The sequence below is a fragment of the Arthrobacter sp. FW306-07-I genome, from assembly GCF_021800405.1.
In the GTDB taxonomy this organism is placed as follows: Bacteria; Actinomycetota; Actinomycetes; order Actinomycetales; family Micrococcaceae; genus Arthrobacter.
The window spans coordinates 3,926,349-4,153,328 of record NZ_CP084550.1 but is presented as its reverse complement, the minus strand read 5'-3'; the positions used below and the strand labels follow the sequence as shown (position 1 = coordinate 4,153,328).

Here is a 226,980-nt window from a genome sequence, read left to right as displayed (position 1 = left end):
CCGCCCACCCGTTGGTACGCGCTTCCTCGATCCGTTCCCGCACGTAGTCCGGATCGAAACCGGGGCTGGGCTCAATGGATGACAGGTAGTCCTCGAGATCATCCGGGGCGAGGTCGCCCAGCAGAACCCGACCGGTGGCCGTGCTGTGTGCGGCGACGCTGGTGCCAACGGTGATGTTGGCTGTGACGATCCTGTCGGCGGCCACGCGGGCGGCGTAATAGACGCGGCGCTTGTGCAGCACGGTTAGGGAGGCTGTTTCCCCAACCGTCCGGACAAGCTCATCAAGGTGGGGGTGGGCTGCGTCAGGGAGTGGATTGCTGCGAAGGTAGGCGTCCCCGATCGCCAGCACGCCCGGGGCCAGCCTGTATCCCTCTGCAGTCTGGCTTGCGTACCCCAAATACTCCAAGGTCAGGGCGAATCTGCGGGCGGCAGTGCGTGTGATGCCTGCAAGCGACGCAACTTCCCCAACGGAGAGTGCCTCTTCCTGCTCGCTGAATGCCTTGAGGACCGACAGGCCCCGTTCCAGGGAGTCAACATAATCCGGGTCTGTCGCCGCCAGCTCCACGGCGGTCGGCATTGATGCGTTCACATTTTCGAATCTAGACCATTACCTGCGGTGGGGGACTCCCGGCTTGACGGACGAATGAGACCCATGCAACACTCACTCGACCGCTAAGCGCGCGAACGCGCGCAGAACGGATGGACCTAGCGTTGGGAAAGGCGCATCATGCTTACTTCAGATCAGAATGTCTTGCTGACTCAGACCGGCCCGGAAACTCCCATGGGGCGTTTGTTCCGGCGTTATTGGTTTCCGGCGCTTCTCGCCGAGGAATTGCCCGAGGCAGATTGCCCACCGGTGCGTGTCCAGCTCTTGGGTGAGAAGCTCATCGCGTTCCGCGACAGCTCCGGCCGGCTTGGCCTGTTGGACGAGTTCTGTGCGCACCGGACTGCTTCCCTGTACTTTGGCCGCAATGAGGAAAACGGCCTCCGGTGTGCCTACCACGGGTGGAAGTATGACGTGGAGGGCAACCTGACGGACATGCCGTCCGAGCCGGAGGACTCCAAGTTCAGGTGCCGGATCAAGCAGAAGTCTTATCCCCTCGTGGAACGGGGAGGGGTGCTCTGGGCGTACATGGGCCCGGCGGAGCAGATGCCGGATCTGCCGGAGCTTGAGTGGGCCCTGCTCGGGGACGGCCAGCGTTTCATTTCCAAGCGCCTTCAGGAAACCAACTACCTCCAGGCCATGGAGGGCGGCATCGATTCCAGCCACGTTTCCTTCGCCCACCGCTTCAATCTGGATGATGACCCCATGCACTCAGGAACGGCCGGCAATGAGTACATCAAGGCTGACACTCGCCCGAAGTTCGAGGTCGCCGAAAGCGATGGCGGGCTGCTGATCGGAGCCAGGCGCAACGCGAATGAGGAAGAATTCTACTGGCGCATCACCCAGTGGATTATGCCCTTCTACACGATCATCCCCCCCTTCGGCACCCACAACCCCATGGGCGGGCACGCCTGGGTCCCGATCGACGACACCACCTGCTGGGCCTGGTCCTGGAACTACCACCCCACCCGTGACCTGCGGGAAGACGAACTGCAGCAGATGCGAAACGGTGACGGCATCCACGCCAAATACATCCCCGGAACATATCGAACCCTCGCCAACAAGGACAACGACTACCTCATGGACCGCGAGGCCCAGAAGCAGAACAAGACCTTCTCGGGCATTGAAGGCATCGCCGCGCAGGACTTCTCCCTGCAGGAAAGCATGGGTGACATCGCCGACCGAACCAAGGAGCGGCTGGGCACTTCAGATGCCGCCATCATCCTGGCACGGCGCCGGCTTCTTGCCGCATTGGACGCCATGGAAGACGAAGCCCTCCCGGGCATCGACACCGCAGACCAGCGCGTGCGCTCGACCTCGATGCTGCTGCCAAAGGATGTCCCGTTCCACGAGGGCGCCCAGCAGGCCATCCAGGTCGTCCCGGGAACCGACTTCGTTTCCATCTAGCAAAGCCCTTTTAGGAGTTCGGCATGAAAGATCACGGTTCCACCGTCACTACTTCGGCCGGGGAGACGCCGGCGGCAGCGTCCCTTCCAGACACTGTCAGGGCCGCTGTCTCGTTGCCTGATTCAACCACCACTGTTCAGACGATCGACCCTGAAGGGGCCACAAGTGCCGCAGGTTGGTTGAAGGTGGAGTCCTCCGCACTGTGCGGGACCGACCTGGACCTGTACCAGCACGGCCTCGCACACCCCACCGTGATGGGCCACCACGTCATCGGCGAAATCGTCTCCCTCAGCCCCGTCATGCAGTGGTCCTGGGACGTCGCGGTTGGCGACAGGGTCGCACTGGAGGAGTACCTGCCCTGCGGGCTGCCCACGTGTGATGCGTGCTCAAAGCCGGATATCTACCGTTTCTGCCCGGACGCGGACCTGTGGGGCGGCCAGCGACGGGTGGGAATGCTCGGAACCCACGAAGGATCCGGCCTTCACGGCGGCAACGCCGAATACATGGAGCTCTCCACGCAGACGGTGCTGCACAAGCTGCCCCGGGACCTGGATTCGAACCTGGCGGCCTGGACGCAACCGTTCGCCAACGCCGTCGATTGGGTCATCAACATCGGTGGGGCGACCAGCGGCTCGCGCGTGGCCATCATCGGCCCGGGCTACCACGGCATCGCCGCGGTCGCGGCCGCACGGGCAGCCGGTGCGGACGAGATTGTCGTACTCGGACGTAACTCACGCACGAGCCGCGACCGCCTGGAAATTGCCCAGGCCATGGGCGCCTCTATCGTCGTCAATGATGATGCCGCTTCAACCTCGCTGGCCTTGGGCCGCCACGGCAAGGCCACCGGATTCGACGTCATCGTCGATACGGTCGGCCTTGGTGGACCCGCACTCCAAGCTACCGAACACCTCCGAAAACTGGGACGGCTGGTCCTGGCCGGACTCGGAGATACCCCCGTCACCGAAGTGAACCTCAAGACCCTGGTACGCGGCGCCTCCGGTGTCGTCGGCGTACGGGGGCGTTCACCCCAGGCCCTCACCAGGAGCATAGAGCTTCTGGCCGCCCACGACACGGGCCTGGAACACGTGCCCAGCATCGACGTCGGGCTGGACGGCGTCGATGAACTCTTCCGGACCCTCCTGGACCGATCGGGACCGAGCAGCCCGCACGTGGTCATTCGACCTTCGCTGTGAGCAGCGACAACACAACATAAGGAAAGCCCATGACTCACCTGACGTCGCGTGCCTATTACAAGGCCCGCATCCTTCTTGTCCCGCTCGGACCGTCGGGCGCGGCGCTCGTCTCGTCAATGTTCGACGCCGGACTGCGCGAAGTTCTGATCGCTGCACCCGCAAGCCACCCGGACGGGGTACTTGTACGGGCAGTCGACGAACCCGAAACGCACTTCGCGACCGAAACCGTAAGCGACCTCGCAGCCAGCACCGACATGATGGTGTTCCTGGGATCGCGGCTCGAGGAGATTCCCGACGATTTCGTCGAGAACATGGCCACAGCCGGACGGAACCAGGGCACTCTCCTCGCAGGCGTCCTGGTCGGTCTGGGTGGCTGGAGTTCCGAACCCGGCTCGACCTCCATGAGAGTCCTCCGCCGCGAACTGGACATGCTCGTCACAGTCAGGAAAACAGACCTCGCACGCGACTTCATTGAGGTCCTCAAGGGCGGAACCAGGGAAGCCATCCCCGGCAAACTCTTCCAACACCCCATCACCGGAGCATGACCATGTCCCAAGACACTTTAGACCTCGTTGTCCGGGACCTGCGCCAGGAATCGACCAATGTCATGTCCCTCGAACTGTCCCTTCCCGACGGGGGCCCACTCCCTCCCTGGGAACCCGGTGCCCACCTGGAAGTCATCCTGCCGTCGGGCCTGGTGCGGCACTACAGCCTGTGCTCCGAGCCCCGTCAACTTCAGAAATACCGTCTCGCCGTCCTTCGCGAAAGCAGCGGACGCGGAGGGTCAGAGGAACTACACTCGCAGATCCGCCTTGGTACAACACTCACAGCGCGCGGACCTCGCAACCATTTCAAAGTAGAGGACGGCGCCACACACTACCTCCTGGTCGCCGGCGGCATCGGCATCACACCCATCATGGCCATGGCACGGGAACTGAAGGCAGCAGGCAAAAGCACACGCCTCGTCTACTGCGGATCCAGCCGGCAAACCATGGCTTTCATCGACGAGCTCCAGGAAATCATGGGAGATTCCCTCGCGCTATACCCAAGGGATGAGCGAGGACGCGCCGACCTGCTAACCGAAATCCAGAACGCGCCCGACGGAACCTCCGTGTACGCGTGCGGACCGGAACGGCTACTGACCGACCTCGAGGGCATCACCGCAACCACACTGGGGGCAGAGGCCTTCCACGCCGAACTGTTTGGACCCGCCACCTCACCGGCCCGCACACAGGCTGAAGATGAAACGAAGGCAGACGCACAATTCGAAATTGAGCTGCGCCAATCCGGCTGCACCCTAACCGTTCCACCAGAAAAGTCCATCCTCGACGTCGTACTCGAGGTGAACCCCTCCTTCATGTCCTCCTGCGAGGAAGGGTTTTGCGGTACCTGCGAAACCAAGGTCCTGGAAGGCGAAGTGGACCACCGCGACACCATCCTGTCCGCAAAGGAACGCGCAAAGAACGACACCATGTTCATCTGCGTCAGCCGATCCAAATGCCCCAAACTAGTCTTGGACGCGTAGAGCGATTTTCGTTGCGGCTCACTGGGTGAGGCCGGGAAGGTGACTGCGGCAGCGCTGAACGCTGCTAAGCGCCCGGCCGCCCGGAATCGGTCGCGCTTCCCCGCCAGGTCCCGACCCCTGACTCCTGATGTGGGCGTTAGCTACCGCGCCCTCCCTGCCAAGCCGTTGATTGCTTGCGGGGGTGGGGCATCACGACGGACCTGAAGCTGTTACTGCACTCTTGGCGTCCGCGACCCACGGCGAACTTTTGTCTGTCAGGGAAACGAGCCCTGCACGGTCCGTCAAGGCGAACCGCAGGAACCCGGGGAGCTCGGGCTTCGAGATGCCGAATTGCATGCCGAGAGGGTAGACCCGGCAGAAGCAGTCTGGGCAAATGGTTGCTCAAATGGTGGACGCAAAGGCCTCACCAGGTTCTTCACTATTCCCACAGGAGTTGAGCTGGAGAACTCAGGTCATTGGCGTCTGTGTCTGAAAACCCTGAAGTTAGCGATGACGCTCGCTCCAGTGCGCATATCTTGTAGATGTGCTCTGTACAGCAGAGACACACTCTGGACAGCAGTAAAGTGATGTGCTTCACTGGCTCAAACACACGAGCACGATGACAAAGGAGAACTGCATGTCAACAACGACTGACCCGCTAGGTCGTCGCGGATTCCTAAAACTGTCTGCCGCGACGGGAGGTGTTATCTGGCTGGGCTCCTCCCTAGCCGCCTGCGGGCAAGGCGGAGCCAGCGGCAACAAAGGCTATTCCGGCGATGCTGCAGTCACAGGACTGGCGAGCCTGATACATTCGGCGCCGTTTTTCATTGCCCAGGCGGAGGGCTACTACAAAGAAGAGGGACTGACGCTCGAACATATTCAGTTTCCAGGCGGCCTGGACACCGTGCGCGGCATCGAGTCCGGAATCGGCCTGGGCACTTCCTCGACCATTCCTGTCTTCATCGCTGCAGAGAAGGGCATGGACGTCAAAATTTTCGGCAATGTCTACACTGCGGCATCCGTGGATTTCATCGCCCTGCCGGACTCCAAAGTGAACTCCATCAAGGACGTCCGGGGCAAAAGGATTGCCGTCAGCACCCCAGGCTCGAATTCCTCCTACTTTGCCGAGCGGACACTGCGGGAGGCGGGGCTGGAACCGGGCAAGGATGTCGAGCTCGTCAGCGTCGGGTCGGCCAGTGATTCCTGGACCGTCGTCTCCAAAGGGGTCGTCGATGTCGCCTGGACGGCATCCCCGTTGTCGGAGAAGATTGCCGATGAGAACGGCGGCAAGGTCATCTGGCGTTCCCGTGACTATGTCACCGACTGGTCCGACACCTGTCTGGTAGCCACCGGTTCCTTTAGCGACGAGAACGCCGAAGCCCTCAAGGGGTGGGGCCGCTCACTGAAGAGGGCAATGGACCTCATCACGAACGATCTGGACAAGGCGGCAGCCGTCTATGCCAAGGCCATCGGCTACAGACCTGAAGTAGCGCGTGCGGCACTGAAAAACTCGCAGAACTACTTCAGCCTCAAACTGACCGACGCCCAGCTGGCCGCCGTCGTCGACGCCGGCAAGAAACAGGGCCAGATCACCAAGGACCCAAACATGGACGCCATCCTGATGCGGGACTTCCTCGCATGAACCAGGTGCCCACCATTCCTTCCACCCGGCAAGAGCACGACGTTGTGTTCGACAACATCGGCATGACCTTCCAGACAGTGGCCGGCGCCACCGAAGCCGTCGCTAATGTCAGCGGCTCCATCCCGGAACACAAATTCGTGTCAGTCATCGGCCCCAGCGGGTGCGGTAAGAGCACCCTGCTGGACATGGTCGGCGGCCTGCTCAAGCCCACCCGGGGCTCGGTGAGCATCGACGGCGAAACGGTCACCGCCCCGCGGCGGGATACCGCCATGGTTTTCCAGGAGGACTCAACGCTGCACTGGCGCAGCGTTCTGGACAACGTCGCCTTCGGGCTGGAGGTCAAGGGTGTCCCCAAGGCCGAGCGCCACGCGCGGGCCCGCGAAATGATCGAACTGGTGGGGCTGCGCCAGTTTGAGGACCACCGCCCCGGACAGCTCTCCGGTGGCATGAAGCAGCGCGTAGCAATTGCGCGGGCGCTGGCCATGGAACCGCGGGTGCTGCTCATGGACGAGCCCTTTGGTGCCCTGGACCAACAGACCCGCCAGTTCATCGGCCGCGAGCTGCTGCGCATCTGGGAGAAGACCCGAAACCGCGTCCTGTTCATCACCCACGACATCCAGGAAGCCGTCTATCTCTCGGACGAGGTGTGGGTCATGTCCGCCAGGCCTTCGGTAGTCAAAGAGGTAGTCAAGATCGACCTGCCCCGCCCGCGGCCGGAGGGAACCCATGCACTGCCCCGGTTCCGGGAGCTGGAGGACCACCTGTGGTCGCTGGTCAAGGTGGAAGCCGAGAAGACCCTTGGACCGGGGGCGCAGCTGGCGTGACGATTGCGAAGACCTTGCCAAAAAACCAGCCCGACTCGTTTCGCCGGCGCACCTCGGCCGTTCGCTGGGCTATCGTCGTCGGCCTCGTCGTCTTGCTTGAGGCGACCACCAGGATTGGTCTGGTAGACCGCTCCCTCATGGTGCCACCGTCGGAGATCCTTGTCCGGCTGGCATCCATCGTTCCCACCGGTCAGTTTGCTGCCGACGGGGCCCGCACCATCACCACCATCCTGGTGGCGTTCGCCGTCGGCCTGGTGCTGGGGATCCCGCTGGGGGTGTTCCTGTGGAGGATTCCCGCCGCCGGACGCATCCTGGAGCCCTTCATCGTCACTGGCTATGCGATGCCGACGCTGCTGTTCTATCCGGTGCTGCTTGCGGTTATGGGACTGAACGCCGGTCCCATCATCCTCATCGCGGCGAGCATGTCACTGGTGCCGATCGCACTGACCACCATGGTTGCGCTGAACTCGATCAAGCCGATCCTGCACAAGGTGGCCAATTCCCTGAACGCCTCGCCGTCCCAGTACTACGTGAAGGTCCTGCTCCCCGCCGCGACGCCGCTGGTCTTCCCAGGGGTCAAGCTGGGCTTCATCTATGCAGTGATCGGCACCATCGCCATGGAATTCATCCTGGCGGCACAGGGCATCGGATTCCGCGCCGGCTTCTACTACCGGGAGCTGAACACCGCGGACATGTGGGCCTATATCACTGTCGTCGTCGTGCTCAGCGTCATCGTAAACAGCATCCTGACCTGGCTGGAAAAGCGCATCAGAAGGGACATGCTTTGAGGACCGCCACACTTCCCCTGTTTCCCCGCACCACCGGCCGGACCGCCACCAGGAACCGCTCCACCATCACCGACAACCTCTGGCGTTCAGGTGTCATGGTGGCGCTGCTGGCACTGTGGGGAGCCCTGTCCCTGGTGACGGACCTGGTAGCATCACCTGCTGCTTCCCTTACCGCCCTCGTGGAGCTCTTCGCCAACGGATCCATTTTCCGGCATTTGAACGCCACGCTGCAGGCGGTGCTCATCGGATTCCTCATCGCGGCGGCCGCCGGCTTCCCGCTAGGCTACGCGATCGGACGCAGTAAATTCCTAGGCGCGGTCTTCGATCCGATTGTGGCGGGTGCGTTCGCTATCCCGCGCGTGATCTTCTTTCCTGTTTTGTTGCAGATCTTCGGCGTGGGCGTGGGCGCGCAGTCGGCAATGGCTGCCCTGGCGGCGGTCTTTCCCATCATGGTCTCAACTACAGCCGGAGTGCGGGCCATAAACCCGCTGCTGCCGAAGCTGGCGCGGTCGCTGAGCCTGTCGCCCCTGCAGACGGTGGCCAAGATATACGTGCCGGCCATGGCGCCGTCGCTGATGGTGGGTATCCGGATTGGCTTCAGCATCGCGTTCATCAACGTCATCATTGCCGAGTTCTTCGCCGCACGCGCCGGCCTTGGCCTGCTGACCCTGCGCGCCTACGGGCAGCTGGACCTGCCGGCAATGTACGGCATCGTGGTGCTGTTGGCACTGATTGCCCTGGTTGGCAATCTGGCCCTGTGGGCCGTCGAGCGCAGGCTTAGCCGCAAGGCTTAACCCCTGCTGTTTCCGCGAACTACAACCATTTTCTTAGTGAGGACAGATGACTACGCCTATTAGTACCGCCGTTGAGGAATACCAGCGCCTGCGGACAGAATTCAGGAACAAAGGGCTCGGCGGCCGCACAGGGTTCGGGGAGCGGCCGGCATTGCTGGTGATCGACCTGATCCGGGGCTTCACCGACCCCCGCTCGCCCTTGGCCGGAGATCTTGACAGCCAGCTTGAGGCCACCCGGCAGTTGCTGGACTCTGCCCGGGACGTCAGCGTTCCCGTCATCTTCTCGACCGTTGCCTATGACGCCGACTTGCAGGAGGCCGGCAAGTGGATCCGCAAAATTCCGTCTAACAGCTGGTTGGTGGAGGGCAGCGAATGGGTTGAGCTGGACGAACGGCTGGGTCGCCGGGACGATGAAATGCTGCTCGTCAAGAAGTACGCATCCTGCTTCTTCGGGACCGACCTGGCCGCGCGCCTGGTGGCCAGGGGAGTGGACACCCTGATCATCGTCGGCTGCACCACCAGCGGCTGTGTCCGCGCCACTGCCGTCGACGCCTGCTCCTACGGATTCCACACAGTCGTCGTGGAGGAGGGCGTGGGCGACCGGGCAGAGCTGCCCCACCTTGCCAGCCTCTTCGACATCGACAACAAGTACGGTGACGTCGTGGGCTTGGAGGAGGCCGGCGCCTACCTTGACGGTGTCGACCGCTAGGGGCCGCCGGCCGGGCGTCATGTGATGCCCGGGACTCCGCATTCCCAGGGCAACGGTGCCCCCTCCGCGGTCACCGACAGGGTGCTGAACGCCGTTGCGAACGTCTTGTTCTCTTTCGCGCTCGGCACATTGTCGGTGGTGGTCCCGTTGCTCGCCGTCCGGGCGGGTTACAGCCCCAGCGAGGTCGGCTTGTTGGTAGCGGTGGCCGCGGTCGCACAGATAGCGGCCCGCCTCTGCATGGGGGCGCTCATGCGCAGGTTCGCGGACAAGTGGTTCCTTATTGCAGCGGCACTGCTGATCACGGGGTCGTGCGCGCTGTTGGCTTCCTCGGTCGCTCTCTGGGTGCTGGCCCTCGCCCAGCTGGTGCAGGGCGCGTCGAGGGCTCTGTTCTGGACCAGCAGTCAGACCCACGCCGTCCGGACGTCGTCCTCGGCGGTGGTGGCGCTGCGGGACGTGAACGTGGCGGCGGCCGTCGGCGCCCTGATCGGGCCTGCTACGGCCGGATATCTCTGGGAGGCCTCCGTGCAGTTACCGCTGCTGGCGGGTGCTGCCGCCGGGGCTTTGGCCGTCGGTCCACTGCTGCTGATCATCAGATTCCCCCCGTTTGAGGGGAAGAAATCCGCGCCCGATGGCGGGAAGCGGTTGTGGCGGCGGGCGGGAGTTGACGCGGCCTGCTGGATGAACGCGGCGGCGGGAGCGTGGAAGAGCGTGCTGGACTCCTACGTGCCGGTGGCGCTGTCCCTCGCCGGCCAGCCCGGCGTAACCACTGGCGTCCTGATGTCCACAGCCAACGCAATGGTGCTGTGCGGCAGCGCCGTTAGCGGCTGGGTGCGCCGGAAGGGCATCAATGCCACCATGCTGGCAGGGGTGCTCGCGGCGGGCCTGGGCCTGGCAGTTGTGGGGCCGTTCGCGGGCTGGACAGCCATCGCTGCTGCCGCCCTGGCGCTCTCGGGCGTCGGCGCTGGCATCCTGCAGACGGTGGGCCCAGCCATCGCCGCAGAGACCGTCCATCCTGAAGAGCGCGGGGACGCCCTGGCGGTCACCGGAACCTTCCGGGCCTCGGCGCTCTTCCTTGCCCCGATCGGCATGTCCGGACTCGTCACCTTCGTTCCCGTGGCGGCGGCCCTGCTCGCGGCCGGTCTGCTGATTTGCGCGGTTGTACCTGTTTCCTACCCGCGTTCACATCCAAGGAAGGATCTCCCATGACCTTTGACAACCCTTCGCCCACCGACGCCGTCACCCTCCCCAGGCTGAGCCTGCTGCACGGGCACACCATCCCCCGAATCGGGCTGGGAACCTGGCCCATGGTGGGGGACGAATGTGAAGCCGCCGTCCGCTATGCCGTCCGGGCCGGCTACCGGCTTCTCGACACAGCCTTCCAGTACCGGAATGAGGCCGCGGTGGGCCGGGGCGTGCGGACCTCGGGCGTTCCCCGAGAGGAGCTGTTCATCGCCAGCAAGTTCAACAAGGAATCCCACAGCATCGACGGCGTGCAGCGGGCTTACGACGACAGCCTGCGGCGACTGGGCGTGGATTACCTGGACATGTTCATGTGCCACTGGCCCAATCCGGGCTGGGGACAATATGTCGAAGCGTGGAAGGGCCTGGTCAAGCTGCTCGAGGAGGGCCGGGTCAAGGCCATTGGAGTCTCCAACTTCAGGCCCGGACATCTGACAAGGATCATCGAAGCAACCGGCGTGGTCCCGGACGTTAACCAGATCCAGCTCAGCGTGGACCTGGCACGCCGTGAACCGCGGGCGGTGCACGGGGACCTGGACATTGTCACCGAAGCGTGGAGCCCTATTGGGCGCAATTCCGGGCTGCGCGGGAACCCGGACGTGGTCCGGATCGCGGAGCGGCTGGGCAAGAGCCCGGCCCAGGTCCTGCTGCGCTGGCATGTGCAGCAGGACCTGGTGCCCGTTCCGCAGGCGGCTACTCCGGAGTGGCTCAAGGAGAACATTTCGGTGTTCGATTTCGAGCTCACCGCCGCCGACATGGAATCGCTGGCAGCACTGGACCGGGGTGAAGCGGCCGCCCGCGATTCGGATTCACCGGAAAACGGCCACTGATCCGGAACCTGCCCGTCCGCGCCGCGGCGAAGGGTTGACGCAGCTCACAATTTCCGACATTCTCTTATGTAAAGAAACAGTCTCTGCTGTGCAGAGAGGACATTTACCAAGGAGAGCAGCTATGACAGACCAAAGTGCGGTCCTGCAGGATGTGCGGCAAGGGATGATCCCTGCCCACATCTACAACGACAAGGAAATCTTTGACCTCGAAAAGGAGCGTCTCTTCAGCCGCAGCTGGCTGTTCGTCGCCCACGAATCCGAGGTGCCGGAGGCCGGCGACTACGTTGTCCGGAGGGTGCTCGAGGATTCCTTCATCATTTCCCGGGACGAAAAGGGTGAAATCCGAGCCATGTTCAACATGTGCCTGCACCGCGGCATGCAGGTGTGTCGTGCGGAGATGGGTAATGCATCGCACTTCCGCTGCCCGTACCACGGCTGGTCCTATCGCAACGACGGACGCATCGTGGGACTGCCGTTCCATCAGGAGGCGTTCGGCGGCGAAGAGGGCTTCAGGAAGAAGGGTCAGACCCTGCTGCCGGCGCCTTCGCTGGGAATCTACAACGGCCTGATCTTCATTAGCTTGGATCCGGATGCGCAGCCGCTGGAGGACTTCCTCGGGGACTTCAAGTTTTACTTGGACTACTACACGAAGCAGAGTGCGGACGGGATTGAACTCCGCGGCCCCCAGCGCTGGCGGATCAAGGCGAACTGGAAGATAGGCGCGGAAAACTTCGCCGGCGATATGTACCACACGCCGCAGACCCACACCTCGGTGGTAGAGATCGGCCTGTTCCGCGAGCCCAAGGCGGAAAAGCGGAAGGACGGCACCACTTACTGGGCGGGCAACGGCGGGGGGACCACGTACAAGCTTCCCGAAGGGGGCCTGGAGGACCGGTTGCGCTACGTGGGCTATCCGGACGAGATGATCGAGCGCATGAAGGGGCAGTGGAGCCAGCAGCAGCTGGACGTCATCGGCAAGGACGGTTTCATGATTTCCGCCGCCTCCCTTTTCCCAAACATGAGCTTCGTGCACAACTGGCCCCGCGTGGAGGAAGGCTCAGACGAAGTCCTTCCCTTTATCTCTATCCGCCAGTGGCAGCCCATCAGCGAAAACGAAACCGAAGTGCTGTCCTGGTTCGCCGTGGATAAAAACGCCTCCGAAGAGTACAAGGCGCTTTCCTACAAGGCCTACTTGATGTGCTTCGGCAGCGGCGGCATGTTCGAGCAGGACGACGTCGAAAACTGGGTGTCCCTGACCAATACCGCGGCCGGATCCATGGCACGGAGGCTGCTGCTCAACGGCCGCATGGGCCTGCTGGAAAACGGCGAGAACGTCGTCGAACCACTGACCCCTGAACAGTACTCCGGCCCCGGATCCACCCGGGTGGGGTACAGCGAATACAACCAGCGCGAGCTGCTGCTGCGCTGGGCGGACCACCTCGAACGCCCGGCCCGGGCCGCGGCCCAGCTGCACGTCGGCGTTGATTCGGTGTCAGCCGCACCCGCGGCGTGTGCAACTGAAACCGCCCCGGACGCCGCAGCAGCCGTGCCCGCGATGACGTCCCAGGAGGCCTAGGAATGACTGCCACTCCAGTCAACGGCATGACCCTTTCGGAACAATCGGTACTCGGAGCCCACGCCCCGCGCACGCAGCGGACCGGGCAAAGCCTTCCCTTCAACGACGAACTGCACCTGCAGGCGCACCGCTGGCTGGTGGACGAGGCCTATCTGCTCGACGCGCAGGATTACGACGAGTGGCTGGCACGGGTCGCCGACGACGTGCACTACCTCATGCCGGTACGCGTCACCACCGCACTCGGTGCCGGCTACTCGACCTCACCGGGCATGGCGCACCTCGACGAGAACAAGTACTCGCTCAGCCGCCGGGTGGCACGTTTCGCCACCGAGCACGCCTGGACCGAGGATCCGCCGTCAAGATTGCGGCACTACGTCACGAACGTCCGCACCTTCCGCACGGAGAAGGCGGACGAAATCGTTGCCGAATCGGCGGTGCTGCTCTTCCGGAGCCGGGGCGATGTCGGTGAGGCCGCCACGGTGTCCGCAGGCAGGGAGGACCTCCTGCGCCGCACCGGAACCGGCTGGGAACTGGCCCGCCGCACCATCATGCTGGACGAGTCCGTCATCCGGATGCAGAACCTGGCGATCTTCCTATGAAACTCGGGTGGGAAGGTGAAGAAGAGGACCGTCTCGCAGCCATCCGGGCAGCAGAGGATCGCACCCGGCTCGAGGCCAGCGCCGTGGGGACTCCCATCGTGATCGCCAACGAATTCTCCGAGGTCCAGGTGACCCGCGTCGAGACCCGGAACGGGTCCCGACTGATGATCACTTCGCCCCGTTCCGGCCAGTGGGTCACGCTGTGTCCGCTGGAACTCGAAGCCCTGACCTGGCAGGCTCCGGCCACCTTTTCCGCAATGATCGGAAACCCGTTCGGGCCGCTGATCACCGAAGACCAGTAGCCAGGACCCACAAAACAGCATCAAACCCAAGCGAAGGAGCCGACCATGCCTGTCGTGAAAGCCGACCTGCAGGCCTGCCAGGGCTATGCCAACTGCGTTGTTGGAGCCACTGACTATTTCGATCTCGATGACGACGGAATCGTCGTCGTCCTGCGCACCGAGGTGCCCGCAACCGACCGGCTGCGGGTTACTGAAGCTGCGCGCAGCTGCCCCGTTTCCGCCCTCGTGGTGGAGGACGCATGAGTGACGCCACCGTCATCGTCGGATCATCCATTGGGGGCGTCCGGACCGCCCAGTCACTGCGGCTGGAGGGTTACACGGGGGACATCGTCCTTGTGGGGGAAGAAACGGAACTTCCCTACGACAAGCCGCCGCTGTCCAAGGCGGTGCTGGCCGGCACGGCGGAGGAATCCTCCATTCGGCTGCTGACCGAGGGCGACGCCAATGCGGCCGGGATCCGGCTCCTGCTCGGGCACCGGGCCACCGGCGTTGACATCGCCGAGAGGACGCTCGAACTGGAAGGCCACGAGCCGGTAGGCTTCGACAACCTCGTCATCGCCACCGGAGCCTCGGCCAGGCCTTCGCCCTGGGGACAGCGACCCGGAATCCACGTGCTCCGCACGCTCGAGGACGCCCGCAGGCTCCGCGCGGACCTGCTATCTGGAGGCCACCTCGCGGTTATCGGCGCGGGCTTCATTGGCGCAGAGGCCGCAGCCACCGCACGGTCCCTGGGCCTGGACGTTACGGTGATCGACCCGCTGCCCGTCCCCATGAGCCGGATCTTCAATCCCGAGATCGGCCAGTGGTTCGGGGATCTGCACCGCAGCAACGGGGTCCGGACCATCTTCGGCACCGGTGTGGAGTCGCTTAAAGGTGAGCAGGGGTCCTTCGTCCTCCGCTTGACCAACGGAGAACGCCTTAATGCCTCCGTGGTGCTGGTCGGCATCGGTGCTGTCCCCAATGACGTGTGGCTCGCTTCCTCAGGGCTGCTGGTGGACAACGGGGTGGTCCTGGACGAATTCTGCCGGGCCGTGGATGCGCCCGCCGTTTACGCCGTGGGCGACGTGGCCCGCTGGCGCCACCTCACCCACGGCGAAGACACCAGGATCGAACACTGGACAAACGCCGTCGAGCAGGCATCCTGCGTTGCGCACAACATCACCCACCCCGGCGCACCGCGGGCCTATACGCCCACGGAATATGTCTGGAGCGACCAGCATGACTGGAAGATCCAGGTGGTGGGGCGTGTGGGCGGCGGCGCCAGCCACACCGTTATCGGGCACCCAGAGGTCCACGGCAGGTTCGCCGCCCTCTATACCGCAGACGGAACCAGCCTTCGCGGCGCGGCCATCGTCAACTGGCCCAAGGCACTCGTGGCCTGCCGCCGGGGCATGGCAACGGGCATCACGGTGCAGGAGCTGCGGGACACGCTTGAATCCCAGCTCGACCCGCAACCGGTGGTGGCCTCATGAGCACGGACCGTCCGGCTTCCGCTGATGCTGGGCAGGCGCAGCGCGAATCCATTGCGCTGGCCTGCCGTGTCCTTGCCAACCGCGGCCTCGCGGATGGCATTCTCGGCCACATCAGCCTGAGGATCTCGGAAACAGAGCTCCTGGTCCGGTGCCGCGGTCCGCAGGAACGCGGCCTGGCCTACACCGCGGCCAGCGACATCCACCTGGTGGACCTTGATGGCAACCCGGCAGGAGCGGGGGAGCTCGACGGCGGATACAGCGTTCCCAACGAACTTCCGCTGCACACCGAGGTACTCCGGCGGCGCCCGGACATCCGGGCGGTGGTCCACGCCCACCCGTCGAGGACGGTCGCTGCAGATCTGGCAGGACTTGCGGTGCGGCCCATCGTCGGAGCCTACGACATCCCCGGAACCCGCCTAGCAGCCGGCGGCGTCCCCGTATATCCGCGCGGGGTGCTGGTCAGGAACAGGCAGTTGGCCGCCGAAATGGTAGAGGCCATGGGGGACAGACCCGTAGTCATTCTGCGCGGACACGGCGTCACCAGTGCTGCTGCAACAGTGGAACAGGCGGTGCTGCAGGCGATAAGTGTTGACGGTCTTGCCGCACTGGCGCTGCAGGTGTCTGCCGCGGGCGGCGAACTGATAGACCTGCCGAAAGCCGATATGGCCGAATTGCCCGACCTGGGCGGCTCCTTCAACACCGGCACAGCCTGGCGACACGAACTCGCAAGGCTAGGTTCCGGCGTGTGAGGGCAGACAGCCAAGCCCCTCCGGAGGCAGGTTTTCGGCTGGGTAGGATTAGGCCCATGCAACCAACAGACGTGGAGGGCCCATCCAAATACGGACCTCCTCCGCAGTATCGCATCGAGTCCGTCGACAATGCACTGCGCCTGCTGCTGTTGTTTGAAACCCAGCCGAGTATCAGACTCACCGATGCGAGCCATTTCCTGGGCGTGGCGTCTTCGACCGCCCACCGTCTGCTGGGAATGCTCCAGTATCGCGGTTTCGTCCGGCAGAACCCGTCGACCAAGGCCTACGAGCCGGGCCAGGCCCTGAGCTCCATTGCGGTCGCAATCCGGCGGCAGGTGGACATCAGGACCCTGGTCCATCCCGTACTGGAACGGCTTTTCGAATCGACGGGGGAGACGGTCCACTTCGGCAAGCTGGAGGGGACGAGCACCCACTTCATCGACGCCATCGAAAGCGCCAGGGCGGTACGCGTTGCCTCCCGGCAAGGCCTGACACTGCCGGCGAACTGCACTGCCACCGGCAAGGCCATGCTGAGCCGCCTCAGCAATGAGCAGCTGCGGAAGCTTTACCCCCAGGAGGAACTGCCAGGCCTGACCAAAGGCTCCATCACGACCCTGACCGAGCTGGAGCGCGCCTTGGAGATTATCCGCAAGACCGGTTACGCCACGAGCCAGGAAGAAAGCGAAGACGGCGTGACCTCGGCAGCTGCCGCTGTCGTCAGCCCAAGCGGCGGCTGCTTCGGGATCAACGTGTCGGTTCCGGCCCACAGAATGACCGACCAACTCCGGGTCGAACTCGGCACCAAGCTCCAAGAAGCCGCCGCAGAGATCGAGGGCCTGCTCGTCTAGCCTCGCACCAACCTAGTGCCCGCGAGGACACAGGGAGAACGAAGCGAAAGGTCCCCAGATAATGAATGTCCTTCCGGACCGCTGATCTTGACTGCTCCGCGGGCTGAGGCGGTGTGCTGCCAGGTGTACGACACGCCAGTCAGGGTTAAAGGCCAGTGCGAACCGGGTGCCGTTCCCGTCGGGATGTGATGCCGGGTGGAGCGCCCCCGGGCTCAGGCGGGCGAGGTCCGCGGCGGAGCCCATAACGGTCTCTGAGTCACTGCTCACAACTCGCCGATCTTGAACACGTGGCAAGCCCTGAGACTTCAGGATCAGATCCTGTTCCTCCCCCCGCCCGTTCCGAGCGCCCGTGATGCTCGTCAAGAGCCGTTCGAGTACGGAATTGGGAGGTCGGTGTAGGTTGCGCTATTGCCCACCTCCGTAGCACGGACTACCCCTCCTACACGCGCATTCCGACTGTACCGGGCCCGTATCCCGGATGTTCGATCACCCGCAGGGTCTCCAGCCCACCAGCAGTGTGGGGTCGTCCGTGACTTGTTTATCCGCCGAAGAACGCCGTTCCGAGGGCCAAGAAAAAAGGCGGAGGCTATAGACAAAGGGTCACGCAGCGGGCAAGATGAACCCACTCTACAGAAGTGGCTTCTGTCCTCAAGAATTGGAAGGACATTGGATGGATAATCAGCTTTACGACTACAGCGCAATTGTTGATCGACCTGCTCTTCAATGGCCCGATGGTAAGCGCGTCGCTTTCTACGTGGGTCTAAACATCGAGCACTACCAGATTGACAAGCCGTCCACCAGCATCTTCGGCGGGACGGCCGGCCTGCAGCCCGATCCGCTCAATTACGGCTGGCGCGACTATGGCCTCCGTGTTGGAATCTGGCGCATGATTGCAGCGCTCGACAAGCACGGAATTCGCGCCAGCGCAATTATCAACTCCGATGTGTGCAGCCGATACCCCCAGGTCATCAAAGCCGGAATTGAGCGGGGCTGGGCGTGGGTGGCGCACGGGCAGGACAACTCCACCTTCCAATCTGGGATGTCACGAGAAGAAGAGACCGCTTACCTCAAGAACGTAATTTCAACCATCGAGGCGCATACAGGCTGCAAGCCGCAGGGGTGGCTAGGCCCCGCCCTGACGGAGACCAGCAACACCCCCGAAGTCCTCGCTAAGCTGGGTTTGAACTATGTGCTCGACTGGTGCTCAGACGACCAGCCCTTCGACCTCAACGTGGATGGCATGATGAGCGTTCCTTATTCGATTGAAGTCAATGACGTGACCCTCTTTTCCGGCAGGAACCTCCATGGGAAGGACTTTTTGCAGGTCGTAAAGGATCAATACGAACAGCTAAGCAAGGATGCCGCTGACAGCGGCCGGGTCATGGCTCTCTGCCTGCACCCCTTCATCATTAATCAGCCGTTCCGCCACAAGTATCTCGAAATGGCACTGGAGTTCATAACAGCTCAGCCAGATGCGTGGATCACGACGAGTGACGACATTGCCGCACACTACAGGGCGGCGAACCCCCGACTGCTTCCCGCCGAAGCAACAGCACAGGGCCCCGGTTCTGTGGTCTAACAAGCATTGGTTAGGCTACTGCGACTGCGCCCCTGCCAAGGTGCGCCCCGTTCCGTCTCGCCGCGACGCGGCCCACGAGGACACCATCAATTAATAAGGGCGTTATGGACAACGGGTCGGAGACAAGGGATGGCATCGCCGCCATCGTTTCAGTCGAAATCTCGAGGTCGCTAGAGGTGCCGCCCCGGACGCTCCGTCTGGGGCGGCCTACGACTGACAGAATCTCATGAGCAAGTAAGGGAAGCCCCCTTGGCCTGTTCTGGCAGACCGCGAACTGGCATGCACGGGTATTCATGGGACGGGAGTAGCCGCCTCCGTGATTTGCCGACGGTGAACGGCACTCATACTGCTCGGTGGCGGGGCCGGTGTTAGCTCATGACAGAAAGCTCCTCCGGCTGTAGGCTCCGAATATGCCTGAGGGTCGGAATCGCCTTGAGCCGCGTATGACGCGGGGCGGATTTCGCTGGCAGCTGGTCATGGTGTCCTTCATGGCCGTAAACGCAATCGTGCAAATTGCATTCCGGTGGAATCAAGCTTGGGGTCCCTTTCTTTACCTCATGCTGGCAATGCTGATTATCTGCGCGGTCTTCACCGCCTATCTGCTCTATGTGCGCCACTACGACGGTCATTTCTGGGACGAGGAAGAAGCCCGTCGCCAGGACTGGGATCGTCGGGGCCGGCAGCTTTAGGTATGTCCTCACGGACGCAAGCGAGACGGAGCCGTTCTAGTTTCTCGGGCTTTCGTGCAGGACGGACTCGTTTACTGCTGCGATGTACCGGGCATAGGCGGATGCCGAGTCGGTGGCGTGGCGTTCGATGGTAGTCGGGGAGTAGCCGAGGGTTTCGGCGATGATGGCCACGGGTGCGAGTTTGGTGAGTTCGTGGAGTGTTCCGAGTCGCGCGGCTAGGGTGTTGAAGAGCTTGCTGAGTCGGGTTGTGAGGTGCCCTGGGTGGATGTGGCGTCCGGGTGATGTTCCGCGGAATACCCACTTGGTGTTGGGGTGTGCTGCGGTCAGTTCGTGGCCTGGGTTTGCGGCGAGCTCCCGCCATGGCTGGGCTAACGGGTCCGGCAGCGCAATTTTGGTGGTTCCGAGTTGGATGGTGACTAAGTCTTCAGTGACTGTGACGTCGTCCCAGGTCAGCCGGGCGATGTTTTCGGCTTGTTGTCCGAAGACGAGGATGAGGATCGCGGCGGCCCGGTCACGGGTCTCCAGTGCGTTGGTGTGGATGATTTGTTGGAGCGCTTTGTCTTGCCCGATCTTGGGGAGTCTTGGGCTGGTGCCGCGGCGGTGCGGGACGATGGTGAGCCCCGCTGGGGCGGCCTTGGTTTTGATGGCCCATTTGAGGAAGCGCTCAGCGATGCGTCTCGTCGTGGGCCCCTCGGATTGCCATACATCAAGGTGGGACTGCTGCAGTTCCGGCAGTTTGATGTCATGACCGGTGAGCCAGTTCAGGAGGTCGATGGCGACGGTGACTTCCTGTTTGGCGCGCAGGAAGGTGCCGCGGGGGACTTCGTCCATGAGGTTCATGCGTCGCTGGTGATGCCATCGGATGTAGCGGCGGATCACGTCAAGGTTCTGTGGGTCGCTGACGCGTTCCATGGCTTGGGTGGCCCAGCTTTCGTAGCGAATCAGGAACGCATTTCGCTGGGGGAGCACCCCGTGTTCGATGAGGAGCCCTCGGACGTACTCGCGGGTGCGGGAGTCGGGCAGTTCATCGAAGGTGTCGTGACTGATTTTGGGTGCGGTAGCGAGGTTACGAAGGAAGGCCGTGACGTGCTTTTGCCGGATCCAGGTCATGCCGCTGTTGGCCCGTTTCATTGACTTCAGTGCCGCCGCCAGCGGGATCAGTTCCGTGGCCATGACTCCCGTAGCTGGGTCTGTAAGCAGGTCGTCTACGATGTCGCCGAGGACGCAGGTCCAGCAGCGTCCACCACTGTAAAGTTCGTCTTCGGCGCCGCAGCCCACACAGTCGACGTTGAGCCGAACGCCCGAGCAGCTGCGGCATGCCGGCTCCTCATCGATAATTCCCGGAAGAACACCTTCATGGCCGCAGGCGCAGACTCCACGGGTGCGCTTTGCCTGCTGATAGCAGTAGCCGCAAACGCCGCCGTCTGGCCAGCGCGCGACGGTTTGATGGTGCTGACCGCAGCGACTGCAGGGAACCGGCCAGCGGATCGGGTCCTCTGCTTTGCGTGGCCTACTCACCGTCCTCAGAAGCGACGAGGCGGACACGTCGTGCGATGGGGTTGCCTGGTTCGATGCCGAGGTCTTCACTGCGCTTCGGGGCATTCGCTGTCGCCGCGGCGCGCATCTCCACGAATGGTTCGAACAGGTCGTTGGGTGTGCAGTCCAGGATGTCGCAGAGCGCGGCGAATGTCCTTGCCGGAATGCGCTCCGGCGTGGAGGTGACCAGCCTGTAGACCTGACTTTCGGAGAGGTTGATGCCACGGGACTTCAGGAGCGGCATCAGTTCGGTGGTCTTCCACAGGTTCTGCTTTGCCATCAGGGCTCGCAAGTTCCAGCGGTAGCCGATCCGGCGCTGTTCAGGCATCTGGGTCCTCCAAGTTCGCGATGCGGCGTGCAATCATCTGCTGCACGGTTTTCTGCTTGAAGTCCGACGATACCGAGGTGTAGAGCCCGGTGGTCGAGGCGTAGGAGTGGCCAACCTGAGTCTGCACGAAGGCCGCGTCGTAGCCGGCTTCGATCAGGTGGGTCACGTAGGAATGCCTGAGGCAATGCAGACCCAGCTCCTGGGGCAGGCCGACGGCATCCCGGGCAGCGGCGAACGCATCCCCGAAAGAGCCCAGGGACATCCGGGCGCCACGTTCGCTCGGCCAAAGAGCCGAAGACCGTTCAGCTGTCGGGAACTGCTGCCTCATGCCGCCGGCTGTCCAGGTCTTGAGCTGGTCCACGACCCAGTCGAACTCCGGCACGGTCAACACGGTGCGACGTCTGGGTCCCGAGCCTGCCGTACCTTTGGCGAACCGAACCTGGACTGCTCCGAACCGGCCGTAGTCGCTGACGTGCGGGTTCGGGCCGAAGTCTTCCAGGTCCAGCATGGTCATTTCGCGTCGGCGAAGCCCATAGGCGTAACAGACTTTGAACGCCACCGAGTCGCGGAACAGGGGCAACCAACGCTTGCTGCCAGCGGCGTATTCCCTGTCGACAAGGTCATCGATGTAGTCGAAAAGGCGCTGCAGTTCCGCCTTGGTGAAGGACCGCTTCTTAGCCGGGACGGCATCATCGGTGGTGTGCCGTGGCGTGTTCCACTCGAAGCAGATCTGGCTCGGAATATCGCCGAATGTCCGTTCGCAGAACTCGCCCCACCCATAGCCAGGATGCGTCAGGTAAGAGCAGAACATCGCCACGGCGTTGCTGTACGAGCGCAACGTCTTCAGACTGATCGGTTTCTCGCCCGAGCGCAGATCGGCCAGGAAGTCATCAATGTCGGCGGGGCGCCATTGCCACGGAAATTTACCCGTAAAGCGCTGAAAACGCTCCAGCAGCTGGCAGCGCTGCTTGATGGTCTGAGTCGTGAGGCCGCGTGCCAGCATCTGCGCCCGCCAGCCATCGAGCATGGCAGTGAAAACCCGTTCATCAGCCCTGAACAGCCCAATGTCCGGATCCACCAGCATCCGCGGGACGAAACCTGGACCGGCACCACTCACAACGACCCCTAAACCATGGAAACATGCATTAGATGCAGGAAACCTACAGCCATAAGCGATCCAAGGGCAAATTCAGCCGTCGGCGTGAGGAGCGCGCGTTACCAGCAAAGCCCTGTTGACCTGCGGAAACGCTGGATTCGTCAAGGGAAGGGAGTTCTCGCAGCTACTTCTACTCCCGTACTTTGATTGCCGATAATATAGGTTCTGTAAAGCTGCACACGCAGGTGCGGCACCCGTATCGGCCAACACTCCTATCAGCAGGTAAAGGGAGAAGCTAGCTGGCGAAGCTCTGAAGTCTCGATTCCCAGGCCTGTACTCGTGACGTCTGCCCCAATTTTGCCGCCGCTTCGCGGGCGAGACGTGCAACGGCGAGGCGTGCATCAGGCTCCCTGTACAACTGCCAGGTATCCGCTTCCAGTCGCCACAGGGTGCCCGGTGCTGGTTGCGGCTCCAGCTCTCTCTGCCAGTAATATTCCGCGATATCCAAGATCTTGTTCCCCTGGTTCATCGACCAGTGACAGCAGCAGCTGTTGTATACAGCGATGGATCGGGGTGCGTACCCTGCGCGTTCAGATGCCTTCAAATGATGCAAAGCTTCTTCTGGGCTCTCCGGTATCAGGCAGAACCCCCGGTTGTTCTTCGCGCCCGGATGGTCAGGATTCTGTCGTTCATAAAATTCAAAGAGCGCGCCAGCCTCTCGAAACCTGCGCTGTTGGAGGAAAGTGGAAGCTTGATCTTGTAGTGGTTGAAGGAGTGGATCCCAGAGTTCATTTCTCACGTCCAGGGAGACGACCCGCCTAGCGATAAGCCGGTTGAGCTCCTGCTCTTCGAAGGACACTATTTCCATGATCGCCGACGGGACTGGTGGCGGAATCAGATGCAGTACCCACCGAAGTTCATTGTGGAGAGACGTCTCCGCCCATTGCTCGATGTCCGTGACAGCAAGGCGTTCGTAGACCCAGCTGTACTTTTCTCCGAGTTCAGACGCGCTTCGCGGGCGCGATTCAATTTCGTGGAAGGATTCTTCGCTCGGGGGCACGGCGTTGATGATGTCGGAAAGAGGCGCTTCTTCCACCCACCGCTTAAGGGCTGCAATTGCCTGAGAAAGAGTTGACAACCCCTCAGGGGGAAGCTGCAGTTGACCGTTCTGCTCGTCCACTGTGACGGCACAATGCCCCAAGAGATGCCTCCAGGCAGGGAAATCCAGCACCGGTCGATCTTCAGGTGGTTCCCCAAGCAGCGGCTCCAGCATCAGCCAAGAAACAAGTGGGGAGACGACGACTGATTGCATGCCAAAGCGGACGAGAGAGTCAGCGTCGAGACCCCTTCGAGACAGCGCGCTACAAACCCGGAGGATGGCTGCTTGACGGTCCGCTTGATCACTCGGTGTGTGCGCAAGCATAGAGAAGTGCTCCCCGAGTTCCACTACCAACTCCCGGACCGGAACGTCCGGTGCAGTGAGCTCTGGATCCAGAATGATGTCCACTCTGATACTTTACGAGATGTAGACTCGAGGCAAGATCTAGTGCAAAATCTTGTCTACGATCTTCCGTGGAAATGAGAAGTGATGAACGACGTAATCTATCAAGCTAGTGATTTAGCAAGCGGGAAGCGTGTCGATTTTCTACGAGATGCCCGCAATGGGGGAGCAAGGTTGCGGGACCGCGACGGAAGCAGCCTTCTGTTTCTGCCCGAGAGTGACGTCCAGGCACTCAAAACCATCTCGTATTGGTCCAAACAGCAACTGCAACTCACCAAACTACTCGAAGACGAGATTAAGCTGACGCCATCAGCTCTTGGTGACCTGGCATGGCTTCGTGTATTTGCTCGACCAGACCTCGTTGAGTTCCGTGATGAACTCCATGAAGTCCTAATCGCCGCAATATCCGACGGCTCGCCGGAAGCGCTGGAGGAGTGTGTCAACGCATGGAGAACAACCGCTCGTCAGCTTGAAGACCCGCTACGCAGATCTGTTCTGTTGGGTACACACGATTCTACCGATTTCGTTGAAGCGAAAGCTGTTTCCTCCAAGCATGTCGACTAGCGCCTACAAACCACTGACCCCCGCGCGACGCCCGGGCGGGGGTCCCAACTTTAAGCCCGCATATCGTGTGCTGGTCCATAGAAAATTCGCGAATCACTGGAGTGAAATCGTTCAGAGGGTTGGCTTGCCAACGGCCGAACAGTTCTGGAATCACGTGGCCCTCACCCCAGGGGAGAAGTGCGCCGTAGGTTCTACAACCATCCTTCGGGGTGAAGCGGGCAGGCCAAAGGGAGTTGGATGGTCTCGGACCTATCACTTTGAAATATCGGGCGCGGGGCGCATCGACTATCAATTTCACAATGCCTATAAGACCCACCCCAATGGCGATGAACATCCGGTGGTGGCAATACTTACCATCAATTACGGAAGTCACTAGGCCTGACACGCCCAAACTCCGTTGGCCGCCCGGGTGCCACGACCAGCTGCGCGTTCCCTCATCTAACTAGCGGGCGGTGAAACGCCAATAACCGACGTTTTGGTTGGAGGTAGCTCAACTAGAGGAGTTGGCTAGGAGGAGTGGATTTTGCGTTCGCTCCGTTGGCGAGGCGAATGTATTGGTAAACCGTTTCTCGGCTGATTCCGTAGTCGCGGGCGAGGACGGCTTTCTTGATTCCGCTGCCGGCGCGTTGAACCAGTTCGGCAGCCCGTTCCGGCGTCAGTGACTTTTTGCGCCCCTTGTATACGCCGCGTTGCTGGGCAAGGGCAATGCCTTCCCGTTGGCGTTCCCTTATGAGGGAGCGTTCGAATTCGGCGAAGGCGCCCATGACAGAGAGCATGAGATTGGCCATGGGGGAGTCCTCTCCGGTGAAGACGAGCTGCTCTTTGATGAATTCGACTCGTACTCCTCGTCGGGTGAGTCCTTGGACGAGTGCGCGCAGGTCGTCGAGGTTGCGGGCCAGTCGGTCCATGCTGTGCACAACGACTGTGTCGCCGTCGCGGGCGAACCTGAGCAGTTCTGTCAGCTGCGGCCGTGCAGTGTCCCTGCCGGAAGCTCTGTCCGTGAAGACCCGATCAAGAACCTGGCCCTCAAGTTGGCGTTTCTCGTTCTGGTCGAGTGTGCTGACGCGCACGTAACCGATCCGCTGACCAACCATGACCGCCTCCAACCTTTGATGCGTGGAATTGAGTGTCCGGGCATCCAGGAGGATTCGTCAAGGACCGTTTCTGTTCTTGTGGGCTGCGGTGAGTCCTTGTGCGTTTTGTGAGTTTCCGCAGTTGGGCAGCAGCTCTCACGCTGCGCGTTGCAGTTCCTCCAAGAGGAACAACCCACTCGAAATGATGCATCTGATGCAATAGGCAGAGATCTACGTGACATAACGCCCCGTATCGGCCCAGGCCGAGCTCGCATCTTCCTCTCTGGGGCGGTTGTGCCGCGCCAGCATCGCCGCTGCTCAGCTGTGAATGGCGCAGTGATTGCCGGAAAACGGCCGCGATCGTACTGCTGAGGCGGGGAACTTTCGGATGCAGCGTTCGGGCGGTTGCTAGCACCCGAGGCCATGGTCACGAGCTGCATCGTCGCGGCGAGGGATAGCCCACTTACGGAGTGCTAAGAATTGTCCTACGCCCTTGGTAGATTGAACAACGCAGCGTTCCAACGATCGGCGAACGTAGGAGCAGCTGTCAGAGAAGAAGACCTAGGAACGTCTTGGGGCTTCTTGGCCTCGTGCCCGACCTCCGGGCCCAGCCATGTCAGCCTTAGAAAATAGGGGGAGAAGTTTGGCGCGAAAGTCCCGCTGTACCGTCGAGAAGCAGCCCCCCTACGAGTGGCGGGACTTTGTGCAGTGGGATCATCCTTCGGTGCAGGATATGGGCACCTGGTTATCATCTCTAGCTCCGGCGGACTTGGCGGATGTGCAAGAGAGCATGGAAGCCCTGAGGCAGCTGGCTGCAGGTGGGGAAATCGAAGCGGGTAACGAAGACGAGCTAGGGCCGTGCTCTGTCGACCCAGTCATTTGGGAACTGAAGTGGACCTTTTTCGGACAACACATCCGCCAATACCATGCGGAGCCAACAAGCCATCCCGACCTGCTGGTCGCACTGCACATGCACACCAAGCCCCAGGACACCTCGGTTCCCGCAGTTTGGCTAGCTGTGAAGGAGCAGCAGGATCAGGAGATGAGCCATGCCAAGCTACGGTACCTGGCAGGCGGGCGTAGCGACTGGGTTAGCTAGATGTACTCAGTCAGTAGGTTGGTTGCACCTGCTGATCGGTGGGTTGCCTCCGAGGCTGCCGTGGGGCCGGTGGTTGTTGTAGAAGTCTAGCCAAGGCTGCAGAGCGTCTGTGCGGGCCTGGTTTGAGGTGAAGGGTTGACGGTAGGCCCAGCCTTCCTGGAGGGTGCGGTTGAAGCGTTCTGCTTTGCCGTTCTGCCAGGGATGGCGGGGTTTGATCAGGATGTGTTTGGCGCCCAGCGCAGTCAGTGCGTCCTGGAAATCTTTCGAGAGCCGGTAGGCGAAGGCATTATCGGTCATGACCCTTTTGACGGGTGCGCCGTGGGCTGCCATGGCTGCCGCGGCCCGGGTAAGGAATCCTGCGTAGGTCGCGCCTTTCTCATCGGGCAGGACCTCGGCGTAGGCGAAGCGGGAGTGGTCATCCACGACCACGTGGACGTAGTCAAAACCGACCCTTGAGTGGCCTGTTGAATGATTGCGGGCAGACTGATTCGGGTCTGCCCGCCAGCCCCCGCCATCCGGGATTCGGCCCAGTTTCTTGACGTCGATGTGGATCATGTCCCCGGGAGCGTCGCGTTCGTAGCGGCGGTCGGTCGCCCGGGATGCCCGAATCCGTACCCCGGTCACCGGGTCCAGGTCCCACAGTCTGGGCATGCCCGCGCGGGCCAGGATCCGGGAGACCGTCCGGGCGCTCGTGCCGCAGCGCAAGGCCAGGTCCGCAGGTCCCTCGCGGTGCTCGACGCGCTGGGTCAGAACATCCGCAACGACTTCCGCTGAGGTTGCGTTCGGGCACGACCTTGGGCGGGAGCTGCGGTCCTCGAGGCCGGCCCAGCCGTGGGCCCGGTACCTGCTGATCCAACGGTGCGCGCAGGTCCTGGAGATACCCATCTCCTTGGCAACGTGGGCGACGGGACGGCCGGCAAGGATACGCTCGATGATGATCCGTCTACCGTTCGGAGTCAGCCGGGCATTACGGTGGGACATGAAGACCTCTTAGTCGTTGGCTGTGTGTGGTAACCACCAACCTAAGAGGTCTTCACCTATTCACGATGTAACCAACGTCCTGACTCAGTACAGCTAGACGTTGCTTACCGCGCGGCAAAGATATAGATTTGAATCTATGTCGGATCTCATGCGTCTCTTTTCGGTCGATCGCAACTCCAAGTCACAACTGCTTGGGGTAGAACTGGCCAAAAATGACTACCGCTTGGTCAGAGACCTCATCCGCGTGCGGAAGAAGTTGGGTCTGAGCCAGGGCGAGCTTGCCGCTCAGATGGGGGTGACGCAACCAACGGTCTCCGCTTTTGAATCCATGGATTCAGACCCGAAGCTGTCCACCGTTCGCCGCTATGCTAAAGCGCTGGGCGTCTTGGTGACCCACGAGGCCGTGATTGCTGATGACGCAGCAACTGCACCAGCAGCGTCCGGTTTTACTCGAGCCGTATGGCGGCAGGTACCGAGCATGTCCTTCGCGCAGCAGCCTATCCATCATCTTGCTTCTTTTGCGCTGGGGGCGCCCACTGAAGCAAGGCGAACAGATTTTGCGCTAAGTGCCTGAAGAAGTGACGCCTGGTCGGTCTATTGAAGACATACGTGAACTCCTTGATCTGGTGGAATTAGTGGATATGCGGGTCTATGCCGCAGCAGGTAATCGTAAAGACGGCTCGGGCTCCCAAGATCATGATCAGTCTGGCGAGATTGAACTCAACTTTATGGAACGGCATACCACAGACATCATCGAGAACCGGTTCCGCATGAAGGTTGAGAACGAAGAAGCCGTGTACAGTGCCGATATCGGCGCTATCTATTCACTGCGCGAGCCAGTAAGTCCCGTGCCGTCACTAATTGCTGAGTTTGCAGAACGCGTCGGGTTCATGTCCGTATTCCCGTACTTGCGGGAATCTATTTCTACGTCGGCATCGAGGCTGGGTCTTCCTATTCCGGTTTTGGGAATAGTACGACCTGGCGACTTTCAAATCACCCCGCCCGAGTAGTGGGATTCAGTTGTTTGCTGATTACGCACAAAGCAAACCCGCAGTCAGGAGTTCAGCGAGTAGCGGGCTGGCGTCCGTTCATCCGCTCCTGTAGTTCGACCTAGAAGAACCTCCACCACACCGAGCCTCATCGTGTCGAAAGTCCCTATTGAACCGCCAACCAACATACCGTCGGCGACTAAGTCAGATTGCGGGGGCCGGGGGATGAGGCATCTAATGCGATACGCTGAGTACTACTGGCATCCCTGCGGATCAAATGTGAGCGTATTCGCCACGAAAGCCTGCGTCGTGCAAGTCCTCCGCTAGAACACGGAATGTCTACCTTTGCTGCCAAGGCTTTCCCTGTTGGTCTAGTTCGTGCCAGCATTTGCACAACTGCTCGGGGAGGAGTGCGATGACGGGTCGAAAGCAGAAAGCCTTCGTTTTGGTAGTCACAGCGATGTTGGTTGTTGGCATTGCCGTCTGGATCCAGGTTGCAACGGGCTCCCCGGCTGTGACGGCGGTGGGTTTCGCGTTAGCTGGGCTTCTTGGGTCCTACTTTGGTTGGCGATGGTCTCGAAAGAAGTCTGCTGAAGTTGAGGGTTATCGTCAGGAGCTCATTGGAAAGAGACCGATTGAGGATCTGCGCTCAGACAGGCGAGAAGACCTTGATGAGTGAGAGTTAGATGTCACTGTCGAAGTGTTCGCAAGGACGCTTCAAGGCCCGGTTCTTAGGTTGACGTAGCGGGACCAGGCGTCGCCTGCCGCGTCGGCGTGGAGGAAGGCTACTTGGTGGCTGTATCCGAGTGCGTCGGCGACCAGTGGCGGTGGTGAGACTAAAAGGTGTTCGTCGAGGGCCGTGTTTCGTGCGCCGCGCAGGTCGATGCCCAGGCTTCGGAGCCTATCCATGATGCCGTTTGGGTGAAGTGGTTGTCCGGCCCGGGTCCCCGGGAAGAGCCAGGGGCTTTGTGCGTCTGATCCTGTTCTGAGATTCGGACGGCCTTTAAGGTGCTCTCGAAGCAAGTCGGCGAAGGGTTCGGGAATGGGCACTGGGTGCGGGCCGAAGGTGATCCGCATGTTGCCGGTGCTTTCATTGGTTTCGATAGCGTCGGTCCGGAGTTTGGCGACCCGAACGAGCGGCTGGGCGTAGAGAAGCAGCAGGATGCCGGCGACTCGGTAGGGCAGGGACTCGCTGGTGCCGGTAAGCAGTTCCCGGAGCCAGGCCACGCGCTGGTCCTGGGTGATCGCGGGGCGGGTTTTGGCTGTGTAGTGGCCCATGTCCACCCTGTGGTTTGTGCCGGTGTTCTTGATGAAGACGATGAAGGTGCGGATGGCTTTTCTGGTCGTGGAACCGGTTGCGAGCCAGGTTTCGATGTCTTGTTGGGTGCAGTTCGCCGCTGTCCGCTGGTGGGTTTCCCAGAGCCAGTCCAGAAACTTGACGGTTTCGGTGATCTCTTGCTTGGCCGAGTGGACCGGGGCTTGGGCGCTCTTCTCCGGTGTTGTGATGGACCGGATGCGCCGGAGGTGATGCCAGGTGGCAAACTGTGCGACGGGTTTGGCGACCTCCTCGGGCAAGTGGCGGAGCTTGTCGTCAATCCAGGTTTCGAACCGGGCCAGATACGGGTCTTGGTAGGGGAGGAGTCCATGATGAATGAACAGGGCGCGCAGGTGATTGGCTTCGCGGTTCGCTGACTTGGCCGCGGCATCGAGTCCTTCGTGCGTCAAGGGAGTTTCCCCGCATGACAGAGAGGCCAGGAGTGCTTGGACTTTGGGGGAGCGTTTCCACGTGATGATGCTTTCGGGCCGGTCCGCTTTGCAAAGCGCATGGACGATTTTGCCGGCGGTGTCCGGGTCGGCGGGGTGCATGAGCAGTAGTTCGTTGAGGTCCTCCCGGAGGGCGCAGCGGGCGCATATGCCGCGCCGGTAGAACTCGCCCTCCGTATTGCAACGGGTGCAGTGGAAGTCGTGGAGGATGCCGGCGCAGGGCGCGCAGCGTGGCCCTCCGCTGATGTCCGGTGGCCCGGGTAGAAGTCTGTGCTGGCCGCACTCCGGGCAGGTCCCGTGGGTGCGGGTGGCGGTGGTGAAGCATGGGCCGCAGATTCGGCCTTCGGGCCAGGTGGCGCGGGTTTTACCGGCGGCCCGGCCGCAGCGTGCGCAGGTGGCAGTCCCCGTGGTGCGGGGCCGGCCGCGGCTGGTGCTGCGGGGGCTGAGGCCTGCGGGTTTGTCAGTGATCATTGTCGATGATGCGTGCGCGCCGTGGTCTGACGGTGCGGTTCAGGTCGACGACGTTGGGGGCGCTGGTTCCGGTTTTGCGGGCGCGGACGTCGGCGGCTGTGACGGTGATGAGGTCCTCGGGTCCGCAGGAGAAGATGTCGCAGATCGCGGCGATGACCTGCAGTGCGACGCGTTCGGGTTTCTGGTTGACGAGACGGTAGACCTGTGGGCGGGACAAGGTGATGCCGCGCTCGGCCAGAAGGGGGATGAGGTCGGTGGTGTTGTGCAGGCCCCGTGCTGCCATGAGCTCCGAGAGCCGCCACTTGTATTCGACGTCGCGTCTCACCATTCACCTCGCATCTGCACGCCCAGGACTTCATCCATGGTGCGGTCCAGCGCTGCCCGAAGGGTCGTGTTGCGGAAGTCGTCGCTGACGAACTGGTAAATCCCGGTGGTGGAGGCGTGTTCGTGGCCCATCTGATGTTGCACGAATCTAGGATCCCATCCGTCCTCCAACAGGTGCGTTGCATAGGAGCGCCGGAGCGAATGCAGGTCCAGGCCATCCATTGGCAGGCCCAGCTCGTTGAGGTAGCGCCGGAGCCGGCGCAGCAGGGTGGATTCGCAGATCAGGCCGCCGCGTTCGCTGGGGAACAGGTCCAGGGTGTCGAGCATGCCCCGTCCGTTGGCGAGCCAGTCCTCGAGAACGCCGGCGGTCCAGTCGAAGACCGTCAGGACGCTGCGGGGTTTGTGCGGGGAGCCCTTGCGGGATTTGCCGAACCGGACCTTGCAGACGCCTGCCTTGCCGAACCTTCGCGCCTTCGGGTTGGCCGCAAAGTCGATGGATTGCAGGTGCCGGAGCTCGTTGAATCTGAGCCCGTACGAGTAGGCGATTTTCAGCATGACGGCGTCCCGGTAGGCGGCCTGCCAGCCTTTCTTGCCTGAGGCGGCGATGAGTTCGACCTGGTCGTCGGCGTGATCGAACAGCATCTGGAGTTCCGTCTTGGTGAAGGGCCGCTTGGAGGGACGTCCTTCGTACTCCTGTGTGTGGGAGGCGGTGTTCCAGTCAAAGAAGACCTGGGACGGGTGCGTGCCGAAGCGCTGTTCGCAGACCTGGTCCCAGCCGTAGTCGGGGTTTGACACGTAGGACGTGAACCGGCGGAGCGTGGACTGGTAGCCGCGGACCGTGGAGTGCTTCAGCTGGTGGATTGAGCGGAGGTCACCGAAATACTCCTCGACGTGTTCCGGTGCCCAGTTCCACGGAAACTCGTTCACATGGTTCACGAACCGGCGGACACTCGCGATGCCCTTGTCGATCGTGTCGAACTGGAGGTTCCTGGAAAGCTGCTGGTTGCGCCACCCGGTCAGCATGTCCTCAAGAGTCTGTTCCTCGGGATGCAGCAGCTGAACAGCACTCAGCTGCAGCACACGCCCGGACGCGTCCACCGCCATTCTCGCCCCACAGTTCCCTCGAAGTTTGTGCTCAAATCTTGAATCAATGATTCATTAAATGCATCATCAGCACAAAACCGCAGGTCAGACGCTTGTCGCAACCGCTTCAAGGATCGATATTGCGCCCGTCGGGCAGCGCCTGGCCAGCGGCGCGTTAACGCTGTTCAGACCGCAAATTCCGCGGAATCTTAGGGAAGTGAAAGGACTTGGTGCGGATCCGGGGGATCGGGGCGATTGATTCATCTGATGCAATACGCAGAGTACAGCTTTACATAAGGTCAATTATCGGCTTACCGGCAAGGACTGTGCGTGGGATAAGGGCTTTGGAAGCAGGCACCTGTGGCGGCCCACCCGCCGTAGCACACCGACACACAGCGCAACGTTCAGCGCCACGCCCGTAACCTGTTTAAATGCCTCGTTTTGCACTGGACATCGAGTCCGTCCCCCGTCCCGCCCGGTCCCAGGAGCTGCTGGACGCCGTGAACCACCGGGTGGTCATTGCCGACGGCGCCATGGGCACCATGCTGCAGGGCCGGGACCTCTCGCTCGAGGAAGACTTCCAGAACCTCGAGGGCTGCAACGAGATCCTCAACGACACCCGCCCGGACGTCATCGCGGACATCCACGACGCCTACTTCGCCACCGGCATCGACGCCGTGGAGACCAACACCTTCGGCGCCAACTGGTCCAACCTCTCCGACTACGGCATCGATGACCGCATCGAGGAGTTGGCAAGAAAGGGCGCACAAATCGCCCGCGAACGCGCGGAAGCGGCAGAAGAAACAGACGGCCGCGTGCGCTGGGTCCTCGGCTCCATGGGCCCGGGCACCAAGCTCCCCAGCCTGGGCCACACCAGCTACGACTACCTCAAGCAGACCTTCGCCCTGCAGGCCGAGGGCCTCATCGACGGGGGAGCGGACGCCTTCCTCATCGAAACCAGCCAGGACCTCCTGCAGACCAAAGCCGCGGTCAACGGCTGTAAGCAGGCCATCGTCTCCAAGGGCATCCGCCTCCCCATCTTCGTCGAAGTGACCGTCGAAACCACCGGAACCATGCTCATGGGCTCCGAAATCGGCGCCGCACTCACCGCCCTGGAACCGCTCGGCGTCGACGCGATCGGCCTGAACTGCGCCACCGGCCCGGACGAGATGAGCGAACACCTCCGCCACCTCGCCAAGCAGTCCTCCGTGGCCATCGCCTGCATGCCTAACGCCGGCCTGCCCATCCTCGGCGCCAATGGCGCGCACTACCCGCTCACCCCCACCGAACTCGCCACCGCGCACGAACAGTTCGTGCGCGAATTCGGTCTGGGCCTGGTGGGCGGCTGCTGCGGTACGACGCCGGAGCACATGGCCGCCGTCGTCGAACGTTTGGCGCCCTTCCGCGCCAAAGCCGTGGACACTAAAGCAGATAACGCGCCGGCCCGCGTCCCCGAAGAGCGCGAGGCCGGCGTCGCCTCCCTCTACCAGCACGTGAACTTCGACCAGGAATCCGCCTACCTGGCCATCGGTGAGCGCACCAACGCCAACGGCTCCAAGGCCTTCCGCCAGGCCATGCTCGAAGAGCGCTGGGACGACTGCGTGGACATCGCCCGCGAACAGATCCGCGTCGGTGCTCACCTGCTGGACGTCTGTGTGGACTACGTGGGCCGCGACGGCGTGGCGGACGTCAAGGAGATTGTCTCCCGGTTCGCGTCCGCCTCCACCCTCCCGCTGGTCATCGACTCCACCGAACCTCCCGTCCTCAAAGCCGGCCTGGAACTCATCGGCGGCCGCCCGGTGGTCAACTCCGTCAACTACGAGGACGGCGACGGCCCCAACAGCCGGTTCGCGCGCATCATGCCGCTCGTGAAGGAGCACGGCACCGCCGTCATCGCCCTGACCATCGACGAACACGGCCAGGCCCGCACCACCGACGGCAAGGTGGCCATCGCCTCCCGCCTGATCGACTCCCTGGTGGGTGAATGGGGCATGCGTGTCGAGGACATCATCGTCGACTGCCTCACCTTCCCTGTCGCCACCGGCCAGGAGGAGACTCGCCGCGACGGCATCGAAACCATCGAGGCCATCCGCCAGATCACCGCCAAGTACCCCGGCATCAACACCACGCTCGGCGTCTCCAACGTCTCCTTCGGCCTCAACCCGGCCGCACGTATCGTCCTGAACTCCGTGTTCCTGCATGAGGCTGTCCAGGCCGGCCTCACCAGCGGCATCATCGACGCCGCCAAGATCGTCCCGCTCGCCTCCCTCCCGGAGGAGCAGCGCAAGGTGGCCCTGGACCTGGTCTGGGACCGCCGCGAATACGATGCCGACGGCAACACCACCTACGATCCGCTCGCCATCATGCTGGACATGTTCGCCGGCGTCGACACCGCAGCCCTCAAGGACCAGCGCGCCGCCGAACTCGCCGCGCTGCCCACGGGCGCACGCCTGGAACGGCGCATCATCGACGGCGAAGGCAAGGGCCTCGAAGCAGACCTGGACCTGGCCCGCAGCGAGGGCATGACCCCGCTGGGCATCATCAACGACCACCTGCTTGAAGGCATGAAGGTGGTGGGCGAACGCTTCGGCGCCGGCGAGATGCAGCTGCCGTTCGTGCTCCAGTCCGCCGAGGTGATGAAGAACGCCGTTGCCCTGCTCGAGCCGCACATGGAGAAGTCCGATTCCTCCGGCAAGGGCACCATGGTGATCGCCACCGTCCGCGGCGACGTGCACGACATCGGCAAGAACCTGGTGGACATCATCCTCACCAACAACGGCTACAAGGTCATCAACATCGGCATCAAGCAGGGCATCGCGGAGATCATCGCCGCCGCCGAGCAGCATAACGCCGACGTCATTGGCATGTCCGGGCTGCTGGTGAAATCCACCGTGGTGATGAAGGAAAACCTCGCAGAGCTCCAGTCGCGCGGCCTGGCCAAGAAGTGGCCGGTCATCCTGGGCGGCGCAGCCCTCACCCGCGCCTACGTGGAGCAGGACCTGGCTGAGCAGTTCGACGGCGTGGTCCGCTACGCCAAGGACGCCTTCGAGGGCCTCTCCCTCATGGAGCCCCTGGTCCGCGTGGCCCGCGGCGAGTCCCCGGACGACGTCGGCCTGCCGCCTTTGAAGAAGCGCATCCACAAGGGCGGCGCGAAGTTCACCATCACCGAGCCGGAAGCCATGCCCGGCCGCTCCGACGTGGCCACCGACAACCCCGTGCCCGTGCCGCCGTTCTGGGGCACGCGCATCGTCCGCGGCGTCTCGCTCCACGACTACTCAGCGTTCCTCGACGAGCGTGCCACCTTCATGGGCCAGTGGGGTCTCAAGCCCGGCCGCGGCGAGGACGTCGCCTCCTACGAGGAACTCGTGGAACGCGAAGGCCGGCCGCGCCTGCGCTACTGGCTGGACCGCATCCTGGGCGAGGGCATGCTGGACGCCTCCGTCGCGTACGGCTACTTCCCGGTGGTCTCCGAGGGCGAACAGGTAGTGGTGCTGCACCACGGCGAGGATCCCGACGGCGTCCTGGGGCAGGCCGGCCTGCTCGCCCCGGACGGTGGTTCAGGCGGCCCGATCGGCACCGACCGCCTGCGCTTCGACTTCCCGCGCCAGCGCCGCGACCGGCACCTGTGCCTGGCGGACTTTGTGAAGTCACGGGAGTCTGGCCAGATCGACGTGCTCCCGGTGCAGCTGGTCACCGCCGGCTCGAAGATCGAGGAGTTCACCTCCAAGATGTTCGCGGCCAACCAGTACCGCGACTACTACGAGCTCAACGGCCTGGTCATGCAGCTCACCGAGGCGCTCGCAGAGTTCTGGCACGCCCGCATCCGTAAGGAGCTGGGCTTCGGGTCCGAGGAGCCGAAGGACACGGCGGGGTATTTCAAGCTTGACTACCGTGGTGCCCGGTTCTCCTTGGGCTACCCCGCCTGCCCTGACATGGAGGATCGCCGCAAGGTCACCGAGCTGCTGAAGCCCGAGCGCATGGGCGTCATCCTGAGCGACGAGCTCATGCTGCACCCGGAACAGTCCACCGACGCGTTCGTGTTCCACCACCCGGAGGCCAAGTACTTCAAGGTGTGAGCAGGACCGGTTCCCGGATCGGCACGACTGTCACTCCGGGACCCGCCTCCCTGTCATTCCCCGCCCGGGAGGGAGGTGCCCGGCAGCGTGGCCAGCTGGGTCAACGAACCGCCGCGGTCCAGGCTGAGGATGAGGTCCAGGTCCAGCCGGTCCAGGAACGCGTCATCGTGACTGACCACAATCACGGCGCCCCGATACGCAGCGAGGGCCTCCACCAACTGGTCCACGCTGCGGATATCCAGGTTGTTGGTGGGCTCGTCCAGGATCAGCACCTGGGCGGGCGGGTCCGCGAACAGCAGCGTGGCCAGGGAAACCCGGAACCGTTCACCGCCGGAGAGCGTCCGCACCGGCCGGTTCACGCTGTCCCCGCGCAAAAGGAACCGTGCCAACCGGTTCCGGATATCACCGGAAGGCACCGCCGCTGCGGCGTCCTGGACGTTTTCGAGCGTGGTGGCTTCTTCCCTGAGCCCATCGAGCCGCTGGCGCAGGTACCCGGCCCGGTCCGTGAGCAGGCTGCCGCCGGCTTCACCGTCGGTGCACGGAAGGCAACCGGCCAGCCTCTCCAGGAGCGTGGTCTTTCCGGTTCCGTTCGGGCCAATGATCGCCACCCGTTCGGGGCCCTGCACCACGTAGGAGCGGTCGGTGCCCCACAGCTCGGCGATCCGCCGGCTGCGCGGGACCTGCGGGTCGGGAAGATCCACCGATATCCGTTCCTCCTCGCGCACCCGGAAAGCAGCGGCGTCCAAGGCATCCTGGGCCGCCTGCACCCTGGAATCCATTCCGGAGCGCATTTTTCCTGCCGCCACCTGGGCGTCGGAGGCCCGTTGGTTCATCAGGATTTTGGACCCCTTCTTGTTCTCGTAGCTCTTCCGGCCTGCCCTGGCCCGGCTTGCCAGCTTTGTATCCGCCTCCTGCTTCTGGCGCTTTTCCTTCTTCACCTGCTGTTCGGCAGCCCGCGTGGCCTGCATCGCGGCAGCCTGCTGATCATCCAGGTAATCCCGCCATTTGCTGTAGGGTCCGCCGAATACCGTCAGCCCTCCCTCATAAAGCTCTGCCGTTTCGTCCATCAGCTCCAGCAGTGCCAGGTCGTGGCTGACCACCAGCAGGCTTCCCGGCCAATCACCCAGCATCCGGCCAAGTGCCGAACGGGCATCCCGGTCCAGGTTGTTGGTCGGTTCATCCAGCAGCGTGATGGGAGTCCGCCGGATCCGCAGCCCGCTGATGGCGGCCAGCATCGCCTCCCCGCCGGACAACTCACCCACGCTCCGGTCAAGCCCGGCCCCGGAGAGCCCGATATCCTGCAGCGCTTCACCAGCGCGGGCTTCGATGTCCCAGTCGTCACCGAGGACGTCGAAGTGCTCCACTGCGGCATCTCCGGATTCGATGGCGCGCAGGGCGGTGACCTTGTCCTTGATTCCGAGCAGTTTCATCAGCGTGGCATCGCGGCGCAGCGTCAGGGTCTGAGGCAGGTAGCCAACGTCGCCTCCTGTGGAGATGGTGCCGGCGGTTGGCGCGAACGTCCCTGCTATCAGGCGCAGCAGGGTGGATTTTCCGGAACCGTTGGTTCCCACCAGCCCGGTTTTTCCCGGCCCGAAACTGCCGGAGATCCCGGACAGCGCCGGTGAGCCGTCCGGCCACTGGAAATGGACGTCCGTGAGGACGACGGATGGAGTATGTGATGTAGGCATGGTGCTCCCAATAGAAGATGCCGGGCGGCCGGGCCGCGGTTCGCCAAAAAGGTCAGGTGTGGAACGCGCGGGAAGTCCTACGGGGGACGGGCTGCCACGGAAGCCGGCCAGGGCGCGCGGGGATAAGCACCAGGCTGTGCAGGGTGGCGGGAAATCAGTGCAGGGCAAAGAACGCCATGGATTGGCATCGGGCTCCGGGTGGTTTCAGCGGTAAAAGCGCTGAGATCCACCGGCCCTTAGGGCGTCAGGGAAGTGTCAGCGCGCGGACTGCGTCGCGAAACCTGAAATGCCCGTCAAAAGATTGCCTCACACTGGGGAACAGAGGACATCAGTGTCACAAATTCAGTACCGGAAGGCAACCCGTCAGCACCGGTGGGCGTCGGCCGATTCCCTGGGCACCGATTCGCCCTGCCCGGCGTGCCGGGACCGTCCGCTGGTAGTGGGCGTAGCTCCGGACACCGGCTTCACCCGCCGCAGCGAGGCGAGCACGGCCCGGCCCACCACCGCGACGCCGATGACGGTGGTGACGGCGCGCAGGGTATCCCAGCCCGCCGTCGACGTCAGCAGCGAGTACAGCAGGAAGCTGCTGAGGTTGGTGGCCAGCGGCGCACCCGGAACGTACGAGATGCCGGTGCCGGCGCCCACCGCGAAGGGCCAGAACCACAGGTTCAGCAGCAGCCCAAACAGGTAGGACGCCACCACGCCGTACGCCGCGAGCATCCACAGCTCGGCCCGGCCGCGAACCCGCTTGGGGAGCAGACCGGCCCCGGCGCCCACCCACGCGCAGGCGAAAATCTGGAACGGCGTCCACGGCCCGATCCCGCCCCACAGCGCACTGGAGACGGCAATCGTGGCGGCTCCGAGCAGCAGCCCGAACCGCGCACCGAACGCACGGCCGGCCAGGATCAACAGGATGAACACCGCCTCCACGCCGCCGACGCCGGTGCTCGCCACCCGCACGGCGGAACCGACGGCAGCCAGCACGCCGAGCAGCGCCACCGTATGTGCCGAGCGCACCGATCCGTCCAGCGAAAGCACGACGGCGACCGCGGCCACGGGTGCGATGGCCAGGGCGATGTAGGGGGTTGCGGCGGCAGCGTCCTGCGGGAGTGCCGCGGCAAGCAGCGGCCAGCAGAACGCCGCAAGGGCGGCCAGGTTGGCAACGGCGAGGACAGCAAGCTCGGCGCCGCGCGGCATCCGGATCCGGTGGGGCTTCGTGGCACACGCGACGTCTGCCTGTTCAGCGGTGGACACCCCCGCCTGTGCGCTGGCAAGAGCAGGACGGGGCGACGGGAGATAGGGTGCCGGAGCAGCGACAGGTTCCAGAGATGGGGCCACGCCATCGCGCATCGGGAGGATCCGGGCGCCCAGGCTGTGGGCGAAGTCGAGGTCGTGCGTGGCGATCAGGACCGCCGCGCCTTCCGCTGCCGCGGTGCGCAGGGCCGTCGCCACTGCAGTCCGTGCGGCCGGATCGAGCCCGCGCGTGGGTTCGTCGATGAGCAGCACATCGGGGTCATCCATGGTCTGCAGGGCGATGGCCAGGATCCTGCGCTCGCCGGCGGAGAGGTCCCGCGGATGCCCGTTCCCGACCGGAATGCTGCTGCCTCCCCGCAGCCGGGACAGCCGTGCCGCCGCGGTACCGGCAGTAACCGCTGTGCCCTTGTTCCGCCGCGCCTGCCGCCGCTCCGCCGACCGCAGCTCGCCCGTTACCGTGTCCCTGGTGAAGAGGTCGTCCGACGCGTCCGGCACCAGGGCGACCCGGCCGCTGTCGGACGTTGCGCCGGTACCTTCACCCAGGGCCAGCGCCACCAGCAGGGACGACTTCCCGGCCCCGTTCGGTCCCACCACTGCCACGATCTCGCCGTGGTGCAGGGCCAGCGAGGCGTCGCGGACCAGCGGTCCGCCCTTCCGGCGCACCTCGAGATGGGTTGCCGTCAGCACGGGGGTGCGGGCGTGGTCCGGGGCGGCCGCCGGCCAGGATTCGGCGGGAGCGGCGGGGGCGGGTGCGGTGCCCGGGACGAGCGCGCCGCCCTCGATGGCCCACCACGAATCGGCAATTGGCGCCAGCGCCGCGGCGCGGTGCTCGGCGACGATGACGCACACGCCGTCGTTGGCCAGGGCACGAAGGACGCCGATGACGTGTGCACGGGCGGTGGCATCAAGGTCGGCGAGGGGCTCATCCACCAGGAGCAGCTGCGGGTTATCCACGACGGCGGCCGCGATGGCCACCAGCGTGGCCTCACCGGCCGAGAGGGTGCTGACGTCCCGGTCCAGCAGGCCGGAGACTCCTATCCGGTGCGCCACCTCCCGTACCCGGTCCCTCGCAGCAGCGGAGGGCACGCCACGGAGCTCGAGGGCCAGGGCGATGTCGTCTCGGACGCGGGTGGTGGCAAAGGCAGCGCGCGGATTCTGCAGGACGACGCCCACCAAGCCGGCCGTGTCGCGCGGGGGAGCGGAGGCCCGGTCCGTCCCGGCAATTCGTACCGTGCCGGACACGCTCCCGCCGTCCACGTGCGAAAGGAGGCCTGCAATGCCGCGCAGAATGGTGGACTTGCCAGAGCCCGTGGGCCCGGTGATCACCGCGACGGACCCGGCCGACGGGGCAAACGAATCAACCCGGATGCACGTGTCAGCGATGCGGAACTGCGCGTCGCGCACCAGAAGGGGAGCGCCGTCGTCGTGATGTCCTTGGCGGGATGCCCGGCTCCCGAACCCGCGCAGCTCTAGGGCCGCGGCAACCCGGCCCGCGTGCTCCAGGGTCCGCTCGAGGATCGGCACCAGGGCGCGCGGTCCGAACTTTTCGCCCCGGAGCCGGAAGGCCAGGCGGACCGAGGCGACGGCGTCGGAAAGGGCGGGTAGCGCAGCCCACGCGACAACCAGCATCCGGGCAACGCCCTGCAGGGGGCCGCCGCGGGCCAGCTTCACGAAGCCGCGGGACACATCCACCCAGGCATTGAGCAGGCCAAAAGCTAGGATGGTCAGCGCGATCGGCAGCGCGGACAGAAAAGCCTGCCAGAGCCCGGGCCCGGTCACCGGACCGAGGAACACCACGTGGGCGTACGGGGCGGGAAGCCGCAGCGGCGGGAGATTGAGCAGGACCGGACTGCCGGTTCCGGCTCCGTTAAAGAGGACGCGATAGACGACCCGCGCCGCGATGAACACAGCGGCGAGAACTGCCGCTGCGCGCAACGGCGCGGGCCGGAAGGTCATGACGCAGGTGCTGCCGGTTCGTTGTCCACGGTGTAGAGCAGTTCAAGGCTCTCACCGGGGCTGAGCTTGAGGCTGTCCAGGCCTTCCTGCGCGTAAGCCCACGTGCCGGCGGCGGGCTTCACCCAGAGGGCCCAATAAGAGACCGTGTTTTTGTCATCGCACGCTTCGCGGGTAGTGCCACCCTTGTGCTTGATGTCGAAGTCCGCAGCGGGCACGCCGTTGACGCGGCACGCGAAGCTCGTGGGGTACTTGGCGGTGCCTTCGATCTTCACGTCGGCTTTGCCCAGCACGTCCGATGCCACGGTGGGTCCATCCACGGACACGCAGGTGGAGGTGTCGGCGGCGGCCTGCTTCAGGGCGCCGGAATCGACGATGACCTTCACGCCGGCGCAGGGGCCGGCGGAGGTTGAAGCAGCGCTGGCGCTGGATGAAGCGGACGAGGAGGAAGCCGGGGCGGAGGAACTTGGCTGGTTGGCCGCCGGGGTGGAGCAGGCGGCGAGGGTAAGCAGGAGGCCAGCGGCGGCGATGGAGCTCGCGGCGGCGGTGCGGATCTTAGTCAATGTCACCTGTCAAGGGTAGGGCGTTGCCGGTCCGGAGCCGATGGCGGTTCCGTTGTGTGACGCCGGTTCTCAACATGGCAGGCGGGCACCACGCACAAAGGTCGACGGCGGCACTCAAGCTTGGGTTCTAGTGGTCGTTGCAACACCCCTTAGTTTTGGGAGTTGCAACGACCATGTCGTCTTTAAGCGAGGGCAGGACCCCTCGACGGAGCTATACCTCCGGGGAAAGGGAAGGGTTCTTCCGGGCACTGGCAAGCGCGGGGAGTGTTGCTCTTGCCGCGGCTGAGCTCGGGCTTAAACCGTCGGCGTGCTACCGGTGGCTGCGTGAGGCGGGAATATCTGCCGGCACCATAAATGGCGGGAATGTCCGTGGGGCGAGAGTAACCCCGGAGGTGAAGGCAGCGTTCTTCAAGGCTTTGGCGCGTACCGGTAGCACTACGGTTGCCGCTGCCGAACTGGGGTTGAGCCGTCAAACTTGTTACAAGTGGACCCAGAAGGCCGGGCTTGCGCGGAAACGCACGGAAGGCCCCAGCCGTGAGGATTTCCGCAAGCTCCGCGAAGCTGGAATGACACGCCGGGAGGCTGCCAAAGAACTGGGCATTAACCGGTGCACGGCCCAGGAATGGGACAACGGGGTCAGAAGGACACGGAACGGGCGAATCTACCGTGATGGCCGCCGGGTCGATTACACCAGTGGTGTGATGACACTGACCACCGACGAAGCGATCACCGATTCTGGCGCGTTTCCCGCACTTGCGGCCTTGGAGAAACCACTGGATGCCAGATTCCTGACTTTGCAGGACCGGGAACGGATTGCTGACCTCCGCGCTGCCGGCACACCGGTCCGGAAGATCGCCAGGGAGCTGGGCCGGTCCGCCTCGACCATCAGCCGGGAACTGGCCAGGAACAGTGTCAACGATGGGAAGTATTACGCCTATGCAGCCCAACGTGCCGCGACCGCCCGGCGGCCCCGGCCCAAGGACAGCAAGCTGGTCACTCACCACCGGTTACGAAAGTATGTGAAGAAGAAGCTGCTTCGGCGCTGGTCACCGGAACAGATCAGCAACAAGCTGATCAGGAAGTTTCCCAACGACCCGGAGATGCGCGTGAGCCCAGAAACGATCTATCAGGCCCTCTACTTCCAGGCCCGCGGAGGACTCAAACGTGAAGTCCAGGCAGCTCTGCGCACCGGCCGGACGCGCCGTAAGCCTCACAAGGACCCCCAGCAGCGGCAGCCCCGCTTCGCTGACCCTATGGTGATGATCTCCGAACGCCCACCCGAAGTTGAAGACCGCGCCGTTCCAGGACACTGGGAAGGAGACCTGATCACCGGGGCAAGCAACCAGTCCGCCATCGCCACCCTCGTTGAACGCACCACCAGATACGTCATGCTCGTCCATCTGCCCGGAGACCACACCGCCGAAACCGTCCGTGATGGCCTCATCGCCACGATGAAGACACTCCCCGAACACCTCCGAGGCTCCCTGACCTGGGACCAGGGCGCGGAAATGGCAGCCCACAAATCCTTCACCATGGCCACGGACATGCAGGTCTACTTCTGCGACCCCGCCAGCCCCTGGCAACGCGGCTCCAACGAAAACACCAATGGCTTGCTGCGCCAATACTTCGAAAAAGGCACGGACCTATCCATCTATGGCCCCGAAGACCTCGAACACGTCGCCCAAGAACTCAACAGCCGACCACGCAAAACGCTCGGCTGGGACACCCCAGCCGAGCGTCTGCGTGATCTACTAATGACCACATAACACCAGCAGTGTTGCAACGACCCCTAGAAACCGCCAAGCGAGTGCCGCCGTCGACCTTTATTGATGTGGTGTTGCTAGCCTTCGGTTGCCAGGACCGCGTTGGCCGGCGCCACTTCCTCCGCTGCGTCATACCGAGGGTCATTGGACGACGGATGGGCGGACACGGCTGCGGCGTGCTCGGCCAGCACGCCGGTCTGGTGCCGGATCTTCAGGCGGTAGAGCAGGGCCCCGCCGACAACCACGGCAGCCACGAACATCACCCCGCCCCACTGCAGGTACCACTCGAACGGCGGCACCGAGTTGTAGATCTCCGGTCGCGGCCAGACCAGGTTGATGGTCATGGCGGCACCCCACAGGACGGCCAGGATGTTCACGGGCAGCCCCCACTTGCCCATGCAGAACCCGGGCTCGGAACCGTCATCCAGGATGGGCCACTTCCTGGCGAACCGCTTGCGCAGCAGGGGCACCGTGACCAGGAGGTAGGACAGGTAGATCAGCACGATGCTGATGCTGGACAGGATGGTGAAGATGGCCGGTTGCATGACGTTGACCAGCAGCGGGATGACCGCCATGATGCCGATGACGATCGCGGCGACCGTGGGGGTCCTGCGGACCGGGTCCACCTTGCTGAGCTGCCGGCTGAAAGGCAGGTTGTTGTCGCGGGCCATGGCGAACATCATGCGGATGGCGGCGGCGTGCACGGCCAGGGTGCAGACCACCACGGCCACCACGATGCAGGCCAGGAAGGCCTTGCCGAAGGGTCCACCCAGGACGGAGAGCACGATGTGCTGCAGCCCGCCGTCGGGAGATCCCACTTGGGGGTCCGCGAGGTCCGGGGCGGCCAGGATGCCGAACAGCAGGATTAGCCCGCCGAGCACGAAGGACGCCGTGACAGCCCGCAGGATGGCCTTGGGTGCGGTCTTCTTGGGGTCCTTGGTTTCCTCGCCGAGGGAGCTGGCGGTGTCGAAGCCGTACATGACGTAGCCGGAGGCCATGGCGCCGATCAGGAAGACGCCGAAGAAGCCAAGGTCGTTGCCTTCACCGAAGCCGTTGGTCTGGAAGAAGACCTCGGGTCCGCGCACCACGTGCCAGCCGAGGGCGAGGACCAGCAGCACGGCGGCGATGAGCTCCACGAAGACGCCGATGCTGTTGATCCGGGTCATCAGCTTCACACCGAACGCGTTGATCAGCGTGGAGATGGTGATCATGATGGTGGCCAGCACCACGCCGTTCATGGCGAAGTCGTAGGGGCCGGTGCCGTCACCGACGAACTGGAAGCCCTCCCATAGCTGGGGGAGGGTGATCTGCAGGGCCAGGGCCACGGAGCCCAGGGCCATGATGGAGGACAACAGCAGCAGCCAGCCGGCCAGCCAGGAGGAGGTTCCGGAGGCGAGCCGCTTGGCCCAGTTGTAGACGGAGCCGGCAACCGGGTAACGGCCCGCCAACTCGGCGAAACACAGGGCCACCATCAGCTGGCCGACGAACACGATGGGCCAGGACCAGGCGTACGCCGGGCCGGCCATGGAAAAGCCGAAGTAAAACAGTTGGAAAACGCCGGTGAGGATGGAGATGTAGCTGACACCCGCGGCGAAGCTGGCGAACTTGCCGATGCTTCGGTCCAAGGTCTGGGTGTAGCCGAATTCGTCCATGCCGCTTGAATCAATACTCTTGCTGGGTTCCAATATGGACTCCTAGATCAGAAAAGCACGATGGGCCGGCCGCCCTGGGGTGCGGCGGATATTGCTTGGTGGAGGGGCCCGCATTGTTGGGATGTGCGGGCCCCGTTCAGGCCTGCCGCTCAGGCCAGGGACGTGGTGAGCTCCTTCTCTTCCAGGGCGTCGGCGCCGGCGTAATCAGCCTTGATCAGGGCGGCACAGCGCTCGCCGATCATCATGACGGTGATGTTGGGGTTGACGGTGACGTGTTCGGGCATGACGGACGCGTCGGCGACCCGGAGGCCGGTGACGCCTTTGACCCGCAGCCGGGAATCCAAAGGTGACATCCCGTCGTCGTCCGCTCCCATGCGGACGGTGCCCACCGGGTGGTACACGGTGTTGTGGGTCTTGCGGATGTAGTCCTGAAGCTCCTCGTCGGTCTGCGCCTCGACGCCGGGTGAGAGTTCGCGGCCGGTCCATTCCGCCATGGCGGGCTGGGCGGCGATTTCGCGGGCCTTGCGGATGCCTGCCACCATGACGCGCATGTCGTGGCCCCCGGGGTCGGTGAAGTAGCGCGGGTCCACCATGGGCTTGTCGCGGAAGTCGCGGCTGCGCAGCCGGACCGTCCCGCGGGAGCGGGCGTGCGTGACGTTGGGGGTGAGGCTGAAGCCGTTCTCCGTGGTGGGGTAGCCGTGCCGCAGGGTGTTCATGTCGAACGGGACGGACCCGTAATGCATCATCAGGTCGGGGCGGTCCAGGCCGTCCTCCGTGGGAGTGAAGATGCCGATCTCCCACCACTGGGTGGAGGTCTGAACCATGGGCTGTTTGGCCTCGAACTGCACCACGCCTTCCGGGTGGTCCTGCAGGTGCTCGCCTACGCCGGGGGAGTCCACCAGGACCTCGATGCCGTGCTGGGCGAGGTGCGCGGCCGGGCCGATGCCGGAGAGCATGAGCAGTTTGGGGGAGTCGATGGCGCCGGTGGACAGGACCACCTCGCGGTGCGCGGTGAGGCGGTGGGTGCGGCCGAAGGCGGAATCCACCACGTCCACACCGGTGCAGCGCTTGTCCGCGTCGAACACCAGCTGGCGGGCGCGCAGGCCGGTCAGCAGGGTGAAGTTGGGGCGGTCGATGATGGGATGGATGTAGGAGACGGAGCTGGAGGCGCGGGTGCCGTCAGCACGGCGGTTGATCTGGAAGAAGTTGGCGCCGTTGACCACGGTGGTTCCGGTGTTGAATTTGGCGCGGGGGATGCCCGACTGCTCGCACGCATCGAGAAGCGCGACGCCGGCAGGATCCGCCGGGGGCACGTTCATCAGGTGAACGGGGCCTGAGTCCCCATGGTGGGGTGCGTCCGGTCCGGCGTCCTCGTTGGTTTCCAGCCGCTGGTACAGGGGCCAGGCGGCGTCGGCGTTCCAGCCGGTGGCGCCGTACTTGGCTTCCCACTCGTCCAGGTCCTCCCTCGGTGCCCAGAAGGCGATGCAGGAGTTGTGGCTGGAGCAGCCGCCCATCACTTTGGCGCGGGCGTGCCGCATGAACGAGTTGCCGTTTTCCTGCGGCTCGATGGGGTAGTCCCAGTCGTAACCGGATTCCAGCAGCTCCATCCAGCGGTCCAGCTGCAGGATCTCGGGGATGTTCCGGTCATCCGGGCCTGCCTCCACGAGGGCCACGGTCACGTCCGGGTCCTCGCTCAGCCGGGCGGCCACGGCGGCACCCGCGGACCCGCCGCCGATGACGACGTAATCGAAACCGCGTTGGGTGGCGTCGTCGATGTTGTCGAAGTGCATCTAGTTCTCCTTGCCGTGGTCAGCAAACCAGCCGGTGACCTGCGGGCTGGTGTTCTGGTAGATGTGCTTGGCTTCCTGGTATTCGGCCAGGCCCGTGGGGCCAAGCTCGCGGCCGACGCCGGACTGGCCGAAGCCGCCCCACTCGGCCTGGGGGAGGTAAGGGTGGTAGTCGTTGATCCAGATGGTGCCGTGCCGCAGCCGGGATGCCACGCGCTGCGCCTTGCCGGCGTCCTGCGTCCAGACCGCGCCGGCCAGGCCGTAGATGGTGTCGTTGGCAGTGGCGACGGCCTCGTCCTCGGTGCGGAATGTTTCCACGGTAACCACCGGGCCGAATGCCTCGTCGGTGACCACGGACATCCCGCGTTGCACCTGGTCCAGGATGGTCGGCTGGTAGTAGAACCCGGCGTCGTACTTCTCTCCCTGCGGCGCGGCGCCGCCGGTGCGCAGCCGTGCACCCTCCTGGATGCCGCGCTGGACGTAGGCGTGCACCTTGTCCCGGTGCGCGGCGGAAATAAGGGGGCCGGTTTCGGCGGCGTCATCGAAGGGGCCGCCGAGCTTGATGTCCTGGGCGCGGCGGACCAGCTCGTCCACGAAGCGTTCGGCGATGGATTCCTCCACCAGCAGCCGGGCCCCGGCGGAGCAGACCTGGCCGGAGTGGACGAACGCGCCGTTGAGGGCGTTGTCCACGGCGGCGTCGAAGTCGGCGTCGGCGAAGACCACGTTGGGGTTCTTGCCGCCAAGCTCCAGGGCCACCTTCTTGACGGTGCCGGCGGCGGCAGCGGCGATGCGCTTGCCGGTTTCCAGGCCGCCGGTGAAGGAGACGAGGTCGACGGCGGGGTGTTCCGAAAGCGGTGCGCCCGCCTCCGGGCCGGTGCCGGTGACGAGGTTGGCCACGCCGTCCGGCAGGCCGAGGTCCTGCAGCAGCTGCATGGCCAGGATGCTGGTGGACGGGGTGAGCTCGGAGGGCTTGAGGACGAAGGTGCAGCCGGCGGCGAGGGCCGGGGCGATCTTCCACGCGGCCTGGAGGAGGGGGTAGTTCCAGGGCGTGATGAGGCCGCAGACACCCACGGGTTCGTAGACGATCCTGCTCACGACGGCGGGGTCCCCGGCGTCCACCACGCGGCCCGCCTGCTGCCCGGCAAGCCTGCCGAAGTATTCGAAGCAGGCGGCGATGTCGTCCATATCGATGCGGCTTTCCACCATCCGCTTGCCGGTGTCCAGGGACTCAGCGCGGGCGAACTCTTCCCGGCGTTCGCGCAGCCCGGCGGCAACCTTCAGGAGGAAGGCGCCGCGCTCCGGTGCCGGAACGCCGGACCAGACGCCGGAGTCGAAGGCGGAGCGGGCGGCAGCGATGGCGCGTTCAGCGTCCGCCCGGCCGGCCTCGGAGACGATGGCCGCCAGTTCGCCGTCGGCCGGATTCCGGATTTCGCGTACAGCGCCGGAGGATGCCGGTTCCCACTTGCCGTTGATGAACAGGGTGGACGCTGTGTCGGTTTCGACGCCTGGAACAAGGTCCTGCGTTGATGTGGCGTAAGTCATACGGAGGACAGTAATGCACTTTGAACAAGTGTTCAATAGATTTCTTGAACACTTGTTCAATGCTGCTCATGCAGCTACGGTTGCCTTGCGGCCGGCGCTTTAGGCGTCGTCCGGCCCCGCGTTTTTAGTCTCTTTCGCCCCGGTCAGGATGGGGGATCGGCGCGAACGCGATCTCTTCCGTCCGCGTGATACTTCGTTGAATGGAGGCCTTGTCCACCCCGAGCAGCGCCGTCAGCCACATGCCGTTTTGGATGACCACGATGTCCGAAGCCCGCTCCCTGCACGCCAGCCAGGGCAGGTCGGGCTTGGCGCTGGACACCAGCGCGGCGAGCCCGTCGATGTACCGGTCAAAGGCGGCGGCGTTGATCTGCGCGTAATCTTCGTCGGCTTGGGCCAGGGCCCAAAGATGCAGGCGCAGGGACAGGTAGCGGGTGGTGAGCAGGTCGGCGGCTGCCACCCGCCGGAGCGCCTTCCGAAGCTGCTCATCGGGAGGCACCGACGGGTCCGGCGCAACGAGCAAGAGATCGTGTTCATCCACCCTGCCCAGGGCTGCCCGGATCAGGGTGGTCTTGTCATCAAAGTAGTAGTTGACCAGGCCCAGCGCCACGCCGGCTTCGCGCGCCACTGCCCGCATACTGACGCCCGAAATACCGTGCCGGGACAGCAGGTCCATTGCTGCGTCAAGGATGCGCGATTGCCTGTCAGTCTGTTCGCCCGAGTTCACGGCACTGGTCCCCATCTGGCCAGACTATTGCCTAACACTGCACCTGCCTAACCATGGAGCGGCGTACTTGCCGGCCTGTCGATTGATGTTTGAAGCCTTCTTCTGCCGGGCAGGGTACTGGTACACCCGGGATTTATCAGTACAGCTTGGAGAAAGATGGAAAGCGCAAGCCTCGTTGCCCTCTTGTTTGCGGGCGCCATCCGCGCCGGCGGGAGCGCACTGCCACACGCCCCACAGGTCATCGCGAAGCCCGGGTGGAAGCGGCGGGCGTGGTTGGCGTTCCGGAGCAGGACAGCAACTTTCCTGCACCGGCTGGCCTGGCGGTTGAACCGGACCCGCGCTGACACGGAAGAATCCCCGCCGGGTTCTGTGGCACGCGCCCGTTCCCGCCTCACGGCTGGGCGTGGTCCGCGCGCTCCAGCAGGCGGGACACCCCGTAGCCGATGACCAGGCCCCAGAAGGCTGCATGGATGTTGAAGAGGTTCATGCCGGAGATGGTCACCACGAACGTCACCAGCGAGCCCAGGGTGAAGCTGGTGGCGAAGGCCGCGACGAAGGCCTGCTGGAGGGCCCGCAGCATCGCGATGCCGCCCAACGCCAGCACAAACTCCTTGGGCGCGGCGAGCATCAGCCGGGTCAGAGTGGGAGCAAAAGCAGCGAACACCAGGGCCAGCAGGCCATACGCCACGGCGGCCGTGTATTGGCGCTCCCGCTTCCCGGACGAGGTCAACAGGGCGTTGGTGGGGCCTGTGACGCAGGCCGAAACGGCGCCGAAGCCGGCGTTCAGCACCGAAAAAGCGCCGGAGGCAATGGCGAAGGCATTCACGGGCGGCTGATGGCCGGCGGCACGGAGGACTGCGATGCCCTGGCCATTTTGAACGAACAGGACGGTGAGGGCCAGCGGAACCACCAGCTCGAGCTGGGCAGCCCACGTAAATTCAGGGGCAGTGAAAACCGGGGTGGCCACGAGCGGTCCGCCGGGCGGAAGGTTGAACTGGCCGCTGGCCGCTACGGCGATGCAGCCCGCCACCAGTGTGCCCAGGACCGGCGGCAGGAACCTGCCAAGCATGGGAACTGCGGTAAGGACCAGGAACGCGGCCACCATCGGAGCAGCCACGGCCGGGTTGTCCTGGGTTGCGGCGACGATGTCTGTGCCGAACTTCAGGAACACCGCAGCCACCATGGCCATTACGAGCGGCATGGGCACCAGCGCCATGGCTTTGCGCACCACCCCGGTGGCGCCCAGGGCTAGGATCAGCACGCCGGAGGTGAAGAAGGCCCCGACGACTTCGGGGAAGGCCAGGTGCTGAAGGGACGGCCCCAGGAGCACCGTGCCAGGGATGGACCACGCGAAGCCCAGGGGCTGCCGGTAAATGAGCGACATCAGCAGGGTCGCCGCGCCGCCCGAGAAAAGGATGCCAAAAACCCAGGACGACAGTTGGCCCTGGGTCAGGCCGCCGGCCGTCCCGACGGCCAGGGTGACGGCGATGGGTCCGGACGCCGCGAAGATGAGCCCGATTGCCCCGTTGGAGACGTACGACAGGCCCAGGTCGCGAAGAACCCGGCGCGGACCTGCGGGCCTGACCCCTGGGCGCTCCAACAGGGGTTCCGGCGCCGGCGGGGCTGACCCGGCGGATGTGGCGGCCGGGTCGGGGCGGGTATGGCTCATCGGAACTCCTGGCTGGCGCGGAAAAACCGGAGGCGCTCCGAAGCATCAGCTCCGGAGCGCCTCCGTGCGGGGGTATCTCCCAGTTTGCGTGCTACTTCTTCTGGCCCTGCTTTGCCAGGACGTAGTCATAAACTACTTCCTCGCCCTTTCCGTCGGAACGGGGGCGGGGGTCCAGCATCAGTTCAGGCTTCACCGCCGAGGCGATGTCGTCCGCGTTGTGGGGGTCGCCGGGGAAGTACAGCTGCTGCGTGACCGGCTCGTAGCCCGGCGCGGACACCTTGATGTGGATGTGCGCCGGACGCCAGGCGTGCCAGCCCGCGGCGTTGATCAGCTGTCCGCAGGCGCCGTCCGTGGGGATCTGGTAGGGCGCCGGACGCATGGTGTTGATCTCGAACCGGCCGTCGTCCGAGGCCTTGACGGTGGCCCGGAAGAGCCACTCGGGCATGCCCGGGGCGTACTGGGAGTAGAAACCGGCGGCGTCCGCGTGCCAGATCTCCACCTGGGCACCCTGGATGGGGTTGCCGTCGGTGTCGGTGAACTGGCCGGTGAACCGCAGCGGGGTGCCCTCTTCGTCGTCGCGCATTTCCACGGTGGCAGGCGTCTGGAGTTCCGGGGAGTTGGGGACGTAGTAGGGGCCCTCGATGGTGCCCACGGTGCCGGGTCGGTCCTGGGAGTTCACGTCCTCAACGGTGTGTTCAAGCCAGACGTCGAGGAACAGCGGCCATTCACCGTCCGTGCCCACCTTGATCAGCCATGCTTTAAGGGCGTTGTATTCCTCATAGGTGACCTGGTGCTCCACGACGATGTCGTTGGCGGCCTTGATCAGTGCGCCGGCCAGCAGGCTCACCCGTTCCTTGGATACATCCACCCGGGAGAGCTTGCCTGACGCGGCGAAGCGTTCGGTTGCCTTGGAGCCTGCTTCGACGGCGGTGCCTTCGTTTTCCGTGCGGCTGTCCGTTGGGGTCTGGGTCATGACGATGTCCACCTTCTTCATTGAATGGGACAGGAAGGGCTCCTGCTCCCCACGCGGGCTGCTGGGCGGAACGTTCCACCTGCCCTGCTCGGCACCGCGTGATCTCGGTCTCAATCGTAGGGCCGCAGATAAGGACGCTACAAATATCAACTAGGCGTCTTTTGAGTCATTATCAGTACATAAAGACACCCTTGGTGGAACCTAGGTATTTGCCTGATGTGAGGCCAATCACGAGCGGTAAGAATTGCTGGATAACGTCCGCCGCCGAAGCCTCTTCCCGAGTGGACCTCCGCCCGTCCGTCCAGCAATCTCCAATGAAGGAGCACGCCATGACCGAGAACCTGATCCATGCCCGCGAGGTCCTTGCCGACGCCTTGATCGACGACCGCGAGAACGGCGTCATCCGGGCCAAGCGCGAGATCTTCACCGACCAGGAGATCTTCGAACTCGAGATGAAGCACATATTCGAAGGCAACTGGGTGTACCTCGCCCACGAGTCGCAGATCCCCAACGTGGGCGACTACTTCACCACCTACATCGGCCGTACCCCCGTGATGATCACCCGGGACAAGGACGGGAAGCTCAACTGCCTGGTCAACGCCTGTTCGCACCGCGGCGCCATGCTGTGCCGCCGCAAGACGGACAACCGCACCACCTTCACCTGCCCGTTCCACGGCTGGACCTTCAAGAACTCCGGCGAGCTGCTCAAGGTCAAGGACTCCCGGAACGCCGGCTACCCCGAGACCTTCAACAAGGAAGGCTCGCACGACCTCACCAAGGTGGCCCGCTTTGAGTCCTACCGCGGCTTCCTGTTCGGCTCCCTGAAGGCCGACGTGCTCCCGCTCGAGGAGCACCTGGGCGATGCCACCAAGGTCATCGACTCGATCGTTGACCAGTCGCCCGAAGGCCTGGAAGTGCTGCGCGGTTCCTCCACCTACACCTACGACGGCAACTGGAAGGTCCAGGCCGAGAACGGCGCGGACGGCTACCACGTCACCGCAGTGCACTGGAACTACGCAGCCACCACGGCCCGCCGCAGCGCCGGTGACTCCGCCAACAAGACCAAGGCCATGGACGCCGGCAAGTGGGGCAAAGTCAAGGGCGGGTTCTACTCCTACGACCACGGGCACCTGCTGCTGTGGCAGGAATGGACCAACCCCCAGGACCGCCCGTTGTGGGACCGCCGCGACGAGCTTGTGGCCAAGTACGGCGAGGAGATGGCGAACTTCATGATCAACATCTCGCGCAACCTCTGCCTGTACCCGAACGTCTACATCATGGACCAGTTCTCCTCCCAGATCCGCCACTTCCGGCCCATCTCCGCGGACCAGACCGAGGTGACCATCTACTGCATCGCCCCCAAGGGCGAGTCCCAGGAGAACCGTTCCAAGCGCATCCGCCAGTACGAGGACTTCTTCAACGCCACGGGCATGGCCACGCCGGACGACCTGGAGGAATTCCGCTCCTGCAACAAGACCTACTGGGCCACCAGCGCCCCGTGGAACGACATGACCCGCGGCTCCGCCCACGAGATCAGCGGCCCGGATGAGCAGGCACAGGCCCTGGGCATGACCCGGGTGATCGCCTCCGGCATGCGCACCGAAGACGAAGGGCTCTACCCCATCCAGCACGGGTACTGGAAGGAAGTCATGGACCGGGCCCTGGCGGAGGAAGAGGAGCGTTCCGCCCCGGAATCCGTTCCCGTCTCCGCCTGAGAGCCCGCCCGAACCACAGAGAGCGCACAACCCATGACCAACCTGACCCACACCGCCCCGGCCCTGAAGACCACGGAGGAGATCGCAACCCTCGAAACCGTCCGCGCGTTCCTCTACCGGGAAGCCCGCCTGCTGGATGACCGACAGTTCGACGAATGGCTGGAGTGCTACCACCCGGACTCCGAATTCTGGATGCCGGCCTGGGACGTGGACGACCAGCTGACGCAGGACCCCCAGAACGAGATCTCCCTGATCTACTACGACAACCGCGGCGGCATCGAGGACCGGGTGTTCCGGATCAAGACCGACAGGTCCTCGGCCACCTCCCTCCCGGAGCCCCGCACGGGCCACAACATCACGGACGTCGAGGTGCTGGCGAACGACGGCGCCACAGTGGACGTGCGCTTCAACTGGTTCACCCTCTACTTCCGCTACAACACGACGGACACCTACTTCGGCACCAGCTACTACACCCTGGACCTTTCAGGTCCGCAGCCGGTGATCCTGAAGAAGAAGGTGGTCCTGAAGAACGACTACATCCACCACGTGGTGGACGTCTACATGATCTGACCTGCCAGCAGCCGGCGCCCGGGACCTGCGGGCGCCGCACGGCATTTTCCACCCTGTGCCCACCGGGCACGCCATAACTTTTTCCGGACCGCGATGGCGCGCCCGGACAGTCAGGAGGACCCCATGGGCCACAAAGTAGCCCTCAGCTTCGAGGACGGCGTCACCAAAGTCATCAAGGTCGGCGACTATGAGACCGTCATGGACGCCGCCTACAAGGCACGCATCAACATTCCATCGGACTGCCGGGACGGCGCCTGCGGCACCTGCAAGGCCTTCTGCGATTCCGGTTCCTTCGACCCGGGCGACTTCATCGACGACGCCATGACGGAGGACGAACTCGAAAAGGGCTACCTGCTCACCTGCCAGGCCGTGCCGGAGTCTGACCTCGCCATCCAGATCCCGGCAACGTCCGAATCGGCGAAGACGGCAGCCGCATCCTTCACCTCCACCATCAAGGAACTCAACCGGCACACGGACACCACCGTGTCCTTCACCCTTGAGGTGGACAACCGCGACGCGCTGGCCTTCCTCCCCGGACAGTACGTCAACCTCAAAGTTCCCGGCACCGACGCCGAGCGCTCCTACTCCTTCAGCAGCGGCCCCGAGGTCCAGGACGCATCCTTCATGGTCCGCGTGACCCCGCAGGGCGTCATGTCCGAGTACCTCCGCGACCGCGCCGCCGTGGGTGACACCATCAACTTCACCGGCCCCTACGGATCGTTCTTCCTGCGCGAGCCCAAGCGGCCCCTGCTGCTCCTGGCCGGCGGCACCGGCCTGGCCCCGCTGCTGTCCATCCTGGAAAAGCTCGCCGAAAACCCGCCCTCCACGCCGGTCCACCTGATCTACGGGCTCACCCGCGAGGCCGACATCGTGGGCCTGGACTGGCTGCGCGCCTATGAAGCGAAACTGCCCGGCTTCACCTGGGACTACATCGCCTCCGAGCCCGGCACCTCCGCCCCGCACACGGGCTACGTCACCCAGATCATCGAACCGAAGCACCTCAACGACGGCGACGTGGACATCTACCTCTGCGGCCCGCCGCCCATGGTCAACGCAGTCTCCAAATGGCTGGACACCGAAGGCATCAAGCCCGCCAACTTCTACTTCGAACGGTTCGCGCCGAAGGAAACCACCGGAGGCGACGCCGAAACGGGTGCCCCGGCTCCGGTTGAGAAAATCCAGGCCGATGGCGACACCATGAGCCGCAGCGAGGCCGTGTCCTCGCTGGAGACCGGCAGGCTGGACTTCCGCAAGGAGGACAGCTTCGCCCAGTTGGATGCCCGCATGGGCCTGGAGCTTGCCGTCAGCGAACTGCTGCTGGGGCGGCTCAGCCAGGAGCAGCTGCGCCAGTTCCGCCGCCTGGCCGAAGCCACCACCGGTTCGGTGCAGGCCGGAAACATCACCGATCCCGACGCGTTTGCACGCACCAACGAGGAATTCCACGAGTACCTCTTCACGATCTGCGACAACCCGATGCTCCTGGAGTCCTACCGCCGCCTGGACGTCCACGCCCAGATGGCCGCGGCCTTCGAAGCCGGCACACCGATCTTCGAGCGCGTCACGCAGGACCACCTCGACGTCGTCGACGCCTTTGAACGCGGGGACAAAGCCCGGCTGCGCGAAGTCATCATGGCCCACGCCCAGGATGCCAAGGGCACCATGGTCGGTGCCATCGACGCCAAGGCGGCCCACTGATGGCCGCGCCGTATGCCGGGCAATACGTGACGCCGGGCAGGTTCGGCGGCAAGGTCGCCGTCGTCACCGGTGCCGCCCAGGGGATCGGCCAGAAGGTGGCCGAACGCATCGGCGCCGAGGGCGGCGCCGTGGTCCTGGTGGACCGCGCGGACCTGGTCCACGACGTTGCCCGTGGCATCGGGGAAGACGCCAAGGCGTCGGGTTCGGACGGCTCGGCGACGTCCGTCACCGCGGACCTGGAGACCTTCGCCGGCGCCACCCAGGCCATCAAGGCAGCCCTGGCCGCCCACGGGCGGGTGGACGTCCTGGTCAACAACGTGGGCGGCACCATCTGGGCCCGGCCCTACCAGGAGTACGACGAGGACAAGATCGAGAAGGAAATCCGCCGTTCCCTCTTCCCCACGCTCTGGACCTGCCGGGCAGTCCTGCCGGCCATGATGGAGCAGGGCTCCGGCACGATCGTGAACGTCTCCTCCGTAGCCACCCGCGGAATGCACCGGGTGCCCTATGCCGCGGCGAAAGGTGGCGTGAACGCCCTGACCCAGTCACTGGCCATGGAGGTTGCCGGGCACGGCATCCGCGTGGTGGCCACCGCCCCGGGCGGCACGGAAGCCCCGCCGCGCAGGGTCAAGCGCGGGCCGGACGCCGAATCCGCCACCGAGAAGGACTGGTACCAGACCATCGTTGACCAGACGGTGGAGTCATCGTTCATGAAGCGCTACGGCACCCTGGATGAGCAGGCAGCGCCCATCGTGTTCCTTGCCTCGGACGAGGCCTCCTACCTCACCGGCAGCATCCTCCCTGTGGCCGGCGGCGACCTGGGCTAGTGCATCCGGTGGATGCGCGCAATGGGGGCGCCCAGGCCGCTCCGGTAGGATGGCGGCCATGACGGCGGGCTCCACCCAGGGCGAGATGGCGGAGGGCTTCCCGCTGGCGGGCCGGGCCGCGGCGTTCGAGCAGCTGCTGGAAATCCTCCGCACCGTCCGCAAGGGCAAGGTGGGAACCGTGGTCCTCTCCGGACCGTCCGGGTCCGGCAAAACCGCGCTCCTGGAACTCTTCCTTGACCACTGCCGGACGGCCGCCCGCGGCGTCCGCGTCCTGTCCGCCATGGGGGACGACTGGGAGGCGCAGTTCGCCCTGGCCGGCTACTCCCAGCTCATGCGGACCCTGCCGCTCCGGACGGCTAAGGATTACGACGGCGGCCCGGCCGTGGCGCCGGGGCCCGTGGCCTCCCTGACCCCCGACCAGGTGATCAACTACGCCTCCACCCTCAGCACCCATCTCGAAGGCCTGCAGACGCACGGCAGCGTGGTGGTCGCCGTCGACGACGTCCACAAGCTCGATGAGGAGAGCCTGCGTGTCCTCACCTTCGTCATGCGCAGGCTGCACGACAAGCGGGTCCTGTTCCTGCTGACACTGAACCCTGGTGACGCGTCCCGCGTCCCCGCCGGTGTCCTCGACTTCCTCACCGGCCACCAGGTGGTCCGTATTCCACTGGAACCGCTCACGCCGCAGCAGGTCCAGGACGTGGCCCGGGGCCTGTTCGGCCTGGACCTCAGCGCGACGGCGGCCCACGGCCTGGTGACGCACACCGGCGGGATTGCCCAGTCCATCGTGGAGCTGCTCCGCGAGCTGCCGCCGGAAACGTGGCAGTCGTGGTTCCCGTCCCTGCCGCCCACCTCCCGGGTGCGCGCCAGGGTCCGCAGCGTCCTGGCCGCCGCGTCCCCCGCCTTGGTCGCCGCCGCGGAGGCCGCAGCTGTGCTCGGCCCCGGCGCCGGCCTGGCTGAGGTGGCCAGGGTGGGCGGCCTGGAATCCGTCTTGCCGGCACTCGATGAGGGACACCGTGCGGGGCTCCTGGGACTGTCCGTGGACCAGTCCCGCTCCGCCGTCGCCTTCCTGGAACCCGGCACCGCGGAAGCCGTCTACGAACAGATCGTCCCCAGCCGGCGCATTGCCCTGCACCGGAAGGCCGCCGAGGCCGTCCAGTCCGAGGGCGAACAGTTGGGCCACCGGGTTGCCGCCACCCCGGCCGCAGACGAAACCCTGGCCGCGGAACTGGAAGACTTCGCCCGGCGGCAGGCCACGGTCGGGGCGTGGCAGGATGCCTCCACCGCGCTGTTCCCCGCCTCGCGGCTGTCCCCCAATATCCGCGCCCGCAACCTCCGGCTCCTGAAAGCCGTCGACGCCCTGGTCGGCTCCGGCAATGTGGCCCAGGCGCAGGCCTGGGCCGGGGCAGTGGATGCCCTGCCGCCGTCGCCCCTGCGCTCCTCGGTGCTTGGGTACCTGTCCACGGTGTCCGGCCAGAACGACAGCGCCCAAAGCCAACTGGAGATGGCCTGGCGGACCAGCAATCCGCAGCATGAACCCGCTGCCGCAGCACAGGTGGCCCAGCGTTTCGTCCTCCACGGGGTGGCCTCCTGGGACGGCCCGATGATCACCGGTTGGGCCGAACGAGCCATGGCTCTGACCGAGCCCGGAACACCGGCGCACATCGAGTCGGAAGCCATCTACGGCCTGGGCCTGTATGCCCAGGGCCGGATATCGGACGCCGAGGCCTCCTACCAGCGGGCCTCAGCCCAGGCGGCCGAGAATGCCCAGAAGCAACGGGTGCAGATGGGTGCCGGCTGGCTGGCCCTGCGCTTGGACAACGCCGAATCCGCGCTGGTGAATTTTGAGTCGGCCGCCCCCACGGAGTACCGCGGGGGATCGCTGCGGATCTCCCTGTGGGCCGAGGCCTGGCTGGCCCGCACCCACCTTGTGCTGGGCAACTGGGATGCGGCCGCCGCCACCATCTCCCGGGCCAGCGTCCGGCTGGAGACCTCGCGGATGCCGCTGATCCGGCCGCTGCTGTATTGGACGGCCGCCGAGCTGTGGTCCATGCGGGGCGACTGGGACCGCGCACGCTACTACGTCTCGCAGGCCGCGGTGCAGCCGGGAACCTACCGCGCCATGCAGGTCCCGGCCAGCCTGGCGCGCGCCCGCTTCCACGAGGCACGGGCGGACTACGAAAGTGCCCTGGCTGCCATGCAGCCGCTGGCGGAGCTGGACCCCTGGACTGATCAGCGGGTGTCCTTTTGGCCCTGGCAGGACACGTATGTCAACGCCCTGGTCATGACGGACAAGCTCGATGCCGCTGAGACGTTCCTGACCGCGTTCGAGCGAGTGCACCGCGAACGGGAAGTCCCCTCGGACCTGGCCCGCGTGGCGTGGGCGCGGGGGCGGCTGCTGGCCGCGCAGGGCGACCCGGACACGGCAAGGGAGTACTTCGAGGCGGCGCTGGGGCACCTTCGCGGGCTCAACCGCCCTTATCTGCGTGCGCGGATAAGTTTCGCGTTCGGGCAAAGCATGCGCCGGGCCGGAAAGCGGCGCCTGGCCTCATCGGTGCTGCGGGCGGCGCGGGATCTGTACGACACCCTTGGCGCGGCCACGTACGTGGAACGGTGCGACCGCGAGCTGAAGGCAACCGGCCTCGACGTGGGGAACCTGCCGGACCCGGCGGATCCCGTGCTCTCCTCGGTGGGCAGCCACCATCAACAGCTCACCGCCCAGGAACAGGCCGTCGCCGAACTGGTGGCTGCCGGGGCAACCAACAAGGAGGCGGCCCGGTCCCTGTTCCTGGCCGAAAAGACGGTGCAGTACCACCTGACGCGGCTGTACCGGAAGATGGGAATCCGGTCGCGCAGCGAACTTGCTGCCGCGTTCCGGGCCAGGGACTGACCCGGAACGCCGCGGGGACTGCTGCCTACTTGACGTCCGACGGGTGCTTGGCCAGCGGAACCACGGTGATGTCCATGTACGGGAACAGCGGAAGGTCCTGCAGAATCCCGTGCAGCTCGTCGTTCGATTCGACATCGAAGATGGAGTAGTTGGCGTATTCGCCCACCACTCGCCAGATCTCGGGCCACTTGCCGGAACGCTGCAGTTCCTGGGAGTAGGCCTTCTCCTTTGCCTTGATGCCGGCGGCTTCTTCGGCGGGCATGCCGGCGGGCAGTTTGACGTCCATATGGACCAGGTACTTCATGGTGACCTCTCGGTGGAAGGAACGGGTGTCAGTCGGTGCGGTAGTGGGCCAGCTTGTCCTCGTCCACATCGGTGCCTGCGCCGGGAGTTTCGGGAACGTGAATCCGGCCGCCGGTGATGGCCAGTGGTTGCGCTAGCAGGTCATCGGTCATATCCAGGTAGTTGGACAGCTCCGCCGCACGCCTGGCGGTGTGGGCGAAGGCTGCGCCGAACACCACGGAGGCGACCGTGCCCACCTGGGTGTCGATCTGGTTGCCGATGTAGACGTCGATGCCCATGCCCTCGGCCATGCCAACGATCTTGGCGGCCTCGGTGAAGCCCGACCGGGCGGTCTTCACGGACAGCAGGTTGGCCCCGCCGGTCAGGATTTCGCGGGCCGCCTCGCCCAGGTTGGCGGCGGATTCGTCCGCGGCAATGGGAATGGGGGAGTTGGTGACCAGGCGCCGGCGGCCCAGGACTTCGCGGGCGTCGTCCGGCTCCTCAAGGAACTGCAGGCCGAGGTCGGCGGTGCGGCGCAGCACCTCGGCGGCCTCGTTGGCCGTCCAGCCGCGGTTGGCGTCCATGTACAGCTCGGCGTCCTCGCCCAGGCCCTCCCGCAGCACCCTGGCAGCCTCGATGTCCAGGTTCAGCGGCCGGCGGCCGGTCTTCAGCTTGAAGGTGTTGATGCCGTAGGTTTCCCGGAACTCCAGGGCCAAGGCCAGGAGTTCCTTGGCGGGTTTGAATCCGAGCATGTGGGAGACGCGCAGCGAATCGGTATAGCCGCCCAGCAGCTTGGTCACGGGCTGCCCCAGGGTCTTGCCGATGACGTCCCAAACGGCGATATCCACCGCGCCCTTGGCCGTCTGGTTGTGGATGGTGCGCGCCAGGACGGCCTGGATTTTTTCCCGGTCAAAGACGTCGGTGCCCACCAGCTGCGGGGCGAAGACATCCTGCACTACCGCCACGATGGACTTCTGCGTCTCACCATAGGTGTAGGGGCGGGGCGGGGTGTCCGCAGTGCCCACCACGCCGTCGTCGGTGTGGACGCGGACCAGGACGTGGTCGGCCTCGTGCACGGAACCGGAGGCGAAATGCAGCGGGTGGCGGTACGGGATCGAGTAGGGGATCGCCTCGATGGCTGCGATCTTCATGACGGGAGGAGCCTTTCATCAGCGGGAGCGGGGGTGCCGGCAGGGGTGGCGTCAGCGGTTGCCCTGGCCACGATGTCCAGGAAGTTTTGCAGGAGGGCGGACCGGTGGCCGCGCAGCCAGGCGACGGCGAGTTCCACCGGCGGAACGTTGTCGATTTCCCGGTACGCGACGCCTTCGAGCTGGAAGGCGCGCACGCTGGACGGCATGACGGCGATGCCGCCGCCCGCAGCCACGAACGCCAGCATTGTGGAGGTCTCACCCACCACTTGCGTGATCCGCGGCTGGAAGCCCGCCTGGCGGCAGAGGTCCGAGGTAATACGGTTCAGCACGGACTCCGGAGCGTAGGCGATGAAGTCCTGGTCCTGCAGTTCATGCATGGCCACGGGCCGGTCCACCGCCAGGGCGCTGAAGGAGGGAAGCGCGACGACGAGTGGCTCCTGGCTGACCACGCGGTAGTCGATCTCTTCGGAGGCAACGGGGGGACGCAGCAGCGCCGCGTCCAGGGTCCCGTTCCGCAGCCCCGCTTCCATGGACGGCGTCAGCATCTCCCCGTTCAGCGCCAGCGACAGGCCGGGCAGGACCTGCTTGGTGAGCCGCGCGATCCGGGGCATGACCCCGTAGGTTGCCGATCCGGAAAACCCCACCCGGAGGACGCCGGTGGCGCCCTTGCCCACTTGGTAGACATCGGCCCGGAGCGTCTCGACGTCGTTGACGATCTGGCGGCCGCGGTCCAGCAGGAGCTGGCCCGCCGCCGTTAGGTCCACCCGCCGGGTGGTGCGGTTGAGCAGCTGGACGCCCAGTTGGTCTTCCAGTTGGCGGATCTGCTGGGACAGGGGCGGCTGCGCCATGTGCAGGCGCTTTGCCGCCCTGCCGAAGTGCCGCTCCTCCGCCACCGCGATGAAGTAGTTCAGCTGGCGGATGTCCATCCGGTGCCACCTTCCAACGGGCCGGGGGAGGCGCGGCGCGGCCTCATTGATTCATAGAGTAACCATAAAAAGCCTTACTTAGATACTTTTTCGACGTAATCTTGCTGTTCCTCCGCTGCGGGCACAGCTTCTTCGAGCCTGGGCTGGCGCGGCACCAGGACAGTGACGGCGCCGCCGAGCAGGGCTACCGCTCCGTAAAGGTAGAAGGCTGTTGCCCCGCCGATGCCCGCTGCGGCCAGCCAGCCGCCGATGATCGGGCCCAGGACCCCGCCGAGCCGGCCCACGCTGGCGCACCAGGCGACGCCGGCGGCGCGGGCATTGGTGGTGAAATAGTTGGACTGGAAACCGTAGACCAGCACCTGGGTGCCCAGGGTTCCCACCCCTGCGGTGGCGATGAAGGTGAAGAGCAGCGGCAGCGGGAAGCTGAACGTCATCAATCCCAGGGAAATGGTGGCGAGGGCAAACGTGGCAGCAATGACCCGCTGCGGTCCGTTCCGGTCCGCCATCCGGGAGGCCACCAATCCGCCCACCACGGCGCCGAGGTTCAGGGCCAGCGGGAAGAACAGGGCATAGGTCCGGCCGTAACCGTAGCCCTCCATGATCTTGGGCAGCCAGGTGTTGAGCCCGTACGTCAGCAGGAGACCACAGAAGGACATCAGGCCCAGCAGGATCGAGGCCACGGCGAACTGGCGGGAGAAGACGGCGGGAAACCCGGACTTCCGCGGAGCGGCGCCGGCCTCCCGGATCACCTGCTCTTCGGCGAGCGGCACTCCGGTACGCCATGCGGCGGCCAGCGCTTCCTCTTCCCTGCCCCGGGCCAACAGCCACCGCGGGGACTCCGGAAGCTTCCGCCAGGCGATGGGCAGGATGACCAGGAGGGGCAGGGATCCAATGACGAAGAGGCCCCGCCAGCCGATGCTGTCCAGGAAGGCGATGCCCAGGACGGACGCCAGCACTCCGCCCGCGGGGACTCCGGAGTACACGATCGCGTTGTAGAACTGACGCCGTCCCGCGGGTGCGAACTCGGCCATGGTGGCGCCGGCGCTGGCGATGACGACGCCCAGGCCCAGCCCGGTGGCAAACCGGAGGGCCCCGAAGGCGGTGACGTCAGTGGCCAGGGCGGTGGCGAACATGCCCAGGGAGAACCAGGCGATGCCCGCGAGCATCAGCCGGCGGCGGCCGAAGAAGTCACCGATCGCCCCGCACGCCAGCGACCCCACCAGCACGCCGATCAGGGCCCAGGACCCCAGGAGGCCGGCCGTGGCCGCATCGAAATGACCGATTTGGCCCGCGTCCGCGAGCAGTCCCGGAAGGACGGTGCCGTAAACCACCAGGTCGTAGCCATCAAAAAGGAGGGCGGCGCAGATGATGAAGGCCACCCAGTTGGCCGTCCGGACCTCCTTTCCCGGGTTTTCGGAGATCGTGGATTGGGGGTGCGGCAGGGTCATGGCGCAGGTCCTTTCAGGGGGGGGGGCGGGTGTGGAGGCGTTGCGGCATTCGGATGGATCCGGACCGCGGCCTCGGCACCCCAGCCTGACAGCCAATGTGACACACGGCATATGAGGGAAATGCCCGGTTTCCCGCCGGGGGTGCATTGTGCCGTTTCCGCATATCAAAGGGGCTGTATTTGCAATGGATCCAGCGCGAACAGGCCCAATGCGCCCGGTGGCGGCGGCTCTTTGGCGGTGGCGGGAGGACCAGTCTTAGTCCATACGCGGCCGGTATGAACCAGGCGGGCCGTAACCATGGCCGGGGCCATGACGCCCCGGTTAGGCTGGCGGAATGATCAATCCAGCACGGCTGCACTCAGACTTGTCCCGCTTGGGCCGGGAGACGGACATGTTCCTGGCCACGGTCTCCTCCTTGTCCGATGAAGAACTGGCTGCCCCTTCGCTGTGTGAAGGGTGGACCCGTGCCCACGTCATCGCCCACGTCGCATCCAGCGGACGTGCCCTGGTTGGGCTGATCGACTGGGCAACCTCCGGGGAGGAACGCCAGTTGTACGCGTCCCCTGAAGCGCGCGCGCAGGCAATTGCCGCCCTTGCTGCCACGCCACGGGAGGACCTCCTGGCTGAAGTGCGGGACTCGGCCGCCGCCTTCGCCGGGGAAGCCCAGCGGTTGACCGGAGAACTTGCGGCACCGGAAGTAAAGATCGGGGGACGGGACCTGCCGGCCACGTCGATCGTGGCGCTGCGGATTGCCGAGGTGGTGGTGCACCACCATGACCTGGAAACCGCCTGGACCATCGAAGAGGCTGACCCCGATTCGCTGTTGAACGCCATCGAGGCCGTAGTACGTGCCATGCGGGCCAAGGGCGCGCCAGGGATGACGCTGGTTACCGAGGAACGCGACGAGTGGGTCATCGGTGACGGCGGCCTGCGGGTTGAATCGGACCGGGAGGGCCTGCTGAAATGGCTGGCACGCGGGGACGCCGAAGATGTTGAGGCGGCAGGCCCGGTGCCCGCGCTGCCCTCCTGGTAAAGCAAAGAAAAATCCCCGCCGGGCTCCAGCGAGTTGCTGGTTCACCCGGCGGGGATTCCTTCGTCGGCAGGCCGCTACTTCTTGGGCAGGCCCGCCGGGTTCAGCTCGGACTTCTGGATGGCCTCGGAGGAGAGGCCCCAGCGGCCCAGGATCTTGGCGTAGGTGCCGTCCTCGATCAGGTGGTTCAGCGCAGCCTGCGCCGCGACTGCCAGCCCATTGCCCTTCTTCGTGGTGAAGGCAATCTGTGCCGTCAGCGGCCAGCCGCCGTTCAGCGTGCCCACCTCCTTCGTCTTCCCGTCCTGCGCCGCCTTGTAGGCGGCGGCCGCGTTGGGTCCGAACGTCAGGTCCGCACGTCCTGACTGGAGCGCCAGGCTCGAGGCGGAGTCGTCGTCGTAATACTGGAACTCAACCGGCGCCAGGCCGTTCTTCTTGTTCTCGTCGTCCCAGCGCACCAGGATGGCTTCCTGGTTGGTGCCCGAGCCCACGATGATCTTCTTGCCCGCCACGTCCTTGGCTTCCTTGATCTCACCGATGCCGGAATCACTCTTGGCGTAGAAGCCCAGCAGGTCGTTGCGGTAGGTGGCGAAGTCGAACTTTTCCTTGCGCGCCTCGGTGACGGTGACGTTGGAGAGCACGGCCTCGTACTTGGATGACTCAATGCCCAGCGGCCAGTCGGCCCAGGCCACGGGCAGGACCTCGACCTGGAGTCCCAGTGCTTCGCCCACGGCGTAGGCAATGTCCACCTCGCTGCCGATCAGGGTCTTGTTGTCCGTGGCGAACAGGCTGAGCGGTGCCGCGCCGCCCGTGGTCACCACGGTGAGCTTGCCGTCGGCCTTGATGGCTTCCGGGACCAGGGCTGCTGCCGCGGAGTCTACGGAGGCTTTGAAGCGGTCCTGCTGGGGGGAAAGGTTGAAGGTCTTGCCGGTGGAATTGGTGGCGGACGACGACGGTGCTGTCGCCGCCGAGGCGCCGGGATCGGAGCAGGCAGCCAGTCCCAGCAGCGCTGAGACGGCAAGGGCCACGACGGCGGCCGGCTTGGTTTTGAAGGCCATGGTTCCTCCTTGGAAAGGGGCGAAAGATGCAACGGAATGTGCGCGTTGCAGCAACTATCCGGCAGCCCCGGAGGGGGAATCAAAGGCCCTCGAAACCCTGGGATACAGGGAGTAATCGCAGTTAACCGGAGGACCGCGGCGGTCACATTCCGGGTGCGTCCCTTTCCTCCATGGCCTCGATGGCTGCCGTCCGGGCCTGGCTGGCGCGGAGCCGGTCAACATCGAACTTCGTGCTGCGGTCGAAGTTGAAGACGCCGTTCTTCTCCTGGAACACATCGGTCAACTGCGTGTAGCAGTAGCCGAACATGTCGGGGTTCTCCAGCAGGGCTTTGCAGAGCCCGTCGAAGCGTTCGTAGAACTCTTCCTCACTGCCTACACGTTGTCCGTAGCCCCAGGAAGTGGCAACGTCTGTTCCGAGCCCGGCCTCCTGGGCAGCGCGCCGCGCCTCGTCTTCGTTCCACCAGATCCCGCCGAACTCGGAGACAAAGTACGGTTGTCCCGCGTAGGGGACGGAGTACTCCTGGCCGTCGTGGCTGCGGTTGATGAAGGGCTTGCCCTCGGAGAGGCCCTGCTGCTCGATTCGGAAGCGGTCCGGGTCCTGTTCGTAGGAGTGGGAGTCGTAGATGTCCGTTTCGCGGATGCGGTGGGAATAGCCCGAAGCGTCGATGACAGGTCGGGTGGGGTCTGCCAGTTTGGTGGCCCAGAACATGGCTTCCGTCACGTCGTCCAGCACCGTGGGCCTGTCATGCATGATCTGGTGCGTCTCATTCAGTGGGCACCAGCCGATGATGCTGGGGTGGTTGAAGTCGCGCTTCAGGACTTCGAGCCACTGCCCTACGAAACTCGCGCTGGGCTTTTGGTTGTGCCCCACGGTTCCGCCTCCGGAGACCCCCCAGTCGCCGAACTCGCCCCATACCAGGTAGCCCAGCCGGTCGGCGTGGTAAAGGAAACGCTCCTCAAAGACCTTCTCGTGCAGGCGGGCGCCGTTGAAGCCCGCGCTCATCGCCAGCTGGATGTCTTCCACCAGCGCCGCCTCGCTAGGCGAGGTCATGAGCGACTCCGGCCAGTACCCCTGGTCCAGGATGAGCCGCTGGAACACAGCCTTGCCGTTGATCCGGACCACCTTGCCGTCCAGTGCTACGGAGCGGACCGCGGCATAGCTGGCGACCCGGTCGACGACTGTGCCGGCGGCATCGCGCACGGTCACCTCGAGGTCGTACAGGAACGGATCCTCGATGGACCAGGGGCGAAGGGATTCAGCCGGAATTTCCAGCCGCAGGGACGGGGTGAGATCCAGGTCTGCCCTGGTGGCCGACTCCACAGTAACGCCGGCTTTATCGCTGAGTACTGCACTGACGCTGTGCCCGGCACGGTTCTGGCTGACGGGCACTTCCAGCGTGATGGCGGACTCTGCCAGGTTGGGCGTCATGCGGAGCCGCTTGATATGGACCTCCGGAACGGCCTCCATCCATACGGTCTGCCAGATACCGGTGGTGCGGGTGTACTGGCAGTGGGTGTTGTTGTACCAGGTGGCCTGCTTGCCCCGCGCCTGCATTTCGTGCCGGGAATCCCTGGCCCGGACAACGATCAGAGCTTCCGCGCCTGCTTCGGCAACGCCGGTGAGGTCGGCGCTGAAGGGGGTAAAGCCGCCGCGGTGCCGCGCTACTTCGACGCCGTTCACCCACACTGTGGCGTCATGGTCCACCGCACCAAAATGCAGCAGGATGCGCTGCCCTGCCCACTCCTGCGGAACGGTTACGGTATGCCGGTACCAGACAGCTTCCATGAAATCGACGTGCTCCACGCCGGACAAGGCGGACTCCGGGGCGAAGGGCACCAGAATTTCGCCCTGGAGTTCGCGGGTGACCAGGCCCCGCTCCAGTCCCGAGTCGGATGCATCGATTTCGAAGCCCCAGGTTCCGTTGAGGTTGATCCAGTTCTGGCGGAAAAGCTGTGGGCGGGGGTGCTCCGGCTTGGGCTGGGCGGAAGTCACATCGGAGTTCGTCAAGAGCTGTCCTTCTTGGGAGGGGCGGTGGATTCCTCTCCAGTGAACAACAGGATCAGCAAATTTTCAACGTTAGAAATTTGTTGAAGCCCAGGGGTGCTTGGTCCCGGTTGCGTAGCCCCGGGCTAATACGTGGATTCGCGGTCCTTGAGCTGGTGGCTGATGACAATCTCCTGCGGGCCCGTATCCGTGCCCCCGATGCCGGCCAGCAGCAGACGGCACGCTTCCTCCGCCAGTGCAGCCATGTCGGGGGCAATGCTGGTCAGTGATGGAGACATGAATTCCGCCTCCGGAATATCGTCCCAGCCGGCAACTGCCATCTGCCCGGGTACGGCAACGCCGCGGCGCCGGAAGGCGCGCAATGCCCCTACTGCCAGGACGTCGCTGGCGCAGATAATGCCGTCGCAGGCGAGACCGGAATTAAGGAGCCGCAGGGCTGCCAGTTCCCCTTCCTGCCGGCTGTAGGTCCCGACGTCGAGCACCAGCCGCGGCTCGAAGGGAAGGCCTTGTTCTTCCAGGCCCCGGCGGAATCCGTCAAGCCGCAGGGACGCGGTGCCTTCGCCGCTGTCTGGACGTCCACCAATGAAGCCCAGCTGCCTGCGCCCCCGGGCGGCGAGATGCTGCACCAGGTCACGGGCGGATCGGTCGTTGTCGATGCTGACGTGGGGCACGCCAGCGCCGGTAAGCCTTTCGCCCAGCAGCACCATGGGCGTTGTGTCCGTGCGTGTCCTGAAGAGTTCCAGGTCCATGCCCAGGGGGCTGTAAATCACGCCGTCCACCAGCCGGTCCCGGTAGCCCGTCAGTACCGTGCGCTCGGTTTGCAGGTCCTCTCCGAAGACTTCGGTCAGGACTGTGTAGCCCCGGCGTTTGGCCGCCGCGATGAGTTCCTCCGCGAGCTTGCCGAAGTACGGCGAAGAAATTTCGGGGATGGCGAGGACCAGAGTGTGGGAGGTGCCCTGCCGCAATTGGCGGCCGGCAAGGTTGGGGCGGTAGCCGAGTTCGGAAATGGCGGCCAGGACCTTTTCCCGGGTCCGCGCGCTGACGTTTGGCCTGTTGTTGACAACGTTGGACACGGTCTTCCACGAGACACCGGCCAGCAGCGCCACATCCTTGACGCTGGCTTCGCCACTCCTGGTTCGCGGGACGGGAGGCTGGGCGGGTGGATTACCTGCGGAATTCAACGTCTAGGCCCCTTCGGTAAGTGTTTCAGCGGGTACGGCATGCCAACCCTTGACAAACTCTAGCGACCCCTCCATTGTTTCTAACGTTAGAACTTGATCAAAGACGTAAGTTCACAAGCGTTGCGTCGGGCAGGAACCATCGATGTACGAACCGAGAAAACCCGGGCCCTCACGGCCCCACGGGGAGAGTTACCTCTCCCCGGAACCAACGGCTGGCCCCCGGACAGGCATGAGCAGACGTTCAATCCTCCGCTCGGCAGCTGCTGCCACAGGGCTGCTTGCAACTGGAGGACTGAGTGCCTGCGCGAGCCCGCAGTCCGCTACAGCCATCCAGTCATGGGATCTGTTCTCCGGCGCGGACGGCGTCAAAATGCGCGGCATGATCAGCAAGGTCAGTGCAGCCCAGCAGCTGAACGTGCGGCCGGTTACCTTGGCTTGGGGTTCTCCCTATTACACGAAACTTGCCATGGCGGCTTCCAGCGGCAAGGCGCCGGATACAGCAATCATGCACCTGTCCCGGCTTGCCGGCTTCGCACCCGAACGGCTCCTGCAGCCGTACGACATGGATCTCCTTGCCCGGCATGGTGTGGTGCAGGAGGATTTCGCCCCGGCCGTTTGGGAGCGCTGCATCCACAATGGGAAACTCTTCGCGGTCCCCATGGATACCCACCCCTTCATCCTGCTTTACAACAAAGATCTGGCAGCGAAAGCCGGGATAAGCGACGCCACGGGAAAGCTCAAGGACATGGCCTCGCCCCAGGCATTCATGGACGCGGCGGCCAGAATGGCCGAAGCCACCGGAAAGCAGGGGCTGTCCTTCGGCCACGTCCTGGACTCGGCACAGTCCTGGCGCTTGTTCTGGGGTTTCTACAACCAGACAGGTGCCTCCTACCGGCTGACCCCGGGTGAGCCGGCGGAACTCGACAAGCCCAAGGCGACAGAAGTGCTTTCGTTTCTTATCGAACTCCTGGACGGTAAGAAGGCAGCGAACAACCAGACATACCACGGTGCCATCGCCGACTTCACCACCGGAACCACGGGCATGATCTTTTCCGGCGAATGGGAATTGCCGGCGTTTGCCGAGGCGGTGCCCAATCTTGGGGCGATGCCCATGCCGACCCTCTTCGGCCAGCCTGCAAGCTACACCGATTCCCACGTGTGGGTGCTGCCGCGCCAGGTGCAGGATGACGCGGGTTTCGAGGCCGCGCACAAGTTTGTTGCCGGCATCCTCAAGAACGGCCTTACTTGGGCGCAGGCGGGCCACATCCCGGCCTATGCCCCCATCAGGGCCACCCAGGAATACCGCGCGCTGGTTCCGCAAGTGGACTACGCGGCGGCGATTGAGACGCCCGCCTTTGACCCCGCCGTCTGGTTCGCGGGAGCCGGAACTGATTTCCAGAACCAGCTCTCCCAAATCCTTTCGGCCGCCCTTCAAGGCACTGTGCCCGCGAAAGACGCAGTGGATTCGATAGTGGATTACCTCCAGACGATGCTTTCCACTCCCAACCCGACATGACCTGGTGAAAACATGCTGAGAGAGCTATCTGAAACTAAGCCGGCCGCCGCCCTGGAAGGCCGCCGGCCGGCAGCAAAACCGAAACAGGCCAGCGGCTTCTGGTACGTGGCGCCCTTCCTGGCGGCTTTCACGCTGTTCCTTCTGTGGCCGATTATCTCCGGACTGTGGATGAGCCTGACCAACCAGAGCCTCACCGGGGCCGGGGGTGGATTCGCCGGGTTCGGCAACTACCTGGAAGCGTTCGGGGACAAGGCGGTGTGGCAGTCCCTGGGCAACACGGCAGTGTTCACCCTCCTCACCGCGGCGCCCTTGGTTGTGTTGTCGTTTGTGATGGCGCATCTTGTATACGTAGGCCTGCCGGGCCAGTGGCTGTGGCGCCTGAGTTTCTTCGCGCCCTATCTGCTGCCTGTTTCGGTAGTGGCGGCCCTGTGGCAGTGGATGTTCCAGCCCGGCTTCGGCCTCATCAATGCCACCTTGAGCGCGTGGGGCATCAAACAGGTCGGTTTCCTCGACACCGAAGGCGTGGCGATGTTCTCGGTGGTCCTGGTGACTATCTGGTGGACCGTCGGGTTCAACTTCCTGCTGTACCTGTCAGCCCTTCAGAACATCCCCGACCATCTCTATGAAGCGGCCCAGCTGGATGGCGCCGGTCCATGGCGCCGGCTGGTATCCATCACCATCCCCATGGTCAATCGAACCACCGTCATGATCGTCATGCTCCAGATCCTTGCCTCACTCAAGGTGTTCGAACAGATCTACCTGCTGACGAACGGTGGCCCCCGTGGCAGCACCCGGTCCGTGCTGGAGTACATCTATGACACCGGCTTCAGCGGATACCGGCTGGGTTATGCCTCCGCAATCTCGTACCTCTTCTTTGCTCTCATCGTCGTCATCGCAGTGCTCCAACTGCGCGTGATGAACAGGAAGGCCTCCTGATCATGTCAACGAAAACTGAAACCCTGCGGGTCCCAGGTCCTACAACGGGAACTGGTGCCTCCCGGGCCGGAAAAACCGGAGTCCTGAAGGTTGGCGGGCTCATTGCGTTGGCGGTCCTGGCATTGATCTGGCTGCTGCCCATCCTCTGGGGCATCACCACGTCGCTGAAGACAGAGGCCGACGCCGCAGGTTCACCCTTCAAAGCGCCCGCAGGCGGATGGAATTTTGACGCCTACCTCCAGGTGCTGCGGCAGGGCGACGTGCCCCTGTGGATGTTCAACAGCCTGGTCATCTCCGTTGCCGTCACCGTCCTGACGGTCGGAATCTCGGCGCTGGCAGCCTACGGCTTCTCCCGGACAGAATTCCGCGGACGGAAGTGGCTGTTCGCCCTGACCGTGGCCGCAATCATGGTTCCGGGGCAAATCCTGATCGTGCCGCTGTACCAGCAAATGAACGCCATGCTGCTGACGGACACGTGGGCGGGCATCGTCCTGCCGCAAGTTGTTGCTCCCATGATGGTCTTCATCCTCAAAAACTTCTTCGACACGATTCCGAAGGAGCTGGAAGAGGCTGCCAGGATCGACGGTGCCGGCGGGCTGCGGGTATTCCTGACCATTGTGATGCCACTGTCCCGGCCCATCCTGGTTGCCGTATCCATTTTCGTGTTCATCGGTGCCTGGAATAACTTCCTGTGGCCCTTCATTGTGACCAACAATCCGGACCTGCTGACCCTCCCCGTGGGGTTGGCGACCATCAAGAATGCCTACGGGGTCCAGTACGCGCAGACAATGGCGAGCGCGATCCTGGCTGCGCTGCCTTTGTTGGTGATGTTCATGCTCTTCCAGCGGCACATCGTGAAAGGCTTCGCCACTTCCGGCCTCGGCGGGCAGTAACCGGCTCGAGCAATACTCCTGGCTGTCCCGCCTGAAAGGCCCTATCTGTCCCGTGCGGCAGGTGGGGCCTTTCACATATTCAGCAGAAAGCGAGTACTTGGGGGAAAAAGACAAGTGGTGATTACGCGTGTTCTACCCCTGCACCGGAATTTACGGTTGACCCATGAGGCGGCCAGAGTGGGCCGCCACAATGGTCTTATCAGGAGCTCGCATGCCTACTTCCCCGTCCCCCTCTGTTCGTGCCCGCCGTTTGGCTGCGGCCGTGGTCCTGCCCGGACTGCTTGCCACCAGCATGGTGCTGATTCAGCCGGCGACCGCCGCTACGACGTCCACCACCGGTATCTGCAGCGGTGTGGTGAACCAGCTGGCACACCGAGGTGCCGTGCAGGAGAATCTGCTGAAGGCGGCCGCCAAGAAGAATGCCGACGTCATTGCTGCGCTGCAGGTGGAGAAGGCCACGCTCCAGTCCAAGGCAGATGCACTGGCTGCCCAGAAGGCTGACGCGGAGAAGGCACTGGCAGACCTTTCCGCCCAGGAGACGCAGCTGGGCAGCCAGGAAGCAGCAGCGCAGGGAATACTGGACGAGCTGAAGTCCGAACAAGCAAGCCTGACCGCCCAGATCGCTGCCGGGAACGCAGCCCTCACCGACCTTCAAAGCCAGCAGGCAAGCATGGAAAGCCAGCTGGCGCCGCTGCAGGATGAACTGGTGGCGGCCCAGGCTGCTTCCGCCTCCCTTCAGGACCAGGCAGACAAGCTGGGCAAGGAACTGGCGGCCAACAGCGCGGCCATCGCGGCAGCCCGGACGGAGCTTGGCGCTCTGCAGCAGGCTGCGGACCAGGCGGCTTCAGACGTCGCTGCCAAAGAGGCCCAGATCAAGCAGGCACAGTCGGACCTCGAGGCACTGACCGCCAAGGCAGCGCAAGCGGATGCCGATGTGAAGGCTGCGGAGACAGCGGTAGCTGGGGCCGAAACCCAGCTGAACGCACTGGTGACTGCCGGGAACACCGCGGCCGCAGAGCTGCAGGCACAGCAACAATTGGTGGATGACGCCAAGGCCGCGCTGGCCAAGCTGCAGGAAACGGCTGCCGCCGCAGACGCCGCTGTCAGCAGCAAGAAGGATCAGATCGCCACGGCCCAGACGGAGCTTACGGCCCTGCAGTCCGCGGCCACCGCTGCCAAGGCGGCACTCGATGCCAAGACCGCAGAGATCACCGCAGCCCAGTCGGACCTGCGGACCCTTCAAACCAACGCGGCGGCCGCTGCAAAGGCGGTCAGCGACAACAACGCCAAGATCTCTGCCGTGAACACTGACATCGCCAACCTCCAGACCCAGATCTCGACGGCGAACAGCCAGATCGCCACGAAGCAGGCCGCGCTGGACCAGGCCAAGAAGGACCTGGCAGCGCTTCAGGCGCAGAAAGCCACCCTGGAGGCGCAGATCGCCGACCTTAATAAGCAGATCGACGCGATCAACAACAACGGCAACGGCGGTGGCAAGAAGGAACTGATCGCCCAGCGCGACGCCCTCCAAGCCCAACTGACGGCAGTGAACAACCAGATCACCGACAAGAACACGCAGATCTCCGGGCTTCAAGGCGACCTGGCCACCCTCCAGAAGCAGGTCGATTCGCTGAATGCACAGCTTGTGGCCAAGCAGCAAGAGAGCAGCACCTTGCAGCAGCAGGCAGCCCCACTGCAGGCAGCCCTCAATGCGGCCAACGCAGCGGTTACTGCAAAACAGAACGACATTGCCACCCTCAAAGCAGAGGTGCCCGCGCTGCAGGATGCCGTGAACGAGGCCAACGCAGCTGTTGCCGGCAAGCAGGCCGAGCTCGCCACCCTACAGGGGCAGCTCCCGACGCTGGAGCAGGCGGCGAAGGACGCAGCAGCCGCGGTGACGGCACAGCAGCAGGTGGTGACGGACCTCGAAGACGCCTTGCCCGCCCTCGAGGGGAATGTTGAGCAGGCCCAGCAGGCCATCTCTGACCAGAAGGTGGTCCTCGAGGCGAAGAATGCCATTTTGACTGAGGCAAATGACGCGCTGGCGGCAGCCAACAAGGCAGTGGACGAAAAGACTGCCGAGATTTCGACGCTTCAGGGCCAGCTCCCGGCACTGCAGGCCACCCTTGATACCGCGAATACTGCCGTTACTAAAAAGACAGCCGAGATCGATTCACTCAACAAGTTGGGCGACGACCTGGTGGCCCGGATTACGGACCTCAATGACCAGATCACCGCCGCCGAAGCCAACGTCCTTGACCTGCAGAGACGGGTGGCGCCGCTGCTGGCGGAGCTTGACAGCCTGAATGGAGAGATCACCGCCACGGAGGCAAAACTGGCAGAACTGCAGGCACAGCTAACAAGCCTGGATCCCCAGATTGTTGCCGCTCAGAAGAAACTCGCAGATTTGCAGGCCCAGAAGAAGCAGAACCAGGAGGCGATCAAGACGCAGAAGCTGGTCGTGCTCGGCCTGCAAGCCGCGTGGGCGGATGTCCAGGACCAGATCAAGGCCATCGACGGAACCATCGCGAACGGGGGCTGCGCCGCCTGACCACGAGGCATGAAGACCGGCGTCCAATGGCGTGCGCCGCAAGGAGGGGACCAGTTCTTTACGAACTGGTCCCCTCTGTTACTGCGTAAAAAGCAGAGCCGGCTAGCTCAGCGCCTTGAGGACTTCCTTGGCCACGTCCTCGCTGGACTGCGGGTTCTGCCCGGTGATGAGGTTGCCGTCCCGGACCACATTGGAGGACCAGGCGGCGCCGTTTTCGATGACGGCGCCCTTCTCCTTGAGGGCGTCCTCCACCAGCCACGGGGTGTTTTCGCCCGTGCCCCCGCCAAGTTCTTCCTCGTTGGTGAAGACCGTGAGGCGCCGTCCCTTGAAAGTGAACCCGCCGTCGTCGTCCGTTGCGCTCAGCAGCCCGGCGGGACCGTGGCAGAACGGTGCGATGATCTTGCCGCTTCGGTCTGCTGCCACCAGGATGCGGCCCAGGTCGGCATCCTTGTAGAGGTCCGCCATGGGGCCGTGCCCGCCGGGCATCACCACGGCGTCGTAGGAGTCAATGTCGACGTCGGCAAGGACCAGCGGGTGCGCCAGCTCGCCGTCGATCCGGGCCAGGTAGTCCTTGAACCTCTGCGCCCGTTCCTCGCCGCCGGCCGACTCAGGGGCCAGGCTTACCTGGTCCACGGTGGGCTTCCGGCCGCCGGGGGTGGCGATGTGGACCGTGTTGCCGGCCTCGGTCAGGGTCTGGTGGGACACCACCAGTTCCTCCGCCCAGTAGCCGGTGGGGTGTTCACTGCCGTCCTTCATGGTGAGGGAATCTGCGGCCGATACGACCATCAAAATGTTTGCCATGGTGTTTCTCCTGTCTTAGCTGACGTGAGTGGCTGGAAGCCGCTTGCTACTTGCCGGCTGCTTCAAGCTCAGCGTACGTGTCGTCGTCGAGCGTGATGCCGGCGGCGGCCATATTCTCCTCGAGGTGCTCCACGGAGCCGGTGCCGGGGATGGGCATCATTACGGGGGAGCGGCGCAGCAGCCAGGCGAGTGCCACTTGGGAGGTGGTGGCGCCCAGCCGCTTGGCGGCCTCATCCAGCGGGCCACCCGGCTGCGCGAGCTCGCCGGCGGAAATCGGAGCCCACGGGATGAAGCCGATTCCGTTCTCCTCGGAGTAGCGCAGCACGTCCTCGGAGCTGCGGTCCGTCAGGTTGTAGCGGTTCTGGACGGTGGAGACCGTGAAATGCCTGCTTGCAGCTTCCAGCTCCTCAACGCTCACCTGGGACAGGCCCAGGGCGCGGACCTTGCCTTCGTCCTGGAGCTCGCGCAGCACGCCGAACTGCTCCTCGGCGTCCACCTTGGGATCGATCCGGTGCAGCTGCAGCAGGTCCAGGGTGTCCACCTTCAGCTTGCGCAGGCTCAGCTCGGTCTGCTGGCGCAGGTATTCGGGCCGGCCAACGGGAATCCACTTGTTGGGCCCGGTGCGGGTGAACCCCACCTTGGTGGCGATCTTCAGCCCCTCCTTGTACGGGTGCAGGGCCTCGGCGATGATTTCCTCGCTGATGTTGGGGCCATAGGAGTCAGCGGTGTCGATGAAGTCCACGCCGAGTTCGACGGCGCGGCGCACCACGGCGATGGCGGCCTTGCGGTCTGCGGGCTCACCCCAGACACCGTCACCCACGATGCGCATGGCACCAAAACCGAGCCTGTGCACGGTTCCCAGGTCCTTGAGATCGATCGTTGCGGACAGTTCCAGCTGGTTCGTTGAATCATGGCTCATAGGGGCGGCAACATCGTAAGGGTGCTGAGTATTCCGGAGAAGACGAAATAAGCCGGGCTCCGGCGTGGTTATGTATCAAGTGCCCGCCGCAATCCGGCCGGTGCTTCTTACGAAACGTTCCTGAAAGGCCGCAACTGACGTGACTCTTCCCCTTTCCATCCTTGACCTGGCAACCATCGGCAAAGGCCAGACGGCGGCGGAGAGCTTCGCGGGCAGCGTGGCCATGGCGCAAAGCGCGGAGAAGCTGGGCTACCGGCGCGTGTGGTACGCCGAGCACCACAACATGTCCTCCATCGCTTCCTCCGCCACCAGCGTGCTGATCGCGCACGTGGCCGCGCACACTGAAAGCATCCGGCTGGGTGCCGGCGGCGTCATGCTGCCCAACCATTCCCCGCTGACCATTGCAGAACAGTTCGGCACCCTGGAAACCCTGCACCCGGGCCGCATCGACCTGGGCCTGGGCCGCGCGCCGGGCAGCGACCAGAACACCATGCGCGCGCTGCGCCGCGACCCGATGTCCGCGGACAGCTTCCCGCAGGACGTCCTTGAACTGCAGGGCTACCTGACCGGTCCCACCCGCATCCAGGGCGTCGAGGCTACCCCCGGCAAGGGAACCAATGTTCCGCTGTACATCCTGGGCTCGTCCCTGTTCGGCGCCCGCCTGGCCGCGCAGCTGGGCCTGCCCTACGCCTTCGCCTCGCACTTTGCCCCGGCCGCCCTGCAGGAAGCGGTGGCCATCTACCGCCGCGAGTTCAAGCCGTCAGCCCAGTTGGACGCCCCGCACGTCATTGCCGGCGTCAACGTCATCGCCGCCGACTCCGCTTCCGAAGCGCAGGCGATGTTCCAGGCCATCAAGCGCGCCCGCGTCTCCCTGTTCTTTGGCGGCGGCCGGGAATTCACCGACGACGAAGCGGACATGATCCTGGACTCGCCGCAGGGCCGGCACATGGCACAAATGATGACCTACTCCGCAGTGGGGACGCCCGACGTCGTGATCGATTACCTGGACAGCTTCGGGAAGCACGCCGACGCGGACGAGCTCATCGTGGCGCACCAAAGCCCCGGAACCCAGGACCGCCTGCGGTCCGTGGAGCTGCTTGCCCAGGCCGCAGGGCTGGTGGCGGTCTAACATGGCCGGCGCGGCGAACGCTAAAGACGGCGTAGGGTTCCGGTCCGATCGCGGGCCTATCCTCATTGCCCTGATGCTGTCCACGGGACTCGTGGCCATCGATTCCACCATCGTGGCCACCGCGGTGCCATCGATCGTCCGCGACGTGGGCGGCTTCTCGTCCTTCCCCTGGCTGTTCTCCGCCTACCTGCTGGCGCAGGCGGTGTCCGTGCCGATCTACGGCAAGCTTTCCGACATGGCGGGCCGCAAGCCCATCATCCTCACGGGCATCGGCCTGTTCCTGCTCGGTTCCGTGCTGTGCGGCGTGGCTTGGAGCATGCCCTCCCTGATTGCCTTCCGGGCGCTGCAGGGACTCGGCGCCGGTGCGGTGTTGCCCGTGGCCGTCACCATTGCCGGCGACATCTACACCCTGCAGGAGCGCGCGAAGGTCCAGGGCTACCTGGCCAGCGTCTGGGCCGTTTCCTCTGTGGTGGGCCCCAGCCTGGGCGGCGTCTTCTCCGCACTGGGCATCTGGCGCGGTATCTTCCTGGTCAACGTGCCGCTCTGCCTGCTGGCCGGATGGATGCTGGTCCGCACGCTCCATGAGGACGTGGAACGCGCCACCCACAAGGTGGATTACGCCGGCGCCGTGCTGTTGGCCGGCTCGCTCGGGCTGCTCATCCTCGGCGCCCTCCAGGGCGGCCAGGCGTGGGCCTGGGATTCTCCCATCAGCATCGGCGTGTTCGTGGTGGGCGCAGTCCTGCTGGTCGCATTCCTCCTGGTGGAACGCCGGGCGGCGGAGCCCATCCTGCCGGCCTGGGTGGTGTCCCGCCGGCTGCTGGCCACCACCGCGCTGGTCTCCTTCGGCGTCGGCGCGGTGATGATCGGCCTGACCTCCTACGTGCCCACCTTCCTGGAAGGCGCCCTGTCCTCCTCGCCACTGGTGGCCGGCCTGGCGCTCGCCGCCCTGACCCTCGGCTGGCCGCTTAGCGCCTCACAGGCCGGCAAGTTTTACCTGCGGATCGGCTTCAAATCCACGGCGCTGATCGGCATCGCCGTCTCGGTGGTGGGCCTGCTGATCCTGTCGCTCACCGCCTCCTCACCCAACGTGGCGCTGATCGCGGTCAGCTGCTTCGTCGTCGGCCTCGGCCTGGGCCTGCTGGCCACCCCCACCCTGATCTCGGCCCAGTCCAGCGTGCCCTGGCATGAACGCGGCGTGGTGACCAGCACCAACATGTTTGCCCGGTCCATCGGCAGCGCCCTGGGCGTGGCGGTGTTTGGTGCCGTGGCCAACTCCATCTATGACGGCAGCAGTGGTGGCGAGGCCGATCCCGCCACGGTTATTTCCGCGTCCGGGGCCGTCTTCCTTGCCGCGCTGGTGGCCGGGCTGCTGACCGTTGCCGCAGTGCTGTTTATGCCGGCTGTGAAGGCTGACAGCGTGGAGCAGGCCGGGGATGGGGCCGCGGCAGGCGAAGGCCCGGCAGCCACGGAGCCCGCTGGCAACGCTGTTCCCAGCCCCGCTGTTCCCACCCGAGTAAAGGGCCGCAGCAGCTAGCGGGACGCCCGGAAAATTTCGGGCGCGGGGCGGGTCCCGGTGGCAAGGTCGGCCAGGATCCGCCCGATCACGGGCGTGAACTTGAAGCCGTGGCCGGAGAAACCAGCCCCGATCACCACCGGTCCCACGCGGTCCAGGATGAAGTCCTCGTCCGGAGTGGTGGTGTACGTGCAGCTGATCGTCTCGAACGAATCGGCGTCCACGCCGGGCAGCCACTGCCGGGCGTACTCCTGCAGTGCGGCGAGCTGGGTAGGCTCGGGCAGGAAATCGCGGTGATCCGGATCCACTTCCCGGCCCACCCCGTGCCAGCCCGCCTTGATGCCTTCGCCCGGGGTCTGCATCCCGTAGATGGGCGAGTACCAGCCCTGGTAGTCCGGGCCGGGGTAGTGGTTGAAGCCCGGCCACACCGCGCCGGCGTCCGCCACCCGGAAGTGCGCCGGCTGCTCCTGGGTCACCCTCAGCTTCGGGATCCGGATGGCTGGGTTGCCGCCGCCCGCAACCTTGCCCAGCAGCTTCTCCGTCCAGCCGCCCGCCGTCACCACGGCCTGGGCTGCGGTGACCACCTCCGTGCCCGCAGTAGATTCCAGCGTCAGCCGCACGCCGTCGTCGAACACCTGGAAGTCCGCCACCCTGGTGTGGTGCCGGATCTCGGCGCCCCGGGCAGCGGCCAGCCGCTGGAAGGCGGGAAGTGCGGCTTCCGGATTGAGCTGGCCGCCGTCGGGCATGTGCAGGACCTGCCGGTCGAACCGGATGCCGCGCCACCGTTCGCCGGCCTCGGCCGGCTGCAGGAACTCGGCGCGGATGCCTGCAGCAGTGAGGGCTGCGGAAATTTCGTTCGGGTCAAAGCCCGGTCCGTGGGTGACGACGCCGGTGCGCGCCAGCAGCTGCTCGCCGCTTTCCTGTTCCAGTTCCTCCCACAGCGCCAGCGCCTCGGCCAGCATGGCCACATAGTCCGGCTGGTGGTAGCCCGGGTTCAGGTTCCGGGTGGCGCCGTGGGACGCACCGACTTTGTGGCCGGGGCCGAACTGCTCCACCAGCGTCACCTGCCGGCCCCGGCGCGACAACGCCCAGGCAGCCGCGGAACCCATGGCCCCGCCGCCGATCACCACAGTGTCCAACACAGAATTCATCAGCCCTCCAAGCTACGGTTACGCCAACAACAGCGCCACGCCGATCATCGCCGGCACCGCCACCACGGTGGTGATCAGCACGGTATCTTTCGCGACGGTGAGTCCCGTCTGGTACCGGCTGGCCGCAACGAACACGTTCTGGGCCGTGGGCAGGGCCGAGGTAACCACCACGGCGAACAGGGCATGCCCGTCCATTCCCAGCGCGAAGCGGGCGAAAAGGTAGGCAAGGGCCGGCTGGATGCCGAGCTTGAAGGCGCTGGCCAACAGGGTGTCCAGGCGCCGGCCGGCGGAGGCCTGCAGCGGCCGGGTGCCGTTCAGGCTCATGCCGAACGCGATCAGCATGGCAGGAATAGCCGCGCCGCCGATCAGGTGGATGGGCTCCATGACCAGTTCCGGGACCTGGAAGCCCGTGCCGGCCACCAGCAGCCCCAGGCCGGAACCCACGATCATGGGGTTGCGCAGGATCATCAGGAAAAAGCCCAGGACGGTGGTGCGGTGCGTGCTGGTGCTCGAGTCCAGGATCATCAGGAACATCGGGGTGAAGAAGGCCAGCTGGAAGATCAGCAGCGGCGCCACGTAGCTGGCGTCGCCCAGGACATATACCGCAATAGGAATACCTAGGTTCGCGGAGTTCGCCAGGGAAGCGGACATGGCCGACATCAGTGATTCGGGAAGCGCCCGCTTCAGCCAGAACCTGGTGATGGCGAAGAAGATGGCTGCCGTGACAATGGCTGCCACCGCGGTGACGAGCAGAGGTTCGGCGAAGACTTCCTGCAGGCGGGCCTTGCTGAGGGTTTCGAAGAGCAGTGCCGGGCTGGCAACGAAGAAGGTCAGGCCACTGAGGACGGGCCGGGCGTTGTCGCCGAGGATCCTTTGCCGGCCCACGAACCAGCCCACCAGGATGATGCACCAGACAACGAAGAAGCCGGCCAGCACCCCTAGCAAAGGATGCCTCGCGGGGCATGGAAGAAGGGTCTACCGGAGTTCACGCTCCGGGATCACACGGTGGCGTTGTTGAGCGCGAACGGCGGGCGCACGACGCCGGGGGTAAGGCCCTCGGCGGGATCGTTGCCCAGCTGGATCACCCGGTTGTTTTCGTCCACGTGGACCACGCGTGGCTCGAAGGACTTGGCTTCTTCGGTGGTCATCTGAGCGTACGTAATCAAAATTATGATGTCGTTCTCGTGCATCAGGTGCGCCGCTGCACCGTTGATGCCGATCACGCCGGAGCCACGTTCGCCGGCGATGGTGTAGGTTTCAAGCCGCGCGCCGTTGGTGACGTCCACGATGGACACCAGCTCGCCGGGAAGGATGTCGGCGGCCTCCAGCAGGTCGAGGTCAACGGTGACCGAGCCTACATAGTGCAGGTCGGCATGCGTGACGGTGGCCCGGTGGATTTTGGACTTGAACATTGTTCGATTCATAACGGATCCAGTCTAGACCTGCGGTTCCATGCCCGCAGTGACGTACGAAACACAGAGCCCCCAGATGACGTGGCTGCGCAGCGAGGCGCGATTTCGTTGCGCAGGGGACGCGCCTGCGCAAACCCAAGCTCTTTGAATGCGCGGCTAAGGACACATACGACGGCTGCCGGTCAGCCGGCGCCGTCCGTTGCCACGGCGGCGGCGGCCGCAGCAAGGGTTTCCCGGGCGGCGAGGATCGCTGGACGTTGGGCGCTGGAGCGGCGGACCGAGGTGAAGATGGTGCGGTGCGGCTTGCCGGGAAGCTCCAGCAGCTGGGCGGTGGTGCCGCGCCCGGTCCACACCAGGTCCGGCATCAGGGCCACCGCGTTGCCGGACTCGATGAGGCGGGCCTGGGCCTGCAGGTCGGCGGTTTCGAACCGGACGTCCGGTTCGAAACCGGCGCTGCGGCAGGCCTGTTCCGCCCAATGGCGCGATGCGGCACCCCGCGGTTCCATGACCCAGGCAAGCTCTGCCGTGTCCGCCAGCGAGCGGATGGCGGATCCGCCGTCGGACGCCGGGGGAACGGCCAGCCGGATGGCGTCGGTGGTCAGCTTTACCCGGTCCAGCTCGGGGTACCGCGGTGCGGCATGACCGGGGTACTGTTCGGCGATTACCAGGTCGAAGTCACGTGCCCATGTTTCGTGCAGCGCCGTTTCCGGTTCGCGCTGGATCATTTCGATCCGGACTTCGGGGTATGTGGCAGCCATCCGGGTCAGGGTGTCCGGCATCAGGGCGAGCGCCGCGGACTGGAAAACAGCGATCCGCACCGTTCCCGTAACCGTGGTGAGGGAGGCAGCCAGGTCCGCCTCCGCCTGTTCCATGGTTTCCAGCAGCTGGGCGGTGTGCGCCACCAGCACTTCGGCCTGGGGCGTCAGCTGCACCCGCCGCCCTGTTTTCCGGAGCAGCTCCACGCCCACTTCCTTCTCCAACAGGGCCAGCTGCTGCGACACCGACGACGGGCTGTACTGTAAGGCCTCCGCTACCTCCGCGAGGGTCCCGCGGATGCTTAATTCGCGGAGCAGCCGGAGCCTGCGGACGTCGAGCATGGCAAATTCCTAACTGAAACTAACGAATATAGGTTAGAAGTAGTCACTTTATCTAATGCAATCGCGCACGCATACTGTTGAAATCGAGTTACCCCCGTCACAGCCAGGTCCCTTGGCGTGCCGCGGCGGGGTCGCACCCCAAGCAGGAGTTCGAATGAGCACCAAAGATTTAAGCCAATCGATTATGCGGCGCAAGCCCATCGACGACATCGAAGAAGAGAGCAAGCACAGCGGACTGTTCAAGTCCCTGGGGCTGTGGCAGCTCACCGCCATTGGCGTGGGCGGCATTATCGGCGTCGGCATCTTCTCCCTCGCGGGACTGGTCGCCGCCGGCAGTGAAGGAAACCCGGGAGTGGGGCCCGCGGTACTGATTTCCTTCCTGATTGCAGGCCTGGCCTCTGCGGCCGCGGCCCTATCCTATGCGGAATTCGCGGGCATGATTCCCCGCGCCGGTTCCGCCTACACCTACGGCTATGTGGCGCTCGGCGAGGTGATCGGCTGGTTCATCGGCTGGGACCTGCTGCTGGAATACATTGCCATCGTTGCGGTAGTGGCCATCGGCATCTCCGGCTACCTTGACGCCTTCCTGGCCGGCATTGGCATCCACATGCCGGCATGGATGACGTCCACCGTGGACGAAGGCAAGGGTGGCATCGTCAACATTCCGGCCATCCTGGTCTGCCTCCTGGTCACCTGGATCCTGTCCCGCGGCACCAAGGCGTTCGGCCGGTTCGAACTCGTCGCCGTGGCCATCAAGGTGGTCCTGATCCTGTTCATCATCGGGCTCGGCGTGTTCTACATCGACACCAATAACTACAACCCGTTCATGCCCAGCGGCTTCGGCCCTGTGGTTGCGGGCTCGGCCACCGTCTTCTTTGCTGTGTTCGGGTACGACGCCATGAGCACCGCGGCCGAGGAAGCCAAGGATGGCAAGAAGCACATGCCCAAGGCCATTGTGCTCTCGCTCATCATCGCCATGCTGCTCTATGTGGCCGCCACCCTGGTCCTGACCGGCATGCAGAACTACAAGGACATCGACCCCAAGGCCGGCTTCGCTTCCGCCTTCACCTCCGTGGGCCTGCCGGTGATCGCCACCATCATCTCGGTGTTCGCTGTGCTCTCCATCCTCACCGTGATGCTCACCTTCCTCCTCGGTGTGACCCGCGTGTGGTTCTCCATGAGCCGCGACGGCCTGCTGCCCGGATGGTTCGCCAAGACCGACCGCCACGGCACTCCGCAGCGCGTCACCTGGATCGGCGGCATCGCCTCCGCGTTCCTCGCCGGCGTGTTCCCCATCAAGGAGGTGGCGGACCTGACGAACATCGGCATCCTGGCCGCGTTCGTCGTCGTCTGCCTGTCGGTGATCATCTTCCGCTACAAGCGCCCCGATGCCCCGCGCACGTTCCGCCTGCCGCTGATGCCCGTGATCCCGGCCTTCGGCGTCCTGGCTTCGGCCTTCCTGATGCTGCAGCTGCACTGGGAGACCTGGGTTCGGTTCGTGGTGTGGCTCATTATCGGCCTGGTCATCTACTTCAGCTACGGCCGCAAGCACTCGCTGATGAACCCCAACAGCCCCCGCCACCAGGAGCTCGCGGACCTGCACCGCCCGGTTTCCTAACTCCAGCCCCGGGCCCCGCTCGATTCTGGCGCCCGCTCACCGGCAGGCCTCCCACCCTTAGACCCCCGTTGCTCTATCACTTACGGTTCCTAAACAGCCGTTTTAGCGACCAAAAGTGATAGAGCAACAGGGAAGGGTGGGAGGTCTGCCGTTGGCATTTAAGGGGTCTCTGAACCATTGGTTTTCCTAACCTGTATTGGTTGGAAAAGATCGCTTTATCTTATGTGACTCGAAGCTCATACTGGTGGAAAGACCCCTCCCACAGTAAGAAAGATCGGGAAAACCATGACCCACGTTGCAATGGAACCGGCAGTCGTCAAAGCGGCCACCCCGCAGACGGTCGACGTCGACGTCCCCCAGGCAAAGGCCCTCGCCGATGAGGCAGTCGCCCTGGTCCGCCACTGGCTCACCGAGGCCGCCAAGGTGCCGGTGGACCCCTCCGCCCAGCAGCTTGCCGGCGTCCTCAAGGATCCCAACGGCCTCGAATTCACCGTCGGCTTCGTGGACGGCGTGGTCCGTCCCGAGGACCTGAACGTCGCCGCCCGAAACCTCGCCGCACTCGCCCCCAAGGTTCCGGCCTTCCTGCCCTGGTACATGCGCAGCGCCGTGGCGCTGGGCGGTGCCATGGCCCCCGTGATGCCGCAGGTGGTCATTCCCATCGCCCGTAAAGTGCTTCGCGAGATGGTGGGACACCTGATCGTGGACGCCACCGACGCCAAGCTGGGCCCGGCCATCGCCAAGATCAAGAAGGACGGCATCAAGCTCAACGTCAACCTCCTGGGCGAGGCTGTCCTGGGCGAGCACGAGGCCTCCCGCCGCCTCGAGGGCACGCACACGCTGCTGGCACGCCCCGACGTCGACTATGTCTCCATCAAGGTTTCCTCCACGGTGGCCCCGCACTCCGCCTGGGCCTTCGACGAAGCGGTGGAACACGTCGTCGAGAAGCTCACCCCGCTGTTCCAGCGCGCCAACTCCTTCGCATCGGGTGGCCGCAAGGCCAAGTTCATCAACCTGGACATGGAGGAGTACAAGGACCTGGACATGACCATTGCGGTCTTCACCCGGATCCTGGACAAGCCCGAGTTCAAGAACCTCGAAGCCGGCATCGTACTGCAGGCCTACCTCCCGGACGCGCTGTCCGCCATGATGCGCCTGCAGGACTGGGCCGCGGAGCGGCGAGCCAACGGCGGTGCCGGCATCAAGGTCCGCGTGGTGAAGGGCGCCAACCTGCCCATGGAACAGGTGGAAGCTTCCCTCCACGACTGGCCACTGGCCACCTGGGGCAGCAAGCAGGACTCCGATACCAGCTACAAGCGGGTCATCAACTACGCGCTGCACCCGGACCGGATCAGGAACATCCGCATTGGCGTGGCGGGCCACAACCTGTTCGACATCGCCTTCGCCTGGCTGCTGGCCAAGCAGCGCGGCGTTGAGTCCGGTATCGAGTTCGAGATGCTGCTGGGTATGGCACAGGGCCAGGCCGAGGCCGTCAAGAAGGATGTCGGATCCCTGCTCCTTTACACACCCGTGGTGCACCCGGCCGAGTTCGACGTCGCCATCGCCTACCTGATCCGCCGCCTGGAAGAGGGCGCCAGCCAGGAAAACTTCATGTCCGCGGTCTTCGAGCTCAGCGAAAACGAGGGCCTGTTCGAGCGCGAAAAGCAGCGTTTCCTCTCCTCGCTGGAGGCCCTGGACAACACCGTTCCACTGCCCAACCGCCGCCAGGACCGGAACCTTCCGCCGGAGCCGATGCCGCACGCCGGCTTCCGGAACACCCCCGACACCGATCCCGCGCTCCCCGCCAACCGCACCTGGGGCCGCGCCATCCTGGACCGTGTCGCCTCCTCCATCCTGGGCGAGGACTCCGTCAAGGCTGCCTTCATCAACGACGAGGAAACCCTCAACAGCGCCATCGACAATGCCCTTGAGAAGGGCAAGGCCTGGGGCCGGCTCTCCGGCAACGAGCGCGCCGAGACCCTGCACCGCGCGGGCGAGATCCTGGAAGCCCGCCGCGCCGACCTGCTCGAGGTCATGGCCAGCGAAACCGGCAAGACCATCGACCAGGGCGATCCCGAGGTCAGCGAGGCCGTTGACTTTGCCCATTACTACGCCGAGTCCGCCCGAAAGCTGGACACGGTCGACGGCGCCACGTTCGTCCCAGCCAAGCTCACCGTTGTCACTCCGCCATGGAACTTCCCGGTCGCCATCCCCGCTGGGTCCACCCTTGCGGCACTCGCCGCCGGCTCCGCCGTCGTGATCAAACCTGCCAAGCAGGCCGCCCGCAGCGGCGCCGTCATGGTGGAAGCCCTGTGGGAGGCCGGCGTCCCCAAGGGCGCGCTGACCATGGTGCAGCTGGGGGAGCGGGAGCTCGGCACCCAGCTCATCAGCCACCCCGCCGTGGACCGCGTCATCCTGACTGGCGGCTACGAAACCGCAGAGCTGTTCCGCTCCTTCCGCAAGGACCTGCCCCTCCTGGCCGAGACCAGCGGCAAGAACGCCATCATCATCACCCCCAGCGCGGACCTGGACCTCGCCGCCAAGGACGTGGCCTACTCCGCGTTCGGCCACGCCGGGCAGAAGTGCTCCGCCGCCTCGCTGGTGATCCTGGTGGGCTCGGTGGCCAAGTCCAAGCGGTTCCACAACCAGCTCATCGACGCAGTCACCTCCCTCAAGGTGGGCTACCCGCAGGATCCCACCAGCCAGATGGGCCCGATCATCGAGCCGGCCAACGGCAAGCTCCTCAACGCCCTCACCACCCTGGGCGACGGCGAAAACTGGGCGGTGGAACCGAAGAAGCTGGACGAAACCGGACGGCTCTGGAGCCCGGGCGTGCGCTACGGCGTCAAGCGCGGTTCCTACTTCCACCTCACCGAATTCTTCGGCCCCGTCCTTGGCGTGATGACCGCTGAGACGCTGGAAGAGGCCATCGCCATCCAGAACCAGATCGAGTACGGCCTCACTGCCGGACTGCACTCGCTCAACACCGAGGAGCTTGGCATCTGGCTGGAGACCATCCAGGCAGGCAACCTGTACGTGAACCGGGGCATCACCGGCGCCATCGTGCAGCGCCAGCCCTTCGGCGGCTGGAAGAAGTCGGCCGTTGGCGCCGGCACCAAGGCGGGCGGCCCCAACTACCTGGCCGGGCTTGGCGACTGGGTGCCTGCCACCAGCGCAGCCACCGCGGATGTCAGCCACGCCGGTGTCCGCCGCATCATGAACGCGGCCGGACCCGCCCTGCAGCCTGCAGAGCTTGAGTCTGTCCAGCGGGCACTGGCCTCCGACGCCGAGGCCTGGGCCGACGAGTTCGGCACCGCCAAGGACGTCTCCGGCTTGAGCGCGGAACGCAACATCTTCCGCTACCGCAGCCTTCCGGTCACCATCCGCCTCTCCGAAGGTGAGCCGCTGGCCCACCTCGTCCGGACCGTGGCAGCCGGGGTGCTGGCGGGGTCGGCACTCACTGTGTCCGCCGCCGTCGAACTTCCCGCCCAGCTGCGCTCCGTGCTCACCGCACAAGACATCGACGTGACAGTGGAGTCCGACGCCGGCTGGCTGGCTTCCGCGGGTCACCTCGCCGCAGCCGGCAAGCTGTCCGGGGCCCGCATCCGCCTGATCGGTGGCGACGCGTCCGCGCTGGCGGAAGCGACCGGCGGGCGGCCCGACCTGGCCATCTACGCCCACGCCGTTACTGAAGCTGGCCGCGTCGAACTGCTGCCGTTCCTGCACGAGCAGGCTGTCAGCATCACCGCCCACCGCTTCGGTACCCCGAACCACCTGTCCGACGCTCTGATCTAGGCCACTGCCTCCTCAGGGACACACGAAAGCCCGGCAGCCAGGGAAAGTGGCTGCCGGGCTTTCGTTTTGCGGTTACTAGCCCAGGTACCAGCCGGGCGGTGCCCAGGTGGCCGGGACGCTGTGGGCCGAGAAGTCCTCGCAGCGTGTGCAGGTGTAGGCCACTTCGCCAAGGGTGGCTACACTTCCGTCACGCCGGTAGGTGGGCGGAATGTACGACTCAAGATAAACGAATTCGTCGGTACGGCATTTGTCGCAGGTGGGTTTTCCTACGTAACCGGAGTCGAGGGAGGCGTGTCCGGTTCCGAGGGTGTTCTGGCGCGTGGACGGCCGCGGTGCAGAGTACGGGCGTGCGTGTGCAGAACCGAGATGGATGTTCCTGGCTGTCGTCATTGGCTGCCTGTCCCAAGCGTTTTCCCATGCAGGGGACGCGCTTGAATTAGTGAACTGGCCTGCTGCTTGACCTTGAAAAATCAGCATAGGCTATGCCAGTTCCCCTATCAATGGACACGAACCCCCTAACTCCCCCAAATACTGGAAATCATGCCGGAAGAGAGTTAAGTTTGCCGGTTAATGGTCCGGCCGACGATCGACTGGGTGAGGGCGTCGATCACCTCGGCGTTCGCCAGCGGATTGCGGATCAGGGTGAAGTCCACATCGCCCACGGCGGGAAGGTCGAAGCGACGGGTGATGATCTTCAGGTCTTCAGGCACCAGCGAGGTCGGCATCACGGCCACGCCGATCCCGGCCCGGACCGCTGCCAGCACGCCGCTGATCTGCCGGGTGGTGCAGGTGATCCGCCAGGTCCTGCCGTGCGCTTCGAGTGCAACGATGGCGAGTTTCCGGCTGAGGCTGGGGGCGGGGTAGGCGATCAGGGGTACGGGGGTGCCCGGCTCCATCACGGTCTGCTCCAGGCCCACCCAGGAGAAGGAATCGTGCTGGACCACGGTGCCATCCTTTGCCCCTGCCACCCATTTCACGAAGACCAGGTCCAGCTGGCCGGCGTTGAGCTTGCGGTACAGCTGGTCGCTTTGCCCCACCGTCAGCTCCAGGTTGATCTGGGGGTAAATCTGCCGGAACTCGCGCAGGATGCGCGGCAGCCCGGTGATGGCGAGATCGTCCGCGGTGCCGAACCGCAGCCGGCCCCGCATCGCCGAACCTGAAAAGTAGCGGGCTGCGGCGTCGTGGGCGGACAGGATGTTCCGGGCGAATCCGGCCATGGCGTCCCCGTTGTCCGTGAGCCGGACGTCGCGGGTATCGCGTGTGATCAGGCTGCGCTTGGCCGCCGCCTCCAGCTTGCGGATGTGCTGGCTGATGGTCGGCTGGGCCAGCCCGAGGCGCTCGGCGGCTTTGGTGAAGCTGAGCGTATCGGCGACGGCCAGGAAAGAGCGCAACTGGGCTGGTTCGAACATGGGGACTCCGGTGTCTCTGTAGCTGCGGTCCTATTGCGTATTGCAATACGAGTTATAGGGACCATACGCCTCCATAATCTGCTCCGCCAGCCTAGCGTTAAGGGCATCCCAGACCGCCCGCAATATTTGAGGACATCCCTGTGGCACCCCCTCCGCCTTCGTCGGCCTCCATCTCCCAACCAGTCATCGACGCGGCGGGCTCAGCGCCGCCCAACAACCAGACCCAGCCGATTCCGGTCGTCGCGGAGCGGCTCCCGTGGAAGCACACCTTCATCTCGCTGAAGGTGCCCAACTTCCGGATCTTTGCGGCCGGCCACTTCATCGCGGTCATCGCCATCTGGATGCAGCGGATCGCCCAGGACTGGTTGGTGCTCCAGCTCTCCGGCTCCGTGACAGCCGTTGGCATCACCGTGGCTCTGCAGTTCCTGCCCTCCCTGCTGCTGGGGCCCTGGGGTGGCATGATCGCCGACCGGTTCGCCAAGCGAAAGATCCTCATCCTGTGCCAGAGCGTGGCCGCTGTCCTTGCCGCAACGCTTGCCACCCTTGCCCTCAGCGGCGTCATCATGGTGTGGCACGTCTACGGCATTGCCCTGGTCCTGGGCCTGGTGACAGTCCTCGACCAGCCGGCGCGCCAAGTGTTCGTCAACGAACTCGTAGGCCCCACCTATCTGCGGAACGCCATCAGCGTCAACTCCACCACCTTCCAGCTGGGCGGCCTGATCGGCCCGGCCATGGCGGGCCTGCTGCTGACGGCGGTAGGCGCCGGCTGGGCTTTTGCGGCCAACGCCCTGGCCTGCTGCTCGACGGTGGTGATGCTCCTGGTCCTGCGGAAGGACCAGCTGTTCGTCAGTGCACCCACGCCCAAGAGCAAGGGAATGCTGCGGGAGGGGCTCCGCTATGCCCTGAGCAAGCCCACTATCTACTGGCCGTGGCTGATGGCCGGATTTGTTTCGGTCTTCGCCATGAGCCTGCCCGTAATCCTCGCCGCCTTCGCGGACCACGTCTTCCAGGTGGGCGCCGGTGGTTACGGTGTGCTCAATGCCCTGGTGGCACTTGGTGCCCTGTCCGGCGCCGTGGCGTCCACCCGCCGTCGTCAACTGCGCCTTCGGTCCGTGGTGTTCTGCGCCGGCATGTACGGCCTGATGCTCTGCCTTGCCGCGCTTGCGCCGTCCATGGTGTCCTTCGGGGCGGTGATGGTGCTGTCCGGATTCTGGTGCCTCATGTTCCTGACCGGCTGCAACCAGTTGGTACAGGTCAGTTCCAACCTGGGCATCCGCGGCCGCGTGATGAGCCTGTACATCATGGTGCAGATCGGGGGCCAGGCGCTGGGCGGCCCCATGCTGGGCTCGATCGCCGAACACGCCAACCCGCATGTTGCCCTGTTGGTCTCCGGCGGCGTGCCCGCGCTGGCGGCCATCACCGTCGCCGCGATCCTGGCGCGGAAGGGTGGCCTGGCCGTCCGGATGGACATAAAGGCCCGGCGCCCTTTGAGAATCGTCAGCAGGCACGCGGGAACCTAGCGAACGGGCCCGGTAGGGCCTGTCGCCTGCCTGCAGCGAACACAAGACCCCGCCATCAGCCGCGATGACGGGGTCTTGTGCTGGCCCAGCGGGATGTTCGCTGGGTTACTTCTTCTTCGCCGCTTTGGTGGGAGTGATGTCCAAGGAGCCGGCAGGGGCAGCTGCGGCCCTCTTGTCTGCGCGCTTTTCCTTGATGGACTTGCCGGACTTTTTTGATGCCGTTTGACGCGGGGACTTATCAGCCATGATTGCTCCTGTAGCGGAGCCGAAAGGCTCCTTGCTACCGACGGTACACCCTGGCACCTAATGGAACTGTGGAGGGCCGCCGTGCGGGCACGAGAGCGGCTGACGGGAATCGAACCCGCGTATCAAGCTTGGGAAGCTAGCGCTCTACCATTGAGCTACAGCCGCAGCGCCCTCGCTCGAGCGGGGCAGAACTTAGCTTAGCGCAGATCTGCAGGCTCCCCGCCAACCCGGCCAGCAGCGCCTCCGTGTCCTTCAAGGCAAGACCTGCAACCCGCCGCAAGCCCGGGCGTCATCCAGTAACTCTTCAATAACGTCCGCGGTGCCTGCTAGGTCCGGCCGAGGGGCGCTGGCTAACCTGATCCGGGTAGCGGCCGCATTTGGGGGAGGCAGCTATTGCGGCAGCCGACGTCAACCACAGGAATTTTTTACATGGCAATCGCAGAGCACGAGGTCCTCATAGAACGCGACGCCATGCCCGTGTACCAATACCTCCTTGACGCGACCAATCTTCCCGCCTGGCGCAGTGACGTCCGGAGCGTGAAGCTCGTTCGGGGGCCCGCCGATGCCAACGGCGCGCTGTACCGCAAAATGGTGGCCGGCCGCTCCGGCCTGAGCATCCCGGCGGAACTGGAGATCACCAACCTGCGGCCAGGGGCAGAAATTGAATTCCACATCGTCTCCGGTCCCGCAACCCGCTGGGGCGGCTACTACCTCAGCAGCGAGGACGCCGGGACCCGCGTGCGGTTCGCCATGGAAGCAAAACGCGGCGGCCGCTTCGGCTTCCTCAGCAGGTTCACGTTCCTGGACGGGATGCTGCAGCGCCGCGTCAGCTCCGACGTGGCCCAGCTGGACCGGCTGAAGCACGTGCTGGAACTGCAGCCCGCACTCTGACGCTGCAATGCCGGGTGCTGGTGCCGGGGTTCGGCTACCGGTGCCGGCAGACAGCCTGGCCTACTGCGCCAGCCGCTGCCCGCTCCAGGGGCCGGTTATGTTCGACGGCGACGCGAGGCTTCCAGAGCTAAGGTCCCAGTACTGCACGGTGTCATTGGCCCGCCGGAGCGCCACGCCTGTGGAGTTCAGCCCGGTGACATTCCGCAGCGCCCGGATTCCTGTGACGTCCGTCCACCCCGTTGCGACGGTGGGCCTGGCCTCCGCGCGGACCGCGGTGGTGCCCCACCCGCGGTAGAGCTGTACGGTGCCGTCGGTCTTCAGCGCGAGGACGTCCTGGAAACCGTCGGCGTCGTAGTCCACCATGGAGAGCCGGGAGGCGTAGATGCCAGTGGCAATGGTGACCCGGTCCGCGATGTCGCCGGTTCCCCTGTTCGCATACATGAACAGGTTGCCGGCGCCGTCCAGCGCCAGGATCTGGGGCATGCGGTTGTTGGCGCACCAGCCGCCCACGGCCAAGGTCAGGGTGTTCCAGCCACCCGTACCGAGGGTGATGGGCGCCTGGAACCCACCGGTGGCGATGCCCCTGTACAGGGTCAGGTTGCCGCCGGTCCATTGGGTCAGGACGTCATAGGCGCCGTCCCGGTCCCAGTCGGTGACAAAGACTTCCTTGGCTCCGCCAAAGCCGGAGCCGATGACCTTGGCTGCGGCGTAGGTGCGGGGGCCGGTGGACGCACGGTTCAGCAGTTGGCCGGCGGAGTCGACGGAAACGAGGTCTGCCGGGCCGGTGATTGCCGCTGCGGCGAGATTGAGGGTGGGCGGCATGTGCTTGACGGGTGCGTCGCACAGGCTTGGCGGCGGGGGCGGGAAAGCTCCACCCGACCCGGCGCCGCCCGGGGAATCGAGGGTTCCCGCCGGCAGTGTGGTGTATCCGAAGAAGTTCACCACACCCCAAATCTGGTACGTGGAGTTCGTATAGGAGATCCCGGCGCCCATCACGTTGAAGCGCGGGTCGAGAAGCATGGCATTGTGGCCCGGTGAACCCTTCCACCACTCCACAAGCTGGGCGGCGTCCCGGTCGGTGCGGATGGCGATGACTTCACCGGCTCCGTTGTTGGGGTTCAGGGCGCGGGGATCAGTCCAGAAACTCGCGCGGTGTTCGATTACCTCACGCGTGGCGATGTTGTCCGACCATTCTTGCGACAACCCGGCCACAGTGGGGTGGTACTTGACCTTGTTAAGGCCGTTGGCCACCCGGTACTCGTTGATCTTGGTGAACACGGTGAGGATGGCGGACGAGTTGCTGTCCGGTACCAGTGCCTCGGTGGAAAGGGGGGCGGAGGAATCGGGAGCCGCGAGCTGCGTTGTGGACGGTGAGGACAGTTCCTGGTCCGGTGCCCACAGCGGAGGGATGGAAGTCGTTTGGGGTGTGGCCGGGGAAGCGGAAGTGGGTGGCGGAGACGGCGAAGTTTCCGTGGAGGGCGCAACCCCGGCATCGGACGGAGGGGCGAGGTCGGGTGCGGACGTGGCCGTTGGGGGAGCGGGCGCAGGCTCCGGTGTGGGGGCTGCCCCGGTCAGGGGCGAAGCGACGCGGATATCGGGGTCTACGGCAGGGGTGAGTTTCCCTGCCGTGTCAGCCTGCATGGAGGTTCCGCTGCCGCGGACCAGCGGAGCCTGCAGTGTGATGCTCGCTGTGCCCGAGGCCTGGCCGAAGGGCAGCGGCTCGGGGGGTGCGGCGGCAGACGAAGAGACCAGCGCCAATGCACAGAGCACGCCAATAAAAGACGGTGCCACTAATTTATTCACAACATCCCCAGCTCTGTTACGCCATTCGGGAGACCATTCCGGCGGCTTTCATTCGCAACATTAGCCCCACCAGGCCACAGCAACAACGGGAAAGTGTGGCTGTGGATAACCGATACGGTAATTTGGGACGGTGCTGATCTCTGACCGCGACATTCGAGCCGAAATTGATTCCCAGCGGATCGTGCTGGAACCGTACGATCCGGCGATGGTCCAGCCGTCGTCCGTGGATGTCCGGATCGACAAGTTCTTCCGGTTGTTCGACAACCACAAGTACGCGCACATTGATCCGGCGCAGGAGCAGCCCGAGCTGACCCGGCTGGTGGAAGTGGAGCAGGACGAGGCCTTTATCCTGCACCCGGGGGAGTTCGTCCTGGGTTCCACCTATGAGACCGTGACGCTGCCCGACGACATTGCGGCCCGCCTGGAAGGCAAGTCATCGCTGGGCCGGCTTGGCCTGTTGACCCACTCCACTGCCGGCTTCATCGACCCTGGCTTTTCCGGCCACGTCACCCTTGAGCTGTCCAACATGGCAACACTGCCCATCAAGCTGTGGCCGGGGATGAAGATCGGCCAGCTCTGCTTCTTCCGGCTGACTTCGGCGGCGGAGTACCCGTACGGCCAGGGGGAGTACGGTAACCGGTACCAGGGCCAGCGTGGCCCCACCGCCAGCCGCAGCCACCTGAACTTCCACCGCACCAGCATCTAGAGCACCAGCAGGCAGCCGCGCGCCTAAGCTCCTGCGCTCCCAATGCTTTGAGGGGCTAGGTCTGCGGGGCGACCGCCCGCGGCCGGATGAACGGCTTGGCCAGCGGCTCCACGTAGCGCGCGGCCAGCGGACCCAGCACCGCCATCAGCAGCACGTAGGCGGTGGCCAGCGCCGCGAGCTCATGCGGAACCGCTCCCGAGGCAACGGCAAGGCCCGCGATCACGATGGAGAATTCGCCGCGCGCCACCAGTGCGGCGCCCGCCCGGAAGCGGCCCGGCCGGGCGATTCCGGCCTGCTTGGCGGCCCAGATTCCCGTGATCATCTTGGTGCCCGCCGTGGCCACCGCCAGGACCAGGGCCCAGCCCAGGACCGGCGGAATGGAGGCGGGGTCCGTGTTGAGCCCGAACGCCACAAAGAAGATAGCGGCAAACAGGTCCCGCAGCGGCTCAAGGATGCGGGTGGCATTGTGCGCGGTGGAGCCTGAGATGGCGATGCCCAGCATGAACGCGCCCACTGCCGCAGAGACCTGCATGGCGGATGCGGCGCCCGCCACCAGCAGGGCGGCCCCGAGGACGTTGAGCAGGAAGACCTCGGAGTTCTCGCTGTGCACGGCCTTGGACACGTGGTGCCCGTGCCGCAGCGCCACCATCAGGACCACGGTGACCACCGCCAGGGCAATCCCCACCGTGGTCAGCCCGCCCAGGAAACTCACCCCGGCCAGGGTGGCCGTGAGGATGGGCAGGTAGACGGCCATGGCCAGGTCCTCGAACACCAGGATGGACAGCACCACGGGTGTTTCGCGGTTACCAAGCCGGCCCAGGTCCGTAATGACCTTGGCGGCGATGCCCGAGGAGGAGATGTAGGTGACCCCGCCCATGACCATGGCACCCACGCCGCCCCAGCCCAGTAGCAGCGCGAGCCCGGCGCCGGGCAGGAAGTTCAGGACAAGGTCCAGGATGCCGGCCTGCCAGGAACGGCGCAGCCCGGTAAAAAGTTCGGCAGCCGTATATTCCAGCCCGAGCATAAGCAGCAGGAGGATGACGCCGATTTCGCCGGAAAGATGGGCAAATTCGTGCATGCCTTCGAGCTTGACGACGCCGCCGGCACCGAAGGCCAGACCGCCCAGCAGGTAAAAGGGGATGGGCGACATCCCGATCCGTCCGGCCAGCCTGGCCAGGAGGCCGAGGCAGAACACAACGGCCCCCAGTTCAACGAGGGTCTGGGCCAACGGGTCCATGGGAACTAGCCGTGGCGCAGGATATGGGCCGCTGAGTCGAGGCCTTCCTGGGTGCCCACTGCCACCAGCAGGTCACCGGGGTGGAGGACGACGTCGGGCCCGGGCGATGGCAGCACCTCACCCTCGCGCATGATGGCCACGATGGAGACGCCGCTCCGGGTGCGGATGGACGCCTTGCCCATGGGCTGGTTCTGGAACGGGGAGTCGGCGGCGATGGAGAACTGCCGGGTGACGATGCCCGGGACGTCCTTGTGCTCCTCCGCGAGCTTCATTGCCAGGTGCGTGCCGCCCAGGAGGTTGCCAAGGGTGGCTGCTTCATCGCTGGTGAGCGGAATCGAAGCCTGGCAGGTATCGGGGTCGTCCCAGGTGGAAACGATGAGTTCCGTCTGGCCCTCCCGCCGCTCCACCACACCGATGCGGCGCCCGGAGGCGGTCATGAAATCCTTCCGGAGGCCCAGGCCCGGAAGGTTCGTTTCGTCCACGTTCATGGGTCCAGCTTAGTCCGCCTTCCACCACTTGGCGGAGTCCCGGACCAGGCCCCCATCGCGGTGTTTCAGCCGGCGGGAACGACGGCGACGGGAGCCTTTGCCGGTGGCTTCACCGGCAGCAGCACCAGGAGTCCTGCCAGGAGGACCACCATGATGCCCAGGATGCCCCACCGTTGTGCCTGGCCGGCAGGCACCAGCGGGGTTGCCAGGGTGATGCAGAGGGTGAACAGGGCGGGTGCAAGGAAGCTGACGGCCCGGCCGGTGGTGGCATACAGCCCGAAGAGTTCGCCGGACTCCCCGTGCGGTGCGAGCCTGGCCAGGTAGGCGCGCGACGATGACTGGGCCGGCCCGACGAACAGGCAGAGGAACAGGCCGAACACCCAGAACGTGGTGCTGCCCGCCCATTGCATGCCGAAGAAGGAATAGTTGCCGTTACCCAGGACCAGGATGGCAGTCCCGGCCACAAGCAGTCCCACCAGGGAGCCGGTGATGACGGCTTTGGGGCCCACCTTGTCGTCAAGGAACCCGCCGAGCATCGCGCCGATGGCCGCCACTACGTTCCCGAAGATCGCGAAGAAGATCACCTGGGAAAGGGCAAAGCCAAACGTGCCGGCCGCGATGATCCCGCCGAACGTGAAGACCGCGGCCAGGCCGTCACGGAATACGGCGCTGGCTAAGAGGAAGTAGATGGTGTGGGGGCTGGTGGCGTAGATGGCCTTGATCCGCCGGAACAACAGGCCGTAGCTGGCAAGGAAACCCAGGCGGGCGGCCTGGGGTGACCGGGGTAGTTCAGGGACGGCGAACAGGACGGGAAGGGCGAAGACGAAGAACCACAGGGCTGAGAAGACGGCCACCAGCCGGATGTTGAGGCTGTCCTGCGTGGACGCGCCGAACCAGTCAAAAGCCGGCTGGACAAAGAGTTGCAGGACGATCAGGAGGGCCACGATCCCGCCCAGGTAGCCGGCGCCCCAGCCGAATCCACTGACCTTTCCGATGTTCTGCGGCGTGGAAACCTGGGCCAGCATGGCGTTGTAGTTGACGCCGGCGAATTCAAAGAACACGTTGCCCAGGGCGATCAGGCAGGCCCCGAGGAGCAGGAACTCCGGCCGCGGGAACACGAAGAAGCACAGGGCCGTGAGGATGGCGACGGCGGCCGAGTTCACTCCCAGCCACAGCTTGCGCCGGCCGCCCGCGTCGGAGCGCTGGCCCGTCACGGGTGCCAGCAGCGCGATGGCGAATCCGCCCACGGCCAGCGCGGCGCCCAGCACGGCCGATGCGCTGTCCTCGCCCCCAAAGGCGTTGGACGTCAGGTAAACGGTGAAGACGAAGGTAGTCATCACTGCGTTGAAGGCCGCCGAACCCCAGTCCCAGGAGGCCCAGGCCAGGATGCGCCCCTTGCTGGAGGACGGGGTTCCGGCTTCGAGTTCCGAGGCCGGCTGCATTGCCCCCGGCGCGCTGGCGCTGTTCATACGATGAATCGTATCCGCCCGTGGCGAACACTCCGGGGAGCTCCGGCCCGTGCTGCCGGGGATTCTGCCCGGGTGGGGAGCCATTGAACGGGAAGGCTGGCAGGCACGCCTTGATAAACTAAACCCTCCCGGACCTAACTTTTTGCCGCCTGCTCCAACTTTTGACAATCGAATCCCTGACGTTGCGGAGAATACAGTGATCACAGTCCTTGCCGTGCACTTTTCGGTGGCTGTCCTCGCGCCCTTCCTCTTCAGGGTTTGGGGCCGGAACGCCTTTTACGCGCTGGCTGCAGTTCCCGCGGTTTCCTTCGGCTGGCTGATGCTCCAGCACGGCCCGATCTATTCCGGCGCCGGAGCCATCACCGAAACGTTCGACTGGATCCCCAGCCTCCATCTGGAACTGGCCTTCCGCATGGACGCGCTGGCCTGGGTGATGTCCCTCCTGGTGCTTGGCGTCGGCTCCCTGGTGCTGGTCTATTGCGCGCGGTACTTCAAGAGGAAGGACCAGGACCTGGGTGCGTTCGGTGCCCAGTTGTTGGCCTTCGCCGGTGCCATGTTCGGACTGGTCACAGCGGATGACCTCCTGCTGCTGTTCATCTTCTGGGAACTGACCACCATCCTGTCCTACCTGCTGATCGGCTTCGCCCGGACCCGGCTTGCCGCCCGGCGCTCCGCCCTCCAGGCATTGATGGTCACCACCGCCGGCGGCCTGGCCATGCTGGTGGGCCTCATCATGCTCGGCTACACCGCCGGGACCTACCGCATCTCCGGCATCCTGGAGCAGGCCGCGTCGCTCGCAACCGGAACGTCGGCCGCCATGGTGAGCGCCGCCGTCGTCCTCATCCTGGTGGGTGCCATCACCAAGTCCGCCCTGGTCCCGTTCCACTTCTGGCTGCCCGGCGCCATGGCCGCGCCCACTCCCGTCAGCGCCTACCTGCACGCCGCGGCGATGGTCAAGGCCGGCATCTACCTGGTGGCACGGCTCGCGCCCGGCTTCTCCGAGACCGCGTACTGGCAGCCCGTAGTCCTGGGGCTGGGCCTGGCCACCATGCTGGTGGGTGGCTACCGGGCGCTGCGGCAGACCGACATCAAACTGATCCTTGCCTACGGCACCGTCAGCCAGCTGGGCTTCCTCACCATGGTGGTGGGCTTGGGAACCCCCGATGCCGCGCTCGCGGGCCTGGCCATGCTGCTGGCCCACGGCCTGTTCAAGGCCACGCTCTTCCTGGTGGTGGGCATCATCGACCACCAGTCCGGAACCCGTGATGTTCGCAAGCTGTCCGGTGTCTTCCGCTCCTCACGCGCCCTGGGCATCGTGGCCGGAATCGGGGCCGCGTCCATGGCGGGCATTCCACTGCTGGGCGGCTTCGTGGCCAAGGAATCGGTGCTGGAAGCGTTCGTACACCACGCCCTGGAGCCGCACTCCGGTCCCTGGGGCCTGGTGGTCCTGGTGGGGCTGGTGCTGGGTTCCATCCTCACCTTTGCGTACAGCGCCCGCTTCATGTGGGGTGCTTTTGCGGTCAAGCGCGGCGTGGAGCCCACCCCGTTCAAGGCGATCACGCCCTCCTTCCTTGCCGCCCCTGCCATCCTCAGCCTCCTCACCATCGCCTATGGGCTCTGGCCGGTTCCGGTGGACGACTGGATCCAGCCGTACGCTGCGCTCTTCGCTTCCACAGCGCCCGACGCCGGCACTCCGGCCCAGCAGGCAGGGCACCTGGCGCTATGGCATGGCCTCACCCCGGCGCTTGGGCTGACAGCCCTCACCTTTGTGCTGGGTGCCGCCATGTACGTTGGCCGCAACGCGGTGGCCCGCGCCCAGTCCCTGGTCCCGGCGTGGGTGGACGGCGACCGCGCCTACCAGTTGACCATCGGGGCCCTGGATGACGTGGCGGTCTGGATCACCGGCCGCACTCAGCGCGGTTCGCTGTACTTCTACCTTGCCGTGATCCTCAGCGTGGCATTCGTCCTGCCGCTCGTGGCCATCCTGCTGGGCGGCAGCGCCATGCCGCAGAACATCTACCTGGTGGATCCCAACTCCCCGCTGCAGCTCGTAGCGGGCGTAGGGATCGTGATCGGCGCGCTCGCCGCCGTCAAGGCCAACAAACGCTTCCTTGCAGTCCTGATGGTGTCGGTGACCGGGTACGGCATCGCGCTGGTGTTTGCGCTGCAGGGTGCCCCGGACCTGGCCCTGACCCAGATGCTGGTGGAGACCATCATCCTGGTGGCCTTCGTCCTGGCCATGCGCAGCCTGCCGCCCGAATTGCGGGACCGTACCGGCGGCAGGTACCGGGTGGTGCGTGTCATCATCGGCTTGGGGTTCGGCGTGACCATGGTGTTCGCCGCCATCTTCGCCATGGGTGCCCGCACGGCCATTCCCATCTCGCTGCAGTTCCCGCAGCTTGCGTACGAGGGCGGCGGCGGGCTGAACGTGGTCAACGTGACCCTGGTGGACATCCGTGCCTGGGACACGTTCGGTGAAATCAGCGTGCTGGCGCTCGCCGCCACCGGGGTGGCCAGCCTGATCTTCGTGCGGGGGCGCGGTGACCGGCTGCAGTCCTCGGCCTCCGTTGCCGAGGGCACGGTGGGACGCTACCGCGGCGTGGACCCCGGCTCCCGTGACGCGGCAGCCCTGGCCATCAGCCGGAAGTTCGCGGCCTCGGCCAGCGACGCCTGGATCGTGGCCGGCAGGACACTGGCACCGGAACGCCGTTCCATCATCTTCGAGGTAATCACCCGGCTGATCTTCCACTCCATGATCATCTTCTCGCTGTACCTGCTGCTGGCAGGCCACAACCTGCCCGGCGGCGGCTTTGCCGGCGGCCTCACGGCAGGGCTTGCCCTGACCATCCGCTACCTGGCGGGCGGGCGCTTCGAACTCCGGGAAGCGGCGCCGATCAGTGCCGGCGGCCTGCTGGGGTCCGGGCTGGCCCTGGCTGCAATCTCAGGCGTGATGCCCCTGCTGCTGGGCGGCCAGGTGTTCCAGTCCGCCATTATCGAGGTGTGGCTGCCCGTGTTCGGGGACATCAAGTTCGTCACTTCAACCATCTTCGATATCGGCGTGTACATCGTGGTGGTGGGCCTGGTGCTGGATGTGCTGCGCAGCCTCGGGGCCGAAATCGATGAGCACATGGAGGAGCGGTCCGCGGAGGGCGGCCACGAACCGGACCACGACCGGCACGGGCAGGAACCCGAACGCCTCGATGGCCCGGACCAGCAGGAACAGGAACCGGACGGGATTCCTGCCGAGACCACCGCGAAGGGCCACGCATGAGCGTCAACCTGACCCTGCTGATCGTGATGGGCGCCCTGTACGCCTGCGGCATCTACCTGATCCTGGAACGCAGCCTTACCCGGGTGCTGCTGGGGCTGATGCTCCTGGCCAACGCCACCAACCTGCTGATCCTGGCCACCGGCGGATACGCTGGCCTGGCTCCGCTGTTTGCCAAGGACACGGCCGCCCAGGACTACAACGACCCGTTGCCGGAGGCCTTGATCCTGACCTCGATCGTGATCTCCTTCGCCGTCACGGCGTTCATGCTGGGCATCATCTACCGCACCTGGGTCCTGGCCCGCCAGGACGAGATCCAGGACGACCTGGAGGACCGCCGCGTGGCGGCCACCCCCAGCTTCGACGCCGAGGACGACGCCGAAATCCCCGCGGAAACCTCCGAGTTCCCGCTCACCATGCTCGGGTCCGACGGCCGGGACGTCTCCAACCACGGAACGGCCGGTGCCGGCTCTGAACGTGGAGACGGGAGCCAGGAAACAGGCGAGCCGGTGGCAACCTTGGTGGCCGGGGGCCGGGAGATGCCCGCAGAACACGCTGCCGCGGAGGAAAAGCCCGGCTCGCTCAACGTTGACCCCAACCCGGAAGGAGGCGGCAAGTGAACATTGCAAGCCTGGCCCCGCTCGCCGTCGTACTTCCCATCCTGGGCGCCGCCCTCACCTTCCTGCTGATCCGGCACTCCCGGGCCCAGCGTGGGGTGAGCATCGGCCTGCTCTCGCTGACCCTGCTCCTCGAATGCCTCCTGCTGGCGTCCGCCTGGAGCGGCGGCACCACGGCGGTGACCATTGGCGGCTGGGTGCCGCCGTTCGGCATCGTCATGGTGGTGGACCAGTTCTCATCGCTGATGCTGGTGGTGTCCTCCGCCGTGAGCCTGGCCGTGCTGATCTACGCCACCGGACAGGGCATGGCCGACGGCGACGAGGACGCCCCGGTCTCGATCTTCCACCCCACCTACCTGATCCTGGTGGCCGGGGTGTCCAACGCCTTCCTGTCCGGGGACCTCTTCAACCTGTACGTCGGCTTCGAGATCCTGCTGACCGCAAGCTACGTGCTGATGACCCTGGGCGGCACCGGGCCGCGCATCAGGGCCGGCGTCACCTACGTGGTGGTCTCCGTGGTGTCCTCCGTGCTGTTCCTGATCGCGATCGCCATGGTTTACGGGGCCACCGGAACGGTCAACATGGCGGACCTGGCCATCAAGCTCGGCGAACTGGACCAGGGCACCAAGACCCTCCTGCACGTGATGCTGCTGGTGGCGTTTGGCATCAAGGCCGCCGTCTTCCCCCTGTCCTTCTGGCTCCCGGACTCCTACCCCACGGCCCCGGCACCCGTCACCGCGGTGTTCGCCGGCCTGCTCACCAAAGTGGGCGTGTACGCGATGGTCCGCACCGAGACCCTGCTGTTCCCCGGCGACACCCTGAACACGCCGCTCATGGTGGCGGCGCTGCTGACCATGGTGGTGGGCATTCTGGGTGCGCTGGCTCAAAGCGACATCAAGCGTCTGCTCTCGTTCACCCTGGTCAGCCACATCGGCTACATGGTGTTCGGGCTGGCCATGTCCTCGGCCGTGGGGCTGGCGGCTGCCGTCTTCTATGTGGCGCACCACATCACCATCCAGACCAGCCTGTTCCTGGTGACCGGGCTCATCGAACGCCGGGGCGGCAGCTCCTCCGTGGACCGGCTGGGCGGCCTGGCCAAGTTGTCGCCCATGCTGGCCCTGCTGTTCTTCATCCCCGGCATGAACCTGGCCGGCATCCCGCCGTTCTCCGGGTTCCTCGGCAAGGTGGGGCTGATGCAGGCAGGCATTGAGCTGGGCACGCCGCTGGCCTACGCCCTGGTGATCGGCGGGGTGGTGACCAGCCTCCTGACGCTGCTGGCCATCGCCAGGGTCTGGAACCGTGCCTTCTGGCGCCGTCCAACCGACGCCGAACATCCGGACCCGGTGCTGCTTGCCACCCCTGGGACGAGGGCTTCCGGGCCCGGAGCCAAGGCCAACAGCACCGTGACCCTCCTGCCGCGTACCATGGTGGGCTCGACGGCGGGCCTGGTGGCGCTTGGCGTTGCCCTCTCCGTGTTCGCGGGGCCGCTGTTCGGGCTGTCGGACCGGGCGGCCCGCGACATGCTTGAGCGCAACCCGTACATCCATGCGGTCCTGGGGGAGGGCACCGCTGTACCGGGAGCCGCTGCAGGGACCTCTACCGGGGGAGGAACACGATGAGCCGCCAACGCATCTCCCTGCGCCAGGAACTGCCGCTCCTGGTCTGGCTGGTGATTGTCTGGGGCGCCCTCTGGCAGGATTTCAGCCCTGGCAACCTCCTGTTCGGTGCCCTGCTGGCCGTAGGGGTGGCCCGGCTCTTCTACCTTCCGCCGGTGGAGCTCAGCGGCCGCTTCAATATCCTTCATGCCGTGCCCTTTGCCCTGGTGTTCCTGTGGAAGGTGGTGGTGGCCAGCGCGCAGGTCCTCTACCTCGCCACGGTCCGCGGCGCCAAGGTGACCAACGCCGTCGTCGCCGTACGGCTGCGCAGCCACCAGGACCTGATCGTCACCGCCACCGGGCATGTCATTTCCCTGATCCCGGGGTCGCTGGTGGTGGAGGTGGACCGCTCCACATCCACCCTCTACCTACATGCACTCAACATCACCTCCCCGGAAGACGTGGAGGGCCTGCGGAACGAAGTGCGGTCCATTGAGGCCGGCCTGATCCGCATCATGGGCAGCCGGGAAGAACTTGAAGCCGTCCGAATGGAGGCCGCCGCATGATGCCCGTTGTCCTGGCTGTTACAGCCGTCATCTTCTCGCTGGCCGCCGCCGGAGCGATCATCAGGATTGCCCGCGGGCCGTCGCTGCTGGACCGGGTTCTCGCCACCGACGTCCTGCTGGCCATCCTGGGCGGGGCGCTGTGCATCGACATGGCCGTGAACCGGCACCTGAACAACCTGATGCTGGTGGTGGCCATCTCCATTATTGGCTTCATTGGATCTGTGACCGTGGCACGCTTCGTAGCAGACCGGAGGGTGAAACCCGATGAATCCTGACTTCTCCGGCCCCGACGCCTGGATCGACCTGGTTTCGGCCATATTCATGGTGGTGGGGGCACTCATGTCCCTGGGCGCGGCCATCGGCCTGCTCCGCTTTCCGGACCTGCTGAGCCGCATGCACGCGGCCACCAAGCCCCAGGTGCTGGGCCTGTTCCTCCTGCTGGCCGCCATTGGGCTGCAGATGCGGACGTGGTGGGTGTGGCCGGTGCTGGTGGTGGCCTGGATCTTCCAACTTCTGACGGTGCCGGTGTCCGCGCACATGGTGGGCCGCGCAGGCTACCGCACCAAGCACCTGCACCGGGAACTGCTCACCGCCGATGAGCTGGAGGCCGTGGTGCAAAAAGCCGCCGCCGAGGCTGCCCGGAAGGACAGCCCCGACGACGGCCGGCAGCGGTAAGGAAGAGCTAGACGATGTCCTGGCTCTTGGCGAACCGGGTGATGGCACGCTGCGTGCCGCGGTTGGCCAGGACCTGGATGATGGCGCTCACCGATGCCGAGATCAGCGCGAAGGTCAACGCCGAACGCAGGCTGGTGGGGACGTCCTCGTGCTTGCCGGTGGGCGGCTTCTGTCCCGTGGTCTTTTCCCAGATGGTGTTGACCAGCTTGGTGCCGGCCAGGCCTGCACCCAGGCTCACCCCGGTCCCGAGCAGCTTGATGAAAAGGTTCATTCCTATTACTCCTTGCGGGCGGAAAACGGACTGTCCCCAGCCTAGCCGCACACCCGCCAACCACCCGGCAAGAGTCGGAGAAAGGGCGTGGCAGGCAGGCGGAGCTTGCTGGACTGGCTAAGCAGCCGGGGGTTCGGTGCGGAACTTGATCAGCTTGTGCGTGCCGTCGCAGTACGGCTTGATGGCGGAGGCGCCGCACCGGCACAGGGCCACCGTCTTCCGGTCCCGGGGTACGGCACCGCCGGACGGGGTGACGAGCTCAAACTCACCGCGGACAATCAGGGGCCCGTCCGGGCAGACCACGATGGAGCTCGCGGCCGGGTCCTGCTCCGCATTTGCCCGCTCCACATTCACCTGTTCCAGGTCGGCTCCTGTTCCATGCTGTTCACGATTCATGCCTGCACCGCATCCATCCTTGTTGTTCCTGGTGTGCCCGGGACGCGTCTGTCCGGGACCCCTCTGCCCGGGACGCCCTGCAGCCTGCCCCCGTGGCGCCGCCGGAGCACCGCCTCGGAGTGCGCCGCCGTCCTGATCCTGCTGCCCGCGTAGGGAACGCCGCCCCTCGACCTGAACCCGAGGGCCAGCCACACGCAGGTGGCCCGCTCAAGTGCCCACAGCGGAGCGAACCAGGCTGCCGAGGCGGGGAAGACGGCGGTGCCGTTGTGCCGCCGTCGTCCAATCTCTGCAGCGGTGGTGATCGCCACGGCGAGTCCGCACAGGGTGGTTGCCCGCACTTTGCCCGGAAGGAACAGCGCGGCTGCGGCTGCCGGGAACAGGGCAAGCTCGGCGGCCAGCCGCCGGGGCTGGGCGAAGCCGTCGTACGCCTGGCGCACCCGCTGGCCCAGGAAATGCCGCACGGTGGGCGGCCTGCGGGCCACGAACAGGTCCGCAAGTGTCCGCTCGCTCCCGCCTGCGGCCTTGATGGTCCTAATGAGTTCGAGGTTTTCGAACAGGACGCCGGCATAGCCGCCGGTGGCCAGCAGCGCGTCGCGGCGCACCCCCAGCGTTCCCGGGTAGTCGGCCGACCAGGCCCGGTTAAGCAGTGTCCGGGCCGTGTCCCAGCGGGCGTGCCATGGGAGGGGGGTGAAGTAGTTCTGCGGGCGTACCACGTGAGCGGATTCCAGGTGATGGACGACGGCGGCGAGGGCCTCGCGCGTATAGCGGACGTCGTCGTCTGCGATGACAAGGAACGGCGCACCCGGGGTGCGCACGCCGGTCATGACGCCTGCCACCTTGCCGTTACTGACCTGCCCGTGAAGGGCAATGCTGTCCGGCGGGGTGTCCGGCCGGATGTGGCGGACCGCTGCCGGAAACGTGGCACGGTGCCGGTCGAAGAGGTCGGGGTCTGAGCCGTCCACCACGGTGACCGGAATCCAGCCCACCAGTTGGCGGAGGTAACCGGCCAACTCTGCCAGGCCCGAGTCCTCCGTCCAGCGCAGGGGAAGGATGTACTCCGCGTCGGAGACCAAACGGGGACGCCCTTCCCTTGCCCCGGGAGCGACTGCCGCGGGCGCGGCTGTCACGCTGCCGCCGGTACGGCCGCCCGGAGCGATGTCTGCCCGGCTTCCCAGGACGACATCAGGTGGGCGGTAAGGCGGCTGTCGATGGCCATGACCGCCGTCGCCCCGAACAGGACATCGGCAAGCAGTTGCGGTTCGGCTTCCACCAGGCCGCCGGCGAGGTCCCGTCCCGCAATCTGTTCGTGCACGGCGTCGGCCTCCACGTGCTCGTCAAAGTAGTGCGTGATGTCAGGGCCGAAGCCGTGCCGGCGGAATCCGTTGCCGTAGAAGCGGTTGGGCTGCGAGGAGGTCATTTCGTAGATGGCGAGGTGCCCGGTGATGGCACCGCGGAGCCGGCGGTTCAGGCCGCAGAGCGACATGAGGTTGACGGAAGCCAGGGAGATTGCCGGGACCGTGTCCACGTAGGCGCCGTAGCTGTCATCCAGGCCCAGGCCTCGCATGGTCCGGGCGAACAGCGCGCTGTGCATCCGCTCAGGCCGGCCGCCGCCGTATTCGTCCGCCTGGATTTCCACCAGGGCCGCCTTCGGCCTGCCGCTGAGCCGCGGAATGGCCCAGGTGTGCGGGTCGGCTTCCTTCAGCTGGTACATGGATTTGTGGACCAGGAACTCCTTGAGCTGGTCCAGGGTGGCTTTCCGGGCCACGTAGCGGGACAGGCTGGGGCCGGTGTCCGTGGCGGCCAGGCCGAAGAGGACGTCGGCAACGGCGTCACTGGTCATGGCAATTCCGTCGGGCAGTTCGAAGTTTCCTGCCGCCTCCTTGGCGGCAGCGCGCAGTGCCGCTTCGAAGGGTTCCTCGATCAGCCGCCGGACCCTGATCAGCGCAGGCTCCCACTCCCAGCTGTCTGAAACGCCGTCCAGTCCGGAGTAATGGAGTTCGTAAAGGCAGAATAGTGCGAGTTGAATGTCCTCGTCGGCAATGATGTCGCCGGTTCCGGCCAGCTGCCGCACCATCAGGGAGTACAGCCCATCCAGGCCCGGCCCCGCGGCGTCCGGAGCCTGCGCCAGGACTTTGAACAGTGCGCTGCTGACGGGGCCTCTGGTTTCCGGGATTCTCATGGTGCTCCTTGGTCTGCCGCGCTGCTGACGGGAACGAACGCGGGGCCGACCATGGTGAGTCCCATGTGCCCGTACTCCTCGAAACCCGGGAGACAACATGGTAAGCATGATTACTAATAAAAGCTAAGCGCGCTTATTTCCATGCCTCGCGCCACCACGCACGGCCGGTCACATCCTGTCCGGTTGGCGCCCGCAGCCCTCAATCCAGCGCCGTTCGGTGTAAACTGGACCACGCCCGGATGGGCAAATCAAAAGCCTTACCCAAACCAAAAAGCAACACTAAAAACGACAGGGGAGCGCCGCCGTCGGGCATCCTGGCTAAAGCCGGGCACCGCAGGTGGGCGCTGAGAGTGCGGACAGCCGCAGACCCTCGAACCTGATCCGGTTAGTACCGGCGCAAGGGAGTCGAGTTCTCAAAGTGTCGCGGCTGCACGGCAACGGGCCGTCAGCCGGTCCACTTTCCCCTCCTGTTTCCCAGGAGGATCACATGAGCACTGCAGCAATCAAGAAGACCACCAGCAGGTCCTGGCGCGTCGTGGACATCGTGGTGGCCGCGCTGGTGGCCATCGCCGGCGGCGTCATCTTCTGGGCATGGGACCAAGGCGCGGCAGCACTGTCCGCCCCCATGAACGCGGCCTACCCGCCGCTCACCGGTCTGCTGGCCGGCGGATGGATGATTCCGGGCGTGCTGGGCATGCTCATCATCCGCAAGCCGGGCGCGGCGCTGTTCTGCGAGACCGTGGCCGCCACCGGAGAGCTGCTTATGGGCTCGCAGTACGGCGCCTCGGTCCTGTTCTCGGGGTTAATCCAGGGCCTGGGTGCGGAGATCATCTTCATCATCTTCGCCTACCGCAAGTTCAACCTGCCCGTCTCCCTGCTGGCAGGCGCCGCGGCCGGCTTCTTCTGCGGCCTGAATGACTCGTTCGCGCCGTGGGGCTGGAACATCGCCTACTCAGGTGCGGACAAGTTCGCCTACATCGTCCTCGCCACGATATCCGGCGCCGTCCTGGCCGGAGGCCTGTCCTGGCTCGCCACCCGCGGCCTGGCCCGCACCGGCGTATTGAGCTCCTTCGCGTCCCGCAGGGCTGCCACGGAGCCAGTCTTCTCCTGATGGCACCCTCCCAGGGCGCAGCCGGCGCCGTCCGCCCCGCGGCGGTCACTGCCCGCGGCTGGGGCTGGCGGCATGCCGGCAGGGCCAGGCCCGCCGTCCATGCCCTTGACCTGGACATCAGCCCCGGCGAGCGGGTGCTGCTGCTGGGCCCCTCGGGCGCCGGAAAGTCGACGCTCCTGCATGCGCTGGCCGGCGTACTGGGAGACATTGACGACGACGGCGAGGCGGGCGACGCCGACGAGTCGGGTTCGCTGCTGGTTGACGGCGCTGTGCCCCGCTCCCAGCGCGGCCGCGCCGGCCTGATGCAGCAGGACCCGGAGACGCAGGTGGTCCTGTCGCGGGTGGGGGACGATGTCGCGTTCGGAGCCGAGAACCTTGCCGTGCCGCGTGACGCCATCTGGGCGCGCGTGCACGAGGCGCTTGCCGACGTCGGACTGTCCCACCTCCCGCTGGACCACCCGACGTCGGCCCTGTCCGGCGGGCAAAAGCAGCGCCTGGCGCTGGCGGGGATCCTGGCCATGCGCCCGGGGCTGATCCTGCTGGATGAGCCCACCGCCAACCTGGACCCGGACGGGGTGCTGGAAGTCCGCGACGCCGTGGCGCGCTGCCTGGACAAGACCGGGGCCACCCTGGTGGTGGTGGAGCACCGGGTGTCGGTGTGGAAGGACCTGGTGGACCGGATCGTGGTCCTGCAGCCGGGCTCCGCCTCCGAGCCCGCCGTGCTCTTGGACGGGCCGCCGGACCGGGTACTCAGTGAGGCGCGCACCATGCTCGCCGCGGCGGGGGTGTGGGTTCCCGGCTACGTCCCGGCCACCCGTGCCCGGGCTGCGGTGCAGGCGCCGGGAACGGGGAATCTCCTGCTGGCGGCCGAACAGCTGGGTGTTTCCCGCGAACGACCCCGCCGCAAGGGCTTCCGCAGGATCCCGCCCGTCCCCGTCCAGGAAGGCGTGGCCGCGCAGGTCCGCGCCGGGCAGGCCCTGGCCATCACCGGTCCCAACGGCGCCGGCAAGTCGACCTTCGCGCTGACCCTTGCCGGCCTCCTGGAGCCGGTCTCCGGAAAAGTCTCCGCCACCCTGGACCTCAGCCGGGGTGCGGGCATCGACCCGTTCCGGTGGAAGGCCGAGCAATTGATTTCCCGCGTAGGGACGGTGTTCCAGGAGCCTGAGCACCAGTTCGTGACCGGCAAAGTGCTGGATGAGCTGCGCTTTGGCCCCCGGCACCTGGGCCATGGTGAGGACCGGGTTGACGAGCTGCTGGAGCGGCTGCGGCTCACCCAGCTGGTGGATGCGAACCCGTACACGCTCTCCGGCGGTGAAAAGCGGCGGCTGTCCGTGGCCACCGTCCTTGCCGCCAGCCCCCGGGTCCTGGTCCTTGACGAGCCCACCTTCGGGCAGGATGCCAACACCTGGGCCGAGTTGGCCTCGTTCCTGTCCGAGCTGCTTGATGCCGGAACGGCGGTGGTTTCGGTGACCCATGATGCCGAATTCACTGAGGCGCTGGGCGGCGAGGAGCTGCGGATGGTGGCTGCGGAAACGGTGGCGCCATGAGGCAGCAACTCACCCTCAGCGGCAACCGGGCCGTGCTCACCCGCGCCAACCCGCTCAGCAAATTCGCGGCGGTCCTGCTCATCACCGCCGTCCTTGCCCTGTCCATCGACTGGGTCTCGGCATCCGTGGCGTTGGTCTTCGAGCTTCTGCTCTTTCCCCTGGCCGGGCTCACCCTGTCCCTGCTGTGGCAGCGGGGCTGGCCGCTGATCCTCGCGGCCGCCATAGGCGGTTGGAGCACGTCCATCCTGGCGCCGGACAGCGGCAGGATCCTGCTCGACGCCGGCATCTGGACCATGAGCGAAGGTTCCCTTCAGCTGGGGATCGGCTTCCTCCTGCGCGGCTTTGCCATCGCCCTTCCGGCGGTGCTCCTGATGAGCTGCACTGATCCCACGGACCTTGCCGATGCGCTGGCGCAGAAAGCGCGCCTGCCGCACCGGTTTGTCCTGGGAACTCTCGCCGCAATGCGGCTGGTAGGGCTCATGGCCGAGGAGTGGCAGACCATCGGCATGGCGCGGCGTGCCCGCGGCGTGGGCTCACGCGGCAGCCTGGGCCAGCGGGTGAAGGCTACGCTGGGGCAAAGCTTCGGGCTCCTGGTGCAGGCCATTCGCCGCGCGTCGAGGCTGGCCGTCACCATGGAAGCGCGGGGCTTTGGCGGTGCCACGCGAACCTGGGCGCGGGAATCAACCTTCAGCCTGCTGGATCTCGGAGTAGTGGCCGGCGGCGTCGTGGTGGCTGAGCTTGCCCTTTTTGCGGCTGTTACCGCCGGTACCTGGAACATGGTGTGGTTGGGAAGCTAATTCCCGGCCCGAGTATTACCTAGGCTTCCTATCGCACCCGACGGGTACAGCCTTTCCGTATCCCCCAAACCGACCGTTGGGTAGGTGCTGGGCAGGCTGGATAACTCATTTATGATATATTCGGCATATGACGCAAGAGACCGCTGAACACGTTGCCGCCATGCTCAGGGACGCCCGGAGCGAGAAGGGGTGGACCCAGGGCCAGTTGGCTGCCGAACTGGGCACCAGCCAGAGCGCCGTGGCCCGGATGGAACAGGGCAAGCAGAACCTGAGCCTGAAAATGATCCAGCGCCTGGAAAACATCTTCGACCGCAGCATCGTCAACGTGGGCAAGCCCCAGATGACCCACCTGCGGGTGGAGGGCGGCCGCACCCTTTCCGGTGCCGTGGACGTGAACAGCAGCAAGAACGCCGGCGTCGCCCTGCTCTGCGCCAGCCTGATCAACCGCGGCACCACCGTGCTCCGCCGGCTGGCCCGCATCGAGGAAGTTAACCGCATTGTGGAGGTGCTCACCAGCATCGGCGTGGAATGCGCCTGGCTTAACGACACGGACCTGCGCCTCCGCCGTCCCGCCGTCCTGGACCTCGAAGCGATGGACGTGGACGCGGCACGCAGGACCCGCAGCGTCATCATGCTGCTCGGCCCCATGCTGGATGAATCGCGGGAGTACCGGCTGCCCTACGCCGGCGGCTGCGACCTTGGCACCCGCACAGTGGAGCCCCACATGCAGGCACTGCGCGAGTTCGGCCTCTCGGTGGAAGCCACGGCCGGTTTCTACACCGTCCAGGCACCTCCTGCCGACACCCGCGACCGCTCCTTTGTCCTCACCGAGCGCGGCGACACCGTCACCGAGAATGCGATCATGGCGGCGGCGCACCGGCCGGGAACAACCGTGATCCGCAATGCCAGCCCCAACTACATGGTCCAGGACCTCTGCTTCTACCTGCAGATGCTCGGCGTCACCATCGAGGGCGTGGGCACCACCACCCTCAAGATCACCGGCCAGCCCGAGATCGACGCCGAGATCGAATACTTCCCCTCCGAAGACCCCATCGAAGCCATGAGCCTCATCACGGCCGGCATCGTCACCAACTCCGAGGTCACGGTGCGCCGCGTTCCCATCGAGTTCATGGAAATCGAGCTGGCCACCCTCGGCCAAATGGGCCAGAAGCTTGAGATTTCGGGCGAGTACATGGCCCGCAACGGCCGCACCCGCTTGGTGGACGTCACCACCAAACCCTCCGAGCTGCGCGCCCCCGAGGACAAGATCCACCCCATGCCCTTCCCCGGGCTGAACATCGACAACCTGCCGTTCTTCGCCGTCATCGCCGCGAACGCCCATGGCCAGACCATGATCCACGACTGGGTCTACGAAAACCGGGCAATCTACCTCACCGAGCTGAACCGGCTCGGCGCCCAGGTACAGCTCCTGGACCCGCACCGGATCTACGTCAACGGGCCCACCAAGTGGCGTGCCGCCGAGGTTGGCTGCCCGCCAGCACTCCGCCCGGCGGCCTGCCTGCTGCTGGCGATGCTGGCAGCACGCGGCGTCTCCGAACTGCGGAACATCTACGTGATCGAGCGCGGATACGAAGACCTGGCGGAGCGTTTGAACACCATCGGTGCCAAGGTGGAGTACTTCCAGGACTAGGCATTCACGGTTTGTCATGAACCGCGTGTGACAGTTCCAATATCCCTGCGTTGCCGCAAAATGTTCGTATGCGTACGTTCGGCGTAGAGGAAGAACTCCTGATCGTTGATCCGGAGTCCGGGGAACCGCTTGCGCTGGCTGACGCCCTCCTTGCCGGCCACCGCGTTGCGGCGGACGATCTTCCCGTGGAACCGGACACGCATCACGCCGGGAACCACGGGGATTACGACGACGAGTTGGGCCTGAGTGCCGAGCTGAAGCTTGAGCAGATCGAGACCCAGACCCGGCCATGCGTGGATTACGGCAGCCTCCTGGAACAGATCCGCGCCGGCCGTGCCCTGGCGGACCAGGCGGCCCGGAAACACGGTGCCAGGGTGGCGGCCCTCGCCACCTCGCCGGTGGCATCCCCCAGCCATACCACCCCGGATCCGCGCTACGCCAGGATGCTGGAACGCTTCGGCCTCACTGCACGGGAGCAGCTGACCTGCGGCTTCCACGTCCACACCTACATCGCATCGCCGGAGGAAGGCGTGGCGGTCCTGGACCGCATCCGGGACAAGCTGGCGGTCCTGACGGCGCTGAGCGCCAATTCACCCTTCTGGAACGGGGTGCCCACCGGGTTCGAAAGCTACCGGACCCAGGCCTGGAACCGGTGGCCGACGGCTGGGCCGGCAGGTATCTACGGCACCTACCCCGCCTACCGGAGGGTGGTGACGCGGCTGCTTGATACCGGGGTCATGTTGGACGAGGGGATGCTCTACTTTGACGCCCGCCTGTCCCGCAACCACCCCACCGTTGAGGTGAGGGTGGCGGATGTATGCCTGCGGGCCGAGGACGCAGCCCTTATTGCCGTGCTGGTCCGGGCGCTGGTGGAATCTGCCAGCAGGGAGTGGCGGGACGACGTTGATCCCACACCCGTTCCCACAGTTCTTTTGCGAATGGCCTCCTGGCAGGCCAGCAGCGAGGGGCTTAGCGGCGAGCTCCTGGATTTTGGCAACTTCCGTCCCGCCCCCGCCGCGGATGTGGCCCGTGCCCTGGTGGATTACCTGGCCCCCGTCCTGCAGGAGCAAGGCGAGCTGGCGTTGGCCCGGCAGGGTGTGGAGGAGATCATCGCCCGCGGAACAGGGGCCGCCGAACAACGCCGCGCCCGGGACAAGGCCCTTGCCGGTCCGCCGCCCGAGGACATGGGGTTTGGCGCCGTGGTGCGCCAGGCCGTGCAGGTGACCATGCGCGGAGCGCTGGATCTCGGAGACGTGGAGGACACACCGGAACTGCTGCGGGTCCGCCAGGCCTGACCCGCCGCGCGGCGTGCGGGTCCGCGGCGCGCAGTTTCCTCTTCGACGCGGTGCTTCCTTCCCGCGGCCCACATTCGGGCCGCGCCAGGGAATATGCGCCGCGGGAACACCGCAGCGCGTCGAAAAATTAGATCTGCTTGAGCGCCTGCTCCAGGTCGCGGATGAGGTCGTCCGCATCCTCCAGTCCCACGGAGAGGCGGACCACGCCGTCGCTCAGGCCAATGGCCGCGCGTCCTTCCGGCCCCATGGCACGGTGCGTGGTGGTGGCGGGATGCGTGATCAGCGACTTGGAATCGCCCAGGTTGTTGGAGATGTCGATGATCCGCAGCCCGTCCAGCAGGGCGAAGGCGGCTTCCTTGCCGGAGCGTCCGCCCGACGGGGCAAGCTCCAGGGTCAGGACGGTGCCGCCTGCGCTCATCTGCTTCGCCGCCAGCCCGTACTGCGGGTGCGATTTCAGCAGCGGATACTTCACCCAGCTCACGGCCGGCTGCTCCTCCAGCCACTCGGCAAGCCGGAGGGCCGTGGCGGAGGAGTGGTTGACGCGCAGCCCCATGGTTTCCAGGCCCTTGGTCAGGACCCAGGCGTTGAACGGGGACAGGGCGGGGCCGGTGTGGCGCATCAGCTGCTTTACGGGGCCGTCAATGAACTCCTTGGTGCCCAGGATGGCACCGCCCATCACCCGGCCCTGGCCATCGATGTGCTTGGTGCCGGAGTAGACGATGACGTCCGCGCCCAGGTCACCGCAGCGCTGCAGCAGGGGAGTGGCAAAGACGTTGTCCGCCACCACGGTGGCCCCGGCCGCGTGCGCCAGGTCGCTGACCGCGGCGATGTCCACGATTTCCTGCATGGGATTGGATGGGGATTCGAAGAAGACAGCCGTGGTGGGCTTGGAGAGCGCTTCGCGCCACTGGTCCAGGTCCGGGCCGTCCACGAACACGGTCTCCACGCCCCACCGGGGCAGGATCTCGTTCAGGACCACGAAGCAGGAACCGAACAGCGAGCGGGCGGCCACTACACGGTCGCCGGCTGCCAGCAGGGCGCCCAGGGCGGTGAACACCGCGGACATGCCCGACGCCGTCGCGAAGCACGCTTCGGTGCCTTCGAGCAGCCGGAGCCGTTCCTGGAACGTGGCCACGGACGGGTTGCCGTAGCGGGAGTAGACAAAGCGCTCGTCTTCGCCGGTGAAGGCGCGTTCAGCAGCGGCTGCGGATTCGTAGACGAAGCCGGAGTTGAGGAAGATGGCCTCGGACGTTTCCTGGAAGTTGCTGCGGTCCAGCCCGCCGCGGACGGCCTGGGTGTCGGGGTTCCAGCTGGGGGCGTCGTGGTTGAAGCTCACTTAGTTCTTTCCGAGGTTGGTGGGCAGGCCGCGGTTTTTCCAGCCATTGACGGTCCGCTCGCCGAAGCGGTCGGGATCGCCCTCGAAGCCCTCGAGGACGCTGTAGGCGGTGAAACCCGCCTGGGTGGCGGCGGTGGCAGCGGCGACGGAGCGCTTGCCGGAGCGGCACAGGAACACCAGTTCCGTGCCCGGGTCCTCCGGCGCCTGGTCCGTCAGATCCTTGATGAAGTCTGGGTTGGGGATGCCGCCGGGGAAGGTCCACTGGATGAAGAGTGGGTCGTTGTCCGTGGCCTTGGTGTCCGGGATGCCGATGTGGGCCCATTCGCCCTCGGTACGGACGTCCACCAGGACGGCGCCCTGCTCCAGCTTGGCCCAGGCTTCCTGCGGCGTCAGGTCTCCGGCGTAGCTCATGCGTGGCCCTCGCCATCAAACTCGCCGTCGAACTCGCCCTCAAGCTCGTCAACGGCCGTTGCAACGGCGGCGTCTGCCGAGGCGATCGCGGCCGGAAGGACGATGGCCTGCGCCACGATGACGGTGGTGCCATTGAAGGTTGCTGCGGGGCTGCCGTGCAGCACGTAACCGTCCGCGAGTGCAGCGGAGATCCGCTCGCAGAACTCACGGTTGTCCGCGCCGGTAATCAGGCGGTAGGACAGTCTTTCCTCAGAGGCGGGTGCGTCGGACACGACGGATCTCCTTCTTTCACGCTTGCAGCTCGAATCGGTCGATATGCCGAGTATTCACCTGAGGCACCCCGCCGCGAAAGGGAGGGTTGCCGACCGGCCAGTCAGGGCTTCACACCGGTACTCATTACTCCCCAAAAACGTAACACCTGCGCTCCCAGGCCGCACCGCCGCCGTCGTCATGTTCCGTAATTCACCGGACGGCCAGGCGATACGCACGGGCCGGCCGCCGGATAAAGTTCTTACCGGGGGCACCACCCCGTCGCCTAAGCAACGGGCAGCAGAGCAAAGAGTACCGGGGGTCCTTGTCAGCATGCGGGCAATCACATCGCATCACCGCGCCACCAGCCACGTAAACCGTCCGCGCTCTGTGGCTGCCTTTCTAGCGGCCATCGTCATCGCCTTCCTGGCCGTGCTGGCGCCGGCAGGTCCGGCGCAGGCTGCACCCGACAGCGGCAAGCCGTGGCTGGGTGCGGTGCTCGAGTGGGGCGAGGATACCGCTGCAGGCTTCAGTGACCGGCTGGGCGCCACCCCTGCTGTCTTCGGCCACGACATCACCCTTCCGTTCCGTGATTCCGAACGGAACGACGTCGACGGCTTCCTGCAGCAGGCCGCAGCCAAAGGTGCCCACGCCCTGCTTACGGTCAAGCCCTCGGTGCCGCTGGACCAGCTCGGCACTGCAGAAGCCGAAGCCTTTGCGCAGCAGGTGCACACTCTCACATCCGGGTTCAAGAGCCAGCTGCTGATCCGGTTCGCCCCTGACATGAACACAAGCTGGGTGGGTTGGGGCCAGCAGTCCGCCGAGTACCGCCAGGCTTTCCAGGAGGTGTCCAGGGCATTCAAGAAGTACGACGGCGGCCGGGCCGCCATGGTGTGGGCGCCTTACCTGGGCAAGGACTACCCCTTTGACCGGAGCCGGAATGCGCCGCAGCCAGGAAGTGAGGGGTTCGCGCTCCTGGACACCAACGGGGACGGGGCCTGGACCGGAAGCGACAACGCCTACGCACCCTACTACCCGGGTGACGACGCCGTGGACTGGGTGGGCCTGGCCGCCTACCACGACGACACCGCCGGCGGGGCCGCCGTCAACACTTTGCCGCGGGCCGGTGAGCTTGAGGAGATGCTGACAGCCTCCGGAAGCGAAAACTTCTACGCCACCTACTCGGAGGGGCGCAGGAAGCCTTTCCTCCTGCAGACCGCGGCGTTCTACAGCCCTTCAACCGGCGGCGCGCCCGAAGCCGGCATCAAAACCGGCTGGTGGGACCAGGTGGTGGGAACTGCCACCTCTCCGGAGTTCGCACGCACGGCCGCCGTCGTATGGGACGAACGCACCAGCACCAGGGACACCGGCGTGGCGAGCATCAGCTGGCTGCTCACCGGAAACCCGGACATTGCCAAGGCCGCGGGGGACAGGCTGAAGGCCTCCCCGATGGTGACCGGCCCTGTCACCGATCAGGCACCCACCGGCACTTATGTCCGCGCCAACACCCTGTCCGGGCCTGCTGCCTGGACTGTTGCCGCCGCCATGGTCATCCTCCTGGTGGCCCTGTGGCAGGTTCCGCGCAGAATCAATGCAGCCACAGCCTGGAGCTACCAGGATCCTTCCACCAGGGACTCGCGCGTTGACCTGCTGCGCGGAATGGCCATCGTCTTCGTGGTGGTCAACCACCTGGGCATGGCCTCGCTGTTCCAGTTGCTCACGCAGGAGGCCGTGGGCTTCGTGTCAGGCGCAGAGCTGTTCGTCCTCTTCTCCGGACTGGTGGTGGGCATGGTGTAGGGGCCCAAGGCAAAGGAGGACTTCGGCCGGGTTTTGGACCTCACGTCACGCCGCGCAGGCAAGCTCTACCTGACGGCGCTCGCCGTGCTGATCGGGGTCTTCCTGCTGTCCCTGCTCCCGTTCTTCCACGCCGAGGCGCTCACAACCTTCGTGGACCAGGGAACCGGCGGCGCCGGGCACAACGGTGCCGGCCGGACCTACGACCTCTATGCGGGCATGTCGTCCTTGTTCCAGTTCCCCGTGCCGCCCCAGGTGCTGCCGGCCATCGTGCTGCTGCAGTTTGGGCCCTGGCAATTCAACGTCATGGGCCTCTACGTGGTGCTCTTGCTGGTCAGCCCGCTGATCCTGGCCGCATTGAACCGCGGAAAGGCCGTCTGGGTGCTGGCCGCGACCCTTGCAGTGTATGCAGTTGGTGCCGTGACCAGGTTCCGGGTCCTGCCGTCGCAGTTCGAGGACTCCTTCCCCCTGCTGGTGTGGCAGGTGCTGTTCGTGCTGGGGCTGGTTGCCGGCTATCACCGCCGTGCCGTCGTTGCCGGGCTGTCGAGGCATACGTGGGTGGTGGTTGCCTGCACCGCGGCGGCGTTCGCGCTGGCTTTCCTGTCCTGGGGCAATCCCTACCTGGCGAACAACTACGACGTCCGCATGGCGCTCATGCCGGACGGCGTATACCGCGCCATGTATGACGCACTCTTCGGCCGCACGTACCTGGCTCCCGGCCGCCTGCTTAATGTCATGGTCCTGGTGGTGGCGGCCTACGCATTCCTCAGCGCTTACTGGAAGCCGGTGCAGCGGGCGCTGGGCTGGTTCCTGATTCCACTGGGCCGGGCCACGCTCTACGTGTTCATCATGCATGTGCTGCTGATCGCCGTCGTAGCCAATATTCCGGCGTTGCAGCAGCAGAGTATCTTCCTCAACACCGCGGCCTATGCCGTGGTCCTGGGACTGCTGTGGGTGATGGTGCGCACCAGGTTCCTCTTCCGGATCATCCCTACCTAGCCCAGGCGGGGACGCGCTCTTCAACCTTGGCCGCGGCTGCTTCAGGGCACGAAAAATGCCGTGGCACCGGAGTGCCACAGCATGTGTTCGTGCGCCCAGGGGGTGCCCCAAGGCGGGCCGGGGAAGCTAGACAAGCCCCGGATAGCTGGTGAGGATGTAGTCGGCCGCAGCTGGACCCTTCATGCGGAGTCGGTTGTGCCCGGGGTTGATCCTGTGCTTCATGGCTGACCAAAAAGTGGATTCGCTGCCGAGCGGCTGCTGATTGATCACGCACCAGCTGGTGTACAGCCCGTAGAGGCGGTCCCGGTTCAGGCTGGAATCGGATACATGATCGGAATAGGTTGCTTCGTGGAGGAACAGATCGAACTGCGAGTTAGCCATGACGGCTCCCTTCGCTAAGTGCTCGGCGCTGCCGTGTGGCTACAACAGCAAACCGCGATCCCCTGCACGGGGGCGATCGGGGTATATAGTCCATCCCCGGCTGAGACTGAGGGGACGAACAGCGCTCTCACCGCTTGTCTACACTGTAGACTTTACTCGTAGACTACAAGTGAGGCAACCGTCTTGAATAACTCCGGGACCACCGCCGGCGGGGCGAGGACCAATCCATGACTTCCACTGCAGCTTCCGGGCCTCGCTCGCCCAAAACCCGGCTGAGCCGGGACGTTGTGCTAACCAAGGCCCTGGAACTCGTTGACGCCGAAGGCCTGGAGGCCCTGACCATGCGCCGGCTGGGGCAAGAGCTCGGCAGGGACCCCATGAGCCTTTACCGGTACGCGGAAAACCGGGCAGCCCTGCTGGACGGAGTCTCGGAACTGGTGCTCAATCAGCTCAGAATCCATCCCGAGGACCCGGACTGGAAGGCCCAGCTGCGGAGAATCGCCCACAACCTGCGGACGCTGGCGCTTCAGCATCCCAACGTAGTGCCCCTGCTGGTAACGCGGCCCCTGTCCACGCCGCTGGGACTACGGCCCCTGGGTACGCTGCGGCCGCTCGAGCAGATCCTGTCCCTGCTGGTGGCCGCGGGGTTCCAGCCGGCGGATGCACTCCATGTCTACCGCGCCTACTACGGCTTTCTCTACGGACACATCCTCAACGAACTGCAGGAATACGTCGTTGACCCGGAAGAAAACGAGGTGCTGCTGCGGCTGGGGCTCCACCGCCTGCCCGCCAAGGAGTTTCCCAGGCTGCGTGCCCTGGCTCCGGCGCTTGCAGAATACGACGGCGGCGCGGAGCTTGAGCAAGGACTCACCATCCTGCTTTCCGGGCTGGAAGCACAGCTTTCCGGAAAGGGTCCAACTTCCCACGCCTGACAAGGCGCCGCCGGCCGCTACTCGAACGAAGCGCGGCGCCGGTCCTGGATGCGGGTGTTCCAGACATCCGGCCGGTTCACCTGGAACCTGCGGCCCGTCAACGCTTTGGCGTTCAGCCTGACATAGTTGGCTTTCTCTCCGGGCTGCCACGGCTCCAGGCCAAGTCCGTCCACTGCATCCTGGACGGCCTGGTCCTCGATAATTTCCGTGTCGCCCCGAACCACTACGCTCCAGGCCTGTTCCGTCGAGGGGTCGTAGCCGTCAATTTCCAGCGCCGCCGGCCGCTCCATCCTGGCGCCCCAAAGTTTTGAGCCCGGAGCGGTGCGGAAGACGATGCTGCGCAGGTGCACAACGTAGTTCACGGGGAAGATTTCCGGATGCCCGTCCACCACGATGGCCAGCCTGCCCACCGTGTCATTCTCAAGCAGTTCCCAGCAGTCGTCGAAGGACAGGTTTTCGATCGGCAGGTTTCGCGAGTCCATGGTCCACACCTTACGGGTGATGCGGGAACGGGAAAAGGGATTAAGCGCCTGTTGCAGGGCCTAGTGGATGCCGGCGAAAAGTCCGCTCAACTCGGCGGTCAGTTCCTTCTGGACGGACGGGCTGCCGATCTGCTTGCCGTCGATCGTGTTCACAGGGGCAAGAAGGCGGACGCTCGAGATCAGCCAGACCGCATCCGCGTCCAGGAGGTCCTGCGGCTCCAGCGGGCCGTAACCCAGCTCCCAGCCCGCCGCCTTGGCGGCAGCGAAAAGCGCGCCCTGGGAGGTTCCCGGGAGGATGCCGCTGTCCAGCTGGGGTGTGATGAGGCGCTTCACAGGCGTGCCGTCGTCGGACTTTCCCACATGCGCCAGCAGCACCGTGGACGTGGGGCCTTCCAGGACGCGGCCATCGGAGGACAGGAAGATGACGTCGTCCGCGCCCTGCTTATGCGCGTAGCGGAGCGCGGCCATATTGACGGCGTAGGAAAGCGTCTTGGCGCCCAGAAGCAGCCAGGGCGCCCGTTCGGCCACGTCACTGTCGTAGCCGCGGTCAAGGAGGATGACGTCAATACCTGTTTCACGCTGCCGGCGGCCGGTAGCCCCCGCGGGCGATGCCTGCACCCAGGCTGTAGGAGCGGGGGCACCCTCCACGCCGCGGGTCACCACAAGCTTGACCACCAGTTCATCGGCAGCAGGATCGGCGGGCGGGTACTCTGACCGGTGCCGCGCCACGGCAGCGGCAATGGCGCGGCGCCACGCATCCTGGTCCGGGATGTCCAGGTCCAGTGCCGCGGCGGAGCCTGCCATCCGGTCCAGGTGGGCCTGCATTTTCCGCACTGACCCGCCCACCGCCAGCATGGTTTCGAAGACGCCGTCGCCCCTGGTAACCCCAAGATCCGTGACCAGCAGCTGGGGTTTGGACGCATCGGCCACCCTGCCGTCAGGAAATGCGGGATCGAGGAAAAGGAGAACCACTGGGGCTGGAGAGGTCATGGCACCAGCTTAGTGCGGCACCGCGGATAAGCTGGGCAGAGTGCCCCGGCCGGAAGCCGTCCTCCGGAGCCCAATCTCCCGGGAGTTATAGACGTGTTGTGGCCTTTTTCGCTTGCCGGCACCGCGCCGACGTGGGTGGTGGTGCTTCTTGGCTTTGTAGACCTGGCCATCCGGGTCCTGGCCCTGGGCATCATTCCCGGCAACAGACGCCCCACCACGGCCATGGCCTGGCTGCTGGGGATTTTCTTCATTCCCTTCGTGGGCATCCTCCTGTTCCTGCTGTTCGGCAATTTCCAGCTCTCCAGCCGGCGCCGCGCGCAGCAGCAGCTGGTCAACGAGCGGGTGCGGGCCGGCATCACGTCGCTCTCCGACGTCGAAAGCGACTATCCCGGCCCCGAGTGGGTCAAGTCCGCTGCTGAGCTGAACCGCACGCTGGGTTCGCTGCCCATGGTGGACGGCAACACCGTGGACCTCATCCCCGGCTACCCGGACTCCATCCTGGAGATGACTAAGGCGGTGCGGAAGGCGAAGAAGTTCGTCAATGCCGAGTTCTACATCATGAGCTCGGACCACGTCACCAACGATCTCCTCACCGCCTTGGAGGAAGCCGCCGAGCGCGGCGTCGAAGTCCGTCTCCTCTTCGACCACATTGGCACGCTGCGTATCAAGGGCTACAAGAAGCTGCTGAAGCGCCTCAAAGCGGGCAAGATCCAGTGGAAGCGGATGCTGCCGCTCCTGCCCATCCACGGCCAGTGGCGCCGCCCGGACCTCCGCAACCACCGCAAGATCATGGTGGTGGACGGCGAAATCGCGTTCACTGGGTCACAGAACCTGATCGAGCCCTCCTACAACAACCCCCGCCACCGCAAGGCGGGCCGCGAATGGGTGGAGCTGATGGCGTGCCTGCGCGGACCGATCGTCACCACCCTGAACGTCGTGTTCGCCACCGACTGGCTGAGCGAAACCGACGATTCGCTGGAACACCAGCTGCAGCTTCCCTCCGACCCCCATCCCGGCGGCATCACTGCCCAGGTGGTGCCCAGCGGCCCGGGGTTCATCACCGAAAACAACCTGCGCCTGTTCAATACCCTGATCTACTCGGCGCAGCACCGGATCTCCATCTGCAGCCCCTACTTCGTTCCGGACGATTCCCTGCTGTACGCCATCACCACGGCGGCCCAGCGCGGCGTTGACGTGGAGCTGTTCGTGTCCGAGAAGGGCGACCAGTTCCTGGTCCACCACGCCCAGCGGTCCTACTACGAGGCCCTCCTCGAAGCCGGCGTGCGCATCTACCTGTACAAGGCTCCGTTCGTGCTGCATGCAAAGCACTTCACCATCGACGATGAGGTGGCCGTCCTGGGCTCCAGCAACATGGACATGCGGTCCTTCTCGCTGAACCTTGAGGTGTCCGTGATGCTCCTGGGCGAGGACATCGTGAACAAGATGCGGGCGGTGGAGGACACCTACCGGGACATCTCCCACGAGCTTAAGCTTGCGGACTGGGTCAAGCGGCCGCTCGCGGCGCGGTATGTGGACAACGTGGCCCGGCTGACAGCCACCGTCCAGTAGAGGCGCTGTGCTGTAAAGCTAGTCGTCGGCACTGACGCGCTGGCCGTCGTCGAGCCCTGCGTTTTCTGCCCAGCCGCCCTTCCGGAACGCGGGAGTTCCCACGGCAAGCACCGCGACCGCCAGGGCGCAGCTGCCGATCATGACAATGACCATTGACAGCGAATTTCCGCCCAGGACCCCCACCAGGGGGCTGACCAGTCCGGCCACCCCGGACTGCAGGGCACCGATCACCGCTGCCGCCGTTCCCGCCATGTGGCCGTAATTGTGCAGGGCCAGGACGGAGGCGTTCGCCGGGACCATCCCCTGCATCGACAGCACCAGCCAGAGTCCGGCTATCACCCCGAACGCTCCGCCGGCACCGGTGGCCACCACCACGAGCAGCAGCAGGGCAAGGACCAGCTGGACCACGAGCGCGGTGCGCAGGAGGCGGACCGGCGGGAATTTGCGGACCAGGGCAGCGTTGAGCTGGGCCGAGAGGACGAGCGCGGCGCCGTTGAGGGCGAAGACGAGGGCGAACTGTTGGGCGGTGAGGCCGTATTCGTTCTGGAAGACGAAGGGCGATCCCACCACGTAGCTCATGATCAGGGCCAGCCCCAGCCCGGGAATGACGGCCAGCGCCATGAAATGCCTGTCCCGCAGCAGCTCCCAGTAGGCCCTGGCCACGTGCTTGGGGTGGCCGGGGCTGCGACGGTCCTCCGGCAACGTCTCCGGCATGAACTTCAGCACGATTGCCACCAGGACCACCCCGATGAGCGCCAGCGCGTAGAAGACGGCACGCCAATTCCAGATCCCGGCGATCGCCTGTCCCACGGTGGGCGCGAGCAGCGGTGCCACGCCGATGACAAGCATCAGCCGGGACAGCAGCCGGGCGGCGGCAGAGCCAACGAAGCGGTCGCGGATCACGGCGAGTGCCACCACGGCAGCGGCCGCGTTGAAGAAGCCCTGCAGCACGCGCAGCCCTGTCAGTGTTTCGATGTTCGGCGTGATGGAGCACAGCAGCGAGATGGCCACGTGCAGGGAAATGCCGATGATGAGCGGCAGCCTTCGCCCGAACCGGTCCGAGAACGGGCCGATCACCAGCTGGCCAAAGCCTGCCCCGACGAGGGTCCCGGACAATGTCAGCTGGGCCGCGGTCTGGGTGGTGTGCAGATCGGCTTCCACTGCGGGCAGCGAGGGCAGGTACATGTCCGTGGTGAGGGCCGGAAGCGCGGCCAGGGCGCCAAGCATGAGGACGTATTTGAAGCTGCGCGGTGCATGCTTCCTGCTGGTGTGGGGATGGGAGGAGTCCGTCACGCGGCAAACCTAACTCGTGGAAGCGCCTTTGGAGTCCGCCGCCTGGCTTGAGCGGTTCAGCTGACGCTCTGAGGCCCTACCCCCTGCACCGTTCTCCTAAACGGGCGTCCGCAGTGTGGATGCAGCGTGGTTGCCGATGGCAGGAGCCGGGCCATGCCGGCCGTCAGTCTTCCGGAAAGACTGCGCTCAGCGTGGAGAGGACGCCATAGGCCTTGGTGCGGATCTCCTCGTACTCCTCGTCGGCAACGGAGTCCGAGGTGATGGCGCCCCCGACGCCGAGTGACAGTTCCACAGTCCCGTCCCCTGCCGTGTTGAGCACCAGCGTCCGGATGGCGACGGCGAGATCGGCCGCCCCGTTGAGCGAGAAGTAGCCGATGGCACCGGAATAGAGCCCCCGCGGCCCCGCCTCCAACCGGTCCAGGATGGCCATGGTGCTGATCTTGGGTGCTCCGGTCATGGAGCCGGCCGGGAAACAAGCCGCCACCGCCTCTGCCCGCGGCGCCCCCGGGAGGAGCTGCGCATCGATGGTGCTGACCATCTGGTGGACTGTTGCATAGCTTTCGATCGCGCAAAGCCGGCTGACCGTAACGGATCCCGGTTCTGCGAAGTGGCTGAGGTCGTTGCGCAGCAGGTCCACGATCATGATATTTTCGGCCCGGTCCTTGAGGGACGTGGCCAGGTCCGTGCGCAGCCTGCTGTCCTCCGCCGGGTCGGCAGCCCGGCGCCGGGTGCCCTTGATTGGCTCGGCGCGCATGCCGCCGTCGGAGGCTATCTTCAGGAACCGCTCGGGGGACGTGCTGGCCACGGCAACGTCTCCCAGCCGCAGGTAGCTGGCAAACGGTGCCGGATTCCTGCGGCGCAGCGCCAGGTAGGTGGCCCACGGGTCCAGCGAGCCGGCCGGGGTCCGGGCTTCGAGCGTGGTGGTCAGGCACACCTCGTAGGTGTTTCCCTCGGCGATTTCGTGCTGGGCGGCGGCGATCTTTTCCCGGTACCTGGGGCCGGTGTCCCGGCTTCGGAAGACGGGCGGTGGGGAAGGTACGACGCCGGTGCTGCCGCCGGCGTCCGCGGTTGCGCTTGCGGCGGCTTCCACGGCCGCGCGCGCCCGGGCCAGCCATTCCCCGGCGTCCGGTGCCTCCAGCGCCAGCAGCCAGGCGGCGCCTTCGGCGTGGTCCAGGACCACCGCCCGGCCGGCAAAAATCAAGGCAGCATCCGGGGTGGGCGCGGAAACGTCACTGCCCCCGGTTTCGCGCTTCAGCTCATAGCCCAGGCAGCCCAGCCAGCCCAGGGTGAACTCGCCGGGATACCCGTCCGGGGTGCGCACGGCCCGCCGGCCCCAGACGGTATCCAGCCAGCGGAAGAACGGACCCGGGACCCGTGCCGTGCAGGAGCCGGCGCTGATCCGGCTGACGCCTGAACGGTACGTGACGGACTGTCCAAACGTGCCGCCGTCGTCCGCCATGATGCTGAACCGGCTCCGCTCAGCGGCTGTCCGCCCCGCCGCGCCTGCCGCGCCGGGCGAGCTGCCCGCATTCGAGGAATCCAGCCATACAGCGTTGGCCGCTGCGCCGTACAGCGACTGGAACAGCGCCGGTGCGTCCGGCACGGCATCCAGCCGCTCGGCGCGGAGCCGCAGGCCCCGGCGGGCGGACAACTCGGGCGCGAGGACCGGTGCCAGGGCGGGCAGGTAGGGGAGGAGCTGCAGCAGGTCCGACGGGGCTGATCCGTCAGCGAGGTTCTGGACGCGAAGGTCCGCCTGGCCGGGCACGTCGTCCCGTCCCAGCCATTCTTCTTCCTGGGCAGCCCACCGGTCCCAATACGGCTCAAAGGTTGCGCCGTCCCGGTCCAGCGCCCGGGTCCGGCGGGTGTCGTCCGGTGACTCGGCCCAGATCACCGCGTCGATCATGGGGCGGGCGGCTTCCGCGGCGGCCCCTACGCCCTCCATGATGACGATCTCTGCGGGCAGCGTCACCCGGGCCTCGCCGTCGTAATGGTTCTCCCAGTCCCAGCTGGTCCAGGAGGCTGCCTCGCCGCGGCTCAGCGGCGTGAGGACGGTGGTGACATAGCGTTCGATTCCGGCGGCCAGCCCGTCCCAGCCCGGGTAGATGTCCTCCAGGTGAAACAGTGAGACCTTGTGGTGGGCGCGGAGCCGCGCCGCAAGTTCGACGGCGAGGGTGGTCTTCCCTGCGCCGGAGCGCCCGTCGACGGCGATGATGACGGGGGCTGGGCTCATGGACTAGAGCGTACCGTTTTCCATCGACCCCTTTTATCCATGAGCTTCGCCCTGCCGGGAAGCATGCCGCCCGCTGCTGAGGTGCCCGCCCAGGAACCCGCTCACCAGCAGCAGGACTGCCCCCATCCGCGCCAGCCGTACCCCCGCCCGGTGGTTGCCGCGGGACCGCGCCCGCCAGGAGGCGACGTAGACGGCCGTGGCCGCGGCATTGGCGGCAGCGTGCACAACGCCGACGCGCTTCAGTGGGCGGTCCTTGCCTGACCAGGTTGCCCAGCCGGACAGGGCTGTGGGGACGGCGGCCACAACCCCAAGGGCCACCAGTCGCTGGGAGGAGCGGCGTGAGGCCTCGTCATCGAAAAGGTCCAGGAACACCGCGGACCACCAGGCGCCGAACGGGCCGTCAGTGAGGATGGTGTGCAGGGGAATGCCGGTGGTGTCGCCGCGGACGATGGTGCGGACTTTGCGCTGCGCCATCAGCCGGGCCGCCAGTGGTTCTGCTGCCGTGACGGCAGCGTCCAAACGTTTGGCCTCCTCCAAAGCGCCAAGGAGACGGGTGTACCTGCCAGGGTTGGATGCGGCGTGCATGCAGCACAAAATACTCCTGGCGCTGCCGGATTGCACCGGCTTTCTTCCGCTGGAAGATTTTCCTGCGCTTGGAGGCTCCTAGTGCGGTTGAAGCTGGGTGTTCTGCAGGACGGCGGCCTTGATGTGCTGGACAAGGCCCGGGAGGGCGGCGTGGATCTGATGCCACACGGCGTCGAAATCCGCGTGCCCGCCGTACCAGGGATCCTCGATGCCCTGGTCCAGCAGGTCACGGTCCGCCATGGCGGGATCAAAACTGCGGAGCATCCGGATCTTGTCCAGCGATTCCTGGTCCGGTGCGGCTTCAGTCAGCCACGCGTAGTGGTCAATGTCCAGGGCCAGGATCAGGTCGCGCTCGCGGAACCAGTCCGGCTCCCACTCCCGCGCAACGTGATGCTCCGATGCCAGCTGTGTCGCGGCGAGCCGGCGGGCTGCCCGGGGATCGATGGGCCGGCCGGCCTCGTAACCCGTGGTGCCGGCCGAGTCCACCTCCACCAGTCCGTCGAGGCCCTCGCGTTCCAAGGCTGCCCCGAGCATGAGCTCGGCCATGGGGGACCGGCAGATGTTGCCCGTGCAGACGGTGATGACGCGGTATGCGCTCGACGTTGAGTTCATGGGACTAAGCATGCGCGCTGCCGAACCCTCTTGGCTACCCGGCTGTTCACATTGTTTTACAAGCTTGTAAAGATGCATTACTTGGCCCGAAATGGGTACGGGCCATCCCCGTGGCGGGAGTGGAAAAGGCCCCTGTCAGTGGATCAGTGCCAGCAGGATTCCCACGCCGACGAACAGGACGCCGAAGACCCTGCTGAGCACCAGTTGGCCCTGCTCGGTGCTGGTAAACCGCTGGAACGAACGCGCGGCTGCTGCGAAAAAGAACCACATCACCAGGATGTCGATGGCCACGATGGTGGCTGTCAGAATGGCGTACTGGGTGAACAGGGGCTGATCCGGCCGGATGAACTGCGGCGTGAACGCAAGGAAAAAGACGATCGCCTTGGGGTTCAACAGGTTGACCCAAAAGCCCCGCCGGAAGATGGACCAGGTGGGCTCGTTGCGGAGGACCGCCGCCTGCTCCTGCGCGGCCGCGGGCTTGCTGAGGAACTGGCGGATGCCCAGGTACACCAGGTAGGCGGCCCCGGCATAGCGGATCACATTGAAGGCGATGGGGGAGCTCGCCACCAGCACCCCAACGCCCAGGGCCACGATCAGGACGTGCACTATGAGGGCCGCCTGCTGGCCCAGGATTCCCCATATGGAGCGGCGGAAGCCGGCGTTGAGCGAGTTGCTCATGGTGTTGATGGCCCCGGCCCCCGGGGTGAAGCTGATCAGGACGCCGGCACCCGCCAGGGCCAGCCACAGGGAAAATTGCACTAAACAATATTACGTGGGGTGCGGGTGTCCACGGCGAGCGGCGGAACTACGCCCGGGCGATGACCTCGCCGTTGGGGATCAGGAACCAGCCGTCGTCCGTGGAGCCCCAGCGGTGCCAGCCGGCCGAGATCCGCGCCAGGTCCGCGGGCTCGGCGTACCCGTACTCCAGCGCCTGCTCGGCGAAGGCTGAATGCAGTACCCGCTCACCCCAGACGCGTGCCTGCCAGCGGCGCTGCTGTGCGGTCGCGTAAAGCCAGTTGCTGCTGGTGGGGGCGACATCGGTGAAGCCCGCGGACTGGGCCCAGCTGACCAGCCGCCGCCCGGCGTCGGGCTCTGCTCCGTTGCGGCGCGCGATCCGCTGGTACAGGTCCATCCACTCGTCCAGCTCAGGGATTTCGGGGTACCAGCTCATGCCGTGGAAGTCGGCGTCCCGTACCGCCACGATGCCGCCCGGCTTGGCCACGCGCCGCATCTCCCGCAGGGCCTCCACGGGATCGGTCAGGTGCTGGAGTACCTGGTGGGCATGGACGACGTCGAAGCTTTCGTCGGGAAAGTCGAGGTCATAGATGTTGCCCGCCACGAAGTCCACATTGGGCACTTCCCGTTCGACGGCGAGCGCCTGAGCCTGGGCGACGATGTCCGGTGAACGGTCCAACCCGGTGACCTTTCCGGGGTTGACCAGGGCGGCGAAGTCGCAGGTGATGGTGCCCGGTCCGCAGCCGACGTCCAGCAGGGTCGACCCGGGCGTGAGGTAGGGGAGGACGAAGGCCGCGGAATTTTCGGCGGTCCTGGCGGCATGGGCGCGGACCACCGATTCGTGGTGGCCGTGCGTGTAAACGTCGTCTTCGGGCTGCTGCGCACTCATGATCAAACGCTACCCCTCCATCGGTCCTGCTATTCGGATTCCGTCCTTGCCGCCACGGTTGCGTCAATCATTGCCGTCATGAAGCGCGTGACAGTGTCCAGCTCCTCCTCCGAGAAGCCGGCGATGGCGCTGCCCATGTGCTGCGCCAGCGGAGCGAAGATGGCACCCCCTTCCCGGAATGCCTTCGGTGTCATCTTGAGCTGGACCTGACGCCGATCCGTGCTGTGGCGTTCCCGGACCACATGCCCGGATTGGTCCAGCCGGTCGATCAGTGCGGTAGTGGCGGGTGAACTCAGGTTCAGTTCCTTCCGCAGCAGGCCGGGCGTCACCACGTTGCCCCTGGCGGTATGGCGCATGATCACGGCGAGGGCGTTCATGTCCGTGCGGTGCATGTCCTTGCGGTCCCCGGCGGCATCCACGTAGCGGTTCGCCTCGATGGTGAACTCCTGCAGGATCCGCAGCAGCGGGTGCCCGAACTCCGGGCCTGCCTGCTCAAAAGGGGAAGCATCCGGAGCCTTGTTCTCCGCCATCTCCACCTCCCAGCTTTCATTCCTGCGCCGAGTTTTGCCCAGGCGTCCTGACGGATATTACTCCAGGCCCCATGGAGCCACCTGCACCCGCCGGGCAATAGTTCCGGCGAAACGAAAAAAGCTTGACTGGCACTTATCTCTGTCATGGAGATAATCTATGCTGGAACAAATACTACTCCTCCTGCTCACCCCCGGAAGGCATCATGAAACGCACAAAAGTTGGCAGGGAACGTGTCCCGTTCTGGCTGCGCTGGCTGGTCCCGGTTGTCCTGGTGCTGACCTGGCTGGGCCTCGCGGGCGTGGGCGGCCCAACCTTCGGCCGCCTGGAGGAGGTTTCGTCCAACGACCAGGCCTCCTTCCTGCCCGCCAGCGCCGAGGCCACGGAGGCCCAGGATTGGCAGGCGAAGTTCCGTGACTCCGACGAAGTCCCCGGCATCATCGTCATCGAGAAGAGCGAGGCATTCACGCCCCCGCAGCTGGGCGAACTTGCCACCCTGAAGGCCGACCTTGAGAACCTCAAGCTGGGCAGCACCGTCATCGGCCCAATTCCCTCCAATGACGCCAAGGCTGTGCAGTTCGTTGTGCCCATCGGATCGTCGGCCGAGCTCAAGGACGCCGTCAAGGAACTCCGCGACACGGTCAAGGAGGCAGCGCCCGAAGGTGCCCAGACCTTCGTGACCGGTCCGGCCGGACTTGCGGCGGACCTTACCGCTGCGTTCGGCGGAATCGACGGCATCCTGCTGCTCGTGGCCCTGTCCGCCGTGTTCGTGATCCTCCTGATCGTCTATCGGTCCCTGCTGCTGCCCATCATGGTGCTGCTGACCTCGGTGTTCGCCCTGTGCGCTGCCATCCTGCTGGTGTTCGGCATGGCCAAGGCCGGCTGGATCCAGCTCAACGGCCAAAGCCAGGGCATCCTCTCCATCCTGGTGATCGGCGCGGCCACGGACTACGCCCTGCTCTTCGTAGCCCGCTTCCGCGAGGCCCTCACCCACACCACCAACCGCACCGCCGCCGTCCTGACCGCCTGGAAAGCGTCCTTCGAGCCGATCGTGGCCTCCGGCGCCACCGTGATCATCGCGCTGCTGTGCCTCCTCTTTTCCGACCTGAACTCCAACAAGGCACTGGGGCCGGTTGCCGCGGCAGGCATCCTGTGCGCCCTGTTCGCCGCGCTGACCCTGCTGCCCGCCCTGATGGCTCTGCTTGGCAGGGCCGCGTACTGGCCCTTCCGTCCCAAGCTCCTGCCGGCAGACCAGCGCGAGCCTGAGCTGGTCACCGGGCTCGAAGGCCAGAAGGGCCTGTGGCGCGCCACCGGTTCGCTGGTGTCGCGCCGCCCCAGGACAGTATGGGTGGCCTCAGTCCTCCTGCTGCTGGTCGCCGCAGGCGGCCTGTTCCAGCTGAAAGCCAACGGCGTGCCGCAGACGGATGTCATCCTCACCGCCTCCAATGCCGTCGACGGCCAGGACGCACTGGCCCGGCACTTCGACGCCGGCAGCGGCAGCCCCGCCGTCGTGGTGGCCGACCAGGACAAGGCAGCAGAGGTGCTGGCCAAGGTGAAAGCGGACGACGGCGTGGGCGAGGCGTACCTGCTCGGCCCGGGCAGTGTGCCCATCACCGGAGCCCCCGGCACTCCCAGCGCCCCGGACGTACGGGACGGAAAGGTGCTGATCAATGCCACGCTGAACAATGCCGCGGACTCGCTGGAGGCGGAGGAAACCATCAAGGCCCTCCGCACCGAGGTGAAGGCCGTTGATCCCGGCGCCCTGGTTGGCGGCGTAACCGCAACGGCGCTGGACACCAACACCACTGCCCAGCACGACCTGGTGGTCATCATCCCCGTGGTGCTGGTGGTGATCCTCTTTATCCTGATGCTGCTGCTGCGCTCCGTCGTGGCCCCGGTCCTGCTGGTGCTCTCCGTGGTGCTGTCCTACGCAGCCGCGCTGGGAGTCTCGGCCTTCGTGTTCAACAACCTCTTCGGCTTCCCCGGCGCCGACGCAACCGTTCCGTTGTTCGGTTTCGTGTTCCTGGTGGCCCTGGGCGTGGACTACAACATCTTCCTGATGAGCCGGGTCCGGGAGGAATCGCTCAAGCATGGCACCCGCCCCGGCATCCTCCGCGGCCTCGGCGTGACCGGCGGCGTCATCACCTCCGCAGGCGTGGTGCTGGCCGCCACCTTTGCGGCATTGGGTGTCATTCCGATCATGTTCCTGGTGCAGCTGGCCTTCATCGTGGCCTTCGGCGTCCTGCTGGACACCATGCTGGTGCGCTCGCTGCTGGTCCCGGCCCTGGCCTACGACATCGGCCCTCGAATCTGGTGGCCCAGCAAGCTGGGGCGGACCGACGGCGGAAACGCCGTGCAGCCGCGGGAGCCCGGCGTCGAGCCCCTGGAAGAGGTTCCCACCCGCTAGTCCCTGCCTTTCCCGCCCTAACCCTGTTGCCGCCACCATTCCACGGTGGCGGCAACAGCCGTTTCCAGTGGGCGATGCGGGCCGCCGGAACCCTGTTGGTGCGCCCGCCCCGTCGGTAGACTGCCAATGCGCCCGCACGGACGCGGAGCCTCGAAGGAGAGATGCACCATGACTGAGAACCCGGAATTTGCAGCCGAGGAACCCCGCAGCGGCAGCAGCGCACCTGGACTGGAAGGGGAAGGTGGGCAGTACGTGGATGGCGATTACGGCGACGCCGGAGCCGTGGACAGGCCGGCGGAGGGCGCGGGTGAGGGCCAGTACCTGGAGGGCGATTACGGGGACGCCGGGCCTGCCGGCACCCGCGCGGAAAATGCGGGGGAAGACGGGCAATACGAAGACGGCGACTATGGCGACGCGGGTGCCCTCAATGAGCCGGAGCGGGGTACGCCGGAGGGCGAGTATGAGGAAGGCAATTACGGTGATGCCGGGACGGCCGGTGATGCCCGCACCGAGAAAGTCATCCGAGAAGGGCTGACCGGCGGCGGCCAGATGCAGGCGACAACGGAGGAACGCGGACCCCTCCACGGAGACCGCGGCACGGAGCGCTAAGCAGCCCGGCGGCGCCGTTCTCGCAGAGCGAACTGCCCTGCCGCCGTCGTACATCTTTCTTTGGATGCCGGAAACACAAGGAATTTTGCGGCCTTAAGCCTGGACACATTTCAAAGTTGAGCGGGGTCCGCTCAACTTTGGATTGACATCGGTGGCGCCCTGAGTAGAGTTGAGTGCAGAACGCTCAACGCTTAGGGCGCCAACCAGTTTCCAAGGAAAGAAGGAAGCAACACATGTCACGTGCAGTAGGTATCGACCTCGGAACCACCAACTCCGTCGTCTCCGTTCTCGAAGGTGGCGAGCCCACCGTTATTGCCAACGCCGAGGGTGGCCGCACCACGCCGTCGGTCGTTGCATTCTCCAAGTCCGGCGAGGTCCTGGTTGGCGAGATCGCCAAGCGCCAGGCCGTCAACAACATCGAGCGCACCATCGCTTCGGTCAAGCGCCACATGGGCACCGACTGGACCGTGGCCATCGACGACAAGAAGTACACCCCGCAGGAAATCTCCGCGCGTATCCTCATGAAGCTGAAGAACGACGCCGAGTCCTACCTGGGTGAAAAGGTCACCGACGCCGTCATCACCGTTCCGGCCTACTTCAACGACGCCGAGCGCCAGGCCACCAAGGAAGCCGGCGAAATCGCCGGCCTGAACGTCCTGCGCATCGTCAACGAGCCCACCGCCGCAGCACTCGCCTACGGCCTGGACAAAGGCAAGGAAGACGAACTCATCCTGGTCTTCGACCTCGGTGGCGGTACCTTCGACGTCTCCCTGCTGGAAGTCGGCAAGGACGAAGACAACTTCTCCACCATCCAGGTTCGTGCCACCGCCGGTGACAACCGACTGGGCGGCGACGACTGGGACCAGCGCGTCGTTGATTACCTGCTGAACCAGCTCAAGGTCAAGGGCATCGACCTCTCCAAGGACAAGATCGCCCTGCAGCGCCTCCGCGAAGCCGCCGAGCAGGCCAAGAAGGAACTGTCCTCATCGTCCAGCACCAACGTCTCGCTCCAGTACCTCTCCGTCACCCCCGACGGCCCGGTCCACCTGGATGAGCAGCTGACCCGCGCCAAGTTCCAGGACCTCACCAAGGACCTGCTCGAGCGCACCAAGAAGCCGTTCCACGACGTCATCAAGGAAGCCGGCATCAAGCTCTCCGACATCAACCACATCGTGCTGGTCGGTGGCTCAACCCGTATGCCCGCCGTCTCCGAGCTGGTGAAGGAACTGGCCGGCGGCAAGGAGCCCAACAAGGGCGTCAACCCGGACGAGGTCGTGGCAGTCGGTGCAGCCCTGCAGGCAGGTGTGCTGAAGGGTGAGCGCAAGGACGTCCTCCTGATCGACGTCACCCCGCTGTCCCTCGGCATCGAAACCAAGGGCGGCGTGATGACGCACCTGATCGAGCGCAACACCGCCATCCCCACCAAGCGGTCGGAGACCTTCACCACCGCCGACGATAACCAGCCGTCCGTGGCCATCCAGGTCTTCCAGGGCGAGCGTGAATTCACCCGCGACAACAAGCCGCTGGGCACCTTCGAGCTGACCGGCATCGCCCCGGCACCGCGTGGTGTTCCGCAGGTTGAGGTCACCTTCGACATCGACGCCAACGGCATCGTCCACGTCTCCGCGAAGGACAAGGGCACCGGCAAGGAACAGTCCATGACCATCACCGGTGGCTCCAGCCTTTCCAAGGAAGACATCGAGCGCATGGTCCGTGACGCCGAGGAGCACGCAGCCGAGGACAAGGCCCGCCGCGAGGCAACCGACACCCGCAACACCGCCGAGCAGCTGGCCTACTCCGTGGACAAGCTGATCGCCGACAACGCGGACAAGCTGCCCGAAGAGGTCAAGACCGAGGTCCAGGGCGACGTTGACAGCCTCAAGAAGGCCCTCGAAGGCACCGACGACGCCGCTGTGAAGTCTGCGTTCGAGAAGCTTCAGGCTTCCCAGACCAAGCTCGGCGAAGCGATCTACGCCCAGGCCGGTTCCCCGGACGGCGCAGGGGCTGCAGGCGCTGCAGGTGCCGAAGGTGCCGCCGGAGCTTCGGCAGGTTCCTCCGACGAGGACATCGTCGACGCCGAGATCATCGACGAAGACGAAGCGAAGAAGTAACCCATGCCGCACCACGGTAACGAGGAAGAGCACAACGCATCCGCCGGCCAGGAGCGCGGTCAGAACGGCGAACCGATCATCCGGGACAACCGCAAGGTTGACCCGGTGACCGGGCAGGCCCGGCACCCCGAGGGCAGTCACGCTGAAGGCGGAAACACTGCCCCCGGGGCCGGTTCCCAGGCCGGAGCAGATTCCGACGGCGACGCACTGGCCCAGGCCGAGGAGATTCTCAACGGCGTGGACGTGCCGGCCGAGGAATCCGTGGCCCAGGGGGCACCGGCAGGATCAACCGGCAACGCCGAGGCAGCCGAACTGCGCAACGACCTGCTCCGCCTCCAGGCTGAGTACGTCAACTACCGCAAGCGCGTTGAACGCGACCGCGCCGTGGCAGGGGAAATGGCCGTCATCGGCGTCCTGAACTCCCTGCTCCCGGTCCTGGACGACGTCGACGCCGCCCGTCAGCACGGCGACCTCACCGACGGACCCTTCGCCGCGATCGCCAACAAACTGGAGAACGCGCTGAAGACGTACGGCCTGGTCCGCATCAACGAGACCGGCGTGGAGTTCGATCCCACGATCCACGAGGCCCTGATCCAGCAGCCCGGCGAGGACATCGAGGTTGACACCGTCAGCCAGGTGCTCCGCTCAGGCTACAAATCAGGAGACCGCGTCCTCCGCGCAGCCCAGGTCATCGTCGCTGTACCTGCGTAGCATTACTCCAACGAGATGGCAGTTCGCAGCAATGATTCGTAAGAACACTGATGTGAACTGCCATCTCGGCACGTACTTTTTGAAAGGAAACGCCATTGGCTAGCCAGGATTGGGTGGACAAGGACTTTTACAAGATCCTTGGTGTTGCCAAGGACGCTTCCGACGCCGACATCAAGAAGGCCTACCGGAAGCTTGCGCGCCAGCACCACCCTGATACGAATGCGGGGAACGCTGCTTCCGAGAAGAAGTTCAAGGACATCTCCGAGGCTTATTCGGTGCTTTCGGATCCCGATGAGCGCCAGCAGTATGACGCCATCCGGGCCATGGGCAGCGGGGCGCGGTTTGCTCCCGGCGGTGCCGCCGGTGGCAACGGCGGGTTCGAGGACATGTTCGGCGGCCTGTTCACCGGCAACACCGGACGCCATGCGGGCGGGTTCAATCCTTCCGCCGGTGGCATCCCTCCCGAGTTCGCGGATCTTTTTGGCGGCTTCGGCGGTGCCCCCGGGTTCCAGCGCACGCCGCAGAAGGGCGCTGACCGGACCGCTTCCACCAGCATTTCCTTTGCCGGTTCCATCCGCGGCACCACTATCGGCCTGCGCGAGCCCAGCGGCGAAGTCATCGATGTCCGCGTTCCTGCCGGCATCAAGGACGGCCAGAAGGTCCGCGTGCGCGGCAAGGGCCAGCCGGGTGCTGCCGGCAGCGGCGACCTGGTGGTGTCCGTCTCCGTCCAGCCCCACGCTTTTTACACGCGCGACGGCGACAACCTCCGCATCCACGTCCCGGTCACCTTCCCGGAGGCTGCCCTGGGCGCCGACATCGAAGTGCCTACCATCGACGGCGACAAGGTGAAGGTCCGCGTCCCGGCGGGCACGCCGTCGGGACGCACCCTGCGGGTGAAGGGCAAAGGCGTGAAGACCTCCAAGGGCACCGGCGACCTTCTGGTGACCATCGACGTCGCAGTTCCCAAGAATCTCAACAAGGACGCCGAAGCTGCGGTCAAGGCGTTCGCCGAGGCAACGTCGTCGGCGGACGTCCGCGAGGGCCTGGCAGCCAAGGCCCGGCTTTAGGGCGGAGGTGAGCCGTGGACATCAGTGCTGACCAGCCGATCTTCGTGATCTCCGTGGCGGCCGAGCTGGCGGACATGCATCCGCAGACCCTGCGGCAGTACGACCGGCTGGGCATCGTCAAGCCCAGCCGCGCCCCCGGGAAATCGCGGCGCTATTCGCAGCGTGATGTGAACATGCTGCGGGAAGTGCAGCGGCTGTCCCAGGAAGGCGTATCGCTCGAGGGCATCAAGCGCATCCTGGAACTCGAAAACCAGGTCGCGGCCCTCCAGAGCCGCATCACCGAGCTCACCGAGGAACTGGGCCGCCGGCCCCGTGCGGTGGACTCGCGGATCTTTGCTGCCGGCGCAGCCGGTGACGTGGTGAGCCTGGCACGCGGACAGCGGCCCCGGCCCAGGTCGCAGGCTGTCATGCTGTGGCGGCCCCGGGCCATTGGGCAGTAGGTACTGCATTCCGCTGCCTGCCGAAAATAGAGTACCTACTACTCGTGACCGGACAGCCCCCTAAAACTTGAATGGAACCATCGCCGGATCAGCGGCGGTGGTTCCACAAGTTCTGGGGGTTTTTCCGTGTTTAGAGTTCTCAGCAAAGGTCTCATCCGCAAGGCCCGGCCATGAGTCCGGGAATGGAATCGGTGGCCGCGTTCAGCCACTCCCTGCCTGGGCAGATCCTGCTGGCCATCGGGCAGACTGTCGTGGTGGTCTGCGTCTGCTTCGACATGGTCCGCGAGCTTTCCGTCCCGAGGTCGCACCGGCGCTACGTGGCCAGCACGGTGTTCCGGACCCTGGCCATCCCGTCCATCATGGCCAATGCCATGACCGTCTTCATCGCCTTGGTGGTTTCCTCCTGGATGGATGTGGTGATGGGCATGTTCGTGCTGGTGGCCATCGTCTTCCGGTTCCACCACAACCAGGACGAGGACAACTGGTGGAAGGGCAAGGGCAAGAAACTGGCACGCTGGGCCCGCCGGCAGTTCGCCGGCCGGACGTCAGCCGCCCCGGCCATGGGCTAGCAACGAAGGCCCCTGTGCCACACTGGCCCACTTTTCGGAGATAACCCACGACGGGAGCCCGGGTTTCCGGGTTTTCCGCGTCTAAAACTGGGCCAGTCCGGCAGCGGGCTCAACCACCGGGGCTTAGTAGCTGGGCCGTGTTTCGCCGTCGATTGGCTTTACGAACTTCGCCGCGAGGGCTTCGGAGCCGCGGGCCAGGAGGGCGACGTCGGCGCCAACCAGGATGAAATCGGCGCCGTGGTCGAGATAATGCTGCGCGGTGTCCGGGTTGAAGGCGTTAACGCCGGCAGGTTTCCCGGCCGTTTTGGCGGCGGCGAGGCAGTGTTCGACGGCGGCGCGCACGTCGGGGTGTTCCTGCTGTCCCAGCAGTCCCATGGAGGCCGCGAGGTCTGACGGGCCGACGAAGACGGCGTCCACGCCGTCGACCTTGAGGATGTCCTCCACTGACTCGACGGCGGCCGTGGATTCGATCTGGACGGTGACGCTGATGGTCTCGTTGGCCTTGGCCAGGTAGTCCGGAACCCGGTTCCACCGTGCGGCGCGGGCAAGAGCGGAGCCCACGCCCCGGACGCCCTGCGGCGGGTATCGGGTGGCGGCCACGGCGGCCTCGGCCTCGGCGACCGAGTTGACCATGGGGATCAGCAGGTTCTGCACGCCCAGGTCCAGGTACTGCTTGATCACCACGGTGTCGTTGACCGGCGGCCGGACCAGGGTATGCACAGGGTAGCCGTGGATGGCCTGGAGCTGGGCGAGGATGGATTCGAGTCCGTTGGGGCTGTGTTCGGCATCGATCAGCAGCCAGTCCAGTCCGGATCCGGCGCAGAGTTCGGCGATGAGCGGGCTGCCGGAGCAGACCCACATGCCGGCCAGCGGCCGGCCTGCCTTACCCTTGTGCTTTTCCGCAGCCAGCGCGGACCGGAAGGTGTCCTCTATTCGAAACGGCATGTCACGCTCCCCAGCGGTCCGTAGTCGGCATGCACGGTATCACCCTTGTACACCCACAGGGGACGGGTGAAGGAACCGGCCAGGATGATGTCCCCGGCCTTCAACGCGTCACCGTGGGCGGCGATCTTGTTGGCCAGCCAATGGACCCCGTTGGCGGGGTGGTCCAGGACTCCGGCGGCAACCCCGGTCTCCTCCACGGTCTGGTTCTTGTAGAGGATGGCGGAGACCCAGCGCAGGTCCACGGCGTCCGGCTTCACCGGGTTGCCGCCGATCACCATGGCGCCCATGGCCGCGTTGTCCGAGATGGTGTCCACGATGGTCCGGCCCTCCATTTCGATCCGGGAGTCCAGGATCTCGAGGGCCGGAACCACGTAGTCGGTGGCCTTCAGGACATCGAAAATGGTCACGCCCGGGCCCTTGAGCCCGTCCTTCAACACGAACGCCAGCTCCACCTCCACCCGCGGGTGCGTGTACTGGTCCCACTGGACCGAGCAGCCGGTTTCCAGCACCATGTCATCGAAGATGGCGCCGTAGTCCGGTTCCGTGATGCCCGTGGCGGCCTGCATGGCCCTGGACGTGAGGCCGATCTTGCGCCCCACCAGGGTCCTGCCTGCGTCTTCGTTCCGGCGCCGCCACAGCTGTTGCACCGCGTAGGAGTCCTCCACCGTCATGCCAGGGTAGCGGGCGGTCAGGCGGGGAACAGGGGTGCGGGTCCGGCCGGCTTCCACCAGCTCGTCCGCGATGGCCTCAATCGTCGTCGGCTCAAGCATGGCTAGACCTGGACTCCCAGCTTGAAGCCGGTCCGGTCGCCTTCGGGCGAACCGTCCTTGCGGGTGTAGGAGAAGCCGTCGGCCCCCACGGTCACCGCCATCTCGGACTTTTCCTCGCGGACGATGACCGGCTGCGGGTTGCCGTCCAGGTCCAGGACCAGGGAGGCCTCGGTGTACCAGGAGGGCACGACGGGGTTGCCCCACCAGTCGCGGCGCTGGTTGTCGTGGACGTCCCAGGTGATGGTGGGGTTGTCGGGATCGCCGGTGTAGTAGTCCTGGGTGTAGATCTCGATGCGGTGGCCGTCCGGGTCCAGGATGTAGAGGTAGAAGGCGTTGGACACGCCGTGCCGGCCGGGGCCGCGTTCGATCCGGTCGCTGATGCGCAGGGCGCCCATCTTGTCGCAGATCTGGATGATGTTGTGCTTCTCGTGGGTGGCGAACGCGACGTGGTGCATGCGCGGGCCGTTGCCGCCGGTCAGGGCCGTGTCGTGGACCGTCTGCTTGCGGTGCATCCAGGCGGCATAGGTGACGCCGTCGGAATCCTTGATGTCCTCGGATACGCGGAAGCCGAGGTCCTCCAGGTACGCCCGGCCGCGCGGGACGTCGGGGGTGACCTGGTTGAAGTGGTCCAGGCGGACCAGTTCACCGGCCGAGTAAAGGTCGTAGCGCTGGGTGAGGCGATCGACGTGTTCCACCTCGTAGAAGAACTCGTAGGGGAAGCCCAGCGGGTCCTCCACGCGCACGGAGTCGCCGATGCCCTTGGTGAAGCCTTCCTTGCGGCGCTCCACCCGGCAGCCGAGCTCCTTGTAGTAGGCCTCGGCGGCGTCCACCTCGGCGGCGGACTTCACCCGGTAGGCGAACGCGGCGACGGCGGCGACCGGTCCCTTGCGCAGCACCAGGTTGTGGTGGATGAACTCCTCCAGGGAGCGCAGGTAGATGGCGTTCTCGTCCTCTTCGGTGACGTGCAGGCCCAGGACGTCCACGTAGAACTCGCGGGACCTGGCGAGGTCCGTGACCACGATTTCCATGTAGGCGCAGCGCACGATGTCCGGAGCAGGGACGGTGGGGGTGGGAACGAAGTTGGTCATGGGATTCTCTCTTCTTTGAAAGGGCTTTCCCCATCTGACTGGCAGTAGTTGTCGTTTTGGAGCTTCAAAACGACAACAAGTGCGAGCTAGTTGGGCTAGACGCCGAATTTGGGGGTGTGGACGGAGCCGAGCGTGATGTGCACGGCCTGCTGGTCGGTGTAGAAGTCGATGGAGCGGTAGCCGCCCTCGTGGCCCAGGCCGGATGCCTTGACACCGCCGAACGGGGTACGCAGGTCGCGGACGTTGTGGCTGTTCAGCCAGACCATGCCGGCTTCCACGTTTTGCGAGAAGTTGTGCGCCCGGGTCAGGTTCTGGGTCCAGATGTAGGCCGCCAGGCCGTACTTGGTGTTGTTGGCCAGCGTGAGGGCTTCGTCGTCGTTCTCGAACGGGGTGATGGCCACGACGGGTCCGAAGACTTCCTCTTGGAAGATCCGGGCGTCGGGTGCGACGTCGGCAAACACCGTGGGTGCGATGTAGTTGCCTTCGGGCAGGTGGTCGGGGCGGCCGCCGCCGGCCAGGAGCCGGCCTTCGGACTTGCCGATCTCCACGTAGGAAGCCACCTTCTCGTAGTGCTCGGGGTGGACCAGGGCTCCCACCTGGGTCTTGGGGTCGTGGGGGTCGCCGACCACGATGTTCCTGGCCCGGGCGGCGTACTTCTCGCAGAATTCGTCGTAAATGCCGCGTTCCACCAGGATGCGGGAACCTGCGGTGCAGCGCTCCCCATTGAGGGAGAAGACGCCGAACAGGGCGGAATCGATGGCGGCGTCCAGGTCCGCATCAGCGAAGATGACGCAGGGGGACTTGCCGCCAAGCTCCATGGACAGGCCCTTGAGGTTGGTTGCGGCGTTGCGGAAGATCGTCTGGCCGGTGGTGGTCTCGCCGGTGAAGGAGATTAGCGGGACGTCCGGGTGCTTGACCAGTGCGTCGCCGGCTTCCTCGCCCAGGCCGTTGACCAGGTTGAAGACACCGTCGGGCAGACCGGCGTCCTTGAAGATGGTGGCCCACAGCGAAGCGGACAGGGGAGTGAACTCGGCGGGCTTGAGGACCACGGTGTTGCCGGTGGCAAGGGCCGGGGCGAGCTTCCAGGACTCAAGCATGAACGGGGTGTTCCACGGGGTAATCAGGCCGGCGACACCGATCGGCTTGCGGTTCACATAGTTGATCTGGGAGCCGGGGACCTTCATGGCATCGTCGAACTGGGCGACAATCAGGTCCGCGAAGAACCGGAAGTTCTCCGCCGCGCGCAGCGCCTGGCCCTTGGCCTGGGTGATGGGCAGGCCCGTGTCGAAGGTTTCGAGTTCTGCCAGGCGGCCTTCCTGGGCCTCGACGGCATCGGCGATTTTGTTGAGGATGCGGGCGCGCTCGCGGGGCTTCATCTTCGGCCATGGGCCATTGACGAACGCTTCGCGGGCGGCAGCCACGGCGAGGTCGATGTCTTCCTTCTGACCCGCCGCTGCCGTGGCGTAGTTCCGGTTGGAGACCGGGTCCAGGACGTCGAAGGTCTTGCCGCCCACGGAGTCCACGAACTGGCCGTTGATGTAGTGCTGGATGTGCGTGGGCAGATCCTCCGGAACGTAATGCTTGGCGGTTTCTACAGAGGCAGTCATCGTTGAAGTCCTAACTGTGTTCTTTGTCCTGCAAGGGTTTGCGCGTCCGGGTGGTTCGCGCTTAGGGGGTTTGGGCGAGGTACGCGTCCAACGTTGCTGTCCGGTGGAGCCGGGCTGCCTTTTCGATGGCGTCCGCGTCGGCTCCCGTCTCGAGGAGTTTCAGCAGGTTCTCGTGTTCCTCCACGGAGTCGCGGGCGCGGCCGGGGACGAAGCGGAAGGTGGAGGACCGGAGGGATGCGAGCCGGTTCCAGCCGCGGTGCACCAGGTCCAGGATGTGCGGGTTGGGGCAGTGCTCGAACAGGACGCTGTGGAAGTCCTGGTTGAGCTGCGTGAACCGGACCGGATCGAAGTGTTCCAAACACTCGCGCATCTCCTGGTTCACAGCCCGGGCCCGGGCCACCGCGGCGGAGTCGATCAGCGGGGCCGACAGTGCCGTCGCGGCCCCCTCCACAATGCTGAGGGTCTGCATCGTGTACAGGTACTCCGTGGGATCGATTCCTGCCACGGTGGCGCCGACGTTCCGTTCGAAGGTCACCAGGCCCTCGGCTTCCAGTCGCCGGATGGCCTCCCGCACCGGGACCACGCTGAACCCCAGGTCCTTGGCGATGGCCCCCAGGACCAGCCGGTATCCGGGGGTGTAGGTGCCTTCCACGATCCGGGCCTTGACGGACTGGTAGGCCTGCTCCGACTTGCTGCCAGCAGGGGTATCGGAAAGCTCCGGCACGCCGGTCAATGCTGTCTCAGTCATTGGTGCTGCCTGCCCATCCGTTCCCACTCCACGTACCTCTTCTGCCATTCGGCGTTCATGGGGTAGAGGCCATCCACGCTGTTGCCCTGCTTGACCATCTCGAAGATGAAGGCTTCTTCCTTCTCCTGCTGGATGCAGTCGTCCACCAGTTCCTCGGCGATGGCCGGCGGGATCACCAGGATTCCGTCCGAGTCGGCCACGATGATGTCGCCGGGCTGCACGGTGGCGCCGCCGCAGGCGATGGTGATGTCGGTGTCCCACGGAATGTGGCGCCGTCCCAGTACGGCAGGGTGAGGGTTGGCGAAGTAGGTGGGCATTTGCAGGTCCGCGACGGCCGAGTAGTCCCGCACGCCGCCGTCGGTAATGATGGCAGCGGCGCCCCGCACCTGGGCACGGAGGGCCAGGATGTCGCCCACCGTGCCGGTGCCCTTCTCGCCGCGGGCTTCCATGACCAGGATTTCGCCCTCGTTCACGGAGTCGATGGCCTTCTTCTGGGCGTTGAAGCCGCCGCCGTGGGTCTTGAACAGGTCTTCGCGGTTGGGCACATACCGGAGGGTCCGGGCCAGGCCCACCACGCGGCGGTCCGGCCGGGTGGCCTGCAGCCCATCGATGCTGACGTTGTTCAGGCCGCGCTTTCGCATTTGCGAGGACAGTGTGGCGGTGGCAACCGACTCAAGTTTTGCCTTCAGTTCCGGGGAGAGGGCGGGCGAAACCCCGGCAAGTCCTGCGGCTTCGCGCGACCCGTAGGCCTCCTCCCGCTGCAGGTCATCGACCTTGGGCTGCGCGCCAAAGTCGGCGAACGCCGTCGTGCCTTCCTCAACTTTGGTGACCAGGCGGCCGGTGGAGAGCGAACCATCAAGGCTGGCCACCTCAACCTCCAGGACGTCGCCGGGCTGGGCCACGGAGGCGCCGGCCGGGGTGCCTGTGAGGATGATGTCCCCCTCCTCAAGGGTGAGCAGCTGGGAGAGATCGGCGATGAGGCGGGCGAACGGGAAGAGGAGGTCTTCGGTGGTGTCGTCCTGGACCAGCTCATCGTTGTGCCAGGTGCGGATGCGGAGCCTGGAAGGGTCGACGGCGTCTGCCGGGATCAGTGCCGGGCCCACGGGGGTGAACCCGTCCCCGCCCTTGGACCGAAGGTTGGAACCCTTGTCGGCGTACCGCAGGTCGTACACGCCGAGGTCATTGCTGGCCGTGACGGCGGCGACATGGCTCCACGCGTCCTCCATGCTGACGCGGCGGCCGGCCTTGCCGATCACCAGGGCGATCTCGCCTTCGTAGCCGAGCAGTTCGCAGCCGGCTGGCCGCTCGACGGGGCTTCCGCTGAGCGCCAGGGAGCTGGAAGGCTTGAGGAAGTAGGACGGCTGGGCCGGGGTGCGGCCGCGCTGGGCAGCCCTGCTGGGGTAGTTGATATGCACCGCGATCACCTTGCGTGCTGCCGCCAGGGTGTCGCCGTTGACCTGCTCCAAATCCTTCTCCTCATCAGGTACGAAATCGTATACGATCACTATGGCCACTTCCGCGCGGTCCGTCAACCCCCGGTTTTCTACCGCTTTCCTGATAGCTCCTGGTCCACTTGTCGCCCACATCACATGCGGCGTACAGTTGAAACCAAGTTTTTAGTTTCGATTATCGAATCTAATGTTCCAATATCGAACAAAATCTGACGGAACAGTTATCCACAATGAAGTGAGGAAAGCCTGTGCAGTTCCACCACCACGGATACGTATCCGGTGACCCGCGCGTCCAGCCCGCAGCCGGCGTCGGCCTGAACCGCCCCGAGGAGCTCCCTGGGGAAGTGGACGTCCTTATCGTCGGCACCGGCCCGGCCGGTATGCTCGCCGCCGCGCAACTGTCGATGTTCCCCAACGTGACCACCCGCATTGTCGAGCGCCGTCCCGGCAGGCTGGCCATCGGCCAGGCCGACGGAATCCAGGCCCGCAGCGTGGAGACCTTCCAGGCCTTCGGCTTTGCGGAACGCATCACCGCCGAGGCGTACCGGATCACGGAGATGGCCTTCTGGAAGCCTGATCCCGCCAACCATGCCAACATTGTCCGTTCTGCCCGTGCCGTGGACGACGAGATGGGCATCAGCGAGTTCCCGCACCTGATCGTCAACCAGGCACGCGTTCTGGACTACTTCGCCGAGTTCGCCGCGAATTCGCCCACCCGACTCAAGCCCGACTATGGCTACGAATTCCAGGGCCTCACCGTCGCCACTGAAGGGGACTACCCGGTGACCGTGACCCTGCTCCACACTGCAGGACCCAACGAGGGGCAGGAGCGGACGGTCCGCGCCAAGTACGTGGTGGGGGCCGACGGTGCCCGCAGCAAGGTTCGCCAGGCGATTGGCTGCACCATGGCAGGGGACCAGGCCAACCACGCCTGGGGCGTCATGGACGTCCTGGCCGTCACCGACTTCCCCGACATCCGTACCAAGTGCGCCATCCAGGGCGAGAAGGGCAGCATCCTGCTGATTCCGCGCGAAGGCGGCCACCTGTTCCGCATGTACGTGGACCTGGGCGAAGTGGATCCCGCCACCCATCATGCTGTGCGCAACACCAGCATTGAGCAGATCATCGCCAAGGCAAACGACATCCTCCACCCCTACACCCTGGATGTGCGCAACGTGGCCTGGCACAGCGTGTACGAGGTGGGCCACCGCCTCACGGACAGGTTCGACGACGTCCTGCCGGCGGACCGCGGCACCCGCACCCCACGGGTCTTCATCACCGGCGATGCCTGCCACACCCACAGTGCCAAGGCCGGCCAGGGCATGAACGTCTCCATGCAGGACGGCTTCAACATCGCCTGGAAGCTGGGGCACGTCCTTGAGGGCCGCAGCCCGGAAAGCCTGCTCTCCACCTATTCCGAGGAGCGGCAGGTGGTGGCGAAGAACCTGATCGACTTCGACAAGCAGTGGTCATCAATGATGGCCAAGAAGCCCGAGGAGTTCGAGGACCCGTCGGAGCTGGAGGAGTTCTACGTCCGCACCGCGGAGTTCCCGGCCGGTTTCATGACCCAGTACGCGCCGTCGCTGATCGTGGGCAGCAGCGGGCACCAGGACCTGGCTGCCGGCTTCCCGGTCGGAAAGCGCTTCAAGTCCGCACCCGTGGTCCGCGTCGGTGACACCAACCCCATCCACCTGGGCCATCACGCCACCGCCGACGGCCGCTGGCGGATCTACGTCTTCGCCGATCCCGCCCTGCCCGGTACCGGCACCGCCACGGACAAGCTCGCGGAATGGTTCGCCAACTCGCCGGAATCCCCCCTCGCCGCCACCCCTGCCGGCGCCGACCCGGATGCGTGGTTCGACCTGAAGGTCGTCTACCAGCAGCCGCACACCGCCGTCGAGATCGGGGCCGTTCCTGCAGTGTTCAAGCCGCAGGTGGGGCCCTTCAAGCTGACCGACTACGAAAAGGTGTACGCCACGGATCCCAAGGCCGACATCTTCGACCTGCGCGGCATCGACCGCAACGGCGCCGTCGTGGTGGTCCGCCCGGACCAGTACGTGGCCAGCGTCCTGCCGCTGGCGGCGACTGCTGAGCTGGGGGCGTTCTTCGGGCCGCTGCTCAAGCGCGGGGAACCGGTGACGCAGCCCCGTCAGGCTGTGGCTGCTGCCGCGCGGTAGTCCGCGGCCGGGTAGACGCCCAGGATCCGCACCTCGGTGGTGAAGAAGTCCAGTTCCTCGAGGGCCAGCTTGAGCGGCAGGTCCTCGGGGTGGCCTTCAACGTCGGCCATGAACATGGTGGCCGCGAACTCGTTGCCCACCATGTAGCTCTCCAGCCGGGTCATGTTCACGCCGTTGGTGGCAAAACCGCCCAGCGCCTTGTACAGGGCTGAGGGGACGTTGCGGACGCGGAACACGAAGCTGGTGACTGCCGGTCCGGGAAGTTCCTCCCGGGCCGGCAGTGCCGTTTCCCGGGCCAGGACCACGAAGCGGGTGGTGTTGGAGGGGTCGTCCTCCACGCGCGAGGCCAGGACATCCAGGCCGTAGATCTGCGCGGCAAGCGGGGGAGCCAGGGAGAGCTTGCGGGGATCGTTCCATTCGGCCACTTCCCGGGCGGACCCGGCGGTGTCACCGGCGATGACCGGCTTGAGGCCGTGTTCGCGGATCAGCTTCCGGCACTGGCCCAGCGCGTGGATGTGGCTGTGCACCTCGGTGGCACCTTCGATGGTGCTCCCCGGGATGCCCAGCAGGTCGAAGTGGATGGGCAGGAAATACTCGCCCACGATCTGCAGGTTGGACTGCGGCAGCAGGATATGGATGTCCGCCACCCGCCCGGCGATGGAGTTCTCGATGGGGATCATGGCCAGCTCCGCCTCGCCGCTGGCCACCAGCTCAAAGGCGTCCTCGAAGCTGGCGCATGGAACGCTTTCCATGTCCGGGAACATCTGCTGACACGCGATATTGGAGTTGGCGCCGGGCTCACCCTGGTACGCAATCTTGGAGGCCATAATCCGTATCGTTTCACGCACGGACACGGGTTAAGAAAACGGGCACCGCGATGCTACGCCGGGGTGACGCGCAGCCAGAGGTATTGCCGGGGAAGGAGCGTTACGCCGTCGTCCAGCTGAAGGGCGGCTTCGGAGAGAAGGTCGACGGCGGCCGGCGCGAATCCGCCGAAGGTCTCCGGCGGAAGGGTCTGGGCGGAGTCGCTGAAGTTGGCAAGGGAAAGGACCGCGCTGCCATCCTCCGGATCGCCGGGCCGCTGGTAGGCCAGGACTGACCGGTTGTTCGTGTGGAAGTCCACCAGCGTGGTTCCGGCAAGTTCAGCGGTATTCGCCCGGACCTCGATCATCCGTTTCAGGCCTGCATACACTGCACCTTCCGGAGTGGCGGGATCCAGGCGGCGGGCGTACTGCTCCGCCGGAAAGTGCGGGCGGTGGACCCACCGGCTGTCCTCCCCGTGGCCCGGTTCCGACGCGTAGCCATAGTCGTTGACCTGGCCCACCTCGTCGCCCAGGTACAGCAGCGGGATGCCGCCGGTGCTGAACGGCACCGAGTGGGCCAGGAGGATCCGTTCCACCGCCTCAGCCGGGTCAAGCTCCATGCCGCACAGGGACGCCGTCGTGCCTGAAATCCGGCAGTCACCGGTCTTCGGATTGTCCTGGAAGGGGACGCCGCGGGCGAAGCTGCCCGGGAACCTGTTGACGTAGAAGGAGTTCAGGAAACGGCGGTGGTCAAAGCCGTTGATGCCCAGTTCGGCCGCGTCCTCGTCGGCGAAGGTCCAGCCGATGTCATCGTGGCTGCGGACGTAGTTCACCCAGGCCGTGCCGTCCGGGATGTTGTGCCGGCGCTCCAGGGCCTGGGCCAGGAGCGAGGCATCGCGGGTGGCCAGGGATTCCCAGATCAGGGCCATCTGCAGCGGGTTGTAGGACAGCTGGCATTCTTTGGGGTCGATGTACAGGGCCACCTCGTCCGGGTGAACGATGGCCTCTGACTTGAACAGCAGCGACGGCGCCGCCAGCCGGCACACGGCGTTGAAGGCCCGCAGCAGCGTGTGCGCCTGCGGGAGGTTTTCGCAGGGCGTGCCGAGCTGCTTCCAGATGAACGCCACCGCATCCATGCGCAGGATGTCCACGCCCTGGTTGGCGAGGAACAGCATCTCGCCGGCCATGGCCCGGAACACCTCCGGGTTGGCGTAGTTCAGGTCCCACTGGTACGTGTGGAACGTGGCCCACACCCACCGGCCGTCCTCCATCTGGATGAAGGAGCCGGGGTGGTTCTCGGGAAAGATCTCGCGGACGTTCGCCTCGAAGGCGTCCGGCATGGTCCGGTCCGGGAAGATCCAGTAGTAGTCGCTGAATTCGGGATCTCCCGCGGCTGCCTTCCGGGCCCATTCGTGCTCGTCCGAGGTGTGGTTGAAGATGAAATCCACCACCAGGCTGATGCCGTTGGCCTTCAGCTCCGCTGCAAGGGAGCGCAGCTGCTCCATTGTGCCCACCTTCGGGTTGACCTGCCGGTAGCTCGAGACCGCGTAGCCGCCGTCCGAATGGGGTTCGGGTGCCAGGAACAGGGGCATGAGGTGCAGGTAGGTCAGGCCCAGTTCCTTGAAGTACGGGATGCGGGCGCGCACCCCTTCCAGGCTTTCGGCATAGCGGTCCACGTAGCAGACCCCGCCGAGCATCCGGTTGGACTGGAACCAGTCGGGAGTCCCTTCGCGTTCGGCGTCCAGGGCCTTCAGCTCCGGGGAACGCTCCTGCCAGGAGCGGGCACATTGGAGGACCAGGTCCGTGAGCTGGTCCAGCCAGTCATTGCGGTCGCCGTACAGGGAGTGGAACAGGCTGCGGAGCGTGGGAAAGTGCTCCTCGAGGCGCCGGTCGAAGTCCGGGTCCGGGCGCAGCCCAAGCCCGCGTTCCCGGGACACAGCAGACAGCACATGCCGGCGTGCCTGCTGGTCCTCGTTAACCGTTTCCTGCATGTTGACCGGCCTTTCCACACTTCCTCCGGCCTCCCTGGCCGCTCACCTGTAGGGAAGTATTCCACGTCACATGCGGAAGGCGTCCGACGGCGACGGGACGGTTACGTTTCGCAGGGCCCCGGTGGGCCGGAGCAGGTGGTGCCAAGTCCGGCCTAAGCTTTATCCGTATACAGGTACGCCGGAAATGATAGGAAACCCATGAGCCGCAACTTCACCATCGACTCAATTCCCGGCGACGGCATCGGCGTGGATGTCACCGACGTGGCCATGGAATGCGTGGACGCCCTGGCCGGGCTGCACGGCTTTACCGTTACCTGGCGGGTCCGGGACTGGAACAGCGACCTGTACGTCAAGACCGGCAGGATGATGCCGGTTGACGGTATTGAGCAGCTCAGCAGTGGCGACGGCATCTTCCTGGGCGCCGTGGGAACCCCTGACGTCCCGGACGACGTGACCCTGTGGGGACTGCTGATTCCCATCCGCCGCGAGTTCGACCAGTACATCAACCTGCGCCCCATGAAGCTGCTGCCCGGCGTCACCGGTGCGATGCCGGGCATCGAAGACCTGGACATTGTGGTGGTGCGGGAGAACGTTGAGGGCGAATACTCGCAGATCGGCGGGCGCTTTGGCGCCGGGACGGAGGCGGAGTTCGCCGTCCAGGAGAGTGTGTTTACCAGGGCCGGCATCAGCAGGGCGGCGCGCTATGCAGCCCAAGCAGCCGCCGGCCGTGGCGGAACGCTGGTCTCAGCCACCAAATCCAACGGCATCATCCACACCATGCCGTTCTGGGACGAAGTGGTCGCTTCCACGGTGGCCCAGTTCCCAGGCGTCACCGTGGACAAGGTGCTCATCGATGCGCTCGCTGCCCGGCTGGTCATGAAGCCCACCAGTGTCCGCACCATCGTGGCCTCGAATCTGTTCGGCGATATCCTGTCCGACCTTGTGGCCGGCGTCGCCGGCTCCATCGGCATCGCGCCGAGCGCCAACCTGAACCCTGAACGGCGCTTCCCGTCGATGTTCGAACCCGTTCACGGTTCTGCCCCGGACATCGCCGGCAAGGGCATCGCTAACCCGGTCGGTGCCCTTTGGGCTGCGGCCATGATGTTGGAGCACCTGGGGGAGGTGGCGGCAGCGCGGTCCCTGACAAGCGCTTTCGAATCCACGCTTGCGGACGGAGTGGCCACTCCGGACCTCGGCGGATCAGCCACCACCATGGAGTTCGCGAAGGAAGTGCGCCAGCGGCTGCAGTAGCTGCGCTTTAAACACGACGACTAAAGCACGCTGCGGATGGCCTGTTCGAAACTGGTGACGTGCTCCAGGGCGAGTTTGCCCGCCCGGTCGGAATCGCCGTCGGCCACTGCCTCCAGCAGCTCCACGTGCTCGGCGATGTGCGACGCAACGGACGGCACCTTTTCCAGCACCATGCACCAGATCCGGGTGGCCAGGTTGTCGTAGCGGATCAGGACGTCTTCGAGGTGCGCGTTGGCCGCGGCCCGGTAGATCAGCCGGTGGACTTTGATGTCGTACCGCATGAGGTCGTAGGGATCATAGCCGTCCCCCATTTTGGCGATCGCCGCCGCGGTCTCGCGAATCTCCGCGCGCAAAGCCGGCGTTGCCAGCTTGGCCGCCCGGCGTGCCGCCAGGGGCTCCAGGGATTCGCGCAGCTCGGAGACGTCGGCGAGTTCGGTGATGTCGACGATGGTGGCGAACGTTCCGCGGCGGGGATATGAGACCACAAGATGGTCGCTTTCCAGGCGCTTGAGTGCTTCCCGGACCGGCGTCCGGCCAATCCCCAGTTCGGCGGCCAGCTTGCCGTCGTTGATCGCCTCGCCCGGCCGGATGTCCAGCATGATGAGCCGGTCGCGGAGGTGTCGGTAGGCCTGTTCGGAGAGTGAGAGATCTCCTTCCCCGGCCAGGTGGTTCTCTAATGTGACGCTCATTTCGAGCCTTCCCAGGAGTGCTATTGACGTCCAAGTGATCTGGAACATACTATTACGACAGTTCTAATATATCAGTTACAGATCAGTTATAGGTCAGTAACTCCGAAGGGCTTTGAAGGAGAACAATGCAGGACGTACTGAACGCCTCGCTCGCCACGGTCGACGCCGACGTCGCCGCCGCTGTGGCACGGGAACTGCACCGCCAGCAGTCCACCTTGGAAATGATCGCCTCGGAGAACTTTGCTCCGTCCTCCGTCATGGAGGCCCAGGGCTCGGTCCTCACCAACAAGTACGCCGAGGGCTACCCCGGCAAGCGCTACTACGGCGGCTGCGAGCACGTGGACGTCATCGAACAGCTCGCCATCGACCGCGTGAAGGCCCTGTTCGGCGCCGAGTTCGCCAATGTCCAGCCGCACTCCGGCGCGCAGGCCAACGCCGCCGCCATGTTCGCCCTGCTGAACCCCGGCGACACCATCCTTGGCCTGTCCCTGGCGCACGGCGGCCACCTGACCCACGGCATGAAGATCAACTTCTCCGGCAAGCTCTACAACGTGGTTCCCTACCACGTCCGGGAGGAAGACCTCCGGATTGATATGGCCGAGGTGGAAGCCCTGGCCCTGGAGCACAAGCCCAAGCTGATCGTGGCCGGCTGGTCCGCCTACTCACGCCAGCTGGACTTCGCGGAGTTCCGCCGGATCGCCGACCTCGTGGGCGCCTACCTGATGGTGGACATGGCCCACTTCGCCGGCTTGGTGGCGGCAGGCCTGCACCCCAACCCCGTCCCCTACGCGGATGTGGTGACCACCACCACCCACAAGACCCTGGGCGGCCCCCGCGGCGGCGTCATCCTCGCCAAGGAGGAATACGCCAAGAAGATCAACAGCGCCGTGTTCCCCGGCCAGCAGGGCGGTCCCCTGGAGCACGTGGTCGCCGCCAAGGCCGTGGCCTTCAAGCTCGCCGCCGCCCCCGAATTCAAGGAGCGTCAGGAGCGCGTCCTGGCGGGCGCCAAGCTGCTGGCAGATCGTCTCCTCAAGGAAGACGTGGCAGCGGCAGGCATCTCCGTGGTCAATGGCGGCACCGACGTCCACCTGGTCCTGGTGGACCTGCGCCACTCCGAACTCGACGGCCAGCAGGGCGAGGACGCACTCCACCAGATCGGCATCACCGTCAACCGCAACGCCGTCCCCTTCGACCCCCGCCCGCCGATGGTCTCCTCCGGCCTCCGGATCGGGACACCCGCCCTGGCCGCCCGCGGTTTCGGCGCCGCCGAGTTCACCGAGGTTGCGGACATCATTGCGACGGCCCTGATCGCGTCGGCGTCCACCGGCACCCTGCCCGGGGACACCGCCGCCGAACTCCGCTCCCGGGTGACGGCCTTGGCCGAAAAGTTCCCCCTGTACCCGCACCTCACCGCCGACGCCAGCCTGGCAGAAGCCGAAGCAGACCTGATTGGAGCAGCCCAGTGAGCGCAGACCTCCTCCCCGAGCACCCGGATTTCCTCTGGCGCAACCCGGAGCCCAAGTCCTCCTACGATGCCGTGATCGTCGGCGGCGGCGGGCACGGCCTCGCCACCGCCTACTTCCTGGCCAAGAACCACGGGATGACCAACATCGCCGTCCTGGAAAAGGGCTGGCTGGCCGGCGGCAACATGGCCCGGAACACCACCATCATCCGCTCCAACTACCTCTGGGACGAGAGCGCCGCAATCTACGAGCACGCGCTCAAGCTGTGGGAGATCCTGCCCGAGGAACTCGAATACGACTTCCTGTTCAGCCAGCGCGGCGTGATGAACCTGGCCCACACCCTGGGCGACGTGCGCGAAAGCATCCGCCGCGTCGGCGCCAACAAGCTCAACGGCGTGGACGCCGAATGGCTGGACCCGCAGCAGGTCAAGGAACTTTGCCCCATCCTGAACATCCGGGACAACATCCGCTACCCGGTCATGGGCGCCACCTACCAGCCCCGCGCCGGCATCGCCAAGCACGACCACGTGGCCTGGGCCTTCGCCCGCAAGTGCGACGAAATGGGCGTGGACATTATCCAGAACTGCGAGGTGACCGGCTTCCTCAAGGACGGCGACCGCGTAGTGGGCGTCAAGACCAACCGCGGCACCATCAACACCGAAAAAGTTGGCCTGTGCGCCGCCGGCCACAGCTCGGTTTTGGCCGAGATGGCAGGCTTCCAGCTACCCATCCAGTCCCATCCGCTGCAGGCCCTGGTCTCCGAACTGCACGAGCCTGTCCACCCCACGGTGGTCATGTCCAACCACGTCCACGTCTACGTTTCGCAGGCGCACAAGGGTGAACTGGTCATGGGCGCCGGCGTGGACTCCTACAACGGCTACGGCCAGCGCGGCTCCTTCCATGTGATCGAGCAGCAGATGGCGGCCGCCGTCGAACTCTTCCCCATCTTCGCCCGGGCCCACGTGCTCCGGACCTGGGGCGGCATTGTGGACACCACCCTGGACGCCTCGCCGATCGTGGGCCTGACCCCGGTGGAGAACATGTTCGTGAACTGCGGCTGGGGTACCGGCGGGTTCAAGGGAACGCCCGCTGCCGGCATGACCTTTGCGCACACCATCGCCACCGGCGCGCCGCACAAGCTGAATGCGCCGTTCTCGCTGGAACGCTTCGAAACCGGCGCCCTCATCGACGAACACGGCGCCGCCGCCGTGGCCCACTAGCCGCCGCCACCAGAAAAGGACTAACGCACATGCTGCTGATCCCATGCCCTAACTGCGGCCCGCGGGACGAAACCGAATTCCACTACGGGGGACAGGCCCACGTCCCCTACCCGGAGAACCCGAATGAACTGAGCGATACGGAGTGGTCCCGCTACCTCTTCTACCGCGAGAACCCCAAAGGCACCTTCGCCGAGCGCTGGGTCCACAGCACCGGCTGCCGGCAGTGGTTCAATATGCTGCGCGACACCGTCAGCTACGACATCCAGGCCGTCTACCCCATGGGAACACCGCGGCCCGACCGTTCCCCGAGGGTCACGCCCGAATCCGGAACCGCCAGCACGGCCCCTGACAGCACCACCACGGGAACCGCTGGACCCAGCACTTCCACCACGAGCATCCTGACCACCACCGCCCCGGAAGGAGCGACCAAGTGACTTCCCAGAACGCCCGCCTGGCTACCGGCGGCCGCATCGACCGCACCATTTCCTGGCGCTTTACGGTGGACGGCGAGGAATTCACCGGCCACCCCGGCGACACCCTGGCCTCGGCCCTGCTGGCCAACGGCCGCATCGCCGCCGGCAGCTCGCTGTACGAGGACCGTCCCCGCGGCATCATGTCCGCCGGAGTCGAAGAGGCCAACGCCCTGGTCCGCGTGGAAGCCCGCTTTCCCGGCCACGTAGCCGAATCCATGCTCCCCGCCACCACCGTCTCCCTGGTGGACGGCCTGAAGGCCACGCTTCTGAATGGCCTGGGCAAGCTTGACCCGGAAGACGACCGCGCTGAATACGACAAGAAGTACGTCCACACCGACGTCCTGGTGATCGGCGGCGGCCCCGCCGGCCTTGCCGCGGCGCGAGAAGCTGTCCGCACCGGCGCCCGTGTCATGCTGCTGGACGACCAGCCCGAACTCGGCGGCTCCCTGCTCTCCGGCTCCACCGCCGAGGGCCTGGCCGAGACCATCGAAGGCAAGCCAGCCCTCGAGTGGGTGGCCGATGTTGAAGCTGAATTGGTCTCCGGCGCCGAGTCAACGGTCCTGAACCGGACCACCGCATTCGGTGCCTACGACGCCAACTATGTCATCGCCGTCCAAAACCGCACCGACCACCTGTCCACCCCCGCAGCTCCCGGCGTCTCCCGCCAGCGGATTTGGCACATCCGTGCCAACCAGGTGGTGCTGGCACCGGGCGCGCACGAGCGTCCCCTGGTGTTCGAGAACAACGACCGCCCCGGCATCATGCTGGCCTCTGCCGTGCGCAGCTACCTCAACCGGTACGGCGTGGCCGCCGGCAAGCGCGTGGTCATCAGCACCACCAACGACAGTGCCTACGCCGCCGCCGCTGACCTGACCGCCGCCGGCGTCAAGGTCGCAGCCGTGGTGGACGCCCGTCCCCAGCTCACCGCGGTGGCAACTGCCGCCGTCGAAAGCGGGCTCCGGGTGCTGATCGGCAGCGCGGTTGCCAACACGTCGGCAGACAGTGACGGCCGGCTGGACGGCGTCACCGTCCGCAGCATCAACGACGACGGCGAGCTCACCTCCGGCGTCGAACAGATCGCCTGCGACCTGCTGGCTGTGTCCGGCGGCTGGAGCCCGCTGGTCCACCTCCACTCCCAGCGGCAGGGCAAGTTGCGCTGGGACGAGGACCTGGCAGCGTTCGTGCCCAGCACCGAAGTGCCCAACCAGCAGACCATCGGCTCCGGCCGCGGTTCCTTCGACACCGCTGACTGCCTGGCCGAGGGCATCTCCGCCGGCGCACGGGCAGCCATCGCCGCCGGGTTCGCATCCGCCGTCGAACCTTCCGTGTTCGGCGCGCCGAAGGCCTCCGCCCCCACCCGCCAGCTGTGGCTGGTACCGGGGGAGAACGGCACCCCGGATGACTGGCACCACCACTTCGTGGACTTCCAGCGCGACCAGTCCGTGGCGGACGTCCTCCGCTCCACCGGCGCCGGCATGCGCTCGGTGGAGCACATCAAGCGGTACACCTCCATCAGCACCGCCAACGACCAGGGCAAGACTTCCGGCGTCAATGCCATCGGCGTCATCGCCGCCGCACTCCGGACCGCCGGCGAGGCGTCCCGCGGCATCGGCGACATCGGCACCACCACCTACCGCGCACCGTTCACCCCGGTGGCCTTCGCGGCACTGGCCGGACGCCAGCGCGGCGAACTCTTCGACCCCGCCCGCATCACGTCGATCCACCCCTGGCACGTTGCCAAGGGCGCGCTGTTCGAGGACGTCGGACAGTGGAAGCGCCCCTGGTACTACCCGCAGGCCGGGGAGGACATGGACGCCGCCGTGCTGCGTGAATGCGCTGCGGTCCGCGAATCCGTAGGGTTCATGGACGCCACCACCCTGGGCAAGATCGAGATCCGCGGCAAGGATGCGGGCGAGTTCCTCAACCGCATGTACACCAACGCGTTCAAGAAGCTCGCCCCGGGCTCGGCACGCTACGGTGTCATGTGCACCCCGGACGGCATGATCTTCGACGACGGCGTCACCCTTCGCGTCGACGAGGAGACCTACTTCATGACCACCACCACCGGCGGCGCCGCCAAGGTGCTGGATTGGCTGGAGGAATGGCTGCAGACCGAGTGGCCGGAACTGGAGGTGAACTGCACCTCGGTGACCGAGCAGTGGAGCACCATTGCCGTCGTCGGGCCCAAGTCCCGCGAGGTCATCGCCAAGGTGGCGCCGGAACTGGCTGCCAACGGCGGTCTGGAGGCCGAGGCCTTCCCGTTCATGACCTTCCGCGAAACTACGTTGGCGTCCGGCGTCCGTGCCCGGATCTGCCGGATCTCGTTCTCCGGCGAACTCGCCTACGAGATCAACGTGCCGGCCTGGTACGGCCTGAACACCTGGGAAGCCGTGGCGGCGGCCGGTGCCGAATTCAACATCACCCCGTACGGCACCGAAACCATGCACGTGCTCCGCGCCGAGAAGGGCTACCCGATCGTCGGGCAGGACACCGACGGCACGGTCACCCCGCAGGATGCCGGCATGGAGTGGATCGTCTCCAAGGCGAAGGAATTCATCGGCAAGCGCTCCTACTCCCGGTCGGACGCGCAGCGTGAGGACCGCAAGCACCTGGTCAGCGTCCTTCCCGTGGACGGCTCGCTGCGCCTGCCGGAAGGCACGCAGCTGGTGGAAAAGGGCCGCTCCACCAACCCCGCCTACGGCCCGGTGCCGATGGAAGGGTTCGTCACCTCCAGCTACCACAGTGCAGCGCTGGGCAGGTCCTTTGGCCTGGCCCTGATCAAGAACGGACGCAACCGCATCGGCGAAACGCTGGTGGCAGCCGCCGGCGACCAGCTGGTGGACGTGGTTGTGGCAGAGACAGTGCTTTTTGACCCCGAAGGGACCCGTAAAGATGGCTGAAACAGCAGCATCCCCCACCTCTGCAGACAAGAACCTCGCAGCCCGCATCAGCCCTGCCAGGCAGCTGGCAGAAGCGTTCGCCGCAGGCTCCCTGCCCGGCACCGTCGAGCTCACCGAGCTGCCCTTCCTGACCATGGTGGGGCTCCGGGCCGCGGCGGGGTCGGACGTGGCGCAGCGGCTGGCCGCTGTCACCGGCGGCCTCCCCGCCGGGTCCGGCGCGGTGGCCGGCAACGGCGACGTCTCCGTCCTGTGGCTGGGCCCCTCCGAGTTCCTGGTGGTGGCACCCACCGAGGCACATGAGTCCCTGGGCGGCGGCCTGATCCCCGCACTCCGGGACGCGCTGGGCAGCGATGCAGGCCAGGTGGTGGACCTCTCCGCCAACCGCACCACCTTTGAACTGAAGGGCCCGCGGGCCCGCGCTGTCCTGGAAAAGGGCTGCTCGCTGGACCTGCACCCGCGGGTGTTCAAAACGGGTACCGCCTTCTCCACGGAAATCGCGAACATCCCCGCCGGGCTGTGGAAGACCGGGGAGGACACCTTCCGGATCTTCCCGCGTGCTTCGTTCGCCGAGTTCCTGGGCCGGTGGCTGCTGGACGCCATGCGGGAGTACGCCTCGCCAGAGGTTCCCTGATGGCGCTCAGCGTCCTGGACCTGTTCTCCGTTGGCATCGGGCCCTCGTCGTCACACACGGTGGGCCCGATGCGGGCAGCCAAGCTTTTCGCTGACGGGCTGAAGGGCGACGGGCAGCTGGCCGCCACCGCCAGGGTCCAGACCGAACTGTTCGGGTCCCTTGGTGCCACCGGCCGCGGCCACGGCTCGGACAAGGCGGTGGTCCTGGGGCTGAAGGGCCTTGACCCGGAAACCGTGGACACCTTCACCGCCGACGACCAGGTGGCGGCCGCCGCGCTGGACGCCGAACTGCATATCGCCGGGGTGCACCGGGTGGACTTCAACTGGGAAGAGGACGTGGTGCTCCACCGCCGCAAGTCCCTCCCCGCGCACCCGAACGGCATGACCTTCCGGGCCTTGGACCACGCCGGCGCCGTGCTGAGCGAGCGGAGCTTCTACTCCATCGGCGGCGGCTTTGTGGTGGACGGCGATGCCCGGGGCGGGGACAAGGTGGTGGCGGACGACACCGTCCTGCCGTACCCGTTCTCTACCGCAGACGAGCTCCTGCAGATCTGCAGCCGGGAAGGCATGTCCATCTCCGACGTCATGCTGGCCAACGAACTGACCTGGCGCAGCGAAGCCGAACTCCGGGAGCAGCTGCTGGGGCTGTGGGCCGTGATGAAGGAGTGTGTGCAGAACGGCTGCAACGCCGAGGGCATCCTGCCCGGCGGCCTTAAAGTGACCCGGCGCGCACCGGCCCTGTACAAGACACTGTCGGCGGATTCGGCCACCAAAGATGCGCTCCATGCCATGGAATGGGTCAACCTGTTCGCGCTGGCCGTGAACGAGGAAAATGCCGCCGGCGGGCGGATCGTCACCGCCCCCACCAACGGCGCCGCCGGGATCGTGCCGGCCGTCCTGCACTACTACGTGAAGTTTGTTCCAGGGGCCGACGACGACGGTGTGGTCCGCTTCCTGCTGGCGGCGGCCGCCGTCGGAATCCTGTTCAAAACGAACGCCTCCATCTCCGGTGCCGAAGTGGGCTGCCAGGGCGAGGTTGGTTCTGCCTGTTCGATGGCCGCCGCCGGGCTCTGCGAGGTGCTTGGCGGAACGCCCCCGCAGGTGGAAAACGCAGCGGAGGTGGGGATCGAGCACAACCTGGGCCTGACCTGCGACCCCGTGGGCGGCCTGGTGCAGATCCCGTGCATTGAACGGAACGCGATCGCCAGCGTAAAGGCGATCAACGCGGCCCGTCTGGCCCTGCACGGCGACGGCAGCCACAAGGTCTCGCTGGACAAGGCGATCAAGACCATGCGGGACACCGGAGCCGACATGAAAACCAAGTACAAGGAAACCTCCCGAGGAGGCCTCGCCGTGAATGTGATCGAGTGCTGAACCATGACCGTTACTGAAACCCACGTGCCCGCGCCCAAGGCGCCCACCACCGTGGAACACGTCCTTACCCTTGACTGCCCGGAAGGGCCCGGCATCGTGCACGCCGTCTCCGGCTTCCTGCTGGAGCACGGCTGCGACATCATCGACAACAAGCAGTTCGGGGAGCGCTCCGAAGGCCACTTCTTCATGCGTGTCCACTTCGTCTCCGAAGGCGATGAGTCCACGCTGGAGGTCCTGCGCTCTTCCTTCGCCCCGGTGGCCGACAAGTTCGGCATGCGCTGGCAGCTGGAACGCCAGGGCTCCAAACGCAAGGTCCTGATCATGGTGTCCAAGTTCGGCCACTGCCTTAACGACCTGCTGTTCCGTTCCCGCATTGGCGAGCTGCCCGTGGAAATCGTGGCGGTGGTGTCCAACCACCGGGACCACGAGGCCCTGGTGGAGTGGCACGGCATCCCGTTCCACCACATCCCGGTCACCGCCGACACGAAACCCGCAGCGGAAGCCGCGCTGATGGCGCTCGTGGACGGGCTCGACGTCGAGCTCGTGGTGCTGGCCCGCTACATGCAGGTCCTCAGCGACGACCTGACCCGGAAGCTGGACGGGCGGGCCATCAACATCCACCACTCGTTCCTGCCCAGCTTCAAGGGCGCCAAGCCGTACCACCAGGCCTATGCGCGCGGCGTCAAGACCGTGGGGGCCACTGCGCACTACGTGAACGCGGAGCTGGACGAGGGGCCCATCATCTCGCAGCAGGTGGTGGACGTGGACCACACCTACGGGCCCGAGGACCTGGTGGCCGCCGGCCGCGACACCGAATGCAAGGCCCTTTCCAACGCGGTGAAGTGGCACTGCGAAGGCCGCGTCATCCTGCAGGGAAACCGCACCGTGGTGCTCCGGTAACGGAACAAAACTTCATAGCAATGCGCGGCCGGCTGCCCTTCAGGGCGGCCGGCCGCTGCCACATGTCGAACGCTTTTTGCATTCATTCGGGACGGGACGCGAGAGTTGGGGAAACACCAACCCTTTGAGGAGACCCAAAGATGAACCACCGCCCGGTGAACAACCAGGTACTGGAACTGGACGACGTTTCGTTCCGCCGGGACGGCCGCGACATCATCAGCGGGATCACGCTCTCGGTCAAGGCCGGAGAACACTGGGCATTGCTCGGGGCGAACGGAGCCGGGAAGAGCACCCTTATGGGGCTGTGCGGGGCCGTCAACCACCCCAGTTCCGGAATGGTATCCGTGCTTGGCGAACGCCTGGGGCGGGTGGAACTGAAGGCACTTCGCCAATCCATCGGCCACGTCAATCCGCGCCACCAGGTCCTGTCACCCCTCACTGTCCGCCAGGTTGTCCTCGGGCCTGACGGGGAGCAATGACCTGGCCCCGCGGTGGGAGCCCACCCACGACGAGTATGCCAGGGCCGATGACCTCGTGGAGCAGTTTGGCCTGGCCCACAAAGCCGGTCTGCGCTGGCCCACCCTCTCCCAGGGTGAGCGTGGGCGGGCGCTGATTGCCCGGGCCCTTATCTCCTCCCCGGAGCTGCTGCTTCTTGATGAACCCTGCACGGGCCTGGACATCGCTGCCCGGGAGCAACTGCTGGAAACCATCGACGACCTCGCCTACACCCATCCGCAGATGGCGTCGGTCCTGGTCACCCACCACCTGGAGGAACTGCCCGCCACAACCAGCCACGCGCTGCTGATCACGGCCGGGCAGGCAGTGGCCGCCGGGCCCGCTGCCGGGGTCATCACCAGCGAAAACATCAGCGCCGCCTTCGGGCACCCCATTGACGTCGAGTACCGGCATCAGCGCTGGAGCGCCCGCACGGGCCGCAGCAGCAGGCGCGGGATCCGGCGGCAGCATGCAGCCGAGGTCACCGCGTCCTAGACGCTGCGTTGGTCTGCCAGGCGGGTTTTGCTCCCCTCGCCGGCGTGACGGAGCGAAACGTCGTTGACTGTCGCAGCCAGCCCCGGGGTGCCTGCACTGGCCCGGTGAGGGCTGCGCCGTCCCCGCCGCGCCAGCAAGCCCGCTGCCACGAAGAGACCGGCCAGCAGCGCCGCCGCCAGACAGGCCACCAAGCCGCTCCGGGGCCACAGGCCGGCCAAGCCCAGGAACGCCGGGACCGTGGCCGTCACCTGGCTGGCCAGGACCAGCGCCCAGCCGGCGAACGGTTCCAGCCGCGCTGCTCCCAGCGCTAAGGAAGCAAACAGCAGGCCCCACAGCACCGACCAGCACACCCACAGCACGGCGAGCAGCGGATCGGTGCCCACCCAGGCACCCGCCAGCAGCAGGCCAAAGAACGCCACCATGCCGCAGAACCAGCCCAGTCCCTTCGAGCCAAGCCCCAGCAGGACGTCCAGCCCGGCGTAAACGTAGGTCAGTCCGAACAGGAACATGCCGGCGCCCGTCATGAGGGCTTCACCGCCGGCGCCGGTCCCTAAAAGATGCACGACGCCGAGCACCAGTTGGGTGCCACCGAGCACCATGCTGAACACGGCTGCGTCGCGGCGGGGGAGCTGGCCGAGCGTTGCCAGTCCGTTGACCAGCAGCGCGGCGCCGGAGAGCAGGAGGCAAATGTAGGGCATCAGCGCTTCCTCCCGAACCTTGAATAGGGCTTCTCATTTCCCGAATGATGGAATTCTTCTGTCACATTACGGAGATTAGTGGAAGCGCGTGGATCCGCCTACTGGTGCCCGGTCGTAATCGGATACGTTGAAGCATGAACCTTTGAAGCGATGGCGCTTTCCTGCGCCGGCCCTCATATCGGCAATGTTAGGAACTGTTCATGGACGCACGGCTCGAATCCATCAAGGACACTGTCCTTGCGCGGAACCCCGGCGAAGCGGAGTTCCACCAGGCGGTGGTTGAGGTGTTTGAAAGCCTGGGTCCGGTCCATGACAGGCACCCCTAATTCCTTGAGGCTGCCATCCTTGAGCGTCTCTGCGAGCCCGAGCGCCAGATCATCTTCCGGGTTCCGTGGACCGACGACTCCGGCCGCGTCCAGATCAACCGCGGGTTCCGGGTGGAGTTCAACTCGGCGCTGGGCCCCTACAAGGGCGGCCTCTTCGGCCAGTACAAGCGCATCACCAACCGCTACGAGTCCGGCGTGCTGACCGGTAAGGGCATCTCCTGGGGCGGATCCCTGGTCCGCCCTGAGGCAACCGGCTTTGGAACCGTCATCTTCACCCAGGAGATGCTGAAAACCCGAGGCACGTCCTTCGACGGCCAGCGCGTGGTGGTGTCCGGCTCCGGCAACGTGGCCGTCAACGCGATCGCCAAAGCGCAGGCCCTCGGCGCCACCGTCGTGGCCTGTTCCGACTCGTCAGGCTACGTGGTGGACGAGGCGGGGATCGACGTCGAACTCCTCCGCACCGTCAAGGAAGTGGAGCGCGGCCGCCTGAAGGAATACGCGGAACGCCGTGCCGGCGTCTCCTACGTGGACGGCGGGTCCGTGTGGGACGTGGACGCCACGGTGGCGCTGCCGTGCGCCACGCAAAACGAGCTCGACGGCGGTGCTGCCGCCCGCCTGGTGCGCAGTGGCCTGCTGGCTGTCGGCGAAGGGGCCAACATGCCCTCAACCCGGGACGCCGTGGCGGTGTTCCAGGAGGCTGGAGTGCTGTTCGGACCCGGCAAGGCCGCCAATGCCGGCGGCGTGGCTACCTCGGCCCTGGAGATGCAGCAGAACGCCAGCCGCGATTCATGGTCCTTCGAACATACCGAGGAGCGGCTCACGGAGATCATGGTGGGCATCCACGACCGCTGCGCCGCCACCGCTGACGAGTACGGTGAACCCGGAAATTACGTGCTGGGTGCGAACATCGGAGGGTTTGTGAAGGTGGCCGACGCCATGCTGGCGCAGGGGCTGATCTAGCCGGGGGAGCGGCATCCAGCCGCGCCCCAGCCTCCCGTGCCATGATCGGGCAATGAAGTCCATGACGGTTCCCGGCGACCACCACCGGAACTTCAACTCCCTCGCACATCATTCGCGGCTCCGGATGCTGGTCATGCTGGTCGTCGGCCTGGCTGCGGCACTGTTGGTCGGTCCCTCAGGAGCCTGGGCCTATGCACCCGCGCTCGGGTGGGCAGTCGCTTCGGCCACCTACCTGGTTTGGGTGTGGAGCGTTATTGGGCGCCTGGGGCCCGCGGCCACTGCTGCGCATGCCCGAAGAGAGGACCCGGGCCGGGTCTTTTCGGACGCCTTGGTCCTCACCGCCACGGTGGCCAGCTTTGCGGGAGTCGCCCTGATCCTGCTTGACGCCTCCAATGAGCAGGGCGGAGCCAAGGATGTCACCGTGGCCATGGCCCTGGGCAGCATTGCCCTGTCATGGTTCCTGGTGCACACGCTGTTCACCCTCCGGTACGCCGCGATCTACTACCGGGACGGCACCGGCGTCGATTTCAATGAGGAGTCCCAGCCCCGCTACTCGGACTTTGCCTATCTCGCCTTCACCGTAGGCATGACCTTCCAGGTTTCGGACACGGACCTGAAGACCAACGCGATCCGTTCCACGGTCCTGCGGCAGGCGCTGCTGTCGTACCTCCTTGGGGCCATTGTCCTGGCCACCACCATCAACCTGGTCTCGGGGCTCATCCACTAGGCGATCGAAGCCGCGCCATCGGTGCCGCCCTGCCTGGGGCGCCGGGGATTTATTCTGGGCGCATGGTTGAGATGAGAGTTAACTGGCACCGGCGGCACAAAGAAGGCCTTAGCGCGGGCGACAAGGCTGCGGACAGGCTTCGGAACGGCATGGGCAGTTGGCCTTTCGTAGGCATCTTCGTGGGCTTCATGGTGCTCTGGGCAGGAGTGAACTCCTACCTTCTCGCCAACAATGCATGGGACCCGTATCCCTACATCCTGCTGAACCTGTTCCTGTCCATGCTTGCCGGCCTGCAGGGCGCCATCCTGCTCATCGCGGCCAAGCGCCAGGACGCCATCGCCTCCGCCATGGCCCAGCATGACTATGAGACAGATGTCCGCGCTGCCGCCCAGATCGAAATGCTCATGGCGGTCAATGCTGAGCAGCTGAAGCTCCTGCAGGAGCTCCGGGACCAGCGCGACCAGCCCTAGGAACGCCAATGGGTGCAGCTCCTGCTGGAGCTGCACCCATTGTTGCGTGTGGCGCCGACTAATCCTTCTTGAAGGCGTCCTTGACGTTCTCGCCGGCCTGCTTCAGGTCCGATTTTGCCTGGTCCGTCTTGCCTTCGGCCTTCAGGCTCTCGTCGCCCGTTGCGCTGCCGGCAGCTTCCTTGCCCTTGCCGCCAAGCTTTTCTGCGGCGTTACCGATCTTGTCGTCCAAACCCATGGAGTTGCTCCTTACAGTTGGTGCTCTCCCTGGCAAAGCCAGAGCCTGACCCCTCCATACTAAGCATGCTTTCGACTTTGGTGCCCATCCGTCGTCGTACATTTTGGGTAAATTTGCCAAGACCTCCAGGCGAGCCACTCAGGCGGCAGGGACGCCCAATGGGCGGGCGACGTGCAGCTGGCCGTGGTCAACGAGCCACTGGACGGCTTCGAAGATGGCCTGCTCGGGCTCGTACCGCGGCACGTAGCCCAGCACTGAAGTGGCCTTCTCAATGCTGAAGCACTGGCTGCGGTAAAGGTGGCCCCAGGTGGACTCTGCGTAGTCCCGCGTCGTGTCTTCGCGGAAGCGGTCCCACGGGACCGTTTCCAGCACGGCGGCGTGTCCGAACCAGGCCGCGGCGATGTCTGCGTAGCCGCGGACGGTCAGCGCTGTTGGGGCGACGATGTTGAAGTCCTCGCCGCTTGCCGCTTCCCGCTGGGCGATGGCTTTCTCGAAGGCCTGGGCGACGTCGTCGGCATGCACATGATGCATGAGCTCAGCACCGCTGCCGGGGACCCGGAGGGGCTGGCCGGCGGAAATGGTCTGCCATACGGCGGGGTCGAGGTTTCCCAGCGGGCCGATAGGATGCCAGCCCGGTCCTGTGATGTGGCCCGGATGCAGTGAGGTGGTGGCCAGTCCGCCGCGCGCCGTTTCCTCCTTCAACATCAGGGCAATCCGGTTCTTCTGGATGCCGTACTCGCCGAAAGGCTCCGCGGCCGAGTCCGATCCTTCCCTGATGGGCAGTTTCAGGCTTTGCCCGTACCGCCAGACGGAGCCACAGTGCAGCAGGTGGCCCACCTCGCCGCGCAGGCTCTGTACCAGCGACGCTGCCGATTCAAGCGTGAAGCAGACCAGGTCCACCACGGCGTCCGGCTTCAGGGCAGCAACCCGGTCCCCGAAAGTCCCGTCGCGGTCCTCCGCCTCGCGGTCCGCAGCGACCTGGCGCACCTCCTGCCATTCGGGTGCCTCGTGGTAAGGCTTGCGGTTGCCGCGGCTGATGACGGTGACCTCGTGGCCAGCTCGGACCAGCCGGGGGACCAGGAACGACCCGATATGGCCGCTGCCGCCGATGACGGTGACTTTCATTGCTCTCCGATCGTTGTGTTCCCTCCACCGTAGGGCCCGGGCAACAGGAAAGGGAGGTCCTTGCGGACCTCCCTCGGGAGTTTCTGCACTGCGAGCAGTTTGTGCACTCCTGTGGTCAGGCGGGCTTGGCGAACTCGGCTGCACTGATGATTTCGTAGCCGACGTACGCCTCGTCGTTTTCCACCCAGGCGTCGTGCCCGGCGGGAATGGAATAGGCGTCCCCGGCACGGATGGTCATTTTGCTCCCGTCGTCCAGCTGTACGGTCAGGGTGCCGCCGGTGCAGAAGCCCAGGTGGTTGACCTGGCAGCTGTCCGTATGGACCACCGTCTTGACTGTTTCGGACCAGCGCCAGCCGGGTTCAAAAGTGAAGCGGCCCAAGGTGGCACCGCCGATGTTCACCACGTCCACCTGCGTCTTGGGTGGCCGGCGCTTTTCGTCGGGCTCGTTGAAGGACTTGGATTCAAGATCCTTAACCGTTACTGCAGGCATTTCTGGCTCCTCGGAAGGGAGTGGTTATGAAAATTCATACCCAAGCGCGCTGAGCCGCTCCGGGAAAAGGCACGGCAGGGCGGGGTGTGCCCGTCCACAGCCTGCCGAACCTTGCGTTGCAACGATTTCAATCTGCTCTTGCGCGCACCCTGTGTCAATGACGTTTTTCGGCCTCAAACCGCTCCCGGGCCGGGTTGCTGACACCAGGGATCGAGCGGTCTAACCCGGGCTGCGCCGCCCACACCACACCGTTGGCCAGGACGCGCTGGATCTGCGGGTGGTGGTACACCGGGTACTCCTGGTCCCCAGGGCTGAAGTAGAAGATACGGCCCTTGCCCCGGGTGAACGTGACACCGGAGCGGAACACCTCACCGCCCGCGAAGGAGCTGATGAAGATCAGGTCGTCCGGGTCCGGGATATCGAACAGTTCCCCGTACATCTCCTGTTCCGGGATGACGATGGGGCTGTCCACGCCTTCCGCGATGGGATGCGAGGGCTTCACGGTCCACACCAGCTCGCGCTCGCCGTCGTTGCGCCAGGCAAGGGAGCAGCTGGTCCCCAGCAGTTTGGTGAAGATCTTCGAGAAATGCCCCGAGTGGAGCACGATCAGCCCCATCCCGCCCAGCACGTGCCGGTGGACGCGTTCGACGACGGCGTCGCTGACGTCGGCATGGGCTATGTGGCCCCACCAGAGCAGGACGTCCGTGTCCGCCAGCACCTCCTCCGCAAGGCCGTGCTCATCATCCGTGGCCAGGACCGCCGTCGTGACCTCCGCGTCCGGAAGGTGGGAGCGAAGCCCGGCGGCGATGGCGCCGTGAATGCCCTCGGGGTAGATCTCCCCGATGTGGGCCGGCTGGTTGTTGGCCTCGTGCACGCCCTCGTTCCATACCCGGATCCGCAGTTTGCCGTCCATTACAGCCGAACCTCCCTCTGCTCCAGTGCTGACTGGTAGCAGGCGTCGATGATCTGTGCCCGGTACAGCGCCAGAGAGCCATCGTGACGGCTCCACACCTGCGCGCCGCCGCGAACTGCGGCGACGAAGTCCTCCACCACTTCATCGTGGGCGCGGCCCGGTACGACGGCGGGCATATAGTCAGCGGATTCGCCGTCTTTGTCAGTGAACACACGGAGCTCGCCAACGGGTGGAAAAGGGGCCCCGTGGGCCTTGAGTTCGGCGCCGCCGTCGGTGCCGTAGACCGTGAACTCCAGCTGGTCGTCCATTTCCCGGTAGGTGGCCCAGCTTGCTTCGACGACGAGTGTTGCGCCGCCTTCCAGCCGCAGGAAGGCCGAGGCAAAGTCCTCCACCTCGAATGCGTGGCTGGAGGCCTGGGCGGTGAACCGGGTTCCGCCGCCCCTGCCCTGCGGCCCGAGCTCGGAGTGGGTGGCGGCGGAGACAGCAACCACTTTCGGTTCGCCCAGGAGGTACAGCGCGTAGTCCAGTGCGTGGACACCGATGTCGGCAAGCGGTCCGCCGCCGGACAGCTCGGGGTTGGTGAACCAGCTGCCCAGGGTGGGGATGCCGGAGCGGCGCAGCCAGGATGCCTTGGCGTAGTAGGGGCGGCCCAGGCCGCCGTCGTCGATGACCTGCTTGAGGGCCCGGATGTCCCCGCGGCGGCGGTGGTTGAACGCCACGTCCAGCACGCGCCTGGCCTCCCGTGCCGCGTCCACCATGGCCTGGCCTTCCACGGCGTTGCGCGCGATGGGTTTTTCGCTCAAGACGTGGATTCCCCGCTTCAGCGCGGCGATCGCCACCGGCGCATGCAGGAAGGTGGGAACTGCAACGCTGACTGCGTCCAGGCCGCCGTGGTCCAGCATCTCCTCCCAGTCGGCGAAGCCGTTCGGGATGGAGTATTCGGCCTGTAGGGAGTCCCGGAGTTCCTGCTCCATTCCTGCGAGCGAGACGATGCTGACGCCTTCCAGCCCGGCGTAGGCCTTCAGGTGCTGTTGGCCGGCCCAGCCGATGCCTACCACGCCCACCCTGAGCTCAGTCGGCGGCATGGGGGAGGGCTGCGTGCTGTTCAAGGGCTGGCTCCTTCGGGGTGGTTTGCTGCCCGGATTCCCTTAGCCTAGTCCTGCAACCGCTTGCTCCTGGGCTGCCACGTATTCCTGCGGCTGAAACATCAGGTGCTCCTGCGCCCTGCGTTACAGCTGAAACCCCGGGGCAAATGACGGAAACCATCATTTAACACCCCTGAAACCCAACCAAAAATGGGCGCCATAGATTGAGACCAGACGGCACAAGCCGCCCCTCCGCCGGACGTGGTTACTCCGTCCACGTCCCTCCAGGCGGAACGGCTCTGACAGCAAGTTACCGTCCTGTTCGCATCTTGAAAGGGGTTTCCCATGGATTCGGGAAATGTCGCTTGGATTTTGGCCAGCTCGGCGCTGGTTTGCATGATGATCCCCGCCCTGGCCCTGTTCTACGGGGGCATGGTGGGGTCGCGCCGCATCCTCAACATGATGATGATGTGCGTCGGCGGCGCCAGCCTGGTGGCCGTCCTGTGGGCCCTGTTCGGGTACTCGATGGCGTTCGGGAACTCTGTCGGCGGCCTGGGCCTGATCGGTGACGTCACCGAGTTCCCAGGCATGGGGCAGCTGCTGGCCAAGGATGATTCGGCCTCCATCCCGGTCATCCTGTTTGCCGCGTTCCAGCTGTTTTTCGCCTGCGTCACCACCGCGCTCGTCGCCGGGGCTGCCGCAGGCCGCATGAAGTTCGGCGCCTGGATGCTGTTCGCAGGCATTTGGGCCACCATTGTCTACTTCCCCATCGCCCACTGGGTTTTCGCGTTCAATTCGGCCGACGGCAGCAGTGTGGGTGGCTGGATCGCCAACGGGATCAAGGCGATCGACTTCGCCGGCGGCACCGCGGTGCACATGAACGCCGGCGCCGCTGCCCTGGCCCTGGCCCTGGCCCTGGTCCTGGGCAGGAGCTCCGGCTGGCCCAAGGTGGAACACGCCAAGCCGCACAGCCGCCCCTTGGTGCTGCTGGGTGCAGGCCTGCTCTGGGTGGGCTGGTTCGGCTTCAACGCGGGATCCGCCCTCTCCGCCGGCCAGTCAGCGTCGGTGGTCTTCCTCAACACCGCGGTGGCAGCTTCCACGGGCTTGCTGGCCTGGGCGCTCGTGGAACGGTTCCGCCATGGCGCGGCCACCAGTATGGGCGCCGCCTCCGGCCTGGTCGCCGCGCTGGTGGCTATTACGCCGGCCTGTGGCGCGGTGAGCCCGCTGGGGGCACTGGCTATCGGCGCCATCGCCGGGGCCGTCTGCTCACTGGCCATCGAATGGAAGTTCCGCCTGGGCTTCGACGACTCACTCGACGTCGTGGGCGTCCACCTGGTGGGCGGCATCCTGGGCACCCTGCTGATTGGCCTCTTCGCCACGGACAAGGCTCCGAACGGCGTCAGCGGCCTCTTCTACGGTGGCGGGTTTGAACTGCTGGGCGTGCAGGCCCTGGCCACGGTCACGGTGTTGGCCTACTCCTTCGGCATCACCTGGGTCCTCGCCAAGATCCTGGACAAGGCCATGGGCGGTCTCCGCATCAAGCCCGAAGACGAACTGCGCGGCATCGACCTCGCAGCACACTCGGAGCTGGCCTATCTGATGGACGAGGATCCGGTGGAGCTGGGCTCACCGCAGCGGGTCTAGTCCCAGCCCGACAGTCAGGGCCAAACCTTGGACCGGTGCCGGCAGCCGCCGGCTTATAGTTCCAGGGTTTGGCCCTTCTGTGCGTCGAGGGCTTAGTGCCTAGTGTTCCGTGCAGACCAGGTTTCCGTCCCGCACTTCCAGCACTGCCGCCCGGACGTGGCTGAGGCGCGTGCGCGGGTCCGGCGCCATGGTGTCGATGTCCTCACCACCCCAGTACGGGTGCGTGAAGTAGACCAGCAGCGCACGCTGCGTGCCGCCGTCGGCCGTTTCTCCGGGCGCCCCGCCGGCAAGGGGCACCACGTCAGCATGACGCCCGACGACGGCCCTTCCGTCCACCGATTCCGGCGCCGTGAGGATCAACCCGCCAAGGTGCTCCTGCCGGACCCAGGTGTCTGCAGCATCATCGGAGCGATAGACGGCCTGGCCGCGCCATTCGTCCACGATCATCCAGTAGTGGCCGCCCAGCGGGAAGACCTTGGGGCCTTCATGCGGACGCCCGGGGATGGCAACCCCTTCCAGGACCCACGACGACGGGTCCTCCGGGGTGTCGCTGACCGCGCTGTAGGTGTTGGAGCCCCGGGCCTCGTCCTTGTACCAGAGCCGGTGCCGGCCGTCCCCGCACTGGGCGACGGCGGCGTCGATCACCCGCGGCGAGTCCAGGTCGATGCCGCCCAGGTACTCCCAGTTCTCCAAGTCCCGGCTGGCGAACTGGACGATTTCCGCCTTCCCGGTCCAGTCCGTCCGCCTGCCGCCCAGGACGGTCAGATACATGATCCACCGGTCGTCGATGCGGACGACGTCGGGCGCCCAGAGGGTTGCCGGCAGTTCCGTTCCGGGCGGGACCAGTCCCTCCACGGTGCCCTGGTAGCGCCAGGTTGCGCCGCCGTCGGACGACCTTGCGACGCCGACGCCGGTGCCTTGCACCCACTCGACTCCGGTTAGTCCCGGTGCTGTGGCACGGCGCTGGGTGTAGAAGAGGACCCACTCGCCCTTGAGGTGGTCCGCAACGAGGATGGGGTCGGTGGGCCCGTCCCAGAACGGATCACGGTAGGGGGCGGTGAAGGCGTCCGGGCGCAGATGCGGCATGGGTGGTGCTGTGACGGCAGGCTGCGCGGCCGTCCGCGCGGTTGTCTGCTGGTGGTCCACCGGTTTCTCCAACGTTGTAGTTTTAGGTTGGATACCAGCATAGGGTGCGGTTCCCGACGCGCAAACGCATCCGCGCTGCGCAGGTTCCCCAAGGCTTTGGATATTTGGGCCGCGGAACGGAACATGCGCGTCGCAAATGACCATCCGCGTCGCAAATGACCATCCGTGTCCGCTTTGGGCAGGGCAGCCGCCGCCCCGGATCCCCTACTCCTTGAACAGCCCCGCCAGGTCCTCGGCGGTGATGGCGCCGCCGGCCAGGGCGTCGCCCTCCATCACGTCCGCGAACAGCTGCGACTTCCGGGTTTTCAGCGCCATGACCTTTTCCTCGATGGTGTCCTTGGCTACGAGCCGGTACACCATCACGTTCCGGGCCTGGCCGATCCGGTGGGTCCGGTCCACCGCCTGCGCCTCGGAGGCGGGGTTCCACCAGGGGTCGAGCAGGAAGACGTAGTCGGCTTCGGTGAGGTTGAGCCCGAAACCACCGGCCTTCAGCGAGATCAGGAACACCGGCGCACTGCCGTTCTTGAACTCGCTGACCACATCGGCCCGGTTGCGGGTGCCGCCGTCGAGGTAGCAGTACTCGATCTCCTCCTCGTCCAGCCGTTCCCGGACCTTTCCGAGGAACCCGGTGAACTGGCTGAAAATCAGCGCCCGGTGCCCCTCGGCCACCAGGTCCTCCAGCTGCTCGAACAGCACATCCAGCTTGCTGGAGCGGACGGCGGACAGTGCCGGGTCCACCAGCGACACGTCCAGGCTCAGCTGCCGCAGCAGCGTCAGCGACTGGAAGATGGTGAACCGGTTCTTGTTGACGTCCTCGATCAGCCCCAGGATCTTCTGCCGCTCCCGTTGCAGGTGCGTCTGGTACACCTTCTGGTGCCGCGGATTCAGCACCACCTCCAGGACCTGCTCCTGCTTGGGCGGCAGGTCCTTGATCACCTGGTCCTTGGTGCGGCGCATCATCAGCGGCCTGACCCGGCGGCGGAGCTTCTCCAGCTGCCCCTTGTCGCCGTTCTTCTCCACCGGCTTCTGGTAATACTCGGCGAAGCGCTTGGGGCTCGAGAAGAGTCCCGGCGCCACGATGGAGGTCAGCGCCCAGAACTCCATCAGGTTGTTCTCCAGGGGCGTGCCGGTAATGGCCAGCTTGAACGCCGCCGGCAGCTTGCGCGCGCACTGGTACGCCTTGGACTGGTGGTTCTTCACGAACTGCGCCTCGTCCAGCACCAGCCCGGACCAGGTACGGGAAGCGTAGGACTCGTAGTCGATCCGGAACAGGGCGTAGGACGTGATCACGATATCTGCCCCTCCCAGGGCCTCTGCCACGTCCTGGCCGCTCTTGGCGAAGGTCTCTCCGACGGTCCGCACGGTGAGGCCGGGGGCGAAGCGTGCGGCCTCGAGCGCCCAGTTGCCCACCACGCTGGTGGGCGCCACCACCAGGAAAGGCGCGACGGCGGCCGGCTGGTTTGCGCCATCCACACCAGGGGCGGCAGCACCGTCGTCGGGCTTCTCCGCGGACGACCGGGCTTCAACAGCCAGCTCCCTCGCCGCGCACATCAATGCCAGCGCCTGCACGGTCTTGCCCAGGCCCATGTCGTCGGCGAGGATGCCGCCCAGCCCGTGCTTGTACAGGAAGCTGAGCCAGTTAAACCCCTCCAGCTGGTACGGCCGCAGTTCGGCGTTGAGGGACGCCGGCAGCGGCAGCCCGTCCGTTCCGCCTTCCAGGAGCCCGCCCACCGCTGAGCGCCAGGCCGCTGCCTGCTCGTCGACGATCCCCAGCTGCGCCAGCTCGTCCCACAGCCCGGCCTGGAACCGGCTGATCTGCAGCGGAGCATCCTTGTTGTCCTGCAGCGACCTCGCTTCCTCGATCAGCGCCCGCAGCTGGTGCAGCTCCGGCAGGTCCAGCGAGAAGTAGGCTCCGCTGGGCAGCAGCATCTTGGTCTGGCCGGCAGCCAACGCGGAGAACACGGCGGCGAAGGAAACGGGCTGGCCCTCGAGGGAAATCTGGATGCCCAGGTCGAACCAGTCCCGCTGTTCTGTTGCCTTGGTGGAGATGGACACCACGGGCGCTTCCTCGGCCTCACGGTAGTCGGCGATCTCGCCCACGGTGTCGACATCCACGTCCGGCGCCTCCCGCAGCCGCGGCAGCACCTCCTCCGTGAACGCCAGCGTGTCCAGGCCCGTCAGCTCGGCAGAAGCCGCCAGCCGGGGCGTGCCCCAGCCGCCGGTGGCGGATTCGCCCAGCGCGGGCACCTCGTTCCACGGCTGGCCGACGCCTTCGAGGATGCGGGACTCGGCGGTGTCGTCCCGGTAGCCGGCGTCGCCCGGGTGACGCCACAGCGGCTGCGCCGTGACCAGTTTGCCGGTCTTGTAGTGCCACTCCCAGTGCAGCCGCACCCGGTGGTCAGCCCCGTAGTTGGCCAGCAGCGACAGGGTGGGGACGGCAAGTTCGGGCAGTTCCACCGACTCGTCGCGCGCCGTCACGCGGGCCGTCTGCTTCAGTTTGGGGTAGAAACCGGTCAGGAACCGCGATTCGTCTTTCGCGGGGATGTGCAGCGTGCTTCCCGCCGTGACGAAGGCCAGCAGTTCCTCGCTCAGCCCGTTCTCCAGCGGCGCCAGCGTGATGGTTCCGTTGGGGTCGGGGACGCCGGGCAGCGACGCCTCCCCGGAGGTGAAGAACAGCCCGTGCGCAGGCCGGCCGATCGTTCCCACCGAGGCCGGATCAACGTCCGCGCCCTCAACGGTGATGGTGGGCGAAAGCTCCAGCCCGCCGTCGGACGCCTGTGCCTTGGCGGCGTCCACCGCAGCAGGCTCCGCAACAGGAGCCCCGTAGCGGCTCAGGGAAAGTCCGACGGCGGCGGGGGCCTCGGCGACACGGACCGGCTCGGTGCCGCGCGAGTGGACCAGGGCGAGCCCGATCTTCCGGGCGTCGGACAGGAGGCTCCACAGGTTCTTGCCGGCGTAGGAGTTCAGGCTCAGCCACAGGCCTGCCGAGTTGTGCACCCGGCTGGCGGAGGAGGAGTGGCCGGCCAGGAACTCCTGCAGCCACTCCACGTGCGCTTGGTTCGATTCACGCCGGAAGTTCAGGTAGCTCAAGGTGTTCCAGGAAACGTCGCCGCGGATCCACTTGCCCTTGGCGCCCATGATGACGGGCCGCACCTTGAGCTGCCGCACGCCGCGGACCGGGTCCCGGCGGCCGGTGTAGGAGAAATGCGGCGGCGGTTCCTCCACCTCGAACTGCAGGGCCAGGGGAACGCCGCTGGTGGAGGGGGCGGATCCGGGCTGCGAGATCAGCGGGCTGAGGGCCTGCTCCCAGTCGGACAGGGCGGCGGAGGGTGTGCGGGACACCTGCGTTGCCGTGGACGGCGCCAGCAGCTGCATCCGGACCGAGGGGTTGTCCTCCGCGGCGAAGAGCAGGGCCGCCACGTGCTTGCAGTCCTTCCGGACCGGGCAACTGCAAACGCCAACGGTGCAGCTCCAGCCGCCGGCCTTGCGCACCAGCTTGGCGGTGGTGGAATAAGGAACTTCGGCGCCGCCCCGGACCTTTCCCAGCATGAGGCCCGTGCCGCCGTCGAACGATATGCCGGAGACCCTGCTGGCCATGGCGTACGCCAGCCCAGCCGCCAGTGAGCGGTCGTTGATGGCAGGTGTCTGTATCGCCAGGTCCGCACTTTCGTCCGGTTGGGATGGCATGGTGGCACTACTTTCGGGAGGTCACGGCGGAGCCGGGTCCGGTGGTTGGCTATCTGATCCATCTTAGTTCGCCAGAGCGGGGGCCTTTGCCGGGCGCTTTCTCCACACGCCCCAAAAACTTCGCTTGGCGTTCATTTCTCCCCGGCCCAGCCGTGACTCTTCCCCCGTACCGTAATGGCGTCCGCCGCACCGCCACCTCCACCTCCACCAAGGATCACCATGGCCACCACGCACCTGCCCGTCGTCCTCACCAGCAGCAGCATCGACGGCAGGGACGAAGAGGTGGTGGAGGCCAACGCGGCGATCGTCAACGCCATGCACCATGCCCTGCTGCTCGCGGACGAGATGTCGCGCGTTGCCGTGCGGAGCTGCGCCGTGGACTTCTACCTTTGCCAGGTGCTGGACGGCGGCTTCACACGCTATGCCGCCATGGCAGGCCGGCGCTCCGGTGCCGCCGACGCACTGGTCCGCGAGGGCATGGCCGCAATGGGTGCTGCCGCCCATCTGGACCTTTTCAACCTGGCCGTGGAGGCCCTCGCTGCGCTGCCCGGCGGGGCTGGGTCCAGCGCCCGTGGCGCCGGTGCCGTTTCCGACGGCGTCTTCCGAATTGCGGAGCTTGACGGCGAGTTTGAGGAGCTGCTGGAACGCGAAAACGTCACGGCCCTCAACTCCGGGTGGCTGCGCGGCCAGCCGGACCTCCTGGTGCTGGATGACGAGGAAGTAGGCCCCTACATCCAGCGCATGGCGGCGCGGGTTCCTGACCTGGCAGGCAGGAAAATGGCCGCTGCTGGCGCCCCATCTTCCCGGATCGCGGGATCGCTGTGACACCGCCGGAGCGGACCGGCGATCCGGAAGCTTTCCAGCGATCTGGGGGCAGAAAAAAGAAAATTGTGGGCGTCCGTAACCTTTCCGCCACCGCAGGCGATGTAGTCCGTGATGGGCCCGCCCGGCGGGCCCAGCCCAATGTGTTGTCTAGGTTTTGGAGAAGTAAATGTCTGTGTTCACCGTTCTCGCCACCAGCAAAGTCGCCGCAGGAGTCCTGGCTGCCGGAACCCTGGCAGTAGGAGGAACCGGTGCCGCCGCCGTCTCGGGCGTCCTCCCCACCCAGGCCCAGCAGACCGCCCACGAGCTCTTCGGTGCGCCCGCCCCCAAGCTGGCAGCGGAAGCAGCCGCTGACGCCCAGGCCACCCCGGCTCCCACCGCCACCGCCGCTGTGACCGACGCCCTGAAGACCGCAGAAGCCACCGGGGACGCCACCGCCAAGGCTTCCGCTACCGCTGAGGCTTCGGACGAAAAGGTCAGCGCCGACGCAACGGAGTCGGCAAAGGCCAACACCGCCGTTGACGCCGCCGGCCCCGCGGCCCTGGGCCTCTGCACCGCCTTCACCCACGGCGGCCTGGACGCTTCCTCCAAGGCATTCTCCTCGCTGTCCATCGCAGCCCAGGGCGACGCGAACATCAAGAGCTACTGCGCCGACGTCGTGACCAAGGCTGACGCCGCCGCGAAGGCCGGCGCCGAAACCAAGGGGTCCGTGTCCGTCCAGGCTGAGAAGCCCGAGGTTCCGTCCGCTCCCGCTGTGCCCGCAGTTCCGGCCGTTCCGGGTGTTGACGGCAAGACCACCGTCCCCGCTGTTCCTGCCGTTCCCGCTGTCCCGGCTGTGGGCGGCAACACGGCCCACAGCTCTTCAGTTTCGGCCCGCTAAGGCTCATTCGCTAGTCTGGACTGCGGCTCGCAAGCCGCAGTCCAGGCAGCCGGGCGGGGTCGCGCACGTTTGCCGGGGCGCCCCTGGAAGACCCGCCAAGAGGCAGCCGGATGACCACGGGGACTGGCAGTCCGTACCGGAGACCGGGACAAGGCTTGAGCCGAGTCCCGGGATGGAGGAGCCGCTGGTGCTAGACACTCTGGCCCAAGAAGAGATGGACATATTCGACAACGCAGCCGGAACCGATCCGGCCGCGTTGTTCGCTGCTGCCTATCGAACCTTCGCGGGCCCCGTGCAGGGGTACCTCAAGGCGCGCGGACTCGATGACCCCGAGGCTGTCACCCAGGACGTGTTCCTGGCCTTCTACCCCCGGATCAGCAACCTCACCGGTGGCCTGCAGGGCGCCAAGTCCCTGATCTTCTCCATTGCCCACGCCCGCATGGTGGACCACTACCGCCGGCTGGAGCGCAGGCCGCAGCTCACACCGTACGACCCCCAGTACGACGGCCGCACCACGCCGTCGGCCGAAGACCACGCCGTGGAACTGAACAGCGGAGCCGCGGCGATGCTGGAAGGGCTCAGCGAGGAGCACCAGGAGGTCCTGGCCCTTCGCGTCGTGGCCGACCTGTCCATCGACCAGGTGGCCGCCATCATGGGCAAGAGCGCCGGAGCGATCAAGCAGCTCCAGCGCCGCGCTCTGCAGAACCTCAAGGCACAAACGCTCAAGAGAAACCAGGCGAATCATGAGTGACACCGCAGGATCCCGTAACCACGGGGCCGTTGATCAGCTCCTGCTGGAAGCAGGCATGGGTGACGACGGCCAGCTCCGCGACGCCTTGGCCGACCTGAGGTCCCTCGCGGCGGAGGCCCCGGCGCCCTCCGCCGAAATCGCGGCGTTGATGGCGGGTTCATCACACGCAGCCACGCCGGCCGACACCACGGTACTTCCCATCGCGGACCGGCCTGGCGATGAACTTGCCGCCCGCCGCAAGGCCAAGCGCCGCATCACGCTTACCACGCTGTCCGTGGCGGCATCGCTCGCCGCCGGCGGTGCTGTCGCCGCAGCCTCGGACCAGGGCTTCCGCGAGTCCTTCAGCCAGCTGAACCATGCCGTGACCACTTTCGTGTCGGGCTCCGGCGCCACACCTGAGGGCAGCACCGGCGGTCAGGTACCCGCGCCTGGGCCCGCAGCTTCCCGGCCATCGGCAACCAGCAGCCCGGACTCCGTTCCGGCGGCAACCGCGCCTGCTTCGGCGCCTGCCGCCGCGGCGCCATCGAGCATTCCTGCCCGGCCCGGAAATACCCCCACCCACGGAGCGCCTGCCCAGAAGCCGGCGGAAGTCCCCGCGCAGCCGTCCCTGCCCGCGGATGTTCACGGGGATGTCAAGAAGGGCCTGGAACAGGGCAACCCAAAACTCCCCGTTCCAGTGCCCACGGAAATCCCGCTCCCGGGCAAGGTCCCGGACGTACCCCTCAAGTAGGGGTGGCAGCGGGCAGGCCTAGTAGCCCTGGCCTGGCGCCTTGATCATCGCGCCCGACGGATCCGACAGGTACCACACACCGCCCACGCCCTGGCCAAGGGTGTCGCCCGGCTTGGTGTCCTTCGCGAAGTAGTACAGCGGCATCCCGTTCAGGGTCACCTGCTTCTTCCCGTCGGGGGTGCTGATGGTGCCCACTTTTCCGGTCACTCCCTCTGCCGCCGGTGTGCCCGAGTTGGTGGTCAGCGGCGGCCATGAGACCAGGCAGGAGCCGGTGCAGGCGCTGGTGCCGGAGTCCTTGGTGTCCTTGGTGAAGAAGTAGAGGCTCATGCCCTTCGCATCCACCACGATGCTGCCCGCCGTCGAGGAAGCCGTCTTAAGGTCGACGGCGGCGCCTGCCTGGGACGATGAGGCGGACGATGACGTGGAGGTTGAAGACGGGCCGGCAGACGACGCCCCGGATGACGCGGTGGCGGTGCTGCCGGCTGTGCTGCCCGCGGCGCCCGTAGCCGGGCTGGTTCCGGCCGGGGCTGTACTGCTGCTGCCGCAGCCGCTGAGGGCTGCAGCCAGGGCCAGGATGGCAAGGCCTGACCCGAGGTGGTGTTTCATGGTGTGCTCCTTGGCTTTGATGCTTTTTGCTGTGGCGTTCTTCGCTGCTGCCTTCACAGCGGGCGCCGGCCCTGCATTGCCGGGCGCCTACCCCTACCACGCCGCCGGGTAAAGAATGGTTCACAGCGCGGTGGAGCGGGATTGCGGGCGAGGGCGCTTGAACCGTTGGAAGGCTTCATGCGTGGTAACAGCCAGGAGCGCCGGATGCTGTGGCGTTCCTGCACAGTGGCCCGCGTGTGGCGACGTGGGCCATGCAGTGCCGGGACAGCGATAGGAGGGGCGGCATGCCGCTCGACGACAATGTGGTGGAGGCCATCTACCGTGAACACGGCAACGCCCTGCGCCGGTTCGTGCTCAGCGCCACCCATGATCCGCAGCTCGCGGAGGACGTGGTCCAGGAAACCGTGCTCCGCGTGTGGCAGCACGCCCCGGACGTCAACGGCAGCTTCCGCAGTTACTTGTACCGCACGGCCAGGAACATCATGATCGATAACTACCGACGCAGCCAGCGCCGCCCGCCGGAGGCGCTGGAGGGCAGCCCCACCGATCCCGTCGAGGTGATGGGCCGCGTTGATGAACTGCTCAACCGGGTCCTGATGGAGGAGGCACTGCTGCGGCTGAGCAAGGAACACCGGGACGTTTTGGTGGCCCTGCATTACCGCCGGTTCACGGTCAACGAGGCGGCTGTCCAGCTCAACATCCCCAGCGGCACGGTCAAGTCCCGCGCGTATTACGCCCTCCGGGCCCTGCGGGGCATCCTGGATGAAATGGGGGTGGAACGATGAGCACCAACCCACACACCTTGCTGGGGGCCTATGTGCTGGGCGGCCTTGAGCCCGCCGACCTTGCCCTCTTCGAGGCCCATCTGCAGGGCTGCGCCGGCTGCCGCAAGGAACTTGCCGTGCTGGAGAAGGTGCCAGTGCTTCTGGACGCGCTTCCCGTCCCCGACGCCGTGGCGCTTACCGACGTTCCCGGCAGCGGGGCGGCTGACCGCGGCGTCCCCGTCCGCCTTTTCGACGAACTGGCGCGCCGCCGTCGGACATTACGACGGCGGTGGGCAGCGCTGGCGGGCGCCGTCGCCGCTGCCTGCCTGGCGGTGGGCCTGGCGGTGGGGCCTTTGCTGGCCAGGCCGCCGCAGCCGGACGCCACCTATTCGGTGGTGTCCGGGGGAGGGCTGCAGGTGAACATCGACATGGCGCGGAAGACGTGGGGGACCGAACTCGCGGTAAGCGGCAGCAGCCTGCCGGCGGATGGGACGCTCTCGCTGTGGGTGCGGGACCGCGCCGGCGGGGAGGACCGCGCCTGTGCCTGGACGGCCACGCCCAGCGGAAAGGTCAAGGTCACCGGGGCAACGCCCATCCAGCTGGGCAGCATCTCAAGCGTGGAGCTGCGGGACGGCGCGCAGCACGCGGTGGCGGTGATTACGGTTCCCTAGGTGCGGGGCGACTGGTCCCGGGTCCCCAGTGCCTTGAACTCCGCGACCAGGGCCTCGTCCTCGCAGGCGCGGGCGAAGGCATCAATCCGCCGTTCGATCTCGTAGCCCAGCAGCCAACTGCCGATCCGCTCCATGATGGGCCGCAGCAAGGGCGGCCGGCAGGAAAAGGTGTACTTCCAGACCGCGCGGGTGCCGTCGTCGTCAGCGGTGAAACGCCAGCCGCCGCCGAAGTTCTTGAAGAACCAGGGCCCGGACACCATGGTCATGCCCACGTTCCGCGGCGGCGCGTAGGAGACATACTGGCTGACCATCGTCAGGCCAAGGCGCGACCTGGTGCGGGTGCGGACGCCCTTGCCTGCTGCCTGCGCTCCGTCCAGGAAACCCTGTGCGGAGATGAAGGGGTCCCACTTGAGGCGGAACTCTCCGGTGGTCTGGGAAAAGGCGAATGCAGTCTCCGGATCGATTCGGATGAGGCGTTCGGCACGTACCTGCGGCATTCCCCCACCTCATCACACTGCAGCCGGCTATTTGGTCATTTTGGCCAGCCGGGCGCGCATGATCATGTACGCGCCGTAGCAGACCAGCCCGGCTCCCACCGCGGCCAGGAGATAGGGGCCCATCGGTTGGTCCCGAAGGGCACGCAGCCCGCCGTCCAGACCGGTGGAGTCCTCCGGATGTTCCTTGATGGTGGCAATCACGATGAGCAGGCCGGTCAGCAGCAGCACCAGGCCCTTGGCCAGGTATCCCGCAACCCCCAGGGTCACCACCGCTGTACGAGCCGTCCCGGAGGCCGGCATCCGCAGGTGCTTCTCGAAGGATTTGTTGGGGCCCCGCATGCCGTAGGCCACGCCCGCGACCGCCACGGCCAATCCGATCAGGACGAGCAATGCCACCCCGCCCGGGGCCTGCACCATGGCGATAGTGAAGTCGCTGGCGGCCTTGCGGTTGTCCCCGCCAGTCCCGGAGCCCGTTACGAAGTGCCAAACAGTCACGGCCAGGACGGCGTACACGACCGCCTGCAGGGCGGCCTTGGCCTTGTTCTTGATCTTTTTCCTGGTGGCCTGGTGGTTGAAGTCGAAAATTGCATCGCCGGTCTGCCAGAGCGACAACGCGGCGCAGGCCGCGAAGCTGCCCCATAGCAGAAACGGGCCCACAGGCATGGTTGCCAGCTCGGCCATCGCGCCGCTGAAATCGGCATTGCCCGTGCCGCCCACGGCCAGCCGGACGGCAATGGCACCCACCAACAGGTGCAGGATGCCGCTAACCGCAAACCCGGCGCGGGCCAGGAACTCGAGGATGCGCGAATTCGTGACGTCCTCGGCCTTCTCGACCACCTGTTTGAGTTCTTCTTTTATCGTCTTTCCTTTGAGCAGGCGCGGTAGTGCGCTGGTGTGCGTGCCCTTCGTACAAGGGCAATCGTGCCATGCCGGCCGGGATGCGGAACAGTCGGCTCCCGGCACTGTCCGCGCCCGGACCGCCGGGCGATGGGGAGGGATCCCCATCGCCCGCTTCCGCTACCTGTGCAACCATAAGGACCAGCGATCGACAGGCACCGCACACTTTTCCCGGGGGAAACCATGACTTTTTACGGCGCAGACATCAGCCAGCTGCGGGCGCTGGCCAAGGCGGCCGACCAGGCAGCATCCCTGTTGAGCAGCCGGGCCGGTTCACTGCACAGCCAGATCCAGTCCGCACCGTGGAAGGGCAGGGACGGTGAACGCTTCCGCCAGGAATGGACCGCCAGCCACCGCCCCAGCCTGGACAAAGTCGTCGCCAGCCTGCGGGAAAACTCCAAAATCCTGATGAAACACGCCGACGAACAGGAGAAAGCTTCCACCGGGGGAAGCGACGGCTCCGGCGGCAGCGCCTGGGACAGGATCACTTCTTTGGCGGCGCAGGCCAAGGATTGGTTCCAGGAAAAGGCCGAAGCCGCCAGGGAGCTCGCGGAGCACCACCGCGAACTGGCGTCGGGGCTGGACCGGATGCTCAACGCCAGCCCCGAAGAGCAGGCGAAGTGGTGGGCCGGACTGTCCGACGCCGACCGCAGATACCTGATCGAGGGCGAAGGCAGCGACGGCCCCTTCGCCGAGGACCTCATGCGCATGGACGGGGGCATCCCCGGGGCCGCACAGCAACTGGCCAAACAGCACCTCCAGGAGCTGGCCAAGGCGGACATCCCGGTCTACTCGGAAACGGGCAAGGCCTCCATCGAAGCCCGGGTCGCCTGGGTCCATGCCGGTGCCGAAGTGGGAACCGAGGTGGTGGAGAACGCCGACGGGTCCGCCACCATGAAGGTGTACGGAAACCTGGGCCTTGGCGTGAATGACACCACCGGCACGGCGGGGGCCACCCTGACCGGCGAGGTATCCCGCGAGTACACCTTCGGCAGCGTGGAGGAAGCCATGGCTGCCCGCGAACAGATGTACCGGGACCTGCCGCCGGACAGCATCGGCGAGATCAAGGATGTGGCGGGCAACCCTCCCGGGTACGTCCTGGACACCATCAATGACGCTGCCAAGGACAACGGCTCCATGGGACAGGCGGACAAGGCCAAGGGCACGTTCTCGCTCAATGCAGAGGGTGAGGCCGGCACGGCCTCGGGCGGGGCAAAACTGGACCTTGCCTATGAGCGGAACCTGACGGACGGAACCTCCACCGCCAGCGGTGAAATCTCCGCGCAGGGCCAGCTCAAGCTTGACGGCAGGGTCTTCGAAGCCTCCGGAAAGGGGGGCTTGCAGGTCAACATGGACAAGAGCAACAACATCGATTCCGTCTCGGTGTCCATGGACGGCACCGTGGCGCAGGGCGTCACCTCCGGTGTGAAGACAGAAGCCGCCAAATTCGATTCCACCGTCACGGCAGGGACGCAGGGCAGCGTCAAGATCGACGTGGATTACTCTCCGGAGAACCGGCCCATCATCGACAGCTACCTGCGCAACGTTGCCCTGGGGAATGACACCGGCGCAGCCCGTGACGCGGCACGGCTCTATGAGGCCGGTTCCGCCACCGTCCAGGTGAACTCGGTTGTGACGGCCACCAACGAGGCAGGCTTTGACGTGAAGATGGGCGAGGTGGAGGTCAAGACCGAGAACCAGGCCACCACCAACGTCTCCACGTACTATAAGGTCCCCAACGACACCAAGCTCGAGAGGCTCTGAAACCCATGTCAGTGCACATCGAATCCCCGCTGGGCTTCACCGCAGACTTCCCCGAGCACACCCAGGTCCTGGGCGACTCCACGGCCGGGCCCAACAGCGAACAGTACGGCCTGCTGAACGGCGTGCTGGTCACCGTGATCAAGGACGACACCTCCGTGCAGGACGCCCCGCAGGCCAACGGCTGGGCGCACCTGATGGCGGGCTTCTACCTTGAGGACCGGGGCGGGACCCTCCTGGCGGAGGGCGAGCTGAACCTGCCCGGCAAGGCTGCCTACGCCGTGGTTGTGGGATATGACGACGACGGCGGGCCGGCCAAGGTGGCAGCCACGGTAGGCGTGTGGGAAAGGGGGCGGTTCATTGGCGTAGTGGTCATCTGGCCCTACCTGAACCCGGAGGCAGAACCCCGGCTGGACATGCTCAAGGAGATCGTGGGCTCCATCAGCGTCGGCTGAAAGTACTGCCCGGACTGGCCGGGATGCACCGCCCAGGCAGGTTCAGCGTTCAACGGCGGCGGTAGCAGAGGTCGAAGATCAACCTGCCGGCCTCGTGTGCCTTTGCCTCAAAGCTGGTCCTGATCCGGCCCTCGAAGCGGGGTGCCCAGCCGCCCGTTTCGTCCACGCCTTCGTTGGGGCCGGTGTGTTCCGTGCTCACGGGCGCGCGTCCCTCGCGGACGGGCGCGCCGCCCACCACGGATTCAACGCCGGACTGCCACACCTGGGTCAGCGGGCTTTCGGGGCCGCGGCGCTCGCCGGTGTGCAGGTTCTCGAAGTCCATTGAAGCTGCCATCACATCGCGGACGTGGACGGCATAGTTGGACCAGTCGGTGGCGATCCGGAAGAGGCCACCCGGTTTCAGGGCCCGCGCCGCCAGCTCTGCGAACTCAGGCTGGATGAGCCGGCGCTTGTGATGCCGCGACTTGTGCCACGGGTCCGGGAAGAAGACCCACAATTCACTGACCGAGCCTTCGGGCAGCATGGTGGCCAGTACCTCCGGAGCGTTTGCCTCCACCACCCTGACATTGTTCAGGCCCCGGCTGTTGATCTTGATGATGGTGTTGGCCAGGCCCGGGGTGTAGACCTCCACGGCCAGAAAGTTCGTGTCCGGGTTCTGTTCGGCTGCATGGCAGATGGCATCGCCAAGGCCCGAGCCAATCTCGACGATGAGCGGGGCGTCACGGCCGAATTCAGCCGCAGCGTCAAAGACGTAGTCGGGGTGGACCGAGGTGTTGGCCACGTGCCTTGGTACGTCGACGGCCCACCGCTCGGCATGCTCGGCCCAGGCAGCTTGCCTCCGGCCCTGCAATCGGGTGCCGCGGCGCACGAAGCTGACCGGGCGGCCGCCATAGGTGCCAAAGGAGGCCTGGGTTCCGGGCGTCACGGGCCTCGGGACATGCGGCTGCTGGGGGTTTTCAGGGGATTCGCTCATCCCTTCCAGAATAGCGCCGCGAGACTGCTCCGGATCGGAGGGGTCACAACACCCCCACGTTGTCCAACGCCGGACCCAGTGCCAGGGCATAGACCAGACCGCCAAGACACAGCGCAACCGCCGCAGCGGAGCGGTCACCGGATCCCTGTGGCGACCGCTTTAGGGCAGGGATGGCCCGTCGCAGGGCGAGAGAAGCAAAGAGGAGCGGAAGGCTGAACAGCACCAGGGGAGTCACCCATGGCCTGCTGGAAGAGCCGTTGGACGAATACGTCATCAACATGGCGAACATGGATACAGGTGCCGTGAGGATCATGCTTGCAGGGGCAAGGATCGCCAGGACCAGGCTGTCGGCCCCTTTATGCCTGGGCGCACGTGGCTGAGGCTGGCCAGGGCCTCCCTGCCGGGGAGGCGAGCCCGGCCCGCCCGGCGGTGCGCTTCCCTTCGATGCAGCGTCCACGGATCTACTGGCCTGCGATGCACCGTCCACCGATCTACCGTCCAGCGACGCACCTTCCGCCAGTCGGCTTTCGGTCGATCCCGGGCCGGGTTCCGGTTGCGGCGTGGTTTCCATGGTGCTCCCATCGGTTGATGCAGCCATGTGCGTGGCCGCGGCTGCTTTCAACCTACGAAGTTGCAGGGGAAGCCAGAAGCCGCCTCTTCCCCTATGTGGAAAACCTGCATCCGCGCTCTCCTGCGAGAATGGGCCCATGAAGGACGCAATGAATGCCGGGGCAAGTAAGCAGCGGCGGATGACAGCCGCGGGGGACGCACAGGGCCGGGCCCGGAGCGGCAGCAGCCTGATGGACCTCAGCACCCTGGTGGACGCAGAAATCGATGAACTCCCGCCGGCGGCACCCACCCGGGTGGGCAGCCGCCGTGCCTTGGTCTACCTGGGGGTGTGCCTGGTCCTGATAGGACTGAACCTCCGCAGCGTCTTTTCCAGCCTCTCGGCAGTCCTTCCGGAAGTGACGTCCCAGGCGGCGCTGCCGGGCTGGTCCGTGGTGGTGCTGACCACCGTCCCCGTGACACTGCTCGGCGTGTTTGCGCCGCTCGCCCCGGTCCTGGCCCGCCGCTTCGGGGCGGAACGGGTGCTTTTGGGGGCCATGGCATTGCTGACTGCCGGGCTGCTGCTGCGGCCCGTGGACACCGGGGCAGGCACGGGCGGGGCCGGCCACCTGCCTGCCCTCCTGGTTGGCACGGCTGCCTGCGGGGCCGCCATCGCACTGTGCAACGTGCTGCTCCCCGGCCTGGTGAAGCGCGACTTCCCCCACCGGCTGGGCCTCATGGGCGGCCTCTACACCACCGCCATCTGTGCGTCCGCCGCCCTGGGAGCCGGATTCACGTACCCGGTCTACACGGCGACGGGGGAGTGGACCAAGGCGCTGTGGGTGTGGGCGCTGCCCGCCGCCGTCGTCCTTTTGCTGTTCCTGCCCGTAGCCGTCCGGCAGGAAACTGTCCGGCACCAGGCGGTCAGGGACGGCGTCAATGTGTGGCGTTCCCCGGTCGCCTGGCAGGTGACCATCTTCATGGTGCTGCAGGCCATGATGTCCTTCAGCGGGTTCGCCTGGCTGGCGCCCATCCTCCGCGACAGGGGCGTGGACGGTGCCACGGCAGGGCTGATCGTCGCCGTGTGCATCGTGCTGCAGATGCTGGGTTCGCTGTTCGCGCCGGCCTTGGCCGCGAGGTTCCGGGACCAGCGGGCCATCAATACCGTAGTGGCGTTGATGACCGGCGCCGGGTTCGCGCTTAGCATCCTGGGTCCGCTCGATCTCATTTGGGTGTGGGCCGGGCTGCTTGGCCTGGGCCAGGGCAGCCTCACGGCTTGCGCACTGACCCTGATCATGCTCCGCACCCGTGACGGGCATACCGCCGCCCACCTGTCCGGCATGATGCAGGGTGTTGGCTACGGGGTGGGCTCCACGGGGACGCTCATGGTGGGGCAGTTGCACCAGGCCACAGGCTCGTTCGTGCCCGCCGGCATCCTGTTCACGGTGGTGGGCCTGCTCGCGGCGGTCTTCGGCTACCGCTCAGGCCGGAACCGGTTCGTGGGGTAGGAACTGCCGTGCGGGACTCCACCCTTCCGGCCGCCCATCCCGCCACCGGGATCTTCCGGCCCCCGTATCTGTGGGTGACCATCGGCACGTGCGCCCTGGTGTTCCTTGCCGCTTTTGAGTCCCTGGCCGTCACCACCATCATGCCGCTGGTCAGCCGGGAGCTGAACGGCGGCAGCCTCTACGCGCTGGCCTTCGCCGGGCCGCTGGCCACCGGTGTGATTGGCATGGTGGGAGCCGGCAACTGGTCCGACCGGCGCGGGCCAGCCATGCCGTTGTACGCCTCTGTCTCACTGTTCGTGCTGGGACTCCTGATTGCGGGCAGCTCGGTGTCGATGCCGATGCTCGTCGCAGGCCGCCTGGTCCAAGGGCTCGGCGGCGGCGCCCTTACCGTGGCGCTGTACGTGCTGGTTGCGCGGTTCTTTCCCGGCCCGCTCCATCCCAGGATCTTCGCTGCCTTTTCGGCCGCGTGGGTGGTCCCTTCACTGGTGGGGCCCTTCGCCGCGGGCGTGGTGGCACAGGTGTTCAGCTGGCATTGGGTGTTCCTGGGCGTGGTGGGCCTGGTCATTCCCGCGCTGGTGATGATCGTGCCGGTGCTCCGGGGCCTGGATGAACCTGAAGAGGCAGGCGCGCCCCAAGGGGCCGGTCAGCCAGCCCACCCCGTCCCGCCCTGGGCCCTGGGCCGGCTCGGGTGGGCGGCGCTGGCCGCGCTCGCGGTGCTGGGCCTCAACCTCTCGGCCGAGGTCAGCATCCCCTCGTTCCCCGCCGCCACGGCACTCCTGGCATCGGCCGCCGTCGTCCTTGCCCTGGTGGCCGTCCGGCCGTTGGTGCCCCACGGCACCCTTGCTGCCCGCCGCGGGCTGCCCAGCGTGATCCTGGCACGCGGGCTGGCTTCGGCTTCCTTCTTTGGTGCGGAGGTCTACCTTCCCTACCTGTTGATCGACCAGTACGCGTTCCCGCCCACCCTGGCTGGCCTGACCCTGACCGGAGGAGCGCTGGCCTGGGCCGGTGCAGCGGCGGTCCAGGGCCGGCTCGGTTCCAAGCTGCCGCACCAAAGCGCGGTGCAGACCGGCTCGCTGATGGTCCTGGCGGCGGTGCTCCTGGCCCTGGCCACCACGGCGCTGCACTGGCCCGCTGCCATCGCCATCGCGGGCTGGGTCTTGGCGGGCGGTGGCATGGGCCTGCTCTACCCGCGCCTCAGCGTGATGACCCTGGCGCTCTCCACCAAGGAGAACGAAGGCTTCAACAGCTCGGCCATGTCCATTTCCGACTCCCTGGGCGGAGCGCTGTCGCTGGCCACCACCGGGATAGTCTTCGCGGCATTTACGACGGCGGTCCAGTCCTTCGCGGGTGTCTTCGCCTTCACTGCGGCCATCGGAGTGGGCGCGGCGCTGGTGGCGCCCCGGGTTACCGGGCGTACGCCCTCAACCAGCCGCACGCCCTGAACCAGCCGTACGCCCTGAACCAGCCGTACGCCCTGAGGGGCGGTCAGGCGAGGCGCGTTGCGCGGAGGACGACGTCGGCGATGGTGGCTTCCTGCCCTTCCGGTCCGGTCACGGGGCGTTCCCGTGAAGTGAGGACTTCCAGCTGCCACTCCGGGCGGCCATTTGAATCGAGCCGGTCCAGCCCGAGCTCCTGTACCAGCTGGTCGGCGGTGTAGAACATGCCCGCATGATGGTGCGCTGGGCCCCAGGGCGGCAGCCGGTCAGGATGGTGGCCCACCACCAGCAGCGTCCCGCCCGGCTTCACGGCTCCGGCGGCGGTCCGCAGCGGAATCCGCCAGTCGAGCTCCTGGGAGTGCAGGAACTGCGACGTCACCAGGTCGTACAACGCCTCCGGCTGCCACTGCGTCAGGTCCGCCAGCTGCCACGTGATCCGGCTTCCGATCCCACCGTTGGACGCCTGCACGCTTTCCCGTTCCAGTTCGGCCAGTTCGTGCGAGTGCGCCCGTTCCAGGGCTACGGCGGAAACGTCGACGGCGGTCACGGACCAGCCCTGCTGCGCAAGCCAGATGGCGTCGGCACCTTCGCCGCAGCCCAGTTCCAGCGCCTTTCCCGGGCGCAGGCCGCCGGCTTCACGGACCAGCTGCGGGTTGGGCTTCCCGCTCCAGAGCCGCGCCTTGGTGCGGTACCGCTCGTCCCAGACCGATGCGGCATCAATGCTGCCGCCCGCCGCCTCGGGCGCGCTGCCGCCGTCGTGCGCTTGATTCCAGGGCGCTTCGTCCCCTTGGGGCCGGTGCCCCTGCGCTTCCTGCCGGTGCGTTTCCTGTTGCTCCTCCGGGTGCTCGTTCATGGGTCAACACTGCCCCGCCGGGGCTCCCATGGCAACGCCGCGGAAGGACGCCGGGCGCCGGGATGGTAGACTGGTGGAACTTGATGTGCAGTGATGCCGCCTGCTCCTGATCTGGAGATCCTTTCCGGGGAGTGGGCTTTCTTCATGTGAGAGGCACATCCTGCGTCGATGAACGCGTTCCATTTGGTCCCGGCCGGCTGTCCCTATTTACAGCGCCCGGTTGATCACCTGACTTTTCTTCGGCGAAACCCCTGGTCCAACCGGCATCGGGGGCCGATATCCGCCCGGATACCGCCAGAAAGACCGTAAAGAACTACATGACTACTTTTGCTGCCCTCGGTACTCCCAAGGCCCTTGCAGACACCCTTTCCGCGCAGGGAATCGTTGAACCGTTTCCCATCCAGGTCAAGACCCTTCCGGACACGCTGTCCGGACGTGACGTCCTGGGCCGCGGCCGGACCGGATCCGGTAAAACCATCGCTTTCGCCATCCCGCTTGTAGCAAGACTCGCTGAGCGGGAAGCCAAGCACTTCCGTAAGCCCGGCCGCCCCATGGGCCTGGTCCTGGCACCCACCCGTGAGCTGGCCACCCAGATCAACGCCACCATCGAGCCCCTGGCCAAGGCTGCCGGTCTGAACACCACGGTGATCTACGGCGGCATTTCCCAGGCGCGGCAGGAAAAGGCGCTGCGCGCCGGCGTCGACATCGTCATCGCCTGCCCCGGTCGCCTGGAGGACCTGATCCGCCAGCGCATCCTCACCCTCGAGGCCGTGGAGATCACCGTCCTGGACGAGGCCGACCACATGGCTGACCTCGGCTTCCTGCCCGTGGTCAAGAAGCTTATGGACATGACCCCAAGCCAGGGGCAGCGGTTGCTCTTCTCCGCCACTCTGGACAACGGCGTGGACAAGATCGTCCAGCGCTACCTGTCCAACCCGCTCACCCACTCCGTGGATGACCCGCAGGCCGCGGTGACCACCATGGAGCACCACGTGCTGGTGGTCAACGACCAGACCGTCAAGAAGCAACTGATCGTGGAGCTTGCTTCCGGCGCCGGCCGCCGCGTCCTGTTCATGCGGACGAAGCACCACGCCCGCAAGCTGGCCAAGACCCTGACGGACGCCGGCATCCCCGCCGTCGACCTGCACGGCAACCTGTCGCAGAACGCCCGCGACCGCAACCTGGCTGAGTTCTCCAATGGTGACGTCCGCGTCCTGGTCGCCACCGACGTCGCCGCCCGCGGTGTGCACGTTGACGACGTCGAACTCGTCATCCACGTGGACCCGCCCACCGAGCACAAGGCATACCTGCACCGCTCCGGACGCACCGCCCGCGCGGGTTCCGACGGCACCGTGGTGACGCTGACCCTGCCGGAGCAGCAGACCGACGTGAAGAAGCTCATGAAGGCCGCCGGCGTGGACGTCAGCTTCGAACGCGTCACTGCCAGCTCGCCCATCGTGGCCGAGCTCGTCGGTGACATCGCCGAAAAGGTCGACCCCCGGACCCGCGCTGCACTGATGGCCGCCAAGACGGCCAAGCAGGGTGGCGGCACCTCCACCGGAGCCAACGCGGAACGCAAGCGTGCACGCCGCCAGGCTGCCCCCACCGCCGGTGGCCGTGGCGGCCGCGGCGGACGCGGCAAGGTTGCAGCAGAGGCAGTGCGCGGCGACGTTCCGCGTGCCGAGCGCCGCGCCGCAGCATTCGAGGGCCGCACTGAGGCCCGCGCAGCGTTCGACCGCAACGCCGAGCAGAACGAGGACCGCGCGGTGGCCGCAGCAGCTGCACGCCGCAACGCCCGTGGCCGCGGCACCGCTTCGACCCACCGCAACGACGTCCCCGCGGCAGGTGGCCGCTCATCGGCCGGCCGCGGTTCGGACGGACGTGCGGCGGAAGGCCGCGGCGATTCCCGGATCACCCGCAGCGACGCCCCGCGCGGCGGCACCGGCCGCCCGGCCTCAGGCGGGCGCCCCGCTTCCGGTGGACGTCCGGCAGCCGGTGGTCGGCCCGCTTCCGGCGGCGGCCAGCGCAGTGGTCGTCCGGCGACCGGGCAGCGCGCAGCAGCAACCGGTGGCAGCAAGGCCGTCTGGTCGTCCAACACCGGCGGAACCTCCGGCGGTTCGTTCAGCTCAGGTAATGGCGGCTCGGGCAACGGCGGCTCAGGCCGTCCGGCCCGCAGCGGCCCGCGCCGCGCATCCGCCCCGGCGTCGAATGAGCGCCGCGGACGGTAACAACGCCTGGCCCATCGAGTGCTCCGATAACGTCGTTTAGGAGGTTCTAAACGACAGTTGCGGAGCACTCGGTGCGTTAAACCGGGTTTGGCAGCAGGGACCAGGGCCGCGGCTGCCGGGTGCCTCAGGTCAGCGCCGCCATGGCGACCGCGCCCGCCAGGCCCAGCCCCATCACGGCAGCCCCAGTGGCTGCGATCACCCGGCCGGGGAAGGCCCCGCGGACCATAAGCATCGACGGCAGGCTTAGCGCGGGCAGGGTCAGCACCAGGGCCGCCAGGGGAACCATTCCAACTCCAGCGGCCATCAACGCGCCGATGATGGGGATTTCCGCGGCGGTCGGGATTACGAACAGGGTTCCGACGACGGCGAGCAGGACGGCGGCGAGCACGCCCCAGGACGCGAGCGTGCCGGCTTCCGGGAACAGCCAGCCACGAAAGGCGCCCAGGAGCATCACCACCACCGCATACTCCGGCAGGAGTCGCACCGATAACCGGACCAGGGCCTTGGCGAACCTGTGGACTGCGCCCGCGGCAGTCACGGTTTCAGCGGGCTCTTCCACCGGTCCGGCGACGCTGGTCCCTTTTGCCAGGCGGCTCACGAGCAGCGTGACGCCAAAGACAAGGATCACGCCGGTGCCCACGCGGACGGCCACGAACTGCCAGGGGAGCACAAAGGCCATGAATGCCAGGGCTGCCGGATTGAGCACGGGATTACCCAGCCAGTATGCGAGCGCGGAGCTGACGGGCACCCCTCTGCGGCGAACATTCAACGCGACGGGCGCGGCGCAGCATGTGCACATCATTGATGACATGGACAGGAGCCCGCCACAGACCGTGCTCACAGCCGGGCCACGCCTGGCCTGGAACAGCGCGAGCAACCGGCGGGCGGGAAGAAACGCCTCCACCGCCGCTGCAACGAGCAGGCCGGCCACCAGCGCCTGCCAGATCGACCCGACGTAGCCCAGGCTGTACTCAAAAGCCGCGTTCCACGAGGGGGCGGGCGGCGCGCTTGCCTTGCCGGACAAGACGGAGTTTCCCAACGAGTGGCTGTCCGCCACCGCCGGGATCTTGAGGGCATAGGGGTACCACTTGGCCCACAGGAGGACCGCGATGGCTATCCCGGCCGTGGCCAGCGTTCCCACAAGCACCATTCGCCGGGCAGCCGAATCCGGAGTGAGCTCCTGGTCCCGTTGCCCGGTGTCCCGTGTCCCGTTGTCCTGGCGGTCGATACCCGCGGCACTATCCTTCATGCGTTCCCGAAACCTCTCCTCGTGGGGCTTGGCGGCAGCTGGCGAACCGCTACCAGCCGCGGGCGCGCCATTCGTCGAGGTGCGGCCGCTCTGCACCAAGAGTGGTCGGCTTGCCGTGGCCGGGATGGATGACCGCGGAGTCCGGGTAGGCGCCGAACAACCGCTCCGTGACGTCGGCCAGGAGCTGGTTGAACCGTTCGGGGTCCTTCTGCGTGTTGCCCACGCCGCCCGGGAACAGCGAGTCACCGGAGAAGATATGCGCCGGCCCGTCCGGGTCCTCGTAAACGAAGGCAATTGAACCGGGGGTGTGCCCGCGCAGGTGGACTGCCGTCACATCAAAGCCGTCGAAGTTGCCAACGTCGCCATGCCTGAGCCGGACGTCAACGGGAACCGGCAACGCATCGGCGTCGTCCGCCCCGGCGGCTGTCCGCGCCCCCGTAGCCGCCACCAGCTCCTTCAGCGCCCGCACGTGGTCCCAGTGCTGGTGGGTCGTTGCGATGAGGGCCAGCCGGGGAACAGCCGTCGTGTCCGCGGCCCCGTCCGCCAGCAACTGCTGGATGGCGGGAAGGTCGTCGGCGGCATCAATCAGCAGCTGGGCCCCGCTCTCCTTCGCCGTCAGCAAGTACACGTTGTTGTCCATCTCGCTGACGGAGATGCTGCGGATGGTCAGGGCCGGCAGGTCGTAGAGAAGTGAGTCCATGGGCTTAGGCCTGGGACGGCTGCAGGTCGAGCGGCATGGTCTCCGAGTAAACCTGCTTTGACGGTGTCCCGGCGAGAACCTCGCCCAGCCTGTGCTTCCCCTCCGGCGTCTTCCGCCATGCGGCGTAGTCGTCATGGTCCTGGGTGGTGGCCCAGGTTTCCACTACCAGGATGTGGCACGGATCTGCGTCGTCCACCAATGCTTCGATCCCCAGGTTTCCGGGCCAGGCACGGGTGGCGGCGAGGGTTTCAGACAGGTATGCGGCGGCGTCGTCGCGGCGGGCGGGGTCAATCTGGACTTCGAAGTGCACGATGGCAGGCATGGGGCTCCTTTGGGTTTGCGGTGGAATTGGTGAAAGGCGTGTTATTCCCGGCCCTCGGACACCCATTTGGGGTCCGCGGAACGGGAGCCGACGACGGCGTCTGAGGCCGCGTCCAGGGCCTCCAGGTGCGCCGGGGTGAGGTCGAGGGACAGTGCGCCGAGGTTTTCGTCGATGCGGGCGGCCTTGCGGGTGCCGGGGATGGGGACCACGGGCAGGCCCAGCCGCTTGCCCTGGGCCAGCAGCCACGCCAAGGCAACCTGGGCGGGGGTGGCCTGCAGCTGGTCCGCCACGGACCGGACCGCGTCCACCACGGCCTGGTTGGCGCTTGCGGCATCGGGGGCGAAACGGGGGATGTTCCGGCGGAAGTCCTTGTCGCCCAGGCTCGAGGTGTCCACGGTGCCGGTGAGGAACCCGCGGCCCAGCGGAGAGTAGGGAACAAAACCCACACCGAGGTTGGCGGCGGCGGGAACCACATTGCGTTCCACATCGCGGCTCCAGATGGACCATTCGCTTTGGACCGCGGCGATGGGGTGGACCGCCGAGGCGTCCTGCAGTTCCTGCGCCGTCACTTCGGACAGGCCCAGGTGCTTGACCTTTCCCTGCTTCACCAGCTCGGCCATGGCGCCCACGGTCTCTTCGATGGGGACCCGGACGTCCCGGCGGTGCATGTAGTAGAGGTCGATGACGTCCGTGCCCAGCCGCTGCAGGCTCCGCTCCACCGCCTGGTGCACGTATCCGGCGTCGCCCCTGATGTCCGTGTAGCCGTCCGTCGGCGTGCCCACCAGCGCGAACTTAGTGGCCAGCTGGACCTCGTCCCGCCGGTCCTTGAGCAGCTGGGAAATCAGTTCTTCGTTGCTGCCGCCGCCGTAGATGTCGGCTGTGTCAATGAAGCTGACACCGGCGTCCACGGCATGGTGCAGCGTCTGCAGTGCCTCCGCTGGGTCCACCTCGCCGTAAACGGGGGTGAGGGCCATGCCGCCGAACCCGAGGGGGCTGACGGCCAGGCCGTCGCCGAGCTGGACTGTAGTGCCGGGGTTGGTGGGGGCGTTAGCCATGGGTGCTCCTGTTCGTTTCCTGAGAATGACGTTACAGCCAGGGTATGACGCGGTCCGCGGCAGGGCGGGTTGCCTGGATCAGCCGGGCGTTCGCCTCGTCGGGTCCGCTGGCCCAGGCAAGCGCAGTCTCCGGGTCCATCCCGAACGACACATGCCGGTCAACCAGCCGCTGCAGCCGGAGCTCGTGCGGGGTTTCGAGGAACCACACCTCGTCCAGCTGCGCCCGCACCTCCTTCCATGGCTCCTGGTCCGCCAGCAGGTAGTTGCCCTCGGTGATCACCAGCGGGACGTCGGCCGGGACGGCGATGGACGCCGCTACCGGTTCATCGATGGTGCGGCGGAACTCCGGCGCGTACACCACTGCCTCGTCCCGGCGCGCCAGGCGGCGCAGCAGCGAGAGGTAGCCGCTGCCGTCGAACGTATCAATGGCGCCCTTCCGCGCACGCAACGGCGTGCCCTCGATGATCGCGTTGCCCAGGTGGAAGCCGTCCATCGGGACCACAACCGAGGTTCCCGGGCTGAACTGCTCCTGGAGCCAGGTTGCGAAAGTGGACTTGCCGGACCCTGGCGCCCCGGCAATGCCGAGGATGGTCCGCGTGCCAGGCACCATGCGGCGTCGCAGCGCGTCGACGGCCTGGGCGATCTCGGGGGAGTCCATGGCAAAAGCCTAGTCACTGCTGGGAGCAGCCGGAGCGTCTTTTCCGGCCGGCAGCGCCTTCAGGCCGGCCGCGCAGCCCACGATGCCGGCGATGAACAGCAGTTTCACCACGCTGAAGGGCTCCACGCCGGTGGCCATTGCCCAGCCGACGGTGAGTGCGGCGCCTATACCCACCCAGATGGCGTAGGCGGTGCCCAGGGGAATGCTGCGGATGGCCATGCCCAGGCCCAGCATGCTCAGGGTCGCGGTGACGGCGAAGACGGCAGTAGGCAAGGGTTTGCTGAAGCCGTCGGACAGGCCAAGGGCCGTGGCCCAGACTGCTTCCAGGACCGCGGACGCCAGGAGCACCAGCCACGGGAGTGCGCGCTTCAGCATTACGCCACCACCTTCAGGCCAACTACGCACGCGGCGATGCCGGACAGCAGCAGCAGGCGCGCCGCCGTCGGGGGTTCCACTTTGGTAGCCATGGCGTAGGCGGAAGTGAGGACGACGCCCACACCCACCCACACGGCGTAGGCGGTGCCGGTGGGGATGGACTGCATAGCGACGGCGAGACCCCCGGTGCTGGCCGCGACGGCCACGAGGAAGAGGGCGGCCGGGGCGAGGCGCCGGCGCCCGGAAACCTTGGAGGCCCGGTGCAGCGCGGCCGCCCAGACGGCTTCCAGAGCGCCGGAAAGAATGAGGATTACCCACGACATGACCAGATCCTTTGGCCAGTCTTGTCGCGTGCCGGGTACTGAACCGTCGTCCGGAGGCTCGGGTGCGGAGCCTTGGATTCCAGCGTAGCAACGCACGACGGCGGCCAGCCACCGTTGGTGCCCAACCTCACCAGCGGTGCCGGTACTTACGCGGTGGTGTCCACCGGGTCGATGGACACCACGGCCAGGAAGCCGCGCCCCAGGATTTCGGGAGAGCCGCCGTCCGAGCCCACTACCGTGTCGTAGCGGCCCAGCTCCATGGGCTCTCCGCCGCCCTGGCTGACCGTCGCCTGCCCTTGCAGCAGCACACCGAACTGCCCTTCGAACACCGGGTGGGCGCGCTTCCTGGACAGCTCAACGATGGACGTGAAGCCCTTGAAGGCCCCCGCCCGGGTGATGACGTTCAGGTCCCTGATGTCCCCGGTGGGCAGCTTGGCAGCGGTGGCGGCCCCGCCGTCGAACCTGAAGGGACGGTACTTCTCCAGGGGCTGCTCTGCGCCGTCAACGGAAAGCAGGATCAGTTCCCCTTCGATGACCGTCAGGACGCGCTCCATGCCGGGGAACGCCGTGAAATCTCCTGCCTTGGCAACGTCAGCGATGCTCACCCGCCAGTCAAAGCCACCGTCTTCGGAGTCCTGGCGTGCGATTTCCCTGGTCACCCCGCCGCCATTGCGCCACGGTTGGGCCTTGAGTTCTGCGAAGCGGATGATCTGCATCAGCCCAGCCTAGTTGCCGCGTGTGGGCGGCATCGCAGTTGGGTCCGGTCCCTGCTACTCTCCTGCGGGGGGTCAACACGAAAACAGCCTGAAGGAGCCGGGAATGTTCGTCAAAGTGTGTGGTCTCAGCACGCCCGAATCGGTGCGCGAGGCAGTGGATGCCGGTGCGGACGCCGTGGGTTTCGTGCTCACGGCCAGCCCCCGGGTGGTCTCGCCGTCGCAGGCGGCTTCGTTGCTGGCAGGGGTCCCCAAAACCGTCTCCCCGATCGGGGTGTTCCGCGACGAACCGGTGGCCGACGCCATTGCCATCGCCCGGGCAGCGGGCCTGGAATGGATCCAGCTGCACGGCAGCCGGTCCCGCGCGGACGTGAAAACCGTGCACGACGCCGGCATGAAGCTGATCAGGGCCATCACCATGGGTGCCGCCCAGGATGATTTCGAGGACTGGGGCGAGGACCTGCTCCTGATTGATGCAGCGGTGCCCGGATCCGGCGAGTCCTGGGACTACGCCTCCGTGGCTGCGCTGCCCGCGCTGCAAGGGCGCAACTGGCTGCTCGCCGGTGGACTTGAACCCGGGAACGTGGGCCAGGCATCGGCAGCCGCGCATGCCTGGGGTGTGGATGTTTCCTCCGGCGTTGAAGTATCCCGGGGCGTGAAGGACCTGGCCAAGGTCCGCGCCTTCGTGCACGCTGCCAAGGACGCCGCCACGGTCTAGGTGGGCTGCCAGGGCTGGGCTGGCAGGGCGGCAGCCCCAAGTTCCGGCCACCGGATCGGGCAGGATCCCTGGGCACGAACCAGTATCAGGGCAGGATCAGGGGAGTCCCCCACCCTTTTGTCGGAGGGGCGGGGGCACAATGGGTGCATGAAGACACTTCTGAACATCATCTGGCTGGTTTTCGGCGGCCTGTGGCTTGCCTTGGGCTATTTCCTGGCGGGTGTGGTCTGCTGCCTGCTGATCGTCACCATCCCGTGGGGCATTGCCTCGTTCCGGATCGCCGCCTACACCCTGTGGCCCTTTGGTCGAATGGTGGTGGATAAGCCCGGCGGCACCGGTGTCTTCTCGCTGCTGGGCAATGTGATCTGGCTGCTGGTGGCCGGAATCTGGATCGCCATCGGGCACGTGGTCACGGCGTTCGCCATGGCCATCACCATCGTCGGCATTCCGCTGGCCATCGCCAACCTGAAGCTAATCCCGGTGTCCCTGATGCCGCTCGGCAAGCAGATCGTGCCCACCAGTACCCCCTTTGTGAGTACCTACCCCGTCAGGACCTACCGCTAGCCGCCTTCGCCGGGCCTCAGGGCGCGAAGCACGCAGAACTCGTTGCCGTCCGGGTCAGCCATGACCACCCACGTGGCGGCCGCGCCCTGTCCCACGGAGACCTGGCGGGCACCCAACTTCTCGAGCCGGGCCACTTCAGCATCCTGGTCCTCGGGCCGGAGATCCAAATGCAGGCGGTTCTTGAGCTCTTTCCGTTCGGGGACCCGCAGGAAGAGCAAATCGGGCACCACGCCGTCTTCCTTGCTGCCCGCCGGCGGCTCCAGCACGACTTCGTCATCCTCCTCATGGGTGCGCCGCCACCCCAGCGCCTTTTCCCAGAAGGCTGCCGGAATCCCGGGCTCGGTCGAATCAACGGCGATGGCTTGGATGCGCAGGCTCATCCGTGCAGTTTTGCACAGCTGCAGGGATTCCTGAACTCTCTCCCGGCGACGGTGACGGCGCCCGTCCCGGGCCTGCCGCGGCGGGTCTGCGGGTTAAGCTGTTCCTCAAAGCTGCCGGAATGCCCCGTTCCGCAGGATGGCCACCGAATCGCTTTGGTCCAGTTCCGCGGCGATGTCAGCGTCCCCGGCGTAACCGGCCCCGGACAGCTCCCGCCCGCTGGAGCATTGCTGCAGCATCTCCCGCAGGCGCGGTTCTGCGGATTCGTAGACAGCCATGGCCGCTACGGCTTCCGGTGCATAGCCGTGCCGTCCGTCACCGGCTTCATACCCGCCCTTGCCGGCAGCCACCAGCCCGGCGATGAACGCACCGGCTCCGATCTGGTCCTCGACGGCGGGGCGAAGTGTGCCGTCCGGCCAGCGTTCACCGGCGGCCACCACCGCCACCACCGCGTCGCCTGGAAGATTGGCGGCCACCCACTCCGCCGTGGCCGCCGCGTTCCGCAGGCATACCGCGGCCACCAGGGGAACCTCCCCCGCAAGCGCGTGGCACAGTTCCGAACCGTTGGGGGACGGCAGCACCACTCTCTCCAGTCCCTCCGCATCTCTGAAGCTTGTCGGGGACAGGCTCAGCCCGCCGCCGTCGCGCGGCCCCGCCAGCTGCGCCTGGTGGTGGGCAGCGAAGTCTTCCGCGCCGGTGTCCCGCCACCGGTAAGGGAAGACTTCCGCGCCCCGGTCCAGCGCCACGCTGACGCACGTACTGAAGGACAGCACGTCCACCACCACCGCGATATCCGCCCCGGGCGCCACCGTCAATGCCCCGACGAGCCCCCAGTCCAGCCGGACCGTGAACGGGAGTTGCCGGTGCGCGGCATTGGCGGAGAACGTGTGCCGCGGGCTGGAGCCGGGCGCGTTCACGTCAGTTCGCTTTCCAGGTTGCGGTGCGCCGCGTCCAGCCACAGGTCCCGGGCGCGCTCGTGGTGGAAGAGCGGGTCCAGTTCCAGCAGTTGACGCACGACGGCGGCCCTGCCGGCTGCGAAGTCGGCATCACCGATGTGCGCATAGTCCTTCCGTACGGCGGCAACATACCGGGCGTAGTCCTCCGGCTCCCCACCCAGGACGGACAGGTCCGCGTCGCAGAGGAGGGCGCCGTCGTCGTCGCCTGGTTCCGGCCGGTGGTCGGATGTCAGCCGGACCAGCCGCGCCGTCTCCGCCACCTCTTCCTCCGGCAGGCCGGCCTCGGTAAGGCGTTTCTCGGCAAGCCGTGCGGATTCCTCCTCATCCTCGCCGGCGGCGCCGCGGTACACGGCGTCGTGGAACCAGGCGGCCAGCAGCACGGACCGCGGCGCCTCGTCCGGTTCGGTGAGCAGGTCCAGCGCCTCCAGTACCGAGAGCAAATGCGTGCAGCCGTGATAGTGGCGGTGTGGTTCGCTCCACCGGTCCAGCAGGTCCAGGAACAGTGCGTCATTGCCCGGCATGATGGCCTCCCACCGGTTCAGGAGCGGGACCTTCAGCGCCTTGTTCCGACGCCGGGCCGGGATGCGCAGTCCACTCGCGATGAGCCTGCGGACCAGCACCCTGGCCTCCACGGACACCGCGCCGGCCGCCACGAGCTCCTCGAAGCGGCGTTCCGGTACGTCGTAATGGTCGCCGTCGAAGGCCCGCTCCGGGATCCCGGCGGCGGCAGCGAAGGCATGCAGCTCGTCCAGGGAAGCGTCCGAGACCAGGTGTGAGAAGTGGGTTCCGTGTGCAGGCCACAGCGGCGGGTCGATGTAAATGGCCATGGAAGCGAGTCTAGTGCTGCGGTGTGTCCGGAAGCCTGGGGTCCACAGGACAGGCTCAGCTCCTCCTTTGCGCCCTAATGCTGTTTCTGCTGCCGCATTTGCGGACTAGGATCTGTCCATGGCCCTTATCCGCGTTTCCGAAGCCGCCCGGTTCCTTGGCGTGAGCGACGATACCGTCCGCCGCTGGACCGAGAACGGAACCCTCAACCCGCTGCGCGACGGCTCGGGCCGGCTCGCGGTCGACGGGCTGGAACTGGCGGCCCACGCGCAGAAGCTGGCCCAGCTCCCGGATGACCCCAAGCGCGGCAACAGTTCCGCGCGGAACCGCTTCGTGGGCCTGGTGACCAACGTGATCACGGACAAAGTGATGGCGCAGGTGGAACTGCAGTGCGGACCCTTCCGGGTGGTGTCGCTGATGAGCAGCGAGGCGGTCCGCGAACTGGGCCTCGAACCAGGCGCCGTGGCCACCGCCGTCGTCAAGGCAACAACTGTCATCATCGAGGCCCCGAAAGGGAAGGCCACGGCATGATCAGGCAGGACATCCCCTTCCTGAGGCCCCGCTTCTGCGCCGCGCTGCTTGCCTTGGGTATCCTCCTGCCGGCTTTGCTCGCCGGATGTGGCGCGCAGGCCGGCAATGCCCCGGATGCCGGCGCCACGCCAAGCGGCACCGTCACCGTTTTTGCCGCAGCCTCCCTCAAAGCCACCTTCACCGAGCTCGCCCGCACTTTCGAAGCGGAATACCCGGGAACACACGTGGCCCTGAGCTTCGCGGGGTCCTCGGACCTGGCCGGCCAGCTCAGCCAGGGTGCACCGGCGGACGTCTTCGCATCAGCAGACACGGCCAACATGAAGAAAATGCAGGACGCGGGCCTCGCGGACGGCACGCCGAAAGACTTTGCCACCAACACCCTGGCCATCGCCGTGCCGCCCGGCAACCCGGCCGGAATCGCCTCGCTGCAGGACCTGGCCCGGCCGGGCATCAAACTGGTCACCTGCGCCCGGCAGGTTCCGTGCGGTGCCGCGACGGCCAAGGTGGCTCAGGCCGCGGGGCTTACCCTGAACCCGGTGAGCGAGGAGAATGCCGTCACGGACGTCCTGGGCAAGGTCACTTCCGGTGAGGCCGACGCCGGGCTGGTCTACGGCACGGACATCACGGCCGCCGGTTCCAGCGCGAAAGGCATCCCGTTTCCGGAAGCTGCGGGTGCAGTCAATACCTACCCGATCGCGGGTGTCGCCACCGGCCGGAACAAGGCCACCGCCAGGGCCTTCCTAAGCCTGGTCATCGGTCCGGAAGGCCAACAGGTCCTGGCCGCGGCAGGGTTCGGCCCGGCCGGCGAGGGTGCGGGCAGCAAGTGACGCAGCAAGGGAAGGTGGCCCGGCAGCAGGGAAGGCCTGCGGCGCGCCCGCGCACCCAAACCAGCGCGTACTCTGGCATCCCCGGCTGGGTGCGGGCGCTGGCCGTCGTAGCTGCCGTCGTCGTCGTGCTCCCGCTGCTGGCCATGGTGCTGCGGGTGGACTGGGCCCATTTCATTCCGCTGGTGACGTCCGGCCCGTCGCTGACGGCGCTGGGACTGAGCCTGCGGACTTCGGCCGCGAGCACCCTGCTGTGCATCGTTTTGGGCGTCCCGTTGGCCCTGGTCCTTGCGCGGGACACGTTCCGCCTGCAGGGCCTGCTGCGCTCGCTGGTGCTCCTGCCGCTGGTGCTTCCCCCGGTGGTGGGAGGCATCGCCCTGCTCTACACGTTCGGCCGGCAGGGGCTGCTGGGGCGGACCCTGGAAGTGCTCGGCCTCCAGATCGCCTTTTCCACTACGGCCGTGGTCCTGGCGCAAACGTTCGTGGCGCTGCCCTTCCTGGTGGTGAGCCTGGAAGGCGCGTTACGGACCTCCGGGTCCAGGTACGAGGCGGTTGCCGCAACCCTGGGAGCCCGCCCGGGCACCGTCTTCCGGCGCGTCACGCTGCCGCTCGTCCTGCCCGGCCTGGCCTCCGGCGCCGTCCTCTCCTTCGCGCGGAGCCTGGGAGAATTCGGCGCCACGCTGACTTTCGCGGGCAGCCTGCAAGGGGTGACCCGGACCCTGCCGCTGGAGATCTACCTGCAGCGCGAAACGGACCCGGACGCCGCCGTCGCCCTGTCCCTGGTGCTGGTGGCGGTGGCCGTGGCGGTGGTTGCCCTCGCCTATTTAAGTGCGAGGCCCGGTAAGGGATCCCTCGCCGAACATGGTTTCCGACGAGGGATCACGTAGCGTCGGTACATGACACAAGTTGCTATGCCTCTTGCTGCCCGGGACCGACTTCTCGATCGATTCGGCGTTGCGGCCGCGGCCTGGATCGACGACTTCGGAGCGATCGTGAGCGAACTCTGCCAGAAGTGGGCACTTGACCCACGAACCGTTCATGTGGGCGGAACGGGCGCCGTTGTCGAGTGCATATCGGCCGCGGACGGAATGCGGCGCGCACTCAAGCTCTCACCCGATCCCACGATCACAGCGCAGGAAGCAGCCGCGTTGAGATACTGGGCGGACGCCCACACCATGGTCGACCTGATGGACGCGGACACCACGCACGGCGCGATTTTGCTCGAGTGGCTCCCCGAGGCAACCCAGCTGACCGCCGACACCTGGGTCATTGCGGAGGTCGAGGATCTCATTATCGATCTCTTCTCGCCGTCGACACCGCCGCCACATGGTGTTCCCCTCGCTCATGAGCGCGTGGAGCTCATGTTCGAGTTGTGGGATCGCCGCCGCCGCGCCCTCCCGGACTCGCCGATCGACGACAACGTGTGGCGTCGATCCCACGCCGCAGCGTTGGACATGGCGGGCGAAGGTGAGTCCTTGCTTCACGGCGATCTGCACCTCGGCAATCTCCTCCGGGTCGACGACGGTCGCGGGATTGTTGCCATCGACCCACGCCCTTGCGTCGGCGATCCGGCGATGGATCTCACTGACCTCGCCACGATTGGAGCGGCCAACGAAGCGGAGATCCGCCATCGATGCCTGCAGCTCGCAGACATCGCTAATCCCGTAGACGCAGGCCGGCTGTGGCTCTGGTGTCGCACCTTCGCCCCTATGGCGGCAGTCTCACTAGCCCGCCGTACCGACAAGATGGAGGAACTCACCCTCATGCGCGACCTCGCCTACACGCGCTGAGCCCCACCGACGAAGGCGCCCGTAAGCCGGTGGCTCCGAGGGCCCGCGGCCGCCCATTGGCCGATCGACTACCGGCGCAGATCACTCAGGCCGTCAGTCGAATCTGATGAAGGCTCTGACCGATCCTCCTTGGAATTCCTCGGCCTGGATATAGCCGAGCGCTTCGTAGAACGCTTTCTGCTTCGGCTCGTTGTCGGTGATCAGTACTTTCTGGCGCACATGCGGGTACTCTCCGAGTGCCAGCTCAGCAAGAGCTCGCCCTATACCTCTTCTGTGATGCGACGGCCGAACAAGGATGTCCTGGAGGTAGCAAATCGAAGCACTATCGGAAATGACACGCGCTAGTCCAACCAGCGTCTGGTCGTCATGAGCGGCCACGAGTGTGGAAGATCCTTCCAAGGCTCGTACGAGATTGTCGGGGTCCTTCGTGTAGGCAAGCCATTCCACCGCACGGTATAGCTCAAGGACTTCACTGAGTGGCAGGTCTTGGGCCTTCACTACGGTGATGGTGGTCATGCTCTATCCAAACACGCAGCATTTTCATTGGAGGCGGCTTGGAGCCGCGTGCCCGCAATCCGGTGGCCTAACGTGCGCTTCCGCCGCTCGATATGGGATCCTTCTGTGGGAGCGGGAAGCGTAGGCTTCATGCATGTTCAAAGGCATCGGTCCGGCCGACAAGGTTCTTGGGGTGACCGTTCTAGACGTCAAGGAGCTTCCGGCCGAGAACTCGGTCCTTGTCCTTCTGGACTACATGGAGATGGGCGAGGGCCCTGCCCGCAATCTCGCGAAGACTAGTGAAATAGGCGCCATCGTCTGGATCGCGGACCTTCCTGAGACAGGTTCTCGCGAATGCTACCTTTCCATGGACCTATCTGTTGAGGGCACTGTTTTTGCGAATACCTGGAACGGGTATCGGGTGACGTTGGATGGCGTCACTGGCAAAGTGCTAGGCACGGAATTCACTAAGTAAGCGCCGGCACTACAACTCAAGCCCTTGAGGACAAGCGAGAGCCCGCCTGCTACTTTCAGTTCGGTCGGTAAAGGATCCTTCACCGCTACCAGCCAGGATTGGAAAGCAGATCTTGTCATTAGAGAGGTTCGTCGACTGTGTTTTCGCGGCGACGTATCTCCTTGTTGACTAAAACCGCTTGCAGAAGAAAGCCGAGACTAACGGTGACCAACAAGGTCGTCCTCAACGGGTTTACCCATATCATCGCTAGAACGAGCCACGCGATCCCCAGTACAAGGCCGCTGGTCCTCATGGATCGCAGATAAGACAGGGACCGCTTCGGGAAGCGCATGGCGGTTCGAAAGTAACGCCGTAGGGCCTGAAGCATTGCAGTATCCTCCCTGCGCTGGGTCCTCACATCCTACTTGTCCGCGCAAATCAATGGCCCTGTGCTGATCACTTTTTCGGCCTAGTGGCTATGGCGATCTCTCGGTGCCACGTCATCATCGCCCCCGATTTCTGGAAGGTCAGAGCAGTCATTTCCGGATCCCAGAACGGACGTATTGAGTATTAAGGTTGCCTGGGGGACTTTCTGCCGGCCCGGCGGTACCACCAGAGGCCGAATAGCAGCAGGCCTACGTTCAAGGCCTGCGAAATCCAATACCCGACTCTCGCTCTGTTGCCCTCTGCAAGCACGCCGTATAGGTTGCTGACGAATAGCGACAGGGCGAGAAGGCACATAACCACTGCCTCCGCTTTGGTTGGCTGCTTCTTCCAATTCCTCGGGCCCATGCCCTGAGCCTAGCGGTGGAGTCAAGTGGTGCGGTGAACGAATGATTGTGGCTTTGAGAATCGTCGATCGCGGGACGCCCGGAAGCCGGTCGCTGCACGGAGCGGGCTTTCCATTAATCCGATCCTTTACCGCACGCCGCCTATCGTGCTTAGTGGTTCCAGGTTCCCGTTAGCTTCCCGTCGTTGCGAGCTGAAGCGCGCTCTATGTTGTTGAGCCCGACCTGGATAGCAAAGGACGGCTTGACGTGTCTGTAGAGCTCGATAGCTGTTCCGCGGACCTTCCAAAGGGCAGACGCGTTGCCCGATGGTTCAACCGTGTCGTCCAACGGTTCTCCATATTTTCGGCGAATCAGGGAGTGTATATAGCCGAACAAATCAGAAGTTCGCGCGTGTGGTCTGTCCTGCTCATCCTGAAAAAAGAGGCTGATCCCCACCAGTTCGCCTTCATGTGTCATCCAGGAGCCGATTGGAGTTGTCGATGCGGAATCAGCGACGACCCCTCCGACGACTGCCGGTGGTGCTCCCTCCTGCGGAGCTCCGGGAAGTTGTCGAAGTCCAAGCTTCTGAAAGTAGCTATCTTGCTCAAGTGCAGCAGTGGGCCAGCCGGACGACTCCACCAAGGTGATCAGAGCCAGTACTTGCTCTGGAGTCCCACCGCCGGCAGCGTCCTCTGCTTCCATGCCCACACCATACGTTGATTTGAGCGCGAGGTGCGGAAAACGAGGATGCAATTTGGTGGAGGACTTCATGCCTGCCCCAGATCGGGCGCCCATCCATCACTGGGTACCAGCAGAGCGGTCTTCACTGTGTTGGGGGTAGGAGTCGCTTCCCCTTCTAGAAAACCCTTCACGGAGGCATTTCCGGGTGCGATGCTGAAGGCTCGAGCATCACTTAGTGCGGTTGCAAATATTGGGGGACAAGAACATGCAACGGAACAAACCGAAGAATGCACGGCGGTCAGATGCCAACGGGATCTCTTTCCCGGTGTCCGGTTTGGTTGGAGCTGCTGTTGTCACGCTGCTCTGTGGCTGCTCAGCGTCTGATCCGCAGAAGGCATCACATGCGGCTATGCCGGCCCAGACGGTAGCCAGTCGAGCTGCTGCACCACCTGGCCCCATTGCCAGCGTGAATAATGGCGGCCGGGACAAGACTGCCGACTTCAAGACAGCAAAAAAGAACGCGCCATGGTTGGGAAAAATCAAATCTGTAACCGAAACCGAACCGGGCAAAATTCGCATCGACACCAGCCTTGTGGACCCGCGCGGCGCCGACGGTAGCGAGGAGGCCAAGAGCGCGATCATCATCTGCGAATCAGTAGTCTCTCTTTTCGGCCCGAGCTACGTCTCGGTTCTCGAGAATGACGGCACCACCTTCGTCCTGTTCGGACACCCCACAGTACCTAGCGGGGCTTGCGCTGAAGTCTGACAAGCATGATGCCGATCAGGCAACTGCCTGGTTCTGAACGAGGTTAGTTGGCACAAACGCCACCCGTTGGACGATCGGCTTAGGCAACCTCCGTTGAGCTCCTGCGCGAGAACCAGAGCGATAACACTAGGGCTGCACCCCACAGGAAGAACAGGGGGTCCCACAACCAGGCGTGGCCGATCATCGCGTTGAGGTCATAGCCGCCTGCAGGACGAACCACGCCTCCAAGAACCGCACCGCTGACTATGATGTTCACACCCCCGTATACGACAAGGAGCAGTCCGCCCGCCCAGCTCACGGCACGCCAGAACCTCCGCCGGGGCATTCGTCCATAGGCGACGGCCACGGGGATAGTCGCTGCCAGCAACTTCACTGCCGCAACAATTCCTAGCCCGAGTCCTGCCTGGAGGGGGCCTCGGCTGACAGCTGGACTGCCCATTGTCCGACCGTGGCCAATAGCCACTGCCCGCCTAGGGCCCAGTACAAGCTGAACCCGGCATGCACGGTACCGGCTATGCAGGCCAGCCACACGAAAGAGCGGCTGCAGGACAGTTTCCTCTCAGGGGTCACCTGGTTCACTGTAGCTAACGGCCGAAGATCGTCTCATACGGGGTACCGATTGCCGATCCTTCGGGGGCGGCCGAATCGACGTAGCGAATTGTGAACACGAGTGGAGAACAAAGCGGCACTTGTGCATAGGAGTAGCGATCATTCACTGATCACAACCCGTCTGCACAAACCGCGGAATCACGCGGGAAGTTGTGCAATCAGCTTCTGAAAACGACACCCGTTGTCGATTTCTGAAGCTGATTGCACAGATGTCAGAAGTCCTGTTCACATCTGCCGGCTCGCGCAGCTAGCTGAGACTGTTCTTGCGGTGAAGCAGCTTCTGGTTCCCGGTCTATCTCAGTGACGGAGCCTCAGGTAGCGAGCATTCACTGATCACAACCCGTCTGCACAAACCGCGGAATCACGCGGGACTTTGTGCAGTCGGCTTCTGAAAACGACACGAGCGATCCAGCCGGCTGCAGGAGGGTGCTGGTTTGAAACGACGCTAAGTCGGCATACGACTTGACGCCATATAGTGATCACAGAATGCCGTCAGATACCCAGCATCAGAGGGAGTATGAAAGATGCGACACGAGCCGACCAGCGGATATGAAGATCCAAGCCGGAACTACCGAGTCACCTGGAAGTCCTACGATGAAGGCGACGATACGGTTTATGAAGAGATCTTCACCAGCAGGGATCAGGGGTGGGACTTCTATCAAGCCAAGAAGAAGTCCCCACGCGCATATGGCGCCACCTGGGACCATATCCCCGCATAAGAATCCTCCTATGCACGACGGATGACGCCGCGGGCGACTGTGGCCATCCCCGCAGGTTTCCCCGGCGCCAGCCCCCATGTGCCTGAGATGGCTACGGACGCCCTCGTGACGTTCGCGCTAGTGCTTGGCTGGCAGGCTGAATAGGTGTCGTCCCTGCTGGGGATCATTGACCCCCGCGGCCGGTGCGTCGGCAGCGCAGGGTATGGATGCTTCTATATTCGTCAACCCATCGGTTGGGTTGGGTCCGGGCCGAGACGTAGGCTCCAGTACCCACGTATCTTGCGGAGGCTACGCTGGGCTTCAAGCGGTCTGCGAACTGCGTCCAAACTAGAGGGGGGATTGGCATGGAAAGTGGGCAGTACGAAAGCATTGGTTTCCGTGATGATCCGTGAAGACGGTATGAGACCAGAAGACATAACTGCCGAAACCACGAAAGAGGGCGGACTCCCGCCGCGGCTAAATCCGTTCATCCTAGTTCTGTGGGCGTTGTCCGGGGGCTTTATCCTGGGAGGACTATTGGCGCTCCTGAATGGCTCCTTGGAAGTGAGCATGACAGATCGGGTCAGCATGGCCTACGTTCTCTTCACCTTCGCACCCCCCAGCGTCTTCATCGGCGTTGCCACCGTTCTCGCACTGATGTTCTGGCACGCTTGGCGCTGGCAACGCGCAAAGGATTAATCCCGGGGGGCGAAATTCGGCAGAAGATCGCTGGCCCGCGCAGGGCACGATTCTTCTCCTGATAACACTCTCCAAGATCAAGGAAGAGTCAGAAAGTTCTTCTTGACTTCCAGGAAGGTGCCGATAGGCATTTATCACTTCGCAGGACAAACCTCTTAAAAGGCTCCGATAAAGGTCTCATTTTTCGGAGAAGTCCCGTGAGGAGAATCATTGCCATGTAAGGTCCGTTTCAGCCTGGGGGAATAATGAGAAATGCAATCACACGTGCCGCTGCCATCGTCACAATTGCCGGAGGAGCGGCATTTTCCGGTATGGCGGCCGCTAGCGCCGCTGCGCCTTCTCCGGATGTCGTGGGAGTTCTGCAGACCGAAACATTCAGGGCCGAGCGCAATTGCCAGGATAGGTACCAACAGTTGCTGACTTATTACGCGGTGATCGTCACACCCTGCACGCACGTAGGTGGGGCGTTCGGCGAGTACTACCTACAGTTCCGGATGACGTAACTCTAGACTCGACCACGGTTTGGGGCGCCCTCGCGAGTGCTCCAAACCGTGGCATGTGTCAGCTCCTTTCCACCCCCAGGCGTCCAGTCCGACCCGACCTGAGACGTAACCGCCGCAGCTGAGCAAACCTAGATTTCTCTTAGAATTGGGGCTAAGCTCTACTTAGTAAATAGGGGGATAAATGCTGAGTCAATTGAACCTTTTGCCTGTCTGGGCGAAGATTACATGTCTTTTGTGCCTTTCATGTGGCGCTGCATTTGTTATAGTCACGGTGGTTACGCTTAGCCGGGGTTCGAACGTTACCGATATACTCTTCAATCTACTTCTGATCGCCGCCTTCGTTGGGCTTGCAGCTGCAGTCGCTTCGAAGGCTAAGCCGTCTCCTAGAGGAGACGGCAACGAATCAGGAAAGCGGCGAGGACCCCTTTTCTTCTAAGCATTCGGCAGATCTAGAACCTCCTTGCCGCAATCAACTTGCTGAAAGTACGACTTCCGGCGCCCCACTCAGTGTTCGATAAAGTTGCCGTGTTATGTAACGCTTGAGGCTTCGGATGATTTCCTTCTTGGTTTTTCCCTGGCTTGTTCGCTTCATCACGTAGCCTCTGGTAATTGGGTCCCGGTTCATTCTGATGAGGGCGATCGTGTAGATGGCTTTGTTGAGTTGGCGATCGCCCCCGCGATTTAGCCGGAACCTCTTGGTGCTGCCGGACGAGGCTGGGACCGGACAGGTGCCGGCAAGAGCTGCGAATGCGGCTTCAGATCGTACTCGCCCGGTGTGTGACCAAGCGGTGAGGATGATTGCGGCCAGGACTGGGCCGATGCCGTAGACCTGCAAGAGCCCCGGCTGTACTTGCAGGACGAGTGTTTCGAGTTCTGTGTGGTTCTTGGCCATTTGTCCCTGGAGGGTCAGGATTTGCTGAGCGAGCCTGACCGCTTCGCGGCGGCATGTTTTGGTTCCGAATTCCTCGTCTCGTTCTCTCCAACCTGCGATGGTGTTGATTTGGGTGATGCTCAGGGGCTTGCGCGCATCCAGACCGAGGTCTACGACGCGCAGGAGTGCAGTCAGGGCGTTGATGGCTGCGGTGCGTTCTCGTGCCATCGTCCTGCGTGCGTTGGAGAGGATCCGTAGGGCCATGTGATTCTGACCCGAGCGTGGTTCCGGCAAGTGCTCTACCGGGAGGCTGAGAACAGCTCGTGCTGCACGGGTCGCATCCATGGCATCGGATTTACCTTGGTAGCGGCCCAATCGCTGGTTCGGAACGGGAGCTTCGGTGACTTGGAAGCCGGCGTCGGAGGCTTGTTGCCGTAGCTTCGCACCGTACGATCCGGTTCCTTCCATGGAGAGGAGCACGTGCTCCTGAGGCACACCAGTGTGCCTCAGAATCCAAGACAATGCGCGGTTGCCTCCGGTTGAGGTGGCCGGGAATGTTTCGTTCGCGATCTCTCCGCCGCTGGTGGTGTTGATGATGGCGAGGGTGTGGGTTTTGGCGTGGGTGTCAATGCCGACGACGAAGGCGAAGTGTTCTGCAACGATCATCTGTTCCTCCTTTGGTACCGGGAAATGAAAGCGCATCAGTGAGGTTACGGCGTGGCAGGTCTGTAATGGGCCACACCCGGTTCGGGTGGGCATGCTTCTAATCAGGCCAGCGCTGTAGACAGAACCGATGCCGGGCCGGCAAGGGCGGACATATCCAAGCAAGCGCACTCCGCAAAAGCTCAGTTTGGGAGGCAATACCATGGGTGAGTCACGCCCCAGCCGGGCCACAGCACCAGCCTGCCAGCTGCTCACGGAGCAACCGGGTAAAGACTTACAGACCATGGGGAACGTGCCCGAGGTGCTTCTAAAGGCAGCCGCCTTGGAGTCGCTTGATGGCGGCATGCTCGACCAGGGCGGGGACCATCGTCCGCACCGGGCCCGAATTGAAGGTTGAATACTCTTCGCAGACCGCGTCCTCGATGTCGATCCTGGCGCGGCCGGGAAACCTGCCGGCCAGGTTGTTGATTACCGACACCACAGCGTGCTGTTCGTCATTGCACTCCATCGTTCACCTCATCATCGAGTCTGTGCCGCAGCTTGAATGATAAGCATGCTTGCTATTATTGTTTGGAGTCAAGCTTCTTCGCTTGGCCCCCATCAAGCGAAGTGGTTTCGAGGAAAGCCCTGCAGCTCCCAGCGTTGCGGGGCTTTTCCCTACCCGCGTTGCAGCGGGTGTCAGCATCCGAACGGCAGAGGGAGTGTGCAGTGGCTCAGGGCGATATCGAGACGTACTACGAAGACGGTTCATGGAAGAACAAGCGCGAGGGCACTGGCCGCGCGTTCGGTGCCGGCTACAGCACCAAGGACGAAGCGGTAACTGCGGGCCGGGCAGCGGCCCAGGCTGACAAGGTGGAGCACGTGATCAAGAACCAGGACGGTCAGATCAGCTCCAAGAACAGTTACGGCAACGATCCCCGGAACGTCCCGGGCTGATTTCTACCCCGTCAAGGGCCCGCGGTGGCCTGGAGACACAAGAAGGGCCGACTCAAAAGAGCCGGCCCTTCTGCGTTCTCCTCGGCAAAGGAAATCTACGGATTCAGCCTAGCTGAATGTTGTGGGTGGTGCCTGCAGCTGCCCGGGGGACGTCGTTGTCCCTGGGCGCGCGGCAGCTTGGTGGAGTGGGGAATGGGTGCGTTGATCGGCGGTCCGTCGCTGGTGATTGGCTGCTGTGGTTCGCCCTGGCGGCGGACCGCCCGACTTCTGGAAGGTTCCTGGCCCTTACATGGTGAGTGGCCGGGGTCCTTGCCGGACGGGGTTTCCGCCCGGCAAGGGTGTTTATCCGGCCGCGTCGTCCTCGGCTGGCTTCTGCCCGTCGATGATGATGCTTTCGACCTCGCTGGGGGTGTATCCCCACGTGACCAACTGGTTCAGGTAGTCCCGGTGCGTCTGGCTCGGGGACCGCCATGAGTCTTTGGCGATGGTCTTCTCGTACCCTGCGCACACCAGCGCGATCAGGGAGAACTCGGGCCGCGCCTCGGTTTTGGCGACGTGATCCCGCAGCGGGTTCCAGCCCCAGCGGCTGGTTTCTTCGACCTTGGCCCCAACCATTTCGGCGGCGACCTTTCCGTCGTATCCGCTGGCGGTTTCGGAGTGGTGGGTGATGGCGTGGACGGTGAAGTATTGCCAGCCCTTGGGTGCCTGCTTGCGGGCCAGGAGGGTTTTGACGAACTCGCGGCGGACCTTGGTCGCTTCTCTGCACTTTGCAAGTGAGACGTCAGAGGCGGACCTGAAGCGGGATGGGATCTGGACTCGTGAAAGACTCGCGAGGTGAACGATGACTTCAAAGGCGTCCTGCACCACATTGAGTTGTGGGTACCGAACCTGAACCGGGCTAAGAATGAATGGGGTTGGATCCTGTCCAGCTTGGGATACGAGAACTATCAGAACTGGGGCAGCGGAATCAGCTGGAGGCTTGGTCCCACCTACATAGTTGTTGAAGAATCACCCGACCTGAGCAGCCGAGAATATCAGCGCACGACGCCAGGTCTGAACCACTTGGCGTTCAAGGCCGGGAGCCGAGAAAGTGTTGATGCTTTGGCTGGCGAGAGCGGACATCACGGCTGGAGCCCGCTGTTCGTGGATAAGTATCCAAATGCGGACGGTCCGGACCATTACGCTGCCTACCTCGTAAACTCCGATGGCTTCGAGCTGGAACTCGTCGCCGACTCGTAGGAACGACGCCCCATGGGGAAGCGCCCACTCGTGTGCCGGCTTAGAAAAAGGTCGGCACTCTTGTCAGCTTGCGGGCTGTCGGCCGGCCCCGCAAAACGAGCTGCATGAACACTGATCCCGACACTGACTGAAAAACTCAGGATCAGTGCCAGGAACCCGGCACTAACGGCAACAAAGTAGCTCGCCGGGTCCGGCACGGAATCGACTACGGGTTCAATGTAGAACCATATGGTGGCGCCGGCACTGACTCCGAGCAGGGCGATTAGGCCTGTCGAAACCCAGGCGGTAATTACCAGAATGACCAACTTCATATTTCCCCCAATGTGACAGATGTAGCCCGCCAGGTCCTGAATCGCAGCTGCGTAATCACCGTATGGCAGGCATGCCCAGATTAGTCGGACCGCGATTGGCTGATCTTTGTGCGTCGGCGCGTTTTTCTTCGAGGAATTGAAGGGTGAGGTCGATGCCCTCAAGTTCGCCCAACCAGCCCTTAGTTTGGGCGAGTTCGCGTCGGGCTATGAGATCGGTATTGATTTCGTCGAGCCGGGCGATCATGCCAGGGTCCACGTGGAGCATGGGGCAGCGGATACAGGCGTGTTCGTGTTTGCAGGGGGTGGCGTAGGGCCGGGCGCAATTGCCGAGCTCGACTTTGCGTTTGTCGAAGTGTTCTTCGAATTCAGCCCATTCGGTCTCGGTGGGAGATTTGTATTCGCGTGCTGGACGGGCGGCGCGGCGCTCGTTGAGGTGTTTTTGGTAGTGCCGGATGACGTCTTCACGGAAGACGGTGACGTAACCATGGGTTGTTTGGATATCGAGGTGTCCCAGAAGTGCGGCGCCGATGTGGATGGGCAGGCCGTTATTGACCAGGTCCGTAGCTAGAAGGCGGCGGAAGTCGTGCGGTGTGAAGCGGCAACCGCCCAGCTCGGGATGGTCGATGGCGACGGCGTCGCTGAGTTTGGCCAGTTCATCTCGGAGCGTTCCGGCGTTGATCACTTCGGTGCGTTGTCCGATGGTGCGCTGGAAGAGGAATGGCAGGGGCTCGCTGGTGACTCTTTCCGATGGGTTGAATCGAGTCGCCAGTGGCACGCCTTCCCTGTTTCTGGTCAGGCGCCGGATGATTGTGGCGATGACGTGGAAAAGGTCAGGGCTCATGGGGATGACTCGTTCCCGATCGTTTTTTGAGGGAGCGACGACCAGGAGTGCGACGATTTCGCCGTTGGGGCGGATGTATTGACGGATGCTCAGCTGAGACAGTTCCAGCAGTTCGTCGCACCGAAGGCCGGTGTGCCTCAAGGTCTCCACGGCCGCCCACTGCCAAAATACGGCATCCTCGGTGAATGTCACGTTGATCTTGCGGTTGGCGGACAGATCAAGCACGCGGACATTGGCTATTCCATGGAAGCGGCGGTGCCGGGCGTCTCCTTCGGTATAGAGCCGTTGATACTGCTTCCCTCCGACGGTGATGATCTCGTCTTTGGGGGTTTCGCTGGCTACTTTCAGAAGTTCTTGGAAGTGGTCTTTGCGTTCTGTGGCAGCGGCGATGAATGCCGGGAGTACTGGCTGTAAGAGGCGGATTCTTGCGTCCATGCGTTCTTTTGCACGGCGGGCCGCTTTGCCCAGCGTCCGGGTCTCTCTGCCAGCGATCGGGCAAGGCGCTACCCATCGGGCCCAGCGTTCTGGTTCTTCGGCCGCCCAGCCCTGCAGGTCAAGATAGAAGGCCCTGATATTCGTCATGACGGCTTCGAGCTGAAGGCGTGGTTTTCCATCGCGGCGGAGGGCAACCACGGCCCGCCAGCTTTCGTAGTGCTCTTGCGAGATGACAAAATTCGGCTGGCCGGGGTTGATCTGTTGAAGGCCCGTCCAAAACTTCCCGCAAATGTCTTCTGCCAGGTCCCGCAAGGTGGCGAAGTCGATGTCGTGGCTGCGCCGGGTCAGGTAGGCAATGAATACGTCGCGGATGTCGGGGTTGGTGATGTTGTGTTTGTCGACCAGCTCAGCTGGCGTCTGAGCGGGGGGACGCATAGCCCCGCGGAGAGTTGGCGGGACCTGGGCGGGAAAGTGCCCGGATTCTGACATGACGCGCCAGGCAAGGTAACCGACGTGCGTTTCGTAGCCACGGCCCCATCCGCCTTCGCGCGTGGCGATGGCGTAGTGCAGCAACGCTTCCGCGCTCAGATCAGCGAACCGGATTCCTTGGGTCGTTAACGCTGATGCCACATCCATCCGCGCGCATCGTTTAAAGTGATTTGATGTGTCCTGTTGTTCAACGAGGGCCAGGAAGCGGTCCAGATCCGGGTCGTTTTGCGCTTGCTCAAAATGCTCGTGGTAGCGGTAGAACGAGTTGATCTTGAACGCTGCCAGCGATGGACGGATGACCCGCAGACAGCACAGCAACATCAGCGAATGCCCCAGCTCGCCGTCCAAACGAAAGTCTCCCGTGGTCAGCTCACGTATTTTGCGGTGACCATCATTGAACCCGGAGGAGATCCATTTCTCCTGCCAGGTCCTTCCGGCATGCCTCACGAGATAAGACAGCAGCCATTTCAGCCCGTGATGGCGCAGTGATTCACGTGGCTGCTTGCGGGGCCATATCGTGTCGGTCAAGGCGATGATGCTCTCGGGGCTTGCCGTGTCCAAGTCACCGCGCGGCCATGGCGGAATCTCCGGTCGCGCCGCCGGAGCAGCGATGATGACGGTTTGGTTCCGGGTTCTGCCAGGAACAGCTGCGTTTATCGGCCGCTGTTGTGGTCGTTTAAGGGCCTCAGGCACCGAACACCACTGAGAAGTCGTCGGGGTCGTAGCCCGGGGTCAGCGTTGGTTGGGGCCGAGGGGATGCCATGTGCTCTTGTACTTTTTGGAAGACCTCATCGACCCGAGGCCGTAGATAGGGAGCCATCGAGGAGACTTGTCGGTGTCGGCTTACGGCCATGATTTCGGGCAAGGTCAGATTCGGGTCTGAGACCATGCGGTTGATGGTCGTGTGTCTGAAGTCATGCAGTGACCAATCTGTGCCCAGCACGGCATTCACCCGTTGCAGCATTCGCCGGGCAGCGTGATACGTCAAAGGCCGCGGTTTGCCGTGGAGCGCCCGCCAAATCAATTCATCTGGCCCGGGAACTCCGTGCTCATGGAAGTACATGGTCAGATACTGCAGGGACTCCGGTGAGACAGGCACCGGTTCCAGGACACGGGATCCTTTCGATACGACCCATACGCGTTGCCCAGACCAGTCGATCTGATCGCCGTGGACGCCGAGCAGCTCACTCGCGCGAGCCCCGGAGGACACATACATACTTACCAGGGCACGATCACGGCTGGTCCGCAGAGCCTCCATCAAATCGTCGAAAAGGTCATCCGGGATGGAACGGGGTAGCCATTCGGACTTCTTCTGCCGCAAAGGAGCCCGATTTACTCGTGGTGCTGTTTCGGTCCGGCCTCGATGAACCATGCGTCTCCGCCCGGCAGCCTCAGGAACCGGGTTTATCAATGGTCCACGACCGAAGCGTGCGTGGTAGGAGTAAAACGACGAAATCACCGAAAGGGCGTGATTGATCGTTGCCGGTGCATAGCCCCCGACCAAGGGACGCTTACCTGTGCGCGAATTCCTGCCTCGGTTACCGGTCCCCCGCCGCTGGGGATTCACCGCGGACCGCATCCACCCCACGAGGACCTCGACCTCCGCACGGGTGGCCTGCTCCCATCCACTGCCGAGCAGACCAAGAATGCGCCACCACCTGAGCAAGTCGTTGCCGTAAGAGCGGACGGTCAAAGGGCTCATATCGCTCAGAACGAGATCACGGAGGAACAGTGAGAAGTCCTCAATCTCTTGCCCCTTGTCGTCGATGACGACGTAGGGCAAGAGGCCCTCCGTTCTTGGGGCTACCGCGCCTATCGCCAGCAGACCAATCTGTCCCTCGAGCAGTTTGAGCCGCACTTCGTCCACGAGGACCGCCTCTCCGGAGAACCCTGATCCAGACTCTACGATGAAGTTCAGTTAACAGGACTGATTCCATGGCCTTGTTGTTGGCGATCAGCGTTTTCCGCTCCGCCTTCTGTTCTTCGGTCATCGGGCCCTTCTGGGCCTGTGTGCCGCCGTCGTAGCGCTCGTACTTCGGGGTAAAGCCAAGTTCCTTCCAGTCGCTGATGACGGGCTTGGCCGTGTGCTTGCCTTGGTAGTTGGTGCTGATGATGTAGGCGTTGGCGTCCTCGTCGGTGGCCGGTTCCCCATCCGGGCGTTTGGCCGCTGAGACGTAGAGGTTTTCCTCCTCGGCGTAGTGTCCGGCGTCCTCAACGATGGCTTTGCCCTGGGCGATGAGTTCTTCGATCAGGGCGGAAAGCTGAGCCTTGGATTCCCGGTCATCGCGGAGCTTTTGGGCGATGTGGTCGAAGTACTGCGGTTCGTCCCGGATCACGGATTCGAGTTCCTCGATTGCGTCCTGGTCTCCTTCGAACTCGGTCATCACCAAGGCCATGTCGAGTGTATAGCCGCTCTCGAGGGCCTTGGTGCCGGTGGTGGATGCCTTGGCTTTGAGCGCGTTTTCGACCTTGTCCTTGGTCCTGCCGGTCTTCTTGGCGATCGCGTCCGCGGGGACGCCGATCAGTGACAGCTGGTGGTAGGCGTCAGCTTCGTCCGCTTCGGTGAGTTGGGCGCGCTGGATGTTCTCCACGACCTGCGTGACGATGCGCTCGGCTTCCTCGGGCGAGTCGATGATCAGCACCGGGATGAGAGGCCGTTCGGCTTCGACTGCGGCCCGGGTGCGGCGCTGACCCATCAGAACGTGGACGGTGTCGTCGTCCTTGCGGTGGGCGATGACCGGTTCCATCACCCCGTGTTCTCTGATGCTGGCGACGAAGTCAGCCGTGAGGGCGGCGTCCTTGCGGACGTTGATGTCCACGGTCGGGGTGGCCGGGTCGAGCATTTCAAGCGTAGGTGTTGCGTTCATGTTTTTGTCCTTCTTGCCGAGAAGTTGGGTGGGTGGGGCGACCAATGGTGACCGACCAGCTCCCCTCTCCCCCGACGCTTCTATGTCTGTCAAGCGGGTGGAAATGGGTGCGGGCGCGAACCCTGTTGTCGCCCGGGGCGGCTTTGGTGACCGGCCAGCATCCCCTCTCCCCCCTTGTTGTTTTGGCTGCTGGCGGAGCTTGCGGAGCTGTGGCCGACGGAGGCCTGTCTACCCGCAGGGCAAGGGGCGGGAAATTCCCGGAGGAAATCAGCGACGAAGACATCTCACGTGTTTAGGAAGTCAAGCAGCGAGCTCTGCGGGTGGGGTGAAGGCTGTGGTTTCGTCGAATTGGGTGTTGGTGGTGAGGCAGTGGTGGAGTTGGCCGAGGAGGCGGTTGAAGAGGTTGCGTTGGGCTGCTGCGTGCCAGTCCCCGGCTGCGCGGCGGCGTTTGTAGTGGGCTTTGGCGCCTGGGGATCCGGTGAGGGCGGACAGTGCCCACATGTAGCCGACGGTGCTGAGGCGGTCGTTCTTGACGAATCTGCGGCCGACGAATTTCTTCTTGCCCGAGGCTCTGGTGATGGGTGCGGAGCCGGCGTAGGCCTTCAGGGCGCGGGCGTCTGCGAACCGTTGCCTGTCGTCTCCGATTTCGGCCAGGAGCCGGGCTCCGAGCTGGTTTCCGATCCCGGGGAAGCTGAGCAGGATCTGGGCGTCGGGGTGGGTGAGGAAGGCTTCCTCGACGGCGGCGCCGAGCTGGTCGACGGCCTGGCAGGCGGCGTCGAGGAGAAGCAGCAGGCCGGCGGCCTGCTGGCCCATGGCGTCTTCGACGGCCTGGGGCTGGCGGGCGTGATCGCCGCGGAAGATGGTTTTGATCCGCTGGGCCTGGGCAGTGATGCCGCGGGACCGTCCCGCGCGGCGCAGGGCGGTTTCGATCCGGGCGGTGCTGAGCCGTGCGCCCGTGCCCGGGGTGGGGGCGATGCGCAGCAGTTCCCTGATTTCAGGGCGGGTAAGGCCGTTCTGCCAGACCGCGCCGGCCTGTAGGAGGGCCGGGTAGAACTGGCGCAGCACGGAGCGGAGCTGGTTGGCGGTCTGCTGGCGTGCCCAGACCGCGTCCTGCTGGGCGCGGGCCAGGACGGTGATCGCCCGCGCCTGCTCGGTGTCGGCCGGCAGGGGGCGGTGCGCATGGGCGTCGGTGCGCAGGATGTTCGCCAGCACCAGGGCATCGCCCGGGTCGGACTTCTTCTTCGAGACCCCGTGCCGGTCGCGGTAGCGGGCGGCGGAGAGCGGATTGACCGCATAGATTTTCCGGGCGCCGGCGCGCAGGGCCGCGACGAGCAGGCCCTGGCTGGTTTCGATCGCCACCGGGACGGGGTCCTGGGGTGTGTCCCCATGGTCGGCGAGCAATTCCATCAGGTCCCGGTAGCCGGCGGCGTCGTCGGTGATCCGGCGTTTGGCCAGCAGCTCGCCGGCGCTGTCGATAATAGCGATGTCATGGTGGCCTTCGGCCCAGTCGATCCCGCAGTAGAGGTCCAATCTGTGCTCCTCGCAGTCAAGGGTGTGTTCTGTTCTCGGGGTGTGCCAGTTCGGATCACGCAGCGCCCTAATTCCAAGACTCGAAGGTCTGCCATCTCACCAGCCGTTCGTGAAACGAGTCCACTTCGGGCGCCCCGGTCTAACCAAGAGCTCCACGGCTCCCGGAGAAGGAAGGGGTCATCCCGCAGCCTGCACGCCACCACGAGAACCAAGTACCACGCCATCAGTCGGGGGTTCCGCCGCCACGCGGGCGGCGGAACCTGGCCGGCAACAACACCGAAGCATTGGCCGGCCCGGTCCGGGGGGCCTGCGGCGTGAATCCGCCGTTACGCGCCGCTCTTCGTCGAGGGTTCAAGGACCGAAGAGCGCCGGAGGCGTCGCAGCAGCGCTGCCACCGCGGGAACCCCGATAACAGCTTCCGGCGGGGCCAGCTGACCTGGTCCCGCCGGAAGCGATTTGCGGTCACATCTGGGAGTCCCGCGGTGGGGCCGCCGGTGACCGCGCCGCTCTGCGTCGAGGATTCCAAGATCCAAGAGCGCCGAAGGCGTCACCACCGGTAACTCCCCCACAGAACCCCAACAAGACAGCCCCGGGAAGAGCCCCACCACCTGGTCACCTGGAAGCCGCTTAACTACGAATTAGGAGCGCCGCAGGGAAATTCGCGCACCGCAGGCCCCGACGAAGGAGGGGCTATACCGGCCGGAGCGGACACGTACAATCCGTCAGGACAGCAGCCAAAACGGTAATACTGGAACAGTCCTTGAGCCGGCGTGACCCAGCCAAAAACTGACGTACCAGGCGGCACTGTCTTCCCGACGATCTGTCCGCCGGCTCAAGGTCCGTTAAAAGGGGTGTCGAGCCAGGCGGACATGACCTCATAGGAGCCTGATACGACCAGTCCCATTACCGTTTTGTCTGCCCACCTGGCCCGCGCCCGATCAATCAGCATTCGACGCAACTGAGGGGCAATTTCCATCTTGGCAAACGAGGCAATCAAAGTCATCGCGGGTATCGACACCCACGCTGACACACATCATGTGGCTGTGATCAACGAACACGGCAAACCCCTCGCGGACAGGGAATTCCTGGCCGTAGGATCCGGATACAGGAAAATCGTGGACTTCATCACCAATTACGGCACTGTCACCGCCGTCGGTGTCGAAGGAACAGGCTCCTACGGCGCCGAGCTCGCCCGAACTCTCCGGGCCGCCGGGCTGACAGTGTTGGAGTGAACCGCCCGAACCGGGCTGCGCGGCGACTGAAGGGCAAGTCCGACCCCTTGGACGCCTACCAGGCTGCAAAGTCGGTGCTCGAGGGACGGGCGACGTCGGTCCCGAAGGCCAAGGACGGGCCCGTTGAATGCCTGCGCATCCTGCGTGCCGGCCGTGCCTCCGCGATCAAGGCCCGCACCGCGGCAATCAACCAGATCAAAGGCCTCCTCGTTTCAGCCCCAGACAAACTCCGGGCGAAATACCGGGCACTGGCCACGTCCGCGCTGATCACTGCCCTGCAGCGCACGAGACCTTCGGGACACACTGCTGAGCCGGAGTACGTGACCCTCCTGACGCTGAAAGCCCTCGCCACGCGCTGCCAGTCCCTGGCCGCAGAGATCGCCGCCGCGGACGCAGCGCTCCAGGAAATCATCGACGCCTACGCCCCGATGCTCTGCGACCTGCCCGGTGTCGGCACGGACGTAGCCAGTCAGCTCCTGGTCACCGTGGGGGACAACCCGGACCGGTTGGGAAACGAGGCCCAGTTCGCTTCGCTAGTCGGCGTCGCTCCCGTGCCGGCATCGTCAGGCAAGACAACCCGCCACCGGCTCAGCCGCGGCGGGGACCGCAACGCCAATCACGCCCTCTATCAAGTGGTCCTGGTCCGGATGGCATCGTGTCAGAGGACCAAGGAGTACGTGGCCAAACGCACCGCGGAGGGGAAGAGTAAACGGGAAATCATGCGCTGCCTCAAACGCTACGCAGCGCGGGAGATTTACCGCCAGATCACCAACCCCCAGCCAGCACCAGACAACTCTGACCTCCGCCAAATGCGCACCACACTCGGTTGCACCATCTCAACGGCAGCTCACGCGCTCGGCCAATGGCCCTCGAAAATTTCCCTCCTGGAACGGGGACTCCTACGCAACGACACACTCGCCAGTAGTTACCGCCAGTGGCTGACCGGACAATCAGGCAAAGTAGACCACTCCGTGGTCGTCGAGCGGGCACATGCGGAGCTGTCAGACTTGCACAACCGAGGCGAGTCGCACGGGCTTGATCTGCCCCTCCCAGGTGGCCGTGAGGATGCCTTCGCCCGAAGGTGTTTCGACGAGGTTAAGTGCCCTGACGACAGACAGCTCCAGGTTTCCTGACCGGATCGTCGTTAGGCCATCCACGATCGCAGGCACCGCGGAGTGGACTGCGGAAGCTGTGCAGCCGGGTAGTTTCTCGCTCTGCAGCTGTACGGACTCAGGGATCACCTCAAGTCGGCCGTCGATCTCGAAGGATTGGGTTGCCTGGGGCTGGCCGTTCAAGATGATCGTGGCCAAGGCCGACGCGTAAACGGGATCACAAGCAGCATCGTAGATCCATCTCGTTCCAAGCATGGAGTGCTCCAAAGTGCCGATCAGGTAAGGGTCGGCACCATGAAGGCGCGAATCTCTATAGGTCAGCGGAACATGAAAGACTCCGCCCCCATCGGCAACCAGGAGTGTTTCGACGCCGACTTCGCCATCGGGGTCATCGAAACGAAAGGAACCTACACGAACAGGGTCATTTCCCGTTTTGCCGGTGTACCACGACTGGTTGGGCAGCCACTGTCGAAGCAGCTCCATTTTCGACGGCGTCAACGTAGCCCTTTGAACAATAGCCATGAAGGCAAGCCTAGAGCCGTAGACTCCTGAGGACGGTTTCAGCCTTGGGTTTGAGACAGCGAGTAGGGAGGAGCCATGGCTCCTTGGCCGCGTCCCGTACGTAAAGCCATTCTTAATTTGACCCCTATAGGAGCATCGTCGTAGACAGAACGGGCCAGAGACGGCGGAGCCCTGCGGAGCCGGCACTGGCCCTTTACAGCCGGCCGCGCCAGCGGACGCCCGATTCCCGTGTGAGCTCTGCGAACACGCATCTCCACCGGGGCAAAACGCACTCACAAAGCAAATGACTCTGGAATGCCTGGTGGATTCGTGGTGTCATTACTCCACGTCATCGCGGGTACGGCAAGGAGTGATCATGGACAACACGGCAAATGGTGCCTTCCTTTCCTTCCGTGATCCCGCAGTGCGGGGTTCGGTAGCTGTGCTCGCAGAGTATGCCGCGGCTCTTGCCTGGGCGTTCTTGCTGTTGGCGTACTTCAGCGTGGGCGCATTCATGAGTCCCGGCGCTGTCGTGCTTCTGATACCCGCTGTTGTGGTGACGGCGGCGGCGATGGCTATCCGTCGCCGAGGTAAGCTTCCGCCCAGGCACAGGTCGGGCGCCGCGCACGCTCGGCGATGAGGGCCTGCCTGAAGGGGGCAACAGCGGTGCTTTCCAGAAATGAGTGATCCTGCCGCACGTGACGGCCGTCCTCACAGGGTCCTGCGGATCCTCGGAGGTGTGTTCGTGCTGGCCGCAGCCGGGTCGCTGGTGCTGGTAGCCGCAGACCCGCTCATCGGCCGCCCTGCCACAGGCGATGTTTTTATCGCCATCCTCAACAGCTTTGTCGCCCTCGTTCTGTGCCGGTGGCGGCGGCTCGCTGAGCAAAACATCCGACGCGACACAGCGTAGATAGACAGGTCCCAGGGGCGGCGGAGCTCTGCGGAGTCGGCACTGGACCCCTTAGCCGGCCGCGCCCGCGGACGCCCTTTTCGTGGTGAGCGCTGCGAACCATCGATCAGCACCCCGGCTCTACTTTTCGGGCTCCGTGACTTCGGCGGCCGCGGCACCCGAGATCGCCTGCAATCAGTGTACGGAATGGCGGTCCGCCGCCGCCAACCCACAGCGTAAGCCAGCCCCGACGGCGGACCGCCCTGGTGACCGCCCCGCAAAGGGGACGGCCACCTGACGGTCTTAACCTGCGAGGAGTTCGGCCAGTTCGGCCGCATCGGACACCAGCACCGCCCCGCCTTCCTTTAGCAGCCGATGGCATCCTGCCGAGTTGGCGCTGTGCACGCTCCCCGGGACGGCCGCGACATGCCGGGCAATGGTCTCGGCGTGGTGGGCTGTGTTCAGTGCCCCCGAGCGCCAGCGGGCTTCCACGACACAGGTCACCCCTGCGAGGGCGGCGATGATGCGGTTCCTCTGGAGGAACCTGTAGCGGGTCGGGGCGGAACCGGGCGGCAGCTCTGAGAGCGTCATGCCGTTGCCGCGGATCGCGGCCGCGAGGTCAGCGTTGCCGGACGGATAGTCCCGGTCAAGGCCTCCGGCCAGCACCGCGAGGGTCGCCGGGCTCTCTCCGGTGCTTCCGGCCAACGCTGCCCGGTGCGCGTGCGCATCAATGCCGTAGGCAAGACCGGAGACGATGCAGATTCCACGTTGGGCCAACCCGTATGCCATGTCGCCTGTCACGGAGGCGCCATAGGTGGTGGAGTCGCGGGAACCAGTCAGGGCCACGCACTGAGACGGTGCCGGGATGCCGTTATCGATGTTGCCCCGGTACCAGAGCCCGTACGGGGCGTCGGGCAGGTCGTCCAGGTCTTCCGGCCAGTGCTCATCCCCCGGGGTGAGGAACCCGCCGCCCAGGCGTTCGATGGTGGCTAGGTCCTTTTCCGGGTCCAGGTCCGGTACCCGGGGTGCCCAGCGCTTCAATGCGGCCGCCAGTTCTTCGGCCGTGACGTCCGGGAGGGTGTGGGCGGGTTGGGCGCCGGTGGCAAGCCGCAGTGCGGCGTACGCGCCGAGCCTGCCCACGAGGGCCCGGCCGATGCGGTCGCCGGGTTCGAAGAGACGGGTCAGGGCTGCGCGTGCAATGCGATCGTTCATGGTTTCTCTCGTCCTTTGCTGAGGATCCGGTGAGTGGGGCGGCTTTGGTGCCCGGCCAGCTTCCCCTCTCACCCGGGCGTTTTTTGCCTGCTGGCGGAGCATCGCGGAGCTGTGCCCGACGGAGCCGGGGCAACCCGAAGGGCAAGCAGGCGATGGGTTGTGGGAGGAAATAAGCGAAGCGCCGACACAAGGCATCGGCTGCGCAGCCGTCCGCAGGACGGTTGAGCCGGTGGAGCGGGCACGTACGATCCGCAGGACAGCAGCAAAAAACAGGAAAACGCTTCTACAGCCCGAGCGAAGCGAGGTCCGTGCAGTAGACCTGGGCGCGCTGGCTAGGCGAGGCCGGCAATCCGGATCTTCAGGAACCGCACGGGGTTTCCGGCCTAGGTGGTGGTGCTCTCGTGTGCAGCGCGGGCTTGCTGGTGGCGGTAGAGCGTTGCGCGGCTCCAGCCAACGAGACGGGCAGCGTCCTCGGCGGTGCGGCCTTTGGCGCGGGCGTCCTGTGCGATTGCGAGTTTGTCCGCGATGACGGCACGGTCGGACAGCGGGCGGCCGAAGCGTGTGCCGTTCTGTCGTGCCGCGGCGATGCCGGCATTGACGCGCTCGACGATGAGCTCGCGTTCATACTCGGCAAGGGTTGCGAGCATGTTCAACATCAGCCGGCCGGTCGAGGTTGCCGGGTCGATGCCATCGGAGATGGACCGGACCTGCACACCGCGGCCGCGCAGCAGGGCCACCGTGTTCAGCACGTCCATCAGTGACCGTCCCAGCCGGTCGACCCGCCACACAACAACGGTGTCCCCCTCCTCGGCGTACTCGAGGAGCCTTTTCATTCCCGGCCGCTCGATTGCCGTCTTGCTACCGGAAGTGACATCGGTGAAGACATCGCGTTTCTGCACGCCAGCCTCCATCAGTGCATCCAGCTGCAGCTGGGCGTCTTGGCTGGAAGTACTCACGCGGGTGTAACCCAGTAGCCTCACAAGGCAATTCTGGCTCGAAAAGCCCCCGATGCACCCGCGGCGAGACGATTTACTGTGAGAGGCATTAACGAGACACGAACACCCGGCCATTCCGCCCGCTCGCGCGGCCGTCGCTGGTCCCACCCGAGGTCGGCGAGAGTGTCTTGAAAAACTGTTGTCTTTCAAGACACTGCCAGGGCGAGCAGCCTCGGGGACGATTTTGGCGCGGCTGGTGCAGCCCTTCCTCGCACTACTCTTTAGGCCGTTTCCCGTTGTTGTTTTGTCGGTTCCTGAAGAAGGTTGCAAGTTCAAAAACGGCCACAAGTGCGGCACTAACTGCTAGCGCAAATCCGCCGAGCCTAAGGTCATTGTTCTGGGCCGTGGCTCCCAAATAAGCGCCGACCCCGGCGACCACGAGCCATCCTACGATAGCTAGGCGCTTCATGAGCATGCCACAGCAGAGGATCCGGCACCGATACTGAGCGAAGCTAATCTCAACCCAAGCGCAGTGGCTCCCCATATGCTGACAGGAGCCGACACAGGCGCGGTAGCAACAAACAAGAACAGACCAATCAGTAGCCCGACGCGGGAAACGGCACATCCCTCGGAAATAAGACCGGTCGAATCAGTTGCATTTACTGGGTTGCAGCTGACGTAGGCGTAGCGGTTGGATTCTTGCCCTGAGGGGTCGGGTTGGGTGAAGCGTCCGCGGCCGGGGTTGTAGTAGCGGGCGCCAAATTTGATGCGGTTGCTGGTCGTGTCGTTGTAGCCGCCGGCGTAGGTCCAGGGGTTGGTTGCTGCTTGTGTGCCGGTGGTGCTGGTGGGCACGCCCCAGGAGTCGTAGGTGTAGGTCGCAGCTTTTGCCTGGGCGCTGTCGGTGAGCAGGATGGTCGAGCCGAGTGCGTCAATGGTGTAGTAGTAGCTGGCGCCGGCACTGGTGCGCATGCTGATGAGCCTACCGTCGGGGTCTCGGATAAACGAGGTGCTGGCACCTGATTTGGTCTGCTGCGCGACACCGAGGGAGCCGTTGAGGAAGCTGGTGGATCCTGCGGCGAGGCGTTCATCGTTGCGGGTCCCCGCGTAGGTGTAGTTCGTTACCGTCGAGCCGTTGGTGTTGGTGATGAATTGGTTGAAGACGTTGTACGCCTGGGTGGTGCCGGTGGAGCCGGCGAGGGTGGTGTTGCCGTTCGCGTCGTACCCATACATCACGGCCCCTGATGGTGGAGCGGAGCAGGTACCGGGTGTGGTGGCGTGCCAGCAGAGCTGGTCTGCTGCGTTGAACGTGGTGTAGACGGTGGCGGTCCCAGTCTTCGCTTCGGTCAGCCGGTTGCTGTTCGCGTCATAGGTCCACGAATCCGTGACGCCACCGCTAAGAGATGAAGTGAGTCGGTTGAGCTTGTCATAGCCGTAAGTCGTGACCGCTCCGGTGTCGGTGCTCATGGTGGCGCGGAGCGCACCGTCTTTTCCTGCATTGCTGGTGTAGGTGTAGGCGCGTTTGGCCAGGACGGTGTTGCTGGCGTTGCTCGCGGTGATGTCCGTGATCTTGCCTGCCCCGTCGTACGTGGTGGTGTTCTTGACTTCGTTGGGGTACTTCGTGACGGTGCGCCGGTTGGCCTTGTCGTAGTCGAAGCCGGTGCATTTGGTGCTGTTCGGGAACACCAGGACGGCCGGACAGGACCCACCGGGTTCAGCCAGGGCGGTGAGCCGGTTGGCGCCGTCGTACCGGTAGGTCACGGTTCCGAGCGGGTCAGTGTAGGTCAGGATATTCGAGGCCCCGTCGTAGGTGACGGTGGTGGTGACCCCGCCGATGGTTTTACCGGTGGGCCGGTTCTGCGCATCCCAGGTGTAGGTGGTGGTTCCGCCGGCATCGACGCGGGTGGTGAGGTTCCCGGCGTTGTCGTAGGTGTAGGCGACGCAGGTGGCTGGCACGCAGGTTGCGGCGTAACGGATCTGGGTGATCCGGTCGTTGTTGTCGTAGGTGTAGGTCGCGGTCTGGTTCTTGCCGTCTTTCGCCGTCCCGACCCTGCCGACGGCGTCATAGGTGTAGGTGGTGGCTCCAAGCGGGGCGGGCGGGGTCACGGTGGCAACGTTCCCCGCAAGGTCATAGGCGTAGGTCGTTTGGTTGCCGTTGCCGTCGGTGGATCGGCACAGTGATCCGGGCTTGGCGCCACAGCTCGTTCCTGCCGCGTCGCCCTGGTAGTAGCGGCGGGGTGTACCGCCGAGCCCGTCGGGGGTCAGGATCGCTAACGGGTTTTTGGTGTTGGGGTCGTACTGGACGGTGCTTGTGTTGCCCTCACTGGTGGTGGAGGTGTC

General features: G+C 65.3%; 203 protein-coding genes, 1 tRNA gene, 5 pseudogenes and 3 riboswitches (2 of these 212 running past the window's edge). Of the genes and pseudogenes, 103 read left to right on the top strand and 106 right to left on the bottom strand.

Translation table 11 applies throughout. The features are described 5' to 3' along the window. A protein-coding gene (locus tag LFT46_RS19300; protein WP_236820738.1) for an IclR family transcriptional regulator domain-containing protein crosses the window boundary here: on the bottom strand, positions 1–589 show its 5' end (the start). 1,007 nt of this gene lie to the left of the window's left edge; only the first 589 of its 1,596 coding nucleotides appear in the window; it begins with the start codon at positions 587–589; its stop codon lies beyond the left edge, outside the window. 267 nt (positions 590–856) lie between these two features. Here LFT46_RS19300 and LFT46_RS19295 point away from each other — a divergent pair, with 267 nt between their 5' ends. The 20 genes from LFT46_RS19295 (at position 857) to LFT46_RS19200 (ending at position 19,348) form a co-directional block, all read left to right on the top strand. Continuing rightward, positions 857–2,011: a Rieske 2Fe-2S domain-containing protein gene (locus LFT46_RS19295; protein ID WP_236820737.1), complete on the top strand. Its 1,155-nt coding sequence runs from the start codon at positions 857–859 to the stop codon at positions 2,009–2,011. Between the two features lie 23 nt (positions 2,012–2,034). Next, positions 2,035–3,204, top strand: a complete 1,170-nt coding sequence (locus tag LFT46_RS19290) for a zinc-dependent alcohol dehydrogenase (protein WP_236820736.1) — start codon at positions 2,035–2,037, stop codon at positions 3,202–3,204. A gap of 29 nt (positions 3,205–3,233) precedes the next feature. Then, positions 3,234–3,749: a hypothetical protein gene (locus LFT46_RS19285; RefSeq protein ID WP_236820735.1), complete on the top strand. Its 516-nt coding sequence runs from the start codon at positions 3,234–3,236 to the stop codon at positions 3,747–3,749. Continuing rightward, on the top strand, positions 3,746–4,729 hold the full coding sequence (locus tag LFT46_RS19280) for a PDR/VanB family oxidoreductase (protein ID WP_236820734.1): 984 nt from the start codon (positions 3,746–3,748) through the stop codon (positions 4,727–4,729). The genes LFT46_RS19285 and LFT46_RS19280 overlap by 4 nt, the downstream gene beginning before the upstream one ends. Positions 4,730–5,345: 616 nt before the next feature. Then, entirely contained in the window at positions 5,346–6,350 is a 1,005-nt protein-coding gene (locus tag LFT46_RS19275; RefSeq protein WP_236820733.1) for an ABC transporter substrate-binding protein, read from the top strand. Continuing rightward, positions 6,347–7,174: an ABC transporter ATP-binding protein gene (locus LFT46_RS19270; RefSeq protein ID WP_236820732.1), complete on the top strand. Its 828-nt coding sequence runs from the start codon at positions 6,347–6,349 to the stop codon at positions 7,172–7,174. The genes LFT46_RS19275 and LFT46_RS19270 overlap by 4 nt, the downstream gene beginning before the upstream one ends. After that, positions 7,171–7,962 carry an ABC transporter permease gene (locus tag LFT46_RS19265; RefSeq protein WP_236820731.1) on the top strand — a complete coding sequence of 264 codons (792 nt, stop codon included), beginning with the start codon at positions 7,171–7,173 and terminating at the stop codon, positions 7,960–7,962. Before LFT46_RS19270 ends, LFT46_RS19265 begins: the two co-directional genes overlap by 4 nt. Continuing rightward, positions 7,959–8,756: an ABC transporter permease gene (locus LFT46_RS19260; RefSeq protein WP_236820730.1), complete on the top strand. Its 798-nt coding sequence runs from the start codon at positions 7,959–7,961 to the stop codon at positions 8,754–8,756. The genes LFT46_RS19265 and LFT46_RS19260 overlap by 4 nt, the downstream gene beginning before the upstream one ends. 46 nt (positions 8,757–8,802) lie before the next feature. Then, the gene (locus LFT46_RS19255) at positions 8,803–9,465 is read left to right on the top strand and encodes an N-carbamoylsarcosine amidohydrolase (RefSeq protein ID WP_236820729.1); all 663 of its coding nucleotides are present in this window, start codon (positions 8,803–8,805) and stop codon (positions 9,463–9,465) included. Between the two features lie 24 nt (positions 9,466–9,489). Beyond that, positions 9,490–10,671: an MFS transporter gene (locus tag LFT46_RS19250; RefSeq protein ID WP_236820728.1), complete on the top strand. Its 1,182-nt coding sequence runs from the start codon at positions 9,490–9,492 to the stop codon at positions 10,669–10,671. Beyond that, positions 10,668–11,534: an aldo/keto reductase gene (locus LFT46_RS19245; RefSeq protein WP_236820727.1), complete on the top strand. Its 867-nt coding sequence runs from the start codon at positions 10,668–10,670 to the stop codon at positions 11,532–11,534. Before LFT46_RS19250 ends, LFT46_RS19245 begins: the two co-directional genes overlap by 4 nt. 121 nt (positions 11,535–11,655) lie before the next feature. Then, positions 11,656–13,110 carry an aromatic ring-hydroxylating dioxygenase subunit alpha gene (locus tag LFT46_RS19240; protein ID WP_236820726.1) on the top strand — a complete coding sequence of 485 codons (1,455 nt, stop codon included), beginning with the start codon at positions 11,656–11,658 and terminating at the stop codon, positions 13,108–13,110. Positions 13,111–13,112: 2 nt separating this feature from the next. Further along, a complete protein-coding gene (locus LFT46_RS19235) occupies positions 13,113–13,709 on the top strand; it encodes a 3-phenylpropionate/cinnamic acid dioxygenase subunit beta (protein ID WP_236820725.1) in 597 nt (198 codons plus the stop codon). Next, on the top strand, positions 13,706–14,011 hold the full coding sequence (locus LFT46_RS19230) for a hypothetical protein (RefSeq protein WP_236820724.1): 306 nt from the start codon (positions 13,706–13,708) through the stop codon (positions 14,009–14,011). Before LFT46_RS19235 ends, LFT46_RS19230 begins: the two co-directional genes overlap by 4 nt. Positions 14,012–14,056: 45 nt before the next feature. Next, entirely contained in the window at positions 14,057–14,254 is a 198-nt protein-coding gene (locus LFT46_RS19225; RefSeq protein WP_236820723.1) for a ferredoxin, read from the top strand. Beyond that, complete coding sequence (locus LFT46_RS19220; RefSeq protein ID WP_236820722.1) at positions 14,251–15,483, top strand: NAD(P)/FAD-dependent oxidoreductase; 1,233 nt, start codon at positions 14,251–14,253, stop codon at positions 15,481–15,483. Before LFT46_RS19225 ends, LFT46_RS19220 begins: the two co-directional genes overlap by 4 nt. Further along, the gene (locus tag LFT46_RS19215; protein ID WP_236820721.1) at positions 15,480–16,232 is read left to right on the top strand and encodes a class II aldolase/adducin family protein; all 753 of its coding nucleotides are present in this window, start codon (positions 15,480–15,482) and stop codon (positions 16,230–16,232) included. The genes LFT46_RS19220 and LFT46_RS19215 overlap by 4 nt, the downstream gene beginning before the upstream one ends. A gap of 56 nt (positions 16,233–16,288) precedes the next feature. Then, on the top strand, positions 16,289–17,080 hold the full coding sequence (locus LFT46_RS19210) for an IclR family transcriptional regulator (protein WP_236820720.1): 792 nt from the start codon (positions 16,289–16,291) through the stop codon (positions 17,078–17,080). Between the two features lie 670 nt (positions 17,081–17,750). Next, positions 17,751–18,659: a polysaccharide deacetylase family protein gene (locus tag LFT46_RS19205; RefSeq protein ID WP_236820719.1), complete on the top strand. Its 909-nt coding sequence runs from the start codon at positions 17,751–17,753 to the stop codon at positions 18,657–18,659. A 488-nt stretch (positions 18,660–19,147) separates the two neighbouring features. Continuing rightward, positions 19,148–19,348 (top strand): hypothetical protein, encoded by a 201-nt coding sequence (locus tag LFT46_RS19200; RefSeq protein ID WP_236820718.1) that lies wholly within the window; start codon positions 19,148–19,150, stop codon positions 19,346–19,348. Positions 19,349–19,384: 36 nt separating this feature from the next. Here LFT46_RS19200 and LFT46_RS19195 read toward each other — a convergent pair whose 3' ends face one another. From LFT46_RS19195 to LFT46_RS19180, 4 genes are all read right to left on the bottom strand, one after another. Beyond that, positions 19,385–20,521, bottom strand: coding sequence for a site-specific integrase (locus LFT46_RS19195; RefSeq protein WP_236820717.1), 1,137 nt, complete (start codon positions 20,519–20,521; stop codon positions 19,385–19,387). A 337-nt stretch (positions 20,522–20,858) separates the two neighbouring features. Then, positions 20,859–21,212, bottom strand: coding sequence for a helix-turn-helix domain-containing protein (locus LFT46_RS19190; protein WP_013603167.1), 354 nt, complete (start codon positions 21,210–21,212; stop codon positions 20,859–20,861). Next, positions 21,205–22,329 (bottom strand): tyrosine-type recombinase/integrase, encoded by a 1,125-nt coding sequence (locus tag LFT46_RS19185; protein ID WP_236820716.1) that lies wholly within the window; start codon positions 22,327–22,329, stop codon positions 21,205–21,207. Before LFT46_RS19185 ends, LFT46_RS19190 begins: the two co-directional genes overlap by 8 nt. A 274-nt stretch (positions 22,330–22,603) precedes the next feature. Further along, a complete protein-coding gene (locus LFT46_RS19180) occupies positions 22,604–23,815 on the bottom strand; it encodes a hypothetical protein (RefSeq protein ID WP_236820715.1) in 1,212 nt (403 codons plus the stop codon). An 81-nt stretch (positions 23,816–23,896) separates the two neighbouring features. On the opposite strand from LFT46_RS19180, the gene LFT46_RS19175 reads away from it, so the two are divergent. Further along, positions 23,897–24,373, top strand: coding sequence for a hypothetical protein (locus LFT46_RS19175; RefSeq protein WP_236820714.1), 477 nt, complete (start codon positions 23,897–23,899; stop codon positions 24,371–24,373). 494 nt (positions 24,374–24,867) lie between these two features. On the opposite strand, the gene LFT46_RS19170 is transcribed toward LFT46_RS19175, so the two are convergent. Both LFT46_RS19170 and LFT46_RS19165 read right to left on the bottom strand, forming a co-directional pair. Continuing rightward, a complete protein-coding gene (locus tag LFT46_RS19170) occupies positions 24,868–25,467 on the bottom strand; it encodes a recombinase family protein (protein ID WP_236820713.1) in 600 nt (199 codons plus the stop codon). Positions 25,468–26,551: 1,084 nt separating this feature from the next. Further along, on the bottom strand, positions 26,552–27,526 hold the full coding sequence (locus tag LFT46_RS19165; RefSeq protein WP_236820246.1) for an IS481 family transposase: 975 nt from the start codon (positions 27,524–27,526) through the stop codon (positions 26,552–26,554). Positions 27,527–27,662: 136 nt separating this feature from the next. Between LFT46_RS19165 and LFT46_RS21215 the strand changes: the two genes are divergently transcribed. Both LFT46_RS21215 and LFT46_RS19155 read left to right on the top strand, forming a co-directional pair. Beyond that, positions 27,663–28,100, top strand: a complete 438-nt coding sequence (locus LFT46_RS21215) for a helix-turn-helix domain-containing protein (RefSeq protein ID WP_272910813.1) — start codon at positions 27,663–27,665, stop codon at positions 28,098–28,100. Continuing rightward, on the top strand, positions 28,093–28,536 hold the full coding sequence (locus LFT46_RS19155) for a hypothetical protein (RefSeq protein WP_236820712.1): 444 nt from the start codon (positions 28,093–28,095) through the stop codon (positions 28,534–28,536). Before LFT46_RS21215 ends, LFT46_RS19155 begins: the two co-directional genes overlap by 8 nt. 696 nt (positions 28,537–29,232) lie before the next feature. Here LFT46_RS19155 and LFT46_RS19150 read toward each other — a convergent pair. From LFT46_RS19150 to LFT46_RS19140, 3 genes are read right to left on the bottom strand one after another with little or no spacing between them, the layout of a single operon-like run. Continuing rightward, positions 29,233–30,750 carry a recombinase XerD gene (locus LFT46_RS19150; RefSeq protein WP_236819513.1) on the bottom strand — a complete coding sequence of 506 codons (1,518 nt, stop codon included), beginning with the start codon at positions 30,748–30,750 and terminating at the stop codon, positions 29,233–29,235. Then, a complete protein-coding gene (locus tag LFT46_RS19145; protein ID WP_217509636.1) occupies positions 30,740–31,078 on the bottom strand; it encodes a helix-turn-helix domain-containing protein in 339 nt (112 codons plus the stop codon). The genes LFT46_RS19150 and LFT46_RS19145 overlap by 11 nt, the downstream gene beginning before the upstream one ends. Next, positions 31,072–32,178, bottom strand: coding sequence for a tyrosine-type recombinase/integrase (locus LFT46_RS19140; RefSeq protein ID WP_175319800.1), 1,107 nt, complete (start codon positions 32,176–32,178; stop codon positions 31,072–31,074). The genes LFT46_RS19145 and LFT46_RS19140 overlap by 7 nt, the downstream gene beginning before the upstream one ends. Positions 32,179–32,588: 410 nt before the next feature. On the opposite strand from LFT46_RS19140, the gene metH reads away from it, so the two are divergent. Then, positions 32,589–36,233, top strand: a complete 3,645-nt coding sequence (gene metH / locus LFT46_RS19135; protein ID WP_236820711.1) for a methionine synthase — start codon at positions 32,589–32,591, stop codon at positions 36,231–36,233. 53 nt (positions 36,234–36,286) lie between these two features. On the opposite strand, the gene LFT46_RS21390 is transcribed toward metH, so the two are convergent. The 4 genes and pseudogenes from LFT46_RS21390 to LFT46_RS19120 form a co-directional block, all read right to left on the bottom strand. Continuing rightward, positions 36,287–37,012 carry an ATP-binding cassette domain-containing protein gene (locus tag LFT46_RS21390; protein ID WP_442863698.1) on the bottom strand — a complete coding sequence of 242 codons (726 nt, stop codon included), beginning with the start codon at positions 37,010–37,012 and terminating at the stop codon, positions 36,287–36,289. A 447-nt stretch (positions 37,013–37,459) separates the two neighbouring features. Beyond that, a pseudogene (locus tag LFT46_RS21385) lies at positions 37,460–37,825 on the bottom strand (ATP-binding cassette domain-containing protein); the annotation flags it as partial. A gap of 459 nt (positions 37,826–38,284) precedes the next feature. Next, positions 38,285–41,131, bottom strand: a complete 2,847-nt coding sequence (locus tag LFT46_RS19125) for an ATP-binding cassette domain-containing protein (RefSeq protein WP_236820709.1) — start codon at positions 41,129–41,131, stop codon at positions 38,285–38,287. Further along, positions 41,128–41,697 (bottom strand): hypothetical protein, encoded by a 570-nt coding sequence (locus LFT46_RS19120; protein WP_236820708.1) that lies wholly within the window; start codon positions 41,695–41,697, stop codon positions 41,128–41,130. Before LFT46_RS19120 ends, LFT46_RS19125 begins: the two co-directional genes overlap by 4 nt. A 560-nt stretch (positions 41,698–42,257) precedes the next feature. Between LFT46_RS19120 and LFT46_RS19115 the strand changes: the two genes are divergently transcribed. Further along, a complete protein-coding gene (locus LFT46_RS19115) occupies positions 42,258–43,457 on the top strand; it encodes an IS30 family transposase (protein WP_442863690.1) in 1,200 nt (399 codons plus the stop codon). A 74-nt stretch (positions 43,458–43,531) separates the two neighbouring features. On the opposite strand, the gene LFT46_RS19110 is transcribed toward LFT46_RS19115, so the two are convergent. The 6 genes from LFT46_RS19110 to catA form a co-directional block, all read right to left on the bottom strand. After that, positions 43,532–45,106, bottom strand: coding sequence for an APC family permease (locus LFT46_RS19110; RefSeq protein ID WP_236822084.1), 1,575 nt, complete (start codon positions 45,104–45,106; stop codon positions 43,532–43,534). A gap of 149 nt (positions 45,107–45,255) precedes the next feature. Continuing rightward, entirely contained in the window at positions 45,256–46,896 is a 1,641-nt protein-coding gene (locus LFT46_RS19105; protein WP_236820707.1) for a GMC family oxidoreductase, read from the bottom strand. Continuing rightward, on the bottom strand, positions 46,897–48,435 hold the full coding sequence (locus tag LFT46_RS19100) for an aldehyde dehydrogenase family protein (protein WP_236820706.1): 1,539 nt from the start codon (positions 48,433–48,435) through the stop codon (positions 46,897–46,899). A gap of 124 nt (positions 48,436–48,559) precedes the next feature. Beyond that, positions 48,560–49,174: a TetR/AcrR family transcriptional regulator gene (locus LFT46_RS19095; protein WP_236820705.1), complete on the bottom strand. Its 615-nt coding sequence runs from the start codon at positions 49,172–49,174 to the stop codon at positions 48,560–48,562. A 376-nt stretch (positions 49,175–49,550) separates the two neighbouring features. Further along, a complete protein-coding gene (locus tag LFT46_RS19090; protein ID WP_236820704.1) occupies positions 49,551–50,828 on the bottom strand; it encodes a benzoate/H(+) symporter BenE family transporter in 1,278 nt (425 codons plus the stop codon). A gap of 91 nt (positions 50,829–50,919) precedes the next feature. Continuing rightward, positions 50,920–51,801 (bottom strand): catechol 1,2-dioxygenase, encoded by an 882-nt coding sequence (gene catA / locus LFT46_RS19085; protein WP_236820703.1) that lies wholly within the window; start codon positions 51,799–51,801, stop codon positions 50,920–50,922. A 329-nt stretch (positions 51,802–52,130) separates the two neighbouring features. Between catA and benA the strand changes: the two genes are divergently transcribed. The 5 genes from benA to LFT46_RS19060 all read left to right on the top strand — a co-directional run bounded on the left by benA (position 52,131) and on the right by LFT46_RS19060 (position 59,498). Next, positions 52,131–53,516, top strand: a complete 1,386-nt coding sequence (benA, locus tag LFT46_RS19080; protein ID WP_236820702.1) for a benzoate 1,2-dioxygenase large subunit — start codon at positions 52,131–52,133, stop codon at positions 53,514–53,516. 33 nt (positions 53,517–53,549) lie between these two features. Further along, the gene (gene benB / locus LFT46_RS19075; RefSeq protein ID WP_236820701.1) at positions 53,550–54,086 is read left to right on the top strand and encodes a benzoate 1,2-dioxygenase small subunit; all 537 of its coding nucleotides are present in this window, start codon (positions 53,550–53,552) and stop codon (positions 54,084–54,086) included. Between the two features lie 123 nt (positions 54,087–54,209). After that, positions 54,210–55,781, top strand: coding sequence for a benzoate 1,2-dioxygenase electron transfer component BenC (gene benC, locus LFT46_RS19070; protein ID WP_236820700.1), 1,572 nt, complete (start codon positions 54,210–54,212; stop codon positions 55,779–55,781). After that, a complete protein-coding gene (locus tag LFT46_RS19065) occupies positions 55,781–56,608 on the top strand; it encodes a 1,6-dihydroxycyclohexa-2,4-diene-1-carboxylate dehydrogenase (RefSeq protein WP_236820699.1) in 828 nt (275 codons plus the stop codon). Before benC ends, LFT46_RS19065 begins: the two co-directional genes overlap by 1 nt. 58 nt (positions 56,609–56,666) lie before the next feature. Further along, positions 56,667–59,498 (top strand): AAA family ATPase, encoded by a 2,832-nt coding sequence (locus tag LFT46_RS19060; RefSeq protein WP_236820698.1) that lies wholly within the window; start codon positions 56,667–56,669, stop codon positions 59,496–59,498. A gap of 25 nt (positions 59,499–59,523) precedes the next feature. Here the strand turns inward: LFT46_RS19060 and catC are convergent, their stop codons facing one another. The 4 genes from catC to LFT46_RS19040 form a co-directional block, all read right to left on the bottom strand. Continuing rightward, positions 59,524–59,802, bottom strand: a complete 279-nt coding sequence (catC, locus tag LFT46_RS19055; protein ID WP_236820697.1) for a muconolactone Delta-isomerase — start codon at positions 59,800–59,802, stop codon at positions 59,524–59,526. A 28-nt stretch (positions 59,803–59,830) separates the two neighbouring features. After that, complete coding sequence (locus LFT46_RS19050) at positions 59,831–60,931, bottom strand: mandelate racemase/muconate lactonizing enzyme family protein (protein WP_236820696.1); 1,101 nt, start codon at positions 60,929–60,931, stop codon at positions 59,831–59,833. After that, positions 60,928–61,857, bottom strand: coding sequence for a LysR substrate-binding domain-containing protein (locus LFT46_RS19045; RefSeq protein WP_236820695.1), 930 nt, complete (start codon positions 61,855–61,857; stop codon positions 60,928–60,930). Before LFT46_RS19045 ends, LFT46_RS19050 begins: the two co-directional genes overlap by 4 nt. Before the next feature lie 74 nt (positions 61,858–61,931). Then, positions 61,932–63,305, bottom strand: coding sequence for an MFS transporter (locus tag LFT46_RS19040; protein WP_236820694.1), 1,374 nt, complete (start codon positions 63,303–63,305; stop codon positions 61,932–61,934). Between the two features lie 334 nt (positions 63,306–63,639). Here LFT46_RS19040 and LFT46_RS19035 point away from each other — a divergent pair, with 334 nt between their 5' ends. Beyond that, positions 63,640–64,338, top strand: coding sequence for a maleylpyruvate isomerase family mycothiol-dependent enzyme (locus LFT46_RS19035; RefSeq protein WP_236820693.1), 699 nt, complete (start codon positions 63,640–63,642; stop codon positions 64,336–64,338). A gap of 74 nt (positions 64,339–64,412) precedes the next feature. Here LFT46_RS19035 and LFT46_RS19030 read toward each other — a convergent pair whose 3' ends face one another. The 3 genes from LFT46_RS19030 to LFT46_RS19020 all read right to left on the bottom strand — a co-directional run bounded on the left by LFT46_RS19030 (position 64,413) and on the right by LFT46_RS19020 (position 68,576). Next, positions 64,413–65,390, bottom strand: a complete 978-nt coding sequence (locus tag LFT46_RS19030) for an ABC transporter substrate-binding protein (protein WP_236820692.1) — start codon at positions 65,388–65,390, stop codon at positions 64,413–64,415. A gap of 142 nt (positions 65,391–65,532) precedes the next feature. Then, on the bottom strand, positions 65,533–67,383 hold the full coding sequence (locus LFT46_RS19025; RefSeq protein ID WP_236822083.1) for a glycoside hydrolase family 2 protein: 1,851 nt from the start codon (positions 67,381–67,383) through the stop codon (positions 65,533–65,535). A gap of 137 nt (positions 67,384–67,520) precedes the next feature. Then, positions 67,521–68,576 (bottom strand): LacI family DNA-binding transcriptional regulator, encoded by a 1,056-nt coding sequence (locus LFT46_RS19020; RefSeq protein ID WP_236820691.1) that lies wholly within the window; start codon positions 68,574–68,576, stop codon positions 67,521–67,523. 229 nt (positions 68,577–68,805) lie between these two features. Here LFT46_RS19020 and LFT46_RS19015 point away from each other — a divergent pair, with 229 nt between their 5' ends. From LFT46_RS19015 to LFT46_RS19000, 4 genes are all read left to right on the top strand, one after another. Next, entirely contained in the window at positions 68,806–70,092 is a 1,287-nt protein-coding gene (locus tag LFT46_RS19015; RefSeq protein WP_236820690.1) for an extracellular solute-binding protein, read from the top strand. 12 nt (positions 70,093–70,104) lie between these two features. After that, positions 70,105–71,028, top strand: coding sequence for a carbohydrate ABC transporter permease (locus tag LFT46_RS19010; protein WP_236820689.1), 924 nt, complete (start codon positions 70,105–70,107; stop codon positions 71,026–71,028). Positions 71,029–71,030: 2 nt separating this feature from the next. After that, positions 71,031–71,921: a carbohydrate ABC transporter permease gene (locus tag LFT46_RS19005; protein ID WP_236820688.1), complete on the top strand. Its 891-nt coding sequence runs from the start codon at positions 71,031–71,033 to the stop codon at positions 71,919–71,921. 211 nt (positions 71,922–72,132) lie between these two features. Continuing rightward, on the top strand, positions 72,133–74,472 hold the full coding sequence (locus LFT46_RS19000; RefSeq protein WP_236820687.1) for a chromosome segregation ATPase: 2,340 nt from the start codon (positions 72,133–72,135) through the stop codon (positions 74,470–74,472). A gap of 102 nt (positions 74,473–74,574) precedes the next feature. Here LFT46_RS19000 and LFT46_RS18995 read toward each other — a convergent pair whose 3' ends face one another. Both LFT46_RS18995 and LFT46_RS18990 read right to left on the bottom strand, forming a co-directional pair. Beyond that, positions 74,575–75,273, bottom strand: coding sequence for a type 1 glutamine amidotransferase domain-containing protein (locus LFT46_RS18995; protein WP_236820686.1), 699 nt, complete (start codon positions 75,271–75,273; stop codon positions 74,575–74,577). A 46-nt stretch (positions 75,274–75,319) separates the two neighbouring features. After that, a complete protein-coding gene (locus LFT46_RS18990) occupies positions 75,320–76,192 on the bottom strand; it encodes an aldo/keto reductase (RefSeq protein WP_236820685.1) in 873 nt (290 codons plus the stop codon). Positions 76,193–76,331: 139 nt separating this feature from the next. Here LFT46_RS18990 and LFT46_RS18985 point away from each other — a divergent pair, with 139 nt between their 5' ends. Then, positions 76,332–77,321, top strand: coding sequence for an LLM class flavin-dependent oxidoreductase (locus LFT46_RS18985; protein ID WP_236820684.1), 990 nt, complete (start codon positions 76,332–76,334; stop codon positions 77,319–77,321). 1 nt (position 77,322) lies between these two features. After that, positions 77,323–78,855, top strand: coding sequence for an MFS transporter (locus tag LFT46_RS18980; protein WP_236799988.1), 1,533 nt, complete (start codon positions 77,323–77,325; stop codon positions 78,853–78,855). Here the strand turns inward: LFT46_RS18980 and LFT46_RS18975 are convergent. The 4 genes from LFT46_RS18975 to LFT46_RS18960 form a co-directional block, all read right to left on the bottom strand. Further along, a complete protein-coding gene (locus tag LFT46_RS18975) occupies positions 78,852–79,985 on the bottom strand; it encodes an FAD-dependent oxidoreductase (protein ID WP_236820683.1) in 1,134 nt (377 codons plus the stop codon). The two genes, LFT46_RS18980 and LFT46_RS18975, sit on opposite strands and share 4 nt — an antisense overlap. A gap of 18 nt (positions 79,986–80,003) precedes the next feature. Then, a complete protein-coding gene (locus LFT46_RS18970) occupies positions 80,004–80,930 on the bottom strand; it encodes an AEC family transporter (RefSeq protein WP_236799984.1) in 927 nt (308 codons plus the stop codon). 53 nt (positions 80,931–80,983) lie between these two features. Continuing rightward, a complete protein-coding gene (gene panD, locus LFT46_RS18965; RefSeq protein WP_200830651.1) occupies positions 80,984–81,409 on the bottom strand; it encodes an aspartate 1-decarboxylase in 426 nt (141 codons plus the stop codon). Between the two features lie 170 nt (positions 81,410–81,579). Continuing rightward, entirely contained in the window at positions 81,580–82,494 is a 915-nt protein-coding gene (locus LFT46_RS18960) for a LysR substrate-binding domain-containing protein (RefSeq protein ID WP_236820682.1), read from the bottom strand. 154 nt (positions 82,495–82,648) lie between these two features. On the opposite strand from LFT46_RS18960, the gene LFT46_RS18955 reads away from it, so the two are divergent. Next, the gene (locus tag LFT46_RS18955) at positions 82,649–84,112 is read left to right on the top strand and encodes an amino acid permease (protein ID WP_236820681.1); all 1,464 of its coding nucleotides are present in this window, start codon (positions 82,649–82,651) and stop codon (positions 84,110–84,112) included. A gap of 285 nt (positions 84,113–84,397) precedes the next feature. Beyond that, a complete protein-coding gene (locus LFT46_RS18950; protein ID WP_236820680.1) occupies positions 84,398–87,904 on the top strand; it encodes a bifunctional proline dehydrogenase/L-glutamate gamma-semialdehyde dehydrogenase in 3,507 nt (1,168 codons plus the stop codon). 75 nt (positions 87,905–87,979) lie between these two features. Here LFT46_RS18950 and LFT46_RS18945 read toward each other — a convergent pair whose 3' ends face one another. After that, a complete protein-coding gene (locus tag LFT46_RS18945) occupies positions 87,980–88,294 on the bottom strand; it encodes a hypothetical protein (protein WP_236799977.1) in 315 nt (104 codons plus the stop codon). 164 nt (positions 88,295–88,458) lie between these two features. Next, positions 88,459–89,313: a LysR substrate-binding domain-containing protein gene (locus tag LFT46_RS18940; RefSeq protein WP_236820679.1), complete on the bottom strand. Its 855-nt coding sequence runs from the start codon at positions 89,311–89,313 to the stop codon at positions 88,459–88,461. Between the two features lie 140 nt (positions 89,314–89,453). On the opposite strand from LFT46_RS18940, the gene LFT46_RS18935 reads away from it, so the two are divergent. After that, a complete protein-coding gene (locus tag LFT46_RS18935) occupies positions 89,454–90,833 on the top strand; it encodes an MFS transporter (protein WP_236820678.1) in 1,380 nt (459 codons plus the stop codon). A gap of 105 nt (positions 90,834–90,938) precedes the next feature. Here LFT46_RS18935 and LFT46_RS18930 read toward each other — a convergent pair whose 3' ends face one another. Together LFT46_RS18930 and LFT46_RS18925 are read right to left on the bottom strand one after the other, a co-directional pair. Further along, on the bottom strand, positions 90,939–91,079 hold the full coding sequence (locus LFT46_RS18930; RefSeq protein WP_236799972.1) for a hypothetical protein: 141 nt from the start codon (positions 91,077–91,079) through the stop codon (positions 90,939–90,941). A 94-nt stretch (positions 91,080–91,173) separates the two neighbouring features. After that, positions 91,174–91,244: transfer RNA gene (locus LFT46_RS18925), tRNA-Gly, on the bottom strand. Positions 91,245–91,508: 264 nt separating this feature from the next. On the opposite strand from LFT46_RS18925, the gene LFT46_RS18920 reads away from it, so the two are divergent. After that, on the top strand, positions 91,509–91,970 hold the full coding sequence (locus tag LFT46_RS18920; RefSeq protein ID WP_236799971.1) for an SRPBCC family protein: 462 nt from the start codon (positions 91,509–91,511) through the stop codon (positions 91,968–91,970). Between the two features lie 60 nt (positions 91,971–92,030). Here the strand turns inward: LFT46_RS18920 and LFT46_RS18915 are convergent, their stop codons facing one another. Then, positions 92,031–93,761, bottom strand: coding sequence for a CAP domain-containing protein (locus LFT46_RS18915; RefSeq protein WP_236820677.1), 1,731 nt, complete (start codon positions 93,759–93,761; stop codon positions 92,031–92,033). A gap of 142 nt (positions 93,762–93,903) precedes the next feature. Between LFT46_RS18915 and dcd the strand changes: the two genes are divergently transcribed. Continuing rightward, positions 93,904–94,479, top strand: coding sequence for a dCTP deaminase (gene dcd, locus LFT46_RS18910; RefSeq protein ID WP_236820676.1), 576 nt, complete (start codon positions 93,904–93,906; stop codon positions 94,477–94,479). 55 nt (positions 94,480–94,534) lie between these two features. On the opposite strand, the gene LFT46_RS18905 is transcribed toward dcd, so the two are convergent. From LFT46_RS18905 to LFT46_RS18895, 3 genes are all read right to left on the bottom strand, one after another. Next, a complete protein-coding gene (locus LFT46_RS18905) occupies positions 94,535–95,716 on the bottom strand; it encodes a cation:proton antiporter (RefSeq protein ID WP_236799968.1) in 1,182 nt (393 codons plus the stop codon). A gap of 5 nt (positions 95,717–95,721) precedes the next feature. Continuing rightward, on the bottom strand, positions 95,722–96,204 hold the full coding sequence (locus tag LFT46_RS18900) for a cation:proton antiporter regulatory subunit (protein WP_142132335.1): 483 nt from the start codon (positions 96,202–96,204) through the stop codon (positions 95,722–95,724). Between the two features lie 65 nt (positions 96,205–96,269). Next, the gene (locus LFT46_RS18895) at positions 96,270–97,673 is read right to left on the bottom strand and encodes an MFS transporter (RefSeq protein ID WP_236820675.1); all 1,404 of its coding nucleotides are present in this window, start codon (positions 97,671–97,673) and stop codon (positions 96,270–96,272) included. A gap of 196 nt (positions 97,674–97,869) precedes the next feature. Between LFT46_RS18895 and LFT46_RS18890 the strand changes: the two genes are divergently transcribed. From LFT46_RS18890 to mnhG, 6 genes are read left to right on the top strand one after another with little or no spacing between them, the layout of a single operon-like run. After that, positions 97,870–100,944 (top strand): Na+/H+ antiporter subunit A, encoded by a 3,075-nt coding sequence (locus LFT46_RS18890; protein WP_236820674.1) that lies wholly within the window; start codon positions 97,870–97,872, stop codon positions 100,942–100,944. Continuing rightward, on the top strand, positions 100,941–101,561 hold the full coding sequence (locus tag LFT46_RS18885; RefSeq protein ID WP_236820673.1) for a Na(+)/H(+) antiporter subunit C: 621 nt from the start codon (positions 100,941–100,943) through the stop codon (positions 101,559–101,561). Before LFT46_RS18890 ends, LFT46_RS18885 begins: the two co-directional genes overlap by 4 nt. After that, complete coding sequence (locus LFT46_RS18880; RefSeq protein WP_236820672.1) at positions 101,558–103,177, top strand: Na+/H+ antiporter subunit D; 1,620 nt, start codon at positions 101,558–101,560, stop codon at positions 103,175–103,177. The genes LFT46_RS18885 and LFT46_RS18880 overlap by 4 nt, the downstream gene beginning before the upstream one ends. After that, a complete protein-coding gene (locus LFT46_RS18875) occupies positions 103,174–103,719 on the top strand; it encodes a Na+/H+ antiporter subunit E (RefSeq protein ID WP_236820671.1) in 546 nt (181 codons plus the stop codon). Before LFT46_RS18880 ends, LFT46_RS18875 begins: the two co-directional genes overlap by 4 nt. Next, the gene (locus LFT46_RS18870) at positions 103,716–103,994 is read left to right on the top strand and encodes a monovalent cation/H+ antiporter complex subunit F (protein WP_236820670.1); all 279 of its coding nucleotides are present in this window, start codon (positions 103,716–103,718) and stop codon (positions 103,992–103,994) included. Before LFT46_RS18875 ends, LFT46_RS18870 begins: the two co-directional genes overlap by 4 nt. Beyond that, positions 103,984–104,394, top strand: a complete 411-nt coding sequence (gene mnhG / locus LFT46_RS18865; protein WP_236820669.1) for a monovalent cation/H(+) antiporter subunit G — start codon at positions 103,984–103,986, stop codon at positions 104,392–104,394. Before LFT46_RS18870 ends, mnhG begins: the two co-directional genes overlap by 11 nt. A 7-nt stretch (positions 104,395–104,401) precedes the next feature. Here the strand turns inward: mnhG and LFT46_RS18860 are convergent, their stop codons facing one another. The 4 genes from LFT46_RS18860 to LFT46_RS18845 all read right to left on the bottom strand — a co-directional run bounded on the left by LFT46_RS18860 (position 104,402) and on the right by LFT46_RS18845 (position 107,240). Continuing rightward, a complete protein-coding gene (locus LFT46_RS18860; protein ID WP_236799950.1) occupies positions 104,402–104,665 on the bottom strand; it encodes a DUF4235 domain-containing protein in 264 nt (87 codons plus the stop codon). Between the two features lie 117 nt (positions 104,666–104,782). Beyond that, positions 104,783–105,061 (bottom strand): CDGSH iron-sulfur domain-containing protein, encoded by a 279-nt coding sequence (locus LFT46_RS18855; RefSeq protein ID WP_236799948.1) that lies wholly within the window; start codon positions 105,059–105,061, stop codon positions 104,783–104,785. After that, complete coding sequence (locus LFT46_RS18850) at positions 105,058–106,188, bottom strand: glycosyltransferase (protein WP_236820668.1); 1,131 nt, start codon at positions 106,186–106,188, stop codon at positions 105,058–105,060. The genes LFT46_RS18855 and LFT46_RS18850 overlap by 4 nt, the downstream gene beginning before the upstream one ends. Then, positions 106,185–107,240, bottom strand: coding sequence for an iron-containing redox enzyme family protein (locus LFT46_RS18845; protein WP_236820667.1), 1,056 nt, complete (start codon positions 107,238–107,240; stop codon positions 106,185–106,187). Before LFT46_RS18845 ends, LFT46_RS18850 begins: the two co-directional genes overlap by 4 nt. A gap of 280 nt (positions 107,241–107,520) precedes the next feature. Continuing rightward, positions 107,521–107,661: riboswitch (TPP riboswitch) on the top strand. Between the two features lie 66 nt (positions 107,662–107,727). On the opposite strand from LFT46_RS18845, the gene LFT46_RS18840 reads away from it, so the two are divergent. The 5 genes from LFT46_RS18840 to LFT46_RS18820 all read left to right on the top strand — a co-directional run bounded on the left by LFT46_RS18840 (position 107,728) and on the right by LFT46_RS18820 (position 113,641). Then, on the top strand, positions 107,728–108,351 hold the full coding sequence (locus tag LFT46_RS18840) for an ECF transporter S component (protein ID WP_236799945.1): 624 nt from the start codon (positions 107,728–107,730) through the stop codon (positions 108,349–108,351). Next, positions 108,351–109,898: an ABC transporter ATP-binding protein gene (locus tag LFT46_RS18835; protein WP_236820666.1), complete on the top strand. Its 1,548-nt coding sequence runs from the start codon at positions 108,351–108,353 to the stop codon at positions 109,896–109,898. Before LFT46_RS18840 ends, LFT46_RS18835 begins: the two co-directional genes overlap by 1 nt. Continuing rightward, positions 109,895–110,695 carry an energy-coupling factor transporter transmembrane component T family protein gene (locus LFT46_RS18830; protein WP_236820665.1) on the top strand — a complete coding sequence of 267 codons (801 nt, stop codon included), beginning with the start codon at positions 109,895–109,897 and terminating at the stop codon, positions 110,693–110,695. Before LFT46_RS18835 ends, LFT46_RS18830 begins: the two co-directional genes overlap by 4 nt. Before the next feature lie 127 nt (positions 110,696–110,822). After that, positions 110,823–112,346 (top strand): UDP-N-acetylglucosamine 1-carboxyvinyltransferase, encoded by a 1,524-nt coding sequence (locus LFT46_RS18825; protein WP_236820664.1) that lies wholly within the window; start codon positions 110,823–110,825, stop codon positions 112,344–112,346. 68 nt (positions 112,347–112,414) lie between these two features. Beyond that, on the top strand, positions 112,415–113,641 hold the full coding sequence (locus LFT46_RS18820) for a glutamate--cysteine ligase 2 (protein WP_236820663.1): 1,227 nt from the start codon (positions 112,415–112,417) through the stop codon (positions 113,639–113,641). Positions 113,642–113,768: 127 nt separating this feature from the next. Here LFT46_RS18820 and LFT46_RS18815 read toward each other — a convergent pair whose 3' ends face one another. The 3 genes from LFT46_RS18815 to LFT46_RS18805 are packed head-to-tail and all read right to left on the bottom strand — an operon-like array spanning position 113,769 to position 115,660. Beyond that, on the bottom strand, positions 113,769–114,977 hold the full coding sequence (locus LFT46_RS18815) for an O-succinylhomoserine sulfhydrylase (RefSeq protein WP_236799938.1): 1,209 nt from the start codon (positions 114,975–114,977) through the stop codon (positions 113,769–113,771). Next, positions 114,978–115,388: a rhodanese-like domain-containing protein gene (locus tag LFT46_RS18810; RefSeq protein WP_236799937.1), complete on the bottom strand. Its 411-nt coding sequence runs from the start codon at positions 115,386–115,388 to the stop codon at positions 114,978–114,980. Beyond that, positions 115,385–115,660 (bottom strand): DUF1737 domain-containing protein, encoded by a 276-nt coding sequence (locus LFT46_RS18805; protein ID WP_236820662.1) that lies wholly within the window; start codon positions 115,658–115,660, stop codon positions 115,385–115,387. Before LFT46_RS18805 ends, LFT46_RS18810 begins: the two co-directional genes overlap by 4 nt. Before the next feature lie 13 nt (positions 115,661–115,673). Continuing rightward, positions 115,674–115,789: riboswitch (SAM riboswitch) on the bottom strand. 181 nt (positions 115,790–115,970) lie between these two features. Here LFT46_RS18805 and opgC point away from each other — a divergent pair. After that, positions 115,971–118,430, top strand: a pseudogene (gene opgC, locus LFT46_RS18800) (OpgC domain-containing protein). A gap of 126 nt (positions 118,431–118,556) precedes the next feature. Here the strand turns inward: opgC and LFT46_RS18795 are convergent. Next, on the bottom strand, positions 118,557–118,811 hold the full coding sequence (locus tag LFT46_RS18795; RefSeq protein WP_236820661.1) for a hypothetical protein: 255 nt from the start codon (positions 118,809–118,811) through the stop codon (positions 118,557–118,559). Positions 118,812–119,038: 227 nt separating this feature from the next. On the opposite strand from LFT46_RS18795, the gene LFT46_RS18790 reads away from it, so the two are divergent. After that, a complete protein-coding gene (locus LFT46_RS18790) occupies positions 119,039–119,743 on the top strand; it encodes a TetR/AcrR family transcriptional regulator C-terminal domain-containing protein (RefSeq protein ID WP_236820660.1) in 705 nt (234 codons plus the stop codon). Positions 119,744–119,760: 17 nt separating this feature from the next. Here the strand turns inward: LFT46_RS18790 and LFT46_RS18785 are convergent, their stop codons facing one another. Together LFT46_RS18785 and LFT46_RS18780 are read right to left on the bottom strand one after the other, a co-directional pair. Continuing rightward, positions 119,761–120,225: a pyridoxamine 5'-phosphate oxidase family protein gene (locus LFT46_RS18785; protein WP_236820659.1), complete on the bottom strand. Its 465-nt coding sequence runs from the start codon at positions 120,223–120,225 to the stop codon at positions 119,761–119,763. Positions 120,226–120,285: 60 nt separating this feature from the next. Then, positions 120,286–121,215, bottom strand: coding sequence for an aminodeoxychorismate lyase (locus tag LFT46_RS18780; RefSeq protein WP_236820658.1), 930 nt, complete (start codon positions 121,213–121,215; stop codon positions 120,286–120,288). Between the two features lie 93 nt (positions 121,216–121,308). Here LFT46_RS18780 and cls point away from each other — a divergent pair, with 93 nt between their 5' ends. Further along, positions 121,309–122,784, top strand: coding sequence for a cardiolipin synthase (cls, locus tag LFT46_RS18775; protein WP_373462170.1), 1,476 nt, complete (start codon positions 121,309–121,311; stop codon positions 122,782–122,784). An 18-nt stretch (positions 122,785–122,802) separates the two neighbouring features. On the opposite strand, the gene LFT46_RS18770 is transcribed toward cls, so the two are convergent. From LFT46_RS18770 to LFT46_RS18740, 7 genes are all read right to left on the bottom strand, one after another. Next, positions 122,803–124,077, bottom strand: coding sequence for a multidrug effflux MFS transporter (locus LFT46_RS18770; protein ID WP_236820657.1), 1,275 nt, complete (start codon positions 124,075–124,077; stop codon positions 122,803–122,805). 163 nt (positions 124,078–124,240) lie between these two features. Next, on the bottom strand, positions 124,241–126,307 hold the full coding sequence (gene pabB / locus LFT46_RS18765; RefSeq protein ID WP_236820656.1) for an aminodeoxychorismate synthase component I: 2,067 nt from the start codon (positions 126,305–126,307) through the stop codon (positions 124,241–124,243). Between the two features lie 33 nt (positions 126,308–126,340). Next, entirely contained in the window at positions 126,341–126,892 is a 552-nt protein-coding gene (locus LFT46_RS18760; protein WP_236799929.1) for a DUF2231 domain-containing protein, read from the bottom strand. A gap of 78 nt (positions 126,893–126,970) precedes the next feature. Continuing rightward, positions 126,971–127,504, bottom strand: coding sequence for a low molecular weight protein-tyrosine-phosphatase (locus LFT46_RS18755; protein WP_236799928.1), 534 nt, complete (start codon positions 127,502–127,504; stop codon positions 126,971–126,973). Positions 127,505–127,639: 135 nt separating this feature from the next. Beyond that, on the bottom strand, positions 127,640–128,263 hold the full coding sequence (locus LFT46_RS18750; protein WP_236799927.1) for a LysE family transporter: 624 nt from the start codon (positions 128,261–128,263) through the stop codon (positions 127,640–127,642). A 46-nt stretch (positions 128,264–128,309) separates the two neighbouring features. Next, the gene (locus tag LFT46_RS18745) at positions 128,310–129,128 is read right to left on the bottom strand and encodes a methyltransferase domain-containing protein (RefSeq protein ID WP_236820655.1); all 819 of its coding nucleotides are present in this window, start codon (positions 129,126–129,128) and stop codon (positions 128,310–128,312) included. A gap of 29 nt (positions 129,129–129,157) precedes the next feature. After that, on the bottom strand, positions 129,158–129,658 hold the full coding sequence (locus LFT46_RS18740; RefSeq protein ID WP_236799925.1) for a MarR family winged helix-turn-helix transcriptional regulator: 501 nt from the start codon (positions 129,656–129,658) through the stop codon (positions 129,158–129,160). Between the two features lie 203 nt (positions 129,659–129,861). On the opposite strand from LFT46_RS18740, the gene LFT46_RS18735 reads away from it, so the two are divergent. The 7 genes from LFT46_RS18735 to LFT46_RS18705 all read left to right on the top strand — a co-directional run bounded on the left by LFT46_RS18735 (position 129,862) and on the right by LFT46_RS18705 (position 137,570). Beyond that, positions 129,862–132,063 carry an MMPL family transporter gene (locus LFT46_RS18735; RefSeq protein WP_236820654.1) on the top strand — a complete coding sequence of 734 codons (2,202 nt, stop codon included), beginning with the start codon at positions 129,862–129,864 and terminating at the stop codon, positions 132,061–132,063. 168 nt (positions 132,064–132,231) lie between these two features. Then, on the top strand, positions 132,232–132,672 hold the full coding sequence (locus tag LFT46_RS18730) for a hypothetical protein (RefSeq protein ID WP_236799923.1): 441 nt from the start codon (positions 132,232–132,234) through the stop codon (positions 132,670–132,672). 233 nt (positions 132,673–132,905) lie between these two features. Beyond that, positions 132,906–134,783, top strand: a complete 1,878-nt coding sequence (gene dnaK / locus LFT46_RS18725; protein WP_236799922.1) for a molecular chaperone DnaK — start codon at positions 132,906–132,908, stop codon at positions 134,781–134,783. Between the two features lie 3 nt (positions 134,784–134,786). Next, positions 134,787–135,494: a nucleotide exchange factor GrpE gene (locus LFT46_RS18720; RefSeq protein ID WP_236799921.1), complete on the top strand. Its 708-nt coding sequence runs from the start codon at positions 134,787–134,789 to the stop codon at positions 135,492–135,494. Between the two features lie 95 nt (positions 135,495–135,589). Further along, the gene (locus LFT46_RS18715; RefSeq protein WP_236820653.1) at positions 135,590–136,561 is read left to right on the top strand and encodes a DnaJ C-terminal domain-containing protein; all 972 of its coding nucleotides are present in this window, start codon (positions 135,590–135,592) and stop codon (positions 136,559–136,561) included. Between the two features lie 14 nt (positions 136,562–136,575). Beyond that, positions 136,576–137,001 (top strand): heat shock protein transcriptional repressor HspR, encoded by a 426-nt coding sequence (locus tag LFT46_RS18710; protein ID WP_272910812.1) that lies wholly within the window; start codon positions 136,576–136,578, stop codon positions 136,999–137,001. A gap of 182 nt (positions 137,002–137,183) precedes the next feature. Continuing rightward, complete coding sequence (locus LFT46_RS18705) at positions 137,184–137,570, top strand: hypothetical protein (protein ID WP_236822081.1); 387 nt, start codon at positions 137,184–137,186, stop codon at positions 137,568–137,570. A 123-nt stretch (positions 137,571–137,693) separates the two neighbouring features. Here the strand turns inward: LFT46_RS18705 and LFT46_RS18700 are convergent, their stop codons facing one another. The 6 genes from LFT46_RS18700 to LFT46_RS18675 all read right to left on the bottom strand — a co-directional run bounded on the left by LFT46_RS18700 (position 137,694) and on the right by LFT46_RS18675 (position 144,194). After that, complete coding sequence (locus tag LFT46_RS18700; RefSeq protein ID WP_236820652.1) at positions 137,694–138,515, bottom strand: HpcH/HpaI aldolase family protein; 822 nt, start codon at positions 138,513–138,515, stop codon at positions 137,694–137,696. Next, a complete protein-coding gene (gene hpaH / locus LFT46_RS18695; protein ID WP_236820651.1) occupies positions 138,500–139,285 on the bottom strand; it encodes a 2-oxo-hept-4-ene-1,7-dioate hydratase in 786 nt (261 codons plus the stop codon). Before hpaH ends, LFT46_RS18700 begins: the two co-directional genes overlap by 16 nt. A gap of 2 nt (positions 139,286–139,287) precedes the next feature. Then, complete coding sequence (gene hpaD / locus LFT46_RS18690) at positions 139,288–140,373, bottom strand: 3,4-dihydroxyphenylacetate 2,3-dioxygenase (RefSeq protein WP_236820650.1); 1,086 nt, start codon at positions 140,371–140,373, stop codon at positions 139,288–139,290. 95 nt (positions 140,374–140,468) lie between these two features. Next, positions 140,469–141,980, bottom strand: coding sequence for a 5-carboxymethyl-2-hydroxymuconate semialdehyde dehydrogenase (gene hpaE / locus LFT46_RS18685; protein WP_236820649.1), 1,512 nt, complete (start codon positions 141,978–141,980; stop codon positions 140,469–140,471). A 61-nt stretch (positions 141,981–142,041) separates the two neighbouring features. Continuing rightward, on the bottom strand, positions 142,042–142,728 hold the full coding sequence (locus LFT46_RS18680; RefSeq protein WP_236820648.1) for a GntR family transcriptional regulator: 687 nt from the start codon (positions 142,726–142,728) through the stop codon (positions 142,042–142,044). Further along, on the bottom strand, positions 142,725–144,194 hold the full coding sequence (locus LFT46_RS18675) for a fumarylacetoacetate hydrolase family protein (RefSeq protein WP_236822080.1): 1,470 nt from the start codon (positions 144,192–144,194) through the stop codon (positions 142,725–142,727). Before LFT46_RS18675 ends, LFT46_RS18680 begins: the two co-directional genes overlap by 4 nt. A 233-nt stretch (positions 144,195–144,427) precedes the next feature. Here LFT46_RS18675 and LFT46_RS18670 point away from each other — a divergent pair, with 233 nt between their 5' ends. Beyond that, positions 144,428–146,356 (top strand): FAD-binding monooxygenase, encoded by a 1,929-nt coding sequence (locus LFT46_RS18670; RefSeq protein WP_236820647.1) that lies wholly within the window; start codon positions 144,428–144,430, stop codon positions 146,354–146,356. On the opposite strand, the gene LFT46_RS18665 is transcribed toward LFT46_RS18670, so the two are convergent. Together LFT46_RS18665 and LFT46_RS18660 are read right to left on the bottom strand one after the other, a co-directional pair. Beyond that, positions 146,329–147,183, bottom strand: a complete 855-nt coding sequence (locus LFT46_RS18665) for a prephenate dehydratase (protein ID WP_236820646.1) — start codon at positions 147,181–147,183, stop codon at positions 146,329–146,331. The genes LFT46_RS18670 and LFT46_RS18665 overlap by 28 nt on opposite strands. A gap of 53 nt (positions 147,184–147,236) precedes the next feature. After that, complete coding sequence (locus tag LFT46_RS18660; RefSeq protein WP_236820645.1) at positions 147,237–149,150, bottom strand: amylosucrase; 1,914 nt, start codon at positions 149,148–149,150, stop codon at positions 147,237–147,239. A 198-nt stretch (positions 149,151–149,348) separates the two neighbouring features. Between LFT46_RS18660 and LFT46_RS18655 the strand changes: the two genes are divergently transcribed. Then, positions 149,349–150,401 (top strand): tartrate dehydrogenase, encoded by a 1,053-nt coding sequence (locus tag LFT46_RS18655; RefSeq protein WP_236820644.1) that lies wholly within the window; start codon positions 149,349–149,351, stop codon positions 150,399–150,401. Between the two features lie 20 nt (positions 150,402–150,421). Here the strand turns inward: LFT46_RS18655 and LFT46_RS18650 are convergent, their stop codons facing one another. Beyond that, positions 150,422–151,090, bottom strand: coding sequence for a GntR family transcriptional regulator (locus LFT46_RS18650; RefSeq protein WP_236820643.1), 669 nt, complete (start codon positions 151,088–151,090; stop codon positions 150,422–150,424). A gap of 125 nt (positions 151,091–151,215) precedes the next feature. Here LFT46_RS18650 and glyA point away from each other — a divergent pair, with 125 nt between their 5' ends. From glyA to LFT46_RS21305, 9 genes are all read left to right on the top strand, one after another. Then, entirely contained in the window at positions 151,216–152,556 is a 1,341-nt protein-coding gene (gene glyA / locus LFT46_RS18645) for a serine hydroxymethyltransferase (RefSeq protein ID WP_236820642.1), read from the top strand. Then, a complete protein-coding gene (locus LFT46_RS18640; protein ID WP_236799905.1) occupies positions 152,553–153,773 on the top strand; it encodes a sarcosine oxidase subunit beta family protein in 1,221 nt (406 codons plus the stop codon). The genes glyA and LFT46_RS18640 overlap by 4 nt, the downstream gene beginning before the upstream one ends. Before the next feature lie 29 nt (positions 153,774–153,802). Continuing rightward, entirely contained in the window at positions 153,803–154,207 is a 405-nt protein-coding gene (locus LFT46_RS18635) for a sarcosine oxidase subunit delta (protein WP_236799904.1), read from the top strand. After that, positions 154,204–157,146 carry a sarcosine oxidase subunit alpha family protein gene (locus LFT46_RS18630; protein ID WP_236820641.1) on the top strand — a complete coding sequence of 981 codons (2,943 nt, stop codon included), beginning with the start codon at positions 154,204–154,206 and terminating at the stop codon, positions 157,144–157,146. The genes LFT46_RS18635 and LFT46_RS18630 overlap by 4 nt, the downstream gene beginning before the upstream one ends. After that, the gene (locus tag LFT46_RS18625) at positions 157,139–157,777 is read left to right on the top strand and encodes a sarcosine oxidase subunit gamma (protein ID WP_236799902.1); all 639 of its coding nucleotides are present in this window, start codon (positions 157,139–157,141) and stop codon (positions 157,775–157,777) included. The genes LFT46_RS18630 and LFT46_RS18625 overlap by 8 nt, the downstream gene beginning before the upstream one ends. Then, positions 157,777–159,150, top strand: a complete 1,374-nt coding sequence (locus LFT46_RS18620; protein WP_236820640.1) for an L-serine ammonia-lyase — start codon at positions 157,777–157,779, stop codon at positions 159,148–159,150. The genes LFT46_RS18625 and LFT46_RS18620 overlap by 1 nt, the downstream gene beginning before the upstream one ends. A 3-nt stretch (positions 159,151–159,153) precedes the next feature. Further along, complete coding sequence (gene purU / locus LFT46_RS18615; RefSeq protein WP_236799900.1) at positions 159,154–160,050, top strand: formyltetrahydrofolate deformylase; 897 nt, start codon at positions 159,154–159,156, stop codon at positions 160,048–160,050. Positions 160,051–160,190: 140 nt separating this feature from the next. Further along, on the top strand, positions 160,191–160,529 hold the full coding sequence (locus tag LFT46_RS21310) for an ATP-binding cassette domain-containing protein (protein ID WP_336885537.1): 339 nt from the start codon (positions 160,191–160,193) through the stop codon (positions 160,527–160,529). After that, positions 160,501–161,040: an ATP-binding cassette domain-containing protein gene (locus LFT46_RS21305; protein ID WP_336885536.1), complete on the top strand. Its 540-nt coding sequence runs from the start codon at positions 160,501–160,503 to the stop codon at positions 161,038–161,040. The genes LFT46_RS21310 and LFT46_RS21305 overlap by 29 nt, the downstream gene beginning before the upstream one ends. Here the strand turns inward: LFT46_RS21305 and LFT46_RS18600 are convergent. Next, a complete protein-coding gene (locus LFT46_RS18600; RefSeq protein ID WP_236820639.1) occupies positions 161,037–161,738 on the bottom strand; it encodes an AmiS/UreI family transporter in 702 nt (233 codons plus the stop codon). The two genes, LFT46_RS21305 and LFT46_RS18600, sit on opposite strands and share 4 nt — an antisense overlap. A gap of 200 nt (positions 161,739–161,938) precedes the next feature. Here LFT46_RS18600 and LFT46_RS18595 point away from each other — a divergent pair. From LFT46_RS18595 to LFT46_RS18585, 3 genes and pseudogenes are all read left to right on the top strand, one after another. Then, positions 161,939–163,024: pseudogene (locus tag LFT46_RS18595) on the top strand (glutamate dehydrogenase). A gap of 52 nt (positions 163,025–163,076) precedes the next feature. Then, a complete protein-coding gene (locus tag LFT46_RS18590) occupies positions 163,077–163,751 on the top strand; it encodes a DUF1345 domain-containing protein (RefSeq protein ID WP_236799896.1) in 675 nt (224 codons plus the stop codon). Between the two features lie 62 nt (positions 163,752–163,813). Beyond that, complete coding sequence (locus LFT46_RS18585) at positions 163,814–164,221, top strand: DUF1003 domain-containing protein (RefSeq protein WP_236799895.1); 408 nt, start codon at positions 163,814–163,816, stop codon at positions 164,219–164,221. 58 nt (positions 164,222–164,279) lie between these two features. On the opposite strand, the gene LFT46_RS18580 is transcribed toward LFT46_RS18585, so the two are convergent. The 5 genes from LFT46_RS18580 to LFT46_RS18560 form a co-directional block, all read right to left on the bottom strand. Next, complete coding sequence (locus LFT46_RS18580; protein WP_214946270.1) at positions 164,280–164,456, bottom strand: CsbD family protein; 177 nt, start codon at positions 164,454–164,456, stop codon at positions 164,280–164,282. 138 nt (positions 164,457–164,594) lie between these two features. Continuing rightward, entirely contained in the window at positions 164,595–165,581 is a 987-nt protein-coding gene (locus LFT46_RS18575; RefSeq protein ID WP_236799894.1) for an NAD-dependent epimerase/dehydratase family protein, read from the bottom strand. Positions 165,582–165,696: 115 nt separating this feature from the next. Further along, the gene (locus LFT46_RS18570) at positions 165,697–166,071 is read right to left on the bottom strand and encodes a cupin domain-containing protein (protein WP_236799893.1); all 375 of its coding nucleotides are present in this window, start codon (positions 166,069–166,071) and stop codon (positions 165,697–165,699) included. A 154-nt stretch (positions 166,072–166,225) separates the two neighbouring features. Beyond that, positions 166,226–166,984 carry a ThuA domain-containing protein gene (locus LFT46_RS18565; protein WP_236799892.1) on the bottom strand — a complete coding sequence of 253 codons (759 nt, stop codon included), beginning with the start codon at positions 166,982–166,984 and terminating at the stop codon, positions 166,226–166,228. Then, on the bottom strand, positions 166,984–168,069 hold the full coding sequence (locus LFT46_RS18560; RefSeq protein WP_236822079.1) for a Gfo/Idh/MocA family protein: 1,086 nt from the start codon (positions 168,067–168,069) through the stop codon (positions 166,984–166,986). The genes LFT46_RS18565 and LFT46_RS18560 overlap by 1 nt, the downstream gene beginning before the upstream one ends. Before the next feature lie 345 nt (positions 168,070–168,414). On the opposite strand from LFT46_RS18560, the gene LFT46_RS18555 reads away from it, so the two are divergent. Then, on the top strand, positions 168,415–169,713 hold the full coding sequence (locus LFT46_RS18555; protein WP_236820638.1) for an ammonium transporter: 1,299 nt from the start codon (positions 168,415–168,417) through the stop codon (positions 169,711–169,713). Positions 169,714–169,812: 99 nt separating this feature from the next. Here LFT46_RS18555 and LFT46_RS18550 read toward each other — a convergent pair whose 3' ends face one another. Both LFT46_RS18550 and LFT46_RS18545 read right to left on the bottom strand, forming a co-directional pair. Next, positions 169,813–170,859, bottom strand: a complete 1,047-nt coding sequence (locus LFT46_RS18550) for a glycoside hydrolase (RefSeq protein WP_236820637.1) — start codon at positions 170,857–170,859, stop codon at positions 169,813–169,815. A gap of 204 nt (positions 170,860–171,063) precedes the next feature. Further along, positions 171,064–174,546, bottom strand: a complete 3,483-nt coding sequence (locus tag LFT46_RS18545) for a DEAD/DEAH box helicase (protein WP_236820636.1) — start codon at positions 174,544–174,546, stop codon at positions 171,064–171,066. A 219-nt stretch (positions 174,547–174,765) separates the two neighbouring features. On the opposite strand from LFT46_RS18545, the gene LFT46_RS18540 reads away from it, so the two are divergent. The 4 genes from LFT46_RS18540 (at position 174,766) to LFT46_RS18525 (ending at position 177,729) form a co-directional block, all read left to right on the top strand. Then, a complete protein-coding gene (locus LFT46_RS18540; RefSeq protein WP_236820635.1) occupies positions 174,766–175,371 on the top strand; it encodes a DMP19 family protein in 606 nt (201 codons plus the stop codon). Between the two features lie 166 nt (positions 175,372–175,537). After that, positions 175,538–176,248: a protein tyrosine phosphatase gene (locus LFT46_RS18535; RefSeq protein ID WP_236820634.1), complete on the top strand. Its 711-nt coding sequence runs from the start codon at positions 175,538–175,540 to the stop codon at positions 176,246–176,248. A 172-nt stretch (positions 176,249–176,420) separates the two neighbouring features. After that, positions 176,421–176,999: an RNA polymerase sigma factor gene (locus LFT46_RS18530; RefSeq protein WP_236799886.1), complete on the top strand. Its 579-nt coding sequence runs from the start codon at positions 176,421–176,423 to the stop codon at positions 176,997–176,999. Next, complete coding sequence (locus tag LFT46_RS18525; RefSeq protein WP_236799885.1) at positions 176,992–177,729, top strand: hypothetical protein; 738 nt, start codon at positions 176,992–176,994, stop codon at positions 177,727–177,729. Before LFT46_RS18530 ends, LFT46_RS18525 begins: the two co-directional genes overlap by 8 nt. A gap of 18 nt (positions 177,730–177,747) precedes the next feature. Here LFT46_RS18525 and LFT46_RS18520 read toward each other — a convergent pair whose 3' ends face one another. Next, positions 177,748–178,335: a COG4315 family predicted lipoprotein gene (locus tag LFT46_RS18520; RefSeq protein WP_236820633.1), complete on the bottom strand. Its 588-nt coding sequence runs from the start codon at positions 178,333–178,335 to the stop codon at positions 177,748–177,750. A gap of 284 nt (positions 178,336–178,619) precedes the next feature. Here LFT46_RS18520 and LFT46_RS18515 point away from each other — a divergent pair, with 284 nt between their 5' ends. Continuing rightward, a complete protein-coding gene (locus tag LFT46_RS18515; protein ID WP_236820632.1) occupies positions 178,620–179,120 on the top strand; it encodes a sigma-70 family RNA polymerase sigma factor in 501 nt (166 codons plus the stop codon). Next, complete coding sequence (locus tag LFT46_RS18510; RefSeq protein WP_236820631.1) at positions 179,117–179,770, top strand: anti-sigma factor family protein; 654 nt, start codon at positions 179,117–179,119, stop codon at positions 179,768–179,770. The genes LFT46_RS18515 and LFT46_RS18510 overlap by 4 nt, the downstream gene beginning before the upstream one ends. Here LFT46_RS18510 and LFT46_RS18505 read toward each other — a convergent pair. Both LFT46_RS18505 and LFT46_RS18500 read right to left on the bottom strand, forming a co-directional pair. Beyond that, positions 179,767–180,267: an SRPBCC family protein gene (locus tag LFT46_RS18505; protein WP_236820630.1), complete on the bottom strand. Its 501-nt coding sequence runs from the start codon at positions 180,265–180,267 to the stop codon at positions 179,767–179,769. The two genes, LFT46_RS18510 and LFT46_RS18505, sit on opposite strands and share 4 nt — an antisense overlap. 27 nt (positions 180,268–180,294) lie before the next feature. Further along, positions 180,295–181,104: a DUF1206 domain-containing protein gene (locus tag LFT46_RS18500; protein ID WP_236820629.1), complete on the bottom strand. Its 810-nt coding sequence runs from the start codon at positions 181,102–181,104 to the stop codon at positions 180,295–180,297. Positions 181,105–181,347: 243 nt separating this feature from the next. On the opposite strand from LFT46_RS18500, the gene LFT46_RS18495 reads away from it, so the two are divergent. Together LFT46_RS18495 and LFT46_RS18490 are read left to right on the top strand one after the other, a co-directional pair. Then, positions 181,348–182,928, top strand: coding sequence for a hypothetical protein (locus LFT46_RS18495; protein ID WP_236820628.1), 1,581 nt, complete (start codon positions 181,348–181,350; stop codon positions 182,926–182,928). Positions 182,929–182,933: 5 nt separating this feature from the next. Beyond that, complete coding sequence (locus LFT46_RS18490) at positions 182,934–183,380, top strand: hypothetical protein (RefSeq protein WP_236799878.1); 447 nt, start codon at positions 182,934–182,936, stop codon at positions 183,378–183,380. A gap of 49 nt (positions 183,381–183,429) precedes the next feature. Here the strand turns inward: LFT46_RS18490 and trmB are convergent, their stop codons facing one another. Both trmB and LFT46_RS18480 read right to left on the bottom strand, forming a co-directional pair. After that, positions 183,430–184,353 carry a tRNA (guanosine(46)-N7)-methyltransferase TrmB gene (gene trmB / locus LFT46_RS18485; protein ID WP_236820627.1) on the bottom strand — a complete coding sequence of 308 codons (924 nt, stop codon included), beginning with the start codon at positions 184,351–184,353 and terminating at the stop codon, positions 183,430–183,432. 43 nt (positions 184,354–184,396) lie between these two features. Continuing rightward, positions 184,397–184,666, bottom strand: a complete 270-nt coding sequence (locus tag LFT46_RS18480) for a hypothetical protein (protein WP_236820626.1) — start codon at positions 184,664–184,666, stop codon at positions 184,397–184,399. A 487-nt stretch (positions 184,667–185,153) separates the two neighbouring features. Here LFT46_RS18480 and LFT46_RS18475 point away from each other — a divergent pair, with 487 nt between their 5' ends. Both LFT46_RS18475 and LFT46_RS18470 read left to right on the top strand, forming a co-directional pair. Further along, positions 185,154–186,407, top strand: a complete 1,254-nt coding sequence (locus LFT46_RS18475) for an MFS transporter (protein WP_442863697.1) — start codon at positions 185,154–185,156, stop codon at positions 186,405–186,407. 8 nt (positions 186,408–186,415) lie between these two features. Beyond that, complete coding sequence (locus tag LFT46_RS18470; RefSeq protein ID WP_236820624.1) at positions 186,416–187,849, top strand: MFS transporter; 1,434 nt, start codon at positions 186,416–186,418, stop codon at positions 187,847–187,849. A 43-nt stretch (positions 187,850–187,892) separates the two neighbouring features. Here LFT46_RS18470 and LFT46_RS18465 read toward each other — a convergent pair whose 3' ends face one another. Next, entirely contained in the window at positions 187,893–188,696 is an 804-nt protein-coding gene (locus LFT46_RS18465) for an SAM-dependent methyltransferase (RefSeq protein ID WP_236820623.1), read from the bottom strand. Between the two features lie 317 nt (positions 188,697–189,013). Here LFT46_RS18465 and LFT46_RS18460 point away from each other — a divergent pair, with 317 nt between their 5' ends. Beyond that, positions 189,014–190,924, top strand: a complete 1,911-nt coding sequence (locus LFT46_RS18460; protein WP_236799871.1) for a DEAD/DEAH box helicase — start codon at positions 189,014–189,016, stop codon at positions 190,922–190,924. Positions 190,925–191,048: 124 nt separating this feature from the next. Here the strand turns inward: LFT46_RS18460 and LFT46_RS18455 are convergent, their stop codons facing one another. The 8 genes from LFT46_RS18455 to LFT46_RS18420 all read right to left on the bottom strand — a co-directional run bounded on the left by LFT46_RS18455 (position 191,049) and on the right by LFT46_RS18420 (position 196,322). Then, on the bottom strand, positions 191,049–192,173 hold the full coding sequence (locus LFT46_RS18455; RefSeq protein WP_236820622.1) for a permease: 1,125 nt from the start codon (positions 192,171–192,173) through the stop codon (positions 191,049–191,051). Positions 192,174–192,222: 49 nt separating this feature from the next. Beyond that, complete coding sequence (locus LFT46_RS18450) at positions 192,223–192,873, bottom strand: MBL fold metallo-hydrolase (protein WP_236820621.1); 651 nt, start codon at positions 192,871–192,873, stop codon at positions 192,223–192,225. Positions 192,874–192,877: 4 nt separating this feature from the next. Further along, positions 192,878–193,195, bottom strand: coding sequence for a putative quinol monooxygenase (locus LFT46_RS18445; RefSeq protein ID WP_236799865.1), 318 nt, complete (start codon positions 193,193–193,195; stop codon positions 192,878–192,880). Positions 193,196–193,236: 41 nt separating this feature from the next. Continuing rightward, positions 193,237–194,250: an aldo/keto reductase gene (locus LFT46_RS18440; RefSeq protein WP_236820620.1), complete on the bottom strand. Its 1,014-nt coding sequence runs from the start codon at positions 194,248–194,250 to the stop codon at positions 193,237–193,239. Between the two features lie 31 nt (positions 194,251–194,281). Next, positions 194,282–194,908: a nucleoside/nucleotide kinase family protein gene (locus tag LFT46_RS18435; protein ID WP_236820619.1), complete on the bottom strand. Its 627-nt coding sequence runs from the start codon at positions 194,906–194,908 to the stop codon at positions 194,282–194,284. 9 nt (positions 194,909–194,917) lie between these two features. After that, positions 194,918–195,283, bottom strand: a complete 366-nt coding sequence (locus tag LFT46_RS18430; RefSeq protein WP_236799860.1) for a DMT family transporter — start codon at positions 195,281–195,283, stop codon at positions 194,918–194,920. After that, positions 195,283–195,606, bottom strand: coding sequence for a DMT family transporter (locus LFT46_RS18425; protein WP_236820618.1), 324 nt, complete (start codon positions 195,604–195,606; stop codon positions 195,283–195,285). Before LFT46_RS18425 ends, LFT46_RS18430 begins: the two co-directional genes overlap by 1 nt. A 10-nt stretch (positions 195,607–195,616) precedes the next feature. Continuing rightward, a riboswitch (guanidine-III (ykkC-III) riboswitch) is annotated at positions 195,617–195,682 on the bottom strand. A 70-nt stretch (positions 195,683–195,752) separates the two neighbouring features. Beyond that, the gene (locus tag LFT46_RS18420; protein ID WP_236799857.1) at positions 195,753–196,322 is read right to left on the bottom strand and encodes a HutD/Ves family protein; all 570 of its coding nucleotides are present in this window, start codon (positions 196,320–196,322) and stop codon (positions 195,753–195,755) included. A 103-nt stretch (positions 196,323–196,425) separates the two neighbouring features. On the opposite strand from LFT46_RS18420, the gene LFT46_RS18415 reads away from it, so the two are divergent. Together LFT46_RS18415 and LFT46_RS18410 are read left to right on the top strand one after the other, a co-directional pair. Continuing rightward, complete coding sequence (locus LFT46_RS18415; RefSeq protein WP_236799855.1) at positions 196,426–197,037, top strand: phosphoribosylanthranilate isomerase; 612 nt, start codon at positions 196,426–196,428, stop codon at positions 197,035–197,037. 147 nt (positions 197,038–197,184) lie between these two features. Continuing rightward, positions 197,185–197,601 carry a YccF domain-containing protein gene (locus tag LFT46_RS18410; protein ID WP_236799854.1) on the top strand — a complete coding sequence of 139 codons (417 nt, stop codon included), beginning with the start codon at positions 197,185–197,187 and terminating at the stop codon, positions 197,599–197,601. Here the strand turns inward: LFT46_RS18410 and LFT46_RS18405 are convergent. The 3 genes from LFT46_RS18405 to LFT46_RS18395 form a co-directional block, all read right to left on the bottom strand. Further along, positions 197,598–197,981, bottom strand: a complete 384-nt coding sequence (locus LFT46_RS18405; protein WP_236799852.1) for a VOC family protein — start codon at positions 197,979–197,981, stop codon at positions 197,598–197,600. The two genes, LFT46_RS18410 and LFT46_RS18405, sit on opposite strands and share 4 nt — an antisense overlap. A gap of 105 nt (positions 197,982–198,086) precedes the next feature. Then, positions 198,087–198,896: a 2-phosphosulfolactate phosphatase gene (locus tag LFT46_RS18400; protein ID WP_236820617.1), complete on the bottom strand. Its 810-nt coding sequence runs from the start codon at positions 198,894–198,896 to the stop codon at positions 198,087–198,089. Beyond that, the gene (locus LFT46_RS18395) at positions 198,893–199,762 is read right to left on the bottom strand and encodes a DUF4031 domain-containing protein (RefSeq protein WP_236820616.1); all 870 of its coding nucleotides are present in this window, start codon (positions 199,760–199,762) and stop codon (positions 198,893–198,895) included. Before LFT46_RS18395 ends, LFT46_RS18400 begins: the two co-directional genes overlap by 4 nt. Positions 199,763–199,880: 118 nt before the next feature. Between LFT46_RS18395 and LFT46_RS18390 the strand changes: the two genes are divergently transcribed. The 4 genes from LFT46_RS18390 to LFT46_RS18375 all read left to right on the top strand — a co-directional run bounded on the left by LFT46_RS18390 (position 199,881) and on the right by LFT46_RS18375 (position 202,905). Then, the gene (locus LFT46_RS18390; protein WP_236820615.1) at positions 199,881–200,291 is read left to right on the top strand and encodes a TOBE domain-containing protein; all 411 of its coding nucleotides are present in this window, start codon (positions 199,881–199,883) and stop codon (positions 200,289–200,291) included. Continuing rightward, entirely contained in the window at positions 200,288–201,118 is an 831-nt protein-coding gene (modA, locus tag LFT46_RS18385) for a molybdate ABC transporter substrate-binding protein (RefSeq protein ID WP_236799845.1), read from the top strand. Before LFT46_RS18390 ends, modA begins: the two co-directional genes overlap by 4 nt. A 77-nt stretch (positions 201,119–201,195) precedes the next feature. After that, positions 201,196–202,002, top strand: coding sequence for an ABC transporter permease (locus LFT46_RS18380; RefSeq protein WP_442863696.1), 807 nt, complete (start codon positions 201,196–201,198; stop codon positions 202,000–202,002). Between the two features lie 9 nt (positions 202,003–202,011). After that, complete coding sequence (locus LFT46_RS18375; protein WP_236820614.1) at positions 202,012–202,905, top strand: aminoglycoside phosphotransferase family protein; 894 nt, start codon at positions 202,012–202,014, stop codon at positions 202,903–202,905. A gap of 93 nt (positions 202,906–202,998) precedes the next feature. Here LFT46_RS18375 and LFT46_RS18370 read toward each other — a convergent pair whose 3' ends face one another. Then, on the bottom strand, positions 202,999–203,421 hold the full coding sequence (locus LFT46_RS18370; RefSeq protein ID WP_236820613.1) for a GNAT family N-acetyltransferase: 423 nt from the start codon (positions 203,419–203,421) through the stop codon (positions 202,999–203,001). Between the two features lie 133 nt (positions 203,422–203,554). Between LFT46_RS18370 and LFT46_RS18365 the strand changes: the two genes are divergently transcribed. Then, positions 203,555–203,875 (top strand): hypothetical protein, encoded by a 321-nt coding sequence (locus LFT46_RS18365; protein WP_236820612.1) that lies wholly within the window; start codon positions 203,555–203,557, stop codon positions 203,873–203,875. Between the two features lie 920 nt (positions 203,876–204,795). Here LFT46_RS18365 and LFT46_RS18360 read toward each other — a convergent pair. Next, complete coding sequence (locus tag LFT46_RS18360; protein ID WP_236820611.1) at positions 204,796–205,395, bottom strand: hypothetical protein; 600 nt, start codon at positions 205,393–205,395, stop codon at positions 204,796–204,798. Positions 205,396–205,570: 175 nt separating this feature from the next. Between LFT46_RS18360 and LFT46_RS18355 the strand changes: the two genes are divergently transcribed. Further along, positions 205,571–206,071 carry a hypothetical protein gene (locus tag LFT46_RS18355; protein ID WP_236820610.1) on the top strand — a complete coding sequence of 167 codons (501 nt, stop codon included), beginning with the start codon at positions 205,571–205,573 and terminating at the stop codon, positions 206,069–206,071. Between the two features lie 79 nt (positions 206,072–206,150). Here the strand turns inward: LFT46_RS18355 and LFT46_RS18350 are convergent, their stop codons facing one another. Then, entirely contained in the window at positions 206,151–206,510 is a 360-nt protein-coding gene (locus LFT46_RS18350) for a DUF3995 domain-containing protein (protein ID WP_236820609.1), read from the bottom strand. Positions 206,511–207,948: 1,438 nt separating this feature from the next. Here LFT46_RS18350 and LFT46_RS21205 point away from each other — a divergent pair. After that, positions 207,949–208,077: a hypothetical protein gene (locus LFT46_RS21205; RefSeq protein WP_272910811.1), complete on the top strand. Its 129-nt coding sequence runs from the start codon at positions 207,949–207,951 to the stop codon at positions 208,075–208,077. Positions 208,078–209,049: 972 nt separating this feature from the next. Here the strand turns inward: LFT46_RS21205 and LFT46_RS18345 are convergent. Then, positions 209,050–210,117 carry an IS110 family transposase gene (locus LFT46_RS18345; RefSeq protein WP_236820608.1) on the bottom strand — a complete coding sequence of 356 codons (1,068 nt, stop codon included), beginning with the start codon at positions 210,115–210,117 and terminating at the stop codon, positions 209,050–209,052. 304 nt (positions 210,118–210,421) lie between these two features. Continuing rightward, positions 210,422–210,622, bottom strand: coding sequence for a three-helix bundle dimerization domain-containing protein (locus LFT46_RS18340; protein ID WP_236820607.1), 201 nt, complete (start codon positions 210,620–210,622; stop codon positions 210,422–210,424). A 200-nt stretch (positions 210,623–210,822) separates the two neighbouring features. Here LFT46_RS18340 and LFT46_RS18335 point away from each other — a divergent pair, with 200 nt between their 5' ends. Continuing rightward, positions 210,823–211,050, top strand: a complete 228-nt coding sequence (locus tag LFT46_RS18335; RefSeq protein ID WP_236820606.1) for a DUF2188 domain-containing protein — start codon at positions 210,823–210,825, stop codon at positions 211,048–211,050. 342 nt (positions 211,051–211,392) lie between these two features. Here the strand turns inward: LFT46_RS18335 and LFT46_RS18330 are convergent. Further along, positions 211,393–211,806 (bottom strand): annotated as a pseudogene (locus tag LFT46_RS18330) (ParB/RepB/Spo0J family partition protein); the annotation flags it as partial. 78 nt (positions 211,807–211,884) lie between these two features. On the opposite strand from LFT46_RS18330, the gene LFT46_RS18325 reads away from it, so the two are divergent. After that, a complete protein-coding gene (locus LFT46_RS18325; protein ID WP_236820605.1) occupies positions 211,885–212,289 on the top strand; it encodes a VOC family protein in 405 nt (134 codons plus the stop codon). 366 nt (positions 212,290–212,655) lie between these two features. Here the strand turns inward: LFT46_RS18325 and LFT46_RS18320 are convergent, their stop codons facing one another. The 4 genes from LFT46_RS18320 to LFT46_RS18305 form a co-directional block, all read right to left on the bottom strand. Beyond that, a complete protein-coding gene (locus LFT46_RS18320) occupies positions 212,656–214,893 on the bottom strand; it encodes a tyrosine-type recombinase/integrase (protein WP_236820604.1) in 2,238 nt (745 codons plus the stop codon). 157 nt (positions 214,894–215,050) lie between these two features. Next, positions 215,051–216,223 (bottom strand): tyrosine-type recombinase/integrase, encoded by a 1,173-nt coding sequence (locus tag LFT46_RS18315; RefSeq protein WP_236822077.1) that lies wholly within the window; start codon positions 216,221–216,223, stop codon positions 215,051–215,053. Further along, entirely contained in the window at positions 216,108–217,232 is a 1,125-nt protein-coding gene (locus LFT46_RS18310; RefSeq protein WP_236820603.1) for a ParB/RepB/Spo0J family partition protein, read from the bottom strand. Before LFT46_RS18310 ends, LFT46_RS18315 begins: the two co-directional genes overlap by 116 nt. Before the next feature lie 300 nt (positions 217,233–217,532). Beyond that, positions 217,533–218,762, bottom strand: coding sequence for an IS110 family transposase (locus LFT46_RS18305; protein WP_236820602.1), 1,230 nt, complete (start codon positions 218,760–218,762; stop codon positions 217,533–217,535). 977 nt (positions 218,763–219,739) lie between these two features. Here LFT46_RS18305 and LFT46_RS18300 point away from each other — a divergent pair. Next, on the top strand, positions 219,740–219,994 hold the full coding sequence (locus tag LFT46_RS18300) for an IS110 family transposase (protein WP_236820601.1): 255 nt from the start codon (positions 219,740–219,742) through the stop codon (positions 219,992–219,994). Further along, positions 219,991–221,127, top strand: coding sequence for a transposase (locus tag LFT46_RS18295; protein WP_236820600.1), 1,137 nt, complete (start codon positions 219,991–219,993; stop codon positions 221,125–221,127). The genes LFT46_RS18300 and LFT46_RS18295 overlap by 4 nt, the downstream gene beginning before the upstream one ends. A 192-nt stretch (positions 221,128–221,319) precedes the next feature. Here LFT46_RS18295 and LFT46_RS21380 read toward each other — a convergent pair. Beyond that, positions 221,320–221,589 (bottom strand): annotated as a pseudogene (locus LFT46_RS21380) (maltokinase N-terminal cap-like domain-containing protein); the annotation flags it as partial. Between the two features lie 697 nt (positions 221,590–222,286). Here LFT46_RS21380 and LFT46_RS18290 point away from each other — a divergent pair. After that, entirely contained in the window at positions 222,287–222,517 is a 231-nt protein-coding gene (locus LFT46_RS18290) for a hypothetical protein (RefSeq protein ID WP_236820599.1), read from the top strand. Positions 222,518–222,799: 282 nt separating this feature from the next. Here LFT46_RS18290 and dprA read toward each other — a convergent pair whose 3' ends face one another. The 3 genes from dprA to LFT46_RS18275 all read right to left on the bottom strand — a co-directional run. Then, positions 222,800–223,708 (bottom strand): DNA-processing protein DprA, encoded by a 909-nt coding sequence (gene dprA, locus LFT46_RS18285; RefSeq protein WP_236820598.1) that lies wholly within the window; start codon positions 223,706–223,708, stop codon positions 222,800–222,802. A 383-nt stretch (positions 223,709–224,091) separates the two neighbouring features. Then, the gene (locus LFT46_RS18280; RefSeq protein ID WP_236820597.1) at positions 224,092–224,688 is read right to left on the bottom strand and encodes a recombinase family protein; all 597 of its coding nucleotides are present in this window, start codon (positions 224,686–224,688) and stop codon (positions 224,092–224,094) included. Between the two features lie 420 nt (positions 224,689–225,108). After that, positions 225,109–226,980 carry the 3' portion of an RHS repeat domain-containing protein gene (locus tag LFT46_RS18275; RefSeq protein WP_236820596.1) on the bottom strand. Its footprint extends 2,439 nt past the window's final position, so the window shows 1,872 of its 4,311 coding nt (coding positions 2,440–4,311); the start codon falls outside the window, past its right edge — the gene reads right to left on this strand; the stop codon is at positions 225,109–225,111.

Bases quoted from the DNA above. Each gene is read 5' to 3' on its own strand.
- LFT46_RS19290 (WP_236820736.1), top strand. From the start codon at position 2,035: ATGAAAGATCACGGTTCCACCGTCACTACTTCGGCCGGGGAGACGCCG.
- LFT46_RS19285 (WP_236820735.1), top strand. From the start codon at position 3,234: ATGACTCACCTGACGTCGCGTGCCTATTACAAGGCCCGCATCCTTCTT.
- LFT46_RS19280 (WP_236820734.1), top strand. From the start codon at position 3,746: ATGACCATGTCCCAAGACACTTTAGACCTCGTTGTCCGGGACCTGCGC.
- LFT46_RS19275 (WP_236820733.1), top strand. From the start codon at position 5,346: ATGTCAACAACGACTGACCCGCTAGGTCGTCGCGGATTCCTAAAACTG.
- LFT46_RS19270 (WP_236820732.1), top strand. From the start codon at position 6,347: ATGAACCAGGTGCCCACCATTCCTTCCACCCGGCAAGAGCACGACGTT.
- LFT46_RS19255 (WP_236820729.1), top strand. From the start codon at position 8,803: ATGACTACGCCTATTAGTACCGCCGTTGAGGAATACCAGCGCCTGCGG.
- LFT46_RS19250 (WP_236820728.1), top strand. From the start codon at position 9,490: ATGCCCGGGACTCCGCATTCCCAGGGCAACGGTGCCCCCTCCGCGGTC.
- LFT46_RS19245 (WP_236820727.1), top strand. From the start codon at position 10,668: ATGACCTTTGACAACCCTTCGCCCACCGACGCCGTCACCCTCCCCAGG.
- LFT46_RS19240 (WP_236820726.1), top strand. From the start codon at position 11,656: ATGACAGACCAAAGTGCGGTCCTGCAGGATGTGCGGCAAGGGATGATC.
- LFT46_RS19235 (WP_236820725.1), top strand. From the start codon at position 13,113: ATGACTGCCACTCCAGTCAACGGCATGACCCTTTCGGAACAATCGGTA.
- LFT46_RS19230 (WP_236820724.1), top strand. From the start codon at position 13,706: ATGAAACTCGGGTGGGAAGGTGAAGAAGAGGACCGTCTCGCAGCCATC.
- LFT46_RS19225 (WP_236820723.1), top strand. From the start codon at position 14,057: ATGCCTGTCGTGAAAGCCGACCTGCAGGCCTGCCAGGGCTATGCCAAC.
- LFT46_RS19220 (WP_236820722.1), top strand. From the start codon at position 14,251: ATGAGTGACGCCACCGTCATCGTCGGATCATCCATTGGGGGCGTCCGG.
- LFT46_RS19215 (WP_236820721.1), top strand. From the start codon at position 15,480: ATGAGCACGGACCGTCCGGCTTCCGCTGATGCTGGGCAGGCGCAGCGC.
- LFT46_RS19210 (WP_236820720.1), top strand. From the start codon at position 16,289: ATGCAACCAACAGACGTGGAGGGCCCATCCAAATACGGACCTCCTCCG.
- LFT46_RS19205 (WP_236820719.1), top strand. From the start codon at position 17,751: ATGGATAATCAGCTTTACGACTACAGCGCAATTGTTGATCGACCTGCT.
- LFT46_RS19200 (WP_236820718.1), top strand. From the start codon at position 19,148: ATGGCCGTAAACGCAATCGTGCAAATTGCATTCCGGTGGAATCAAGCT.
- LFT46_RS19195 (WP_236820717.1), bottom strand. From the start codon at position 20,521: ATGGCCACGGAACTGATCCCGCTGGCGGCGGCACTGAAGTCAATGAAA.
- LFT46_RS19190 (WP_013603167.1), bottom strand. From the start codon at position 21,212: ATGCCTGAACAGCGCCGGATCGGCTACCGCTGGAACTTGCGAGCCCTG.
- LFT46_RS19175 (WP_236820714.1), top strand. From the start codon at position 23,897: ATGAACGACGTAATCTATCAAGCTAGTGATTTAGCAAGCGGGAAGCGT.
- LFT46_RS19170 (WP_236820713.1), bottom strand. From the start codon at position 25,467: ATGGTTGGTCAGCGGATCGGTTACGTGCGCGTCAGCACACTCGACCAG.
- LFT46_RS19165 (WP_236820246.1), bottom strand. From the start codon at position 27,526: ATGTCCCACCGTAATGCCCGGCTGACTCCGAACGGTAGACGGATCATC.
- LFT46_RS21215 (WP_272910813.1), top strand. From the start codon at position 27,663: ATGTCGGATCTCATGCGTCTCTTTTCGGTCGATCGCAACTCCAAGTCA.
- LFT46_RS19150 (WP_236819513.1), bottom strand. From the start codon at position 30,750: ATGATCACTGACAAACCCGCAGGCCTCAGCCCCCGCAGCACCAGCCGC.
- LFT46_RS19145 (WP_217509636.1), bottom strand. From the start codon at position 31,078: ATGGTGAGACGCGACGTCGAATACAAGTGGCGGCTCTCGGAGCTCATG.
- LFT46_RS19140 (WP_175319800.1), bottom strand. From the start codon at position 32,178: ATGGCGGTGGACGCGTCCGGGCGTGTGCTGCAGCTGAGTGCTGTTCAG.
- metH (WP_236820711.1), top strand. From the start codon at position 32,589: ATGCCTCGTTTTGCACTGGACATCGAGTCCGTCCCCCGTCCCGCCCGG.
- LFT46_RS21390 (WP_442863698.1), bottom strand. From the start codon at position 37,012: ATGGATTCCAGGGTGCAGGCGGCCCAGGATGCCTTGGACGCCGCTGCT.
- LFT46_RS19125 (WP_236820709.1), bottom strand. From the start codon at position 41,131: ATGACCTTCCGGCCCGCGCCGTTGCGCGCAGCGGCAGTTCTCGCCGCT.
- LFT46_RS19115 (WP_442863690.1), top strand. From the start codon at position 42,258: ATGACACGCCGGGAGGCTGCCAAAGAACTGGGCATTAACCGGTGCACG.
- LFT46_RS19110 (WP_236822084.1), bottom strand. From the start codon at position 45,106: ATGGACGAATTCGGCTACACCCAGACCTTGGACCGAAGCATCGGCAAG.
- LFT46_RS19105 (WP_236820707.1), bottom strand. From the start codon at position 46,896: ATGCACTTCGACAACATCGACGACGCCACCCAACGCGGTTTCGATTAC.
- LFT46_RS19100 (WP_236820706.1), bottom strand. From the start codon at position 48,435: ATGACTTACGCCACATCAACGCAGGACCTTGTTCCAGGCGTCGAAACC.
- LFT46_RS19095 (WP_236820705.1), bottom strand. From the start codon at position 49,174: ATGGGGACCAGTGCCGTGAACTCGGGCGAACAGACTGACAGGCAATCG.
- LFT46_RS19090 (WP_236820704.1), bottom strand. From the start codon at position 50,828: ATGAGCCATACCCGCCCCGACCCGGCCGCCACATCCGCCGGGTCAGCC.
- catA (WP_236820703.1), bottom strand. From the start codon at position 51,801: ATGACCCAGACCCCAACGGACAGCCGCACGGAAAACGAAGGCACCGCC.
- benA (WP_236820702.1), top strand. From the start codon at position 52,131: ATGACCGAGAACCTGATCCATGCCCGCGAGGTCCTTGCCGACGCCTTG.
- benB (WP_236820701.1), top strand. From the start codon at position 53,550: ATGACCAACCTGACCCACACCGCCCCGGCCCTGAAGACCACGGAGGAG.
- benC (WP_236820700.1), top strand. From the start codon at position 54,210: ATGGGCCACAAAGTAGCCCTCAGCTTCGAGGACGGCGTCACCAAAGTC.
- LFT46_RS19065 (WP_236820699.1), top strand. From the start codon at position 55,781: ATGGCCGCGCCGTATGCCGGGCAATACGTGACGCCGGGCAGGTTCGGC.
- LFT46_RS19060 (WP_236820698.1), top strand. From the start codon at position 56,667: ATGACGGCGGGCTCCACCCAGGGCGAGATGGCGGAGGGCTTCCCGCTG.
- catC (WP_236820697.1), bottom strand. From the start codon at position 59,802: ATGAAGTACCTGGTCCATATGGACGTCAAACTGCCCGCCGGCATGCCC.
- LFT46_RS19050 (WP_236820696.1), bottom strand. From the start codon at position 60,931: ATGAAGATCGCAGCCATCGAGGCGATCCCCTACTCGATCCCGTACCGC.
- LFT46_RS19045 (WP_236820695.1), bottom strand. From the start codon at position 61,857: ATGGACATCCGCCAGCTGAACTACTTCATCGCGGTGGCGGAGGAGCGG.
- LFT46_RS19040 (WP_236820694.1), bottom strand. From the start codon at position 63,305: ATGACCCTGCCGCACCCCCAATCCACGATCTCCGAAAACCCGGGAAAG.
- LFT46_RS19035 (WP_236820693.1), top strand. From the start codon at position 63,640: ATGATCAATCCAGCACGGCTGCACTCAGACTTGTCCCGCTTGGGCCGG.
- LFT46_RS19030 (WP_236820692.1), bottom strand. From the start codon at position 65,390: ATGGCCTTCAAAACCAAGCCGGCCGCCGTCGTGGCCCTTGCCGTCTCA.
- LFT46_RS19015 (WP_236820690.1), top strand. From the start codon at position 68,806: ATGAGCAGACGTTCAATCCTCCGCTCGGCAGCTGCTGCCACAGGGCTG.
- LFT46_RS19010 (WP_236820689.1), top strand. From the start codon at position 70,105: ATGCTGAGAGAGCTATCTGAAACTAAGCCGGCCGCCGCCCTGGAAGGC.
- LFT46_RS19005 (WP_236820688.1), top strand. From the start codon at position 71,031: ATGTCAACGAAAACTGAAACCCTGCGGGTCCCAGGTCCTACAACGGGA.
- LFT46_RS19000 (WP_236820687.1), top strand. From the start codon at position 72,133: ATGCCTACTTCCCCGTCCCCCTCTGTTCGTGCCCGCCGTTTGGCTGCG.
- LFT46_RS18995 (WP_236820686.1), bottom strand. From the start codon at position 75,273: ATGGCAAACATTTTGATGGTCGTATCGGCCGCAGATTCCCTCACCATG.
- LFT46_RS18990 (WP_236820685.1), bottom strand. From the start codon at position 76,192: ATGAGCCATGATTCAACGAACCAGCTGGAACTGTCCGCAACGATCGAT.
- LFT46_RS18980 (WP_236799988.1), top strand. From the start codon at position 77,323: ATGGCCGGCGCGGCGAACGCTAAAGACGGCGTAGGGTTCCGGTCCGAT.
- LFT46_RS18975 (WP_236820683.1), bottom strand. From the start codon at position 79,985: ATGAATTCTGTGTTGGACACTGTGGTGATCGGCGGCGGGGCCATGGGT.
- panD (WP_200830651.1), bottom strand. From the start codon at position 81,409: ATGAATCGAACAATGTTCAAGTCCAAAATCCACCGGGCCACCGTCACG.
- LFT46_RS18960 (WP_236820682.1), bottom strand. From the start codon at position 82,494: ATGCTCGACGTCCGCAGGCTCCGGCTGCTCCGCGAATTAAGCATCCGC.
- LFT46_RS18955 (WP_236820681.1), top strand. From the start codon at position 82,649: ATGAGCACCAAAGATTTAAGCCAATCGATTATGCGGCGCAAGCCCATC.
- LFT46_RS18950 (WP_236820680.1), top strand. From the start codon at position 84,398: ATGACCCACGTTGCAATGGAACCGGCAGTCGTCAAAGCGGCCACCCCG.
- LFT46_RS18945 (WP_236799977.1), bottom strand. From the start codon at position 88,294: ATGACGACAGCCAGGAACATCCATCTCGGTTCTGCACACGCACGCCCG.
- LFT46_RS18940 (WP_236820679.1), bottom strand. From the start codon at position 89,313: ATGTTCGAACCAGCCCAGTTGCGCTCTTTCCTGGCCGTCGCCGATACG.
- LFT46_RS18930 (WP_236799972.1), bottom strand. From the start codon at position 91,079: ATGGCTGATAAGTCCCCGCGTCAAACGGCATCAAAAAAGTCCGGCAAG.
- LFT46_RS18920 (WP_236799971.1), top strand. From the start codon at position 91,509: ATGGCAATCGCAGAGCACGAGGTCCTCATAGAACGCGACGCCATGCCC.
- LFT46_RS18905 (WP_236799968.1), bottom strand. From the start codon at position 95,716: ATGGACCCGTTGGCCCAGACCCTCGTTGAACTGGGGGCCGTTGTGTTC.
- LFT46_RS18900 (WP_142132335.1), bottom strand. From the start codon at position 96,204: ATGAACGTGGACGAAACGAACCTTCCGGGCCTGGGCCTCCGGAAGGAT.
- LFT46_RS18895 (WP_236820675.1), bottom strand. From the start codon at position 97,673: ATGAACAGCGCCAGCGCGCCGGGGGCAATGCAGCCGGCCTCGGAACTC.
- LFT46_RS18885 (WP_236820673.1), top strand. From the start codon at position 100,941: ATGAGCGTCAACCTGACCCTGCTGATCGTGATGGGCGCCCTGTACGCC.
- LFT46_RS18875 (WP_236820671.1), top strand. From the start codon at position 103,174: ATGAGCCGCCAACGCATCTCCCTGCGCCAGGAACTGCCGCTCCTGGTC.
- LFT46_RS18870 (WP_236820670.1), top strand. From the start codon at position 103,716: ATGATGCCCGTTGTCCTGGCTGTTACAGCCGTCATCTTCTCGCTGGCC.
- mnhG (WP_236820669.1), top strand. From the start codon at position 103,984: ATGAATCCTGACTTCTCCGGCCCCGACGCCTGGATCGACCTGGTTTCG.
- LFT46_RS18860 (WP_236799950.1), bottom strand. From the start codon at position 104,665: ATGAACCTTTTCATCAAGCTGCTCGGGACCGGGGTGAGCCTGGGTGCA.
- LFT46_RS18855 (WP_236799948.1), bottom strand. From the start codon at position 105,061: ATGAATCGTGAACAGCATGGAACAGGAGCCGACCTGGAACAGGTGAAT.
- LFT46_RS18845 (WP_236820667.1), bottom strand. From the start codon at position 107,240: ATGAGAATCCCGGAAACCAGAGGCCCCGTCAGCAGCGCACTGTTCAAA.
- LFT46_RS18840 (WP_236799945.1), top strand. From the start codon at position 107,728: ATGAGCACTGCAGCAATCAAGAAGACCACCAGCAGGTCCTGGCGCGTC.
- LFT46_RS18835 (WP_236820666.1), top strand. From the start codon at position 108,351: ATGGCACCCTCCCAGGGCGCAGCCGGCGCCGTCCGCCCCGCGGCGGTC.
- LFT46_RS18830 (WP_236820665.1), top strand. From the start codon at position 109,895: ATGAGGCAGCAACTCACCCTCAGCGGCAACCGGGCCGTGCTCACCCGC.
- LFT46_RS18825 (WP_236820664.1), top strand. From the start codon at position 110,823: ATGACGCAAGAGACCGCTGAACACGTTGCCGCCATGCTCAGGGACGCC.
- LFT46_RS18820 (WP_236820663.1), top strand. From the start codon at position 112,415: ATGCGTACGTTCGGCGTAGAGGAAGAACTCCTGATCGTTGATCCGGAG.
- LFT46_RS18810 (WP_236799937.1), bottom strand. From the start codon at position 115,388: ATGAGCTACGCCGGAGACCTGACGCCGCAGGAAGCCTGGGCCAAGCTG.
- LFT46_RS18795 (WP_236820661.1), bottom strand. From the start codon at position 118,811: ATGGCTAACTCGCAGTTCGATCTGTTCCTCCACGAAGCAACCTATTCC.
- LFT46_RS18790 (WP_236820660.1), top strand. From the start codon at position 119,039: ATGACTTCCACTGCAGCTTCCGGGCCTCGCTCGCCCAAAACCCGGCTG.
- LFT46_RS18785 (WP_236820659.1), bottom strand. From the start codon at position 120,225: ATGGACTCGCGAAACCTGCCGATCGAAAACCTGTCCTTCGACGACTGC.
- LFT46_RS18780 (WP_236820658.1), bottom strand. From the start codon at position 121,215: ATGACCTCTCCAGCCCCAGTGGTTCTCCTTTTCCTCGATCCCGCATTT.
- pabB (WP_236820656.1), bottom strand. From the start codon at position 126,307: ATGAGCCCAGCCCCCGTCATCATCGCCGTCGACGGGCGCTCCGGCGCA.
- LFT46_RS18760 (WP_236799929.1), bottom strand. From the start codon at position 126,892: ATGCACGCCGCATCCAACCCTGGCAGGTACACCCGTCTCCTTGGCGCT.
- LFT46_RS18755 (WP_236799928.1), bottom strand. From the start codon at position 127,504: ATGAACTCAACGTCGAGCGCATACCGCGTCATCACCGTCTGCACGGGC.
- LFT46_RS18745 (WP_236820655.1), bottom strand. From the start codon at position 129,128: ATGAGTGCGCAGCAGCCCGAAGACGACGTTTACACGCACGGCCACCAC.
- LFT46_RS18740 (WP_236799925.1), bottom strand. From the start codon at position 129,658: ATGGCGGAGAACAAGGCTCCGGATGCTTCCCCTTTTGAGCAGGCAGGC.
- LFT46_RS18735 (WP_236820654.1), top strand. From the start codon at position 129,862: ATGAAACGCACAAAAGTTGGCAGGGAACGTGTCCCGTTCTGGCTGCGC.
- LFT46_RS18730 (WP_236799923.1), top strand. From the start codon at position 132,232: ATGACTGAGAACCCGGAATTTGCAGCCGAGGAACCCCGCAGCGGCAGC.
- dnaK (WP_236799922.1), top strand. From the start codon at position 132,906: ATGTCACGTGCAGTAGGTATCGACCTCGGAACCACCAACTCCGTCGTC.
- LFT46_RS18720 (WP_236799921.1), top strand. From the start codon at position 134,787: ATGCCGCACCACGGTAACGAGGAAGAGCACAACGCATCCGCCGGCCAG.
- LFT46_RS18705 (WP_236822081.1), top strand. From the start codon at position 137,184: ATGGAATCGGTGGCCGCGTTCAGCCACTCCCTGCCTGGGCAGATCCTG.
- LFT46_RS18700 (WP_236820652.1), bottom strand. From the start codon at position 138,515: ATGCCGTTTCGAATAGAGGACACCTTCCGGTCCGCGCTGGCTGCGGAA.
- hpaH (WP_236820651.1), bottom strand. From the start codon at position 139,285: ATGCTTGAGCCGACGACGATTGAGGCCATCGCGGACGAGCTGGTGGAA.
- hpaD (WP_236820650.1), bottom strand. From the start codon at position 140,373: ATGACCAACTTCGTTCCCACCCCCACCGTCCCTGCTCCGGACATCGTG.
- hpaE (WP_236820649.1), bottom strand. From the start codon at position 141,980: ATGACTGCCTCTGTAGAAACCGCCAAGCATTACGTTCCGGAGGATCTG.
- LFT46_RS18680 (WP_236820648.1), bottom strand. From the start codon at position 142,728: ATGACTGAGACAGCATTGACCGGCGTGCCGGAGCTTTCCGATACCCCT.
- LFT46_RS18665 (WP_236820646.1), bottom strand. From the start codon at position 147,183: ATGGCCTCCAAGATTGCGTACCAGGGTGAGCCCGGCGCCAACTCCAAT.
- LFT46_RS18660 (WP_236820645.1), bottom strand. From the start codon at position 149,150: ATGCAGGAAACGGTTAACGAGGACCAGCAGGCACGCCGGCATGTGCTG.
- LFT46_RS18655 (WP_236820644.1), top strand. From the start codon at position 149,349: ATGAGCCGCAACTTCACCATCGACTCAATTCCCGGCGACGGCATCGGC.
- LFT46_RS18650 (WP_236820643.1), bottom strand. From the start codon at position 151,090: ATGAGCGTCACATTAGAGAACCACCTGGCCGGGGAAGGAGATCTCTCA.
- glyA (WP_236820642.1), top strand. From the start codon at position 151,216: ATGCAGGACGTACTGAACGCCTCGCTCGCCACGGTCGACGCCGACGTC.
- LFT46_RS18635 (WP_236799904.1), top strand. From the start codon at position 153,803: ATGCTGCTGATCCCATGCCCTAACTGCGGCCCGCGGGACGAAACCGAA.
- LFT46_RS18625 (WP_236799902.1), top strand. From the start codon at position 157,139: ATGGCTGAAACAGCAGCATCCCCCACCTCTGCAGACAAGAACCTCGCA.
- LFT46_RS18620 (WP_236820640.1), top strand. From the start codon at position 157,777: ATGGCGCTCAGCGTCCTGGACCTGTTCTCCGTTGGCATCGGGCCCTCG.
- purU (WP_236799900.1), top strand. From the start codon at position 159,154: ATGACCGTTACTGAAACCCACGTGCCCGCGCCCAAGGCGCCCACCACC.
- LFT46_RS21310 (WP_336885537.1), top strand. From the start codon at position 160,191: ATGAACCACCGCCCGGTGAACAACCAGGTACTGGAACTGGACGACGTT.
- LFT46_RS18600 (WP_236820639.1), bottom strand. From the start codon at position 161,738: ATGCCCTACATTTGCCTCCTGCTCTCCGGCGCCGCGCTGCTGGTCAAC.
- LFT46_RS18590 (WP_236799896.1), top strand. From the start codon at position 163,077: ATGAAGTCCATGACGGTTCCCGGCGACCACCACCGGAACTTCAACTCC.
- LFT46_RS18585 (WP_236799895.1), top strand. From the start codon at position 163,814: ATGGTTGAGATGAGAGTTAACTGGCACCGGCGGCACAAAGAAGGCCTT.
- LFT46_RS18580 (WP_214946270.1), bottom strand. From the start codon at position 164,456: ATGGGTTTGGACGACAAGATCGGTAACGCCGCAGAAAAGCTTGGCGGC.
- LFT46_RS18575 (WP_236799894.1), bottom strand. From the start codon at position 165,581: ATGAAAGTCACCGTCATCGGCGGCAGCGGCCATATCGGGTCGTTCCTG.
- LFT46_RS18570 (WP_236799893.1), bottom strand. From the start codon at position 166,071: ATGCCTGCAGTAACGGTTAAGGATCTTGAATCCAAGTCCTTCAACGAG.
- LFT46_RS18565 (WP_236799892.1), bottom strand. From the start codon at position 166,984: ATGGACGGCAAACTGCGGATCCGGGTATGGAACGAGGGCGTGCACGAG.
- LFT46_RS18560 (WP_236822079.1), bottom strand. From the start codon at position 168,069: ATGCCGCCGACTGAGCTCAGGGTGGGCGTGGTAGGCATCGGCTGGGCC.
- LFT46_RS18555 (WP_236820638.1), top strand. From the start codon at position 168,415: ATGGATTCGGGAAATGTCGCTTGGATTTTGGCCAGCTCGGCGCTGGTT.
- LFT46_RS18545 (WP_236820636.1), bottom strand. From the start codon at position 174,546: ATGCCATCCCAACCGGACGAAAGTGCGGACCTGGCGATACAGACACCT.
- LFT46_RS18540 (WP_236820635.1), top strand. From the start codon at position 174,766: ATGGCCACCACGCACCTGCCCGTCGTCCTCACCAGCAGCAGCATCGAC.
- LFT46_RS18535 (WP_236820634.1), top strand. From the start codon at position 175,538: ATGTCTGTGTTCACCGTTCTCGCCACCAGCAAAGTCGCCGCAGGAGTC.
- LFT46_RS18530 (WP_236799886.1), top strand. From the start codon at position 176,421: ATGGAGGAGCCGCTGGTGCTAGACACTCTGGCCCAAGAAGAGATGGAC.
- LFT46_RS18525 (WP_236799885.1), top strand. From the start codon at position 176,992: ATGAGTGACACCGCAGGATCCCGTAACCACGGGGCCGTTGATCAGCTC.
- LFT46_RS18520 (WP_236820633.1), bottom strand. From the start codon at position 178,335: ATGAAACACCACCTCGGGTCAGGCCTTGCCATCCTGGCCCTGGCTGCA.
- LFT46_RS18515 (WP_236820632.1), top strand. From the start codon at position 178,620: ATGCCGCTCGACGACAATGTGGTGGAGGCCATCTACCGTGAACACGGC.
- LFT46_RS18510 (WP_236820631.1), top strand. From the start codon at position 179,117: ATGAGCACCAACCCACACACCTTGCTGGGGGCCTATGTGCTGGGCGGC.
- LFT46_RS18505 (WP_236820630.1), bottom strand. From the start codon at position 180,267: ATGCCGCAGGTACGTGCCGAACGCCTCATCCGAATCGATCCGGAGACT.
- LFT46_RS18495 (WP_236820628.1), top strand. From the start codon at position 181,348: ATGACTTTTTACGGCGCAGACATCAGCCAGCTGCGGGCGCTGGCCAAG.
- LFT46_RS18490 (WP_236799878.1), top strand. From the start codon at position 182,934: ATGTCAGTGCACATCGAATCCCCGCTGGGCTTCACCGCAGACTTCCCC.
- trmB (WP_236820627.1), bottom strand. From the start codon at position 184,353: ATGAGCGAATCCCCTGAAAACCCCCAGCAGCCGCATGTCCCGAGGCCC.
- LFT46_RS18480 (WP_236820626.1), bottom strand. From the start codon at position 184,666: ATGATCCTCACGGCACCTGTATCCATGTTCGCCATGTTGATGACGTAT.
- LFT46_RS18475 (WP_442863697.1), top strand. From the start codon at position 185,154: ATGGACCTCAGCACCCTGGTGGACGCAGAAATCGATGAACTCCCGCCG.
- LFT46_RS18465 (WP_236820623.1), bottom strand. From the start codon at position 188,696: ATGAACGAGCACCCGGAGGAGCAACAGGAAACGCACCGGCAGGAAGCG.
- LFT46_RS18460 (WP_236799871.1), top strand. From the start codon at position 189,014: ATGACTACTTTTGCTGCCCTCGGTACTCCCAAGGCCCTTGCAGACACC.
- LFT46_RS18455 (WP_236820622.1), bottom strand. From the start codon at position 192,173: ATGAAGGATAGTGCCGCGGGTATCGACCGCCAGGACAACGGGACACGG.
- LFT46_RS18450 (WP_236820621.1), bottom strand. From the start codon at position 192,873: ATGGACTCACTTCTCTACGACCTGCCGGCCCTGACCATCCGCAGCATC.
- LFT46_RS18445 (WP_236799865.1), bottom strand. From the start codon at position 193,195: ATGCCTGCCATCGTGCACTTCGAAGTCCAGATTGACCCCGCCCGCCGC.
- LFT46_RS18440 (WP_236820620.1), bottom strand. From the start codon at position 194,250: ATGGCTAACGCCCCCACCAACCCCGGCACTACAGTCCAGCTCGGCGAC.
- LFT46_RS18435 (WP_236820619.1), bottom strand. From the start codon at position 194,908: ATGGACTCCCCCGAGATCGCCCAGGCCGTCGACGCGCTGCGACGCCGC.
- LFT46_RS18430 (WP_236799860.1), bottom strand. From the start codon at position 195,283: ATGCTGAAGCGCGCACTCCCGTGGCTGGTGCTCCTGGCGTCCGCGGTC.
- LFT46_RS18425 (WP_236820618.1), bottom strand. From the start codon at position 195,606: ATGTCGTGGGTAATCCTCATTCTTTCCGGCGCTCTGGAAGCCGTCTGG.
- LFT46_RS18420 (WP_236799857.1), bottom strand. From the start codon at position 196,322: ATGCAGATCATCCGCTTCGCAGAACTCAAGGCCCAACCGTGGCGCAAT.
- LFT46_RS18415 (WP_236799855.1), top strand. From the start codon at position 196,426: ATGTTCGTCAAAGTGTGTGGTCTCAGCACGCCCGAATCGGTGCGCGAG.
- LFT46_RS18410 (WP_236799854.1), top strand. From the start codon at position 197,185: ATGAAGACACTTCTGAACATCATCTGGCTGGTTTTCGGCGGCCTGTGG.
- LFT46_RS18405 (WP_236799852.1), bottom strand. From the start codon at position 197,981: ATGAGCCTGCGCATCCAAGCCATCGCCGTTGATTCGACCGAGCCCGGG.
- LFT46_RS18395 (WP_236820616.1), bottom strand. From the start codon at position 199,762: ATGGCCATTTACATCGACCCGCCGCTGTGGCCTGCACACGGAACCCAC.
- LFT46_RS18390 (WP_236820615.1), top strand. From the start codon at position 199,881: ATGGCCCTTATCCGCGTTTCCGAAGCCGCCCGGTTCCTTGGCGTGAGC.
- modA (WP_236799845.1), top strand. From the start codon at position 200,288: ATGATCAGGCAGGACATCCCCTTCCTGAGGCCCCGCTTCTGCGCCGCG.
- LFT46_RS18375 (WP_236820614.1), top strand. From the start codon at position 202,012: ATGACACAAGTTGCTATGCCTCTTGCTGCCCGGGACCGACTTCTCGAT.
- LFT46_RS18370 (WP_236820613.1), bottom strand. From the start codon at position 203,421: ATGACCACCATCACCGTAGTGAAGGCCCAAGACCTGCCACTCAGTGAA.
- LFT46_RS18365 (WP_236820612.1), top strand. From the start codon at position 203,555: ATGTTCAAAGGCATCGGTCCGGCCGACAAGGTTCTTGGGGTGACCGTT.
- LFT46_RS18360 (WP_236820611.1), bottom strand. From the start codon at position 205,395: ATGAAGTCCTCCACCAAATTGCATCCTCGTTTTCCGCACCTCGCGCTC.
- LFT46_RS18355 (WP_236820610.1), top strand. From the start codon at position 205,571: ATGCAACGGAACAAACCGAAGAATGCACGGCGGTCAGATGCCAACGGG.
- LFT46_RS18350 (WP_236820609.1), bottom strand. From the start codon at position 206,510: ATGGGCAGTCCAGCTGTCAGCCGAGGCCCCCTCCAGGCAGGACTCGGG.
- LFT46_RS21205 (WP_272910811.1), top strand. From the start codon at position 207,949: ATGACAGATCGGGTCAGCATGGCCTACGTTCTCTTCACCTTCGCACCC.
- LFT46_RS18345 (WP_236820608.1), bottom strand. From the start codon at position 210,117: ATGATCGTTGCAGAACACTTCGCCTTCGTCGTCGGCATTGACACCCAC.
- LFT46_RS18340 (WP_236820607.1), bottom strand. From the start codon at position 210,622: ATGGAGTGCAATGACGAACAGCACGCTGTGGTGTCGGTAATCAACAAC.
- LFT46_RS18310 (WP_236820603.1), bottom strand. From the start codon at position 217,232: ATGAACGCAACACCTACGCTTGAAATGCTCGACCCGGCCACCCCGACC.
- LFT46_RS18290 (WP_236820599.1), top strand. From the start codon at position 222,287: ATGAGTGATCCTGCCGCACGTGACGGCCGTCCTCACAGGGTCCTGCGG.
- dprA (WP_236820598.1), bottom strand. From the start codon at position 223,708: ATGAACGATCGCATTGCACGCGCAGCCCTGACCCGTCTCTTCGAACCC.